The organism is Bradyrhizobium sp. LA6.1 (assembly GCF_040547805.1).
Lineage (GTDB): Bacteria > Pseudomonadota > Alphaproteobacteria > Rhizobiales > Xanthobacteraceae > Bradyrhizobium > Bradyrhizobium barranii.
In genome coordinates, this window is sequence record NZ_JBEPQK010000008.1 from 115,343 (window position 1) to 310,013 (window position 194,671).

Sequence of the window (194,671 nt, forward strand, 5' to 3'; positions counted from 1 at the left end):
GCGCCCCTCGCGCGCATCAGCGCCAGATCCGCGCCGCCATTGGCCATGGTGACGAAGTCGATCAGTCCGATCGATCGCGCCGTCTGTTTTGCAAGATGTCGGCCGAGATCGGACTCGTCCATCGGCGTCACCGGATGACGCGACATGGTCGGGTGCCGGTCGAGACGATGGCCGACGCCATTCACGGCCGCGAACAGATGGCCGAACATCTGATAGCGGCCCATCGCCGGCGATCCCACGAGCAGTGGATGCCAGCTTCCGCCGAGCTGCGGCACCGCGAGATCGATCGCACGCCCGATCGAGCCGATCTGCGGCGAGGAGTCGAAGGTCGAGCACACCTTGTAGTGTGCGATCGGCGCGCCGATACCTGCGAGCACCGCGAAAGCCGGCGGCAGGTTTTGCTCCATCCAGGCCGGATCCTTCGCGCGCGCCGTGCCGGCGATGCCGATGCCGCGGTACTGCCCGATAGAAGCGAGACGTTCGGGCGTCGGAGGTTCGAGGAACAGGATGGTCGGCAGGCCCGCGAAGGTGAGGGCCTCCATCGCCGCGGACGAGCCGGTGTAATCGTCGCCGTAGAAAGCAACGAGTGGACCGTCGGGCAGGGCGGACGCGCCGCTCACGGCTGCGGACTCGCCATCGCGGCGTCCCATGCCGCGCGCAAATCGGCAACGCCGGCGGCCGGTCCGTCGGGATGGGCGAGAATGCCGCCGCCTGCTGCGAAGATCAGATCTGTCGAGCCGAGTGCGCGCCAGGTCGGTGCAGCCTGCGCTGGCGTCTGGCCCGAGGAGAACACGGGCATCGCGATGCACGGCTTGTGCGCGAACATCGGCGTCAGCGCCGCCCTTGCGGATGTGACCACGCTGTCATCGGTCTCGCTGAACTTGTTCCCGATGCCGTTGACGTGCATGTGGTCGGCGCCGGCCAGCCGCCAGATCTTGTGCCACGCCGTATAGTCCCAGCCCAGTGCCGGATGACGGTTCAGCGCACCCCAGCCGTTGCGATGCGCATGAACGGGAAGCTGCGTGTGGCGGCCGAGCTCGACCATGCCTGTGAGCCCGACCGAGTTGATGCTCGCCATCACGCAGGTGCCGCCTTCAGCCAGCACCAGATCATGCCGGCGGCGCATCTGGTCGATCTCGCCGGTGAGGTTGAAGGCGATCATGACCTTCTTGCCGGTTCGATCAGCGTGGTCGTTGACGACGCGCATCACGGCGCGCACGCGCGCGTCGAACGGACAATAGGCGCCGTCCGATTGCAGCTCGTCATCCTTGATGAAGTCGATGCCGGCCTCGCACAGCGTGGCGACCAGATTGGCCGTCTCGGTGGGGCTGAGCCCGATGCTCGGCTTGATGATGGTGCCGATCAGCGGGCGGCCGCTGACACCGGTCAGCTCGCGCGTGCCGGCGACGCCGAATTTTGGTCCGGTATAGGCGGCGGCAAACGCGAGCGGCAGGCGCAGGTCGAGCAGGCGCAGGCCGGTCAGCTGGCGCAACTCCCAGAGATTGCCGGCGATCGCCGTGACGAGATTGGGCAGTGACGCGCCGATATTGTCGAGCGGCCATGACAACGTCACGCGCGCGCGATTCCAGGGGCCATCGGGGTTGATCGGGCGGGCGACCGGGAGCGACGGCGCGGAGATTGCATCAAGCAACTCGATGCTCTCGACTCGGGCGGCCGCACGCGCTTTCAGCTCCGGCGTTTCGCCGGGCACCGCAACGAACGTGCCGCTCGACTGCTCGCCCGCCATGGTTTCCGCGGCAAGACGCGGATCTTCTGGCGTCTCGATCAGATAGTCGGCTTCGATGCGAACGGGATTTTGCGTCACGGGAGCGCAGACAATCTAGAGCTTGGTAAGATCGGGGAACGGCCGCACGGGGTCGCGCCCGTCCCAGCCTTTGGCGGCTGCGCGGATGAGGTCGAACATCTTGCCCTTGGGTCCCGAGACTTCAGACAGTTCGATCACCGTTCCCGGATGATACTCCGTGTCGAAATAGACGAAGCGACCGCGCGCGCCGACTTCGCCGCTCATGACCGGCTTGAAACCCTCCGCTTCGAGACGGGAGAGATCGGCGTCGTAGTCTTCGGTCCAGTAGGCGACGTGCTGCAGACCCTTATGTCCGGCTTTCAGGAAGTCGGCATACATCGACGGCGCATCGTTGCGGATCTGGATCAGCTCCATCTGCAGCGGACCGGAATTGGCCAGCGCCACCGAATTGTGCGGCTCATAGGCCTTGCCGCGATAGTGGTAGTTCACGATTGGAACCCGCGGATTATAGAACCACGGCCCGATGCCGAGCTCGCGGCTCCAATAATCCATGGCCTTCTCGATGTCGTCAACGACGTAGCCGGCTTGCCGGATCTCACCAAAAAAACGGCTCATTGCATGATTCCCATGATCTTCAGAATTTGAGGAAGCCGATCGACAGCCACGGCACGGCCGCGACGATGGCGAGGCCGATGAAGAGCGCCGCGACATAGCCCCAGATGTGCTTGAGGCCTTCGTCCGGCGATATCTTGCTGATCGCGCAGGCGCCGTAATAGCCGACGCCGAACGGCGGCGCGAACAGGCCGATGCCCATCGCGAGGATCACGACCATCGCATAGTGCACTTCATGCACGCCGGCCTGCTTCGCAATCGGAAACAGCAATGGGCCGAACAGCACGATGGCCGGAATGCCTTCGAGCACGCTGCCGAGCACGACGAAGGCCACAATCGAGATCGCGAGGAAACCGTACGATCCGCCGGGGATCGCCGCCATCGCCTTCGCCAGCTGTTGCGAGAAGCCGGATTGCGTCAGTCCCCAGGCCATCGCCGTGGCGCAGCCGATGATGAAGATGATCGCGCCCGTCAGCGAGGCCGTCTCGACCAGCATGGATTTCAGCCGCCGCCAGGGAAACTGGCGGTAGACCACAAGGCCCATCAGCACGGCGTAGGCGATGCCGATGGTCGAGACCTCCGTGGCAGTGGCAACACCTTCGACCACGGCAGTGCGGATCACGAAGGGCAGCAGGATGGCGGGCAGGGCGACCATTGTGAGTTTTGCGATCTCGCGCTTCGAGGCACGCCGCACATGGCTCAGATCCTCGTTCCTGTAGCGCCGCCACACCACCACGCAGAGCGCGGTGCCCACGACCAGGGCCGGCAGCAGCCCGCCCGTGAATAGCGCCGCGATCGAGACACCGGTCACCGAGCCGATGGTGATCAGCACGATGCTCGGCGGAATGGTCTCGGTCTGCGCGCCGGTGGCCGATAGCAGCGCGACGAGATCGCCGGCTTTGGCGCCGCGCCGCTGCATCTCCGGCAGCAGCACCGGCGCGATCGCGGCCATGTCGGCGATCTTCGAGCCGGAGATGCCGGAGACCAGATACATGGCCCCGATCAGCACGTAGGACAGTCCGCCCCTGACATGCCCGAGCAGGCTGGCCAGAAACTGGATCATGGCCCGCGCCATGCCGGTCATTTCGATCAACGCGCCGAGGAAAATGAACAGCGGCACCGCGAGCAGGATCAGGTGCGACATGCCCTCATCGAGACGGCCGACCATCACCATCATCGGTACGCTGGTTGTCAGCGCCAGATAGCCGAAGGTCGCGAGCGCAAAGGAGAAGGCGATCGGTACGCCGGCGAACACGTTGGCCGCGACCACGCCGACGAAGAAAATGATGAGATTGTAGCGTCCGAGCGGGGCGAGCAGCGGTCCGGCAAGCCAGAACGCGGCAATCAGGACGGTGATGGTGATAAGGGCCGCGACGATCAACGCGGGGCGGTGATGCGTCGCGAGCCGGATCGCGGCGACGACGACCATCAGGGTCATCCCCACGGGAATTGCGGCTGCGCGCCAGGCATTGCTGATCTCGAGCGCCGGGGTGACGATGACCTGTTCCTCGCTCGCATAATCGAAGGCGGGATGCAGGATCAGCGCCAGCAGGGCTAGCGGCGCCACCGCCGCGATCGTGTCGAGAAAGGCGCGCGCGCCCGGGCCGACATGGCTGACGAGGCCTGTCATGCGCATGTGCTCGCCCCGGCGCAGCGCGATCACCGCGCCCAGCATCGAGAGCCAGAGAAACAGGATCGAGGCCAGTTCGTCCGACCAGATCAGCGGGCTGTGGAAGACGTATCGCATGATGACGCCGGCGAGCATGATGCCGATCTCGACCAGCACGACAGCGGCCGCGGCGGTCTCGACCACCGCACCGAGCCAGCGGTCGACGGTGCCCAAGGCGCTCGCAAGCTTGCGCGTGCCCGCAGCGGAAGCAGGGTGCGCGGCCGCCGCCAGATAGTCCGTCATCTGATGCTCTGCGATCGTCATCGCGCTCAGGCCAGCTTGCCGACGGCGCCTTCGAGCAGCGCCCAGGCTTCGTCGCCGAAGCGGCCCTTCCATTCGCCGTAGAAGCCGGAGTCGCGCAATTTTGCGCGGAACGAGTCCGGTGAAGGCGTGGTGAATTTCATTCCATTGCGCTGGAGATCGGCCTGCACGGTCGCATTGAACGTCTTGATGTCCTCGCGCTGCTTCAAGCCGGCATCGTTGATGGCGTTGCTGACGATGGTCCTGAGATCGGCGGGAAGGGCGTTGAAGGCGCGGGCGTTGGCGATGAACCAGAAGCCGTCCCAGATGTGGTTGCTGATCGCGCAGTACTTCTGCACCTCGTAGAGCTTCGCCACCTGGATGATCGGCAGCGGATTTTCCTGCGCGTCGACAATGCGCGTCTGGAGCGACGAATAGACCTCGCTGAATTGCAGGCTGGTCGGCGAGGACGACAGCGCCTTGAACATGGAGATGCTGAGCGGAGACACGGGCACGCGGATCTTGAGGCCGTCCATGTCCTTGGCGCTCTCGATCGGCTTGGCGCCGCTGGTGATCTGGCGGAAGCCGTTGTCCCACATCTTCTCGAACGTATGGAGGCCGACCTTGGCCATGGCGGCACGGATATGCGCGCCAAGCCCGCCGTCCATCGCTTTCCAGACCTGATCGTAATCGGCAAAGGCAAAGCCGACCGCATTGATCGCGGCGATCGGCACCAGGGTCGCGACCACGAGCGCGGAGGGCGTGAAGAAGTTCAGCGCGCCGCTGCGCACCTGGGCGAGCATGTCGGTGTCGCCGCCGAGCTGGTGGTTCGGGAAGATGACGATCTCGACCCGGCCATTGCTCTCCTTGGCGACGCGGTCGGCGGCTTCCTGGGCGCGGATGTTGAGGGGGTGCGTCAGCGGCAGGTTGTTGCCGTATTTCAGCGAGAACTCGGCCGCCCGGGCCGGGCGCGAGAGACCGCCGATCAGGCCCGCGGCGGGGAGGGCGGACAGGGCTTGCAGGGCGCGCCGACGGGTCAGGGACATGGGCTTCTCCTCCAACAGCGATTTGATGTTATTTGATGTTTCTGCGACAATGTTGATGCGAAAATTGCGACTTAGAGCTAGCATGTCAAACGATAAAGATGATGGTTTTTGATGTATTCGACGGTTGGGCCTCGGAATGAATAAACCGGTGGCTGCTTCGCTGAGCCGCATCGTTGACGTGGCGCGCCGGGCCGGCGTCTCTACGGCGACGGTCGACCGCGTGCTGAATCGCCGGCCCGGTGTGCGGGCGATTACGCAGCAGCGGGTGCTCGCCGCCGCGACCGAGCTCGACTACATGCCGGCCGAGAACATCCTGGCGGCGATGCGGCCCAAGCCGATGCGGCTGCTGTTCCTGCTGCCGGCCGGCACCAACCGCTTCCTGTCCACGCTCGGGCAGCTGATCGCGCATTCCGACGGCCGGCTCGCGCCCTTCAACGTCCATTGTCAGGTCGACACCATCAAGGGCTTCAATCCCGACCTGCTGGCACGCCAGCTCTGGCGGGCCCGCGACAAGGCCGACGGCATCGCTTTCATGGCGCTCGAGCATCCCGTCGTGAGGGAAGCCGTCGACCGATTAGCGGAGCACGGGGTGCCGACGGTGACGCTGATCTCGGATATCCTGAATGCGCGCCGCGCGGCCTATATCGGACTGGACAATCGCTCGATCGGACGCACCGCCGGCTATCTGATCGCGCGCTTTCTGGGCGAGCGTCCGGCCAAGGTCGCGATGATCGCGGGCAGCCGCAGCTACCGCGCGCACGAAGAACGCGAAATGGGCTTTCTGCACGTCTTCGAAGAACTGTTCCCGGCGATCAAGGTCGTGGGCCTGCGCGAAGGCCATGATGACGCCGACCGCAACTATCGCCAGACGCGCATGCTGCTGGGCCAGCATCCGGATCTTGCCGGAATCTACAATATCGGCGGCGCCGCCGATGGTGTCGCTCGCGCCCTGAACGAAATGAACCGGGCGCGTGATGTGGTCTTCATTGGCCATGGTCTGACCTCGGATACGCGCAGCTTTCTGCTCGATGGGACGATGGATGCCGTCATCACTCAAAATCAGCTCAACACGATGATGAGCTGTGTCGGCATCTTCGACAATCTGCGCGCCGGCCGCAGCGCCATGCACGGCATCGAGGCGCCGCGCAGCGAGATCATCTTTCGCGAAAATATTCCGGCGCTTGGGGGCTAGGATTCAAGCAGGCTTGCTGGACCCATGGTCGTCCTGGTCGAGCGCATCCTTAGCCTGATTGCCACGATGCAATTTTGCCGGTGTTTTGCCCGACGAGTCAAATGACCGGCGTCTGAAGACATCGGGCTCGTCGAGCGGCTCAACGTGCGTTGCAGGAGAGATGCCTCTCGTTCTGCGCGCGCAAGGCAATTCACCCAAGCCTCATCTCGACTTAGGCCGCGCCACCGCGACCAACCAGCCAGGGGCGGTTCTACTGTGCATGGGGTTGTTTTTCAGTTTTTTGTTTGGCGAGGCGCCGGCGGGCGCTCTACAGGCCGGCTGCGACGCCCAGGCGGCCGATGCCGGGGAGCTTGAGCGCCGGCCGCCGGATGTCGATCCCCAGCACCGCGCCAAAGAAATTGATCTCGAACCCTTCGACCCAGCCGACCGTCATGCCGAGGTAACCCGACAGCGAGGCGTAGGCGCCGGTGCGGGAAGGGGTGATGCCGGCCCAGCGTCCGCTGTACGGATAGTCCTTGCCGACCGCGGTGGGTGGAAGGACGGCGCGAAGCTCGGGAACGGCGTCCAGCGCCGCCTGCACGAAGGTGTTGGAATTCGGTCCGGGCCAGGCGCTGTAATCGCCGTAGGCGCGGAACTGGTAGGTCTCGACCACGTGGCGGATCTTGGGGATCAGCGCTTCGGCCCGTGCGCCGTCGACCGCCACGACGGTTTCGGGCATGGCCCCGAACCAGCGGCCGTCGGGTGCAAATCCGTTGCTCCGGATCGGGTCGCCCCACGCCGTGTAGTCGTATCGGCTGTAGGTGCTGGCACCTTTCTCCTTGACGACGATCCAGCTGTGGACGGCGAAAATGCTGCGCCACCGCACCGTGCGCGCGGCAAAGACCCGGATCAGCGCGTCCGGATTGGCCGATGCCGGCGGCAACAGGCCGGCGCTCGAGCGATCCGCCGTCTGCCAATTGCCCCGGCCATCGCCGAACAGATAATAGCGTCCGGCCGACAGTCCTATCGGCACGAAGACCAGCAGCAGGAAGAGAATCAAGAGTTTCCTCAAGGGCGGACGGTGGTCAGGCGGGACGACACGATTAATATAGTTCGCCCGGCGGGTCGCGCCAGCGCGCTTCTGCTCTTGCATTTGGGAGGTGCGCCCCCATGTTCCCGATTATGATGAAACTGTCCCTCATCGAAGACCAAGCCATCCAGGCGCGAATCGCGGGCATCGCGGGCGCCGAGACGTTCGATCGCATCTTCGCCGGCATCCGATTCGACGAGATCGACGGCAATCTGCTGTTCGCCATTGCCAGGGACGAAGACTGCGCGAGCGAGATCGAGGACGAGTTCTCGCATCACCTCGCGGTGGTTGCGACTCAAGTCCTCGGGCAGAGCGTCGACGTGGTCGTGGTGCTGCCGAAGGTCCTGCAGTAGGCCTTATTTTGCCGTGCAAGCGGCCTCCCGGGCTTGCATCCATGCTTTCCAACGCAATCGTGAAATTGTAATGACGTGCTTGGGCGCTTAGGCCCGGTCCGCGTTGTCGACCGAGCTCTACGGCAGGGCTCGTCGGCGCGCGACTCTATTTCTAAAACAAAGTTGGATACACATTGGCGTCCACCAAAAAAGCCCGGGCCGCGACCGGCGCGAAAAAGACCAAGGCCAAAAGCTCGAAAGGCGAGAGCCCGAAGACCAAGAGCTCGAAGAGCAAGGGTTCGAAGAGCACAGAGAGTAAAGGCTCGAAAGGCAAGAGCGCGTCGCGTTCTACGGTCTCGTCCTCATCGCCTCTCGGCATGCTGGCGCTGCATCTGCGCGAGCAGTGGGAGAAGTCTGGCCGCGACGGCCTCGTCTTCCTCTGCGACAATGAGAACAGGGCGGAGCGGCTGGGTGGCGTGATCCACGCGCTCGACCCTTCGGTCGACGTGCTGGTGTTCCCGCGACTGAACAATCTGCCATTCGATGGTCTGGAGCCGTCGCGCGAGATCGCGGGCAGGCGGAGCTCGGTGTTGCGGCGCCTTGCCAAGGCAAGGAAGCCGGTCTTCCTCGTATCGACCGCAGAAGCCATCATGGAGCGACTGCCGCTGCCGGCGAGCTGGTCAAAGACCAGCCTCAGCCTGAAAGTGGGCGCGGCCTATTCGGAAGCCGAGCTGGAGCGCCGTCTGGAAGCTCTCGGCTACGACCTCGACGAAGAGGCGGAATATCCCGGCGGCGTCCTGTTCCACGGCAAGACGTTCGAGGTGTTTCCCGCGGGCGGACTTGGTCCTTTCAGGATCGAACATTCCGACGGTGTTATCCGTAAAATCGTTGCCGTCGATCCGGTCGAGCATGAGGTCGTCTACGAGACCAGGGAATTGCTGATCGATCCGATGTCCGAACAGATTGCGCTCGGAGGCAAGCGCGGACAGCGGGCGACGCTGCCGGATTATTGCGCTCGCGCGCGGTGGATCGTGGATGCCGGCGTACCGGGCCATGCCGATATCTGGCTGGGCACCATCGAGGAGGCCGCTGGCCGCAGGGATGCGGAGCGCGAGTATCTCGGACGGGCGGACTGGAAGCGGCTGAAGAAGCGCATCAGCGTGCTTCCGCAAAAATCGGCCTTCACACCGACGCCCGATTTCTCGAAAGCCTCATCGCCAAGAAAGATCCTCCGCGCATTTATTGACGACATGCAACGCGCCGGGTCGCGGGTGCTGTTCGTCGCGGCCGTCGAGGATGACCTTCGCGCGATGGAGCGGATGAGCGGGATCAAGGCGGAGCGCTGTGCCGATTGGAGCGAGGCGACAGAGGGACGGGATCGCGAAACGGCGTTCCTGGCCGACTTCGATGCCGGCTTCGTCGGGGCCGGCCGCAAGCCTCTCGTCATCGTCACCGCGTCGGACGTGCTCGGCAGCAGAGCCCATCATCCGCAGCCGATGGCGAGAGCCTGGACGGCCGCGTTCGACCATCCCGACGTCCCGGAGCGCGGCGCGGCGGTGGTCCATTTGCAACGTGGGCTCGCTCTGCTCGACGGCTTGCAAACCCTCGCCATGGGGACGGGATCGCGGCGCGAGATGGTCAGGCTTGCGTTCGCGGGAGACAACGCCGTTCTCGTGCCGCCGGCCGATCTTGCCTTGATCTGGCCGTATGCGGCCGAGCCCGGCAAGCTGGCACGGGACAAGGCGGACGGGAGCACATGGTGGGCGCGGCGGACCGAGGCCGAAGCGGAGATTCAGGTCGCAGCCAAGGCGCTCGCGAAGCACATCAGCCAGCGCCACCGCCGCCGCGCGCCGAAACTGGTCGCACCCGGGCCGCTCTATGAAAGGTTCGTTGCGCGTTTTCCGTATTTCCCGACCGTCGATCAGGCGAAGGCCATTCAGGACGTGCTCGATGATCTCGCGGCAGGTCATCCCATGGACCGGGTGGTGTGCGGCGACGTCGGATTTGGAAAGACCGAGGTCGCGTTGCGCGCGGCAGCTGCCGTGGCGCTGTCCGGGAAACAGGTGGCGATCGCGGTGCCGACCACGGTCCTGGCGCGGCAGCATGTCGAAACCTTCCGCAAGCGCTTCGGTCCTCTCGGTATCGACGTCGGAAGCCTGTCGCGAGCGACCTCCGGCCCGGAGACGCGAGGGATCAAGGAGGGCCTGCGAAGCGGCAGGCTGAAAGTCGTTGTCGGCACGCAGGCGCTCTCTGCAAAGGATGTGAAGTTCGCCGATCTTGGCCTCGTCATCATCGACGAAGAGCAGCACTTCGGCGCGGCGGAGAAGGCGAAGCTTTCTGGGCTGGCAAAGAATGCCCATACGCTCTGGATGAGCGCGACGCCCATCCCGCGCACGCTCGCTGCTGGTCTTGCGGGCTTCCGGGATCTCAGCGTGATCGCAACGCCGCCGGTTCACCGGCTTCCGATCGTGACCAAGATCGCTCCGCTGTCGGATGCGGCCATTGCCGGAGCATTGCTTCGCGAGCGGCGGCGGCACGGACAGAGTTTTCTGATCTGCCCGCGCATCCAGGATCTGGAGCCGATGCTGGCGCGCGTGCAATCATTGGCGCCCGACCTCCGCATCGTCTGCCTTCATGGCAAGATGCCCGTCGACGATCTCGACGACCGCATGATGAGTTTCGTCGATGGCGAAGCGGACGTCCTCCTGGCGACCAACATCGTGGAAAGCGGTCTCGATATCCCGCGCGCGAACACCATCGTGGTGTGCTGGCCCGAAAAGTTCGGCCTCGCACAGCTCCATCAGCTCAGAGGGCGGGTGGGACGCGGCGGAACGCGCGCCTTCGCCTATCTGCTGACGGAGTCGACCTCGGAACAGTCCGAGAAGCGTTTGGCCGTCCTCGAGGAGTTCAGCAAGCCCGGCGCCGGCTTTGCCATCAGCGAGCGCGACCTGGACCTCAGGGGCGCCGGCGATCTGTTTTCCGAACAGCAGTCCGGGCACGTGCAGGTGTTCGGGCCGGTGCTCTACAGTCATCTCCTGAAGCTCGCCTCGGAAAGAGTGAACGACTCGGGCGCCTTTCTGTGGGTGCCGGATCTGAATCTGCCTGTCGGCGACATGTTGCCTGAAGGTTATGTGCAATCGGAAGCAATGCGGCTCGAGATCTATGGTCGCGCCGCCAGATGCCGGAGCGACGACGATCTGGAAGACCTGGAGGAGGAGACCTCGCGGCGTTTCGGCAGGCTCCCGCCGGAGGCGCGCGATTTCTTTGCGGCCGCCAGGCTCCGGATCGATTGCAAGCGGCGTGGCATCGTCAGGCTCGATGTCGGGCCCGAGGCCGTCGCCGCGACTTTCCTCCCCAGGCGGCTGCGGAAATCCAGGGCGCGATCGCTCCAGCGCGACGGCGATCGCGTCGTCTGCGCCGCCCGCGGGCATGCGGATCCGTTCGGCCGGATCGAGGAATTCCTGGAGCTTCTGGACGAGTGAAGCAGGCCTACTGCGGCTCGATTCCGGCTGCCTTGATGATCCGCCCCCATTTGGCGATCTCCGCCTTCAGGAAGGCTTCGAGCGCAGCCGGCGTCGCACGCTCGGCCTCGACCGGAGCCATGCTGAGCTCGGCAAAGCGGCTGATCAAAGCAGGGTCTTTGAGCGCCGTCTGCAGCGCGCCGACGAGCTGGTCGATCACGGGCTTCGGCGTGCCGCGCGGCGCGTAGAGGCCATACCAGGTCGTCACATCGAATTCGGGAACGCCGGCCTCGGCCGAGGTCGGCACGCCGGGCAGTGTCGCGACGCGCGTCTTGCTCGTGATCGCGTAGCCCTTGATCGTGTTCGACTGGATGTAAGGCGTCGGTCCCGTCGCGGGATCGCAATAGACGTCGATATGGCCGGCGATGACGTCGTTCAGCGCGGGCCCGCCGCCCTTGTAGTAGATTTGCGAGAGTTTCGTATCGGTGGTGCTCATGAACATCAGGCCGCAGAGCTGCGAGGCTGAGCCGAGGCCGACATTGCCGAAGGTCATCTTGTCGCCCTCGCTGCGGATGCGCGCGATCATCTCACCGAGATCCTTGGCCGGGAAATTCGGCCGGGCCACCAGGATCATCGGGACATCAGTGACGAGCCCGATCATGGCGAAGTCGCCGACGGGATCGAACGGCAGCTTGGCATAGAGCGCGGGCGCGGTGGCCTGGCCGACATGCATCAGGAGCAGCGTGTAGCCATCAGGCGCGGCCTTGGCGACGCGGTTGGTGCCGAGTGTGCCGCCGGCACCGACGACATTCTCGATGACGATGGACTGCTTCAGCGTCGCGCTCATGGCGTTGCCGAGAATCCGCGCGATGACGTCGCCGGGGCCGCCGGCGGAGAACGGCACGATCATCGTGACCGGGCGGGTGGGGTAGTCGTCTGCGATTGCCGCGCCGCAGGGCGAGAGCAGGAGACACAGGATCAGCGATCGTACCAGAGACAACATCGAACACTCCCTGAATTCTTGTTTTTCTAGTCGTCGGAAGGCGCCGCCTCCTTGGCGGCGTTTCGTTCAATCATGTCGAGCGCGGCCACCGCAGCCGCATTGATGTGATCGACGCAGCAGCGCTCGGCGAGATCTGGATCGCCGTTCTGGATCGCGCGCCAGATCGCGGTGACCTCGCGCAGGCTCTTGTTGATCCGTTTCGGCTGCGACATCGACGTGATCCGCAACAGTTGGATCCGGTCGTGCAGCGGCTTGAGCATGCGCTCGATGAAGGCGTTGCGGCAGCCGCCGATCAGCGCGGCGTAGAAGTCGGTCTTGGCTTCGAGGCTCCCGACGAGGTCCTGCTTGGCGGCGGCCGCCTTCAGCCGCGTCAGGGCTTCCCCGATCCGCCGAGCCACTTCCGGATCGTGGAGCCTGGCGCATTCGCGGCCGGCAAATCCTTCGAGCACCGCGCGCGCCGCGTAGAGCTGCCGGGCTTCTTCGAGGCTGATCGTGGAGACGACGGGGCCGCGGTGCGGGACGATGTTGACGAGGCCGTCGGCTTCGAGGGCACGCAGCGCTTCACGGATCGAGGGCCGGCTGACGCCCATCATCTCGCAGAGCTCGCGCTCGACCAGGCGCTGGCCCGGTTTGAGCGTTCCGGACATGATCGCCTCGCGCAGCTTTTGCGCGACCATCGCCCGGACGGTCGGGACGTCCTCGATGCGGAGTGTCGACTGCAATTCGCTACGTCTTTCCATGTCCGGACCCTGGTTGGGAAAAGTCAGTACCGGTTTACAGGCAGAATCATCATTTCGGCAATTTGAACGTGCGCGGGCTGGTCCAGGGCGAAGACGATCGAACGGGCAATATCGGCAGGCTCGAGCGCCATCCTGAACTGGTCGAAATAGTCCTTTTCCTTCTGCCTGTCGCCGCGGTAGCGGGTCAGGATGATGTTGGTCCGGGTCAGGCCTGGCTGGAGTTCGGTGACCCGGATCGCGGTTTCCGCCAGCTCGCCCCGCAGCGTCTCGGTGAACATGTGGACGCCCGCCTTGCTGGTGCTGTAGGCGGCCATATCGGGGACGATCCGGACGGCGTTGATGGAGCTGATGTTGACGACATGGCCGGCGTTGCGCCTGACCATGTCGGGCAGGATCGCGCGGGTGACGCGCATCAGGCCGATCAGATTGGTCTGGATGATGTTGGACCAGTCGTCGGCGGAGCCGGCATCGAACCGCGTCCGCCCGCCGATATCGTGCCCGGCGTTGTTGATGAGGACGTCGACCGGCTTGAACTGCGCGGGAATGGCGTCCGGCAGGCGATCCACGGCCTGCCCATCGCTAATGTCGAGCTGGATCGGAAACACCGCGTTGCCCGCCGTGGACGCGAGTTCCTGAAGCGCCTTGGCGTCGCGATCGACCAGCACGACGCGGCGGCCGCTTTCCAGCAAGGCCTTAGTGATGGCGCGTCCCATGCCGCCGGCGGCACCCGTCAGCACGACGCTCTGGCCCGATTGTTCAGTCATCGCAACACTCCCAATGCTTTCATGCGACCGACCAGCCGCCGTCGATCGGCAGGCTGGCGCCGGTGATATCGCTTGCCGCGGGCCCACAGAGAAAGACGACCATGGCGGCGACCGCATTCATTTCGACGAAACGCCGCGTCGGCTGGCGCTCGCCGAGATATTCCTTGGTCACGTCGTCGACCGGACGGCCGCTGTTCGACGCGATCGTTGCGATCTTGTTCAGGATCGCGGGCGTTGGCAGCGTGCCCGGGCAGAGCGTGTTGCAGGTGATGCCGCTCCGCGCCGTCTCGATCGCCACCGCACGGGTCATACCGAGGATCGCAGTCTTGGTGGTGACGTAGTCGATGCGGTCCTCGACCGCGCGGCTCGAATAGATCGAGCCCATGCTGATGATCCGGCCCCAGCCGCGCTGCTTCATGGCTGGCAGCGCCAGGCGGATCAAATGGAACGGCGCCGACAGGTTGACGGCCAGCGCCTGCTCCCAGCGATCGGGCGGAAACTGCTCGATGGCGGAGAAATGCCTGACCACGGCGTTGTTGACGAGGATGTCGATGGCGCCGCAGCGGGCGAGCAGATCGGCCATCATGGCCTCGATCGCCTCGCGCTGGGCGAGATCGGCGCCGGCCGAGACGACCTCGACGCCGAAGCGGGCGCGGAGGTCATCCGCGGCCTGTTTCGGCGCGACGAGATCATGAAGGACGATGTTGGCGCCCGCGCCGGCAAGGCCTTCCGCGACGGCGAGGCCAAGGCCCGCGGTCGCACCGGTCACGAGTGCCCATTTGCCCTTCATCGTCGTCACGCTCCGTTACTTCTTGTCGAGCTCGGCGAAGACTTCCTTCGCGTTCCGGAACGCATCCACGCCGGCCGGCACGCCGCAATAGATCGCGACCTGCATGAACACCTCGCGGATCTCCTCCTTGGTGGCGCCGTTGGCGAGCGCGCCGCGGACATGGGTTTTCAGCTCGTGTGGGCGGTTGAGCGCGCAGAGCATCGCCAGATTGAGGAAGCTGCGCGTCTTGCGCGTGAGGCCGTCGCGGCCCCAGACGTAGCCCCAGCAATACTCCGTGGTGAGGTCCTGCATCGGACGATTGAACTCGTCCGCGGATGCGATCGCCTTGTCCACGAACTCGTTGCCGAGCACGCTCTTGCGGATTTCGAGCCCGCGGTCGTAGGTCGCCTTGTCCATGTTGTTCTCCGTTTCTCTTTCGGGCGTTGTCAGTTCTCAGTTCAGTTTTTGGGCCAGAACGGCTGCGCCAGCGCGAGCTGGGGCGGGAACACTGTCACCGGCACGCCGGACTGCCACTGCACGATGGTCATGCCGGCGCCGACGCGGCGGCCCTTCTCGTCGAACTTGATCTCGCCCAGCGGATAGTATTTCGAGGGGCCGGCATCCATGGTGCGCAGCGCCTCGCCGACGGCAACACGGTCGGCCTTGCCGGCCTTCTCGAGCGCGTCCTTGATCACCCACATGTCGCCATAGGTGGAGATCGCGTTCTGCGTCATCCACGGCTCCTTGTAGCGGGTCTTCAACTCGGCGATCAGCGCCTCGTGGCCCTTGGCGCCCCAGCTTGCGACGCAGGTCAGCACGCCCTGCAGCAGTTCGGGGCTGACGGTTTGCAGCATGTCGGGCTCGGCGATCGCGATGCCGAACGAGATGGTCGGAATCTTGCCCTGGCCGAGGCCGAACTCGTTCATTTTCTCGAGCAGCAGTTTTGCGTCCGAGATCACCGTCGGCAGGAAGAACAGCAGATCGGGTTTCGCCGAACGGATTTTCTGCACCAGCGACGTCGCATCAGCCAGCGGCGGCGTGAACGTCTCGTCCACGATCAGCTGCAACTGGTTCTCCGCCAGCAGGCCCTCGCGCATCGCCTTTGCGGAGGCGATCGAGGCCCCCGTGTTGTCGGTCAGGATCGCGACCGTCTTCGGCCGCTTGCCGGAGGCCGTCTCCGCCAGCTTGATGATCTGCGGCAACGCCTGCCGTGCCTGCGAACCTGCGGTAGCCGCGGTCTGGAACACGTATTTGAAGCCGCGGTCGGTGATCAGGTCGGAATAGGAGAGGGTGAGGACGGGCAGGCTGGCGCGCTCGGTGACTTCGGTCACCGCGAGCGTGAACGAGGACAGGTACGCGCCGCTGGCAGCAACCAGATCGGTCTCCTGCGCGACCATGCGCTGGGCGGCGTTCTTGGCCTTTTCCGTGGTGTCGCCGGAATCGAGCACGACCAGCTTCAGCTTGGCGCCGCCGAGCGCCTTGATGCCGCCTTGCGCGTTGATGTGGTCGACCGCCATCTCGGCGCCCTCACGCATCACTGTTCCCGGGCGGGCGTAGAGGCCGGAGATCGGCACCAGCAGGCCGACCTTCACCTCGGAAGGTTGCTGCGCCCAGGCGCGGGATGCGATCAGCGTGCCGGAGGCACCGGCAAGCAATGTTCGCCGCGAGATCGTGATTTTGCTCTTTGCAGTCATGACAATTCTCCTCCCTGAAAAATCTCGCGACGCTTTATGATTTCTTCGGCCAGAACGGCTGCGCCTGCGCGAGTTCGGGCGGATAGACGGTGACAGGCACGCCCGATTGCCATTGCACGATGACGACGCCGGCGCCGACGCGGCGGCCCTTCTCGTCGAATTTGAGCTGACCGCCCGGATAGTATTTCGACGGGCCGGCATCCATGGTGCGGAAGGCCTGTGCGACCGAATTGCGGTCGGCCTTGCCGGCCTTCTCCAGCGCCTCCTTCATCAGCCACATGTCGCCATAGGTCGAGATGACGTTCTGCGTCATCCAGGGCTCCTTGTATTTGGCCTTGAGCTCGGCGATCAGCGCCTCGTGGCCTTTCGAGCCCCAGTTGGCGACGATGGTCATGATGCCCTGCACGGTCTCCGGGCTCACGCTCTGGAGCATGTCCGGCTCGGCGATGGTGATGCTGAACGACACTGTCGGGATCTTGCCCTGGCCGAGGCCGAACTCGCTGATCTTCTCCAACCCCAGCTTGGCATCCGACACTGCATTCGGCATGAACAGGAGCAGATCGGGCTTGGTCGAGCGGACCTTCTGGATCAGCGGGGTGGCATCCGACAGCGGCGGGGTCCAGACTTCCTCGACGACAAGCTGGAGGCCTTCCTGTGCGAGCAGTTTCTCCTTCAGCGCCTTGGCGGTGGCGACGGATGTCGCGGTGTTGTCCATCAACATCGCCACGGTCTTCGGCTTCTTGCCCGACGCATTCTCGGCGAGTTTCATCAGCGTCGGCAGGCCGAGCTCGGACTGGCGACTCGCAGTCGCGGCGGTCTGGAAGATGTACTTGAAGCCGCGGTCGGTCAGCAGGTCCGAATAGGACAGTGTCAGCACCGGTAGTTCGGCGCGCTCGGTCACCTCGGTGACGGCGAGGGTGAAGGAGGAGAGATATGAGCCGGTGGCGGCGACGAGATCGGGTTCCTGCGCGACCATGCGCTGAGCCGCGTTCTTGGCCTTCTCGGTGGTGTCGCCGCAGTCGATCACCACCAGCTTCAGCTTGGCGCCGCCGAGCGCCTTGATGCCTCCTTGCGCGTTGATGTGCTCGATGCCCATTTCGGCGCCCATTTTCATCACCTGGCCGGGGCGGGTGTAGATGCCCGACAGCGGGACGATCAATCCGACCTTGACCTCGGCCGGCGCCTGCGCACGTGCCACGCCGGCGAGGCCGACGGCGGCGGCGCCCGACAGCACGGTCCGGCGCGTCAGTCCTTTTGATATGCTGCCCTTCGATGTCTTGTTCACCTTGTTGTCTCCCTGCTCTTTGTTTTTTGTTCGTCACATGCCGAGATAGGCTTTGCGCACGCGATCATCGGCGCGCAGCGTGTCGTTGTTGCCTTCGAGCACGACGTGTCCGGCTTCGAGGACGTAGCCGTGGTCGGCGGACTCCAGTGCTTCCGCCACGCGCTGCTCGACCAGCAGCATGGTCAGCCCGGACTGACGCCGGATATCGATCAGCCGCTCGAAGATGAAGTCCGCGGTCGACGGTGCGAGCCCCATCGAGGGCTCGTCCAGCATCAACAGCTTCGGCGAGGAGGCGAGGCCGCGGCCGATCGCTAGCATCTGCTGCTGGCCGCCGGACATCGTGCCAGCGAACTGGTTGCGGCGTTCCTTCAGCACCGGCAGCCATTCGAAGATGCGCTCGATGTTGGTTTGCCAGTCGCGCCGGCCGCTTTCGGTCATTGCACCCATTTCGAGGTTCTCCATCACCGTCAGCGACGGGAACACCTGGCGGCCCTCGGGGACATGGGCGATGCCGAGATGGGCGCGCTGCGGCGGCGGCACCGCGAGGAGATCGACGCCGTCGAACGTAATTCTCCCGCCGCTCGGCTTCACGATGCCGCAGATTGTCTTGAATAGCGTCGTCTTGCCGGCGCCGTTGGGCCCGACGATCGCGACGAACTGGCCCGCGCCGACATTGATCGACACGTCGTTCAGGACGGGCTTGGCCGAATAGCCCGCGCTTAATCCCTCAATTCGCAGCATGGCCCGCCCACTTCTTGCCGAGATAGGCCTCGATCACCCGGTTGTCGCGCGTCACCACTTCGGGCAGGCCCTCGGTGATGACGGCGCCATGGTCGAGCACGAGGAATCTGTCCACCAGGCGGACCATCGCCTGCATGGTGTGCTCGATGATGGCGATGGTCATGCCGTCGCGTGCGAGCTGCTGGATCACGGCGACGACCTCGTCCGCTTCGCCGTGGCCGAGGCCCGCAAGCGTTTCGTCGAGCAGCAGAATGCGCGGCTGGCCGGCGATCGCGCGGGCGAGCTCCATCAGCCGCAGCTCCTTGGTCGAGAGTTCGCCGGCGACATGGTTGGCTACGGCGGAGAGCCCGACGCGGGCGACTGCGTCGGCGGCAAGCTTGCGTGCCTCCGCATCGGAGCGGGCGCGCACATAGGCCCCCACCACGACATTGTCGAGGATCGACATGCGCAGGAATGGCCGCATCACCTGGAAGGTGCGGCCGATGCCGGCCTCGCAGATCACGTGCGGCCGTTGGCCGGACATGTTGCGGCCGTCGATCAGCACCTCGCCCTCGCTCGGCTTCAGAAAACCGTTGAGGAGGTTGAACAGCGTGGTCTTGCCGGCGCCGTTCGGGCCGATGATGCCGAGGATCTCGTTCTTGTGCAGCTTGAAACTGACGTCCTGAACGGCTTTGAGTCCGCCGAAGGAGCGCGAGAGATTGCGAACCTCGAGCATCACCTCGCCGGTGGCCGCACGCTGCCGCGCGGCGGGCTTCAGCGCCGTGACGTTGGCGACGGCCGTTTCCGGAGTGTCGCTCGCCGTGGCCTTGGATGCATTTCGCTTGCGCAGGAGATCGCGCAGTTTCCAGAACAGGCCTTCCGGCGCGAGCAGGATGACGCAGACGATAGCAAGGCCGAAGATGACGCCCTGAATGCCGGGGATCCGTGCACCGGCCTCTGCGTGCAGGATCTCGGCGAGTGGGATCAGGATCACGGAGCCGATGACCGGCCCCCAGACCGTGCCGACGCCGCCGAACATCGCGACCGTGAGCGCCTGCGCCGACACCAGCATGCCGAACACCGATTGCGGGGTTACGACCAGCAGCACCTGCACATAGAATCCGCCGATGGCGGCGGCGATCGCGCCGCTCAACGTGATCGCGCGCAGCTTCCAAGCCAGCGTGTTGATTCCGGCCGCTTCTGCCGCAGCCTCGTTCTGCTTGATCGCGAGCAGCGCCATGCCGAAGCGGGATCGCTCGATCACCTGCGTCAGCACGATGGTGGCAAGCATGATGGCGAGCCCCAGCAGCGTGTAGATGTGAGGGTCGGAGAACTGCATATAGGCGATCGGCGCGTCGCGCTTGATCGGAAGCGTGACCTCCTGGAAGCCGAGCCACTCGAACACGTAGAGAATGGCGAGCGGGTAGGCGAGCATCGCGAGCGCGAAGTAGTGGCCCTGGAGGCGGAAGGTCGGAAATCCGATCAGCAGCCCGGCGATGCCGCCGAGCATGGCGGCGACCGGGATTAGCAGCCAGGGGGAGATATCGAAATAAATCTGCCCGAGCGCGGTCGCATAGGCGCCGATCCCAAAGAAGGCGGCGTGGCCGAACGAGATCAGGCCGGTGTAACCGCTGAGCAGATTCCAGGACAGGCCGAACACCGCCCACACCGGCACCAGCGTCAGGATGAGCTGGTAATACGAGTTGGTGACGCCGAGTGAGATCCCGGCGTAGGCGAGCGTGAAGAGCAGGGGAGGCAGCAGTGAACGCATCCGGAGCATGGTCACGTCCTCTCGACCATGCGCCCGAAGAAACCTTGCGGACGGAAGAAGATGATGAGGAGGAAGACGGCGAAGATCGCGGCATTCTGCAATTGCGTCGGCAGGATCAGCGTGGACATCTGCTGCACGAGCCCGATCGTCATGCCGCCCCAGAAGGCGCCGATGATGCTGCCCATGCCGCCGAGCACGACGCCGGCATACATGACGATCACGTATTCGAGGCCGACGAAGGGATGGAACGGATAGTTGGTCGCGAGCAGGCCGCCGGCAATCGCGGTGATGCCGCAGCCGAGCGCGAAGGCCGTGCGGTGCGCGCGGTCGACGTCGATGCCCATATAGGTCGCGGCGGTCGGATTGTCGGCCGCGGCGCGCAGCGACTTGCCGATCCGGGTGCGCGTGATCAGCAGCGAAAGCAGAATCATGATCGCGAGCGAAACGATCGCGTCGATGCTGCGCGCCTTGTTGAGGAAGATGCTGATGTCGAAGAAGGGAATGAACTCCCAGGCCGAGCTCGACAGCGGCGTGCGGATCGAGGCCAGCACCGATCCGAACACGATGAGGCCGCCGTTCTGCAGGATCAGCGCGATGCCGAGCGTGAGGATGAGCTGGGCGTAATGGCCTTCGCCTTCCAGCGAGGCGGTGCGTGTACCCGAGACGCGCGAGATCAGCGCCAGATGGACGAAATAGCCGAACACGGCGAGCACGGGGCCGGCCAGCAGGATGGCGACGAACGGCCCCACCGTGTTGCCGAACAGCGCCTGGATGCCGGCGGCGGTGAAGAGATAGAAGGCGGCATACATACCGAGCATCATGAAATCGCCATGGGCGAAGTTGATGACGCGCATGACGCCGAAGATCAGGCCGAGCCCGACGCACATCAGGCCGTAGACGGCGCCGATCAAAAGGCCCGCAGCGAGCGCTTGAAAGAAGCCTTCCATCAGCCCCGCCTCCGCGCGGCGCGAGCGCCGGCTTGCTGGCGATTGTGCGCCGTCGGCACTGCTAGGCTGGTCTCCCGGTCGACCATGTTTCCCCCGTATTGTTTTGGCATTTCTTATGATGCCGATCGTAAAACTCGTTCCGGCGCATCCAGACGACACTGCGCTGCGATGTCGCCGGCATTGCCGAGCTGCTCGCAGCCGTCGATGAGTTGCTCGAGCCGGTGCGCGCGGTCCTCGCCGAGGGCGCGAATGGCGGCGGCGCGGAAGCGCGCACGAATATCTGAAGGCGTTGCGGCGATGACGTCGGGCAAAGCGTGCCGGATCGTTCGGCCGCTGCGCAGATGCACGGTCACCTCTGCGCCCTGCTTGCCGGGGAAGGCGGCGGTGAAGCCTGGATCTGCCCCGAGATCGGTGACCGCGACCAGGCGAATGATGTCGGCATCATCGAGTTCGGAATAGTTCTCTTCCTCGATCTCGCCCCGCGTCAGCGTCGCAGCAACGCTGAAGGGAATGCTCATCTTGGCCTGAAGCGCGTTGCGATAGGGCCCCATGGAGTCGCAGCCGGGATAGCGAACGGCGGCATCGGGTGCGCGAATGATGACGCGGTCGATCTCCTCAGTGCTGGCGAGCTCGTGCGAGACGCGGAGCGCTGCTTGAGCCGCCGTCTGCGCGAAATTGCAGGCCGGGACCGGCTTGTTGTAGACGGCCATGATCTCGCTCTCGCCATCGGGGAAGAGCGTGATGCTGTCGGGCGCGGCCTGGCGGCGATAGGCGGCGAACAGGCCGGCTTCGCCCTCCAATATGGTTTCCGAGCCGAATGCGCCGGCCGCGGCAAGACCGATCGCCTTGATGGCGTTGCTGGAGGCAAAGCCGGGATGAAAATACATGTCGGAGCCGCCGGCATGCGGCCACTCGTTCAGCCCGCTGGACGTATTGGCCGCGATCGCGACGGCGCTGGTTGCGGCGTCCTCGGAGAGGCCAAGCGCGAAACTTCCCGCCAGCGCCGCGCCCGGAGGTGCGACCAGCCCAGTCGGGCGATAGAGGCGTGCGAGGTCGGAGGTCAGGAGCGCGCGGCCGATCCGCGCGCCGGTCTCATAGCCGATGATAGCGGCAGCGAGCAGCCTGGCTCCGTGCAGCGGCGTCTGCTCCGACAGCGCGAGCAACGTCGGCCAGATCACGACGCCGTGGTGCGCGATGCTGGCCGCATGCATGTCCTCGCGGACGAGGCCGTGCCCCATGACGGCATTGGCAAAGGCGGCATCGGCCGACGAGGAGAGTTGTGACGTCCCGATGATCGTTGCGTTGCCGCCGGCCTGCGCGATCGCAACCGCCTGACGGCTCCAGGGATGATGGCCGGCCTCGAAGGCGCAGGACAAGAAGTCGAGCAGACAGAGCTTTGCCTTCGCGACGACCTCCGGCCCGAAATCTCCAAGATCAAGCGCAAGCACGCTCCGCGCCATCTGGCGCGCGAGCGAGACCTTGCCTGATCCGGTCGGGCCGATCGTCATCGCAATCGCTCTCCTTGAAGGCTTGCGTGATCAGCCGCGCATCTCGACCCCGGCCCACTCCTCGAGCACCTTGGCGATCGAGGTGAAGTCGGACGATGCGCCGTACTTGGCGTTGGTGATCGCGAGCATCTGCCGCACCACCGCGCCGCAGACCATCGGCACGCCCATCGCCTCGGCCTCGTCGACGCAGAGCCGGACGTCCTTGTAGGAGAGGCCGGTGGCGAAGCCGAAATCGAACGTGCCGGGCAGCACCGCGCGGGGGAATTTGTCTTCGGACGCACTGTTGCGGCCGCTGCTGGCGTTGATGATGTCGATCAGCACCTTGGCGTTGACGCCGCCCTTGACGCCCATCGCGACGGCTTCGGACGTGATCACCAGCGCTGCCGCCGCCATCAGATTGTTGGCGAGCTTGGCCGTCTGTGCCACGCCGGGCTTGTCGCCGGTGTAGAACAGCTTGCCGAAATTCTTCAGGATCGGCTGCACGGTCTCGTAGGTCGCCTGCGGGCAGGACACCATCACGGCCAGCGTGCCGTTGACGGCGCCCTTGATGCCGCCGCTCACGGGCGCATCGACCAGCGTCATGCCCTTGGCCTTGAGGCCTTCCGCAACGATCTTCGCGGCGCCGGGACCCGAGGTCGAGAGATCGATGACGATCTTGGCGCGGCTGCCGCTGCTGATGCCATCTTGTCCGAGCGTGACGGCCTTGACGATGTCGGGCGTCGGCAGGCTGGCGAGCACGATATCGGCGCGCGAGGCGACGTCGGCCGGCGATTTGCCGAGCTGGGCGCCGCGCTTGACCAGCGGCTGGGTCGCTTCAGTCTGCGTGTCATAGATCACGAGCGAATAGCCCGCGTCGATCAATCGCCCCGCCATGGGGCCGCCCATGCGGCCCGTGCCGATTACGCCGAGAATCTCTCCCGCCATCGTCTACTCCCTGTCGCGCGACCCGTGACGGGCGCGCCTTCTTGATCTCGTTGGTCAAACGCTTTCGCCGGCCGGCCTTCTCGGCCGCCGTCGTCGTGGCAGCGGGATCCCGCGCCAACGGGCCGGATTGTTATGATTGTCTGACAAGCTGTCAAGCATAACATTTGGGGTCGACAGTTTGCCGCGGATCGTCATATGGTCCGGGAAAACGAGGAAGACGCCCCGCGTGCCGCAAGCTTTAATTCCGAGTGTGAGCAAGACGCTCGCCGATTTCGTCGCGTCCTCGTCGTGGGCGGACGTGGAGGCGCAGAGCCCTGAGGCGAAGCGATCGATCCTCAATTTCTTTGCGACCGCGCTCGGCTCCGCACGCGATCCGGTGGTCACGGCCGCGATGCGCACGCTGTCGCCGTTCAGCGGGGCCGCGACATCGACAATCATCGGCCATTCGCAGTCCATGGACGCGCTGTGCGCGTCGTTTCTCAATGCCATCTCGGCGAATCTGCTCGACTTCGACGACACGCACCCTGAAACGATCATCCATCCGGCCGCGCCGGTCGCCGCGCCGATATTGGCGCTGGCAGAGACGGGCAAGCTGACGGGGCGCGCGGTGCTGACCGCGTTCATCCTTGGCGTGGATGTGGAGTGCCGCATCGGCAATGCAGTCTCGCCGCGTCATTATGCCCGCGGCTGGCACATCACCTCGACCTGCGGGATTTTTGGCGCTGCGGCGGCGTGCGCGAAGCTGTTGGAGCTGCCCGCGGAAGGGATTGCGAACGCGATCGGACTTGCGGCGAGCCAGTCGGCCGGCAATGTCGAGAATCTGCCAAGCGCCGCCAAGAATGTCAGCGTCGGCAACGCCGCGCGTAATGGGTTGTTTGCCGCGCTGCTCGCGCAGCAGGGCTATGAGGCTGCGCCCCGCGCCATCGAAGGTCCGCTCGGCTGGGCGCGTACCATGGGGGATGAGCCGGATCTCGCCCGCATGCTCGATGGCCTCGGCAAGACCTGGGAGATCGCGAAGAACACCTACAAACCCTATCCCGCCGGCATCGTGTTCCATTCGGTCATCGACGCCTGCCTGCTGTTGCGCGAACGAATTGGCCGACGCGTTGACCAGATCGAGTCGGTGACAGTGCAGGGCTCGGCACTGCTGCTTGCGCGCGGTGATCGCCCTGTGAACAACGAGCGCGACGCGCGCGTCAGCATCCATCATTGCGTGGCTTGCGGACTGTTGCTCGGCGCGGCCGGTGTGGCCGAGTTCGCGCAGGAGGCCGTGGTCCGGCCCGATATCGCGCGGCTGCGGCAGAAGGTGAGGGCGGAGCTTGATGCTCAGATGCCCGATGGCGCTGCGCGCGTCATTTTGCGCCTTTCGTCTGGTGAAATTCTCACAGAGACCGTGACTTCGCCGCGCGGCAGCCAGGCTGCGCCGCTTTCAGACCGCGAGATCGAAGAGAAGCTGCGCGAAGGCGTGAGGACCGGTCGAAGCGATTGGGATGCAGACCGCGTCATCGATGCGGTCTGGCGGCTCGATGCGGCGGACGACGTCGCCGCGCTGCTGCAATCACTGCGGCCGCCATCGGCGTCGCGCCGAACAATTTCCAACTAGAATCTCTCAAGACCGGAAAGGGACGATCATGAGCAAGACCGAACTGTTCGAAAAGGGCCTCAAAGTTCGTAAAGAGGTGCTGGGCGAGGACTACGTCAACAAGTCGATCGCCGGTGCCGACGAATTCACGCGCACCATGGCCGAGTGGTCGACCGAATTCTGCTGGGGCGCGCTGTGGACGCGGCCCGGCGTCGACCGCCGCACGCGCTCGATCGTCAATCTGGCGATGCTGGGCGCACTGAACCGCCCGCACGAACTGAAGCTGCACGTCAAGGGCGCCCTGAAGAACGGGCTGACCAAGGAGGAGATCAAGGAGATCCTGCTCCAGGTCGCGGTCTATTGCGGCGTGCCCGCCGGCATCGACGCCTTCCGCAACGCGCGCGAGGCCTTCAACGAGGTCGATGCGGGGTCCTGAGCCCGCTTGATTGGAAGCTCTCATGGCTGACCCGGAATACGAGCTCTTCGCCATCCGCTATGCAACGCGGGATGCCCAGCGGAGCGAGCACTTCATCGGCGGCGACCCGCATGACGGGCCGATGCCGATGGACTATTTCATGTGGCTGGCGAGGGGAGGCGGCCGCACCTTCGTCGTCGACACCGGGTTCAACGCCGAAATCGCAAAGCAGCGCAGGCGAACATTCCTGCGCTGCCCGGTGGAGACGCTTGCCGCGTTCGACATCGACGTGGCCGACGTCAAGGATGTGATCCTCACGCATCTGCACTACGATCACGCCGGCAATTTCGACCGGTTTCCGAATGCGCGGTTTCATCTCCAGGAGCGCGAACTCGCCTACGCCACCGGGCGCTATATGCAGTATCCGAAGCTGTCGCATTCCTTCGAGGTCGAGGACGTCTGCGGGATCGTGCGGCTGAACTATGCGCGCCGGGTGCTGTTCTACGACGGCGACGCCGAGATCGCGCCCGGACTGACGGTTCATGCGGCTGGCGGGCATTCTGCCGGTCTTCAGTTCGTTCGCGTCAACACGCGCCGCGGCCCGGTCGTGCTCGCCTCCGACGTCAGTCATTTCTACGAGAACATGACGAGCGAGCGTCCGTTCACGACGGCATTTCATGTCGGTGACATGCTGGTGGGCTTTGACAAGCTGCGAGCCGCGGCGCCGGACGCGGACCATATCGTTCCCGGCCATGATCCGCTCGTCATGAAGCTCTACCCGGCGCCAGGCCCGGATTTGAAGGGTGTAGCGGTTCGTCTCGACGTGGCGCCATCCAGGGCCGCGCATTCCCAGGACGTTCGGCAAGGCGTCGCGTAACCTAGGTTATAAAAAATCGATTTTCGATTTTCTGTTGACCGGCGGCCGCCGCCTTGCAATCATCCGACCATGGGTCCGCTTCAGTTCCAGTTGTCCGGAAGCCCCGGGGATGGTCCGCGCAGCCTGACGTCAGCGCTGCACGAACGTTTGCGCGCCGACATCCTGGCGACGCGGCTGCCGCCGGGCCAGAAGCTGCATATCGCGGGGCTCGCCAAGCAGTTTTCCGTGAGCCTCGCCGCCGTGCGCGAGGCGCTGTCGCGACTTGTCGCGGACGGGCTCGTGCAGGCGTCGGACCAGCGTGGCTTTCGCGTGAGCCCGGTGTCGCTCGCCGATCTTGCCGACGTGACGCAGACCCGGATCGACATCGAGGGGCTTGCGCTCCGTCGCTCGATCGAGCGGGGCGATGAGGCCTGGCTCGCATCGGTGAAATCCGCCTGGGCGGATTTGAAGGCCGTTCCCCATCGTTATCCCGACGATCCGACCGTGCACTACGAGGAGTGGGTGATCCGTCACCGCATCTTCCATCGTGCGCTGGTCAACGCGTGCGGCTCGCCATGGCTGCTCGGCTTCCGCGACGTGCTGCACGAGCAGAGCGAGCGATATCGCCGCCTCTCGATCCGGCGAGAGGCCGGTGGCAAGCCGCGCAACGTCGAAGCCGAACACAAGGCGATCGTCGCCGCCGTGATCAGGCGCGATGCGGATGCGGCAGTTCGCGCCTTGTCAAAGCACTTCGGTACCACCAAAGAATTCGTCGAGCTCGCCGCCTCTCGCATTGCGGAGGTGAGCCGTACGACCTGACGATCCGGAAAAATCCGGCACACAAAAAACAGAGACCGGGAGGAAGCCAATAATGAAGATCAATCACGCGCTGATGTCGCTGATCGCCGCCGCAATTCTGGTGGGCCCTGCGAGCGCCGCCGACACCATCCGCGTCGGCCTGCCGACGAAAACCTATTGGCCGACGACGATTGCCGAGACGGCGGTGCGGCAGAAACTGTTCGAGAAGGAAGGCATTCAGGCCGAGTTGACGATCTACCGCAGCGGCGCGGAGACGTTCGAGGGCATGGCTGCGGGCGCGGCCGACATCATTCTCGATCCGCCGTCGCTGGTCTCCGCCGGACGCAAGAAGGGCGTGATGTCGCGGATCGTCGCCAATGCCGCGATGGGCAATTTCGGCTGGCAATTGATGGTCCCGACCAAGTCGACGCTCGACGTCAAGGACCTCAACGGCAAGAAGGTGGCGATCACCGCGGCCGGCTCCGGATCCGACCTGCTCGCGCTGTGGACCATCCAGGACAAGAAGATCGATTTTACGCGCGTTCCCGTCGGCGGCGGTGGCCTGGTGCCGAACCTGCTGGCCGGCAATGTCGAGGCGGCCGTGGTCTATTCGCCGCTGAGCTTCCAGATCTCGAAGTCCGGCGAGGCCAAGACCATCCTCGATTACGCGACCGCGGTCCCGCCGAACCTCACTGCGGGCTGGATCGTGCTCGACAAATTCGCCGAGGCCAAGCCCCAGATGGTGCAGAAGGCGGTGAACGCCCTCTACGGCGCGGTCGCGTTCATGCGGGCCAACCGCGACGTCACGGTCAAGCTGATTGCCGAGCTCTATGAAATGCCGCCGGAGATCGCGGGCCTTGAGTACGACAACACCATTATGAAGCTCGAGACCAGCGGCGACATGGGCGCGGCCAACGTCAATGCGGCCGTGCAGCTGTCGCTCGATCTCGCCAAGCTCGGCGGGCTCAAGGACATCGTGCCGGTCGAGGATGTGATCTCGGCCAAGTTCAAGCCGGTTCCGACCAAGTAGTCACGATGCAAAGCACGTTCGTCATCAACCTTGCGCGGATCGCGATCATCATCGCGGTCCTGGCGCTGTGGGAGGTGCTGTCGCGCACCGGCATCGTCAATCCGCGACTGCTGCCATCGGCGTCCGATACCTTCGTGACGCTCGGCGATCTGCTGCAGCGCGCGGCGGTGCGGAAGGATCTGATGGTGACCGCGACCGAGGTGCTGGCCGCGTTCGCGCTGGCCGTGCCCTTCGGTGCGGTGATCGGCTTCCTGGTCGCGGAGAACCGTTACTTTGCGGACGTGGCCAAGCCGCTTTTGTTCTTCGCCTTCAGCATCCCGAAGTCGATCTTCCTGCCGATGTTCATCCTGGTGTTCGGCGTCGGCTTTGCCCAGAAGGTCGGCTTCGGCTTCTTCTCCACGATCTTCATCGTGATCATGTCGACCACGACGGCGGTGGAATCGGTCAAGGTCGAGCATTTGACGGTGGCGCGCTCCTATGGCGCAACGCCATGGCAGACGGCGTTCCGGGTTTATCTGCCGAGCATGCTGCCGGTCCTGCTGGAGGCGTTGCGGATCTCCATGATCTTCAACCTCACCGGCGTGATTTTGGCGGAGATGTACGCCTCGCGCGACGGCATCGGTCACCAGATCGCGACCTGGGGCGAGAACTTCCAGATGAAGCAGCTCCTCGCCGGCGTCGTGATGGTCGCCGCGATCGCCATGACCTTCAACGAACTTGTCAGATGGATGGAAACGCGATGCAGCCATTGGCGAACGTGACCCCGTTGAAGCCCGCCGCGCGCGCTGGCGCGATCGAGGTCAAGAATGTCGGCCAGGTCTTCAAGACCCGGTCGCAGGACGTCGTCGCGCTGGAGGACGTCTCGCTCGAGGTCAAGCCCGGCCGTTTCGTCGTGCTGGTCGGCCCGAGCGGCTGCGGCAAGTCGACCCTTTTGATGATGATGGCGGGACTGCGCCAGCAGACCTCCGGCACGATCACCATCAGCGGCGCGCCGATCCTGCAGCCAGACCCCGACAGGGTCGGCGTGGTGTTCCAGGAAGCGAGCTTGTTCCCGTGGCTGACCGCGGAGGACAATGTCGAGTTTCCGCTGGCGCTGCGGGGCGTGCCCAAGGCCGAGCGCCGCGCCAAGGCGCAGGATGCGCTCAAGCTGGTCTGCCTCGACGGCTTCGGCAGGCGTCATCCCCACGAACTCTCCGGCGGCATGAAGCAGCGCGTCTCGATCGCGCGCGGGCTGGTGCAGGACCCGCCGGTGCTGCTGATGGACGAGCCGTTCGCCGCCCTCGACGAGCAGACGCGCATGACCATGGGCGACGAGTTGCTGCGGATCTGGGCTGCGACCGGCAAGACGGTCGTTTTCGTCACGCACAGCCTCACCGAGGCCGTCTATCTAGCCGACGAGGTGATCGTGATGTCGGCGCGGCCCGGCCGCATCGTCGACCATCTCCAGGTCCAGCTGCCACGGCCCCGCACCTACGAGATGCTGAGCGGCGACGCCTTTGGTGCGCTGCGCGACCGCATCTGGCGGCACATCCGCAAATCGGCGTGAGGCGGATATGAGCGCCAGAATGAGTGCGAAGACGCTGCGATACCTGATCGTGATCGGCCTGATTGCGCTGTGGGAGTTGCTGCCGCGCACCGGTCTCATTCCCGAGCTGTTCCTGCCGTCACTGTCATCGACGCTGATCGCCGGATGGACCGATGCCGCGGAATACGGTCATGCGCTCGCGGTGACGCTCTATGAGGTCGTGGTCTCCATGGCATTCGCCTGCGGCGGCGGCATCCTGCTCGGCGCCATCGTCGGCAGCCTGCCGCGTCCGCGCGTCCTGATCATGCCGATGGTGTCGAGCCTGTATGCGGTGCCGCTCGTGATCCTTTATCCTGTTTTCACGGTGTGGCTCGGCATCGGCTCGGAGTCCAAGATCGCGTTTGCCTCGATCTATGGCTTCCTGCCGACAATGCTCGCCACCGCCGCCGGCATCCAGACCATCGATCCGCAGCTCTTGCTCGCGGCACGCAGCATGGGCGCCACGCTGAGCCAGCGGCTGGTGCGAGTCATCATCCCCGCCGCGATCCCGACCGTGCTGTCGGGCCTGCGCGTCGGCGGCGCGCTGGTCATCGTCGGCGTCGTCGTCTCGGAGATGCTGATCTCATCGGCCGGCATCGGCTATCTGATCTCGCGCTACCGCACGATCCTCGACAGTCCGCACGTGTTCGCGGGCGTGCTGCTCGTGCTGTTCCTCGCCATCGCCTTCAACGCTGCGATCCGCTGGATCGAGCGCAAGGCGGCGATCTGGCAGACCGGCACGCGGGCCGGTCAGGCCAATGACGAGATCGCGTCGCGCGCGATGCAGCCGGCGACCTGAGGTACTGGCGTGTACGATCTGACCCTGACATTCGACAACGGCCCCGATCCGGGTGTGACGCCGCGTGTGCTCGACATTCTCGCCGAGCGCGGCATCAAGACCACCTTCTTCGTCATCGGCGAGAAGCTCGCTGACCCCGCGCGGCGCGGCCTTGCGGTGCGTGCGCACGGGGAGGGGCACTGGATCGGCAATCACACGTTTACGCACACCGTTCCGCTCGGTGAGCAGGCGGATCGCGAGACGGCAGAGAACGAAATCGGCCGCACGCAGTCTGCGATCTCCGATCTCGCGCATCCCCAGCGCTGGTTCCGGCCGTTCGGTGGCGGCGGCAATCTCGATGCGCGGCTGTTGAAACCCTCCGTCGTGGACTACCTCACCCGTAACAAGCACAGCTGCGTGCTCTGGAATGCGATCCCGCGCGACTGGGACGACCCTGACGGCTGGACCGAGCGCGCGCTCGACCAGTGCAGCCGGCAGCCCTGGACGTTGATGGTGCTGCACGATCTCCCGACCGGCGCGATGGATCATCTCGAGCGCTTCCTCGACCGCGCCGAAGCGGCCGGCGCTCGCTTCCGTCAAGATTTCCCGCCGCAATGCGTTCCGATCCGCAACGGCGCGATCGCGCTTCCGATCAACGACTATGTTTCCTCCATCGAAGAGAGTGTTTGACTGATGAAAGTTGCAAGCTTCACGATCGCCGGCACCGCGAGCTATGGCATCGTCACCGACAAGGGCGTCATCGATGCCGGCAAGCGCCTCAAGGCCTATCCGACGCTGAAGGCGCTGCTTGCGAAGGGATCGCTTGACGAATTGAAGAAGCTGTCCGGCGAGAAGCCTGACTATGCGCTGCAGGACGTCGCGCTGCTGCCGACGGTACCCGATCCCGACAAGATCTTCTGCATCGGCGTCAACTACGCCACGCATCTGGCCGAGAGCGGCCATCCGACGCCGGCGCATCCAATGATCTTCACCCGCTTCGCCAACAGCCAGGTCGGCCATGGCCAGCCGATGATCCGGCCGCTGGAATCCGAACGTTTCGATTATGAGGGCGAGATGGCCGTCATCATCGGCAAGGCTGGCCGCCGCATCTCGCGCGAGGCTGCGCTGAACCATGTCGCCGGCTATGCCTGCTACAATGACGGCAGCATCCGTGACTGGCAGCGCCACACCTCGCAATTCGCGCCGGGCAAGAATTTTGCCGGCACCGGCGGCTTCGGGCCCTGGATGGTCACGACCGACGAATTGACCGACGTGACCAAGCAGACGCTGATCACCCGGCTCAACGGTGTCGAGGTGCAGAAGGCCCCGATCTCCGATCTCGTTTTCGACGTGCAGGCCTTGATTGCTTACTGCTCGACGTTCACCGAGCTTGCGCCCGGCGATGTCATCGTCACAGGCACGACCGGCGGCGTCGGCGCCTATCGCACGCCGCCGCTGTGGATGAAGGGCGGCGACGTCGTGGAGATCGAGATCTCCGGCATCGGCATCCTGCGCAACCCCGTCAAGGACGAGGGATCGGCCACGGCGACGCGCGCGGCCTGAGAGCCGCGCTCTATAACAATAAGAAGGAGAATCCCATGCCCATGCCAACGCATATCCTGCCGACCACGGTGGTCGGCAGCTACCCGCAGCCGGAATGGCTGGTGAATCGCGCGATGCTGTCGAAGGTGGTGCCGCGCACCCGCCTGCACGACATGTGGCGGTTGCCGGCAGAGCATCTGGAGGAGGCGCAGGACGATGCGACCATCGTCGCGATCCGCGACATGGAGCGCGCCGGCATCGACATCGTGACCGATGGCGAAATCCGCCGCGAGAGCTACTCCAACCGCTTCGCCACTGCGCTCGATGGCATCGACGGGGACAATCCCGCGATGATCGTGGCGCGCACCGGCAACACCCAGACCCCGGTGCCGCGAGTCGTTGGTCCCGTGAAGCGCAAGGGACCGGTCGAGCTGCACGACATGCAGTTCCTGCGCAAGAACACCGATCGCGCCGCGAAGATCACGTTGCCGGGCCCGTTCACCATGAGCCAGCAGGCCAGGAACGAGTTCTACAAAGACGAGGAGGAACTCGCGATGGCCCTGGCCGAGGCCGTCAATGCCGAGGCGCTCGATCTGCAGAAGGCAGGCGCGGATGTGATCCAGCTCGACGAGCCCTGGGTGCGCAACAATCCGGATCTTGCCAAGCGCTACGCCGTCAAGGCGATCAACCGCGCGCTGCAGGGCATCACGGTGCCGACCGTCGTGCATCTCTGCTTCGGCTATGCCGCGGTCGTGCTGGGCTCGAACAAGCCGGCCGGCTATTCCTTCCTAGCCGAGCTTGACGACACCATTGCCGACCAGATCTCGATCGAGGCCGCGCAGCCGAAGCTCGACCTCGGCGTGCTCAAGGACCTGTCGTCGAAGAAGATCATGCTCGGCGTGCTCGACCTCGCGGATCCCGCGATCGAGAGCGTCGACACTGTGGCCGCCCGTATCCGCAACGGCCTGAAGTACGTCTCGCCGGACCGCCTGGTCCCGGCGCCCGATTGCGGCATGAAGTACATGCCGCGCGCAACCGCGTTCGGAAAACTGAAGGCGATGTGCGATGCGGCGGCCATGGTCCGGCGGGAGATCGGCTGAACAAAAGCTGGGCCGGCGAGGATGGTTCGTTCGCCGGCCATCGCCTGCTGTGGCCAGCTTGGTCGAAATCTGCGCGGGCGTCGGCTCAAAGACCAGTTTCACAACGTTGAACATTCGTCGTCATTGGCGAGGACGACATCGCCGCGGAGGTGCAGCCGCCGTTCAAGCCGACAGGAATTTGGTTAGAAGCTCCGTGGTGTCGGTCGGGTTTTCCTCGGGAAAGAAGTGACCGCCCTTGACGGCCCGACCTTGTACGTTGTCGGCCCACTTCTTCCAAATTCCCAATGCGCCGCCATTCTGCGCGTAGAATGTATCGAGTGGCCCGCCAGAGGCCCACAGGTGCAGCATAGGGCACTTGATGCGCCGGCCTTCCTTCTGGTCCGCCTTGTCATGCTCGATATCCAGGGTTGCGGCCGCGCGGTACTCTTCGCAGATCGCATGCACCCGAGCCGGATCGCGATAGGTTTCGATGTATTCCGCTTTCACTTCGGGGCCGAATGAGCCCTGGCCGAAGGGATTGTCGAATACCGCGTCCGGCGCACCGATCAGGTATTTTTCGGGAAGCGGTGCCTTCTGCGAGAGGAGGCTCCATGGCCAGTAGGTCATGGCGAACTTTGCGTCGGCGTGGCCCCAGGCTTCCGAGATCGGCAGCACGTCAAACACTGCGAGACGCGGCACCTTCTCCGGGTGATCGAGCGCAAGGCGGTAGGAAACGCGACCGCCGCGATCGTGTCCAACCAGATCGAATTTGGAAAAGCCAAGCTTATCCATCACGGCGACGAGCTCATTCGCCATCGCCCGCTTTGTATAGGGATAGTGATCCTCCGCAGAGGCGGGAACGCCGCTGCGGCCATATCCACGAAGATCGACGCAGATGACCGTGCGATTGCCGGCGAGATGCGGCGCGACATGACGCCACATCAGGCTGGTTCGCGGAAATCCATGGACCATGAGCAGTGGGGATCCGCTCCCGTAGCGCCTGATGAAAATGGTGTTGTCATCGGTCTTGATCTCCTTTGTCTCGAAGAGATCGGAAGCGTTCGAGGTGGAATTGTTTGGGGATTGGCCGGCCGCGCGTCGCGGTAGAAGCGCCAGTGATAGAGCGGCGCTCGATGCAGCGGTCATCACCTGGACGAAAGTGCGGCGCTCGATCTTTGTCTTTTCTGTCATCCCTGAGGTCCTTCGAGGTTCGCGCGACGCTCCTGGCAAACGCCCCCTCAATGACGACGCGGTGAGACATGTTAGCACCTGCGTGGAAGCGCGCTTTCGCAGGATTAGCGTCACTGAACCGTTCGTGCTGATGATTTCGGTCATCCCGCTGGCGCGATGGGGCAGAGGCGGGGAGCAGTCGGGAAGTGATCGTTGGAATGATCCTCCGCCTGTAACCAATTTGGTCGCGTCGCCGAATAGCGGGAGGTCAGGGTAAGCGGAGGTGCGTCAACGCAAGCCGCCAGAGCAATGGAGGATCCATGTCCGACGAAATCAACCACGATCGCCGGCGTTTCGTTGGTGCTGCGGCAACGACAGTAGCTGCAGCACAATTCGGCGTGATCGCGCCGGCGGTTGCAGATCCCCGAGCGAGCAAGAAGGTCGCCCGCGACGTCAGCAGAAGATCGGAAACCGCGGGGACGGACGCCACCGTCGTTCTCGTCCACGGCGCCTGGGCCGACGGTTCAAGCTGGGCGCACGTCATCACGCTGCTGCAGTCCGAGGGACTGAAGACGATGGCAGCGCCGATTCCGCTCACATCGCTATCAGATGATGTCGCGGCGCTTGAACGAGCGCTGGAGCGGACCGACGGACCGGTTGTCCTTGTCGCGCATGCCTATGCTGGCGCCGTGATAGGTGCGGTCATTCAGGACAGAGTGCGGTCGCTGGTCTTCATTTCGGCTCTCTGTCCCGACGAAGGCGAAACAGTCGCGCAAATATTCTATCGCGACAAGCCGTCGCCGGAGGCACCGAAACTCACCCCCGACAGTCATGGTTTCCTCTGGATGCCGAACGACCGGTTTGGCGCGGCCTGGTGCCAGCATGCCCGACCTGAGCAGGCTGCGCTCCTTGCTGCGATCCAGCGTCCCATTGCCGTCGCGGCAATCCAGGAAAAGGCTCCGAAAGCGGCATGGAAGGCAAAGCCGTCGTGGTACCTGGTCGCCGAGGAGGATCGAATGATCAATCCGGCGACACAGCTATTCCTGGCACGACGGATGGGTGCGCAGGTTCGCTCCGAGAAAGTCGATCATGCATCGCCGATCACCGCGCCGAAGCTGGTCGCCGGAATGATACGCGAGGCCGTCGCCAACGCAGGTCCGAACGCCACGCAGCAACACGGCTGAACTATCGCTATCGGTGCGATATGGTTGAAAGTGCCATTGGCATCTTTTCCAATAGGCTTCGCGACCTCGGCTTGTGCAAACAACTGGACGGAGTCACCAGCTGAATCTTAGTCAGCGGGGGGACCAGGTTCGAGCTCTGGTCCCGCCGACGACCCTCAAAGCATCTCACACCCAGCCGCCATCCACGACGTAGTGCTGAGCGGTGCAGGCGGAGGCCTCGTCGGACGCGAGGAACAGGGTGAATTTCGCGACCTCGTCCGGTACCAGCCGGCGCTTCAGGCACTGTCGCTGCTGCAGTTCGATCTCGCCCGCCGGCGTCATCCATTTCTCGAGCTGGCGCTCGGTCATGATCCAGCCCGGCGCGATCGCGTTCACGCGGATGTTGTAGGGGCCGTAATCGCGCGCGAGGGAGCGCGTCAGACCGACCACGCCCGACTTGCTGGCCGTGTACGCGGCCATGCCGCCTTGACCGGCCATCCACGACACCGAGCCGAAATTGATGATGGCGCCGGCATTCGCCGCCTTCATGTCCGGCAGCACGGCTTGGGCGGCGAAGAACTGGTGCTTCAGGTTCACCGCGATGCGGTCGTCCCAGTATTCCGGCGTCATCTCCTCGGTGTTGTGCCGTTCGTCATGTGCGGCATTGTTGACGAGGATATTGATCGCGCCGTGTGCCTTGCGCGCCTCGGCGACGCCGGCGCGCAACGCGGCGATGTCAGTCAGGTCGACGCGCTGGAAATGCGCAGCCAGACCCTGATCCGACAGCTCGCGTGCGAGGCGTTCGCCCTCGTCGGCCTTGATATCGAAGAACACGACATTGGATTTCTGCTGCGCGAAGCGCCGCACGATCGCAGCCCCAATCCCCGATGCGCCACCGGTGACGAGAACGACCTTGCCGGCAAGGTCGGAATAAACGGCGGCCATGGGCACCTCTCAAGTTGCGTTGCGGCGGTGCGAGGCGCCGCCCAGTTGTCCCGCCAACCTTAGCCATTCCCCGCGTGAGGTGCATAGATCAGAATTTTAGTTGCGTACCTCAAAATTCGAAGGCAGGATTGCAGCCAAAGAATAAGAGCCGGTTGGGAGGAATGTGATGAGACTGCTCGGGAAGCTGGGACTCGCCGCCGCCGCATACCTGCTTTGGGCCAACTCCGCCGCGGCCGACACGACCGTCAAGTGGTTGCACATCGAAGCCAATCCGGCCCAGGTGAAGATCTGGGAGGAGGTTGCGCGCGCCTATGAGGCGTCGCATCCCGGCACCAAGATCGAGATGCAGTTCCTCGAGAACGAGGCCTACAAGGCCAAGCTGCCGACCATCCTGCAATCCAAGGACCGGCCGAACATCATCTACAGCTGGGCCGGCGGCGTCCTGAAGACGCAGATCGAGGCCGGCGTCCTCGACGACATCACCGATCAGGTGAAGGGGTACAGCGACAGCCTCACGCCGGCAGCGCTCGCCGCCTTCACGGCCAACGGCCGCGTTTACGGTCTTCCGACCGCGCTGTCGCAGGTCGGCTTCCTCTGCAACAAGGAGCTGATGGCGAAGGCGAAGGTCGATCCCGCAGGGATCAAGAGCTGGGACGACCTGCTTGCAGCGGTGAAAACGTTGAAAGCCGCCGGCGTGACCCCGATCGTGGTCGGCGGGGCCGACAAATGGCCGCTGCACTTCTATTGGACGCATCTTGCGGTGCGCGTCGGCGGCAAGCCGGCGTTCGATGCGGCGCTGCGCGGCGAGGACGGCGGCTTCGCGGGGGAGACCTTCCGGAAATCCGGCGAGCTGTTCAAGCAACTCGTCGATCTCCAGCCGTTCCAGAATGGCTTCCTCGGCTTCAAGAATCCGCAGGCGGTCGGCTATTTCGGCGATGGCAAGGCGGCGATGACGCTCGCGATCTCGACCGTCTATCATCTGCAGCGTGCGCTTGCCGCCGACAAGGTCGGATTGAGCGAAGACAAGATCTGCTGGTTCGACTTCCCGGTCGTGGCCGGCGGCAAGGGCGTGCCAACCGATACGCTTGGCGGCATCACCGGCTGGCTGATCACGAAGGGCTCGCCGAAGGAGGCCGTCGATTTCCTGAAATACTTCGTCTCCAGGGACGTGCAGACGCGGCTTGCAGCGGGCAACTTCATCATCCCGGTGGTTCAGGGAGCGGATGCCGGTCTCAACAACGCCTTCATGAAGCTGATCGCGGCCAATCTGGCGAAGTCGAACTACCACCAGAACTTCTATGACCAGAGCCTCGGCCCCTCGGTTGGCCGCGTCGTCAACGACGTCACCGCCGAGATCGCCGGCGGCAGCATGAGCCCGCAAGACGCGGCCAAGGCGATCGAGGCGGCGTGGAAGCAGGGTAACTGACGGTGGCACGCCGGGCCGCGAGCGTGTCGGCGATGGACGTTGCCGGTGAGCTCCCGCAGGTCGCCGAGCGCGGCCCGAGCTGGGACGGCAGGCTTACGGTCCTGATCCTGTTCCTGCCGCCGGCGCTGCTGTTGTTCACGCTGTTCGTGGTGCTGCCGATCGGCGAGGCGGCCTGGTACTCGGCCTTCAACTGGAACGGGTTCGGCAGGCCGACCAACTGGATCGGCTTCGACAACTACCGTTTCGTGTTGGAGACACGCGCCTTCTGGCTTGCGCTGCGCAACAACGGGCTGATCATCGCTGTTTCGCTCGCCATCCAGCTGCCGCTTGCGCTCACGCTGGCCTTGATGCTCGCCGAACGCTTTCGCGGGGCGGTGGCTCTGCGCATGCTGTTCTTCATGCCTTATATCCTGGCCGAGATCGCGACCGGGCTGATCTTCAGCTTCGTCTACGACGGCGATTACGGCCTTGTCGCCTCGATCTGGCGTACCTTCGGCGCCGAGCCCCCGCATCTGCTGGCCTCGACCGATACGGCAATGCTGGCCGTGCTGATCGTCGTCGTCTGGAAGTACTTCGGTTTCCACATGATGCTGTTCATCGCGGCGCTCCAGGGCCTCGACAAGAGCCTGATCGAAGCCGCGCGCATCGACGGCGCGACGCGTTCGCAAGCCCTGCGACACGTGGTCATCCCCTTGCTCTATCCGACGATTCGCCTCTCGGTGTTCTTCGCCATCGTCGGCTCGCTGCAGCTGTTCGACCTCGTCATGCCGCTGACGCGTGGGGGGCCTGCGGACTCCTCGAACACGCTGGTGAGCTTCCTCTACAACAACGGCATCTCCCGCATGCGGGTCGGCTATGGCAGCGCCATCGGTGTCATTCTGTTCACGATCTGCGTGACCTTTGCCTTCACGTACAAGCGATGGTTCATGCGTGATGAGTAGCACCGAGACCAATCGTACGCCGTTCGATCCTGCCGTGCTGTTCAAGGCGGTGTTCCTCGCCGTCGTTGCCGTCTTCGTGCTGGTGCCGCTGCTCGCGACCTTGCTCGGCGGCTTCAAATCGCTCGGCGAATTGCGCGTCAATCCGTTCGGCCTGCCACGTCACTGGGAGTGGCAGAATTATGCCGACATCCTGTTCTCCGCGCGCTACTGGCAGCTCTTGCGCAACTCGCTGATCATCTCGACGCTCACGGTGACCCTGACCCTGATCGTCGCCTCGATGGCGGCGTTCACCTTCGCCCATGTCAGGTTCTACGGCTCATCGATGCTGCTGAGCTACCTGACGCTCGGCCTGCTGTTTCCGGCGGCGACCGCGGTGCTGCCGCTGTTCATCAAGGTGCGCGATCTCGGGCTGCTCGATACCTATTTTGGCGTGGCGCTGCCGCAGGTGGCCTTCAGCCTCGCGATGAGCGTGCTGCTGCTGCGGCGCTTCTTCAAGGACATTCCCTATGAACTGCTCGAGGCCGCGCTGGTCGACGGCTGCAGCTACATCAAATTCTTCCGCTATGTGACGCTGCCGTTGTCGCGACCGATCCTGGCGACCGTCGGGACCATCACCTTCGTCAACAGCTGGAATGCCTATCTGTTGCCGCTGGTGATGCTCAACACCGATGCGCTCTATCCCTGGCCCCTCGGCATCATGGTTTATCAGGGCGAGTATTCGTCCGAATGGCACCTGATCCTGGCCTTCATCACGCTGACCATCCTGCCCACCATCATTCTTTTTCTTCTGGCGCAGAAACACATCGTCGCCGGCCTCACCGCAGGCGCGGTCAAGGGATGAACGATACCTTACGGAGATCACAATGAGAAAAGTCGGCATCGGAATCATCGGCTGCGGCAATATCAGCACCGCCTATCTGAAGGCGGCTCAGCGCTTTCCGGTCATGGAAATCAAGGCGCTCGCCGATATGCGCAGCGATGCTGCAGAGCGGCAGGGCGCCGCCTTCGGGCTGCCGGCGATGCGGGTCGATCAACTGCTCAAGCGAGAGGATGTCGAGATCGTCATCAATCTCACGGTCCCGCTCGCCCATACCGACGTCAGCCTCGCGGTGCTGAACGCCGGCAAGCACGTTCATTCCGAGAAGCCGCTCGGCATCGACGTCGCAGAAGCCCACAAGGTGATGGATCTCGCCGCGCAGAAGGGCCTTCGCGTCGGCTGCGCGCCCGATACGTTCCTTGGCGGTGGGCACCAGACCGCGCGCAAGCTGATCGACGATGGCGCGATAGGCACGCCGGTCGCGGGCAGCGTCTTCTTTGGCTGTCCCGGCCATGAGCGCTGGCACCCGTCGCCGGGCTTCTATTACCTTCGCGGCGGAGGGCCGATGCTCGACATGGGGCCGTATTACATCACGGATCTCGTGCAGCTGCTTGGCCCGGTCGCGAGCGTGATGGGCTCGACCGCGCGCCCGAAATCCGAGCGGTTGGTCACCAGCCAGCCGATGAACGGCACCCTGATCCCGGTCGAGGTTTCGACCCATGTCGCCGGCACGCTCGAATTCGAGAACGGGGCGGTCGTCTCGATCGCGATGAGCTTCGACGTACCGAAGCACCGGCACGCGCCGATCGAGATCTATGGCGACAAGGGCAGCATGTTGGTGCCGGACCCGAACCGGTTCGGCGGCGAGGTGCAGATCGCGAAGACTGGCGGTGAATGGGAGCCGGTGCCGCTGACCCACGGTCATGTCGATGGCGAGTTTCGTTCCATCGGTGTCGCCGACATGGCCTCCGCGATCCTGAACAACCGCCCGCATCGCGCCAGCGGCGCGCTCGCTTTCCATGTGCTCGAGGTGATGGAGGCGTTCCAGACCTCCGCCGACGAAGGACGCCGCGTCAAGATCGGCAGCTGCGTCGAGCGGCCGGCAATGCTGCCGGCCGGACGTGAAACCGGACAGATCGACTGAGGGAATGACCATGCGCAAGGCAATGATTGTATGGGGGGGCTGGCCGGGACACGATCCCGATCTCTGCGCCTCGATGATCCGCGGCTGGCTGAAGGCGGAAGGCTTCGAGGTTCGGGTCGAGACCACGACGGCGGCGTTCGCCGATCCCGCGATCCACGATCTGTCGCTGATCATCCCGATCTATACCATGTCGAAGATCGAGAAGGCGGAAGCGCTCAATCTCTGCGCGGCGGTGCGTGGCGGCGTCGGGCTGGCCGGGCATCATGGAGGCATGTGCGATGCGTTCCGCGAGTCCGTCGACTACCAGTTCCTGTGCGGCGGGCAGTGGGTCGCGCATCCCGGCAACATCATCGACTACAAGGTCGACTTGACGAAGCCGGATGACCCCATCATGAAGGGGCTGAAGAGTTTCGAGCATCGGTCCGAGCAGTACTACATGCATGTCGACCCCGCCAACGAGGTGCTGGCGACGACGACCTTCACCAGCGATCACGCGCCCTGGATCGACGGCGTGGTGATGCCGGTGGTCTGGAAGAAGCGATACGGCGCGGGCAGGGTGTTCTACTCCTCGCTCGGCCACCGCGCTTATGAGCTCGACGTACCGGAGATCCGAACGTTGATGACCCGCGGCATGCTGTGGGCCGCGCGCGAATGACAGCCGGTGCGACGCAGCCGGCCGTTCGCGCCACGCTGGAGGACGTCGCGCGTGCGGCGGGCGTTTCGCTCGCAACCGTCGACCGCGTCGTCAACCGGCGCGAGGGCGTGCGTGCCAAGACCGTCGCACGTGTCGAGGCCGCGGTGGCAAAACTCGGCTATCGGGGCGACGTCGCGGCCGCGCGGCTCGCCCGCGGGCAAACGTTCCGCTTCGCCTTCGTGCTGCCGAGCGGCAGCAACAGCTTCATGACCAACCTGGCCGAGCAGGTCCAACGCACCGCGGACTGGCTCGCCGGCCACCGCGGCTTCATCGATATCCTCCATGTCGACGTGTTCGATCCGGATGTGCTCGCCGGTGCGCTGGAAAACCTGTCGCCGGCCTATCAGGGCGTCGCCGTCATCGCGCTCGACCATCCCAGGGTGCGCGCCGCGATCGACGAGCTTGCCGCGCGCGGAGTCGCCGTGGTGACCCTTGTATCGGACGCGCCGAGCTCGCGGCGGCTGCATTATGTCGGTATCGACAACCCGGCCGCGGGGCGAACTGCGGCAACGCTGATGGGGCGTTTCCTCGCCGGCCGCGAGGGGAAGGTTGCCGTGATCGCGGGATCGCTATCGTTGCGCGATCACACCGAGCGGCAGTTCGGGTTCCACCAGATCCTGTCCAGCGAGTATCCGAACCTGCTCGCGCTGCCGGTGATCGAAGGCCGCGACGACAGCGAGCGCACGCGGGAGCTCACGGCCACGCTGCTGGCGCGCCACGCCGATCTCCGCGGCATCTACTGCTGCGGCGCCGGGAACCGCGGCATCGCCAATGCGCTGGAGGCCTTGGGCCGCGCGCGCGAAGTGGTCTGGATCACGCACGAGCTGACCCAGTACACGCGGCGTTTCCTGGTCCGCGGCACGCTCGATGCCGTCATCAATCAGGATCCCGGTCACGAGGCGCGGTCTGCGGCGCGAGTTCTGCTCGCCCATTGTTCGGGTGAGCTGATCAGCCCCGACCAGGAGCGCATCCGCATCGATATTTTTCTGCGGGACAACCTGCCGTGATTAGGGTTCGCGGGTGATGCGCAGCTTGCCTCGATAGATATCGCGAAGCGCCGCAGCGGCCTCAACGGTGCTCAGAAGTTCGCTGCCATTGCGGCGAGCTGCAGATGGGCTCTTTCGCGGGCCGCCTCGATGGGCTGTTGCGGCCCGGTGGTTGGCCCGATCGGCACGAAACGGACATTGCTGATGCCGATAAAGCGCAAGATTTCCCGCAGGTAAGGCGTTGCCATGTCGATGCGCCCGCGGTTCATTCCGGTGGCGAAATCGCTGCCACTGGCGAGAATCACCGCGGTCGGCCGGTCCGTCAGCAGCGGGAGATATCCCAGGGAGGGATCGAACCGAAAGGTGAGCCCGGGCTGGACGATGACGTCGAACCATTGCTTGAGCTTGTAGGGAATGCTGAAGTTCCACATCGGCGTCGAGATCAGCACCCGATCGGCCAGTGAAAACCGCAGCGCCATCCGCTCGGCCTCGGCAAAGCTGTCCCGTTGCGCGTCGTTGAAGGGCTGCGCCTTCATGCGCGCATATTTGGCCTCGACGATGGGACCTGCGAATTCCGGCAGCCGCTCGCGCCAGAGATCCACGACGTCGATATCCCAGTCCGGACGAGCCTGCCGAAATCCGTCAAGAAAGACGCGCGCGCCGGCGCTCGACTCGGAGTCGGCACGGGGCGAGCAGGAGAGGTGCAAAAGCTTTGCCACCACTCATCCCAGCGCTCTGATGACGGCGTCCGCCCGGGTGACGACGGCGACGTTCTGCATGGCAAAGTTGATCGAGGCGGAGTGCCAGTCGGCATTCATGGTCGAGCAGCAGTCTTCCGGCACGATCATGAAATAGCCCTTGTCGGCGCCGGTGCGTGCGGTGTGCTCGACCGACATGTTGGTCCATGCGCCGGTGTTGATGATCATGTCGCGGCCGGTGGCTTTCAGGATCGTCTCCAGCCGGGTGCCTTCCCAGGCACTCATCCGCATCTTCTCGACGACGAAATCGCCGGGCCGCGGCTCGAGGCCGGAGACCGGGGCGGCGCCCCAGCTGCCGCGCACCATCGCCTTGCTGTCGACGAGACCCTCGAATAGCGGTGCGTTCAGCGTCACGCCGGGTGCGCCGGGCTCGACCACGAACCAGACATGGATGATGGCGACGCCGCGCGCGCGAGCTGTCTCCGCCAGGCGCCGGACGTTCTCGACCACATGCTGTTGCTTCGCATGACCCGGTGCGCCTGACTCGGCGAACGCGCCGCCATCCATGATGACGTCGTTCTGAAGATCCTGAATGATCATGGCGCAGCGGCTTGGATCGAGCCGCATCTCGCCATCGGCGAGGATGGGTGTGGCAGCCGCGGGGCCGGCACTTGCGCCGCCGCTGCCGCGTTTGCCGCTCATATAGGGCTCGTGGCGCGGCCCGGCCTTGGTCGGGATGGCATAGACCGAATGCGTCGACGTCAGATAGAGCGTGCGGAAGTCCGGGCCACCCCAGGCAAGGTTGGCGACGAGCTCAGGCACGCGGACCTTCCCCAGGAGCTCGCCGCGCGGTGAATAGACCCAGACGCCGCCGGGCGCGGTGACCCAGACATTGCCATGCTGGTCGCACTTCATGCCGTCGGGCAGGCCCGGCTCCAGCTCGGAGCGGATGCTGCTCGCGAACACACGCGCGTTCGACAACGAGCCGTCGCCGTTGACGTCGAATACGCGGATCAGAGCCTGCACGGTGTCGTTGACATAGAGCAGTTTCTCGTCGGGCGAGAAGCACAGCCCGTTCGGCTGGTCGAACAAATTGCGGTCCACCACGAGCTTGGGCTCGCTGCCGGGCGTGACGCGATAGACGCCCTGGAAGCCGAGCTGGCGCGGCCGCTCGACACCATAGACCGGCATGCGACCATACCAGGGATCGGAGAAATAGATGGCGCCGGAGGAGTGCACGCAGACGTCGTTGGGGCTGTTGAGCTCCTGTCCCTGGAAGTGCGAGGCCAGCACCTCGCGCCGCCCGTCCGGCCGCTCACGGATCAGCGACGAGGTCGCGTGCTCGCAGACGATCAGATTGAGCTCGGCATCATAGGTCATGCCATTGCACTTGTTCGACGGGCGCTTGACCTCCGCGACGCCGCGCCGCGCATCCCAGCGCCGCCGCACGTCGCCCGGCATGTCCGAGAACAGGAGATAGTGATCGACCGGATGCCAGATCGGCCCCTCCGTGAAGTCAAAACCCGTTCCGACCTGTGCGACCGGCGCGTAGGGGTCGATCAGGTTCTCGAATTCGGAGCGCAAGGTGACGTGCGTCATCGGTCGATATCCTCAGGTCACGTCAGGCAGGGAACCAGTTGCGCGCAGGCAGCGACTGCACGATCGGGCCGGGGACCTGGTCGTGCAGCCGTCCGACGACCATGCCGCCCTCGATCTTGGCCGGCCTGTCGTGCACCGGCAGCAGATAGCGCGAATTGCTCAGGAGCTTCTTGATCGACGCCTTCTCGGCCCGCTTGCTGGTGCCGTGGTTTCCCGTCGTCCGCGGCTCCCAGTCGTGGATCTCGTTGAATGGCGTGACGATTTGGTCGTTGAAGTCGTAGATCACGTCGCCGCAGATCGTCGCGATCCCGTCGGCAGTCTCGACGATGACGTTCATCGATCCCTCGGTATGTGCATTGGCCGCATCGCAATAGACGCCGGGCATCAGCTCGATAGGACCTGTGATCTCGAGGTCGAGGAAGCGCAGCGCACTCTTGGTGTGCAGCCGGTCGATGAGATGCTTGATGTCGGGCGCCGGATATTGCGGGTGCATCAAGCCGGAAACGGAATATTCGAGTTCTTTCCGGTTGAGGACGACGGTCGTATTCATCGGAAACAGATCGTCCTTGCCGGCGTGGTCGATGTGCAGATGGGTGTGGCAGACGAAGCGGACGTCGCCCATGCGCACGCCGTGGCGGGCGAGCTGGTTCTCGATCATGTGCTCGTGGTATTGCAGGCCGCGCATCCCGAGCGTTTCCATGATCTGGTTGGAGCGGTAACCGGTATCGACCACGACCGGATATTTGCCGCCGAGGATCAAAAAGCCGAGCGTGAGGACGCGGCGTGTGCGGCCGCAGTCGCGGCCGAGGACCAGAAAGCTCGATTCCAGCTCGATATCGCCATAGTCCAGGATCTTGATCTCCAGCGCCATTCGTTTCCCTCCCTGTTCTGTTCTTGTCTGTCAAAGCCGGTAGACGCGCGTTGCCGTCGTCCTGAAGATTGCATCCTGCTGCTGGGTCGTCAGCTTCGTGGCCGCGGCACGAAAGGCGCCGACGAGCTCCCGATAGCTGGTCCACAATTTCTCGATCGGAAAATTGGAGCCAAACAGGCAGCGCTCCGCGCCGAAAATCGCGACGGTATCGGTCAGGACGGCCGCAATGTGCGCGGGATCGTTGCGATGGATGAAGGTGCCGAGCCCGGAGAGTTTCGAGACCACGTTCGGACAGACCGCGAGCCGGGCCATCCCGGCGCGCCAGGCGGCCCGGCCCGCCGGCGAGAGGTCTTCCAGCATGCCGGCATGCTGGAGGATGAAGGTCACCCTGGGGCAAGACTCGGCGAGTTGCGCCGCGTCCGGCATCTGCGGCGTGAAGACCTGGAGGTCAAAGCTCCAACCGTAGTCGGCCAGGCGTGCGATGTTGCGGCGGACCATGGGATCGACGCAGAGATCGGGCTTGGCCGCGAAGCGATAGAGCGGATTGTCGTGCCAGTGCAGCTGCATGCGCACGCCGCGCACGAGCGGGTAGCGCTTCAGGCGATCGAGTTGCGGGCGCACGTCGTCGACGGCGAAATCGGCGTAGGCGACGATGGCATGCGGCCAGCCGTGCTCGTCGGCAGTCTGTTGGACCCAGGCTGCCTCGTCCTCGAAACGGTCGTTGGCCCAGTTGGTCTGGACATAGACCGAACGGGTGACGCCGGTGCCCTTGAGGTCGTCGAGATATTCCCGGATCGGATAATCGCGACGGATCGGCTCGTAGGGTCCAAAGATCCGCGGCTGCATCGGGCCGGTCAGCCAGGGCAGGTCGGCCTGCCGCCAGATGTGATGATGGCCGTCGACAATGTCGCTCACGCCGCTCTCCTCCGTCCCAACGTCAGAATGTGCGCGACAATCGACGCGCTTGAACCGCCATCCACGAGATCATCGACGAAGCGCTGGATGGCCACCAGCGCCTCGGTCTGCGGGCGGAAGTCCGGGCCCGTCGCGAGCGGCGTCAGCCAGCTCACGCGCCAGGCGCGCCGCGACAGCTTTGCGACCGCGTCGCGCAACGCATCGACTTCGCCGCGCTCCAGCCCGTCCGACACGACGATGACGGCCGCGCCTCGCGCGTAACCGCCGAACCGCGGCACCGCGAGGAAGGCTTGCAGCGCGTCGCCGATGCGGGTGCCGCCATCCCAGTCGCTGACGAGGTGCGCCGCCGCGCTCAGCGCCTGCTCGCGACGCTTGAGGCGCAATGGGCGGGTGACGCGGGTCAGCCGCGTGCCGAAGGTGAAGACCTCGACATTGGGCGCGGCCTGCACCAGCGTATGCGCGAGCTTCATGTTCTCCTCGGTGCGCGTCTTCATCGAGCCGGAGACGTCAATCAGCAGCAGGAGTTTTCGTCGGCGCGGGCGCCGCTTCAGGTGCCCGAGCCGCAGGATCTCGCCGTCGCTCCGCACGCTGTCGCGCAAGGTTCGGCGTAGGTCGGCAAACGGCCCGCGGCGGGCGCGCATGCGCCGGTGGCCGCGACGCTGCGGCAGGCGCCGCGGGGCCTCGCGCGCCAGGCGGCGGAGCGCGTCAGTGGCGGAGAGCTGGGCGAAGCGGCGCTCCACCAGCGCCTCGGCGCGCGTCGCGGCGAGGCCAGATTCGTTGGCGTCGTCGGAGAACAGGGGATCCTGTTCGCCGCGGCCCTCTTCCTGGAGCCGGACAGTTTCGTCGTCGTCGCCGTCATCGACATGTTCGATGGCTTCGCTGCCGCGGAAGTGCAGGTCGAACAGCCGGTCGAAGGTCGTGCGGCGCTCGGGTGGCGGGGCGAGCGTGGCCAGCGCCGATTGCCTGATGTCGTTGAGGTCGCGCGGCCCGAGCAGCTCGATCGCGGCGAGATAGGAGGTGGTCTGCTCGGGCGCGACGGCAAAGCCGTTGGCGCGCAGCAGCGCGACGAAGGAGACGAAGATGCGGGCAGCGCGCGGAAGCTCCGGCTCGGTGCTCATGCGGTTGCCTCCGCGAGCATGACGTCGAGCCGTGGCGAGATGAAGTGCAGGTCTTCCTCGTCCTTCAGCGCCACGCCGATCGAGCGCTTGAAGGCGTCGGGCCAGCGCGCACCGCCCTTGTGAAGGAGCGTCGCCGCTTCAGCCCAGTCGACGGCTTCCGCGATGCCTGGTGCCTTGCTGAGCGGCTCGCGGCGCAATTTGCCGACGGCCGCGACGACGGCCCGCGCGGTCGCCTCGGCGACGCTGGAGGCCCGCAGCATCACGATACGCGCCTCCCGCTCTTCGGTGGGATAGTCGATCCAGTGGTAGACACAGCGGCGGCGCAGAGCCTCGTGCAGGTCGCGCGTTCGATTCGATGTCAGCACGACGACAGGACGTTCGGCCGCGCGCACTGTGCCGCGTTCGGGGATCGAAATCTGGAAGTCTGAGAGAAATTCGAGCAGGAACGCCTCAAACTCCTGGTCGGCGCGGTCGATTTCATCGATCAGCAGCACGGTGGAGTCGGGCGCGCGAAGCGTCGCCAGCATCGGCCGCTCTATCAGAAACGTCTCGCCATAGATGTCGATGCTCTCGTCGCCAGCCTGGCGGATCGCGAGCATCTGGCGTGGATAGTTCCACTCGTAGAGCGCGGCCGAGGCGTCGATGCCCTCGTAGCATTGCAGGCGAATGAGGCGGCGGCCAAGGACGGCGGCGATGGCTTTCGCGGCCTCGGTCTTGCCGACGCCGGGGGCGCCTTCGAGCAGGAGCGGTTTGCCGAGGGCAAGGCCGAGATAGGCCGCGGTCGCGAGCCCTTCATCGGCGAGGTAATAGGCTGCCCGAAGCGCCTTTTCCAGCGCCTCGGGGCTGTCGATGCCAACGATGTTGCTGCGGACTGCCATGGCCAGTCTCAGCGTCGCGCCTGTGGCCGCGCGCCGCCCTGGGTCTTGATCGCGCGCAGCACCTTTTCCGGCGTAATCGGCAGATCGTCGATCCGTACGCCGACGGCGTTGAAAATCGCATTCGCGACCGCCGGCAGCACGGGATTGGCGCACATTTCGCCCGGTCCTTTGGCGCCGAACGGGCCATCTGGCGCGGGGCGCTCCAGCACGGCGATATCGTGCGGGCAAATGTCGCCCGGGCCGGGCATCAGATATTCGACGAAGTCGCGGGGGCCGTGAACGGGGTCGGGATAGTGAGGCTCCGTCGTCTCGTAGAGCGCGTGGCTGATGCCCATCCAGGCGCCGCCGACGAGTTGCTGCTCGACCAGGCGCGGATTGAGCGCGCGGCCGAGCTCATAGGCGGAGTCCATGCGGACCATCGCGACTTCACCGGTCTCGTCGTCGACCTCGACCTCCGCCACGAGACAGGCATGGGCGTAGCAGGTCGCCGGCGACATCTCGCCGGTTTCGGGGTCGACGTTGGACAGAGGCACGAGGAATATGCCGCGGCCGGAGATGGTCTTGCCCTGCTTGAACTGGGCGGCGATGGCGACGTCCTTGGTCGAGATCGAGCGATGCGGCGCACCCTTGACGTGAATGTTGCCGCGGCCGTCGGTTTCGAGATCGGCGGCGTTGACCTCGAGCTCCTCGGCGGCCGCCTCCATCATCACGCCGCGCGCCTCGCGAGCCGCGGCCATCACGGCATTGCCGACGCGATGGGTGCCGCGCGAGGCGAATGAGCCCATGCAATGCGGACCGGTGTCGGAATCCGCGGTATCGACATAGACGTCCTCGACGGGAACGCCCAGCGTCTCCGCGCAGATCTGCCGCGTCACCGACTTCATGCCCTGGCCGAGGTCGATCGATGACAGCGCCACCGTGAACTTGCCGCTCGGGTTGGAATGAACCAACGCCTGGCTGGGATCGCCGCCGAGATTCATGCCGATGGGATAGTTGATCGACGCCATGCCGCGTCCGCGATGCCGGGTCATCAGCGCCTCCTGGTGCCGAACACGGAGGAGAAGCGGGGCGCGCCATGCGAGGGCGCGGCCGGCCGCGGTGGAGGTGGCGACGGCGCAGCGGGCGGCGGCTCGCGCGGTGGTTCGCGGGTGACGGTGGGCGGGAGCCGGTCATAGCTGGTGCGCTGCTGGGCCGGCGCGGCCGGCCGGCTGCGCGAATCCGTGGGTGTCGGCGGGATCACGGCGCGGCCGCCGCCGCCGTCCTTGCGCGACGACGCTCGCTTGAACTCCTCGCGGATCGGCCATTTCGCCTTCTCGGCGGCGACCTGGACGCATTCGATCAGCGCGGTGTTCTTGGCTTCGCGCCGATGCGCCTTCATGTCGCCGTCGCGATAGGCATTGAGGATCCGGAACTCCATCGGGTCCATGCCGACGAGGTTCGCCAGCTTGTCCATCTGGCACTCGATCGCAAAATCCATCGCGGTGACACCGAAACCGCGCATCGCCGTCGCGGGCGTCCGGTTGGTGAAGACGCAATAGACGTCGCCATAGACATTGGGGATAGTGTAGGGCCCGGGAAGATGCGCGGCGCATTTCACTGCGGCGTAGCTGGAAAGCCTCGTATAGGCGCCGCTGTCGAAATAGGCGCGGATCTTGCGCGCGACGATGCGGCCATCGCGCATCACGCCGTCCTTGATGTAGATGCGCTCGGCGCCGCGGGGCGGGCCGTACTGCATCTCCTCCTCGCGCCCGAACACGTAGCGGACGGGACGCCCGGTCAGCATCGCGCCCAGGATCGCGAGTGGCTCGGTCAGCGTATCCACCTTGCCGCCAAAGCCGCCGCCGACCGTGCCGCCGATGAAGTGGAAGGTGTTGGATGGCAGGTCCAGGATCTTGGCGCAGGTGTCGACCGAGAAGAACAGCGCCTGCGTCGAGGTGTAGACGACGTAGCGGCCATTGGTGTCGGGCGCGGCGATCGCGCCATTGGTTTCGGTCGGCGCGTGCTCGATCGGAGACATCTGGTAGCGCTGTTCGAGCACGTGGTCGGCGGTCGCGAGCGCGGCGTCGGCATCACCGAAGCGCAGCTTCTGGTGATCATGGACGTCGTGATAGATGAAGGCGTTCTTCGGATAGGTCTCGTTGACGACGGGCGCCCCGGACTTGAGCGCGTCCTCGACGTCGAGCACGACCGGCAGCGGCTCGTAGTCGATCCGCACCTTTGCGATCGCCTCGAACGCCTCGCGCTCGCTGTCCGCGACGATGGCGACGACCGGCTCGCCCTTGTAGCGGACCTTGTCCGCCGCCAGCGTAGGCTCGTCGTCCTTGCCGAAGTTGATGAGGCTGAGAAGCGTGTTGAGATTGCGCGGCACGTCGGCGCCGCGGATGATCCGACGTACGCCGGGCGAGCGTTCGGCTTCCGTGGTGTCGATATGGCGCAACCGCGCGTGCGCCTGCGTCGAGCGGACCACTTTCAGATGCAGCATGCCCTGAAGCTTGTGGTCGTTGAAATAGCTCGACGTGCCCGTGACATGGCCGAGCATGTCCTGGCGCTGAGTGCCCTTGCCGATCTCATTGAGATTGTCGTCGCGCTCGTCGGCGAAAATGTCCTTGCGCAGTTCCAGCATGACAAGATCCTTTAGGCACTGGCCCGGCCGCCCGAAGCGGCGAGGATGGCATCGATGATGGGTTCGTAGCCGGTGCAGCGGCAGATGTTGCCGGAGATCGCCTCGACGACCTCGGCGCGGCTAGGCTGCGGATTGCGATCGAGCAGCGCCTTTGCGGCCATCAGCATGCCCGGCGTGCAATAGCCGCATTGGGCGGCAAAATTGTCGGCGAAGGCGCGCTGGAGCGGATGCAGGTTCGGGCCCTGCTTGAGGCCGTCGAGCGTCTCCACCGATCGGCCGGCGACGGTTTCCGCTAGCGTCAGGCATGACAGGTGCAACTCGCCGTCGATCAGCACACTGCAGGTGCCACAGCCGCCCTGGCCGCAGCCGAATTTCGGCGTCATATCGCCGATCAGTTCGCGCAGAGCGACCAGCAGATTGGTGCCGCCATCGACGAAGATCGCGACGTCGCGGCCGTTATGACGAAATTGCAGGGCGGTCTTGGCCATGACGAGCTATTCCTGACCCGAGAGGAGACGGCGCAGATGGACGCCGGCGATCTCGCGGCGATACCAGGCGCTGCCGAGCGCGTTGTCGAAGGGGGAGGTGCCCTCGGTGACGGCGGAAGCCGCGGCCCCGATGGTCGCGGCATCCAGCGAACGTCCCTCGAGCACACGCTCGGCGGCGCGTGCCCGAATCTGGGTCGGCGCCATCGAGCCCAGCGCGATCCGTGCCCCGGCGATCCGTCCGCCGCTGATCGGCAGATGGGCTGCGAGCGTAATGACGGAGCCGCCCTTTGGCTTGATACGGGCGACCTTGTGGTAGCGGAAGGCGTCCGCGCTCGCCGGCCGAGCGCAGGACACCGAGAGCACCAGCGTGCTGGCCTGCCGCTCGCGCGACTGCAAGAACTCTTCGATGGCGATGTCGCGCGTGCCAAAGCTGCCCTGCACGGCGACGGTGGCATCGAGCGCCAGCAGCGCCACCGTGAAGTCGCCATAGGGACTTGGCGCGAACAGGTTGCCCCCGACCGTGCCCATGTTGCGCACCGCAGGTCCGCCGATCGAGCGGGCAGGGGCGTGCAGGAAGCCGAGGTCGCGCTCGGCGAGGATTTTTGCGAAGGTGATGCCGGCCCCGAGCGTCACACGCGGGCCCGACGCGTCGATCCGGGTCAGGGCCTGGTCGCTGGCGCGGATGACGGTCGAGACGGAGACGTCACCCTCGTTCAGCGCCCGCATCACCAGCGTGCCGCCGCCGAGATAGCGTGCGCCGCGATCTGCAGACAGCGCGCCGGCCGCTTCGCTGGTGCTGGCAAAAGTCTTCACTGTCACGGCCATTGCTATGCCGCCTCCTTCAGGTGCCGGCGGATCGCCTCGAAGCCGGCTTGATAGATGTCTTCCGCGACCATGTGGACGATGCGATCGCGGTCCTCCGGCCTGGTGCTGAAGTGTGACTCCCAGTGCCAGAAGGTGCGGTCGCCGTCGGTCACCGGCAGCAGGCGGACATGCGCCACGTAGTTGAACATCGGCACCGGCGTATCGAGCAGGCAGTAGCTGAAGGTCTGCTCGAGATCGGAGAGCGCCAGCAATTGCTCGCGCAGCTCAGCTCCGTCCTGCAGCTTGAAGCGCCTGACACAGCCGATCTTGTCAGGGGAGTGCGCGCGCTCGATCGTGGAGGTCGCGACCGCCGGATGCCAGCGATCGTGTCCGTTGAAATCGCGCAGCACGTTCCACACCGCATCGGTGGACGCATCCAGGATCGTGCTTTTCACGATATGCGGCACGGAGCTCACCCTCCGAACTGGCGCTTGAGGGCGTCGAAGCCGCCCTGGAACACGCCGCCGCCGATATTGCCGACGAGCTCCGCTTCCCGTTCGGGTGCGCAGTCGAACTCGGCGGTCCATTCCATGAAGGTCTGGTCGCCGTCGGTGACCGGCGTCAGCCGCAGCGTCGCGACATAGTTCTCGACGCCCATGGGGGATTCCAGGATCGAATAGGTGCAGAACATGTCGTAGTCGGAAAGGCCGAGCAGCTTTTCGCGGATGCGGTCGCCGTTGCGCAGGCGGAAATCCCTGACACAGCCGATCTTGTCCGAGGGCTCGCCGCCCTCGATACGGCTTTCCGCGATCGCGGGATGCCAGTTCGGCATGCCGTTGAAGTCGCGCACCCGCGCCCAGACGCGATCGTTGCGCGCATTGACGACGGTTGAGACATAGACGCGGGCCATGATGCGACCTCAGCTCTTCTTCCGGGGGCTGCGCTCCGCGGGCGGCTCGCCCTCGGTGGAAGGCGAGGGAGCTGCAGCCGGCTTCTCGCCGCCTCCGCCTCCACCGCCGCCCTTGCGGGCGGACTCCTTGATGCCTTGCATGTCGCGGGCCTCGCGGATCAGGCCCGGCATCTTGGCGAGGCTGCCGCCCTCGACGCCGATATCCGCCAGAAGCGAATCGATGAGCGGCGCCTGGACGCGGTAGCGCAGCGCCGAGTCGATCACCTCGTCGGTGGCGCTGCGGCCGCCATTGCCACCATGGCCGTTGCCGTTGAGGCCGTCGACCTGGAGGATGCGGATGCCCTCGATCTTCTCCATCGGCTTGACGCTCTCGCGCACGATGCCTTCGATGCGGTCGAGCAGCTTTCTGCGGAACAGCGAGTAACGAGCCTGGTCGGTCAGTACGTTCTCGGCCTCGTTGAGCAGCCGCTGCGCCTCGGCCTCGACGGCCGCGCGAACGCGCTCGGCTTCGGCTGCAATTCGGGTCTCCTCGGCCTGCTTCTCGGCGATCACGATTTCCACGCTCTTGCGACGCCTGGCGATCTCGTTTTCACGTGCGGTGATGACGCGCTCGGTGGCCTCCGTCGCATGTATCCGCGCTTCCTCGGCCGAGGCCCTGGCGGCGGATTCTTCCAGCGACTTCAGGTGGATCGCGATCGCCTTCTCCATCAGAACGGTCTCGACCTCCTTCTCGCGATTGACTTCGAGCTTCCGCAGCTCGCGTTCACGGCCGATGCGGGCTTCATCCAGGCCGCGATCGGAGGCAATGCGGGCGCGCTCGACCTCCTCGCGCGCGGCAATCTCGGCTTCCTGCAGCGACTGGACGCGGGCGACCTCGAGCTGCTCGATCGAACGGCGGCGTTCGATCCGCGCCGCCTCCAGCGCCTGCTCGCGTGAGACGTCGGTGGTCTCGACGTCCTTGCGTGCGACGATCTCGGCCTGCTTGACCTGGCGGTCGGCGTCGATGCGTTCGGAGCGCTTGGTGGAGAGCGCAATGACGCGGTCTTCGTCCGCGATCTCGATCGCCTTCTTCTGCTCGATATTGAGCACTTCGCGCTTCTTGGACGAATTGATCCGCTCGGACTCCAGCGCGAGATCGACGCCGATGCGCTGGCGCTCGATTACGTCGCGACGCTTGAGGTCGGCTGCCTCGACTGCGGCGGTCCGCTCGATCTCCAGCGCCTTGGTCTCCCTGTCGGCCTGGATCCGTTCGGCCGCGATCGCCTTCTCCTGCGCGATGCGCGCGGCCTCGATCGCTTCGCGGGAGGCGATATCGGCCTCCTCGACGGCGCGGTTGCGGGCGATCTCGAGCGAACGAACTCGTTCCTCCTGGGCGATGCGGGAGGCTTCGGTGGCTTCGCGCGCGCTGATTCCCGCAACGTCGAGTGCCTGGTTCCGCTCGATCTCCAATTGCCGCGTATTCTGCTCGGCGGCGATGCGCTCTGCGGCAAGCGTTCGCTCACGGGCGATGCGCGCAGCCTCGACCGCGCGCTGGGCCTCGATCTCGGCTTCCTGGATCGTGCGCACCTGCTGGATCTCAAGCGCCCGGGTGCGCTCGTCTGACGCGATGCGCTCGACATTGACAATCATGGTCTGGGCGATGCGGGCCTTTTCGGTCGCTTCGCGGGCGGCGATCTCGGCCTCGTCCACGGCGCGGGTCCGCTCGATCTCGCGGCGCCGTGTCTCTTCTTCATTGGCAATACGGGCGTCGGTCACCACCCGGTCCTGCTGGATACGCGCCTTCTCGATTGCCTCGCGGGCGGCGATCTCGGCCTCCTCGATCGTACGCATCCGCTCGATTTCGCGTTGGCGCACCTCGCGCTCAGAGGCGATGCGGCTGGTGTCGATCGAGCGCTGGTTGGCGATCCGGGTCTTCTCGACCTCCTCGCGGGCGAGCAGTTCCTTCTCCTCGATGGTGCGGGTGCGTTCGATCTCCCGCTGGCGTGTTTCGCGCTCCGAGGCGATACGGGCTTCCGCGATCGCCTGGTCGTTTGCGATGCGTGCCTTCTCGATGGTCTCCCGTGCGGAAATCTGCGCCTGCTCGGCCTCGGTCTCGCGCAGGGCCCGCTCACGTGCGACCTCGGTGCGTTGCAGGGCGCGGCGCATCTCGATGTCGCGCTCCTGCTCGAGGCGGGCCGTCTCGCTTTCGCGCTCGATCTCAAGGGCCTGTCGCTCGGCCTCCAGATTCCGGGAGCGGATCTTGATCATCGAATCCTGCTCGATGTCGTTGCGCAGCTTGCGCTTGGCCTCGATGTCCTCCATCAGGCGTGTCAGACCTTCGGCGTCGAAGCGGTTCGAAGGGTTGAAGAATTCGAGATCGGTCTGGTCGAGATCGGTGATCGCGACGGATTCCAGCTCGAGTCCGTTCTGAGCGAGGGCCTCAGCCGCGTTCGCCTTGACGCGGGCCACATACTCGCCGCGCTGCTCGTGCATCTGCTCCAGGGTCATCTCCGAGGCAATCGAACGGATCGCGGAGATGAATTTGCCGGCGAGGAGGGCGTGGAGCTTCTCGGGCTCCATGGTGCGGCGGCCGAGCGTGGCGGCGGCGATGGACACGGCTTCGCGGGTCGCCTGAACGCGGACATAGAAGTCGGCCTCGATGTCGACGCGCATGCGGTCCCGGGTGATCACGGCGTCCTGCCGGGAGCGCACGATGCCCATCGGCTGCACGTTCATGTTGACCGGCGTATAGTCGTGGATGAAGGGCAGCACGAAGGCGCCGCCGTTGATCACGACGCGCTCGCCGAGCAGGCCGGTCCGGACGAATGAGGTCTCCTTGGAGGAGCGATGGTAGAGCCAGTTCACGATGTAGACGCCGACCACGATCACCACGATGGCGACGATCAGCCAGAGGATCAATTCACCGACCAGAGTCCCTGACATATTTCCCTCCCTCGACCTTCCGGCGTTATCGCGCGCCGATCGCCTTGAATTTGCGTACCTGATCCGTCAGCGCCCGCTCGACCGGCAGCCGCTCCATCGAGGAGGCGCCGTAAAAGCCGTGGCAGTAGCGGGTGTTCTTCATGATGAAATCGGCGTCGTCCGGATCGGCGATCGGTCCGCCGTGGGCGAGCACCAGAATGTCCGGATTGACGCTGAGCGCGGCGGAGGCCCAGGTGTCGATGCGCGCCGGGCAATCCTTGAGCTTGGGCGCGGTCTGCGCGCCGATGGTGCCCCCGGTCGTGAGGCCGAGGTGACAGACGATGATATCCGCGCCCGCGATCGCCATCGCGGCGGCTTCCTTCTCGGTAAAGACGTAGGGCGTCGTCAGCAGGTCCTTCTCGCGCGCCTTGGCGATCATGTCGATCTCGAGCGCGTAGGACATGCCGGTCTCTTCGAGATTGGCGCGGAACACTCCGTCGATCAGGCCGACGGTCGGAAAGTTCTGCACGCCGGCGAAACCGAGCGCCTTCAACTGGTCCAGGAAAACGTCCATGTCGCGGAACGGATCCGTGCCATTGACGCCAGCGAGCACCGGCGTTTTGGTCACGACGGGCAACACTTCGCCGGCCATCTCCAGCACGATGGCGTTGGCGTCGCCATAAGCCATCAATCCTGCGAGCGAGCCGCGGCCGGCCATGCGATAGCGGCCGGAATTGTAGATGACGATGAGATCGACGCCACCGGCTTCCTCGCACTTGGCCGACAGGCCGGTGCCGGCGCCGCCGCCGATGATGGGCTCGCCGCGCTTTGCCATGTCGCGGAAGCGTTTCAACAGTTCTGCGCGTTCAAACCGGGCCATCGGTCACCTCGCTAGTCTCCGGCGCGCCCCGGTGCGGCCGAACAAGGTCCGGAACGCGCTGACAATGGTGGAGGCGAACTCGGGATCGTTGATGTTCTTGGGGACGCGGATGAGCTGACGGTTGGCGGTCTGCCGCACGTCCCGCTCCAGCGCGCGGAACAGCGCCGCATCGGCATCGGGATCCCAGAATGGTTGTCCTCGTGTATCGAGCGCGGAGACGCCGCCCTCGGGCAGGAAGAAGCGCACCGGGCCGTCCATCTGGTTGAGCCGATCGGCGATCCAGCGGCCCATGCGTTCGTTTTCGTCCGCCGTGGTCCGCATCAGGGTGACCTGGGGGTTGTGGACGTGGAATTTGCGGCCGCGGTAGCGCTCGGGAATGGTGTCCGGGGCGCCGAAATTCACCATGTCGAGCGCGCCCACCGAGCCGACGTAAGGCAGGCGGCTGCGGATGATCGCACCAAAGCGGTCGTCGGTTGCCGGGAATACACCACCCATCAGGAGATCGCAGATTTCCGTGGTGGTGAGATCGATGACGCCGGCGATCTGCCCGGAATCGACGAGCTTCTCCATTGAGCGGCCGCCGACGCCGGTGGCGTGGAAGACGAGGCACTCGAAATCCTCGCGCAGGTCGGCCGCGATCTTCTGCACCGCCGGCGTGGTGACGCCGAACATGGTGATGCCGACCGACGGCAATCCGCCGTCGCCGCGATCCTTCCGCGCGTGCTGATCGAGCCGCGCCCTGACCATGCCGGCCAGTGCATGGGCGCCGTTGGCGAGCACGGCACGCGAGATCGAGTTGAGGCCCTGCACGTCGGTGACCGAATGCATCATGGTAATGTCGGCGGGGCCGACATAGGGCCCGACGTCGCCGGAAGCGACGGAGGAGATGATCAGCTTGGGCACCCCGACCGGAAGAGTCCGCATCCCGGGCGCGACCAGTGACGCTGCGCCCGAGCCGCCCGCCGAAATCACCCCGGCAACATTGCTCTGGCGTCGCAGCCAGCTGGCGAAGGCCTCGGCCATCGCAGTGACGGCGGCGCCGCGGTCGGGTCCGAACACCGCCGATCCGCCGCGCCCATGGTTCAAGGCAATCTCCTGGGCGGACACGTCGCTGGTTGCTTGCCTGCCGCTGGTGGAGACATCGACCAGTCGCGTGCGCAGGCCGCTCCCGGCGATGATGTCGCGGATGAAGCGAAGCTCCGTGCCCTTGGTGTCGAGCGTGCCGACGACGAGCACGACCGGGGGGCCCTGCGTTTGCGCCGCGACCGGCTCGCGCCGGCGCCGGGCGGTCTCGTCGAGACGCGCCACCTGCGTCGAGAGCGTGCGGGCGGCGGCCTCGATGCGGGCGATCGGGACCGGCTGTGACCATCGGGTGGGCGGCGTCGGATTGGAGATGTAGATGCGGATCGGGCCGCCTGGACGGGATGGCTGCGGTGCGGCCTTCGCCCCGGTGCCTGCAGCCGGCATGTCGACGGCGGGCTCGAGCTCGGCGTGGAGTCCGACGCCGAGCAGGCGCTGCTGCAACTCCCGGTCCGCGGCAAGGCGCGCGGAATCGATGATGCGGTTGATGCGGCCGTTGACCATGATCGCGACGTTGCGCGACACGGCAGTGGCCACACCGATGTTCTGCTCGATCACGAGCACGGACATGTCGCCGTCCTCGCCAAGCCGTACCAGCATCTCCTCGACCTGGGCGACTATGACGGGCGCAAGCCCCTCGGTCGGCTCGTCCATGATCAGGAGTTGCGGATTGGTGAGCAGCGCGCGGGAGATCGCCAGCATCTGCTGCTCGCCGCCGGAGAGCTGGCCGCCGCCATGATCCTTGCGCTCGGCCAATCGCGGAAAGGTCTCGTAGATGCGCTCGACCGTCCACGCCCCGCGCCGCAGGCCCGCGGCAAGCTGCAGATGCTCGTCGACGCTGAGCGAGCGCCACAGCCGCCGCCCCTGCGGCACGTAGCCGACGCCAAGCCGGGCTATGTGGGCGGGCGGCCGCCGGGTGATGTCGTCGCCGCGGACGCGGATCGAGCCGCCGCTGACCGGCACCAGCCCCATGATCGCCTTGCACAGCGTGGTCTTGCCCATGCCGTTGCGACCGACCACCGAGAATACGCCGGCTTCAAGCGTCAGGTCCACGCCCTGCAGCGCATGCGAATGCCCGTAGTAGACGTCGAGGCCGCGGACCTCGAGCGCGGCGGCGGAGCGGCGAGCCTCATTCATGGCCGCCTCCGAGGTAAAGCTCCTGCACCTCGGGATCGGACTCGATCTCCTGCGGCAGGCCTTCCTTGAAGATGCGCCCGTTGTGCATCATCGTGACGCTCTCGACGACGCGTAGCGCCACGTCCATGTCGTGCTCGATGATGATGTAGCCGATATGCGCCGGCAGCGAGGTTAGGATCTCGACCAGCTCGGCACGCTCGGTCGGAGACAGGCCCGCGGCCGGCTCGTCGAACAACACGAAGCGCGGCGCGCCGGCGAGCGCCAGTGCGATCTCGAGCTGACGCTGCTGGCCATGCGCAAGCTCCGCGACGCGCTGGTCCTTCACGCCTGTGAGATGGACGGCCTGCACGAGATTATCGGCCGCGCTCATCAGCGCGTCGTTCTGTCCGGGGCGCAGGAACGAGAAGCGTCCGCGCGAGACGCCGCGGCAGGCGAGGTAGACGTTGTCCTGGACGGTGAGACCGGGAAAGAGCGCGGAGATCTGGTAGGTCCGGCGCAGGCCGCGGCGGATGCGCTCGTAGGGCGGGAAGTGGGTGACGTCCTCGCCGAAGAACCGGATGGTGCCGGAGGAGGGCGGGAAATCGCCGGTGATGCAGTTGAACAGGGTGGTTTTTCCGGCACCATTCGAGCCGAGCACGGCGCGCCGCTCGCCGGGGCGCACGGTAATGGTGACGTCGGTGAGCGCGGCCAGCGCGCCGAACAGGCGCGTCACGCCGCGAAGCTCCAGCGCCGCGCCGGCGCCGACGGCTGAGAGGCGTTGCGCGACGCTATCCATGACCGGATCCTTGACCAGATCCTCGGCCGTGACGTTCGCTTGAACGGGCCGCGCCGGATCGCTGGCGCTGTCGCCAGCTCTGCCAGAGCCCGATCACGCCGTCCGAGGACCAGAAGACGATGGCGAGGAAACCGAGGCCGATCAGCAGCCGGAAGCGGTTGCCGTCGAGCCCGAGCTTGACCAGGAAGTCGAGCGCGAAGGTGCGTAGCAGCGCGAAGATCAGCGCGCCGATGAAGGGGCCGATGGGACGCGTGATGCCGCCGACGACGGCGATGATGAGGATATCGATGCAGGCGCCGACGCTCACGGATCCCGGCGAGATCTGCCGGTAGTTCCAGACCTGGAGAACGCCGGCCAGCGCCGCGACAAAGGACGCGAAGGCGTAGGCGGCGACGCGGTGCGCATTGACGTTAAAGCCGAGCGCCGCCATGCGGCGGGGATTGTCGCGCACACCTTGCAGCGCCAGGCCGAATGGTGCGCGGGATATATATTCGACGGCGAAGTAGCACAGCGCGGCAACCGCGAGCACGATATAGTAGAAGGGAATGTCGGCGCGCCAGTTGACGCCCCAGAAATGCGGCGTGGCGACGGTGTTGATGCCGGTATGGCCGTTGAAGATCGCCCAGTTCTGATTGGTGAAGTAATAGAACGCCGCGCCGATCGCGAGCGTGATCATGATGGTGTAGATGCCCTCGGTGCGCACCGCCAGCGCGCCGCCAAGCGTGCCGAACAGGGTCGCGAGCGCGAGCGCCATCGGGACTGCGAGCCACCACGGCCAACCCAGGCTGATATTGGCATTGCCGCTGACGCCGAACACCGCGACCATATAGGCGGAGAAGCCTGCGATGGTGAGCTGCATCAGGCTGACCATGCCGCCGTAGCCGGCGAGGAACATCAGGCTCAGCGCCATGATGCCGAGGATCAGCGTGGTCGCAAAGATCTCGATCAGGAAGAAGCCGTTGGCGATCAGCGGCATGATCAGGAGAATGGCCGCGACGATCCAGGCTGCAGGATTGTTGATCTCCGGCCATCCGCGCAAGGTGGGGCGCTGCGCGGCTGCGGCGGGACGAACGGTGACGCGGGCGTCGTGGGCGAGCGACATCTCAGCGCCTCGCCAACAGGCCTTGCGGCCGGACTGCTAGGACCAGCACCATGATCAGGAAGGTCACGACGATGGCGTAGGTCGGGATGTAGACCGAACCGAGCTGTTCGGCGAGGCCGATGATCAGCGCGCCGAGCGCGGCACCGGGGATCGAGCCCATGCCGCCGACGATGACGACGACGAGCGAGGCAAGCAGGAAGCGGATGTCCTCGCCGGGCGAGAGAGACTGGAAGGTGCCGCCGACGACGCCGGCGATGCCGGCGAGCCCGGCGCCGAGCGCAAAGACCAGCACGAAGACGAGCTGGATCCGCACTCCGGTCGCGGCCAGGATGTCGCGATCGTCGACGCCGGCGCGGATGATCATGCCGATGCGTGTGCGGTTGAGCCCGAGCCACATCGCCAGGCCGATCACGACGGACGCGGCGAAGATCACCAGCCGGACCAGCGGATAGCGGAGATAGACCGGTTCGCCCGAGGATTTCACCGCAGTGACCAGCGGCAGCTCGATCGGGCCGATCAGCCAGTTCGGTGTCTGGATCTGATAGAAGTCGCCGCCGCAAGCCCACAGCATGAGATCGGCGAAAACGATCGAGAGGCCGATCGTCACCATGGTCTGCCGCAAGTCCTGGCCCTCCATGCGGCGGAAGACGATGAGCTGAAGCAGGACGCCGACCAGCGCCGTCAGGATGAAGGCGACGATGAAGCTGAGGAGCCAGGAGCCGGTCGAGGCGCTGATGGCGTAGCCGACATAGCCGCCGAACAAATACAGCGAGCCGTGCGCGAGGTTGACGTTGCGCATCAGGCCGAAGATCAGGGTGAAACCGCTGGCGACAAGGAAGTAGAGGCCGCCGAGCGTGATGCCGTTGAACACGGCGTTCAGGAAGACCCGCTTGCGGCCGATCGCCTCTTCAAGTCCGGGCGGCCACACCGCCAAGGTCAGCCACAGTGCGAGCGCGATCGCGACGATCACGATCAGGGCCCAGGCCGGATGACGTTCGACGAAGCGCGTCATGTCAACTGCCTCATCCCCGCCTCGCGCCCCCGCAAACGGGAAGAGGGCGCGATCAGGCCGCTTCGACCTCGCCCTGCCTCATGTTTTGAACGCTGGTCGAACAGCCTTGCGTAGGCTGCGTACCTCGCCATGGACGTGCGTCCTCCCGGACTTGCGATCCTCTTTTCGGGATCGCGTTCCGACCATCTTAGCGAGGGCACAAGGGGAGCGTTTGATCGTCAGTATCTTTTCGCGCGCGGTCAGGCCCGCAAAACCTTGGCGGCGCGGCGGTAATCGGTCGGCGCCATCCCGACATTGGCGGTGAAGAAGCGTGTGAAGCCGCTTTGCGAGGAGAAGCCGAGGTCGAAGCCGATGTCGGCGATCGGTGCTTCGCCGGCGACAAGGGCTTCCAGCGCCTGTTCCATGATCAGGGTGTTGAGGTAGAGATGCGGCGTGACGCCGGTCTGGGTGCGGAATAACCGGTAGAAATGCGGTCGCGACAGGCCGGATTCGCGCGCGATCGTGTCGAGCTCCATTTCGGCGCCCGGACTTTCCGACATCAGCTTGATGCATTTGCGCACGCGGAAGTCGGTGACGGCGCCAGCCGTGCGTGCGTCACGGGCGATCTCGGCCTGCTGCCAACTTTCGTCGTAGCAGATGTCGATCAGCCGCCGCAGCTCGGCATCGAGGCTGGAGAGTGACGGTGCGCCGCACACAAGTGCTGCGGTTCGTCTGATGTGCTTGTCGAGTGCGACCGTGCGCTTGAACTGGGTGCGGCCGAAACGCAGGCGGTCGGCACCGGGCGCGTCGGGCGCGAACCATTCCGGATTGACGTAGAGCACGAAGAAGATCGCGCCACCGTCGAGATCGGACGGCAGGAAATTGTGAGGCTCCCAGGGATTGACCGCAACGATGGAGCTTTCCGTAAGGTCGTAGTGCCCGTTACAGACGTCGATGCATGCGGACAGGCCGCCAACATGGAAGATCAGATGACCTTCGCGATGTGCGTGCACGTTGAAGGGGCGGTTCAACTGATAGACCGTCGCCCGACCGAACCGGCCGTGAAAGACGGCAAGCGCCCGGCTCATGCCTTCCCTCCTGAATGTTCTTGTCTTTTCAGTCAGCGTTCAACAACCGGGGCGAGATTGCAAGAGCGCAAGATATCGCGCCTGCAAATCGCTCCCGGTTGCCGGAGAGCATGCGAAACGAGCGACGGTGAATGCGTCAGTACTTCTTACATTCCGGGACCGTACGGCTCGGCAGTCCGATCTTGGCGAACACCGCCGGATCGTAACCGAGCGTCTGGTTCACGTTCGGGATCACCTTCACGACTTTACTGAACAGCGCACCCTTGCCGTCATCGACGACCTCGGTGACGAAGTTGGTGCCGATCGCCTGGCGGTTGGCGTCAAGCTTGATCTTGCCGTTCGGTGCGTCGATCTCGATCTTGGCCAGCGCCTCCTTGTACTTGGCCTGGTTGTTGGAAAGATCGCCATTGACCTCACGGAGCGCGAGGATCAGCGCCATAGTCGAGCCGTAGTAGTTGGTCGCAAGAAGCGACGGGCTCGGGAAGCGCTTGTTGGGTGGAAACGCGTCCTGATACGCCTTCACGAACTTCTGCCAACCCGGATCCTCCCAGGTGTCGGCCTGGCCGCTCGCCGCGATGGTGCCGACCAGCGCGTTCTTTGCGTTGCCTTTCGAGGACAGGATGGTCTGGTCGATCATGATGGAGCCGCCCATCAGATGCGCTTTGCCGCCGGCCTGCTGGTATTGGTTCAGGAAGTTGACGGCATCCGCACCGCCGAGGCCGAGATAGATCGCATCGACATCGTCGGGCAGCGCCGCGATGACGGAGGCAAAATCCTTGGTGCCGAGCGGCACCCATTGCCGGTTGGTGACCTGGCCGCCGGCGCCGCAGAATTCGAGCACGAGGCCGAATACCTGGGTGTAGATGAAAGAATAGTCCTCGCCGACGGTCGCGATCTTGCGATATTTCTTGGTTTCATAGGCGTATTGGCCGAGGCCCACCTGCCACTGCGCGCCGTCCATGTTGTAGCGGAAGAAGTTCGGAGCGGGATCGACATAGGTGGTTTCTTGCGCGCCGGATGCCGCATTGATGAAGGTCAACTCGGGATGGGTCTTGGCGAAGTTCTTGACCGCAATGCCCTCGTCGCCGGAGAGCGGCGACAACAGGATCTGCACCTTATCCTGCTCGATCAGCTTGCGCACGGCGCGCACCGCGGAATCCGGCGTCGCGTCGGTCGAAGCAACGATGAATTCAAGCTCTTTGTCGCCGACCTTCTTGCCAAGCACATTGAGCGCCGTCTGGTGGCCGCGCATGCCGTCCTCGCCGAGCACCGTGTAGGTGCCTTCCAGCGTTGCGGTGACGCCGACCTTGATCTTTTCCTGGGCGATTGCCGCGCCTGAAAGGAAAAGGCTGCTTAGCGCGATCAGTCCCACACTGCATTTCAACATTTCATTCCTCCCTCTATGGCCAAATTTTTCGCTGAATTGGCGCGGCGCCGTGGCTCCCGAAAGGCGCCCGGCTGTTGAACGAAGGCTAACCGAAGTCGGATGCAGTGCACGTATGGGCGCGTCGTGCGGCTTGACGGGCAGTCTCATTTTGAATGTTGCGGCGCAATTGGCTTCGCGGTGCAATAGGCGGCCGGCTTGCCCAATTTGAAGGGCGGTGCGTGAGGGGCACGATCCTCCGCTTGGTCCGTGCATGGAGCCTGACCCAGCACAGGCCTGGTCCGGTTCAAATCCCCAAGGGAGGTGGGGCGGAAACAGCCCCCTGGCGGCTGGATCCAGCTTGAATTTGCCGACAGGGTGCCACGATCGCGGCCGGCCGGGCCCCGATCCCGCCGCCGCTATTCGACCTAGGGTGAATTTGCCCCGGATTTCCATTACCATCTGGTGGAAATGAATCACCATACGGCCTCTCACGATCCCGTTCTTGTGGCGCTGTCGATCCTGATCGCCGCGCTCGCCTCCTACACAGCGCTCGACCTCGCGACCCGGATGCGTGCCGCGTCTGGGCGGGCTCGTCCGGCTTGGCTTGCAGCCGCGGCCACCGCTATGGGCGGCGGCATTTGGTCCATGCATTTCGTCGGCATGCTGGCCTTCAGGCTGCCCGGGGTCGAGATCTCCTACGATCCATTCCTCACCTTTCTATCGCTTGTCGTCCCCATTGTTGTCGCGGCCGCGGCCTTTGCCGTGGTCGGAAGACGCCCGCAGGCGCTCCTGGTGTCCGGCCTGGCGATGGGGCTTGGCATATCCGGCATGCACTATACGGGCATGAGCGCGATGAGAATGGCGGCATCCGTCGCGTACGATCCTCGGTGGGTCGTGCTCTCGGTCGTGATCGCGATGTGCGCTTCGGTCGTGGCGCTCTGGCTTGCCTTTCGCAAGACGAACGCGACGCAGCGACTTTTCGCAGGACTTGTCATGGGTCTCGCGATCTCCGGCATGCATTACGCAGCTATGGAAGGTGCCTCGTTCGAGCCTGCGAACACCATGGCGGGACACGCTGGACATTTCGTGGGTCGGGCGCCGCTGGCATTTCTGCTCGCCGGCGCCACCATCTTGATCCTGAGCATTGGGATTGCCGCTGCCGTCTATGATCGGGCCTCGGCGGAGCGCGCCGAACGCGAGGCCAGCGCGCTGAGGCGAAGTGAAGAACGCTTTCGGCTCCTGGTGGAGGGCATCGCCGATCACGCCATGTTCATGATCGAGCCGAATGGGTCCGTCGGAAACTGGAATCTCGGGGCGCGCCGGCTGATGGGTTACGGCGACGACATCGTAGGGACCAGCTACGCGATCCTTCATACCGACGAAGACCGCGCTTCCGGGGCGCCAGCACGTGCTCTCCTGGAGGCGGAGCGGTACGGCAAGTCAGCAGTGGAAGCCTGGCGCGTGCGCCGGGATGGCAGCCGCTTCTGGGCAGAGGCAACCCTGGTCGCGGTACGGAACGAAAGCGGCTTGATCACCGGGTTTGCCAAGATCGTGCGCGACATCAGCGAGAGGAGACGGGCACAGGAAGCGCTGGATCGGGCACGCGAAGCGCTGACGCTGTCGCAGAAAATGGAGACCATCGGTCAACTCACCGGCGGCGTGGCCCACGATTTTAACAACCTGCTCGCCGCCGTTCTCGGCAGCCTCGAGCTCCTGAAAAAACGCCTGCAAACAGACGATCCGAAGATACAGCGTCTCGTGGACAACGCGATGCAAGGCGCGCAGCGGGGCGCACTGCTAACCCAGCGCTTGCTCGCCTTCGCTCGCAAACAGGATCTCAAGCCGGCTGTCGTCGATATCGCCGCACTGGTGCGGGGCATGGCGTCACTGCTGAAATTCGAGGCAGGCGTCCGTATCGACACACTCTTTCCGCTGGACCTGCCAAACGTAAAGATTGACGCCAACCAGCTCGAACTGGCCATCCTCAATCTCGCCGTAAACGCGCGTGATGCGATGCCGGCCGGTGGCCTGATAACCATCTCCGCCAGAGACGAGCAACACGAAGCTGGCGCTCCCCGCTACGTGGCGCTCTCGGTGAGCGACACGGGCTGCGGCATGGACGAGGAAACGCTGAAGCACGCTCAGGAGCCGTTCTTTACGACGAAGGGTATCGGCAAAGGCACCGGGCTCGGACTATCGATGGTTCACGGCCTCGCCGAGCAGTCCGGCGGCAGGCTCGTCCTGAAGAGCCGCCTTGGAGTGGGCACGACGGCCGAGATCTGGCTGCCGGTGGCTGAGGAGGAGGCCGCGGTGCCAGCGCCGCGAGCGGAGTCCCCGGCACCCATGCTTCGGGCCGACCACCGGCTTTCCGTGCTTCTGGTCGACGACGACCCTCTCGTGCTGGAGAATACGGCGGCAATGCTGGAGGATCTCGGGCATGCAGTGGTCGAGGCACGCTCGGGCGAAGAGGCATTGGATCTCCTCCGCCGCACGCAGACCATCGAACTCGTCGTCACCGACTATGCGATGCCGGTCATGACCGGCCTGCAGCTTGCTGAAGCCGTGGTCGTGGAGCGTCCCGGTACGGTCATCCTCCTGAGCACCGGATATGCGGAGCTTCCCATCGACGCGCGTTCCAATCTGCGCCGCCTGTCGAAGCCGTTCGATCAGGCTGCCCTTGAGAAGGCTATCGAGGGAGCGATGCGAGAGCAGGAGAGCGCGAGATCTGTCGTCGCCTGACGGTGTCGGGCTGACGGCCGCCGATCGGTGCCGCCAGCACATTTGCCTCCAGCTCCCCGACCAACCAATATGATTGCGTTGAGCCATTAGATCGTGTTTCGACCGGAGAGAATAACGGCGCCTCAGCGACGAGAGATTGCCGCTGTCCCGGTGAAAGCATGCCGGTGCTTGGCAACCGTGTTGCCGATTCGATAAAGGGCTAAATTCAAGTCAGCGTCGCGCGCGGATTCACAACCGTGTACCCCCTCAAAGAACGCGCGTGTATTCTCGTTGCGCGTCCACCTGAGTTGCCGTCGTACGCCATCCAAACGTCGCCCCCGATGTGCTGCTCGAGGACGAAAACGTGCCCGCGTCTTGCCGCGACCATTCCTGGTGCTGGCGACGTACGCGGAAATCTCAGCCAGTTTGCCGCGAGATTCAATTCCGGAACGATGCGACCAAACAGGCGCAGGGCTGCGGCACAACCGCAGAATGAGGAGGGGCAGCCCGCGGGGCGGCCGCCAACGATCCGAGTGCTGACGGGACTATCAGACGCCGCAATATTTGTATTGGCGACGACGGAGAGTTGTTTGGTTCGGTGTATCTGCAATGAGTCTCGCACCTCTCTTCGCTGGTTCGGGATTTGCGCGTAGTTCGAGAAGTCGCATGGCATGGTGACGTTGCATTCAGAGGCGTGCTGCATGCGATAGGGTCGTGCATCGGAATTGAGCGAGGTGATCACAACGAGGCAGCACGCAGAAATAACTTGCTTGAACATCGCAGGCTCCGGGATTGATGGATCCTGCCCCGAGCAACGAGCAACTAACAAAGATTGGCTGAAATGGGTCAAAAGAGCGGCCCAATGCTGGATCAGGGGCCGGCTATACTTCTGGAGTAACTCAAAACGCGTCGTTGAAGAGCGCCTTCTGCCGCAAGTGGGGCCGTGAACGCTGCGCCCGCTTCACGTGTCGATCATGGCCACGTAGTCCACGTGAAGAGTAATTGGTCCCTTCGATCCGTCCAGAATGACGCGGAGGCTCTTCGGATAGTATCCGGCCCCAACCACGGTCCCGGTCTTTCCAGATAAGCGAGGACCGGCTGCCGGCTTTACCTGAATTCGTGAACCCGGCGGAAACTTGACGTTCGTTTGGGCCGACCCTGACATGACGTCCTCGGCAGCAAATGAGCTGATTCTACTCGAAAAATCGCCAGCGCGCGGCACAGCGAACGGGTGGGACAAATTCGCTTCGCGTGCGCTATCAAAAAGAGCTCTCCAGCCACGGTGCTAAAGAGCGGCAAGGCAACCCAGCGCCTAATACTTCCGCGATTCGCAATTGCCCCCGCAAACGAGCTCGCCTTTGGTGCTAAAATACCGGCTCACAGGAGCGCTGATCCGCTTGGATTTTCTCTCTATTTGCGCCACGCCCTTTACTGAACAACGGAAACGCTTCGATGAGAACATCCGTCATCGGAGGTAATCCACGGACATCAATCCGGTTTGCTGCCCGCTACCGGCATTGAACAATTTCGTCGGCGTTGTGCCAGATTCAACATTGATCTTCTCGGCCTCGATTGGCCGCATATCGTTGAATCGTCTTTCAAAACAAGTTTTCCCGCAGATCCGGCGATCAGCGTTGGCGCGTTGTTGTGCAAACTTTCAGCACAATAATCCCTTGGTTACGCCCAATGGAACGGAGATTCCTGCCTCAAACGTAAACATACGTTCACCTCGGTGGGACGCACGATCGGTTGTCGGGCGCTCAGACCTACAGGTCACTGGGGGCTTTCAACACTGACAGGGGAATATCATTGGCAACATTACACTACGCTGCGGGCGGGGGTCTGGACTCGCAAGGTAACTTCGCACCAGCTGAAGCTGGCTTTAATCTCGCAGATGTCCAGTATGTCGACCAGGTGAATGCACTGCCCGACGGTGTGCAGGGTCTGGTCTGGCTCGATCAGTACCACGGCGTGACTCAGGACTTTATCGACCAGGTGACGCCGTTCCTCAACAATCCGAAAGTGTTCGGCTTCTACCTTGTGGATGAGCCTGATCTGACCGGTCAGTGGGGACCGCAAGCCGACCCCGCGGATCTGAAGGCTGAATCCGACTGGATTCATCAGCACGATCCCGGGGCCAAGACGTTCACCGTCCTGATGAACACTGGATCATCGGACGATCCGAACTACATGAACAGCTACAACCAGGCGAACACCCACATCGACTACTTCGGTCTCGATTGGTATCCGGTGTGGACGGACCGTCCGAACGTCGACCTCAGCACGATCGACAAGTACGTCTCTGCCGCTGAGCAAGCCGGAATCCCGCTCGACTCCATCGTTCCGGTTTATCAGGCGTTCGGCGGCGGCGGCTGGTCCACCGAAACCGGCAGCAAGGTCGCTGTGCCGACTGCCGCGCAAGAGCAGGCAATGATCGATCATTGGGCGGACCTCGTTCCCAATCCGGCCTTTGACTATGCTTACGCGTGGGGATCGCAGAATGGCGACACTGCGCTCGAGAATTTGCCGGCACTGCAGCAGGTGTTCCTTGCGCACAATACGAGCCATGGCACGGGGGGCGCGACCGCTCCGCCTGTTACCGATCCGGTGACCGACACGCCGCCGCCGGTGGACGCTGGCGGTAGCACCGGCACGGACGGCAGCACGCCGCCGGTTGACAACGCTGGCGGTAGCACCGGCACGGACGGCAGCACGCCGCCGGTTGACAACGCTGGCGGTAGCACCGGCACGGGCGGCAACACGCCGCCGGTTGCGGACGGTGGCGGTAGCACCGGCACGGACGGCTCCACGCCGCCGGTTGCCGATGCTGGCGGTAGCACCGGAGGCACCCCTCCCGTCTCGGGCTCGGACGGAACGACTGATCCGTCAACCGGCGGTTCGACGGATACTGGCGGCTGGGGTGGTCATCACCACGGCGGCGGCGGCGGCTGGTGGGGCGGTTCGTCCTGGCAGGCGGGCAACGGCGGTGGCGGGCACAACCACAACGGTGGTGGGCTCGATTTCTCGCAGTGGCTCAATAATGCCAGCACGTCGTCCGCATCCGGAGATCATTCCTGGTGGCGGGGTCACACTGCGACGTCGAACACGACTGCGGATGCCGGTTCGGGGCAGACGGATACGACGGACACGGGCTCGTTCGTAGCGCATCTGGCTGATCTGATGTCTCACCACAACGATCATCACGGGTGGCACTCGTAAGCTCGTAGGTCGTCTACATCGACAAGGACATGCGCGCGGTGCGCTGCGCGCATGTCCACTCTGGGGAGTTCCTCGCGACCACCGGGGCGGTCGAGAGGCGGGGTACCATTCCGCGCACGGCGGAATGTTGAAATGCGGGCGTCTTGACGCTCGATCGCATGCAATTTTTCAACCGTTTACCGCCGCCCGGCCAAGGGCGGCCCGGATATGCACATGCACGCTTCGGCAAAACAGTCTGCGCTCGCGGATGTCTTCCGTCGGATACGTCCCGGCCTGCTCGCGGCGGGTGGACTATCCATCTTCATCAATCTGCTGGTGTTCGTGTCGCCGATCTACACCATGCAGATCTACGATCGGGTGCTCACGAGCCGAAACGGGATGACGCTGCTGCTGCTCTCGCTCATCGCGCTCGTGCTCTTCATCAGCTACGCGACGCTCGAGCATTTTCGCAGCCGGGTTCTCGTGCAGACCGGATTGCGCTTCGACCGGTTCGTCTCGGGCGAGACGTTCGAAACCGCGCTCGGGCAGGCGCTGAGCACGAGCAGCTCGCATCATGTTCAGCTGCTGCGCGATGTCGACACCTTGCGCGAGGTGCTGTCGGGGGGCGTCATCACGTCGCTGATGGATGTGCCGTGGACGCCGATCTTCCTCGCGATGTGTTTCCTGCTCCATCCGCTGATCGGCCTGGTCGCCCTGATCGGCGCGATCATCATCCTGACGCTCGCCTTCCTTAACGAGCGGGTTACGAAGGCGCCGCTGAATGCGGCCGCATCGAAGAACCTTCACGCACTGGACCGGTTGACGTCCTCGCTGCGCAACGCAGAAGCGATCCGCGCGCTTGGAATGGGACCCGCGGTCCGCGCCGCCTGGGCGGTAACTCATGGTCAGGCGTTGCTGGAAAGCGCTACGGCCGGAGAGCGGGGCGGGACCTTGCTCGCCATCTCCAAATTCCTGCGCATGGCGATTCAGGTCGCCATCATGGGAGTGGGCGCGTATCTCGCGATCCAGCAGGAGATTTCCGGGGGCGTTCTGTTCGCGGCTTCGCTGATCATGGGACGCGCGCTCGCGCCCGTCGAGGCTGCAGTGTCGCAATGGAAGGCGCTGGTTGCCGCGCGCACATCATATGCCCGGCTGGATCGCGCGCTTGCGAACCGCGCGACTGAGCGACAGCCGACACGGCTGCCGGCCCTGGTCGGCGAAATCTCCGTCGACGCGGCGACGGTGCTCGTCCCCGGATCGCAACTGCCGGCCATCGCCGACGTCTCGTTCCGGCTGGCCCCTGGCGAAGTCGTCGCCGTGGTCGGCCAGTCCGGCTCCGGAAAATCGTCGTTGGCGCGGGCCCTGGTCGGCGCCTGGCCGCTGGTGCACGGCTGCGTGCGCATCGACGGCAACGACGTCAGGCATTTCGATCCCAATTTCCTTGGACAGAACCTCGGCTACCTTCCGCAGGACGTCGAACTGTTCGCCGGTACCGTGCGTGACAACATTGCACGTTTCCGCGACGACGCCTCCGACGAGGCGGTCGTCGAGGCAGCGCAGCTGGCGTCGGCGCACATGATGATCCAGCGTCTTCCCAAGGGCTATGACACCGTCATCGGGGATAACGGCGCAGGTCTTTCGGGCGGTCAGCGGCAGCGCATCGGGCTCGCGCGCGCACTGTTCGGCAAGCCGGTGCTGGTGGTGCTCGACGAGCCGAACGCAAATCTCGATGGCGACGGCGATCGCGCGCTCGCCGATGCGATCCAGCGGCTGAGGCAGAGCAAGGTGACCATCGTGATCATCAATCACCGCCCGAACCTGCTCGCTGCGGTCGACAAGATCGTGTTCATGCACGAGGGACGGCTTGGGCAAATCGGCACGCGCGAGGAAATGCTGCCTGCACTGCTCGGCAAGACGGTTGCGCCGATGCGGCGCGACGTGCGCGAGCCCGCCGAACATCATCGCGCCGATCGTCATCACCATGCTGACGGCAACCATCGAACCGATGGCGCTCACCGTCCGGCACAGCTTTCAAATCAAGTGCGTCAGGCGCACGCGACGAGGCAATAATGGATAATCTATTGCGGCGGGGACCGGACGCTCTTCACGACGAACTGGCGGAGCTTTTGAAGCAGTTCAACAAAGCAGATAAAGTGGCGCAGGAGCCGCTACCTCCGAGCAAACTCCTTGCGAAGACGGAGACCATGACAAGGTCGCTGGTCGATCTTGCCAAGCTGGTAGATCTTGCCAAGCTGGTCGATCTTGCCAAGGCGAAACTGCCGACCTTGTGGCCCCGGGGGGCAATGGGCAACGATGAGGATCCGTCGGGCGATTGGCAGACCCCCGCGCGGCGAGGCTTCCTGGTCGTCTTCCTGACCTTCGGCGTATTTGGCGGCTGGACCGCCCTCGCATCGATCGACGGTGCCGTGGTGGCCCCCGGCTCCGTCGTTGTCGAGAGCGACCGTAAGGTGGTGCAGCATCTCGAGGGTGGCATCGTCCAGAACCTGTTGGTCACAGGCGATTCTCATGTCGCGGAAGGTCAGGTCCTGTTGCGGCTCGATCCGACCCAGGAGCGGGCCAAGGAAGAGATCGCACGCTCGGCGGTGTACTCGGCGGTTGCCGAGGAGGCGCGCCTACAGGCGGAATCCGAAGGCAAGGACAGCATCACGTTTCCGACCGAGCTGCTCCAGAAGACGTCCGATCCGAACGCGATACGCGCAATGGGTGATCAGAAGCGGCGCTTCGATGAACGTCGCGCTGCACGAAAGATCGAGATCTCGATCCTCGAGGAACGTATCGCGCAGGCGCAGCGGCAGATCCAGGGGAATACCGCGCAGAACAAGGGCGCGCGCGCGCAGTTCGACAGTGTCAGTCAGGAATACACCAAGCTCAAGCCGCTCGTTGATCAGGGCATCGTACCGTTCGCGCGCGTCGCCACGCTGGAGCGCTCCAGAGCCGATCTCGAGGGCAAGATCGGCGCATATGAAGCGGATATCGCTCGCTATGGCCGCATCATCGACGAGTCGCGGCTCCAGATCGATCAGGTCGGGCAGAAGGTGCTGGAGGAAGCGACCGGGAAGCTCACCGACACGCGCGCCCAGCTTGCTGATGCGCGTGAGAAGCTGCGCGTCGCGGTCGATGTTCTGGCGCGGATGGAAGTACGCGCACCGCGATCGGGGCGGATCGTGAACCTCAAGCTTCACACGATCGGTGCCGTGATCAAGGCGGGCGACGTGCTGATGGAGATCGTGCCGGACAACGACGTTCTCGTGGTGGCCGCAAGGGTGTCGGCACTTGATATCAACCACGTCCAGCTCGGCCTTCCGACCGAGGTGCGGCTTCCCTCGTTCAAGGCGCGCTCCACCCCGATCGCTGTCGGCGAAGTTCTTTCGATCTCGGCCGACGCCACGCGCGACGATGTCACCCATCAGCCCTATTACGAGGTGAAAGTCTCAGTCCAGGTGACGCAATTCCCCGACAAAGTCCGCGAGAAGCTCAAGCCGGGCATGATGGCCGACGTCCTGATCGCAACCGGAGAACGCACAATTCTTGCTTATCTGACCCAGCCGATCACGGACGCGATCCGGCGCGGGATGCGGGAGAGCTGAGAACGTGTAGGCTGTCGCTGGCCGGCCCGTGCGAGGGCCGCTGGGTTCAGGGTGCTACGCTGCAATGCCAACGATCATTGTGGAGGAAGTGCTCGAACCCGGCTATCCCTTCGCGTACGCCATGACGACGCGACCGGCGCCCGCGTCGTCCAAGACCACGCTGACATTCTCGTAAGCGTCGTTGCGTTCGAGCAGGGTTGCCACCTGTCGATCCTGGTCGCGGCCCACCTCGAACAACAGCAGTCCTCCCGGCCGCAAGTAGCGAGGTGCGTCTTTTGTAACGCGCATATGGATGCTCAGTCCGTAGGGCCCGGCGGCGAATGCCTCGCGCGGCTCGTTCATGAGTAGAGAGGCGCGATCGCCTTTGAGCCGGGATTCCGAGATATAGGGTGGGTTGCAGACGATCATATCGATGGTTTGCTCGAGTTGCAGGCCTGCGAGAGCTTCGAACAGATCGCCCTGGAGCACGGTGATGCGGGTCTCGGCGCCCTGGCTCGCGGCATTGCGTCGCGCGAGCTCGACACATCCGTCAGTCAGATCGCTCGCCCAGACGCGAGCGTCGGGAATATTGAGCGCGATCGCGCATGCAAGATTGCCGGCGCCGCAGCACATGTCGACGATCCGCGGCGAGGGGAGGTGTGCTCGGCGCAGTGCTTCAACTGCGGTCCTGCCAAGCAACTCCGTCTCCGGCCGGGGCACTAGCGCGCCGGGAGCAACCTGCAGTTCGATTCCCATGAATTGGGTACGTCCTCGCTCGTAAGCCTCGGTTACATTGATCGTCTCGCTCATCGCATTCACACCTCTCGCGTGACGTCTTCCCTGTCAGCCGTGCAGTCCGACTTGCGGCTATTCAGCTGGGCGGCCAGGTGCAGACCTTTGCAAATCGCCGGCGAACGGCGTCCAGACCCGTCAGTTCAAATGTTTCCTCGTAGGGCGCAGCCGTTCCAGCATACACTTTGGTCAGAAGCCGGCCCACCCCTGGCATGGAGCTCATGAAGCGGGCGGCGTCGCCCGGAAAGGCGAGACTTCGTCCGCCATCAACAACCCTCCAGCGCTGATCGACAGGCGGTTGATCATTGATCTGGAATACGACCCTCATGTCGGTGCCTGGAGTTTTGGTCCAGGAACTCGCCGCGGAAAGCAACACCTCGGTCCGATTGGCGCGACAATGAATGGCGAGCGACGAGGGCCCATCCTTCGCGCCGGCTCGTGCGGTGGTCCGGGCGGCGATCTGCGGCTTGTGGTCCACCGGTGATGTCGTTTCACTCAAGATCCAGTTCGGACTTGGCGGCGGAGCTTGGAAGGACTGATCAGGTGCTTCCCCAATCTGCTCGTCGACGCATGTCATGTGCTCCATTCCCTGAAACTGCGCACATGCCCTCGAACGATCTGGCGTGTCGCCGGCTTGCGCGCAGCTTAGATGACCGGTACCCACGAGAAAGACGGCCGCAAGGGTACCGGTTCGCTTCATCGCGATAGTCCGACTGTCGCGCTGGGCGAACGATCGAGCCATTCCTGCGCCGGACCAAACCGGGCCAGAGTGGGGACGCTGGCGCGGAGATTCACGTCCTTCCATTTTGTATCGAAGCCAGCGGATTGCAGCCGGTCGAGCCGTCCGAACAGGTGGTCAACAAAGCGCACCATGCGCCGATAGCGATCGGTCTGCGGCTGCCAGTTGTAGGCCGCAAGAATCGTCGGGACGGCAATGGTCGCGACCCGCTTGCCCGCCGGCACGAGGTTTGGATAGTCCTTTGAATCGAGGGACGACGGAAGATAATAGTCTTCAAATCTGGGGTCGTATTCGATCGGCAGGAACTTGAAGCCATCATCCCAACGTCCTTTCAAGAAGGCGTCGACCGGCTTTGATGTGATGAAGACGACCGCTGCGATTTCGCCGCTCTTCATCTGCTGCAATGCGACCTGGTGGGGAATGAACATCTTTTCGACGTTCAGTCCCAGCCGGCTGAAGATCAGCGGACCAGAATATGCGGCTGCCGTACCCTGGGTGTTGAAATTGACCTTCTTTCCCTTGAGGTCGTCGAGCGACTTGATCTCGGGACGCACGAAGACGTGCAGCTCGGCCGGAAAGAGGTTGAGAACATAGACGATGCGCTTTTCGATCGACGGAACCTGCGCCTTGTACTCGTCAAGGGCATCCATGTTGATGATCGCGGCATCAACGCCCTTGAGATAGAGCAGCGAATTGACGTTCTCGGTCGCACCTGTCGTCACGATCGGAATGACGTGAAGCTTGTCCTCCTCGTTGGCGACGCGTGCGATCTCTGCGGCGAGCCGAAGCGGTGCGCCCTCGATAAGTCCTCCGGCGAGTCCCACCGTCCATGCATTGATACGTTCCTTTGCGGCCGTATCGGCATTCCGCGGCGCGGTCGGCGCCGGCGGGTCGCGCGGCGAGCGAGATTGGGCATTGGCAGCAAGCTGCAGGCCGACCAGTGCCAATGCGACCGTGAACGCGAGCTTACTCAATGACATGGGGCCTCTCCATTCTCTGGTCTGGCTTCCGGGGCTCGCTCCAGCAGCTATTTGAGCCCCTTGATCCGTCCTTCTGCATCTCGAATGCCGCCGGCCTGGGCTCGTTCATACAGCTCGCGCGCCCTAGCGGAATCGCCGGCGACGCCGCGAGCGTCCCAAGATTGCAGTACGTGAGGATCGTAAGTTTCGGCCAGCATAAAGGCTGCCTGCGCGCTGCCATGTCCAAGCACGTATTCCAGCAAGCCGCGGGCACCGTTGATGTCGGACTGCCGCAACAATGCGCTGGCGCGCGCGAGCAGTCGCTCCTCGTTCGCAAGCGGGCGCGGTACTCCGCTCGCGGCGACCTGTCGCTCCACCGAAGCCTTGGCCTTCGAGTCGGCGCCGGGCAGGGCGGTCCCCTTTGTGATCTGCGCGCTCGGTGGCATCGGCGCGGAGGCTGACGGTGCGGGCGGAGGCGAAGCAGCGGGCTGGAGGTTGCTCTGGCTCGGTGCGCGGCCGGCGGGCTCACGCGAGGGCGCCGCTACAACCGTGGAAGCATTCCATGCGGCCAGATGATCCCGGACGGATGCGGACGTTGGGAGCGTTGCCGTGCCGCTGCCCGGTTGCTCCTTTTCGCGCTTGGGTGCGGCCTTTGCGGCGGCCTCGGCAGCTCGTGCAGCCTCCGACGTTTCAGCCCGCGCCAGGTCGCGTTGATCCTTCAGCGACGCCGCCTCGCGCGCGAGAGCGTCCGCGCGACCGCGCTGCTGTTCGACCTCGCGTTTCAATGCCAGTTTTTGCTCGGCGTCTGCAGCTCGGGCCGCAGCCAACTCGGAGCTCGCGGTTTGCGCTGTACGGAGTTCAGCCTGAAGGGGCTGCAGCTGGCGGTCCGCGCTTTCAGCTCGGTCGCGCTGCTTCTCGACCTCTCGTTTCAGTGCCAGTTTTTGCTCGGCGTCTGCAGCTCGGGCCGCAGCCAACTCAGAGCTCGCGGTTTTCGCTGTGCGGAGTTCAGCCTGAAGGGGCTGCAGCTGGCGGTCCGCGTTCTCAGCTCTGTCTCGCTGCTTCTCGACCTCTCGTTTCAGTGCCAGTTTTTGCTCGGCGTCTGCAGCTCGGGCCGCAGCCAACTCAGAGCTCGCGGTTTTCGCTGCGCGGAGTTCAGCCTGAAGGGGCTGCAGCTGGCGGTCCGCGTTCTCAGCTCTGTCCCGCTGCTTCTCGACCTCTCGTTTCAGTGCCAGTTTTTGCTCGGCGTCTGCAGCTCGGGCCGCACCCAACTCGGAGCTCGCGGTTTGCGCTGCACGGAGTTCAGCCTGAAGGGACTGCAGCTGACGGTCCGCGCTCTCAGCTCTGCCCCGCTGCTTCTCGAGCTCGCGCGTCAGCGTCAACTGTTGATCGACATCTGCAGCGCCGACCTTCGCGGTCTCGGAGGCCGCGATCCGAAGGGGGCCGAGTTCGCTGATCAGGGCTTCTGTCTTGTCCTGCTCCTGCTTTAGTTCGCGCTCGAGAGCCTGCCTTTGTGCGGCCTCCGCCGCGGCAGACTTCGTGGCTTCGGATGCTGCGCTGCGCGAAGCCTCAAGCTCCGAGCGAAGCGAGGCAAGCTGGAGGGCAAAGCGTTTGGCCCCATTCCGTCGGTCGACTGGACGCTCCTGCTTCGGTTCGGGTTCGGGCGCCTGCATAGCCTTTGAAGCCGCAACCCTTGCGACGTCGAGCTCCGCCTTCAGGAAGGAGATCTCACGTGACAGATGATCGGTCTTTTCCCGCTCCTGTTCGAGCGCCTGCGTTTGCTGAATACCAATCTCCATGGCGCGGACAGTGTGCGTCTGGGTCTGCCGCGCCGCGTCGAGCTCCACTCGAGCCGCAGCCAATTCGCGCGCAAGCTTGTTCGCTCGTTGCCGCTCCTGATCCAGCAACAGGTTCTGGTTGAGCCGCTCCGTCTCGGAAGCTGCTTGAGCCGCATTTGACACCGGGGGCGGCGTAGACGTCATGTCCTGCGCAGGGGCATCGGCAGCCGCGCGGGGCTGCTCGGTCGCGGTCCTCGCTCCGCGCGGTCCGGTCGCGGCGGGCCTGCTTCCAGCGGGCTGTGTCGCGGCGGGTCGCGCCTCGTCCGCGCGTTGGACGAGCTTCAGCCTTTGTTTAATCCCGTCGATCTGCTCTGGTCCGCGCGTACATCTGCACAGATCGAGCATCGCCGGTGTGATGTAGGAGGCACCCCGGTCGCCGTCGTCCTGGGATTTGGCATCGGCAGTTCCAGTCAGAACCGGCAGAAAGCAGGTGATCAGAACCACCATGAGCCGGCCGGCCCTGTCGCATGCGCGCGAGCCGTCAGCGATGTCGAACAATCCGAGTTCGCGGAACGCAAATTGCCGGTGCCTGGGCCGGCGCGTAGCTTTGCTCAGCGCGACGGCTGTTCCTTTCGACAAGTCGAATCCGTGTACCCCCATTGCGACGCCCAACTGCTTGGTAGGGACCATGATGCTTGGTAGCTTGGTAGGGATCATGATGCTTGGTAGCGATCATGGCATGTCGTTTATGACGGCGCTTTCATCGACGCGATGTCGATGTCGCAGTTGCGGTAGCCAAAACGGAGTAGTGCGCCGACAATGGGAATTAAGTAGATCGGGCGGGGCTTTGGCCAAAGCTGCTTGCCCCCACGGCTGCGCTTAAATAGCTTGCGACGTGCACGCTTCATCACACACGCAGGAAGCACAGTCATGAGCAGATCATTTGCCGTTTTTGCCGGCGTGGCGGCTGTCGGACTGGTTCTCATTAGCGGCATCGAAACCCGCGGTTCTGCGCAATCCACCCTCTCCACCAAGAATCCCGGCACTACCGCCAGGAACGCAAATGCCAAGATGGGTGTTGCGACACCTCGGAAGCAGCCGCCGCATCGACTTGTCATCCATGTCGACGTCAACGATCCGGCCGTCATGAATCTCGCTCTCAACAACGTCAGCAACGTCGTTCAGCACTACGGCGACCTCAGTCAAAAAGTCGAGGTCGAAGTCGTCGCTTACGGGCCAGGACTGCACATGCTGCGAGACGATACCTCGCCTGTGAAGGGGCGCATCAAAATGATGAGTGAGACAACGCCCGAGCTTACGTTCTCGGCCTGCGGAAATACACGAGAGAACATGACCAAGAATGAGGGCAAAGAAGTGCCTCTCATCACGCAGGCGAAGGTCACCAAATCCGGGGTTGTTCGCCTGATGGAGCTTCAGGAGCAAGGCTGGAGCTACCTGCGGCCCTGATGATCGCACGCGACACTCCCAAGCGCGAGACAGCGGGTTTGAGCCAGGTTTGAGCCGAACCCGCGTGATCTCTCCGTGCTGGCCTGTGGTGGGCAGGACCGGCCCCCCAAAAAGCATTGTGTTGTGGATCAGGAGCAGGACGCCCCGATCGCGCGCTCGATGACGGGTCGATTGATCGAGAGGTGGGGCTCGACCACCAGATCAAGATGTCCGCCGGCGATCGGAATCACGTCCAGTTCTTCAAACAGGGAGTCCCATCCGAGGCGCGGCGTCACGCCAGGCCGATGACAGGCAAAGACAGTCCCCTTGATGGCTAGACGAGGCTTGGCATCCTCGACCCAGCGTCCGAACGCGCGCATCCGGAGAATCTCCTCGAGCTCGAGCTTGAGCATGAAGCGCGTATTTGCCAGGCGAGGCCATGTAATGGTGTCGATGAGCCTGCAGAATCGAGCCTCCTGGCCCAAGCGAGCGGCGAACTTCGCCACCGAGCGACAGAACATGCGGTAGATCGTCACTCGATGGGATCGAATCCGCTGTAGCGTGCGAGAGAGGGCTTCTCGGTGATTTGCTCTGCGAGGGCCGACATTGGTGTCGAGGATGCCCAGGAATTTGACGGCACGACCTTGTTCGATCAACCGGCTTGCGACTTCGAAGGCGACGCCGCCGCCCAGGGAATAGCCGATCATTCGGACGTCGCCGCGTGGTTGGACTGCATTGATCTGTTCGACGGCCATCGCGGCCATCTCCTGCACGGAATCGCGTCCCGCGAGGCTCCAGCTCAGATCTGGATAGCGAATCGGAATCACCCGCGCCACCTTGCCGAGCTGAGCGCCAAATGCGGCCATGCTCGGGCCATACCCCATGGAGCCGGGCAGTATGACAAGACCTGGGAGAATCTGGTCGTTTAGACGCTGCCGCACCGGTGGCTCCACCGTCGCGATAGCCCGGATCATGTCTTCAGCGCTCATATCGACCGTGAACGCTTCCATGCTGACTTCGCGGCCGATGAGGTCTTCGATATCCATGACGCAGCGCAGGAGCTTTAGGGAATCGCCGCCGGCCTCATCCCAGCGTCCGGCAGCTTCCGGCACGCCGAGGATGCTGCTCCACACCTGCTGCACGATCCTGTTGGCCTCGGCCATTCCTTGCATCGTCGGCACGGGCGCGGGCGAGGTCGTTTTGCTCTCGAGATCGAGCTGCTTCAGCTTGGCGTGATCGATCTTACCTCCTGGAAGGCGCGGCATCTCCGGTATCTCGTGCAGCCTGGTCGGATGCAAAGCCGCAGGAACAGCCTGCCGGATGCTGTTGCGAACGTCGGTCCGGAAGTGCGCTTTCTGTGGATCGGCCGGCGATGCAAACAGGACCAGCTCGTTCGCATCCGTCACGACGGCGACAGCGTCCTTCACATAGGTGAGCTTGCGCAACGCACTCTCGAGCTCGGCCGGCTCGACACGCTGGCCATTGATCTTGAGCTGGCGTCCCTTCCGTCCAACGATCCGCATCAGTCCGTGCGTATCCACGATGACGAGGTCGCCGGTCTGATAGATGCGAGACTTTGGGTCATCCGGGGAGGGCGATGCCGGAGAAAGCCGTCCGTCTTCCCAGTATCCGAGCATGACGTACCTGCTCTTGATCACCAGTTCGCCGACTTCACCCTGCTGGGCGGGCTTCCCACTTTCGTCGACCACGGCGTACGATATGCCGGGAAGCAGGTAGCCAACAGGAACGCTGACGCCGTCCTCTCGCCATTGCTTGGGAAGAAACCACTGGGTGCCGGTGGTTTCCGTCGACAGATAGCTGACCTGGATGAAGCAACCCGGTGGTATCGCTCGCCGAACGAGCGCGATATCGGTCCACAGGACCTTCTCGCCGCCGATGCGGATCATGCGAAGCGAATCGAGATCGCCTGGCCGGCTTGCGTTGATCAGTGCACGCACCAGGGCTGGTACAACGTATGTGATCGTCACCTGTTGCGTGGTGATCTGGCGAAGAACACCGCGCAATCCGAGCGCCTCGACGTCGACGATGTGCAGTTTTGCCCCCGTCAACAAAGCCGACAGCATCTCCCGGCAACCGGCGATCGTGGTGGGGCCGCTCAGAGGCATGAAGACGTCTGTCGCACTTATGTGGCAGGCGTCCACATATTGCTGGACGCGCTGGAGCAGGTTGCGTTGGCTGTTCACGACCCCTTTCGGAGCTCCGGTGCTGCCGGAGGTATAGAGCACTACGGCAGGCGCATCGACCGAAACCCGGGGGAGTGTTGAAGTTGCTGCGGAAGGGTCGCTGGCGCCGGCGACGTCGAGCCAGCGCAGGCCGTGCTGCTTGATCCACCCGGCGGAGCTGTCGCCGTCTTGCCCGATCAGCACGGAAATCCGGGCGGCCGCGGCGATAGCCGTGAGCCGCTGAACTGGATCGCGGGAATTGAGTGGGACGAGGACGCGTCCGGCCGCCATGCAGGCCAGCATAGCGATCGGCTGCCAGGCCGAGCTGCGCAATAGCCATCCGACGGCTTCCTGCTCCGGGATCAGCGCGCTGATCGCCTGGGCCAAGGTCAAGACGCGGGACAACAGCTGCGCGTACGTGAAGCTGTGATTGCCGTCGCTGATTGCGACCCTGTCGGCGAACTTCGCCGTCACCGCAATCAGGTGTTCGATGGCGGGAACGCAGGCAAAGCCGGCTTCCAGGGGATCGAATGATCGATCGACCGGACCGTTCAGATCGAGAGGCACTCCCACGGGGCTCAGCCAGCTCAGCGTCGCTGGAGCTTGCTGAACGGTCGAGGGCAGGTGCGCGTCAAGGGCGTCGCATGGATCACCCGACGGATCGCCAGATATCTGAAGCCGCATCACCGTACCCGTCATTTTGCTGTCCCAACGTACTTAATCAGGCCTGGGCACGCATACTTCAAACGAAGGATGCCGGTTTCGCAGCCACCGTCTGGTCGATCGGCTGGCTGCCATATCGAAAGACCCGGGTGATTAACCCAAGCCGCCTGGGGATCACTGCCGTGGTCTCAGGCCAGATGCAGCGTGGTCGGAAACATTGATTGCAGGTTCGATGCTTGTCCACCGTACCGCCGTTGTTTTGAAGCGGCGATAGTAATGCATCAAAGTCGATGTTGATGACGGCTCCAGATCCGAGGGCGCGAGCTCGGACGGTACTCCGTGCGTCAGGACACACCAGAGCTTGACACGAGAATCGAGATCCGATGTCCCGGCAAACCGGGTCAAAGTGCTTCGCACGACGTCGCGGCTCGTACTTCCGGCGCGGACGGCAAGCAGAACGTGATCCGCCCAGGAGGCGAGGAGGCGCACTTCCGGCGCATCATCCAGCGATGGTGCGTTGATGACGACGAGATCGTAGGTGTTCCTGAAGTGCTCGAACAGCGAGGCGACTTTCGGACCCGCCAACGGCCCCAGGCGACTGCCCTCGGACAATCTTGACGATATGTAGTCGAGTCCGAGCTCCGGGATGTGCTGGACGGCCTTGGCGGCCGCTCCGTCGTGCGCCAACAGCTTGAACAGATCTGAAGCCTCACCGCCGACGCGCCGGGGCAATTGAGAGAAATCCAGGAACAGAACGCGCTGTCCGAGTTGCGCCGCACAAAAGCCGAAACTCCAGGCGATCGCGCTCTTGCCTTCACCGTGCAAGCTGGATGTCACCAGGATGACATGCGGCGTCTGTGGCGAGACCGGATCGGCGGCCATGAGGGATACGACGGTCGAGCGGACGGCCCTGTTATGCGAGACAGCCGATTGCTCTACGAAGCGCTGCGGCGAGATGCTCAGCTCCGGCGGGATCGAGGGGATCAACCCGACGCACGGGATATCCAATGCCTCTGCAGCTTCGGCCTCGGTGTGCAGACTTCGATCGAAGTGCTTCAGGATGATCGCGACGAGACATGCGAGGAGCGCGAAGATGATCGTGATCGGTGGAACCAGGAGGAACGGGTTCAACGAGCTCGGAAAGTCGGGTGGCGAGGCGTCCGCGATGACGGTCACGTCTGGCTCGGCGACCACGCCCTTCGTGGTGAGATCCTGCCGCCTTCGTATCAGTATTTCATATTGCTGCGCCAACGTGGTGATTTTCCACTCCAGCGCAGCGGCGGCCTGTGCGGCTGCCTGTGATGACGAGGTCGGACCTGAGTGACTGGCGTCCCATTCCGCCTTCGCCGTTGACAATTCGCGCTGAACATTCGCCGATTGTGCTGCGATGGCGTCCAGAGCCTGCAGCTCGACAGCCCGCTTTTGCCGGACAAGCTCGTCAGCGTAGGATCGGGCGACCAGGTTTGCGACGTCTGCGGCCCGTTGTGGATTGGGGTCGCTGGCAATTACGCTGATAACTCTGGACCGGCGCTCCTGGCTGACCTTCAGGCGCCCTTTCAATGCTGCCACCGCCGCGCCGTCGCTCGGGTCTTTCCGGAAGGAGAGGAACCCCTTTATCTTTGACAAGGCAGTGCGGAGCACCGAACCGTTCTCGTTGGCCGGGTTGTCGAGCATCCTCAGTGCCGGCAGGAGCCGCCGCAGATACGCATCGGATGACATGACCGTTACGTGCGTATCGATCGTCGGGTCGTCCGAACCGCCAGTCGCCGAGGAATTTCCGGATGCACCGGCATTGTCGGCCGCTCCGCTTCGAGCGCTCACGACAAGCTGTGCCGTTGCGAGATAGGTGGGCGACATAAAAATACTACCGAGCACCGCGAGCAGCGCGCCCGCGCCGATCATTTTGACGATGAAGAGCTTGTATCGCCTGATGCTCTCGAAGACATGCTTGAATGCCGCGATGGCGTCATCGGGAGGTGACTCGTCGCCCTTTGACCGGCCCTGGGTCAGGACAGTCACCGGCAGAATCCGTTTATTTGTGAACGCTTCCATCGCCTGCTCCTTATTGCGCCGGTTCCATCACGCCTGCTGTTCGCGAAGGCCCGGAGGTAACTGCTGAGTCGAGCCAGGACTGCAGCATCAAGACAGCCCACAGCGGTCGTGAGAAATCGCGGCGACCGCTAAGATGTTGAAGCCAGCACTCCTGCACGCGGGAAACGTCCAGAAGATGCTGGTTGCGAAGGCGCGACTCCGAAAGGAGGTCCGACGCCCACGAACGAAGCGGTCCCTTCAGCCAGGAGCCGATCGGCACGTCAAAGCCCTGTTTCGGGCGCTCGAAGAGGTGGCGCGGCAGGTAACGGCCAAGGACCTGGCGCAGGAGCCATTTTCCCTGACCATGACGCACCTTCGCCGAGTTCGGCAGCGCCCAGCTGAACTCGACAACGCGATGATCCAGAAGCGGGCAGCGAGCCTCCAGGCTCGTGGCCATGCTGGCGCGATCGAGTTTCACGAGAATATCGCTCGGGAGATATCCAAGCATATCCCGAACGATAAAATCAGACAGCAGATCGTTGAGCGGCGGGATCGAGTCTGGCTCCGAGCCTGCCTGGGTTCGCGTCAACTGCAGTTCGGAGAGCCGCGTCGACCGGCGGTACATCTCGCCGACGTCGTTGCTGCCAATAAGGTCTGCCAGGCGGTTGATCCGGTCGCCGTGTGTCATCCTCTGCAACCAACCTGGAAGACGAAGTGTTTCGACGACGCTTTCGCGCATACCCCGCCCGAGCAGCGCCACACCGCTCGCGGCCATGGTCCGGATCGATCGGTTGGAGTTCAGCAGAGGCGCTAAGCGGGCGGAAAGTACGTGCCTGGAATACCCTCCGAAGCACTCGTCACCTCCGTCGCCCGAAAGCGCAACGGTGACGTCCTGCCGTGCAAGTCGAGATAGAAGCAGTGTCGGGATCTGCGATTCATCGGCAAACGGCTCGTCCCATATGGTTGGAAGTTCGGGGATGACCGCTCTGGCGTCCGCGGAGGTGAGACGTAGCTCGGTATGGCTGGTGCCGAGGTGCCGCGCCACGGCCGCAGCGTTAGCCGTTTCATCAAAGGCGCGCTCACCGAATCCGATCGTGAAGGTCCGTACCGGGCGCGCCGATTGGGCTTGCATCAGGGCCACGACGGTCGAACTGTCTATTCCGCCCGACAGGAACAGCCCGACCGGAACGTCGGCAACCATTCGGTCGGCGACCGCGGCCTTGAGCAGATCGCAAGCCTGGGAGACGAGCTGCTGGTCATCCGCAGTGGCGAGCGCTGCGCGGCCCGCTTGCGCGACATCGGCCAACGACCACCAGGAGCGTGCGCGTTCTTGTAGAGCTGCGGCATCCCGGCAGACCGAGAGGTCCTCGGCACGGATCGATAGGGCGCCCCCGGGTGGAATCTTGAAGACGCCTCGCCATATGCACTGGTCTTCCGGCAACCATCCGCGCGATAGAAACTCCGCAACCGCGCCCGGGTCGATCTCCTGGTGAAAGTCGGGGAATGCCGCGATGGCCTTCAACTCCGACGCGAACACGACCGCATTCGACGTCCGCGCGACGTAGAGCGGCTTTTTCCCCATTCGATCGCGGGCCAGGTGCAGCGTGCGGTTCCGGCGATCCCACAGGCCGATTGCGAACATCCCATTGCAGCGCTGGAGAGCCTTCTCCAGGCCCCATTTCTCGATCAGGGCCAGCAAGACCTCCGTATCGCTATTGCCGGTGAAGCGCTTGCCTGCGCCCTCGAGCTCTTGCCGCAATGGCTTGTAGTTGTAGATCTCGCCGTTGAACGTAATGACGAAGCGGCCGTCGCTCGAAAGCATTGGCTGCCGGCCCGCATCGGAGAGATCGATGATGGACAGCCTGCGATGCCCGAACGCAACGCCGGCGTCACGATCGCTCCAGAACCCGTCCGCATCAGGACCGCGGTGGCGCAGGCGAGCCGTCATCGGCCCGATCGCCGCTAGGTCGGCGGATCGAGAAGCATGCGGCGTCTGAAGTATTCCTGTAATTCCACACATTGCTTAACTTCCAACTCGCGCTTGCGCCAATGAGCGCCGATCCGAGCCCAGGATGAGGCCCAGCGTGACGGCAAACCACACGGTCGGGTGCCGCAGAATGAAATGGCTGATGCTGAAGACGGCGAGTGCAAAGATCAGGACAGCCAAGGCGTCGAGCCGTGCGCGAAGCAGGAGCGCAAACGTGCCGACAAGCAGGCTGACAATGGCGATCACGCCAGGCAGTCCGCCTTGGGTGAAAACGTCCAGGAGGGTGCTGTGAGCTTCCACCGGGAGTGCTACGCCCTTGTCCGTGATTCCGCTTGGCTTCTCCAGATGCGGCCCGGGCCCAAGGCCAAGCGACCCGGACTCCAGTCCGGCATGCAAGGCGTCTTGCCAAAGACTTAGCCGCAGATTGGCGGTTGCCTTCGTTGCCTCACCACCACGATCCTTCATCATGCCGGCGGCCAGCCCCTCGACATCATTCGCCGTTGCCATCCCGTAGGGGAGCAGTGAGAGCGAAAGGGGAATTATGGCGACAACGACGATCGCTGCAGCTGCGAAACGCAAACTCCATCGATGTTCGGGGGATGTCAGCCAGCTTCGCAAGCGCAGCGCAACGAGCAGCGGTATCGACAGCGACATCGAGATAAGAAAGGTATCGCTCTTCGTCAGCCGGCCGATGACGAATGTTACGATGCAGCTAAACACTGCGACGATCCGGCCAAACCGCTTGGCCGTCAGAGCCATGTGAAGCGAGAGTGGTGTCAAAACCGCACAGTAGATTGCAAGCTGGTTTGGATTCTCCGACCACCCGCGAAACCGGTCCCAATACCATGGATCGACCGACGAGATGCTGAGGTAGCCCCAGCCCAATGCAAGTTGCACCGCCACGGCGACGATCCAGAATCCGATCAGGAACCATAGCGATTGGCGTAGGGTATCCTCGGGTCTCAACGTTGCAGCCACCAGGCACGTGAGGGCCGCCACGAGGAGATATGCGAAGATGTCGTGCACGACGAGCTCTGGGTCGACGATCTCCGGGCGTAGCAATGCAAGGAAGCCCCCGAAACTCTGAATCAAGACAAAGCAGCCCCAGAATACAACGAGCCAGAGCAGAGCCTGGGGGTTGTAAATTCTTGAACCCACCAAGAGATGCAGGGATGCGAGACCGAGCCAGAGGACGAGGCAGGCTTCCCCGATGCCCAGGGGGAAGCTGGGAAGACGCAGCTGCGAGGCTGTCCCAAGCACGAGGCCAAGCGCAAGAAGGGCACTGCCGATCATTGTATTTCACTGTTGCTGTGCGCCGCCGGCCGCCAGCCACTGGAATAGCTGCGGGGAAGCAGCTGCGTGTAAAGCTCGGCATAGCGATCGGCGACGACGTTGAGGTCGAACTCCTTGCGCACCACGTTGATCGAGCGTTGACCCATCGTCTTTGCACGCGCGGAATCCTGAAGAAGGTCGAGAATTGAGGCCGCGAGCGCGCGCGGGTCGCGCGGCGCTACAAGTTTACCGTTCCAGTCCTCGCGGACCACGTCATCGCACCCCGGCATGCGGGAGGCGACGATTGGTACGCCAGCCAATCCGGCTTCCAAAAGAACACGGGGAATGCCTTCGCGATATTCAGTCGGAAAGGCAAAGAGGTCGGCGATTCCCAGAAGCGCGGGAATATCCGATCTGGCGCCGGTCGCAATCACATATGGTGCGTGCGCCTCGATCAGCTCCTGACCTACGGCGAATGGACCCTCGCTTTCGCGCGGACCGACGAGCAGAAAGCGGACATTCGGGCGGACCTCATGCACGAGCTTTGCCGCTTCGAGGAGCGTTGTGATTCCTTTTTGGACAGTTAATCGGCTTACTGTCAGGACAATCTCGGCATCGCCGAGCCCGAGTTCGGCGCGCAGCGCGGCAGGCGAGGCCGTTCGCGCTTGCGCCGCTTCGAAAGCGCCGACATCGATCCCCGAGCTTCCGATGATGACAGATGAGCTCTTTCCGAGCAGGCGGTGTCGTTGAAAGAAGCTGCTGTCGGCCTTGTTCTGGAAAACCGTCGCCGCGGTCCAGCAAGCAGCCAGGCGTTGCATCGCCAGATAGACGGGGCGGAAGGCCAAGGCTCTCAGTTCTGTCGATGAGAATACCCATCCCATTCCGTTGATCGTGCGCACAACCGGTACGGAGCCGCGAAGCGCCAGCGGCGCAAACAGATTGGGCTTGGTATCAAACGTCTGGATCACGTCGGGCCGAGCGCTCTTCACGAGCCGCGCCAGTTGACCCATGGCCGCGCGATCGGCAAAGCCGACGCCAAATCTGTCGAACTGATATTGATGATACGGGATGCCGGTCTTCGCGAATGCAGATGCTGCACCAGTGCCGGCCGCGCTCACGCGCAGGCCGCGGTTCTGCAGAGCCGCCAGGAACGGGATACGCAAAGCGTGATCCTCGCCTCCTACGCAAAGCAAGTGCAGCGCCATGTTGGTTCCTTCCAGCCCTTTGAGCAATCCCGCCAAGATGTTAATCTTTGCGGAGGCCCCCGGTTTTCCCGGCGAAAGTTTGACAGGATCAGGTTAGGACGTGGCCGCGGCCTGTCTTCATTCATTCGCATGACAGCGGAAGTGAGCGGTTGGCGGACGTGCTCGAACAGGGCTGAAAAAAAGACGACGCGGCGCGAGTGCATGTTTGCTGAACGCGCCGCGAAGCACGTCGATCTCCGACCAGTCGAGACAACGCGACACCGTATTCCGCGTCCACGCTAGGGCAGGACGGCGAGGCGGCCCAACAACGCGATCAGGTCTGCTTGCCGGCGTGTCTGTGTTTTGACAAACAGGGAAGCCAACTGGGAGCGTACTGTCGTTCGACTCAATCGTCGCGAACGAGCAATGTCGATCAGGTTGTTGCCTCGCGCCAACTCGAGAGCAAGCTGGGTTTCGGCAGCGGTGAATCCAAACAATCGCTGCAGCGTCCGCGGCGAAGGCTCCGGATGCGCGTCGAGATCCAGCAGGATCAATGCGATGGTCTCGTCGGACCACGCATTCGCGACCTGGTTGATCAGCGCGGTAAATCCTTCCTTGGTGGATGTTGCCAACCAGGAAGTCGAGCCTGCCGGAAACTGTGCGCCGGCGCGGTGGACCAGTTGCTTGACGGCGCCATAGAGCGTTTCGTGGCTCGCATCCACGCGCGCTTCGCGTTCCAATATTGCACGGCCGGCCGGACTGAGCTCGATAACCTTGCCGCGTCTGAGCAAAACCTGTCCACAGCCGATCCGCGCGAGCACCCCGCGCAAGCCGTCCTGCTTGGGGTTCTGGGCGTCAGAGTGAGCAGATGAAACGGGACTGGAAATATTGAATATCGATTCAGAAGAATGACGCTGTAGAGCAATGGTAGACCTTGGCAATGCTTGGCTTAAGTTCAACATTTTATTCCCCCGGCCGCGCTGACCCGATGGAGTGAACGTGCCACAAAGATTCCCAACTTCTGCCACGCCTGGCAACGTTGAATGGGGGGTAACCCCGCGGCCGTCGGAGGGGGTGAAAGTTGCCGATCTTCCGGGCATCGACCCGGTTGTGATCAACGAAGAGGTAGCAACGCGGGTTGAAGGGGTAGCAAGGCGGGTTTAAGCCTCGCGGTAGCAGCCATGGAGGTATGCGGAAGCTACTCCGGAAGGAGCGCCCTGCTTACTCTTAAGGGAGTACCTCTGTTCGTGCTCAGTTCGAGAAGGCCGGCGCAGGGCGCAATGTGACTTCGATCACATCGCCTGGCTCCACGTCGAAGTCGACGGATGCGGTTATCCTGTCCCACTGTTGACCGAGCCGCCGCACGACGACCACGTCGGGATTGAGCTCGCCTGAATTGACGGGGATGGCACCCGAGCCGCCGATGGGCTGCAGTTTCTGGCTGAGCGCCTGCATTCTCACGCGCAAGTCCGCCAATCGAACGTTCGAGTCCTTCTGCTCCCTGAGCAGATTGATCGTGCGCTGGCTGGTCACACGTCCCGCTTGCCGCAGGAAGTCCTCACGCTGACGCTGGAGCCGCATGAGTTCGACGCTCGTCTGCAGGCGTCGGGTCGAGGACAGCAACAGCGCGCGCCGGCTTTCGCTGACACGAGGACTTGCCAGCAGGCCGGAGCCGAACGCCTTCATGACCCGTTCGAGCTCCTCTTCGTCGGCCTGCACGCCCTTCTCTTCACCTTCCTGTTGCTTCTTGAGCGTAGCGAACTGCGCGTCCGTCTGCTTTACGGCGTCGTCCAGGAAGCGTTGTTCCGTGCGGTAGTCGCTTTGCGAGGTCTTCAGAGAGTCCTTCTCGGCTTGAACGACCGAACCGATCACGCCCGCGGGCAGCGAAATGTCGCTTGGAGGCGTGGCGTCGAACGTGTCGCGGCCATCAAGCTCCGCGCCGGTTCGGACGATATGGAAATATTCCTTGGTGTATTCGGTGGCGAGAGACTGGTAGTCTCGTACAAGGTCCGCAGGGTCGGTGGCGCCGGGTTGCATGCCACGCGACCGCAACAGGCTGAAACCGCCGGCCACTGCCACGGCCTGGCGCACGGTCATTGAAGCCCGATACGTCTGCTGTCCGGGCGTGAGCACATCGCCGGAAACATAGACCGGCCGATATTCCACGACGCTTGCTATGACGTCGCCGGGCTTGACCACGAATGCCTGGTCGCGACCGTCGGTCAGGCGTTGACGCAGTATTCGTGCCTGCAGCAGCGTCTCGATGCGGTTCTGCATCTGCGCCGGGGTCAGGCCGGCAACTTCAACTGTCCCCCCTCCCGGAAGCGGGATGGTGCCGTCGATCTGGATCTGCGTGCGGTTGCGTTGATCGGGGAGGCCACCGATCGAAATCTCGATGGTATCACCCGGTCCCAGCTTGTATGGCGCGGCAAGGGATAGCCCGCTTGTCGCGAAAAACAGAACTGCCGCGCATGAGCCCAGCAGGAGGGTGGAAGAGGGTCTGCCTTGCTTCTTGCACTTCATGGACGAACTCCCGATGCAACCGAGCCTTCGCCGCTCGCGATTTAGGGACACCGATATCGGATCCTTCAGCCGGCTCTCTTCAAATCCGGGATAAGGGCGGTCGGAAGGAAGATCTCGTAGTTTCCGAAGAAGTGCCTCTGCTCCTCGACGTGGTCGAACAGGCCCTGGCTCAAGGCAGCGAGGATTTCGCTGATCCCTTGCTGAACGCTGATCTCGGGCGTGAAATTCAATACCCGACGGATCTTGTCGAAGTTCACGCGGTAATTCCGGGGATCGGCGCCGCGCTCCTGATAGGTCACCTTCGATCGCGGAATGTGCCGCATGATCTCCTCAACGACCATCAGCTTGGTGAAGTTGTTTTCCTCGCAGCCCACATTGAAGACTTCGAAGGCGACCTTGCTGGTGGGCGCGCGGAGCACTTCCTCGATCGCGCGGGCAAAATCACGAACATGGCAGTAAGGACGCCAGGTGTTGGGATCGAATACCAGCAGTTCTTTTCCCAGGTGCAGTTCACGCACAAATTCGTTCACCGTGAGATCGAAGCGCATTCGCGAGGAAAGACCAAAGGCCGTCGCAAAGCGGAGAACCGTTGGATGGAATCCAGCCTTTCCCTTGAGACCCAGGATCTTCTGCTCCATCTCCACCTTGTGCTTGGCGTAAAGGGAGAGTGGTGCGAGCGGGTAATTCTCGTCGACGGCCGTGTCTACTTCCACTAGCCCATAGTTCGAGCAGGTGGACACGAAGATCAGCCGATCGACCGGATGGTGTTGCATCGCGTCGATGAAGGACGCGACGCCATTGCGATTGATGGCGTGACTTTCATCGGGGTACTTGCTCGTGATCGGATCGCCGACGAGCCCGGCGAGGATAACGACGTCATCCACACCCTTCAATGCTTGATTGGCGAAACGGGGATCGCGAATATCGCCTTGCATGAACTCGTATTGCGGAACGCTCAGATAAGGCCAGGCACAGCTCTCGTTCTTGTAGATGAGCTGATCCAGGCAACGGACGTGCCAACCCTTTCTCAGAAGATGGCCCGTGATCACTGAGCCCACGTAACCAGCACCACCTACCAGAAGCACAGTTCGCTTTTCAGTCGCCATTTGATCACCCGTCTACTTTTGAAATAAGTTCGCACCGACAGATCCGCCAGTTGGCGCTATGCCGCTCTGGCTCTCCGGTCGGGGTCTTCGCATGCGGTTGAGAAGCGGCTCCCCCACGGCGATCCAGCCGGCCTGAACGATCCACCGGAGATCGGACGTGACGGTTCGATTGGAATAATATGCCAGGTCGATCTTCGCCTTGGCGGGAAACAGAACCTCCCGATAGAAATCCGCCACATTGCCGTCCGGCGGGAACAGCTCATTTTCATGCCGGAAGAGAACCTGGCACGGCCCGACGAGGCCTGGCCGGTGTTCCAGGATCTTTTCGAATCCGTTCCTGAAACAGTCGGCAAATACGAGGGTCTCGGGTCGCGGGCCGACGAAAGACATGTCACCCCGCAGGATGTTCCAGAGCTGCGGTAGCTCATCTAGCTTGAATGCAGCCAGCAGCCCGCCGATCGTCGTCATGCGGTTGTCGTTCACCATCGTGAGCGGACTTCCGCGATCGTCGCAATCGGCTCTGAACTTCCGGAACTTGTACATGCGGAACGGCGCCCCGTTCAGCCCGAGACGGAGTTGCGAATACAGTATCGGTCGCCCGCCTTCGATCCAGACTGCAAGCGCAATGACCAACAGGATCGGCAGCGAGACGAATATGGCCGTCCCGGCACCGAGGACATCGATGACGCGCCGCAAACGCACGGCCGGAGCTGCCGGCCCAGCGCATCCCGCATTGACCGTTTCGCTCATGCCTGTTCGACCTCCGCGGGACAGGTTGCCCGAAGTCCATCCGCGAGGCTGTCTGCCACGTGATCGACGTCGGCGGGAGTCATCGCGGGATGGAGCGGCAAGGTGAGCTCACGTCCGCAAAAATCCTCAGTGTTGGGGAGGCTGATGCCCGGATACTGGTCCTGGTAGAACGTCAACCGATGCACCGGCGGATAGTGAATGGTCGTCTGAACGCCGCGCTTGCTGAGCTGCTCGATCAGGGGCTGCCGCGCGCTTGCCGCGGGGAGAAGAACCGGCATGAGATGGTGGGCCGATACCCACGACGCGTTGAATGGCACCAGGACCGAAGGGCAACGCTCGGCGAGCCGCCGCCGATAGTGCAGCGACAGATGCCGCCTGGCGTCGTTCCAACCTGCCAATTTACGCAGCTGCACCAGGCCGACCGCGGCGCGCAACTCGTCCATGCGGTAGTTGAATCCAAGAAGCGTCACGTCGTATTCGGGGCTGCGGCTGACGAGGCGCTGGCGCGTGTTGGTGGTCATGCCATGCGACCTGGCGCGCTTGATCATGTCGTTCAAGATCCGGTGACGCGTTATGATTGCGCCGCCTTCAGCAGTCGTCATGTTCTTGTTGCCGTAGAAGGAAAATGCGGCTGCATCGCCAAACGTGCCGACCCCCTTGACGCCGGGCGCATGCGCGGCGTCCTCGATCAGGAGCAGACCCTTGCTGCGAGCGAAGGCCTGCCACTCGTCTCGATCAGCGAGGTAGCCCCCAAAATGCATGAGGATCACCGCTTTCGTCCGCGAAGTGCACTTGCGGAGCGCATCGGCCGCGGACATCAGGGGAACTGCCCCGGATTGGACATCGACGAACACGGGCCGTGCTCCGACGTAGAGCACGGCATTGGCCGTGGCAACGAACGTGAGAGATGGAACGAGGACTTCATCGCCGGGGCCGACGCCGAGCGCATGCAGGATGAGGTGAAGTGCGGCCGTGCATGATCCGACTGCAATCGAGTCTTCGGCGCCATGCATGCGTGCAAACGTCTGCTCGAACTCCCGTACGCGATCCCCCATGGTGATCCAGCCGCTGTCGATCGCGGCAACAAGAGCTTCCTTTTCGTCAATTCCCAGGGCCGGTTCTGATACCAACAGCATGTGTTCCTCTTCCCGTTCATTCCCCATGCGAAGGGTGACGCTGCGTCACGCAGCCGCAGTTGCGAATGCAGTCGATTGCTCGTCCCACGCAATGTCCTGGGCTTTCAGGAAGTCCTCGACCCGGCCAATGTCGAGCCACAGGCCAGTGTGCTTGAAGACGTTGACGCGGGCTTCTTCCTCGAGCATCTGGAACATCAGGTCGTCGAATCCGAAGGGGACGCCCGACGGAATGCGCTCGAGGACGACCGGATTCATGCAGTAGATTCCCATGCTGACGAGGTTCGTCAGCTCCGGCTTCTCGCGAAATCCGGTCACGCGTCCATCGATTTCATCAATCACACCGAAGTCCATCTTCGTGCTCCGAACGGACGTTCCGATGGTGATGTTGGCGTCGGATTTTCGGTGATTGTGGATCAGCTGGTTCAGGTTCAGGTCTGTCAGGACGTCACCGTTGAGGACCAGGAACGGCTCGTTGAGCTGTTCTCGCAGCAATGACAGCGGGCCGATCGTGCCGAGCGGCTCGAGCTCCTGCGTATACGTGATCTGCATGTTCCACTGGCTGCCGTCACCACAGACGCTGCGGATCAGATGGCCCAGATAACCGGTGGTGACGAAGACCTCTCCGATCCCGTTCCGTCTCAACCATTTGAGAACGAGTTCGAGGACGGGACGGGCGCCGATTGGCATGAGGGGTTTTGGCAAAATGGACGTATGTGGACGAAGTCGAGTTCCTCTGCCGCCGCACTGAACTACCGCTTTCATCTGAACCTCCATGTACTCAAAAAAATACGCTTAAAAAAAACGAGATATGCTTCTCAAGGAAAAAGGTAGGAGCAAACCATGCCTGCGTCTTCGTTCGTTTGCATGAGAGCGTTGGAATCGGACGGCGGAGGAATGCCGGCGGGTTGTCCACGCAGTCGTGCAGCCGAGGCGTACCTCTCCGGAAGACACGGGATTCGCCTTGACCAAGGGCCTCATGCGGAAGGGTTCGCGAAGGGCGAAAAAACGCCGCACTCGGCGGCCGGGTGAAGCCCCGGGGCGCCAAGCCGCGATCGAGTCACAGGACAGCTCGTTTCCTCCGCTTGCCGAACGCGCCGGTCGGTCAGGTATCGGCGGCCAAGTTAACCTTGCTGCCGATGTAACGTGCCATGCCCCGAATTGAATCGAGATTCTCGGGCAGGATCTCATTGTCGTCGACGGCGATGCCGAAGGTCGTCTCGATGAACCCGACCACCTCGAGCACTCCGGTCGAATCGATGATCCCCTGGTCGAGCAGGGAAGCGTCGTCGTTCAGCGCCGCGATGTCGCTGATGTAGAAATTCGATGTCAGAAAAGCGCGGATTTGCTCCTTGCAGCGGTCGGGTGCCAAGACCAGTGTCATTGCGTTGGTGCTCCATATGAAAGCGGGTGCGTCGATTGGTCGTCCACAAGCTATCCCGTGATGAGCTCTCTCTTGTTGATCTTTCCCGTATCCGTGCGCGCCAGTTCCGGCACGATAACGACGTACTTGGGGACCATGAAACTCTCGAGGCGCTTCTGACATTCTCGCTGGATCTGCTTGGCGTCAATCGGCCGCGCCTGGTCGATGACCACGAAGGCCTTGATCGCGTGGCCGAGCAGATCGTCGGGAACGCCGACAACTGCCGCTTCCCTTATGCCGGGAATGTCCAGCAAAGCGCTCTCCACCTCTTTGGGCGCGACCTTCTCGCCGCGTGATTTGATGACCTCGTCGCTCCGGCTGACGAAGTACAGATATCCGTCGGCGTCCATCTGACAGTAGTCGCCGGTGTAAAGCACGTGCTCGCCGGGAAGCGGTCCGGGCTTGAGTTTCTTCGCAGTAGCTTCGGGCTTTCGCCAATAGCCCTTCATGACGGTCGCACCGCGGATCACCAGCTGTCCGGCGATGCCGGCGCCGACCCGTTGATCACGCTCGTCGACGATCCACATTTCGGTATTCGGGATGGCAATTCCTACGCTCGACGGCTTCCGATCGAGATCCTCCGGCGGCAGGTAGGTGCAGCGTTTGCATTCGGTAAGACCATACATGGAGTAGATGCGGGCGCCGGGGAACGTGTGTCTCAGCTGCACCAGGTGCCGGACCGGCAGTGCGGCACCGGTGCTTGTCACGTAGCGAATGCTGGATAGATCGTAACTCTTCAACGACTCAAGCTGCAGCAGAGTCGAGAACATCGTCGGCACGCCGGGAAAACCCGTCACTCTCTCTTCTGCAATACGCCGGAGCGTCTCGGCGGGGAAAGCAAACGAGCGTTCGAGAACAAGGCGCGCCCCGGCGCGTACGGCCATGATCATCTGATACAGGCCGTAGTCGAAGGCGAGTGGCAGAGCGTTGAGGATCACCTCATCGTCACGGACGTCCAGATACGACGAAACCGACGTACACGCCGTCATCATGTTCCGGTGCGTCAGCATCACCCCTTTGGGCTCGCCGGTCGAGCCCGAGGTGTAGACAATGGCGGCGAGATCGATATCGATGCAGCGGCGCGCGGGTGCTGCGTCCTGCTCGGTGGCCGTTACAGTGCTCCATCGCACGGCATGCGGCAGTGCGTTCAAATCCGCGTCGTCGATTGCGCCGGACACGATCACGCGGCGCAAGGACGGGCAATGTCGTGCAGGTTCGCGGAACGTCGCATAGAGGCGCGTTTGCGTAATGAGCGCAGTCGGCTGGCAGTCGTTGAGGAGATAGCCGAGCTTGTCGGGTTTCGTGAGAGGATTGATGAGGCATACGATCGCGTTGGCCTTGAGGACGGCCCAGAAACTGACGGCTGCCTCGACGGTGTTGTCGGCAAAGATCATCACACGATCGCCGCGCTCGACGCCGGCCTCGACCAGGTGGTGCGCGACCGCATTTGACCACGCCTCGAGCTGGTCGTAGGTGACCCGATGACCGTCGCATACGAGCGCGACCTTCGCGCCGTTTTGATGGGCCGAGTTGATCAGGTAATCGTGCAGGAGCGGCACAGGATTATTGATCATGCGTAAACTCCCGGTACGTCCTGGTGGTCGACGTCCACGCTGAGCTCGAGGCGATGCGGTGCTTCCGGCCGGTCCGCGACGAATTGCTGGAACAGGAGCTGAGTGGACAAGACGCCGACGAGCGCCATGTTGTCGAAGTTGGACAGGTCGCCATTGCCGGCGAGTGCATGGGCTTGGCACTTGGTGCGCAGCCGTTCGACCGCCACCGGGTCGAAGATGTTGGCGGCGCGGACGCTTGCGCCTGAGAGCGCTTCGTCGACATAAGGGGGGGCATTGTCGACGAAGCAGAGCGCATTGGGGGTCCGGTAGGGCTGCTTCTTGCGTGTGACGATCTCTGGTGGAACCTGCGACTGTGTTACACGCTTAAGGACGTGCTTCTCGTCGAGGATACGAAGTTTGCAGGCGTCGGGAAGGGAGTTCGCGAGCTCGACGACGTCGTCGTCAAGGAATGGAAAGCGTCCCTCGACCGAGTGCGCCATCAGCATCCGGTCTCCCTGGGAGGAGAGCAGGTACCCGGCCAGGAGCGTCTTGGTCTCGAGGTACTGATCTTGTGCGAGCGGCGTCCAGCGGGAAAAATCCGGTGGCAGACGATCGAGCAGTTCGGTCACCGGGTCGGCTCGCGAAGTCGCCGCGCGCATGTCTGCGGAGAACAGGCGCTTGATCGCGCTGGTGCTGCGCCAACGCGGAGAGTGAGCGAAGCCGGGCGTATCCGGGGCAGAAATGCCGTGTCCGAAGAACTTTAGCGCGATGGCCTGCATGTGGACCGGCGATCGCGAGATGTAGGGATAGAGCCGGCTCAGGAGGGCGGCGCGCCGCGTTGAGGCCGGCTGGCGACCCCAAAAGCGGCGGATCTTGCCTTCGCGAAACACATCGTAGCCGGCGAACATCTCATCTGCGCCTTCGCCGGTCAGCACGACCTTGATGCCGCGCTCGCGCACGAGCTTTGAGAGCAGGAACAGCGGTGCAGGGGCGGTCCGCAGAATTGGCCGCTCAGTGTGATAGATGACCTTGGGAAATACCTCGGCGATATCCTGCCGCGAGACCATGAGCTCGTGGTGCTCGCTCGCAATCGTGCGTGCCATTAGGCGTTGATAGGAGGTCTCGTCATACTCAGCGTCGGAAAAGCGCACGGAAAACGTCTGGAAGCGCCTGCCCGCAAACCGGCTCCCCAATGCCGCAACAAGCGAACTGTCGAGGCCACCGGAGAGATAGCTTCCCACGGGGACGTCGGACCGCACCATTCGGAGCGCCGTAGCCGCCTCCAATGCGCCACGCACGGCATCGATCACATCATCGTTGCAGCCGGCGGACGAAACGCGATGCTCGTCGGACCGGGTCGCATAGCGCGGAGTCCAGAATGCGCGGTCCCGGACCGCGCCGCGCACGTAACTGCGGACGTGTCCCGGTTCAATTTCCGTGATCCCCTGAAACACGCTTTGCGGCGGCACGGTGCTCCAGAAGGTAAAGGTCTGGTCGATGCCTGCTGGATCGAATGCCCGAGGGATTGCCGGATCTGCCGCGAAGATGGCCTTGATCTCACTGGCGAAGTAGAGTTGGCCTTGATGGTTGCAGATATAGAGCGGACAGATTCCGGTCCGGTCACGGGACAAGACGAGGCGGCCGGCGGAGGCGTCCCAGATGGCAAGGGCCCATTGGCCGTTCATCCGTTCGAATGCTGCCTCGCCCCAGGCGCGATAGGCCTGAATCACGACCTCCGTGTCGCTGCGGGTGCGGAAGCGATGGCCGAGCGAGATCAGCTGCTCGCGCAGCTCGACATAGTTGAAGATCTCGCCGTTGAACACGATCCAGGCGGGCCCGCCGGGATCGGAGAGAGGCTGTTGTCCGCCCGCTATGTCGATGATCGAGAGCCGGGCGTGCGCCAGGCCCGCGCGTTGGTCCCGGTAGAGGCCTCGCTCGTCTGGCCCGCGATGTGCAAGCGCCCCGGTCATCCGCAACAGCGCTCTCCGCGAAGGACTCGGAGCGTTCGCACTCAGCGCCACGATGCCGGCGATGCCGCACATGCCGTCTAGTCCTCGATTACCGCATCAACGAGTAGAGGCGGGCTGTGAAGATAGCGCGTCGCCCGACGCTTGGAAGTGATGTCCTTGAAGACCTTCTGCACCTGCGCTGTCGCCAGACCTACGGCCTCGGCCACGTTGTCGGCGGAAATGCCGTGGTTGACCGCGTACATGCAAACATCAGTCAATCGATAGGGGGCAGCGAAATAGAACTCCTCCTGGCTCTGCGGCAGCGAGAACGTGTCAGACGTCGGCGGCCGTCGCCTGATCTCGTCGTCGATGCCAAGGTATTCGGCCAGTTGGTAGACCTGGCTCTTGTAGAGATGCGCAATCGGCATGACGTCCGCGTCCCCGTCACCCTGCTTCACGAAGAAGCCCTGATCGTGCTCGAGCCGGTTTGGCGTACCTATCACGGCATATTTCAGACGGTCCGCGTGATAGTACTCGGTCATCTTGCGGACCCGTTGCTTGTAGTTGGTTGCAGCAACGATCTGCAGGTAGACCTCGGGCGGAAGACGCACGGTGGAGGTTTCGCCGTCCGGGTCTTGTACGGTCAGACGGGTGATGTTGATGCCGGCGCTCTCCGAGCCCGAGCTGAGTACCAGCTTGCATTTCCAGTCGGCTCCGTATTCGGGTACGACGGCTTGGATCGCCTCTCGCTGCCGGCGGTATGCGCCCAATGCTTCGAGCGCCGGTGCGATGTCTTCGACAACCGTCGTGAGGCGCAGTTGCGTGGCAACGGCCCGGCCGAGCCTCAGCGAATCGGACGACGAGTCGCGCTCGGGCATCAGCAGACCGAGGACCTTCGTATTTCCAAATGCGCGCGCACAGAGCGCTGCGACCACCGAGCTGTCGATGCCGCCGGAAAGTCCGACGATGGCTCCGCGTCGGCCAAGCACGCCAAGGACACGGTCGCGCAAGAACGCGACGATGCGCGCGACCTCCAATGGCGCATCCAGGACCAGGGCGTCTTTACTGAACGCGGGTTCGGTTTGGCTGTGGGCTGCTTGCAAGGTCACTTGAACAATCCGCCTCTATCTGGGGAAACTCGGCCGGTGAGTAGGTTTGCGACAGCGCCTTCTGGACGAGGTGCAAGTTCATCGCGAGGTAAGGCGGCATGACCAGATCGGTGTGAGTGCCTGCGCTTGGGACGACATCGATCTGGGCAAACGCACGATCCCATCCCAGAGTTTGCGGCATCTTCTTTCGCTGGCATCGGAACAGAACGGCGGAGAACGGCAGCATCGATTTCGGCTCCGCCAACCAGCGGAAGTAGGCCTTCGCGCGCAAGACTTCCTGCAATTCCTGCTTGAGCCTGAAAGACGTGAGATCGAACTGCCCCTTCGCGCGGCGATCGAGCATCCGGGCCAGGTTAGCTTCATGGCCGATCGCGACGGTTGCCTTGGCGAGGGCCCGGCAGACCATCCGGGGCGCGGTGACCCGGTTGTTGCGGATTCGACGGATCGTGCGGGTCAACGTCTCCCATGCAGAACTGCGCTCGCCCATGAGGCTGGTGTCGAGAATTCCGAAGAACTTCACCGAGCGGCCGGCGGCAAACATTCGCGTCGCGACCTCGAAGGCGACCGCCCCACCGAGGGAATGACCGAGAAGTCTGATGTGGCCGCGCGGCTGGATGCGATTGATCTGCTCCACGGCAGCAGCAGCCATATCGCAAACGCTGTCCTGACCCTGCAATATCTTGCCGAGATCCGGGTAGCGGATCGGAACGACATGTGCAATTTCGCGGATTGAGGCTGTCAGGGCGGCGAGGCTGGCTCCATAACCAAGTGAGCCGGGCAGTAGGAAAAGCACGGGCGGCGCCGCCGCCACATTGCACGAGGGCGGAGAAGCCAAATCCTCGCCTGTATCAATCAATGGCCGTAGCTTCATTGGCATGCAACCGACTGACCGAGCTCCAAAATTGGAGTATGAAGACGTTGAAAATCCTCTCATCATTCATTTGCATGAAGCACATGGTCGCGCCCAGGAAATTGGTTATTTTCGCTCCAGCGCGTCTGTTGTCCATGTGCCGCCTCCTCGAGCGGACGCGAAGTTCGGGGCGTGCTCTTTCGACCCTCTGGGTCACACAGGCCCATTGATCGGTGCGCCCGACGTCCGCGCGCCGCCAGGCCCATTCAAGAGAAACAGCGCCACGATAATTCCCAGGGCGTAGCCGGTAGCTCCTCCGGCGGCCATCATGTAGATCACCTGCAACGGGTCGAGGCCGAGGTGAGCACCGATGAGAAGTGGGCCAAATACAAACACGGCCCGCACCAGATCAACCAGCAGACGCAGTTCCTGACGGCGAAAAAGAGTCGGAACTTCCTGAATGGGCGTCGACAAGGCTTGTGCGGCGCACATCAGCGCCAAGGCGCCCATGATCTGCCCCGTAGGTATCCAGGATTCTCCGAGCAGCGGAACGACGACGTAGGGGGAGATAAATCCAAGGCCGAGCACCGGCAGAACGATCAGGCCGGCCGCAACGACCAACAGGCCGCATGCGGTGCCGAGCAGATGATGACGGTCGAAGTCTTTGCTGGCCTCGGCGACGAAGACATTGCTGAGCGGCAAGGCGATCAGGGTGACCGGACCGGTCACGAGACGGGCGGCGACGCCAAAATGCCCGGCGAATGCGGTACCGAATAGCGAGCCTATGAAAATTGCGGGGAGATTGATGATCGCGAATCCCGCAAGGGCCGAGGGCAGCTCGAACAGGGGAAATTTGTACTCTCGCCGCGCCGTCGCCGCGACCGAACCCCACGGGGCTTGCGCGATGCGGCGGATGTCCTCCCATTTCAGGAGCCGGACGCAGAGAAATGCGATCAACACAGCCTGGCTCAGGATGTGGGCTTGGATCATTGCGCCGTCCCCGAGGTGCGCGAGGCCGAAGCTCACCTGGAGCACTGCCATCGACGCCGGCAGGATCAGGCGGCCCATGCCGAAGTCACGCATATGATTGAAGCGCAAGCACCAACAGTTCATTGCGTCGGCAACGCCGACCGCAGCCATCCCGATGGGTACGAGGTAGGTAAGATGTTGCAGTCGTGCTGGCACCACGTCCGACAGCAGGTATCCCGCGGTAAGCACAACAGAGGTCGTAAAGCAGACCGCCACGAGCGTGAGCTTGAGCGCGACCAGCGCGTGAGCTCTGTCCTCAACCACATACAGAGACGTGCTGAAGCGAAGTCCGGCTATCGCGCCGACGATGTTTACGATTGAGAGATAGATCGTGAATATTCCAAAATCCTCCGGCGAATAGAGCCGGGTAAGGATGGGAATGGCCGCTACGAGCATGAGCTGGCCGGTGAGTGCGAGGGCGGAGACGCCCGCCGCTGCACGAACAAGAGCCCTTGTCCGCGTCGGACCGGTCGCCGGTTTCGCGGCCATGAAGAACTTCCTCGGTCCAGAATTCATTTTAAAAACGGCAAGATCGTCGCGACGACGGTGCGATCTATTTCGATTCGATCGTAGGATGGAGAGGGGTGCGCGCCATCATTCGTTCGCATGACGCTGACTGAAGTGTCGCGGAATCGAAGGAGAGTTTGCATGAACAGCTCGTGCTTGCGGAATAGACGACGTATGGAGCCCGATCGTGGGCCCGGGACCCGGCCGTGATGCGCGTGGCTTGTGGGCGGGTGATGGATGCTCACGCAAGCCGCGCCGACGGGAGACGCCGATCTACAGGCGATGGGGACGTGAGCTGTGCAAGCCGAAGGCCGGTCCGCGCGAGCAGGTCCGACAAGGCGGATGGTCTGACGGCGATCAGGTTATCGTCGTCCGGTCCGGGTACGTCAGGAGACGCCGGCTCCAGTCGTCCCGCCCTGAGATGGAAGAGCTCAAACCCGTGATCGGTCAGTCGGTCATACAGCTCCGCACGCGAGGTGCCGGCCCGCCGAAGGTTGAGCTCAGAATCCTCTATGTACAGACATCGGCAATTGGAAATGGTCTGGGCGGCGCCCTTGAGAAGATCGACTTCGAACCCTTCGACATCGACCTTCAGGAGATCGATCGCCCGATTTCCGACGATCGAATCGAGCGTTCGTACTGGAACTCGGAGCGCCGCGATGCCGGCCGGGGGCGTAGCGCATGCGAAGTTCATGTCGTCACTCCGAAAGTCCGTGAAGACGAGCTCGCCTTCGGTGCTGCCGATCGCCGTGTTGTGGACCTCGACGGTCAATCCGTTCAGGCGAATGTTGCCCAGCAGGTATTTGCAGATGCGCGGATGTGCTTCGATAGCGATGACTCGTCCGGATCGGGCAACGCGCATAGCGGCCGCGAGGCTCAGCTGTCCTACATTCGCGCCGACATCGACGAAGGTTTCTCCGGGCTGCAGGTAAGATCCGACGAAGTCGGCGTCTTCGGCGCGAAGGTTCCGGTTGCGCCAGAGTCCTGCGGACATGGAGCTGGGATAGAAACGCATTCTGTATCCGGCAGGAAAGCCGAAGGTGATAAAGCGGCACAGTCCGCTCACCCACAGTCCGCGCGATAGCAGGAATCGAGCCTTGTCGGGCTCCTCTTGAATTCGAGCGAGCAGTTGATGCAATTTGTGCAAGGGGCCACCCATCTCTAGCGGTTAGCTGCTCGGCAGAGCCTAGGCTGACCGGAGCGCCCGGCCATCCTTCATTTGCATGATGGTATCGATCGTTCGATTCTGGATCTCCCGGTCCCGCCGTGATCTTGCCGACCTAGCTGACCGCTTCGAGACCTCGCGTCTGGGGATGATCATCGTCATGCGAATGAAGGATGACCAGTCCCATGCCGCTACCTAGCGTTCGTCGTGTGTAATTCGGTCGGTCTTGACGTTCACTGCTTGTCAAGAAGGACACGGTGCAACGCGATGAGGTCGGTTTTCTGCGGAGCGGATCGCGGGTTCGTCAGGGTCGACTGCTTGAATGACATGAACTGAGCTTGAGGGAAAAGCGATGAACCTGTTGCAGCACGACGGGTCGGAGGGCATTCGAGATCCGGACGCCCGCCCCATGATTTCGGTGGCCATACCAACCTTCCGTCGACCGGATATGATACGCCGTACGATTGAAAGCGTGCTGCAGCAGAACTACGCCGACTGGGAAATGGTGATCAGCGACGACGAAGGTCCCAAAGGCGTCAGTTGGAGCATTCTGTCTGAATACGCTCGGAGCGATTCCCGTATTCGAATTGTCCAGAACCACCGAGGACGGGGCCAGGTTGAGAATACGAACAGCGCAATGCTCGCATGCCGCGGTCATTGGATCAAAGTGTTGCATGACGACGACTGGCTGGTGCCGGGATCGCTCGAGACTTTTGCGGAATTGGCGAGGACGTACCCCACCGCTGCGTTCATGACCTCCACATCTCATCTCGTTCAGGATGAAGGCATAAAATACCGCCGGGGCGGGCAGGTCACGCTGTATTCGAGCCAGCAGTGCCTGACGGATCTCTATTTGGTCGGCAAGACCCGGGTGCTGGGAATTGTTCCGTCGACCCTGCTGATCAACAGCGAGGTCATCCAGGCGGGTTGTCTGATGCGAAACTACAAGTCGATCCGGTGGGGAGTGGACCAGCTGTTCTTCGTCGACCTCGCCTGTCATGGCGACATGGTGGCGATCGACGACGGCCTGATCTTCTACGATATGACGGACCACGCGAACATTACCGCTTCCAAATCGTTCTCTCAGATCGATGAGGAGACCCTTGATCTCAAGAATCTGACCTGGAGCCTGGTCGAGGACAAGCAAGGGCTTCCGGATCCCGAAACGGTCGTGCGTGCATTGCGGGTTGCAAGATTGCGCGGAAGATTTCGCCACCAGTCCTGGGGGGCGACGATCCGGGACGCGCTCCAGATCCTGCGTCCCTCGGTTATCAAGGCAGCCAACAAGGCGATCCGGGCGCGAGCGCGTACATCGGCAGCGGGCTCATTAGCTCGTGTGGGTCACGCCTGACGGAGCCGCCGCCGATCATTATCGGGACAAGGCGCTGGTCCGATCGGGGGCATCGAGACGTGTTACGAAGTCGAACACGGGGCCGCCCGCTACCCCCCAATTGCTCGACCAGATCACCTGGGAACCGTCAGGCGACGGCGAGCCGTGAGTCTCGCTCCAGTAGTCGTGCGGGACGTTGCGTGTGTACGCAATGCGTCGGAATTCGCCACTGCCGTCAATTCGCAGAGCAATGACTTCCCGAGCGAAGGGCGCAAACTTTGGTAGCTGGGCGATCTCGGCTGGATCGCCGCCATAGCTTAGAATCACCCAGCCGGGCCAGTGGATCGCGCGCGTGGACGCATGCGAGGCCTCTCCACGCGGAGCAAGGGCGGTAACCACGCCGTCATCCAGCCGGCGCTTGATCACCTGGTATATGTCGGGATCAGATTTGCTGATTCCGACGTATATCTCGCGTCCGTCTGTGTCCACGGCCATGTCGCCATGACTCGGACGATGATGTTCGGTCCAGCTCTGCACCAGATCGCCTGCGACGGTATAGATGAATGCCTCATCCTTTCCGTCGACCCAGCGGCTGCATCTGATGTAGCTGCCCAGGGCAGATATCTCGCAAACGCCGTCTCGCCCGGGCAGCTTCCCCACTTCGATATCCGGAAACTTCTGTCGGCTCACGAGGTCAAACGCGAATGCGACGACGACGCCGTCGGCGCGCGTGCCCCGCACGGCGATGCGCCGGCCATCCTGAGAGGGATTGCCCTTGCCCGGTCCGAACTGAAGGCCGCGATAGCCCTCGGCCATCAGCATGATCTCTTCGGCATTGGTTCGCGGCGTCCAGAGCGAGATCTTGCGCCCGATCACGCATATCATGCGCTCGGGATCGCGCGGGTGCCATTCGCACTCGTCTTCACGCTGCCGGCGGAACAGCGGAACGTATGTCCGTCCGTCCAGAAAGCAGAGCCCGTTACAACCGTTGGCGATCAGAAGCAGAGTCTGGTCGGCGTTCCAGGCCTGCGCGCTCGAATATCGGTGGGTGCAATAGGCTCGTTGGCAGGCCAAGCCAGCGCCCAAGGGCCCCGGGGTTGTTATCCGGACGATCGTGGCGCCGGTGTCGGGATCGGTGACCGGAACGAGATAGTCGGGCAAGTTCATGCTGCTGGCAGTAGTCAGCTTGGTCTTTGCAAGCGTCTGTGCGGCGGCGATGCCCGCCAATGCAAGCACGACGGCCACGGCGCCGGCCAGGCCAATTCGCGTGTAGAGGGACGGAGACATCCGTATCTTGCTCCATGGCAAGCAGGGGGCTCGGATCATCCGGGTGGGCAAGCGATCGATACAAGGTTCGATGCTTGCCGGTCACCAGGCTCCTGCGGGGACCAGGACTATTGGTCGACGATGCGTTCTAGCCGCTCGGTCCCAGCGCGCATCATTTGAATGCAGGAGACGCCCCACGAAATGTTGCCGCTCCACGGGCAGGTTCTGATCCTCTCGATCGATAGATCAGTCCGGCGCGGTTAGCTGGGCGGCGCGTATAGGCGCCGCCCGGCATTTGTTGAGGGCTTGATGGGCGTCAGGCCGATCCGCCAGGCTAGTCCGGCTCTGCGGCGCCGATTTCGTGCCGTCCGCGGTCGCTTGACACGAGGCTGAGCGTAGGTTCCCGATCGATTGACAACGGCAGCGCGTGACCATTCGAGACCCGCACCAGTGATCCGTTGTTCATTCCCCAAATTGCGGCCTGCGTCCTGTTCTGGACCCGTATCTTGCGCAGGATCGCCTTGACGTGAACCTTCACGGTCGCCTCGGCAATATCGATCTTTCGCGCAATGCACTTGTTGGAATTGCCCTCGATCAGATAGGAGAGAATCGCCCGCTCTCGCGGTGACAGATGAGGTGCTATCCGTTCTTCGGCCGCAACGAGGAGATTTGATCGCTCTTCGATCGCTGGCTGAAGCTGAGGCTCGCGATCGAAACCGCTATCGAGCACGAATGACAGGAAAGCCGGTGGAAACACCGTCTCGCCCATCGTCACGAGTTCGATGGACTTGATGAAAGCGTCGCATGAATTGACGTCGACGAAGTAGCCGCTGGCGCCGGCCTTGTAGGCCGCGATCAACTCATCCGGCCGGTAGTGGTCCGAAACGATCGCGACGCGCGCGTCCGGATAGTGCTCTCTTACAAATCCGATGTGCTTCATGGCTGCATCGAATTCGCCGGTGCTGTGGATAATCACAAACAGGAGCTGCTGATGTGCCTGGAGTGTGCTTGTAAGTTCATCGGTGCTCGAGGCCGACACCGCAATTTGAAAATCTGCCGCATGCAGTATTTGAGAAATTCCCTCTCGCAGCAAAATGTTTCGTCCGATCAAAACAACTTTGCAGGATTGCCGCCTCCTCATCTTACCCTCCGCAACCAACGCAATGACACAACTTGAATGAAAAACACGCAGGAAAAGGAAAAAAGCGTCTCATCGCCCGCTTTTTCTGATTTGCAGAAGCCGGGCGCCGTTTAGTTAATAATTGCTGAAGGTTAGATTCGATCTTTCGATTTTGCCTATATACCTTTGGTTATAGGCCGATGGGTCCCCAAGCTGTTGGTGAACGGCCGTCAGAGATTGACTTGGGGGCGAAAGAGAATACTGATTCAACCTTTGAATGTTCGCCGTGAGCGGGTGAATCCGTTCGCGAAAGCCTTGCTCCATCGCGATGCTTTCGAGCTTGCCAGGTGGCAAATGGATAGACCGCTCGCCAGCGGTTGTGTGTGCCGTGACCACCGGGTTCATACGGCCCTTTGATCCGGCGAACTTGTTGTATATTGCGATCACAGACTCGTGCGGTTATTTGCCTCATAGGTCCGCTACGCCAAATGATACTTTAGGGAATTGCTCGAAGTTTATTTGTTGGTGATCAATTGATGTTGGAGCGGCAAGGGCGGGGGCCTGTAGCTTCAATCGCGGGAATTTTGGGGGCGGCAGGTTAGGGAGCGCCCGATGCGTCGTGCGACTGTAGTGATTGCAGACCGACACCCAATGGTTTTGCAGGGTCTCGCAAGTGTTCTCGGTTCAGAATCCGATTTTGAGGTCGTTGCATCCTGCGGCGATGCTGCGAGTTGCATCCAGGCAATTTTGACGCTTGCGCCCGACATAGCGATCATGGATGCGGCAATGCCGGAGCTGACCGCGCTGATGAACAATTCGCTCAGCCATTCGGACAGCCGACCAACGCGGTTTGTGTTCTTCGCGCCCAGCGAGGACTATGATCTTGTGTTGGCGGGCGCCCCCGCCGGGTACAGTGTCCTTCTCAAGGAGATGACAGGCCAAGCCGTGGTGCAAGGCTTGCGAGACATTGCCAACGGCCAGACCGTTGTTCCGTTATCACCCACCGATCAGGCCGCGCCTCGCGAGCAGAGTCCGAATCCGGAAAGTGCGCTCGCGGTGCTCACCGAGCGCGAGCGGCAGATCATGCGCCTGGTCTCTCGTGGTCTGTCCAACAAGGAAATTGGCCGCCGGCTCAACATTGCAGACGGCACCATCAAGGTTCACCTCCACAACATTTTCCAGAAGCTTGAAATCGGCAATCGCACTGCGCTTGCGGCCCTCGCCATCTCGCAGGATGACCGCGCCAATTCGGCGCAGGACAAACCGGCGCATGCTGGATCGGATCCGGTGCCCGGGGAACGCTAAGACATCATCTCGCACTGTTTGCAGTGCGATATGCGGGCATTTCGCCGAAGCCGAGCCGAGCGACTATTGCACCTTCAGATTGCGCAAGCGCCGGCAAAGCTGCGTTTTCGGTCTCTTATCCCTCGATGGAGAACTGAAGAACGAACAGCGACCGGCCGCCAAGCTCGGGGCTGTCGCTGACTTCCACCTGCCAGGAAATGTAATGCAGGAGTGGGTCCATCACGTCGTGCTTGAGGATCTCGCCGCTCAGTTCGATCGCAGTGGTCCGCGCCGCGGAAATGTCGGGCAGATCAAGTCCGACATCGTCGAGCACTGAATGACCGTCGTGGATATGAAAGAAATACCGCGGCATGGATGTCTCCGGACAACGCGAACATTCCGATGACTGCAGCGAGCCCCCCGCATCACGGTCAAGATTTCGCATCGCAGGGGCGCGCATAGCAAGCGGCTATTCTAGGAGGGCTCAATCATCATTGATGGGTACCCCGACGTTGATCTCTATGATCACGAATTCAGAATGAACAATTGCTTCTCGAGGACTACGATGATGTTGCGTCGACGGAGCCCACTTCGGCGCAGCGTTGCGGCCCCGGCCCTGCGAATCCCCAATGCCCCCGCCGGGGCCGCGCTCTTTTCTTCGCAAGTCCCGCTTGGTCGTCCATCACCGCCGCGCAGAAGTTGCAGCCGATACTCCGATCGATCGGGAGCGGACGGTCTGACCCTTGGGGAGATGATCTCGAAAAATCATATCCGGTAGTAGTCGCGATACCAGCGGACGAAATTGGATATGCCGGTTTCGATAGGGGTGGAGGGCGAAAACCCGGTATCGCGCATGAGATCGCCAACGTCGGCAAACGTTTCCGGAACATCCCCAGGCTGCATTGGCAGCATTTCCTTCGCCGTGGTTCGTCCGAGCTCTTTCTCGATCAATTCGAGGACGTGCATCAGCGCTTCCGGGCGGTTATTGCCTACATTGTAGAGCTTGGCCGGTGCGCCCGCCGCATCGGCGTTGTCCTCCGGAGCGCGCTCGATCAGCCGCGAGATGACGCGCGTGACGTCGTCGACATAGGTGAAGTCGCGCCGCATCCTGCCATGGTTGAAGAGCTTGATCGGCCTGCCTTTGACGATCGCGTCGGCGAACAGGAATATCGCCATGTCGGGCCGGCCCCACGGGCCGTAGATCGTAAAGAACCGTAAGCCGGTGACCGGGAGCCGGTACAGGTGGCTGTAAGAGTGGGCCATCAGCTCGTTGGCTTTCTTCGTCGCGGCATAGAAGCTGACGGGGTGGTCGGCTTTATGCCGGGTCGAAAATGGCAACTCGGCATTGGCGCCGTACACGGACGATGATGATGCGTAGATCAAATGACCACAGGCGTTATGCCTGCAGCCTTCGAGGACGTTGAGGAATCCCTCAAGATTCGCGTCGACATAGGCGTGCGGCTGATCGATCGAATGCCGGACGCCGGCCTGAGCGGCCAAATGGACCACTCTCGCAAAACGATGTTTTGCGAACAACTCGGCCATCGTCGACCGATGTCCAAGATCGATCTGCACGAAGGAAAAACGCGGATCGCGGCGCAGAATGTCGAGACGCGCGCGCTTCAAGGCGGGATCGTAGTAGCTGTTGATGTTGTCCAATCCGACGACCCGGCGTCCCTCGTCGAGCAGCCGACGGGCGACATGAAAACCGATGAAGCCAGCAGCTCCGGTCACCAGAACGTCGTCGGCAACTTGTTCTGAGCGAGATGACATTCGCTGTCCAAGTTAGATGGAGTTTCGAACGGCGAAGAAGGCGCCATCGATCGCAGAAAGTTAACTCTCAATCGCGCCGCATCTCGATTGCGCAAATGAGCACACCTGACGATGGCGGCGGAGCCGAGCTGCCAGCAGCCGCTCGAACGGACTACTCCGTGCATCCCCGCCACTGTCTCAAATTCCAGGGGCGTAGCGTATGTAATGTCCGAGCGAACCCCGTCATCATCCATTTGCATGAAGATGAAGCCAGGCAAACCTGCAGAGATGTTTCAGCGGCGGGCTTGCCCGACGTGGCCGTCGGCTTGGAGTACGCGCTGTCGAACGATCGACGTCGGTGACTTGAGCGCAAACGGCGTGGTCAGGGGTGCTTGCGATGAAGATGGTCCGTGTTGATGCTCTCGGCGCGAATGTATCGAGCATCGGTTTCGGCTGCGCGTCGCTCGGGGGGCGCGTTGGGGCTCGCAGGGGGATCGAGGGGCTCGAGCGCGCATACGACGCCGGAATAACCTGGTACGACGTGGCGCCTTCGTATGGCGATGGGATGGCCGAGTCTATTTTGGGCCAGTTCGTATCCAGCAAGCGCGGCAGCGTCCATATCTGCACAAAGGTCGGGATGCGCCCGCGTGATACCTCCGCCGTTAAGCGGATCCTGAAGCCGATCGCGCGCGCCGCTCTTGCGGTGTTTCCCGGGATCCAACCGCGCCTCTCCGCAATGAAGTCGAAGCCCTTCAAAGTGCCACTATCGGCCGAGCTGATCAGGACGAGCATCGAGGACAGCTTGAGGCGACTTCGCACGGATTATGTAGATGTGCTTGCTCTCCACCGTCCCACCCGCGAAGAGGTCGTTCGCGAAGACATCATTCGAGCGGTCGAGCGCATCGTTCAGGACGGGAAAGCCCGCGCAATTTCGATTGCGGGCAATAACGAGGGCGGAATTGACGACCTCCATGAATCGCTACCATACCGGCTGATACAGATCGCGAATAATCCGCTCGAGCCGAATCTTCAGAGATCGACGGAGATTGCGCGGCGCAGGACATTTGTCACGTATGGATCATTCTCGAGCGTCGATCCGCTTGTCGCAAGGCTTGGATCGGAGAAAGAAATACTGAACGGCCTTTACGAGATGGGATACCGGGGCGACCTCACCGAGATCGCCGCTGCCTTCGTCGTGGATTATGCGCTGGCAACGAACTCGGCAGGAGTCTCACTGTTTTCGATGTTTCGGAAAGAACATCTCGCGTTCAATCTGCGCCGGTCAGCGCAAATCCCGGCGCTTCATCAGCTCAATCGCATCGTCGCCGAGCTCGCGAACGGGCCGCGGCAAACCGAACGATTGGTCATGCGTGCGTCGGTGTAGCGATCAAGTGCGGAGCTTATGGGCATGAGGTCTACTCCGTCATCATCATACAATCGGCGGCTGCGCGTGCTAGAATTCGCGTCCACGATACTAGTCGCCAATGTTGTCGACGATATTCGACAGGCGCGCGGGCGGCCGGGAGGCGGCTAGCTTGAGCGTCTCGCCGAAGCATGCGCAGCAGGGCAGGCCAAAGGTGAGGGGGCCACGCCGATGCCGTCGCGTTAGGAGATTGCCCGCAATCGTGGTTGCGCTTGGTGGGCCCGTTGGTAGTTGCTCGGAGAGAGGCCATGTGCGGAATTGTTGGTGTCGTCGGGCGGGGCCCAGCCTCTGCTCTTCTTTTGGATGCGCTGAAGCGGCTTGAATATCGCGGATATGACTCGGCCGGTATTGCTACTCTCGAGGACGGTTCGCTGACGCGACGTCGTGCGGTCGGAAAGCTCGTGAACCTCAAGAGTCGGCTCGACTCGGAGCCGCTTGCCGGGCGGATCGGAATTGGTCACACCCGCTGGGCAACGCACGGCCGTCCCGATGAGACGAATGCGCATCCTCACATGGTTGATGGTGTGGCGATCGTGCACAATGGGATCATCGAGAACCATCGAGAGTTGCGCAATGATCTCAAAGCGGCCGGTGCACATTTTGCAACCGAAACCGACTCCGAAGTGGTCGCGCATCTCGTTAGCCGCGAGCGGAAGAACGGATACGAGCCGGTCGCAGCGGTGCGTAAGGTGCTCCCGCGCTTGAGCGGAACGTTCGCGCTCGCCTTCCTGTTCGAGGGGCACGACAATCTCCTGATCGGTGCCCGAAAGGGCTCGCCGCTTGCTGTCGGCTACGGTTGCGGCGAAATGTTCCTGGGTTCGGATGCGATGGCGCTCGCGCCTCTGACGGACATTGTCGCCTACCTCGAGGACGGCGATCTCGCCGTCGTGACCCGAGAGCAGATCGAGTTTATCGACGTGAACGGCGCGCGCCTGCGCCGTACGTCGGCCAAAATCGCTGGTGCCGCCGTGATTGTTCACAAGGGCGAGCACCGCCACTTCATGGCGAAGGAGATTCACGAACAGCCGAAGGTGGTTGGGCAGACGCTTGCGCAATATATCGCACCCGACGGGACGATTAGGTTGCCGGCAGGCGTGGATGCGGCCCTCAGGACAGTCGATCGCGTGTCGATTGTAGCTTGCGGGACCTCCTTCTACGCCGGTCTGATTGCGAAGTACTGGTTCGAGCGCTACGCCAAGCTCCCGGTTGAAATCGATATTGCATCTGAGTTCCGCTATCGCGACGTCCCGTTCGGCGCGGGCAATCTCGCGATTTTCGTGTCTCAGTCCGGCGAAACGGCCGATACGCTCGCCTCGTTGGAGTTCGCCAAGACCCACGGCCAGCGTGTTCTCTCTGTCGTCAACGTGCAAACCTCGACGATGGCTCGTTCGAGCCACATCGTAATGCCCACATTGGCCGGTCCGGAAATAGGGGTCGCATCGACAAAGGCGTTCACCTGTCAGCTGGCAATCTTGCTCTGCATTGCAATCGGTGCCGGTCGCAGTCGCGGTGTGCTCTCGGCCGAAGACGAGCGCTCACTCGTCCGGGCCCTTGCCGAGATTCCAGACTATATGGCCCGCGCGCTCGAACTGGAGCCGAAAGTCCATGAGCTCGCGCGTGAGATCGCCAGGGCCAGAGACGCTCTGTTCATAGGCCGGGGCACCAATTATCCGCTGGCATTGGAGGGAGCCCTCAAGCTCAAGGAGGTCACTTACATTCACGCAGAGGGCTATGCGGCCGGTGAGCTCAAACATGGACCGATCGCGCTGATCGACAAGGGCCTGCCGGTCATCGTCATTGCGCCGTACGACGCTACGTTCGAAAAGACCATGTCGAACATGCAGGAGGTGATCGCCCGTGGGGGCCGTATTATCCTCTTGACCGACGAGAGAGGTGCTTCGCTCGCCGCGTCCAGTGGTTGCTCGGTCCTGGCGTTGCCGGATATGCCCCCGATCGTGGCGCCGCTCGCTCTCGCGGTGCCGCTACAGCTCCTTGCCTATCACAGTGCGGCGATTATGGGGACCGACGTGGACCAGCCGCGAAATCTCGCGAAGTCCGTGACCGTCGAATAGTCGGTCCGGTCGCGCGACTTCCGCTTCAGAAAGAGGTGTTGCCGAAAGCAGGATGCTGGTCTGACAGACCGGGACGCTCCGAAATGGGTGCCTCCTTCGACCAATCCGCGTTCTCGGCGGCTCGGGGTAAAATCTGGTGGCCTTCGGGCCAGGTTAAGCACCGACGTCCGCAGGGCAGGCGGCCCCGCTATATTGTAACCGCGTTGGCGGGGCCGCTGCTGCCAAGAAACGAGCTAGGTCCTGTGCGGCTGCTTCCATCCGGCGAAGCGAGTGGGTCGTCCCGGGGGCAATGCGGCGCGGGACTCGAGATACGCAACTCCTCAGAACCAGCCGCCTTGCGCGCGCTCCGCAGCCGGATCTTCGCAGACTCTTCGGCATCAGGCCGCAAGGGCAGCCCGATCAGGGAGTAGTCCTTTCGGGTTATTGGAAGACCGTTCCGCTTCGAGATAGCTTCAGACAAGCCCGTCCGGTCGACGAGCTCGTTTGGCATCCTACGTGCGCTTCGCGAGGGATCATGTCGGTTTTGACGGGAACAGCCGGCGCGGACATTCGACGTGGTGATATGATTAAGGTGATCAAAGGGAGGCTGTTCCCGGCGCTCCTTTACGAGCAATATGAGGGCGGCGCCGCCGAAGATATTCCCGAGGGCGCCCGTGCCTATTGCCTCAAAGATAAAGTCTGGCGAACGATGCCTCCGGGCTTCCGCCCCTCCTAGAGCTCATTGGCGAAGCAGCATCGCACATGGCCGAGCCAGGCTCGGCCAAGTCGTGAGCGGGCGGGCGCCGCAACCTCCGCGGTAGGTCTGAACCGCGGCGGAGCGCCGTGTGTGCAGACTAGCTGCAGCTCAGCGGCAACGGCTGGTCGGGGTGCAACTCGTACCAATCGTAGCAATCTGGATAGGCGCCGTAGAATCCGTATCCGGGTCGATAGCGACCAAAGCGGTGGAACGCATGCTGGCGCAGGCCGATGCCGCCGTTGCCGGCATGACCGCCGAATCCGAGATGTTCGCCGCCAAAGCCTCCATCACGCGCCATGCCACCGAAATGCGCGCCGCCGCCGCCGAAGCCCATACGTCCGCCGCCAAAGCCACCACCGCCAAAACTGGCGTGGCCGCCGCCGCCAAAGCCACCACCGTGGCCACCGCCACCGCCACCGCCGTGCGCCTCGGCCGCGCCGATGGCCAGGGTCGAGGCCAGCGCCGCCGTTGCCAAAATCATGATTGCTCGTTTCATGGGACACTCCTTTCGTGTCGATCTGCCTGGTCATCCATGCAGTCCGCTCCCGCGTCGTGCCGTCGCCCCTGATGACAAGGCTCGTGATGAAAGGAGAGGTAGGAGCGATGCGCGGCAATCCCACTAAATTCGACTTCAGGAACGAGGCGCACCGGTAGGGAAGGTGATCCTGCCGCGGGGGCCGCGGCTCACAGAAGGGGCGGGCCGAATGTTCCAGCCCGCCCCCGTCGTTCGATGAGGAGCGGCCGACCGAGGCGCCCGGCCGGCCAAGGAAATGCCGTGATCAGAAGCTGCCCGTGCCGGGCTCGCAAGGCACGTTGTTGCCGGTCCACGGCGCCGTCGCGAAAGCGCCGACGCGCGGCGCGGGAACGCAGGCGCGGCCTCCCTGCTGATAGAAGGGCGCATCCGGTGCGGCCGTATCGGTTGTCATCGCCGGCTGTCGCATGACGGAATGGTGCTCGCGCGCCATGACGGGTCCGCCGAGCACGGCGGCTGCAATCAATCCCGTCGACAAGAGTTTGAGAGTGGTCATTTCGGCTTCTCCTTTGATGACATCAGGCCGACCAAGCGGCTCACCATCAACGTATGGACGGCCGGGCGTCGTCCAAATGCACGAATTGCTCACCTGATTTCAACGGCCTGTGACCCGGCGCGGCGCGGCAAGCACGATCGTGCGAATGCGCAACATCCGTTGCCTTGAGAGTAACGGGGAGCGCATCGCAGGCATATGTTCATGAAAGCGCAGTTCAGAATGGAGGCGGAAGATGATCACGACGACAGCGAGACGTATGGCCATCGCGCTGGCCCTGTTGGCGACGGGCTCGGCGCGCTTCCTGAATCGCTATTTAGTGGTGCCCCATGCTCCGCAGGACTATCTCGTCAGACAACGAGTGGCCTATGGCAGGCTGGCGCGGCGCCGCGCGTTCAGAGCGGGCGGGCATTGAACATGACGCTCCGGACCGCCGAGCCCGTGCTCCTCCGCCGCAGGCCGAAACGCCTCGCAGAACGTGGGAGCAGGATCATGACGCGGATTCTTCTGATCGAAGATGATGCCGAAACCGCCGAGGTGATCGTCGCCGAACTCGCCGATCGCGGTTTCGAGGTCCAATGGGCCCCTGACGGCGTCGACGGTCTCGATCGGGCGCGCGCGGCGTGTCCGGATGCCATGATCGTCGATCGCATGCTGCCCGGAATGGACGGGCTGACCGTCATCGAGGCCCTGCGCAAGGATCGGGTCGGGACGCCGGTGCTGGTTCTGAGTGCGCTCGGCGCCGTGGACGATCGGGTGCGCGGATTGCGTATGGGGGGAGACGACTATCTCACCAAGCCGTTCGCGATCATCGAGCTCGTCGCACGCATAGAGGCGTTGTTGCGCCGTCCGATGGACAGCCGTGAGACCACGTTGCATGTCGGGCCGCTGGAACTCGACCTGATCGAGCGGACCGCGCGACGGGACGAGCGCGAGATCGACCTGTTGCCGCGTGAGTTCCGCCTGCTCGAATACATGATGCGCCGGAGCGATCAGTTGCTCACGCGCGCGATGCTGCTCGAAGAGGTCTGGAACTACAAGTTCGTTCCGGCAACGACGAATCTGATCGACGTGCATATGGGCCGGCTGCGCCACAAGGTCGATGGTCCCGGCGATACGCAGCTCATCCACAATGTTCGCGGCTCCGGCTTCATTCTGCGTTCGCGCGCATAGAGGCGTGAAACCCAGGGGCTCGCGGAGCACATCTCGGACGAATATCGAGTGCCGGTTCGATGCGCCAAATTCAGTTCATCCGTTCGAACACGTTCCTCTGGGCCCTGGCGGTGGCGGCCGCATTTGCACTGTTCGTGGTCGGGCTGTTCGCGTTCACCTATTGGAAGCTCGACGACTATCTGATCGCACGATCCGATCGCATGATCATGACCCGGATTAACTTCATCGCAGATTTGCCGTCGGCGCGCCGCATCGGAGCGATCTCCGATCATCTCGAGCAGGATTCCAGAGGCGTGCAGTACGCGGGACTTTTCAATGGTGCCGGCACCCGGCTTGCCGGCAACATCGACAGCTTGCCGCGCGCACTCGATCTCGGCGGAGCGGCGCAGGGTGTGCGGCTCGACCTCATTGAGAAATCGGCGGTCCACGGACCGGTCATCAGGGTCGTGGGCAGGCGTCTTGAGAACGGCGATGTCCTGGTGATGGGACGGAATGTCGATGAGACGCGCGAGATATCGAGTGTCGTGGGGCAGGCGCTCGCGCTTGGCCTGCTGCCGGCGTTCTGCCTCTGTCTGCTGGCCGGAGCGTGGCTGAGTGTTCGCGCCCAGAGACGCGTGGAGGAGGTGAACCAGCGGGTACAGCGGATCGTGGCCGGGGAGTTGCGCGAGCGGCTGCCGGAGGACAATTCCGACGATCCGTTCGCGCGACTGGCCAGGATCGTCAACGGCATGCTCGCCGAGATGGAGACCATGATCAACGCGCTTGCCGGTGTCGGCAACGATATCGCCCATGATCTCAGGACGCCGCTCACGCGCGCACGCCTGGCGCTGGAGCGCGGCCGAACGCATGCGACCACTTTGGAGCAGCTCCAGGAGGTCACGGACAAGGCAATGGCCGGAATCGATCAGTCGCTCGCGATCGTCACCGCCTTGCTGCGCCTCACCGAGATCGAGAACAGCCGCCGCACCGCCGGTTTCGGTAACGTTGCGCTCGACGAGATCCTGCGCGAAGTGTGCGACGTCTATGAGCCCATCGCCGAAGACAAGGGCATCGGGCTTGGCGTCGTCATCGATCGCAATGTGCAGGTGTGGGGCGATCGGGACCTGTTGTTCGAAGCGATGGCCAATCTCGTGGACAATGCCGTCAAGTTCACGCCGCCCGGCGGCCAGGTGAGGCTCGAACTGGTGTCGGAAGACGACACGGCACTCGTGCGCGTAAGTGACACCGGGCCCGGCATCAGCACGCAGGAGCGCGAAGCGGTGCTGCGGCGATTCTATCGTTCCGACAAGATGCGCAACACGCCGGGGGTTGGGCTGGGACTGAGCCTGGTGGCTGCCATCGTCAAGCTGCATGGCTTTCGATTGATCATCGGTCCGGCTCCCGGCGGGCGGATCGAGATCCTTGCCTGGACCGGGAGGGCGAGCAAAGCCGCCGCATGCCGGTCCCGGACCCCAACTCTCGAAGCCGTTAATCAGATGTGATGCCCCTCATGATGCGTGATGTTCTCGATGCCATGACATGCCGAGTGACATGCCGAATGTCTGAAGGCGAATTCAGGTTTGTTACGCTCAATTCAGTGGCCTCCTCCTTCGGAGGCTTCCTAGAGTCCGCTTGCCGGTTTCGTATGTGGGAGTGACAGATGCAGAGCCACGAAGTCGCGAGGAATGGTGCCATGGCTGTCGCGGCCGGAGCCCCATCGCTCCCCTTCCTCAGCGCCTATTCCGCCGCCATCAAGCGCTATGAACTGCTTGAGCCCGGTCACGAGCAGCAGCTTGCGCGCCGCTGGCAGGAGACGCGGGACCGCGGTGCCGTGAACGCGCTCGTCACGAGCCATCTCCGGCTCGCAGCCAAGGTGGCGCGCGGCTACAAGGGGTACGGTCTGCCCTTGGCCGATGTGATTGCGGAGGCAAATCTCGGCCTCGTCATCGCGGCGTCACGCTTCGAACCCGGCCGCGGTGCGCGGTTCTCCACCTATGCGGTTTGGTGGATCAAGGCCTCGGTTCACGAATACATCCTGCGCTCCTGGTCTCTGGTCAGGATCGGCACGACGGCAGCGCAGAAGAAGCTGTTCTTCAAGCTCCGTAGCGAGATGAGGAAAGCCGCGGGCGGCGCGATGGCGGCGCTCACGCCCGATGTCGCCGAGACGATCGCGGAAAGGCTCGACGTCACGGCGCGTGAGGTGATCGAGATGGATTCCCGCCTGAACGGTGACATGTCGCTGAACGCGCGCGTTGGCGACGACGAGCAGGGAACCGAATGGGAAGCGTTGCTGGTCGATCAGGCGATCGACGCGGAGACGGTGCTCGCCGATCATGAGCAGACGGAGCGCCGTACCAACGCCTTGCGCGTTGCGCTGGGCATGCTCACGGCGCGCGAGCGTCATATTCTGGAGGCAAGGCGGCTGGCGGAATGCCCGGTTACGCTGGACCAACTCGGCTTCGAGCTTTCGATCTCCAGCGAGCGGGTTCGGCAGATCGAGATCCGCGCCTTTGCCAAGGTCAGGCGAGCCGCAATTCTTGCCGCGCAGGATGCGGCACGCAAGCGCTCCGACGGCGCCTCGGGCTCACGGCCGCGGGAGCTCACCGCTCCATGAGCGATCGAGACGCGGTGATGCCGGTACGAATGATGTCTGTCCTGCCGCGGAGCATCTGAATTCGTTTTCATTTGAACGGATGCTCTCCCGTCCTCATCTGTTCAATGATCCCGCGCAACTTGCTTCAGGCAGAACCACCATGGGAATTGTTCGCTTCGCGCTACGGTTTCCGCACACGTTCTATGTGCTTGCGGCGTTGATCCTGTTTCTCGGCGGCATCGCGATCTGGTCGATGCCGACGGACATTTTTCCGGAGATCCGCATTCCCGTCGTCACGGTGGTGTGGAGCTACACCGGCCTGTCGACGCCCGAGATGGAGCAGCGCGTCAGCACCTACAGCCAGTATTCGATCAGCGCCAATGTCAGCGGCATCAAGAACATCGAGGCGCAAACTCTCAACGGCCTGTCGGTTCAGAAGATCTACTTCCAGCCGGACGTGAATCTCGACCTCGCAATCTCGCAGATCGTCTCGGCAACCAACGCCATCCGCGCTCTGATGCCGCCGGGCATTCAGCCGCCAATCATCGTGCAGTTCAATGCATCGAGCGTGCCGGTGCTGCAGCTCAGCCTCGAGTCCAATAGTCTGAACGAGCAGCAATTATACGATTTCGGCATCTACCGTATCCGGCAGCAATTGGCGCCTGTTCCGGGCGTGACGCTGCCCACGCCTGCCGGCGGCAAGTACCGCCAGATCATGGTCGACATCGATCCGAACAAGCTCCTGTCGCGCGGATTGACGCCGCTCGACATCGTCAATGCGGTGAACACCCAAAATCTGACGCTGCCCACCGGGACGACGAAAATCGGCGACACCCAGTACACCGTTCGAACCAACGCCACGCCAGCCTCGATCAAGGATCTCAACATGATCCCGGTCAAGTTCGTGAACGGGGCCACGATCTTCCTGAAGGACGTTGCCCAGGTCCGGGACGGCTCCCAGGTCCAGCAGAACATCGTGCGCGAGGACGGTCATCGCGCCGTCCTGCTCAGCGTGATCAAGAACGGAAATGCCTCGACGCTCGCTGTCGTCAACGGGGTGAAGAAGGCCTTGAGTTCGATTCGCGCGTCGGCTCCTGCAGGGCTGAAGATCAACGAGCTGTTCGATCAGTCGGTCTTCGTCACCCATTCGGTCGATGGCGTGCTGCGCGAGGGCGCGATCGCGGCCGGCCTCACGGCACTGATGATCCTGCTGTTTCTGGGATCGTGGCGATCGACACTGGTCGTCTTGATCTCGATCCCGCTGGCGATGCTGTCTTCGCTGGTCGTGCTGTATTGTCTCGGCGAGACCTTGAACACGATGACGCTCGGCGGGCTTGCACTCGCGGTCGGTATCCTGGTCGACGATTCCACGGTGACGATCGAGAACACGCACCGGCTCTGGACCGAGGAAGGCATGCCGTTGCCTGATGCGACGCTGCACGGGGCGGCTGAAATCGCGGTGCCGACGCTCGTCTCCACGCTCGCCATCAGCTGTGTGTTCACCTCGGTTGTCTTTCTGGAAGGGCCGGCCAAATACCTCTTCACCCCGCTGGGTCTGGCGGTGGTGTTCGCGATGTTGGCGTCATATGCGTTGTCGCGAACGCTGACGCCGATCACCATCGGCCTGCTGCTGAAGGGCGAACGGCGCCATGGCGAGGGCGGAAGCCCGTCGGGCATCTTCGGCCGCGCCTCGGCGATGTTCGACCGCGGATTCGAACGCCTGCGCAACGGCTATTCCGATTTGCTGTTAACGTTGCTTCGGCGTCGCGTTGTCGTGCCGGTCGTCGCGGTGCTGGTGCTTGCTCTTGGGGCCACCATGTTCGTCTATGTCGGTAGGGACTTCTATCCCCTGATCGACGGCGGCCAGATCCAGCTCCACGTTCGCGCGCCCGCGGGCACCCGCATCGAGAAGACGGAAGCGATCTTTCAGGCGGTCGAAGACAAAATCCGCCAGGTGATTCCGGAGCGGGACCGGGCGCTGATCGTCGACAATATCGGGCTTCCGGCGCGTCCCTACAATCTCGCATTCACCGACGGCTCGACGATCGGTGTGAACGACGGCACCATTCTCGTGTCGCTCAAGGACGGACACAAGCCGACCGCGGACTACGTCAGGAAACTGCGCCAGGTGCTGCCGGCGGCATTCCCGGAGGACACGTTCTATTTCCAGGCGGCCGACATCGTGACGCAGATCCTGAACTTCGGTCTTCCGGCGCAGATCGATGTCCGCACGGTTGGCTACGGCGCCAACAATCTGGCCGTGGCCAAGGAGCTGCAGAAGAGCCTCGCGGCGATCCCCGGTGTCGTCGATGCGCATCTGCAGCAGGAAGTCGATGCTCCGGCGTTCTATGCCGACATCGACCGCACGCGGGCCGCGCAGCTCGGGCTCAACGCGAGCACGGTGGCGACCAATATCAATGTCAGCCTCAGTTCGTCGGCTCAGGTCTCGCCGAACTTCTGGACCGATCCGACGTCGGGCATCCCGTATTATCTGGCCGTGCAGACACCCGAATACAGGGCCAATTCGCTGAACGCACTGGGAAACACGCCGGTGTCGGCCTCGCTTGCCGCGAGCGGGCAGACGGTGCCCGGCCTCCTCAGCAATGTCGCGACGTTCAAGCGGGGGAGTGTCCCCACCAATTCGAACCAGGCAAACGTCCAGCCGGTGTTTGACGTCTATGCGAGCGTCCAGGGTCGCGATCTCGGCGGCGTCGCGGCCGATATCAACAAGGTCACGTCCACACTCCAGAAGCAGCTCCAGCCGGGTAATTCGATCCAGGTCCTGGGACAGATCCAGAGCATGAATCAGTCGTTCCGCAATCTCGGAATCGGCCTGCTGTTTGCCGCCATCCTGGTCTACCTGCTGATGGTCGTGAACTACCAGAACTTCGGCGATCCCTTCGTCGTCATCATGGCGCTGCCGGCGACCTTGTGCGGCATCTTGACGATGCTGTTCATCACCGGAACGACACTGAACGTGCCTTCGCTGATGGGGGCGATCATGGCGGTCGGCGTCGCCTCCGCGAATTCGATCCTGCTCGTGACGTTCGCGCGTGATGAGCAATTGAAGGGACATTCCGCGTTCCAGGCGGCGCTGAGCGCGGGCCGCACCAGGATCCGTCCGGTCCTGATGACTGCTGCCGCGATGATCGTGGGCATGATCCCGATGGCGCTCGGAGGTCCGGGCGAGGAGCAGAACGCCGCGCTCGCGCGCGCGGTGATCGGCGGACTTCTGTTCGCGACCCCGACGACATTGCTGATCGTGCCGTACCTCTTTGCCATGCTGCGCAAAGGTAACGATGGCAAGCCTCACCACGGCGTATTCGAGGAGCAACCGGAATGAGCGACGTTCGTGTGCGGACCAATGACGACGAGGCGAGGGACCCGCCCGATGCGGAGAGCCGCCGCATCGTCGAGCTCCCCGGCAAGGCCGCGCCATCCGGACGCCGTTACGGCGGCGCGCTGCTCGGAGGAGGGATGCTGCTGCTGCTCGCGGGCGGTCTCGGCATTGGCGGCTGGCGGCACTATCAGGCGGCGCGTGAGGTCGCTGCAGTGGCGGAGCAGGTGAGAACCGCCATTCCGGAGGTGCGGGTGGCGGTGGTCCGGCCCAGCGGCGACCTGATGAAGGTTACCTTGCCGGCGACGACGACCGCGTTCGAGGCAGCCAATATCTTCGCGCGGACCAGTGGCTATATCGAAAAGCGCTACGTGGATATCGGCGATCGGGTCAAGAAAGGCGATCTTCTCGCGGCAATCACCGCTCCGGAGCTCGACCAGCAGATCGCCCAGGCCCAGGCGACGTTGGCCCAAAACCAGGCCGCCTTGCAGCAGGCGCAAGCGAGCCGGGAGCTCGCCGACGTCACCAATGCGCGCGACAGCAATCTGGTCAAGCAAGGCTGGCTGACGGCACAGCAGGGCGACAACGATCGTCTCACCCTGCGTGCACAGCAGGCGGCCGTCGGTGTCGCCCAGTCGAACATCACAGCGCAGGAAGCCCAGATTCGGGTGCTCCAGCAGGAGAAGGCCTATCAGCGCGTGGTGGCGCCGTTCGACGGCGTCATCACACAGCGCAACGTGGACAATGGCAGCCTGGTGCAGGCAGGGTCGACCTTCATGTTCACGCTGATGCATTCCAACGTGATCCGAACCCAGGTCTTCGTGCCGCAGGACGAGGCCTTCGGAGTCGGGCCGGGCGTCGACGCGGATATTCGCGTCCCCGAGATCCCGGGGCGGACGTTTCCGGGGAAAGTCACGCGCATCGCAAGCGCATTGCAGCCGGGAAGCCGAACTCTGCTGACCGAGATCGACGTGCCCAATCCGGACGGTGCCTTGAGTCCCGGTATCTACTGCACGGTCGAGCTGTCGATCCCGCGCAAGACGCCGTCGATGACCGTCTCGTCCGATGCGCTCGTCTTCGATCAGAACGGTCTTCATGTCGCGGTCGTGCGGAATGGCACCGTTCATCTGCAGCACGTCTCGATCGCGCGGGACTTGGGCACCACAATTGAAGTGCGCGAGGGCCTCCAGCCCGGCGACCAGGTCGTGCTCAATCCGGCGGTGAACCTGGCGGAGGGCAGCAAGGTCACCATTCGCAAGGTCGAGGTCAGTTAGGAGCATAGAGATGATCCGGATCGTGCTCGCAACAACGATCGCCTTGCTGTTGGGCTGTTCTTCGAGTGAGGCGCAGGTCTCAACGATGGGCACCACGGCGATGGGCCTTCCAACCGTACCGGGTGCGATCGTGACCTCGCCGCTCAATAGTCCGGGTCCGTTTTCCGCAACAACCGAGCCTGGCGTTCCCGACACGACGCTCGCGCCTGTTCCGCTCGCCTCGGATCCGACGACGCCGGGTACGGTCGTCGTCTGCGCCACGCCATCGACGTCCCCGATGCCGGTGCCGGCGACCCCGATCGTATCGAGCATCGGCGCGTCAGCGTCAGGCATCGGCGCTCCGCTATTGCCGGTCACAGGGCAAACCGGCAGCTCCATCGGAACGATTCCCGCAGCGGCACCGGCGGGAACGGGGACGACGGTCGCATGCAGCTCGACGCCGGGAGGGCTCGCGACAAGCGCTGCGTCCCTGCCGCTCTCGATCCCGCAAGTGCCGTCCAGTCTCGCGCCCGGCACGATCCTGGCGGACACCAGCGCCGCCGGCGGCACCGGCATCGATCCGAATGCCGCCGTCATGCCGAGCCCGAACAGCACGGCCTGCGCGGAAGGAGTCTCGATGAACCTCGCAGCGCCTGCGACCGTGTTGCCGGCCAACGCCTCAGGCGCGGCGCCAACGCCGGGAGTGTCGCCGATCTTGCCGCCGGGATGCTGAGGCGACGCCGCTACAGGACTCTCGTCGCACCGCGTGGGGAACGGGGGACGACACTTCGGCTAGCATAGCCTTGGCCGCACCGGCGCTTCACGTTGCCGGTCGTAGCTTCAAAACTTCGGCGTCGGGCGGCAGCATCGTTCCACCGTCCCGGTACTTCCAGTCCACCATCACGCCCTTGTTGGCCCGTACAGTGGTGCGGCCGACGAAGGTCCCCATCGTGCTCTGATGGTCGATGGAACGCCAAATCGCCGGGCCGAACGGCGTTTCGAAGCCGACGTTGCCAAAGCCGTCGGCCATCGCCTCGGTATCGAATTTCCCGAGCTTTGCGATCGGCGCCGCGATGGAGCTGATCAAGGCGTGACCGACCACGGATCCCATCGTGGGAGCCTCGCCATATCGCGCGGAATAGGCCGACACGAAGGCGCTGTTGGCGTGACCCAAGACCTCGGTCACCGGATAGCCGGTCACGATCCATCCCTCCGGGGCGTCCTGCCCGAGGGGAAGAAGGTATTCGGGTTCGCCGGTCGTGAACGACACGACGTGTCGCCCTTCGAACAGGCCGCGATCATTGCCTTGCCGGACAAATCTGGCGAGATCGGGTCCGAAGGTGACGTTGAGGATCGCTTCGGGCTTCTGCTGCGCGAGGGCGTTGACGACCACGCCGGCATCAATGGCACCCAGCGGCGGCCACTGACTGTTGATGAACGCGACGTCGGGGCGACGGCGGCTCAGAAGCTGCGTGAACCATCTTACGGCCGACTGGCCGTATTCGTAGTTCGGGGCGATCGTCGCCCACCGCGTCGCCTTCAATTGAGCTGCCTCCTCCACCAGCATGGCTGCCAGCATGTATGTCGAGGGGCGGAGCCGGTAACAATATCGATGTCCTTGCTCCCAAACGAGGGCGTCGGTGAGCGGTTCGCTCGCCACGAAGAGGATCCGGTTTTGCCGGGCGAAGTCGCTGATAGCCAGTCCGACATTCGACAGATATGCGCCTGCCAGAAGATCGACGTCATTCCGTCGCACCAGTTCTTCGGCGGCACGCAGCGCGACGCTCGGCTTGCCTTCATCGTCCCGGCTGATGACCTGCAGCTCTCGCCCGAGCAGGCCCCCGCCCGCATTCAGCTGTTCGACCGCCAACTGCCAGCCGCGACGATAGGGCAGGGTAAACGCGGGCGCGCTGCTATAGGAGTTGATCTCGCCGATCCTGATCGGTCTCGTGCCCTGGGCGCGGATGATGCCGGGCGAAAACACCGACGCGCCAACACTGCCTAAGACCTGTCGTCGAGAGATGCTCATCTGGTGCGATCCGGAGGATTGAGTGTGAGGGCTGGTCCAGCGCTGCAGGACATGTCGTGCCGGTCGAAAGATCAGCAACCTAGTGGCAGGTGCAGGACGGGGGCCGGTCGTCGACGCCTGTCGAAATCGAGATGCCCGGACTTGCAGCGAGACCGCGCGCAAAGGCGAGCGCGGGAAGATCGACCTCCCGATCGAACAAAGCGCTGACCGGACCGACGAGATCAAGCGCGGTCTGCTGGCGGTCCGACGCTGCCATGATCCTTGCCCAGGCTGCCGCGACCTTCAGCTCGTAGAAGCGGCATTGCTGCTCTCTGGCAACGGACAGGCCCTCGGAGAACAGGACTTCCGAGCGGGACCGATCTGACGAGCCATCGGCAAGCAGGATCTCGCCCTTGATCCGCAGCAGATCAGCAAGGCACCACAATTGCTGGCCTTGCCGGGAGATGGCCAGGGCATCTTCCACGGCGGCCAGGGCCTGCGCACTCTCGCCGACCGCGAACAGTCCTTCGGCGAGCGATCCGAGAAATTCGGGATTGCGCATCAGCCAGCCGTTCTCGGCCCGCGCTTTCAGTCCGCTGCGCAGCAGCTCTATTCCATCGTGATGTCTGCCTTGCAGGACGAGCAACTGCCCCTTCAGGCAGGACGTCCAGCTCGTCCAGAAAGCTATTCCCTCGCGCGTGACGAGCTCGAGGAGAGACGCTATCGCCTGATCGGCAGTGGCGACATCATGCGTCATCAGCGCAATGGGGCACACGGCGTTCCGCAGCGCGTAAGCGATCGCGAGCTTGTCCTTCTCACGCTGCGCCTCCTCGAGGCATTCCGCGGCCAGGGATCTGCTCTGGGCGATCTTTCCCTGGAGCAGCAGCACGCGGGCTAACATGGCTTTTGCCAGGACGCTCTGGTTGAGCAGGAACCACATCTGGTTCGCGCCGTCCTTCAATCCGTGAGCCGAGTGGTCTAGGGAGAGGGTCAGTTCGCGTCGAGCTTCCTCCTGCGCGCCGTAAAAATGGGTGGCGGCGCCGATCAGGCGGCGGCCGACCGTCTCGTTGGCGGGGTTTCCCGTGCGAAGGGCGATCTCCAGATATCGCTCTCCGACACTCTTGGCCGCGTCGTATTGGCCCGAGTTGAGATTATAGCTCCACAGCGTCCAAACAGCCTTGAGCTGAAGCTCGAGATCGGACAGCTCTTCGCCGAGCGCAAGGCCGATGTTCAGGGCCGCTTTCATGCGATCCGCCGAGCCAGTCGTATTGAGAAGCGCGAACCCCAGCGCGACGTAGAGCTGCGCCTTGAGCCTTGGATTGCAGGTCAGCTCTCCGTCAAGATGGGCGAGAGCGTGCTCGATCCGGGTCGAGCATTCCATGAAGGACAGCAGTTGCATCCACACCGGCACAAAGCCGGCCGTCAGCTCTACGCCGAGCGCGGCATCGCCGCTGGGTGCGAAGGCCCAGTCGAGCGCCGCATGCACGTTTCCAATTTCCTGGGCAAGGCGAGTGAGATCGTCGGAGGCGGGGGAGGCATCGCCAGGTGGCATGATGAGCTGTCTGAGAAAGCCCGCATGCCGTCTGCTGGCCTGCTCGCAGAGCCCTGCTTCTGCCAGCTTCTCCAGAGCATAGGCGCGGGTGGTCTCCAGCAGACGCCACCGCCCTTCGAAGGAGGGATCGAGCGCGACCAGCGATTTTCCGACCAGATTGAACAGTGTTTCGATGACGTCCGACCGGGACAACGCGTCGTCCATCATTGCAATGGCCGCATCGAGTGTGAAACCTGCCGGAAACACCGCGAGCCAGCACAACAGCCTTTGCTCGTCGGGCGACAACAGATCGTAGCTCCAGTCCAGCGTCGCTCGCAGGGTCTGGTGCCGTGGCAGTTGGTCCCTGCGGCCGCCGCTCAGCAACTCCATTCGCCTGTCCAGGCGAAGCAAGACCGTGTCTACCCCAAGATTCGCGGTCTGAGCCGCGGCGAATTCCAGCGCGAGCGGAATTCCGTCGAGCCGGCGACAGATGGCAGCCACTTTCAGCAGATCGTCCGCGCCTGGAGAGAAGTTCGCGCGTAGCGACTGTGTGCGAGCGACGAAGAGCTGCACGGCGCTTGCCTGCAACAGCAAACCGGGATCACGCAAACCAGAGTCCGGAACCGACAGCGGCGGGATGGCCGCGACGTATTCGCCATCGATGCGGAGGCCTTCCCGACTGGTCGAAAGAATAGTGACATTGGGACAATAGCGAAGTGCAGCACTCGCGATCTGTGCAGCGACGTCGATGACATGCTCGCAATTGTCCAGGATGAGAAGCAGACGCCGTGACCCGATGGCCTGGGCGATGCAGGCGGCCGAAACCTCCTTGTCACTCAAGGCAAGCTTGAGCGCACGGGCGGTGGTCGATGTCGCAAGTGCCGGATCATGCAAGGTCGCGAGCTCGACCAGCACCACCGCACCATCGAATGAGGATGCGACCAGGCGCGCAAGTTCGATGGCCAGCTTTGTTTTCCCGATGCCTCCCGGGCCGACCAAAGTCACGGCCCGATATGCGAACATAAGTTCGGCAATTTCGCTCAGGCAATCCTCGCGCCCGATAAGAGGAGCGCGCGTGTTCGGCAGGTTGTTCGAAAAGGATTCGATGGCCGGGACGGATACCGATGTCGCTGCGGGCTGATCCAAATGCCCGCTTCGCCAGGTCCCGGCGAGGGTATATCCACGGCCCGAGATCGTCTTGAGGAGATCGCGATCTTTGCCCAGCGCCTTGCGGACGGCGGAGATATGGACTTGTAGCGTGTTGTCCTCGACGGCCAGGCCTGACCAGACACTTCCGATCAAATCATCCTTGGTCACCAGGTGACCGGCGCAACCCGCCAGCTTCTCGAGAATCTCGAATGCGCGGCTTCCGATCGGGACCGTGATGTTGTCGCACTTCAGCTCTCTCCGCTGGCAATCGATGAGCCAGTTACCGAAAGAGTAGGTTCGTACGGCGGGCGAAGGCGACATAAGGGGGTCCGTGGATCAGCTTCACTGCCGCAATCTAGGAGAGTGACGTGACCCCCAAAGATCACCGCCCCTGGCAAGATTCTGAAAGCGTCAGTATGCCCAGGTGTCCTACAGGGGAGGCCGTTGGGGTGTCAAGGCGACCTTCTCAGTAGTCGGCTGTTCGCCATGGCTCGATGCAGGCGTCCGAAACGCTCGTTGCTTGCACACGAATTCGTGAGGACGAATGGGAGTGCCAAAATGGGAGAGCGGGCCGGAAGGAGCGTGCAGCACATCCCGACAGCAACACGGGGCAGGGGACTTCGCGTCGCAACGGTTCAGAAGCTCGGCAGCCTGCTTGGTCTCTTCGTTATCGAGCGGTCGAAGCGACACCTGTTCACATCGCGAGCTGCAGGATATCGCGCGGCATCTCGATTGAAAGGATGGCACGACGCATCGCTTCGACGGTGTCGGCATGTCGGCGAAGGAGAGCCTGAAGTTTCCTGATTTTGCGCCTCTTCACTCGCGATCGGGCCATAGCTTGCTACCTTACTCTGCGATCGATGCGCTTCGCCGGAATGGAGCATCATCGTTTGGATTGTCCTTGCCAGAGTAAGATCATGTCTCAGCCATTATTACTGTCGCCACAACCGAAGCATGGCGACACCCAGGCGACCGTCACCGCGGACGAAACAGATTTCCGCTCGGCCATCGCAATGGCCTCGATCGCGCCGCTTCCGAAGGTCATCGCGCCTACCACCGTTTCGCGCAGAGACGATCTGTCCCCCCTTGACGCAACGACGATTGCCTTCGAGCGGCTTGGTCTGGTCATTGCGATCGAAGGGCAGCCACGGCGCAGCTCCAGCATATCCCCGTGTAATCCGGCGCGCGACACCGGCTGGCTGCGCGTCGAAATCCCGTGGCAACGCGCGGCCATGACTGCACCTAGCTCTCTGACAACGGCGTCCATTTGTGACGACGATCCGGTAGTTCAGCGCCTGTCCGAAGCTCTCGTCGCGATGGAGCGATTGAAGGCCACCGATAGCGCCCTTTGCGTCGACGCCCTGCGATTTGCCGTCATTGCCCGGCTCCTTGCCTTGCGGTCCGAGGCGGAGCCGAGGTTCGACGAGCGAACCCGCGTCGGCCAATGCACTTCTGAAAGGCCGGTCCACGGATTGCAGAAGTGGCGGCTCAAGCGGGTGCTCGACTATATCGAGACTCACTTCCGCAAGAAAATCGTGCTGGCGGATCTTGCCGCGGCCGCGGGCCTGAGCCGGATGCATTTCGCCGCCCAGTTCCGCGCCGCGACGGGTTGCAGGCCTCACGAATATATCTTGCGGCACCGGATACAGCGTTCCAAGGATCTGCTGCGGGACTGCGAGATGCCGATTGTTGAGGTCGCGCTCACAGTGGGTTTTCAGAGCCAGGCCCACTTCACGACGACGTTCAGGCGCTTCGCGGGTGACACGCCGAGTCGATGGCGAGATGCCGCTGCGGCTGGATTCGATCTTTGATGCCCTTGCCTCGAGCGAGTAGGCCTCGCCCCCGCGGGGCCTGAGACTGCAGTGGCGAGGTTGGTGAATTCCGCGATGGAGCTGGTATCGCTCTCGGATCCGCTGCAGATGCCGGGCCGCGGCGTTGGTACGGATCAATGCGTCTCAGACATGGCCGGTCGGAAGAACGGGGCTTCATAGGGCCGCCATTCTTCCTCCAGTCACGTCCGCGAGATGGAAGCCCCCGAAGCGCCGAGATGAACCTCTTCAAGTCCGCGCTGACGATTGCCTTGCGGCAAGGGGGCGCGCTCCGGTTGGCGTGCTCAATAGCCCGACTTGGGCTCGCACGGAGGCCGACGCCAGGGGTCGCTCGCATACGCACCGACGTCGGGAGCGCGAACACAGTTGCGCTTGGACGTCACCGGAACGCGCTGAACCGACGCATAGGCGTCGTCATTGGTCCGGCGCGCCTGGTTGTTGCCTTCGCGAGCCATCGCGGGGGAGGCGATCATGGCCGAAACCATCAGTCCGGCCGACAAGAGCTTCAGTGTAGTCATTGCACGTCTCCTTGACAAAGCGACGCCGGGAACGCCTCGGCTCGCCTGCCAGACATGTGTACGCATGTGTCGGATGAGCAGTATCAATTGAACGATCATTTTCGCCTTTGCACGAAGTCGGCGCCCGCGCTTCATCTCGAAAGCGATTGCTCGCTAGTCGGGCGAAAGCGTTATCTGGTCCGAATGGCCATTCATGAGCGGACCGAACCATTCCCACTTCTCGCCGGTGAAACGCATCATTTGGAGATGCTCGATCGGGCGAAAGTCCGTCGGCGATGTCTTGACCCGGACGCCGGGAATATAGGCCGCCCCCTCGATGTCGAGATTCGTCGCCACCTGCATGATCCTCTCGCGCGTAAGATCGTCGCCACAGCGCCTAAGCACCTCAACGAGCGCGCTCGACATATTGAATGCTACCAGCGGGCCGCTTTCGGATCGATCTGCGTCCGGATAGTATTTCGCCATGAACGCGCGAAAATGCTGCATGCCCGGGTATGAGTCCCACTGCGGGTCGGTCACGTCCATCTGGTACCCGGCACTCAGGACTCCCTTCGCGTTGTCCAGTCCTGCGAGCTTCAACACTGAGCCAACCGAAACCGAGACGTTCGTCATGATGTGGACGGGATGCCAGTCCAGCTCGGCGAGCTTCCTGATCGCCTGAGCCGCGAATTTTGGCGTGGCGACATTGATGAAAATGTCGGGGGCGGCCGCCTTGATCGCCACGATCTGCGAGTCGATTGTCGGCTCGCTGATTTCATATGGCAGGCTCGCAACCACCATTTGCGCGTACCTGTCTTGCAGCACCTCCTTCAGGCCAGCCAGATAATCGCGTCCGAAGTCGTCGTTCTGGTAGAGGATGCCGATCCTGGCGCCAGGGTAATGCGTCAGGACATAGTCCGCGTAGATGCGTGCCTCGGTTCGGTAGCTCGGTAGCCAGCCGATCGTCCACGGAAAGTGGACGGGATCAGCCCAGCGAGATGCTCCCGAAATGGCGAACAATTGCGGCACGTGGCGATTATTCATGTACCTTTGAATGGCGGCGTTGCTCGCGGTGCCGAAGGGGGCGAAGATCGCGAGCACTTCGTCGGCCTCGACGAGCCGCCGTGCCTGCTCGACCGCTCGGGACGGATTGTAGCCATCGTCGTAGGAGATGAACTCGACTGTCCGGCCGTTGATGCCGCCATTGTCGTTGACCATGCGAAAATACGCACTCATCGTCCTGCCGATGATGCCGTAAGCCGATGCCGGGCCGCTATAGGGCATGATGTTGCCGATCCTGATCTCGGTGTCGCTCGCACCGGGATCGTATCGCTGTTGCGCAGAGGCGCTGGCTGCGCCGGCCGCAAATATGACAGTGACGACCGCTAGTTTTCGCAGGCGCCTCGCAATGTCCGGACTCAAATGGCCACTTCCACCGGTGATCAAGCGATGCCTCCATAGCGCTGCTGGTCATCGTGCCTGCCGGGCGGCGGTATGGCGCCAATGGAGGGCCTGCTCGTCCAACAGTCGATAGCCGGAGTGTAGCGCGGGACCCGCCGCGAGCCGGATTACAGAAGCTGAAGAACTGTGAAGTTTTACAATGGTGTGCGTAGAATTGGCCCGTCACCGGCGCCCGATCTGGGGGAGCGTTCTACGCCGTCGTCGCGAACAAACGTCCGGAGCCGATGATATCGATCGAGGCTCCGGACCCGCGGGGTGCGCCGCATGGCGCGGTCGCACTCCGAGCGAGGTCACAGACAGGCATGGTGACGCGGCAATTTGCCTTTGCGTGTTGCCGCCGCTCACCGATGCCCGTGGCGGTTGTAGATGTGGCCCGCTCCGAACACCGGAGCCGCGCCACCGGACCGCTCGAGACCCATTCGCCCTGCCGGCGTCAATGCGCCGCCATTCAGCACGTCGCGATTGGGATACATTGATGCAAATGCGGCGGGCTCCTGATCGGCAAAGGACCAAGCCGCGGAGGCGGATGATATCGTTGCCGTTGAGAGCAGCACTGCGGCGATCAGGGTTTTGAATGCACTCATAGCGAATCTCCATTGTTCGTGACGTGCGGAGAGTCGCTTGGCGATGATCGCTGCTCGGCTGATGGCGTTTCCGGAATTGCTTTCTATACCGGGCTATATAGGCAGTCCGGCCAAAAAACCCCGATTGCTGTGCATCACTCTTGCGAGAAGATGACGGGAATATCAGGCAGAGCGCGCGGTTACGAAGGTCTGATGCGTCTTCGAAGCCGAACTCTGTCACAATTGTCATAGTTGCTCGCGCGATCGTGCATGGTCGAATCGTGTGCGACGCCCAGTTCAAGGTGCAGGTCATACAACATGAGGAGTGTGAGCCATGAGACTGCTCTGGTTTCTCTGCGTCGTTGCCAGCCTTGCGCTCTCGGGCGTTGCATCTGCCCGCGGCGGCATGGGATCTCACATGTCGATGGAGAGCGGCGGCGCGCTCGGTACCAGCGCTGCTGCGCCGGGAACGAACTCGCTCGGCACCGCGCTCCCGTCATCGGAGGGGGTTGGTCATCCGACGAAGGGACCGCTGCTCGGCTCGGATGCGACCATCGACAAGGAGGACGCACGGGTCGAGAAGATGCTGGAAGGATCCATCTGTCGCGGCTGCTGACGTGCGAGCATTGCGATATTTGCGGCGAGTGTCTGGCGGCCTTGGTCGCCGGACAGATTGTGTATTTTGAAAGCGTTGGTGATACGCTGGGCGCAAGATCAAACAACCGCCTGGGGCTATGCCGATGATGGCCGAGCCAAACCAGCGCCCCGTCTACGCTTGCGCTGAATGGGAGATCGATCTTGCCAGACGCGAACTGCGCTCGATGGGAGAGTCCGTTCCTCTGGGCGGTCGTGCCTTTGAGATTCTTGCGGAATTGGCTCAGGCCGAAGGCGGGCTGGTCACCAAGAATGACCTGACAGAGCGTGTCTGGCGCGGCGTCTTCGTCGAGGAGAGTGCACTTCGGGTCCATATCGCGGCGATCCGGAAGGCCTTTGGTTCGGATCGTGACATGCTGGCGACAACGGTCGGCCGGGGCTATCGCCTGCTGGGTTCATGGCGGACCCGGCAGATGGATGCCCCGCTACAATCTGCCGCACCCCAGCCACTGCCGTCGACCAACATTCCCAATGCATCATTCGTTCTCATCGGCCGCACCACCGCGGTCGCGCGTTTGTGGGAGCTTCTGTCGGCTTATCGCGTCGTGAGCCTCGTCGGGCCTGGCGGGATCGGCAAGACGGCCCTTGCACTACAAGCTGCCAGGACGCCGCCAGCCGGTTTTGCGGCCGACCGGTTGCTGGTCGAATTGGCCTCGCTGCCCGATCCCAAGCTCGTGTGCTCGGCCGTCGCCAGCACGCTCGGTATCAAGCTCGAAGGGGAGGAGATCACCCCGGGCTCCATAGCGCGCGCGATTGGAGCCAGGCAGTTGTTGCTCATTCTCGACAATTGCGAGCACGTCGTTGATACCGTGGCCCAACTGGCCGAGACGATCGTCAGCCAGTGTTCCGGAACGATCGTCCTGGCGACAAGTCGCGAAGCGCTGCGCATTGACGGCGAACATGTCTATCGCGTTCCGCCCCTGGCTGTGCCGCCCGAAGTCCGGCTCGGGTCTGACGCCGCATCGGCCTACACGGCGGTGGAATTGTTCACGACCAGAGCGAAAGCGCTGGGCTCCAGCTTCGCGCTCGACGAAGAGAACCTCGATGCCGTCGCAGCCATCTGCCGCCGGCTGGATGGCATTCCGCTCGCGATCGAGTTCGCGGCGGCACGCGCCGTGATGCTCAGTCCGCCGAAGATCGCGGCACTTCTCGACGACAGGTTCAAATTTCTGACGACCGGCCGGCGTACTGCGTTGCCCCGGCAGCAAACGCTTCGTGCGACGCTCGACTGGAGCTACGATCTACTGCCGGACGCCGAGGCGCGGGTCCTGCGGCGGCTCGGCGTATTTGCCGGAGAGTTTCTGCTCGATGCCGTGATCGCGGTCGCCGGCGAAGGGATGGGCGATGTCACCGCGGAGCTTGCCAACCTGGTGGCAAAGTCGCTCGTCCTTGCGGATATTCGCGGCGAGCGCCCGTACTATCGCCTGCTGGACACCACGCGCGCCTATGCACTGGAAAAGCTTCACGCCAGCGGCGAATTTCCCTGCGTCGCGCGCCGCCAGGCCGGATACTATGGCGGGTTCTTTGCGAATGCGGAAGCTGACAGCGAAGTGAAGCCGCAGGCGGAGTGGCTCGGCTTCTATGGCCAGCACATCGACAACGTACGATCCAGCCTCGATTGGGCTTTCTCGCCCGACGGAGATGCGCAGATCGGAGTGGCGCTGACCGCAGGGGCCGTCCCGTTATGGGTACAATTGTCGCTCCTCGCCGAGTGCCGCGAGCGGACCGAACTGGCGTTGGCCAGCCTCGACGGCAGCGCCGCGGGCGCTTTGCGGCTTCGCATGCAATTATCGGCCGCGCTTGGCTGGTCACTGATGTACGGCGTTGGCAGGGCTCGAGAGGCCGGTCCGGCCTGGGCGGCGACCCTGCAGCTGGCCGAGCAGCTCGGCGACAGCGACTATCTGTTGCGTGCGCTTTGGGGGCTCTGCATCGATCAATTCAACAACGGCGAGTTCCGCAAGGCGTTGGAATTCGCGCACCGCTTCGCGGATATCGTGGCCGATTCCCAAAATTCGGTCGACCGGATGATGGGCGATCGGCTGCTTGCCACCACGCTGCACTACCTCGGCGACCAGCGGCTGGCGCATCATCACATTGGGCGGACCTTGTCTCGCCTTTCCGATCTGGCGGCGAAGCCGCAGGTGATCCGTTTCAGGTTCGACCTGCGAGCCTCGGCACGCTATTTCCAGGCGCGCATCCTGTGGCTTCTCGGGTTGGCGGATCAGGCACTGAGCGTCGTCGAGCGCAATGTCGAGGAGGGCCGTGCGAGTGGTCATGCCCTGACCTTCTGCAGCGTACTCGGCCAGGGTGCCTGTCCGATTGCTTTCCTGGCCGGCGACCTCGATGCTGCGGAAGGCTATTGCACCATGCTGCTCGAGCACACCGAACGTCATCCGATCCGTCTATGGAACGTATGGGCGCGCGCCTTCAGGGGCATGGTGATGGCGCGGCGTGGCGATGTCGCCGCCGGATTGACGTTGCTGCGCAAGGCGCTCGAGCTGGCGGGCGACGCGCGTTTCCTGCCGCGCTTCCTGCTTCCTCTCGGCGAACTGGCAGCATGTCTCGGAGAGGTCGGCGAAGTATCGCTGGGGCTTGCGACCGCGGACGAGGCGCTTGCGCGCTGCGAGGCGAGGGATGAGCGGTGGTACGCGGCTGAGCTCTGGCGCATCAAGGGCGAGTTGCTCCGGCATCCCGGCGAGCGTCGCTCGGCTATCGCCGCCGAGCAGTGCTTCGACAAGGCTTTCGAAGTCGCGCGCGGCCAAGGTGCGCTGTTCTGGGAGCTGAGAGCGGCCATCAGCCTGGCACGGTTGAGGACGAGTCAGGGCCGTCCCGCCGATGCGCACCAAATCGTGGCTCTTGTGTACGCCAAATTCACTGAGGGTTTCGAGACCTCGGATCTCAGGCTCGCGAGAGCGATGATGACGGAGTTTTCGACCTAATAGTACGGGCGGTGCTCCAGGATGCCCCGGGGGCGGCGTCCGATACATGTCATCGGACGCAGGTGCGGCCTCGGCGAGCGCCGCATCCCCCGTGCTCCAAAACGTTGGCTTCGAAGTCCTATTGCCGGACCAAGAATGCGCCGGCCTCTCGACGCGGTCTTTCCACGCCGCGCGCTTCTATCCGGATTGCACGGCATCGCGGCCAGCCACACGACTTGGGCCACTGCAGGTTGGCAAACCCCACGCGAGTTTGTCAGAGCCATCAACTCGCGGCGAGCGAGCCCGAAGGCGGAGACGCCAATTCGGCAAGCAATTCGCTGGCCGCTTTCAGGACGGGCGTATTGAACCCCTCGGTGAATCGTCCATAGATGGGCGCAAGCACGTCTTGCGCTTCACTGCGGCGGCCCCGCCGCTGCAATAGCCTTGCAAGATCGATTGTCGTGCGCAACTCAAAACCGAGCGCCCCCTGATGTCGGGCCAGGTCAAGTGACTGCGCCAGGCTCCGCTCCGCCTCCAGGAAGTCGGGATTGTCCTTACGGATCAGCACTTCTGCCCTTGCCCGCAACATGTCCGGCATCTCCACCATGAAGTTGCGACGCCGACCCCGGGCAATCGCCTGATCGAGGATGTCGAGTGCTTCATCTCCACGACCCGTCGCCGCCAGAGCTTCCGCGAGCGGCACGCAAAGTCCGGCCGCCGCGCCGTAGCGCTGGCTCTGCAGCTTCTTGACGGAGCTGTTCAGCATGGCCAGCCCGACATCACTTTCGCCGCGGGCCAACAGCGCAATCCCTTTCATGGCGTCGCCGACCGTCTGGAGGGTGGCGAGATTGTGCTTGCGGGTCTCCACGAGGAGCCTGTCAATGTGCTCTTCGCACACACCCACATCCCCGTTCCAAAGGAAAACGCCGAATGCCCAGGGCAGCGCTATGCACAATATGGTTGGATGGTTGATGGCGATCACATCGGAGATGGCTTGGCGCGCCGTCGCCGTGGCCTGATCGGGATGTCCCTCGAGCCATAAGATGCGGGCGAGGGTGATTTGAGGACGCCTCGGGTAATCGGACGTCAGGCCGCCACGGGAGTCGCCTTCCAGGCCCGGATGGGACAGCGCCGCTTCGACGTACGAGCGAGACGCGGCAACCTCGCCCAGATAGTGGCACGACGTGCCGAGCAACATGCGCATGCGCGCCACCCCGACGGAATCGTTGCCGGCGAGGGCAATCGCTTCGCCGCGCTTTGCGGTGGCCAGCGCATCGTCGAAATTGCCGACGAGCAGTTGGAGCAGATGCAGTCGGCCAATCAGACGGATTTGGCCGGCGACATCGCCAATTGTCTCGGCCAGCCCGACCGCTCTGTCGAGATAGCCGACGCCCAATTCGTCGATTTGTCCCGTCAGCATCCGGGCAGACGCCAGCGCGGCATGAAGTGCGAGGTCGTGCCTGACACTTCCGCCCGTCTCATGAAGCGCTTCGATTGCGCGCGTGACCCAGAGCTGGCATTCGGTGAAGAGCGACAGCTTGAAGAACAGGGGGATCGCTGCGGCAGCGAGGCCGACGCCGGTTCTGCGGTCGCCTCGATCCGAGAAGCACCACGCTAGCGCACTGCGTATGTCGCCGAATTGATCGGCCATCGACGACAGGCCTTCATTCGGCTCGTCGGCCGTCTTTTCAAGCAAATCCCGAAAGTAGGAGGCGTGGCGTAGCGGCACGATCTCGGCGTCGGTGCTGGCGGCGAGCTTCTCCTGCGCGTAGGCCCGCGTCGCGTCCGCGAACCTGTAGCGAATCGATTGCGAGCCCTGGTTCAGGGCAAGCATCGATTTGGCCACGAGGTTGTCGAGCGCAGCCATGGTCGTGTCGTCGCTGGTCGCATCGCTGCCGGCGATCGCTCGGGCGGCATCGGCGGTGAAGCTGCCGACGAACACGGATAGCTGGCAGAGAACCACCCGTTCGGGCCCGGATAGAAGATCGTAGCTCCACTCGATGGTTGCGCGGAGCGTCCGGTGCCGGGGCAGCGCCGTGCGTCGTCCTTCCCAGAGCAGATTGAAGTGCTTGTCGAGGAGTTGGACCATGGCTTTGACGCCGTAGGCGGTCACATGGCCGGCGGTGAGCTCGATCGCGAGCGGGATGCCATTGAGCCGACAGCAGAGGTTGCCGACGTCCGACGCGTTCGCATCCGTCAATCCGAACCCACCTCCAGCTGCGGCCGCGCGTTCCACGAAGAGCTTTACGGAGGGGTAGGCAATCGCGCTCTCGGCCGTCAGAACGGTGTTTTCCGGCGGGCTTGTCAGAGGCGAGAGGCGATATGTGTGCTCGCCTTCGACCCGCAGCAGCTCCCGGCTCGTGGCCATGATGTGCAGCTGCGGTGCCTCCTGGTAGAGCCGTTCAGCCAGCGCCGCCGCGGCGTCGACGACATGCTCGCAGCAATCCAGAATGAGCAGCATCCGCCGGTCGCGCAGGAATGCCACAAGGTTGTTTGAGGGGTCGTCCGATCGCGCCCGCAGCCCGAGCGAAGATGCTGCAATGGCCGGCACCAGAGCGGCATCGCGGGTCTCGCCGAGACTGACGAAGTGAACCTGGCCGGCGAATTCCGCGAGAAGGGCGTGGCCCGCGGAAACAGCGACCGTCGTCTTGCCGATGCCGCCCGGGCCGACGACCGTGATGAAACGCTGGGCTTTGAGCCTTTCCGATATATCCTGGATGGTTTGCTCGCGGCCCACCATCTGCCAGGGATGTGCCGGCAGGTTGTGCGCGCGAACAGGCTTGGTCGGTGCAGGTTGATTCTGCTCCGGGCTCGCGGCCGAACCGACGAAACAATAACCCTGTCCCGAGACCGTGCTCAGATATTTGGCGCCGGCATTGCCGTCCCCGAGCGCCTTGCGGAGTGCTGCGATATGGACGCGCAAGCTGTTGTCATCGACGCTGGAGCCTGGCCATGTCCTGGCGATCAAATCGCTCTTGCTGACGACGTCGCCCGCATGCCGGATCAGTGTCAGCAGAAGGTCAAATGCGCGAGCCGACAGTTGAACCGGATTGCCATCTTTCTCGATCCGTCTCTGCGAGGCGTCCAGACGAAACGGCCCAAAGACGAAAATCTCTTGAGCGGAGCTCTCCTGGAGAGAGGGTCCGGTCGTGGCTGTTGTGGCGTTGCTCTGCCAGCGGTGGACCATTTGAAAATATTAAATCCGACGACCGACTCGTCGTACTCTATGACTTGAACTCGGGCCGAAACGTGTGACCGCGGTGGCAGCGGTGGCAGCTCCAAACGTAACATCCAGCAGTATCGCGGTAAAGGATCACCGATGAATGTCGCTGATCACTTTCGTCCGGAGGGCAGGGAACTCCGGGGAGAGTCCCGATTTTTTGGGAAACGACCGTCGATTGGGGAAATCTCCGCCAATGGGTGATCTCATCGGATCAACACGGGCTTGAGAAGATCCTCCAGGCCGATCCGGCGGAACAGTTCCGTGCGAGCGCGGTCGGCGACGGCGTCGACAGCTGCCGCCCCATCGTCATCCGGGCCGAAATGAACTTTCAGCGGACGTTGTCCGAACGGCATGTTCACGACATTCGCAACTGTGCTTGCGACATCTTGTGGGGCCGTATCCTTCGGCGAAAGCTGCGCGAGTCCCGCAAGCGCGATTTCACTCACGTCGGCGGTTGGACCATCCGCGTATTCTTCCGCCCGAACAGTATCCTGCGGCCGGCCGGATCGGACATAGTGGCCGGGTCCGAGAGCACTGGGAACGATGATGGTCGTCTCGACGCCCCAACGTGCGAGCTCGCCGGCGTAACTGAGTGCCAGCGAATCCAGGGCGGCTTCCGTTGAAGCACAGGCGCCGAGGAACGGAACCGAGCTGCCCCGCGCGCTGCTTGACGTGATCCATATCAGCAAGCCCTGACCCTGCTTGCGCAATTGTGGCAACGCCGCGCGATTGAGGCGCTGTGCGATCAGGACGTTGGTATCGTAGAGCTCGGCAAGCTGCTCCGGCGTGAAGGCTTCTGCGGGTCCGTAAACGACTTGCCGGGCATTGTGCACGACCACGTCGAGGCGGCCGTTTTCGGCGATGATGGTCTCAACGGCCGAGGTCACTGAGGATTCCGAAGAGACGTCGAACTCGATCGTGCGGAGATCGGCGCCGGGCTGGCCGGGATTTGATCCAGCCTCCTCGATCCCTTGCGCAATAGGGCCACTCATTTCCTGGCTTGAAACGTAGACCGTGTGGCCTGCCTGCATCAGTTGCCGGCAGGTGGTTCGTCCGATGCTGTTTGCAGCACCCGTGACGATGATCACTTTGCTCATTCGATTCCCAATCGCATTCCAGCCTCTGCGGCGCTGGCGGCCCCGTCGCGACACGGTCCATCGTTCGGGAGTCGACCGCCGCCATCGTGCGAAGCGCATCTGGAATAGGGCGGGGCGCAGGGTGGGTCTTTTCGGGCATCACGATCGATTGTCAAATTGCACGAAAAATTTCGAGAATGCCCGAAGCTGGATCCGGTCCGGCGAACGCCGAAGACAGTTCAGGCGGGCCTTCGCGAAATTGGCGGTGGGTTCGAAAAGATCGGGCCCTGGCCGCCGGCTACAAGGAGGCTGCGTCGCTCGAAAGAGCGCCGCGCGCGCCCGATCGCCAGGCGGTCTGCGCATCGCAAAGGAGACCGGATGAATCAAGGCAAGCTACCACGTTCGGGGCTTGGGTCCCTCGTCCTGATTGCGGCCGTGGTCGGCGGCGGCGCGCTGCCTTCGCATACACTGCTGGATGGCTCTCGCCGGGGCGTCTGACGCCGGAACGGATGATCGCGGCGCTGACGCCTCCGAGCGGCCCGCCGCTCGGGCACCGGCGAAATCATGCCAAGGGAATCTGCTTCACCGGGACATTCGAGGCGAATGGAAACGGCGCGGAACTCTCCCGGGCCAAGGTCTTCGCGCAGGGGCACTATCCGGCCCTGGGCCGTTTCAATCTCGGCACAGCCGATCCGAACGCGGTCGATGCGACCGTGCGCGTCCGCGGCCTGGGATTGATGATCACGACGGCAGACGGCGAAGAGTGGCGCATGGCGATGATCAACCCGCCGTTCTTTGCGGTTTCCACGCCGCAGGCATTTCACGACCTGCTGATCGCATCCGGCAAGAAGGATCCGGAGGCGATGAAGGCGTTCATTCAGGCCAACCCGGAATTCGGCCCCTTCGCGGCCTGGGCCAAGACGGCGCCCTGGACCGGCAGTTATGCGGAGGAGCCCTATAACGGCCTCAACAGCTTCGTTTTCACGGACGCCGGAGGCGGCGACCACACCGTGCGATGGTCGCTGTTGCCCTCGGCGCAACCCATTCCGATCTCGCAGGCCGACCTCGAAAAGCGCGGGCCGGATTATCTCGAGCAGGAGATCACCGAACGGGTCCGGACCGCCGGTCCACTGCGATGGACCATGGTCACGACCGTGGCCGATCCGGGTGACCCGACCGCGGATCCGAGCAAGGCCTGGCCCGAGAGCCGTCGCAAGGTGGCGGTCGGAACGCTGATCGTGCAGCGGATCGAGCCGGAGCGCGATGGACCATGCCGCGACATCAATTTCGATCCGGCGGTCCTGCCACAGGGAATCCGGGTGTCGGACGATCCGTTCCCGGCTGCACGCTCATCGGTCTACCGCAAATCCTACGATCTGCGCGCGGCCGAAGCCAGGGACTATCCGCGAACCGGGACCGCCAAGCCATGACCAGCGCTCCTCGTCGTTTTGCCTTGATCCAGCGCGTTCTGCACTGGCTGATGGCGGTCTGCATCCTTGCCATGCTGTTCATTGGTGTCGGCATGGTCTCCACGGTCGCGCCGAAATATCTGCCGCTCATCCTGGTCCACAAGACGATCGGCGTCATCCTGCTGGTCCTCGTTCTGATCAGGCTGGCGTTGCGGCTGCATTACGGTGCGCCGCCATTGCCGGCCGATCTTTCGAGACCCATGAAGTTTGGAGCAAGATTGTCGCATCAGCTGCTGTATGGCCTCATGATCGTCATGCCGTTGCTCGGTCTCGGCATGCTCTGGGCCGCGGCCTATCCGGTCGTCCTGTATGGCGGGATCCAAATTCCCGCACTGCTGCCGCAGAGCGACCTGATGCACACGCTGCTCTGGAATGCCCACGTCTATCTGGGTTTCGCGTTCTTTGCCCTCGTGCTGCTGCATCTGGCGGCGGGGCTATTCCACGCATTGATCCGTCGCGATGGCGTATTCGCATCGATGTCGCTTCTGCCGCTGCGGGACAGGGTGACACAAGCGAAATGAACCCGCGGCGCGCCAGCGGGCGCCTCTCGCAGGCGTGCGATCCCAAAAGGATCTTTCGCGCTCGAAAGATTCCTCGCGCACCGCGCGGTTAGATGTTTCCAACCTCCAACACAAGGATGCCGACCATGACCAAAGCAGACCTCCAAAGCCCGACGGATCTCGGAGCGAATGCGAACCGGGACGTTCCAGCCGCGCTGAGAGCGCTGCTCGCCGACGTTTTCGCTCTCTACCTGAAGACCAAGAACTTCCACTGGCACGTGTCGGGCAGCCACTTTCGCGACTACCACCTTATGCTCGACGAGCAGGCCGACCAGATCTTCGCCATGACTGACGACATCGCCGAACGCGCACGCAAGATCGGCGGCACGACGCTACGCTCGATCGGCCACATCGTGCGCGAGCAGCGCATTCTCGACAACGATGCCGACTACGTCGACCCGCAGGACATGCTCGCCGAGCTGCGCAGCGACAACCAGCAGCTAACGCGGGAAATGCGCCGGGTCCACGAGCTCTGCGACGAGTACGGCGATGTCGCCACCGCGAGCGTCCTGGAAAACTGGATCGACGAGACGGAACGGCGCATCTGGTTCCTCTACGAGACCGGCCGAAGCGGCCAGAACCCGTAAGTGCAAAGCACGCCGTTGGGCCGGGAGGCTGGTGAAGGATGAGCAGCCTCTCGGAACTCCTGCCGGATGGCGGCGTCAAGGCGGAGCGCCTGCTGCTGCGTGAGCTCGCGCACCGGATCGACGACGAGCTCGCCTCGGCGATTGATCTGGTGGCGCAGGCGGCCGATCGTTGCGACGGCCTCGAAACGAGGGCGACCCTCGCTTCCGTGCAGGACCGGCTGGAAGGTCATGCACAACTTCACCACGCGCTGCAAATGCCGCAGTTCACCACCACCGTCGATCTGGCGGCCTATCTTCAGCAATTGTGCCGCTCGATCAGCCGCTCGAGCCTCGAAGACAAGGGTATTGCGCTCTCGCTGCTGCTGCATCCGCTGCAGATGAGTTCCGAGCGCTGCTGGCTGCTGGGGATGATCGTCTTCGAACTGATCACTGGTGCGGTGCGCCACGTGTCCCACTACGGAGCAGGCGCCATTCGTCTCGAAGTATGGCTCACGGCGACGTCGGTTGCGTGCAGCATCATGGACAACGGCTCGTCCGACGAAAGTCGGTACCGGGAAGAGGACCGCTCCATCGTCGAGACGCTTGCGGCGCGTCTGCACGGGACCGTCGACGTCCGCGGCGGCCCCGACGGATTCAGGACCGTCGTGACCATCCCGCGCTAGTCGCGGCTCTCGCGCAACGATCCGTATCGTGCGGATCAAATAATATCGCGGCGACCTCGAAAGATGAGTTGGGACGGATCTCGATACGCTTGCCCTATTCATGATCTGCGGATCGTCGTGCGAACAAGGGTCAAGCCATGACGGACATGTCGAACTCGAAGGCCTCGCTCGGATGGGCCATCCACGCCATCACCGGAAAATGGGGCTGGTTCGTTGCGCTGGGTGTCGGCGAACTGATCCTCGGCGGTGTTGCATCTGCCAATCTGATGGCGGCGAACCTCGCGTCCGTACTGGTCATCGGCGCCACCATGGCGGTCGCCGGCATCTTCCAGATCGTGCAAGCGTTTTCAGTGCGCGGCTTGCGGGGATTCCTGCTCTGGCTGCTGGCCGGGATCGTCTATGCGGCCGCCGGGGCCATCATACTCTACGATCCGATCCTGGCTTCGTTCACGCTGTCTCTCGCAGTGTGCGCCTTCCTGGTCGTAGCCGGGGTGATAAGGATCTGGGCCGGGTTCCATATGCGGCCGGCCGCGGGCTGGCGTTGGATCGTGGCTGCGGGCGTCCTGACCTTCTGCGTCGGGGTCATGCTGGTTGCGGCTTGGCCCGCCATCGGTTTGTGGCTGCTTGGTGTGATGCTGGTCGTCGACCTGATCTTCCAAGGATGGGGATTCATCGCATTCGGGATCGCGCTCAAGAGCCGCGCGTCGCGCCATTCGTCCCAGCCGGCGACGGTATGAGTCATGGCGAAAGGCTCGACATTCACGCGGCATTGGGAGATTGCCTGGCGCGGCGGTCAGACGAAGTCGACCTCGCGGCTGGTTGCCGAGGAGACCGCGATCGCGCTCACCTATAACGGCTCGACCCATGCGGTGATGATGGGCACGCCGGGAGATCTGGAGGATTTCGGTATCGGCTTCAGCCTCACCGAGGCCATCGTCGAACGCGCGAGCGAGATCAGCAGCATCGAGCTGATTCCCAACGATCTCGGCGTCGAGGTTCGGATGTGGCTCGATGGCGACCGCGCGGCATCCCTGGCTGCACGGCGCCGAACCATCAGCGGCCCCGTTGGCTGCGGGCTATGCGGCATCGAGAGCCTCGAACAGGCTCGCCGTGCGCCGGCGCGGGTGAAGGGCCGGGGCATCGTTTTTCACGCGCGCGACTTGCTGGGCGCCATGCAGGCCCTTTCTCCGCACCAAATCCTGAATCAGCAAACGCGGGCCGTCCACGCGGCGGCCTTCTGGCATCCGCGGGCCGGCATCGGCCTGGTCAGAGAGGACGTCGGCCGGCACAATGCGCTCGACAAGCTCGCCGGCGCGATCGTACGCGAGGGGAGATCGGCGTGCGATGGCGCGGTACTGCTGACCAGCCGCGTTTCGGTCGAGATGGTGCAGAAAGCGGCGATGCTCGGCGCACCGGTCATCGTGGCCGTATCCGCACCCACCGCACTCGCGATCAAGACCGCGGATGAAGCGGGGATCACGCTGCTCGCGATCGCTCGCGATGACGGATACGGCGTATTCACGCACCCGCGTCGCGTTCTGCTGCCGGATGAGGCCGCAACGCACGCCGGCTGCTGACCTCGCGGGCCGACGCACATGGCGATGCAAGCCGTATCTCCGGAACCGGTCGCCGAGACCGGAAGCGTCGTCCATGCTCCGGAGCGATCGGTTCTCGTGGCGTCTCTTCTGAGCATGACGGGCGGCTTTCTCGACGCCTTTACGTGGCTCTCGCTCGGCGGCGTGTTTGCAAGCTCGCAAACCGGCAATGTTATCTTCCTCGGCATCGACGCCATGTCCGGGCAATGGCGGCAGGCAACCCATCATCTTCTTCCGCTTGCCGCCTTTCTGCTCGGCGCATCGCTGGCAATCCGCCTCAAAGTCGCCGCTGCTCTGCCTCGCCGGAGAGATCGTCTGCCTGGTCGCGGTGATGCTGTTGTATCATCAGATTCCGGACATGATCACGATCCTCGGAATCTCCTTCGGCGCCGCGCTGCAGTCGGCCAGCTTCAGGCAGGTCGAGCGCTGGAAATATCTCACCGTCACCGTCACCGGCAACATGCTCCGTGCCCTCGATCAATCAGTTGCGTCCGATCGCGATGCGGCGCGCGGCGCCGCAGTCATGCTTCTGGTCTGCCTGATGTTCCTGTCGGGGGCCGCCATCGGGGCCTGCGTGACGAAATGGCTGCAGGCCTGGAGCCTTGTCCTGCCGATCGCATCGTCGGTATGCGTTCTTTGGCTCTGCCGGCCACAGCTGCGAAGCTGAACCGTCGATCCACATCCCATGATTTTGCTCGTTGACGGTGCGGAGCGCGCACCATGCCATTCGGCAAAAGGACGTTCATTCACGGAAGCATGCGCCTCATGCGGTGCATACACTTTCTAACAGCGCCGAGATGGCCTTTCGACGTCAACTGCCAAGAGGCACGGATGAACAACCTTCGCAAAGAGACGGACAGCCTGGGTGAAGTGGACGTTGCCGCGGATAAGCTCTGGGGGGCGCAGACGCAGCGTTCGCTCGAGCATTTCAGCATCGGCAAGGACCTGATGCCGCGCGAAATGATCCAGTCCTACGCGATCCTGAAGAAGGCGGCCGCGAACGCCAATTGCGCCGGCGGCCGTCTCGACGGCAAGCTCCACAAGCTGATCGCGCATGTCTGTGACGAGATCCTCTCCGGCCAGCATCAGGACATGTTTCCGCTTCACGTCTGGATGACCGGCAGCGGCACGCAATTCAACATGAACGTGAACGAGGTGATCTCGAACCGATGCTGCCAGCTTGCGGGCACGCCGCTCGGGAGCAAGCACCCGGTTCACCCGAACGATCACGTCAATATGTCGCAATCCTCGAACGACAGCTTTCCCTCGGCTATGTACATCGCAGCCGCGATGAACGTGACCGAGCGGCTCGTTCCGGCGGTCGAGGCGTTGCACGACGCAATCGCGGCAAAATCGAGCCAGTGGGACGACGTCGTCAAGATCGGCAGAACCCACATGCAGGACGCGACCCCCCTGACGCTCGGGCAGGAATGGTCCGGCTATGCCGGCATGCTCGCCGACGATCTGGCCCGCATCGACGACGCGCTCAAGGGCGTCTTCCGGCTCGCCCTGGGCGGTACGGCCGTCGGCACCGGCATCAATGCCGCGCCGGGCTTCGCCGAGGCCGTCGCTGCGGAAATCGCGCGGCTGACGGGGCTGCCCTTCGTCAGCGCACCGAACAAGTTTGCCGTCCAGGGCGCGCATGACGCGCCGGTGCAGCTATCCGGCACGCTCCGCACGCTCGCGGGATCGCTCTACAAGATCGCGAACGACATCCGTCTGATGTCCTGCGGCCCGCGCGCGGGCTTTGCCGAATTGCTGATCCCCGAGAACGAGCCGGGTTCGTCGATCATGCCGGGCAAGGTCAACCCGACGCAGGCCGAAGCACTGACGATGATCGCCGTGCAGGTGATGGCGAACGACGTCGCCGTCGGGTTCGGCGGAGCCGGCGGCTATCTGGAAATGAATGTCTACAAGCCGCTGATCATCCACAACATCGCGCAGTCCGTCACCATCCTGACCGATGGTTGCACCAATTTCCGCACCTTCCTCGTCGAGGGCACCGAGCCGAACCACAGGAAGATCAAGGAGTATGTCGAGAGATCGCTGATGCTCGTGACTGCGCTGGCGCCCGTGATCGGCTACGACAAGGCGTCGCGGATCGCGCACTATGCGATGGACAACGATCTCACGCTGAAGTCGGCGGCGCTCAAGCTCGGTTTCGTGACCGAGCCGGAGTTCGACCGCATCGTGGATCCCGCCAAGATGGTCAAGCCCTATGTGGCCGAGATCAAGGTGCCGCTCGCAATCGGCGCGAAGGCCGGCTGAAGGGGCGGCGGCAATGATCCGGTGCGTCAGACTCTGGACGGGTGCGGATGGCAAGTCGCACTTCGAGGATGGCGTCGTCGAGCTCGCGCGCGGGGCGAGGGGCGATGCGCTCAGCGCAAAGCTTCGGATCGATGCCGCTTCGTTCCACGAAACGGATGCAGATCCGAAACTCGGCTGGCATCCCGACGCAGCGCGCCAGCTCGTCATGTCCCTGAGCGGGACGCTACGGTTCGAAACTGCGGATGGAAGCTTCACGCTGCGCCCGGGCGATGTCCTGTTCACGGAAGATACCGGTGGGACGGGCCACAATTGGACAATGACGGACGAGGCGCCGTGGCGGCGCCTCTACACGGTTCTCGAGCCGGACGCCGAGGTGCCGTTCCGGTCCGAACGACGCCGCGCAGGCGGCGCAACCACAATGCAAGGAGAGACACGATGATCCGCTGTGTGCGCCTATGGACCGGAGAGGACAACAACTCGCATTTCGAGGAAGGCTTCCTCGAGCTGGAGCCGGGACAGCGCGGCGACTTCCTGACCGGAAAGATCGATGCCGCCAGCGTCTCCTTTCAGGAAACGGAATCGGGCGGAGCTTTCGCCTGGCACACCGCGCCGATCCGGCAGCTGGTGATCACGCTCAGCGGATCGCTCGATTTCCAGACGCGTGACGGCCACCACTTCCTGCTCCACCCCGGCAACATCCTGCTGGCGGAGGACACCGCCGGCTCGGGGCATAGCTGGAAATTGACCGACGATTCATCCTGGCGCCGTGCCTACGTGATCCTGCGCCCGGGAGCGGACGTGCCGTTCCGCGCCAAGGTGCGGCAATCGGTGCGGGCCTGATCGAGCCATCCAAAGCAGCAACACCCGACGAAGGAAATAGCCATGTCAGCAGCTTCCGACCGCGAAACTGATGTCGTCCTCATTGGCGCCGGCATCATGAGCGCGACCCTCGGCGTCTTTCTCAAGGAGCTCGAGCCCTCTCTGTCGATCCAGATGTGCGAGATTCTCGGGGATTGCGCGCAGGAAAGCTCCGACTCCTGGAACAATGCCGGTACCGGCCACGCGGCGAACTGCGAGATGAACTATACGCCGCAGCGGCCCGACGGCAGCATCGACATCTCCAAGGCGCTCCAGGTCAATGTCGAGTTCGATCTGTCCCGGCAGTTCTGGTCCTACCTGATCGGGCGCGGAGAGATCGCGGATCCGCAAGCGTTCATCCATCCGGTCCCGCATATGAGCTTCGTGCACGGCGCGGAGAACGTCGAATTTCTCGGAAAGCGGTTCAAGGCGATGTCGGCCCATCATTGCTATGAGGGGATGGAGCATACCGAGGATCCCAGGCAGATTGCCGAATGGGCGCCGCTGGTGATGGACGGACGGAGTGGCGACGAGCCGGTTGCCGCAACGCGGATCGTCACCGGCACCGACGTCGACTACGGCTCGTTGACGCATCTGCTGGTCAAGCATCTGGTCAACCAGCCGGGCTGCGCCGTCCACTACAATAGCTGTGTCACCGGTCTTGACCGGGAGCAGGGCGGCCGGTGGCGCGTCGAAGTGCGCGACACCGCGAGCGGCGAGACGCGATCGGTGCGCGCAAAGTTCGTCTTCATCGGTGCCGGCGGCGGTGCGCTGCCGTTGCTGGAGAAATCCGGTATCCCGGAGGGGCGCGGCTATGGTGGTTTCCCGGTCAGCGGGATCTGGCTGCGCTGCGATGATCCCGAGATCAACAAGCGTCACCATGCCAAGGTCTACGGCAAGGCCGCGGTCGGCTCCCCGCCGATGTCGGTGCCGCATCTCGATACACGGGTGATCGGCGGCCAGCATTCGTTGTTGTTCGGTCCCTATGCCGGCTTCTCGAGCAAATTCCTCAAGCACGGCTCGCTGCTGGATCTCTTCGAGTCCATTCGTCCCGCCAACGTCAAGCCGCTGCTTTCGGTGGCGCGCGACAATTTCGATCTCACCGAATACCTGGTCGGGCAGGTGCTGCAATCCGAGGGACACCGGCTCGCCGCACTCGACGAATATTTCCCGAAGGCCGACCCGAAGGACTGGAGATTGCAGGTCGCGGGCCAGCGGGTCCAGATCATCAAGCCCAATGTCAAGCGTGGTGGGTTGCTCGAGTTCGGGACCGAGCTCGTCGGCGCGGACGATCATTCGCTGGTGGCCCTGCTCGGCGCATCACCGGGGGCTTCCACCGCCGCGTTCATCGCCATCAGCGTGCTGGAAAAGTGCTTCGCCGGCGAGCTGACGGCAAGCGCCTGGCTGCCCAAGCTGAAGCAGATCATCCCGTCCTATGGCGTGTCGCTGATCGACGATGCGGATTTCTGCCGCCAGATTCGTGCAGCGACCGCTGCGGTCCTCAAGGTCGACAACATTCCGCAGCCGGCCGCACGCGCGCCGGCGGCCGCGAAGCGGGCGTGAACCAACGGAGAATGTTCGATGGACCCGACGGCGCTCCTTCTGTCGCGGCTGCAATTCGCCTTCACCATCTCGTTTCACATCATCTTCCCGGCGTTCACGATCGGGCTTGCCGCCTGGCTCACCGTGCTCGAAGCGATGCACCAGTACAGTGGCAAGCCCGTCTACCGGACCCTGTTCGCGTTCTGGCTGAAGATCTTCGGCGTGGCGTTTGGCATGGGCGTCGTATCGGGCGTGGTGATGGCGTTTCAGTTCGGAACGAACTGGAGTGTGCTCTCGAAGATGTCGGGCCCGATCCAGGGCCCGCTGCTCTCCTACGAGACCTTCACCGCCTTCATGCTGGAAGCGGCCTTTTTCGGCATCCTCATCTTCGGTCGCCCCCGGGTGCCGCCGTGGTTCTACCTGTTCTCGACGGCGATGGTCGCGCTCGGGACGACGCTTTCGGCGTTCTGGATCATGGTCAACAACAGCTGGATGCAGGTGCCGACCGGCTACGTCCTGCAGAACGACCAGTTCGTGCCTGATGACTGGACGCAGATCATCTTCAATCGCGTGGTCTGGGTCCGGTTTCCGCATATGCTGCTCGCGTCCTATCTGACCGGCGCGTTCTGCGTGGCGGCAACCGGCGCGTGGTATCTGCTGCGGCGGACCTATCGCCCCGAGGCCCATGTCATGCTGCGGATGGGCCTTGCACTTGCGGCGGTGCTGCTGCCGGTCCAGCTCTTCATCGGGCATCTCGTCGGCGACTATGTTCACGATTACCAGCCGGCCAAGTTCGCCGCGATCGAGGCGCGCTGGCATGACGAGCAGCCGGCCTCCGAGGTGCTGATCGCGATCCCGGATTCGAGTACCGAATCGAACAAATACGCGATATCGATTCCCGTGCTCGGGAGCATCATCGGAAGCATGAGCCTGACGTCGAAAGAGGTCGGCCTCACCAGCTTCGCGCCGCAGGACCGGCCGCCGGTGCTGATCCCGTTCTTCGCCTTCCGCATCATGGTCGGCTGCGGCTTCGTGATGCTGGGGCTGGCCTGGCTCGGGACCTGGCTCGGCCTCAAGCATCGGCTCGATCGGAACCGCCTCTTGCTGTGGGGCATCTTCCTCAGCTTCCCGCTGCCGTGGGTCGCGATCCTCACCGGCTGGTACACCGCGGAAGTGGGGCGCCAGCCATGGACGGTCTATGGCGTGTTGCGGACTGCAGACGCCGTGACGCCGTTCCTGACCGCGTCGGCTGCGATGACTTCCTTGATCCTGTTCGTCGCGGTCTACGCCTTCATCTTCTCATTCGGGACGTATTACATCTATAAGCTGCTGCGTGCCGGCCCGGCGGGACTCGGTGGCAGGCCGCTCCACGTTCCCGTGCCCAATCGGCCGATGTCGCTCGCCGATCAGGTGCCGGCCGCACGCAGCTATCTCGGGGCGGGAGAATAGCCATGGTGATGTACTGGGTTGCCCTTCTTGCCATCAGTATTCTGATCTATCTCCTTCTCGACGGTTTCGATCTCGGCGTCGGTATGCTGTTCGCGGCGGCCGGGGGCGAGTCGCAACGGGATGCCATGCTGAGCACTGTCGCTCCGGTCTGGGACGGCAATGAAACCTGGCTGATCGTCACGGGCGTGATCATGTGGGGCTCGTTTCCCGTGGTCTACGCCATGGTGATGTCGGCCTTCTATATCCCTGTTCTCGTGATGCTGCTCGGATTGATCCTGCGCGGCGTAGCGTTCGAGTTTCGCGGCAAGGCGCTCAGTTCGCGCTGGGTCTGGGACGTCAGCTTCGTCGTGGGCTCGTTTGCCGCCAGCTTCATGCAGGGCGCGATGGTCGGCGCTCTCGTCGAAGGACTCCAGTTCTCCAACGGCGATTATACCGGCGGAACGCTCGGCTGGCTGACCGCCTTTTCCGCCCTGTGCGGGATCGGGCTCTGCTTCGGCTATTCGCTGCTCGGCGCCTGCTGGCTGGTGCGGAAGTGCGAAGGTCCCGTTCGGGATGCCGCACGGCGCCAGATCCCGCCGCTGGCGATCGGCGTCCTGGTCTTCCTGGCCGTCGTCTTTGCGTATGCGCTTGTCGAACATCTTCCGATTCTACAACGCTGGACCGACCGGCCCTATCTGTTCGTGTTTCCCGTGATCGGCGCAGGTGCGGCCGCGATGCTGGCCAAGAGCATCCTGCGCCATGACGACTATTGGCCGTTCCATATGGTCGCCCTGATCTTCGTCGCGGCTTTCGCCACGCTCGCCCTGTCGTTCTGGCCCTACATGATCCCGTTCGTCGTCACGATCGACGAGGCCGCGGCGCCTCATGCAAGTCTCGCATTCATGTTCTGGGGCGCCGGCCTGTTCGTATTCCCGCTGATGCTGCTCTATGTGGCGGTCGGCTATCGCGTCTTCCGCGGCAAGTCGGCCCCTGCTGCCGATCACTACTGACGGCTGCACGCTCGAAGTTGCCGTGAGCTGTCACGGATAAAAAGAAAGGCGCCGGTTTCGGCGCCTTTCTCGTTCAGAACTCTTGCGAGGCTGGTTCAGGATTTGGGCATGACGCCGGGGCTGTTGTCCGGCCATTGGGCGATCAGCTTCTCATCGATGTTGAAGTGCTGGGCGACCAGTTTGGGTGGCGTGTGCGTCAGCCAGTAGGAGAGCGACACCTCCTCGTAGCGAGGGGCTCGAAACACGCCGACGAACTGCAGCTCGGTGTCGCCGACGTTCTCGACATAGTGGCCGAGATTGCGCCGGACATAGCCGATGTCGCCGGCCGCGAAGTCCGTCGTGAACGCATTGGGGCCGGTGTCGAACACCGTCATTCGCGCCTTGCCCTTGATGTAGTACTGCCACTCGTCGGCATTCGGATGCCAGTGCATCTCCCTGACAGCGCCCGGCGGCATCGACACCAGCGCCGCAGCGACGGTGGTGGCAACCTTGAAGGTCGTGCTGTCGGCGACGCGGATGCTGCCGGCGGAGCTCTCCTTGACCGGGGCCGAGCCGCCGAGCGAGTGGACGAAGGGGTAGGGCGGCGCTTCGGCGTGCTTCGCAACGGCTGCGCGATCGGCGGCGAGATCGCCGGGCACGGTCCCCTGGAAGATCCAGCGGTTGTGCAGCGGGATCTTTGCGAACGCGTCGGCCGGAACACCGAAGTTCTTCGCCAGCACCTCGGGCGGCGTGTGGGCGAACCAGTCGGTCACCAGGAGCGTGTTGAATTCATTGGCGTGGCCGTCGTCGAAACAGATCACGAACTCGCAACCATCGGGGCCCAAGCCCTGCAGCGAATGCGGCGCGCCCGGCGGAAAATACCAGAGGTCGCCGACTTTGAGGTCGCCGACATAGGGACGCCCCTGCGTGTCGAGCACGGTGACGCGGCAGGAGCCGTAGGTCAGGATCGCCCATTCGGCAGCCTGGTGCCAATGCAGCTCGCGGATTCCGCCGGCAGCCAGCCGCATATTGACGCCGGAGATCTCCTTCGAGATGGCGAAATCCTCGACCGTGACCTGACGGGCCCAGCCGCCATTCTGGATGCGCCTCGGCGCATTGTTGAACGAGGCCCAATCCATCGGCAGGCCGCCGACGTCCGTCGGGGGCGGGGTTTGGGCTGAGGGGAAGTGCTTGGCAAGGTCTGGATCTTGAGGACCGGGATCGGACAGGCTTCCCGGGCTCTTGGCGTTCACGGCGCCTTGCGGCGGCTCGTCCGGATTGCCGAAAGTTGCGGCCTGCGCGCTGGAGCCGACCATGGCGGCGCCTGCCGCGGACATGGCCAGCAAATCACGTCTTGAGAACATCTTGGGTCGCTCCTGAAAAATGTCGAAAGCCCTCCGTAGCGACGGGGCTCCTACTCACAAACCTAGTTTCCGGTCGCCGTTTCAGCTTCCGTGAACGCGCTCTTTTTGCCGGAATGCACTGGCTGCTGCGCCCGGCTCCGAACATGTGCAATTGCGAAATTCGGCTTCGTTTTGAAAAGACGGCTCTGCCCGCGCGATCCTTAACTGGCCCGGAGAATTGCCCTATCGCGAGATATCGAGATGACCACGAAATCGGTTCGTCCCTACCGTGAACCCGCCGGCGGCTGGGGCGCACTCAGGGCGCTCAGCGAGGCGCTTCTGGTGCAGCGGGCGCCGCTGAAGGGCGCAGCCACGCTCAGCAGGATGAATCAGCCGGAGGGCTTTGATTGCCCCGGCTGCGCCTGGCCAGATCCGAAGCACACCTCGTCATTCGAATTTTGCGAGAACGGCGGCAAGGCGATCGCCTGGGAGACGACATCGAAGCGCTGCACGCCCGAATTCTTTGCCGAGCACACCGTCACGGAGCTCGCGAGCTGGAACGATTACGATCTCGAAATGGTCGGTCGGCTCGCCCATCCGATGGCCTATGACGCCGCATCCGATCGCTATCTCCCGGTGCAGTGGAGCGATGCGTTCGCCATGATCGGCCGCGAGCTGAATGCGCTGCCGGATCCGAACATGGCGGAGTTCTATACGTCCGGGCGAACCTCGAACGAAGCCGCCTTCCTCTATCAGCTGTTCGTGCGCGAGTACGGCACCAACAACTTTCCCGACTGCTCGAACATGTGCCACGAGGCGACCAGCGTCGGCCTGCCGGAATCGCTCGGCGTCGGCAAGGGCACCGTGCTGCTGGAGGATTTCGACAAGGCCGATTGCATCTTCATCTTCGGCCAGAATCCGGGCACCAACAGCCCGCGGATGATGACCAGCCTGCGCAACGCGGCCCGCCGAGGGGCCTCGATCATCTCGTTCAATCCGTTCCGCGAGCGCGCGCTGGAGCGCTTCCAGGCGCCGCAGAGCCCGGTTGAGATGATCACGCTGTCGTCGACGACGATCAGCTCGAAGCTTTTCCAGGTACGTGTCGGTGGCGACGTCGCCGTCCTCAAGGGGATCATGAAGATCCTCGTCGAAACGGACGAGGCTGCCCGTGCGGCCGAGCAGCCGGATATCCTGGATTGGGATTTCATTCGCGGGCACACCGCCGGCATCGAAGCGCTGATCGGCGATCTCAAGCGAACGCAATGGCCCGACATCGAACGCCAGTCCGGCCTGACGCGCGAGGACCTGGAATATGCCGCCGGCGCCTATATGAAGGCGGAGCGCGCCATCCTTGTCTACGGCATGGGCATTACCCAGCACCAGCGTGGTGCGCACAACGTGCAGCAGATCGCCAATCTTGCGCTCTTGCGCGGCAATGTGGGACGCGATGGCGCCGGCGTTTGTCCGGTTCGCGGTCATTCCAACGTGCAGGGCGACCGAACCGTGGGGATCACCGAGATCCCCAAGGCGGATTTCCTCGAGCGCCTCGAGCACCGCTTCGGCTTCAAGCCGCCGAGCGCGCCGGGACACAACGTCGTGACGGCGTTGGAGGCAATGATCCGCGGAGAGGTGAAGGTCTTTTTCGCGATGGGCGGCAACTTTGCCGCGGCCATACCCGACTGGCAGGCGACGCAGGCCGCGCTGCGCAAGCTCGATCTGACCGTCCACGTCTCCACCAAGCTCAACCGCAGCCATCTGATCCATGGCCGCGCCGCCCTGATCCTGCCGTGCCTCGGGCGAACCGAGATCGACATTCAGGAATCGGGGCCGCAGTCGATCACGGTCGAGGATTCGATGTCGATGGTCCACGCCTCGGGCGGTCGCAACAAGCCGGCATCGGAGCATCTTCTCAGCGAGGTCGCGATCATCGCAGGCCTCGCCAAGGCGACGCTCGGCGAGAGCACGGTGGTCGATTGGGACGGCTTTGTTGGCGACTACGATCGCATCCGGGATGCGATCGAGGCCGTCCTCCCTATCTTCGAGAGCTACAATGCCCGTATCCGCATTCCCGGCGGCTTCCATCTGACCTCGACCGCGCGGGAGCGCATCTGGGCAACGCCGTCCGGCAAGGCCAATTTTCTGGTGTTTGAGGGGTGCGGCGAGGACCCGCCGCAGGCCGATCCGGATTTCCTGTGGCTCAGCACGATACGCAGCCACGACCAGTACAACACGACGCTCTACTCGCTGTCGGATCGCTATCGCGGCGTCTTCGGCCAGCGCGACGTGGTCTTCCTCAACGAATATGAACTGAAGAAGCGCGGGCTCGCGGACGGCGATCGCGTCGACCTGATCACGGAGTCGACCGATGGCGCCGAGCGGATCGTGCGCAACTTCCGCGTGGTCGCGTATTCGTTTCCGACCGGCTGCTGTGCCGCGTACTATCCGGAGACCAATCCGCTGGTGCCGCTCTATGCCCGTGATCCCCTCAGCTTCACGCCGTCATTCAAGGGCATCCCGATCCGCCTGGTGCGCTCGGCCGCCCCGGCGCAATAGAGCAGGCGGGGTCAGGCGTCGGCGTCCCGACCGGATGGCGGCGATGACGCCGGCGTCGCGATCGGCAGCGTAAACCAGAACCGGGCGCCGCGATCGGCGCCAAGGCCTTCGGCTTCGGTGCTAAGGCCTTCGGCGTCGATGCGGCCGCCATGCGCTTCGACGATGGACCTGCAGATCGGCAGTCCCATGCCCATGCCGGACTCCTTGGTCGTGAAAAAGCTTTCGAACACCCGGCCGGCATGTTCGGCGGAGATGCCGGGACCATTGTCCTCCACGGAGCAGCACAGGGTCGTCGCGTCCTGCGCGGCGGTGGTGATGACGATCCTGCCATGGTCGCGTCCCGCCTGCGTCATCGCCTGCACGGCGTTGATGGCCAGATTGACGATCACCTGCTGGAGCTGGGTGCGGTCGCCGAGCACGAGTGCAGCTTCCGTATCGGGCCGATGCAGGATCGTTACGCCGCGGGACTCCATCTCGTGGCGCAGGAACAGAAGCGCCTCGCGAATGACATCGTCAAGCGACAGAACGGCACGCTCCGGCGCCTTGCGCGAAGCCATCCCGTGAACACGCGCCACGATGTCCGCGGCCCGCCTCGTATCCGTGGCCATATTCTCGATTGTACTGCGGACCTCGGCCATGTCGGGAATCGGCCTGTTCAGCCAGCGCAGACCGGCAGCGGCGTTGGTCGCGATGGCGGCCAAAGGCTGGTTGACTTCGTGCGCGATGGAGGCGGTGAGCTCGCCGAGCATCGAGACGCGTGCCGCATGCGCGAACTCCGCCTGCACCTGCCGAAGCCTCTCCTGGGCGCGGACGCGTTGCGAGATGTCGATCGTGGCGACCAGGCTTATTTCGAGATCATTGATTGGACCGACGCGGGCCGTTGTGAAGAGAACGTCGACGACGCGGCCGTCCCACGTCACCATCTTGGTTTCTTCCTCGAAGTTCGTTTCACCGCGAAAGCGGGACTCCATGGCCCGCCGAAACGTATCCGGGCGTGCCTTCCAGGTGTCGGACATGGAACGCCCGACATAGCCGTCGACGCCTCCTCCGAACATCTGGATGGCCCGTTCGTTGGCTTCCTGAAACGAGAGCGCGTCCATGCAGGTCCGGAGAAAGTCGGGATGGCTGTCGAAATAGCTGCCGAGGTCCTTGATGCCCTCGGCTCGCAGCTTTCGGAACAGCACCACCAATCTGCTGGCGTCAAGCTGACGGAGGGCGATCGGCATGCGACCGAACAGGTGGCGGTACCGCTGCTCGCTCCGCTCCAGCTCGGTGTGGTCCTTCTTCTGGGCGGTGATATCCATGACCGCGCCGATGAACCGAAATTGTCCGCGCTCTTCCGACGTTCCACGGGCGACCACGCGAATGTGCCTGATCGAGCCATCGCTCAGGATCAGCCGATGTTCCAGGGAAAAGTCGTTCCTGTCGTTCGTGGCGCGATCGAGCGCCTCGCGTACGGCATTGAGATCGTCGGGATGCGTACGCTTCAGGATAGTGTCGAGCGACGGCGGCAACGTCGGCTCGAGATCGAAGATCCTGAACGTCTCTTCGGACCAGAACAGCTCGCCGCTGGCGACGTTCCAGCCAAAGCTGCCGGTGTGGCTGAGCTTCTGGGCCTCGGCGAGATAGGCGACCTGACGCCGCCGCAAGACGTCCTCTCGCTCGAGCCGGTGCTGCCGCCTGACCAGGCTCGCGATCGCAAGCAGCGACAACACGACAATGACGGCCAGCAGGGCGAGGGCGCTGGTGGTGAGGTCGATCCCAAGCAGGAAGCAAGTGAATGACAACACGCCGAGCGCGACGCCTCCCAGGACCCAAAGGGCGGGATGAGCGTAGCGCGAATGGTCGGGCCACGATGCGCGACAGAGCGTCCCCGTGTGACGGACCGTGGCGGGTTCCTTGCCTTCGTGAGCGAGTCCGGGCTGGGCCAGCAGATTGAAGAGGTCCAAGAGATACTCGCCGGGCATGAGACCAATTCCCGAGCCCGGATGTCCGGACGCGGGATGCAAGCGATGTACCGTACCGTGGAAAACCGGTCTTTTGCTTTTTCGCGGACCCTTTGTCAAAACGCACGGCGTCACCATGCGAGCCTGCGCCCAGATCCGGGATGTTGCCGCGGGAAGGATTCCGCGACCTTAGGCCAACGCCGCGGTGGGCCTCGTCACGCCGAAACGCCTTTCGAACTCGGCGACATCGACGACGCCGCGCCGATGGGTCCCGTCACCGATCTTGCGGCCGCCGTCCCAGGCCTCGACTTCGAACAGGACGCTCCTGGCTTCGACGGCGACGACCCGTGCGACCGCGCGCACGGTGCGGCCGACCGGCGTCGCCGCCAGATGACGGACGTCGACCATCATCCCGACGCTGACATAGCCGGTCGGCAGGGACGGCTGGATCGCCGATCCCGCCGCCATCTCCATGTGCAGGATCATCATCGGCGTGCCGTAGACTTCAGGCATTCCCGGCACCACGTGGCCGACCGTCATCTCGGCCGTGACGGTCACCAGCTTTTCCGCCGTCATGCCGACGCTCACCCGATCAAGCGGACTCATGGCCCAATCCCGCATCTACTTCGCTCGTGGAGGGGGTGGGTGTCACGGCCGCATGCGGCTTGCGCTTGGTGAACCAATTGCCGAGCCGGTCGAGATAGAGATAGACCACGGGCGTGGTGTAGAGCGTCAGGATCTGCGAGAGCATCAAGCCGCCGACGATCGTGTAGCCGAGCGGCTGGCGCAGTTCGGCGCCGGTGCCGTTGCCGAGCATCAGAGGCACACCGCCGAGTAGCGCGGCCATGGTCGTCATCAGGATCGGACGAAAGCGGAGCGTGCAGGCCTGGTAGATCGCTTCCTCAGGGCTCAGCCCTTGATTGCGCTCCACCTCCAGGGCGAAGTCGACCAGCATGATGCCATTCTTCTTGACGATGCCGATCAGCAGGATGATGCCGATGATGGCGATGACGCTGAGATCCATGTGGACCGCCAGCAGCAGCAGCAGCGCGCCGATGCCGGCGGAAGGCAGCGTCGACAGGATCGTGATCGGATGGATCAGGCTCTCATAGAGGACGCCGAGGATGATGTAGATCACGATCAGCGCCGCCCCGATCAGTAGCGGCGTACCGGACAGGGACGACTGGAAGGCCTGCGCGTTGCCCTGGAACGAGGTCGACAGCGAGGCGGGCTTGCCGGTGTCCTTCTCGATCTTCTGGACCGCCGTCACCGCATCGCCCAGCGCGACGCCGGGCCGCAAGTTGAACGAGATCGTGACGGAAGGAAACAGGCCCTGGTGATTGATCAGAATCGGCGCCGGCATGATGACAGTGTGGACCAGCGTGCTCAGGGGGACCTGCTGGCCGGTGGCTGAGTTCAGGTAGATATCCTTGAGCGCGTCAGGCCCATACTGGAAGGCTGGATCGACCTCCATGACCACGTGGTACTGGTTCAGCGAGGTGAACATGGTGGAGACGATGCGCTGACCGAAGGCGTCGTCGAGGGTGTTGTCGATCGTCGTGGGCAGGATGCCGAAGCTCGAGGCGACTTCGCGATTGACGGTGACCTGCAGCCTCGGGCCGGCATTGGCCTGGTCGCTCGCGACGTCGGTGACGAGATCGAGCGCGCGGATCTTCTCCAGGAAGATCGCCGACCAGTGGTTGAGTTCGTTGGAATCGGCGTCCGTCAGCGTGTACTGATACTGCGTCTTCGACAGGCGCGCGCCGATCGTGATGTCCTGGGCCGATTGCATGTAAAGCTTGATGCCCTGGATATGGGCGAGCCGGGGTTCCAGCCGCGCGATCACCTGGTCGGCGCTGGCCTTGCGTTCAGGCTTCGGCTTCAGGACGATGAAGATGCGCCCCTGGTTGAGGGTCGCGGTCGGGCCGCCCGGACCGATATAGCTCGCCACCGACTGGATCGCCGGATCCTTTGACAGGATGTCGACGACCGCCTGCTGGCGTTCGGACATGGCGGGGAAGGAGATGTCCTGGGCAGCCTCGGTGATGCCGACGATCTGTCCGGTATCCTGTTGCGGGAAGAAGCCTTTCGGGATGATCACATAGAGATAGCCGGTCAGCGCGATCGTCGAGAGCATCACGAGCAGCGTCACGAAACGATGGCGCAGCACGATTCGCAGGCCGCGCGCGTACAGCGCAAGCAGGCCATCGAAGCCGCGCTCGAACAGGAGATAGAGCCGGCCGTGCTTCCTGCGTGATTCGTCCTTCAGGAGGCGCGCGCACATCATCGGCGTCAAGGTGAGCGAGATCACCAGCGACAGCAGCAGCGAGGCGGTGATCGTGACGGCGAACTCCTGGAACAGCTTTCCGACGTAGCCGCCCATCAGGAACAGCGGGATGAACACCGCGATCAGCGACAGGGTGATGGAGACGATCGTGAAGCCGATTTCGCTGGAGCCTTTGAGCGCAGCCTCCATGGGCGTCATGCCCTGCTCGAGATGGCGCACGATGTTCTCGATGACCACCACGGCGTCGTCGACGACGAATCCCACCGCGATCGACAGCGCCATCAGCGAGAGGTTGTCGAGACTGTAGCCGAGTACGTAGAGGACCGCGAAGGTGCCGATCAGCGCCAGCGGAACCGTGATCGCCGGGATGATGGTGGCCCAGAAATTCCTCAGGAACAGGAATATGACCATCACCACCAAGGCGACGGTCAACATCAGCGTGAATTGCACATCGGAGACCGCGGCGCGAATCGTGGCGGTGCGGTCGGCGGCGATCGTCACCTTGATCGCCGGCGGAACGGAGGCCTGCAGCTGCGGCAGCAGTTTCTTGATGCGATCGACGGTTTCGATGACGTTGGCGCCGGGGACGCGCTGGACGGCGAGGATGACGGCGGGGTCCTTGCCGTACCAGCCGGCCAGCAGATCGTTTTCGGGCCCCTCGATCGCCGAGCCAATGTCGCGCAGCCGCACCGGCGAGCCATTGCGATAGGCGATGATGAGGGCTTCATAGGCGGAGGGCTTCAGCAACTGGTCGTTGGTATTGAGCGTATAAGTGACGCGCGGGCTGTTGAGCGTGCCCTTGGGCAGGTCGACATTGGCGCCGGCGATCACGGTGCGGACGTCTTCGAGGCCGATGCCGCGGGCGGCGAGCGCCTGCGGATTGACGCGGATGCGGATGGCGGGCTTCTGCTGGCCGCCGATCCCGACGAGGCCCACGCCCGGCACCTGGGAAATCTTGGGCAGCAGGATGTTTTCCGCGTAGGCATCGACCGTGGTCTGCGGCATCGACTCTGACGTCAGCGCGATCAGCATGATCGGCGTTTCCGCCGGATTCACCTTCCTGATCGTCGGCGGGTAGGGGATGTTCTGCGGCAGGTACGGGCTCGCGGCATTGATCGCGGAGAACACGTCGACCGCCGCGCTGTCCACCGTGCGCGACAGCTCGAACTGCACCGTGAGCTGGGCGACGCCGAGTGCGCTGGACGAGGTGAGCTGCGTGACGCCGGGGATCTGGCTGAGCTGCTGTTCGAGTGGCGTCGCGACCGACGAGGCGATGGTTCCGGGGTCGGCGCCGGGCAGTTGCGCCGAGATCTGGATCGTCGGGTAGTTGACGTTCGGCAGCGCGCCGACCGGCAACAGGGGGTAGGCCGCGAGGCCGCACAGCAGCAGGCCCGCCATCAGCAGAGCGGTTGCAATCGGCCGCAGGATGAAGGGCGCGGACAAGTTCATGGGAGCGCGTCCTGCACGGAGCTTTGCAGGTCGGCTTCGCGCGCGGCCTTGCCGTGCAGTTCCCGAACCTGGCTTCCTTCCGTCAGCCGATACTGACCGTCGACGACGACGGTATCACCTGATTTCAGTCCCTGGTCGATCAGGGCCTGCCCCTCGCTGATCTGTGCGACGTGAACGGGACGCAAGGAAGCGGTCTGGTTGGGAGCGACGACATAGACATAGCTGCCGTTCGGGCCCTGCTGGACTGCGGAGCCGGCGACCGTCAGCGCATCCTTCTGAATCTTCAGCAGCAGCCGGGCATTCACCAGCTGTCCCGGCCACAGCCGGTGCTCGTGATTGGCGAATGTGGCCTTGAGCTGGACGGTGCCGGTCGTCCCTGCGATCTCGTTGTTGACGAGCAGCAGCGTGCCTTCGCCGAGCTTAATCTTGTTGTCCTGGCTGTAGGCGATGACCTTCAACTGGCCTTTTGCTTCGTGTTCCTGGATCACGGGCAGATCCGTCTGCGGAAGGGTGAACAGCAGCGAAATCGGCTCGATCTGGGTGACGACGACGAGACCGTTCGGGTCGGTCGGATGAATCACGTTGCCGACATCGATCTGGCGGACGCCGGTGATGCCGGGAATGGCCGATGTCAGGCGCGTGTAGCTGAGCTGGACGTTGGCCTCGTCGATCTGCGCCTGGTCCGCTTTCACGGCGGCCTTGAGTTGGGCCACCTGCGCGGTCTGCGTCTCGATCAGCTGCGGGGTCGCATAACCCTTGTCACCGAGTTTACTGTAGCGGGAGAGATTGGCTTCGGCATTGGTGAGTTGGGCCTGATCTCGGTCGCGATTGGCCGTCAATTGCTCGATCTGGGCCTCGTAGGGACGCGGGTCGATCTGGGCGAGCAGATCTCCGGCCTTGACGGTCTGTCCCTCGGTGAAGGCGATCTTGACGATCTGTCCCTGAATCTGGCTGCGCACGACATCGGTGTTGTAGGCGATCACGGTGCCGATGCCGCGCAGATAGATCGGAACGTCCTTGCCGATGACCGCGGCGGTGACCACCGGTACGGCCGCGGGCACCGGCGCGGCGGCGACGACCGGCTTCCGGTCCGCGGCGAAGAACCAGAGGCCGGCTCCGACGAGAATCGCGGCGAGAGCGACAAGCGCGATGGCGAGATTTCGTTTCATGAGACCGTCCTGGATGTCAGGGATTGCTTGAGCCGCTGATCGAAGTCGTGCTGCCCGTTGCGGCAGGGCCTTGCACCGGGACGGACGGACTGATTCCGGCGCCGCCGAGCTCGGTGGCTCCGAGCGGTATCCCGACGCGTCCGACCGTCGATGCTGAAGGCAGCGGAGGCGCCGCCGTGATGCTGCCGTTGCAGGTGACGGATGAGCCCCCGGACAGTCCGCCGCCGTCGAACAAGGCTCCGGACGAGGCGGTATTGCCGGATCCGGCACAACCCGCCGTGCTTTGCGCCGGATTGAGCGGCGAAATGCCGGGTGTTGCGATCTCGGTCGATCCCAGCGGAACGCCGACGGGCCGCGTGGATTGCGGGTTGAGCGGCGACGTCGCCAGCATGCCGGTGGAAGGCTGCATTCCCGGCATGGTCGTTTGAGCGGACGTCGCAGCCGGGACGAGCCACAGCATGCCGGCCGTGAGTGCCACGGCGAGCGGTATCAGGGTGAACCGGTGCGAGCTGGATCTTCCCGAGCCGACGTCGTTCGATGGGTGCTGCTCTCGCATGAAAAATGCTCCGGCTGAATGCTGTCGAGCACTAGAGAGGTGCGGAACGGTGGGGTATTTCCAGAACGCACGTCCCGCTACCCGGCAGCACGACGACAACGGGCATTCGACGCATCGTAAGCGGGCATTCGTCTTCGTTCGGCCGCGTCGCCGAGTTGCCTCGCCGATGACAGCGCCGTTGGCCGGCTTTGGCTTCGGCTCGCTTTCGCTATTTCAGAATGGCCCGCACATGCGCGAGTTCCCGGCTGCATGTGCTTGTGTCGCCGTTTTGTTCGGCGGTACGTGCGCGATCAAGCGAATCCAGCGCATCCGCGAAAACCGCTCCGCGGCCGCCTTCGGCCTCTGCAATCGAGCGAGGCGTCGGTTGATGACTGCGCAGCGCGCTGAGGCTCTCCCGCTGCCAGCCGTGGGCGCCCGCGTCTTTTTCTATGGCCTGATCCAGCTGGATCTGGGTTTTCGCGATGTCGTCCGCACAAGTGCCTGCACGCGCGGGCGAAGCTGCGCACAACAGGATGAGAAGCGCGATCTGGAGATTTGCTGTGGATGTCATGTGTCCGATCCCATGCATGGAGTTCAATCAGCATCAGATGCGACCTCTTGAATGCCAAAGCGGATCGTTCGTCTTTCGCGTATGAACGCCGGCCGTTCACAGTAATGAGAGGTCTGTACGCCTGACATATGCGCTGCGCTTTGAAGTGCGCGCCCTAGCTAGGCAGTGTCCCGAGGATGCGCGAGGAGCCGCTGTCTCGATCGGCATGTCCCGACGTGCGAAGTGGCAAGGGCCGTTGTTTGCCGAAATACGCGGGCAAGCGTCGACACTACTGTCGCACCATTCCAACCCGGAGTGATCCCGACATGAAACACCTCAACGCTGGCCTCGCCTTCGCTGCCACTCTCTCCCTGTTCGCGACCGTCGCCCCGGCGCGCGCTGAACCCCCGAAGAACATCGTCCTGGTGCACGGCGCCTGGGTCGATGCGTCCGGCTGGAAGCCGGTCTACGAGATCCTGGTCAAGGAAGGCTTCCGCGTCAGCATGCTGCAGGAGCCCGAGACGTCGTTTGGCGATGATGTCACGGCGGCGAAGCGGCTGCTCGATCTCCAGAATGGCCCGACGCTTCTGGTCGGCCACAGCTATGGCGGCTCGATCATCACCGAGGCGGGTGTTCATCCCAACGTGGTCGGCCTGGTCTACGTCGCTGCGCATGCGCCCGACGTCGGAGAGGACGAAGCGGCGCTGGGCAAGAAGACGCCGAGCGTCCTTGGAAAGACCGAAGGCGCCATCAAGGTCACGCCCGACAAATTCACCTATCTCGATCCTGTGCAATTCCCCAAGCTGTTCGCCCCCGATCTGCCGCGCGAGCAGGCGGAGTTCGAATCACGCTCCCAGGTTCTGGCCGCGACGCAGGTGTTCAGCACGCCGCTGACGGCGGCTGCGTGGAAGACCAAACCGAGCTGGGGCATCGTTGCCGGCAACGACCAGATCATCAATCCGGATCTCGAGCGCTGGTATTACGAGCGCGCCAAGAGCCACACCACCGTGATCCCGGGTGCAAGCCACTCGGTCTACGAGTCGCATCCGAAGGAAGTGGCGGAGATCATCACCCGTGCCGCTCGCAGCATCGATCAACCGGCCACCCGCTGACGCGTTTTGCCGGTCCTGACGCACGGCCGGCAGAAGGAAGGGCGGCGGGAGAGACAGCACTCCCGCCGGCCCGACTGCCCCTCCGGAGAATTCCATGAGCATGATCGAGACGACCGGCACGATCCTGGACTGGGACGTGACGACGGTGAAGCGGGCTGGACTGAGCCGCGATCTGCCCTCCGGCAATCCGGACCTGATGTGGGTCGCGAATTCGTCGACGCTGATCTACGGCGAGCGGGATGCCATCCTCGTCGACACGTTCCTGACCGCCGGGCAGTCGAAGACGTTGCTGGATTGGGTCGTGTCGCGGGAGCGAAATCTGACCGCGATCTACGTCACGCATGGCCACGGTGATCATTTCTTCGGCCTCGCGCCGCTGCTCGATCGCTTTCCGCGGGCAAGCGCCGTTGCCGTTCCCGAGGTTGTCGACGAGATGAAGACGCAGCTTTCGCCGGCATCGCTCGACGGTTTCTGGCGCAAGCGCTTTCCGGGCGAGATCGCACAGCGCTTGGTCGCTGCAGAGCCTCTCGAAGGCGAGCTCACGCTCGAGGGACACAAGCTCGTCGTCATCGACATGGGACCAACCGACACGGCGCGCTCCACCGCCCTTCATGTCCCGTCTCTCGATCTGATCGTCGCCGGCGACACCGTGTACAACGGCATTCATCCTTATCTCGCCGAAACCGACACGCAGAGCCGGCTCGAATGGATCGCCGCGCTCGATCGGCTCGAAGCGTTGAAGCCGCGCTTCGTGGTGGCCGGACACAAGAAGCCGGAGAACGATGACGATCCGCGCAACATCGCGGAGACCCGGCAATATCTGCTCGATTTCAACCGCCTCGACCAGGCGACGATTTCTCCGCGCGAGCTCTACGAGGCGATGCTCGCGCTTCATCCCGACCGTGCCAATCCGGGATCGCTCTGGAGCGGAGCCAACGCCGCAAAGGGGCCAAGGTCATGACGAGCTGGCAGAACAACCGCGCCGCGCGCGATGCCCGCATTGCGGCCGGTGCCGGCCTGGCCCACGGCAAGGTCGTGGAAGCATCCGACGCAACGCGCCTGCTGGAGGCCGTGATCCGGCCGGGCGACCGGGTTTGCCTCGAAGGCGACAACCAGAAGCAGGCGGATCTCTTGAGCCGCGCGCTGCTGGCGGTCGATCTGTCCAAGGTCAACGATCTGCACATGGTGCAGTCGGGCGTCGTTCTGCCCGAACATCTGGACCTGTTCGACCGCGGGGTCGCGAAGCGGCTCGACTATGCCTATTCCGGGCCGCAATCGGCGCGCATCGCGCGCATGCTGTTCGGCGGCAAGATCGAGCTGGGAGCAATTCACACCTATCTCGAACTGTTCGCGCGCTACTTCATCGATCTCACCCCGCACGTCGCCCTGATCGCCGCCGTCAGCGCCGACCGTGACGGCAACCTCTACACCGGCCCGAACACCGAGGACACGCCCACCGTGGTGGAGGCAACGGCGTTCAAGGACGGCGTCGTGATCGCCCAGGTCAACGAGATCGTCGAGACGGTTCCGCGGGTCGATATCCCGGCGGACCGCGTCCATTTCGTCGTCAAGTCCGACAAGCCGTTCTTCGTCGAGCCACTATTCACGCGCGATCCCGCGGCGATCACCGAGGGGCAGATCCTGACCGCGATGCTCGCGATCAAGGGCATCTACGGGCCCTATGGCGTGCAGCGGATCAATCACGGGATCGGCTTCAGCACGGCCGCGATCGAGCTCCTGCTGCCGACGTTCGGCGAGAGGCTGGGCCTGAAGGGCAGGATCGCAACCCACTTCGCCTTGAATCCGCATCCCGCGCTCATTCCCGCGATCGAGTCCGGTTGGGTCCGGCAAATCCACTCGTTCGGCTCGGAGGTCGGGATGGACGAGTACATCCGGGCGCGATCCGACATCTATTTCACCGGTCCCGACGGCTCGCTGCGCTCCAACCGCGCCTTTTGTCAGACCGCCGGGCTCTATGCCTGCGACATGTTCATCGGCTCCACGCTGCAGATCGATCTCCAGGGAAATTCCTCGACCATCACCACCTCGCGCATCGCCGGGTTCGGCGGCGCGCCGAACATGGGCGCGGATGCACGCGGGCGCAGGCATCCGAGCGAGCCCTGGCTGAAGGCCGGAGCGGAGGCCGATCCGGACAGCCCGGCGCCGTTGCGCCGGGGCCGCAAGCTGGTGGTGCAGATTGGCGAGACCTTCGGCGACAAGAACGTCCCGTTGTTCGTCGACAAGCTCGATGCGATCGAGCTCGCCGAGAAGCTCAACCTCGAGCTCGCGCCGGTGATGATCTACGGCGACGACGTCACGCACATCGTTACCGAGGAGGGCGTGGCAAACCTCCTGTTGTGCCGTACGGCGCAAGAACGCGAGCAGGCGATCCGCGGCGTCGCCGGATACACCGATGTCGGTCGCGGGCGGGATCGCAGCATGGTCGCGCAGCTGCGCGAGCGCGGCGTGATCCGGCGGCCGGAAGATATCGGCATCAATCCGCTCGATGCGGATCGCAACATGCTGGCGGCGCGCTCGATCAAGGATCTCGTGCGCTGGTCGGGCGGGCTCTACGCGCCACCGTCGAAATTCAGGAACTGGTGAGGACAGGCCATGGAAGATCTCAGCTTTCATCACCCGGTTCGCGAGCGTGCGGGCGGTATCAGGCAGAGCGCGATCGTGGGCGTGGTCGCCTCGGGCAATCTGGAAGTCCTGGTCGAGCGCGTCCTGCCGGATGCGGAATGCGCGGTGGAGATCAAAACCGCGGCGATGGGCTTCGGCGAAGTCTGGAGCGCCGTCATTGGAGATTTCGTCGAGCGCTATTCGCCTGGCGGGCTGAAATTCTCCATCAATGACGGCGGCGCGCGCCCCGACACGGTCTCGCTTCGGCTGGCGCAGGCGGTGCGATTGATCGCGGGGAGCGAGCAATGACCGCGCCGCTCCCGCACATCGCCCCGGCCGAACGAGCCCGCAGCACGAGCTTCAACGAGGCATCGGCGCGGACGAGGCTTGATCTGCTGCTTGATGCCGGCAGCCTGGTCGAGTTCATCGGGCCGGAACAGCGCGAGGTCAGTCCGCATCTGGAGATATTCGGCCTTCCCGAGCAGTTCGATGACGGCATCGTCGTCGGCCATGGCCGGCTCGGCGGCGCGCCGGTATTCGTCGCCGCGCAGGAAGGACGTTTCATGGGCGGCGCCTTCGGCGAGGTGCACGGCGCCAAACTGCTGGGTCTGCTCCGCGCAGCGCGCGAGATCGGATCGATCCCCGTTCTGATCCTGCTCGATACCGGCGGCGTCCGTCTGCAGGAGGCCAATGCCGGTGAGCTCGCCATCGCCGAGATCATGCGTGCGGTGATGGAGGCGCGCAGTGCTGGCGTGAAGGTCATCGGCCTGATCGGCGGGCGCTCCGGCTGCTATGGCGGCGGCGGTCTGATCGCAGGCTGTTGCTCCGCGCTCGCCGTGTCGGAGGCGGGACGGATCGCGGTTTCGGGCCCCGAGGTGATCGAGACCAATCGCGGCGTCGAGGAGTTCGACTCCCGTGACCGTGCCCTGGTCTGGCGCACCATGGGCGGCAAGCACCGGCGGCTGCTCGGCGCAGCCGACGTCTTCGCCGATGACACCGTGCAGGATTTTCGCGAGGCCGCACTCGAGCTGATCGGGTTGATTGGCCCCTTCGGCCTCGACCAGCTCAGGGCGGAGCAGGGACGTCTCGCCGACAGGTTGCGCCGCTTCGGCGCTTGCCAGGACGCCGTCGATATCTGGACCGTGGAAGGTGTTGCGCATGCGGAAACGGTTCCGGAATTGCCGGCCGACCAGTTCATTGCGCTCGCTAGCAGGATCGGGAGGAGCAGTCGTGACGCTCGATGACATTCTCGCCTCGCTGTTTCCCGACGGCCATGAGGTCAGGAACGACAATGGCGTCATTGCCGGCGCCGCGACGCTGCGGTCCGGTGGCAGGATACTCGTGATTGGTGTTGCGGATCGGACTGCGCTCGGCGTCGACGAGGCGATCAGACTTTCCGCGCATGTCCTGGAGTCGATCGACCGGGGGAGCGGACCGATCCTGGTGCTCGTCGACAGCGACAGCCAGCGCATGAGCAAGCGTGACGAGCTGCTCGGGCTCAACGAATTCCTCGCGCATCTGGCGAAAGTGCTGATCCACGCGGACATGCACGGCCGCCCGACCATCGGTCTTCTCTACGGCCACTCGGCGGCGGGGGCCCTGCTTGCGACGGGCCTTGCGACGCGCGTGCTGGTCGGATTGCCCGGCGCCTCTCCCGCGGTGATGGATCTGCCGTCGATGGCGAAGGTCACCAAATTGTCGATGACCGCTCTTGAGGAGAAAGCCAAATCGACGCCGGTTTTCGCGCCGGGGCTCTCCAATCTCGAGCAGATGGGTGCCGTTCATATGACATGGAGCGACGCCACCTCGCTCGCAGACCAGCTGGAGGCGCTGCTCGCCGACATGCCGGCTGCGCGGGATCGAAGAGATGCGCTCGGCAAGGAGCGCGGTGGCCGGCCGAAGGCCGCCGATATCGCGGAGCGCGTTCGTGACCTTGCCCTGCAAACCCGCTGAACCGCCGGTCGGTCGCCACGACCTCGTCTTTGTCAGCCCGCAGGGTTGGCGCGCGATGATCGGGATGCGCGGCGATCTCGCAGCCGACCCGCTGGTTTCGCGTTGGTCCGAAATGGGATGGCCGACGATCAGGCGGCGCGCTCTGCCTAGCGAAGCGACCGGCCTTGCACTCGGCCTGCCGTTGCCGCCCTCCGCCGGCAAGAAACGGCTGTCGTTTCTCGCGGATATCGACCACGTCACCTCGGTCGCGAGGCCGCCCGCGCTGCGGCAGGTGCGCGGCTCGGCGCCGCGCAACTGGTGGCCGACGCTCGATCGGCTCGACGGGCTCGCGCTTCGTCATTCGGTGGACGTGCGCGTGTTCGGCAGCCTCGCATGGCAATCGCTGACCGGGCTCGATTACGTGACCGCTCGTTCCGACCTCGATATCCTGTTCGCGTTCCCCCGCGAAACCGATCTGGATCGGCTCGCCGCCGACGTGGCTGCGATCGAGACCGATGCGCCGATGCGGCTCGATGGTGAATTGATGCGCGCGGATGGTGCAGCGGTGAACTGGCGCGAATTCCATGCCGGCACGGACCAGCTTCTGGTCAAGACCATCGGGTGCGTGGCCCTGCTCGACAGGGATCGATTCATTTCGGGAGCGATGGGATCATGACCACAGCGGCCGCGCGAAGTATCGAACCGCTTGTTTCCAGCCGGAGGCAGATGCCGTCCGGTATCTGGGCCATCGGCGGCTTCGCTGCCGATTGCCTCGCCATGGAGCTGGAAACCTGGCCCAAGCCGGGGCTCGTGAGCCATGTCGACAATGGCAGTCACGTCGACATGGATGCCGGCACGTTTCGTCGCAGCGCTGCGGCCATCAGGCCTTACCTTCAAAGCCTTGCCGAAGCGGGCGCGCTCGGTTGCGGCATGGGAGTGCTGCGGGTCATCGGCCTGGAGGCCGAACGGGCGATGCTCGAGGCGACCGCGGGCGTCAATACGCATCGCGGCGCGATCTTCGGTCTTGGCCTGTTGTGCGCGGCGGCCGGTGCGAGGGCCGGCGGGCTGGTCGATTCGGCACTTCCGCTCGGCGACGTCGTGGCACGCCTCTGGGGCGCCAGCATACTCGACGGTCCGGTGTTGCTGCACAGCCATGGCAGCGCTGCTCGCCGCCGCTTTCGCGCAGGCGGAGCCCGTATCGAGGCGGCGAGCGGGTTTCCCAGCGTCTACCGGATCGGCTTGCCGGCCCTGAGGAGAACAATGCCTGCCACGCCCGAGGATGCGGAAGCGGCTCGGGTCGAAGCGTGCTTTGCCCTGATTGCGTCAGTGGAAGACACGAATCTGCTGCATCGTGGCGGGCTCGAGGGGCTTCGCTTTGCGCGTCGCGCGGCACGTCGCTTCATCGATGCCGGCGGCGTGCGCGCTCCCGGCTGGCGCGTCAGCGCGCGATGGATCCATGAAAGCTTCGTCGCGCGTCGTCTCAGTCCCGGTGGCTCGGCTGACCTGCTTGCGATGTCGCTCTTCGTCGATGCCCACGACGCGCCGGGGCCATGATGTCCAATGCAATCCTGATGGCGCTGGTGCCGGTGTTCTTTGTCCTGCTGCTGGGATACGCCGCCGGAAGGTTTCATGTCGTCGACAATCTCCATGTCGATGCTCTCAACGCACTCGTGATGGATTTCGCCGTGCCGGCGTCGCTGTTCGCCGCGACCGCCTCGGCGTCGCGCAGCGAGATGATCGAGCAGGTTCCGCTGTTTCTGGTGCTCGGCATAACGATGTCGTTGCTCTATGCCGCCTGGTATCTTGCCGCGCGCAGGTTGTTCAAGGTGTCGCGGCCCGATGCGTCGATTCAGGCACTCACGGTTGGCTTTCCAAATCTTGCCGGCGTCGGTCTTCCAATCCTGACATCCGTCGCGGGACAGGCGGGCGCCGTTCCGGTCGCCGTCGCATTGGCAACCGGTTCGGTCCTCATCAGCCCGGTGACCCTGATCATGGCGGAAATGGACGCCGCCAGGTCCCGTGGCGAGGAAATGGCGGCGCGGCAGATGCTGACGGCAGTGGGGCGCGCGATCACCAAGCCGGTCGTGCTCGCGCCCGTGTTCGGCATCCTGTTTTCGGTGTCGGATCTGAGCCTCGACGCGCTCGCTCATGCCTGCCTCGCGCTGATCGGGAGTTCGGCCGCCGGCGTCGCGCTGTTCCTGACCGGAGCCATCCTGTCGGCACAGTCGTTCCGCCTGAACTGGAAGATCGCGGCCGCAACCGTGGCCGCGGACGTGGTTCGGCCGCTCGCAGCCGTTGCAATCACTCACGTCTTTCCAATCGCTCCCGACACAGCGAGGACGGCCATTCTCCTCGCCGCGGTGCCTTCCGGCTTTTTCGGCATCCTGTTTGCGGTCAACTACCGGCTGGACTCCGCAGCGGTCGGCTCGATGGTCATTTCGAGCACCGGATTCAGCGTCGCGACCATGGCGGTCGCGATCGCCGTGCTCTTTCCGCACTAGGCGGCGATCATGACACTTGCGATCCTGTGCTCGGGACAAGGCGGACAGCATCGGGACATGTTCGCCCTGACGGGCGATGCGCCGGAAGCGACGCACCTGTTTGCACACGCGGCAACGTTGCTGGGCGGCAGGGATCCGCGCGATTTCGTGCGCAGCGAATCTGACGAGGCTCTGCATCGCAACCGGTCCGGCCAGATTCTATGCACGTTGCAGGCACTGGCCGCCGCTGCCGGGCTCGAGGACATCATTCCACATGGCGCCATCATCGCAGGCTATAGCGTCGGTGAGGTGGCGGCATGGGGCGTGGGAGATCTGTTCGAACCGGTCCTCACGCTCGACCTCGCAGTGCGCCGCGCGGAAGCAATGGACGCCGCCACCTGCGCCGGTGACGGGCTGATCTTTGTCCGCGGTCTTTCACATGACGATATTAAGCGCCTTTGCGAGCGCCACGGTGCGGCGATCGCCATCGTCAATCCAGGCGATGCCTTCGTGATCGGCGGTGGCCGGGAGGCATTGAACGGAATTGCCGGAGAGGCGAGGGCGATGCGTGCCACAAGGATCGTCGATCTGCCGGTTCGGGTTGCCTCCCACACCGGACGGCTCGCCGAGGCGTCGGTCGTGTTTCGCGAAGTCTTGCGGTTGGCGCCGGTGGCGTTCCCGTCGGCCGCCGGTGCGCGCATCCTGAGCGGCATCGATGGCGGTTCGGTCGTCTCCGCCGAGACGGGCCACGACAAGCTCGCCGCGCAGATCTCGCAAACCGTGCAGTGGGGAAATTGCCTGCAAAGCTGTCTCGAAGCGGGTGCCACGGCATTTCTCGAATTTGGACCTGGACATGCACTGAGCCGGATGGTTGCGAGCATCGAGCCCGGCCTTCCGGTGCGGTCGCTGGACGATTTCAGGAGTCTTCAGGGCGTGCGCAACTGGCTTGCGCGGCATCTCAGCGACTGAAATGGCGACAGCATCGTTCCGGAATCGGACGGACGGCGCGCTCCGGATCGACGTGCGGCGAGGCAAAAAAAAGGGGCCGTCCTTGTGGGAAGGACGGCCCAATGCTCGCATGCCTGGGAGGAGAAGGCTCGAGCCGTGACTTGGGGTCTCAGTCACTAACACTGCCAGCATCGCCGATCCGGCGTGCAAAGTATTTCACGTCCCCACGCTGTTTCTCATTTCGCATGATTCACGAAGGTCCGCCGGCAGGACATGAGACACCGGCTCGCGTGACGGAACCGGGTCGCATTCAGCGAGCCTGGGTGACGCCAATGCGTTCCGGCTGGTGCATCGCCAACGTGCCGGCGTGTCGCCTGTCAGACGTTTGAAGACCGTCGAGAAATGCGCCTGCGTGCAGAAACCGACGGCCAGCGCCGCCTCGACCAGCGGCGTCTCGGTATTCGACAGGAGAGATTTTGCATGCTCGATGCGCTGTTGCAGGAGATACTCGCGCGGCCGGTATCCAGTCGCGGCGCGAAACTGCGCTGCGAAGTGCATCCGGGACAATCCCGCGACGCCGGCGAGGTCGGATAGGCTGATGGAGTGGTCGAAGCGCGCCCTGACATACTCCTCGACGCGTCGGAGCCGCCATTTCGGCAAGGCGTTGACTTTCGTACGCGGGGGCTCGCGCCGAGCGACGTGCATCACCAGCGTCTGGGCGATGCAGCACGCAAATTCGCGATCGGCCGAATGGCCTTGTTCGGTCAGCGCCTTTGCGAGCTGCTCGGCGAACGGGTCGCGCAACAGAAGGAGATCGTTCAGGCATTCGGGCGCGAGCGGCTCCGTTCCCTGCTGTGGAGATGGAAAGCAATTAGCCGAGATGTGGAAGTGCAGGAAATCGCACGGCGCAAGAAACTGCGCGCGGAGCGGCTTCGACGGCGCGCCGACATAGAGCGTGCCTGCCGGCATGGCGCCGTCGAAAATGGTCTGACTGCCTCTGGTCAGCTTGAGACGTGTGCTCTTCAGGGCGATCGAGAAGAAGTACCGGTCGGGAGGCGTCGTTGCATCCTCGCGCCTGACGGCCGTCTGGGCATAGGTAAAGCGCGAGATCGTGATGTCCTCGCGCGCGACGCCCGCGCGTTGCTCGGGCTGGCGCCATTTTCGTTCGTGGGGGAATGCGCGTGCCCCCTGAGAGAAATCCGGTTCGCGGGCGCCGGGTTGATGTGTCAATCGGGCGCCGGCCGCTTGCATATCGGTGAGCATCGTTCGTCCCGTCTTTTGGATTCCGCTGCCGCCGTGACGGCTGCTGAATGCCATTGGTTGACGCTCGAACGATATGTCTGATGCCGCCACAAGGCCCGTTAGCGTTGCTGAAATCGTGTTAGATTTTGCGAAAGCTGCAGGTGCGTCGGAACGTCGCGAAATTCCGAATTAAGCAAGAAGAATCAAAGGCCTGCGTTGTGAGTTCCGATGTTGCGGCGCGATGCAGCTCTCTTCAGGTCGGGCGATCTGACCGGATTCAGGGAAGGCGTGGCGAGGCATCGATGCCGGGGGTGAGTCCGGGCGCGATCTTCTCCGCCGGCGGAATTGCGGGCACCCGCGCGTAGGGAAGCGCCGTCACCTCGGGAGGCTGCTGGGATGGGGATTGGAGGCAGTTGGGGCGCGGCGGATCTCCTGCGCCGAACACATCAAACATTGGGTCCACGAAGGTCGTGCGGAGCCGATGAGGCCAGGTCTGGCGATCGACCGCATTGGGCTGCCGGATCGTCACCGTGGCCGTCATGCCGGAGACCAACGGCACGCCCGGCGGCACCGTGTCGATGGCGACCCGAACCGGTATGCGCTGTGCAAGCCGCACCCAGGTGTAGATCGGGTCCACGTTGGGCAGACCTTGCGTGCCCACCGCGGCGTTTGACGGGCTGATGCCGCGGGTCACGGTTTTCACATGTCCCAGGATCGGCTTGGAGTAACCGATGAGCTGTGCCTCGACGCGATCGCCGACGCAGACATGCGCCATCTTGGTTTCCTCGAAATAACCGTCGATCCAGAAGCTGTTGGAATCGATGATGGAGACGTTGGTGACGCCGGTCAGCGCATAGTCGCCGACGCGTAGCAGGAGATTGGTGACATAGCCGTCGACGGGGCTGAGCACATTGGTGCGCTTCAAGTTCAATTCCGCCTGTGCAAGCTGGTGAGCGGCCGCTGCGTAGGCGGCCTTCGCCTGCGAGGCGTTGCCGGCGAAGATCTGCTGCTCCTCTGGCGTCGTCGCGAGGTCGGACAGACGCCGGCGCCGGTCGGACTCGGCCTGCTTCACCTCCAGGTCCGCCGCCCGCTGGTCGACGAGGGCCTTGCCGATGCGGACGGCTACGTCGAAGTCGAAGGGATCGATGACGTAAAGCACGTCACCCTTGTGGACGAACTGGTTGTCGGCCACCCGCAGCTCCACGATTTTGCCTGCGATCTGCGGCGCGACATTGGCGACCTGCACGCGCACGCTGCCATTGCGCGTCCAGGGCGCGGTGACATAGTGCTGCCAGGTTGCAACCGATATCAGGATGGCGACCAGGGCGATGGCAAGGGTGGCAAAATGCTTGCCGACGCCGGCCATGAAACGCCCGGCGGCCTTGCGCAGCGAGCGCGTCAATAGCGTCGCCTGACGGGAAGCTTCGCCATCGTTCGCGGCGCGGTCGCTGGTCGCGTGCGCCGCGGCCTCCGTCGGGCTGGAACACGCGACGGCGTCGGCTGCGTCCGCCCATGCTTCGGCTGAAGATTCGGGGTGGGGCGGAAAGGCCGCATCTCGAGGCAGAGCCGCGTCCATGACTTTCTCCCTAGCAAAAGAGCGCGAGCAGGCCGAAGATCGACACGTAGAGGCAGAGCTCGGCCAGCGACGGGTTGCTGAAGATTCTTGTAAATCCCACGAAGCGCAGCACCGGGCGGAGCAGCAGGAATGCGAGCAGCGCCGTGGCCGCATAGGACACGATCGGGGCGATCAGCACGCCGCCCACGACGAGTTCACGATAAGTATTCGTCACGGATGCGTCCCCTGGCCGGAACCGGCGAAACTCCGCCATGGTTCGAGGACGATGCTGGCCGGAACGAGCGCGGCGAGCACCGGCTCGACGGACAGGTTGCTTTGGGCAGCCGTCTGGCGCAGCGCCTCGGCGGCAGTCAGGATTGCGCCTCCATCGCGTAGGGTGAGCGCGGCTCGCGCGGCGCGCACCGCGTTGCCGAGTGAGGTCTCGGCCAGGCGGTCCAGTTCGGCATGGCACCGTCGCAGCACCACGGCCTCGTCGAAGCAGCGCAGCGCTTCCGCGACGACCCGAGGGGGAGGTGCCGTGGCGCCGTTCGTCGTCAGGATCTGCTCGATCCGGGCGGCATCGCGAAACGCGGCTTCCTCCGGCGCGAGATGCCGGGCTCGCCCGGAATCGAGGCGGCTCAGCTCGCGATGGGCCTCGTCCAGCAGCAGCCGGATCCTTCGTTCGCCGGACAAGGACGGCAGCAGGAGCTGCGCCGCGAAGACCAGAACCGAGGAAAGCTGGGCAAACAGACACGTCACAAGGAATACGTCGGGGTCGTAGCTCTGCGGATTGCTCGGTGCGAGAATGACAAGCGTGAACACGAGGGAGAGCCGGCCGAGCGGCGGCAGGACGCCGCTCGGCCGCGTGATCAGCAGCGCTGCGCCGATCACGAGAGGCGCAAGGCCGATCGCCAGCAGTTGGAACTCGGATACGCCGTTGAAGACGAGGTATTTCAGGACGCCGGCGAGCAGGCATGCGATCGGCATGGCAAAAACCGCCAGTGTCGTGAAGGCGCGCGGATCCGGAGCCGTCGCGCTGAGGCCGATGATCACTGCGGCAAGCGAGAGGCAGAGCGCGGTGGTCGGCCATCCCGCCATCACGAAGATGATTGCAATGAGGATGAAGTGGATCGCGGCCCTGACGCCGGCTGCCGCTGCAATGCGAGGCGAGCGGTAAAGCGGCGCGCGCCATTGCCGGAGTGGATGGTTTCCGGCCCGCAGCGCCTCGAGGCTGTCGCGCACGTCTGCATTCCTGCGGATGATCTGATCGCGCAGATGGGTCCGGCAGATCGCGATCAGGCCGGAGGCGTCGGGGTTTCGGTCGTCCCGGGACGTCGCGGATGCGGCCGGCAGCGCGGCAAGCGTACGGGCGTGCGCGAGCTCGCTCACGAGGCCCACCATCGCGGAGCGTGCGGCTGCGGTTCTGGCCGGGCCGCTGATCGACTCCGTGACGAGGCTCGCGATCTCCGGATGCAGGGCCGCGACATCGCGCAACATGTCCGCAGCAGCGGTCGCGGATGAAGCTTCACCGCGGACGGCGCGTTGCGCGAACTCCGTGACCCGGCGATGCAGTGTTTCGAGACGGCTCGCCAGAACCGGATGATAGTCAGGCGCGGCGAGCACCTCGTTGACCAGAGCGACTGCGAGGACGCCGATGGCGATGGCGGCGCCCCGGGCGACGCCGGTCGGAAACACCTGCAACGGGCTGTCGATCTGCTGAATGGCAATCAGGGCAACGGTGATGCAGCTGAGAGCCGCCGCATAAGCGCGATTGCCGTCCAGCATCCCGGCGACGTAGACGCAAAGTCCGACCCAGATCCCCAACACTGCGGGCAGAAGCGCGCCGGTTTGGGAAAAGGTGCCGGCGATGGCGATCGATGCGATCACGCCGATGGCGGTTGCGAGCAGCCGATAGCCCGCCTTTTCCATGCCCTGCGCGCGCGTGGGCAGCGCCAGGATTGCCACGGTGACGGCTGCCGACGAGGGGGATTCGAGTTCGAGCCAGAAGCTCACATAGAGTGCGAGGAGCATTGCCAGCAGGACGCGCAGCGCGAATGCCCAGGAACTCACCGGAAAGCCGGCGAAGACCCGCGGGCGGATGTCGTCGGCAGCGCTGGTGGCGTCCCCTGGCAATTATGCTCCCTCCATGCGCGGCAAAGCGTGCGGCCTGCCGGCGTCGCGAAATCAAAGGGGAGCATGAGCTGTGCCGGCGGTATTTTCGGTCCATCAACCTGCTTTCGGGAACGCACGCCGGGAAGGCGCAGTTTGCCCGAGCCGGGGGCCCGACTATTGCGGCGCGTGGCCCGCCAGGGCCTCTTCGAGGCGGCGGATGATCTCGTCGCCGCTGGACGGCTTGCCGAGATAGCAATGCGCGCCAGCCGCCATGACGCGCTGGCGCACGGGTTCGCTGGGGAAAGCGGTCATGAAAATGATCGGGAAATGGCGGCCGGAGGCAACCAGGCGCGCCTGCAATTCATCGCCGGTAATGACCGGCATCTGAACGTCGGCGATCATGCAGGCCGGATCTTCTCCCGCCGGTTCCCGCAGGAAGGCGACGCCGGACTCGTAGGCGTGGGCTTCATAGCCGAGCGAACGCACGAGGCTCGCCAGCGACGCGCGCACGCCTTCGTCGTCGTCCACGATCGCAATCACCGGGGTTTTGGCCATTGGCACACATCCTGACCGCTGTGTTCCGCAGGGAGGATATCTCCCATTGGGCGGCCGATGGGGCCTTATGCACCGTGCGGCAGTCCCGCCGGAATTATACTCAGGTTTGGTCCGTAGTCTTTCGGTTCTGGGAAATCCCGAGCGCTTCGGCCTTGCGAACGAGGTCGGCCAGCGAGCGGACCTCCATCTTGCGCATGACGTTGCCGCGGTGGATCTTGACGGTGATCTCGCTGAGGCCGATCAGGCCTGCCACCTGCTTGTTCATCAAGCCGGCGGTCACATGGCCCATCACCTCGCGCTCGCGCGCCGTCAGGCTCTCATATTGGATGCGGATATCCTCCTTCGTCGCGGCTTCCGCGCGGCGCTGCGCATCGCGCTCGAGCGCTGCCGTCACGGCGTCGAGCATGTCCTGATCGCGAAACGGCTTGGACAGGAAATCCACGGCGCCAGCCTTCATGGCGCGCACCGACATTGGAATGTCCCCATGACCGGTCATGAAGATGATCGGATATCTGATGCCCTGGCGGGTCAGTTGCCCCTGGAGATCGAGGCCGCTCACGCCCGGGAGCCGGACGTCCAGCACGATGCAGGCCGGTTTGTCGGGCATGACGCCGCCAAGCAGCTCGGCCGGTGAGCCGAACAGGCGTGTCTCGAGGCCGACGGATCGGAACAGGCTGTCGAGCGAGGCACGAATGCTCGCGTCGTCATCAACGATGATGACGACTGCACTGGAGGATTGGGCCGGCGGTTGCACTTGGTTTGGTCGTGTCATGGCAAGGCGTGTTCTTGGCTAAATGGCAGTGTCAGGTGGAATGTCGCGCCCGAGCCCGGAGAGCTCTCCACGGACAATCGGCCGCCGTGAGCTTCCACCGTCGTTCGGCAGATCGCAAGTCCCATGCCCATGCCGCCTCCCTTGGTGGTGAAGAACGGATCAAACAGGTGCGGCAGGTCGTCAGGCTGGATGCCCGGGCCGCTGTCCTCGACCGTGATGGCGAGATTTTCACCATCGACGGTTCCGGCGCGCAACGTGACGGTGCGGGAACCCGGCCGGCCTGACATGGCCTGGCCGGCATTGATCAGAAGATTGACCAGGACCTGCTGAAGCTGGATCCGGTCGCCGCGAACCGGCGGCAGGCCATGCTCCGTCTTGACGATGAGGGTGACGTCGTCCTTGACGAGCTCGCGCGCGACCAGGAGGGTCGCTTCCTCGATGATCTCGTCGATCTGCAGCAGATCCTGCTGGGTAGGGGCCTTCTTCAGGAAAGTCCGGATGCGGGTCACGATCTCGCTGGCGCGGCGGCCCTGAGCAACGACGTGACCGATCGTCGTCGCAACTTCCTTGAGATCGGGCACGTCGCGGCGCAGCCACCGCAAGCCGGCCTCGCCGCTGGTGACGATCGCTGCCAGAGGCTGATTCACCTCGTGGGCAATGGACGCGCTGAGCTCGCCGAGGGTGGCGACGCGCGCGGCATGCGCCAGCTCCGCCTGCGCCGCGAGCAGCGCATCCTGTGCCTGCTTGCGTTCGGTGATGTCGATGACGAAGGCGAGCACGTTGCGATCTCCGTCGGGCTCAGCCGGAAAGGTGATCGTAAACAGGACGGGAACCTTGCGTCCGTCGAGGCTCACGAGATCGGTCTCGCCTTCGTGGAACCGCTCTCCTTCCGCGAATGCGACCAGCGCGCCGAGGAAACTGCGGTCGTTCTCCCCCAGAAGCCTGTCCACGTTCGCGATGAAGGCCGCAGAGCCGCTTGCTCCCGCCATCTTCTGGAGGGCCGGATTGACGTCGGAGATTCTGGTGAGCTGGCGGGCATGCCGCACGAATTCAGGATTTCGTGCAAGGTAGTCCCGCAACGTGGCGCCTCCGGTCTCCAGCGAATTCAGCGCGGTCCGCACTGCGCTCCAATCCTCCTCGACGACGCCGACCCGGCTTGCGTCGAACATCCGGCGGTATCGCTGCTCGCTCTGCACCAGCGCGTTATGTGCCGCGACGCGGTCCGTGACGTCGGTGTGGGTTTCAAGGACTCCAACGGGTTTGCCGAGATGGTCGTGCTGGAGCGCCCATCTTGCATCGACGGTGAGTGCGCCGCCGGCCTTCGTCCGCTGCTCCAGCCTGCCTTCCCATCGGCCGATGTCGAGCAGGCCGGCCTCGATGGCCTCTCGCCGGTCGGGATATTTGGTTCTCAGCAGCGCGTCGGCGAGTTGCCCGACCGCCTCGTCGGCCGACCAGCCGTAGGCCTGTTCCGCGGCCCTGTTCCAGAAACTGATCACGCCGCCGCGATCCCTGACGAAGATCATGTCATGCGAGAGATTGAGCAGGCGCGCCTGCGCCGCGAGGCGCTTCGTCGCCGCCTGATTCTGGAGCGCCAGCAAGGTCGTGATTCCGATGGCTGCGAGGCTCACCAGCGCACGAAGGGCAGGCGAGGCGATCGCCTCCAGATCGTGCGACAGTAGATAGGCGGTTATGGTCAGGACGCTGCAGCCGACAGCGGCGGCGATGATGTCGTTAAGCCGGTGCGTCCTCGCCGCGAGCAGGATCGCAACCACGTAGAGAACCGCGACCGCGCCCTCGAGCGGCGTCAGCACATCGACCAGGAAAACCGCGAAAGCGAGGACGGCAGACCAGAAGCGCAAGCCGGCGCGGCTCATCGATGAACCCGTGGCCCGATCAAGACTGGTCATCGTCGCTGGTGGTCGCTCTGCTCATTTTCGGTCACGTTGATGCCGCGATTTGATCGGGCCGACAACATGCGGCAACATGATTTTCGTGCTCTCTTGAAAGACGTTGCCGCGGTTTGATCCCGCGCGCGTGCCGATGAGGCACATTCCCCGGCAAAAACGGGGTTTTGCGTGAGTTTCCGACCATTGGCGAGCGCGTCAACTTACCGCAGGGCGAGATCAGTTCCGCCATCGCGGCGAACGGGACGCCCGTGCGGCCGGCGACGCCGCGGTCATACCTAGGTATGACGCGATCAACCCGAGAACCTATCCGGTGCACCCGCGCGTAGAATGGAGCGCGGGGACCGCCGAACTACTCTGCTCCCACATTCGGACGAGCCATTGGGTCTCGCCGGATCGAAAATGGGACAAGGAGTTCGACGATGTCGCTACAGATGTCACACCCGCTAGGCGCGAAGGATCATGTCGTCGGCTCGATCGGCGTCTCCGCCATCGATGGTTGCCAGTCCGGGCTTGCGGAACGTCCGGATCGCGCCGGCGAAAAGGCGATGACGCTGTCCCTCGTTCACCTCGATGTTGCCCTGGCCATCGAGACGCCCCCGCCGGGCGTGCGGAGATGCGCCGGCGACGGGCCCAGCTTCAGGGTATCGGCGAAACGCCTCGCGCGTGCCTCGGTCGAGACCGATCGGGAGGCCGGTGCAGGCGAGTTCCCGGACCCGGTGATGCGAAGCCTCTCCGATGCGCTCGCGGCAACCGAAGCGGCCCATCATCCTCACTCCGCCATCCTTGCGGACGCCTTGCGTCTTGCCATCCTGACCCGCAGAGCCAGCCGGCCGACGGCCGTCGCGCGCAACGAGACCGATCAGGCCGACGAGCGGTGCCGGTCTGTGCGGTCGTTACAGAAATGGCGCCTCAAGCGCGTGCTGCAATATGTCGACGAGAATTTGGCTGGCAAGATCACCTTGCAGCATCTGGCGGCGGTCGCCGGCCTCAGCCGCATGCACTTTGCCGCGCAGTTCCGCGCGGCCGTCGGCATGCGGCCACACGACTTTCTGCTGAAGCGGCGGATCGAACGCGCCCAGGAACTGCTGAGGCGCGCCGACGTCTCGCTGGTCGACGTTGCCTTGACCGTCGGATTCCAGACCCAGGCGCATTTCACGACGGTATTCAAGCGTTTCGCCGGCGATACGCCTTATCAATGGAGGAGCGCCTACCTTGCGCAATTCCTGCCGCTGCCTCGCGCCGAAGTTGGGCCGTCATGAGCAGTGTTGGCATTGAGGCCCTGATGCTGCCGCTGGCCGGCATTCACCTGGCGATGACGCAGCATGAAGTCACGGGCGTGCTGGAGATCGCCCGTGCTCTCGGCAACTCCTATCGCCTGGCATCGTCAGATCCGGGATCCGGCGCTCTCTATGGCCGGTTCATTTTCGATTTCTGCCGAACCATCGTCACGGTTATCGCGCGATAGCCTCGAGCCCTTTACAAGCGGGGCAGGTCAAGCGTTAACACTGCGATGGCAAACCGCAGAGCGAGAGTCATGAGAGCCTACAAAGTCGTCGACGCCTTCTCCTCCAAACCCTTCCTGGGAAACCCCGTCGCAGTCGTCCTTGATGCTGAGGGGCTGGCGACGGCCGAAATGCAGGCAATTGCCCGCTGGACGAACCTGTCGGAAACGACATTTCTCTTGCCGCCCACGAGTTCCGAGGCGGACTACCGCCTGCGCATTTTTACCCCCCGCAGCGAACTGCCGTTTGCCGGGCATCCGACGCTCGGCAGCGCCCATGCGGTGTTGGAGGCGGGCCGCGTGATGCCCCGGGGCGGTCGTCTCGTCCAGGAATGCGGTGTCGGGCTGGTGCGGATTGCCGTGGAGGGCGACGGCGCGGAGCGGCGTCTGACGCTTGCGTTGCCGCCGGCGAAGGTCACGGCTCTTTCAGCCGCAGACGTCGACGAATTGGAGGCAGTCATCGGGCATCGGATCGTTCGCGAGGTGGCTCCAGCGATCGTGGATGTCGGGGCCGTCTGGGTCGTCGCGCAACTTGCCGACGCGGACAGTGTGCTCGCGCTGACCCCAGACTTCCGGCGCTCGGCTGCCTTCGAGAAGCGGCTCGGTGTGACCGGGCTCTCGCTTTTTGGCCGTCACGCTGATGGCGAGGCGGCTATCGAGGTGCGTTCTTTTGCACCATCATGCGGCGTCGAGGAGGACCCGGTATGCGGCAGTGGAAACGGCGCCATCGCCGTGTTCCATCGCGACCGCGGTCTCCTCAAGGCCGGGACGAGCTACACGGCGGCGCAGGGGCGCTGCGTCGGGCGCGATGGCCGCATCGCCTTGGCGATCGAAGCGGACGGCGAGATCAGCGTTGGCGGCGCTTGCGTTACGTGCGTGGAAGGCAAGATTGCCGGTTAAGCCATAGGTTGCTGGTCGATCATGCCGCGCTTCGGCTGCGGTACTCATATTGAATCAGACCCGCTAACGCACTGCGATCGCAACGGCAGACAAGGCTGCTGGAAGGGACCAGGCCCAGTCTCCCAGCACTGAAACGGCCGCCGCGGCGGCGACACAGCCGAAGATGAAGCCGAGCAAGCGATGGAGCGAGCGACCCAGCGGCGTTGAATCATGCGGCAGCAGAGGGGTGCGTGGAGCGAGCAGGTCCATCGTCGACAAGACGGCATTGGCCAGATTGCCGGTCATCACCGCCGTCGAGATCGCGCCCGGCAGAGCGAGGCGAAGGAGCGCGTACTGGCAGGCCATGGCCGACACGGCGATCATCGCGGCCGCGCCGGCCCGGGATCCAGCCGCATCGGCAGATGGCCTTGTGATGACGCTGAAGATCAACAGCGCGGCCAGCACGAGGAACTGAACCCGAAGCAACAGTCGCGCCAGGCTCGAACCGTGCCGGCCGGAAGCTTGGGCGATCAGCCAGACGGTCGCCAAGGTCAGCATGAAAACGGGAATCGCCAACAATTGTGCCCAATGAAACGGGCCACCATCGACGGCAACGACGGCGGCCAGCACGATGTTGCCGGTCACGTGAGCCGTGAAGATATGACCCAGCGTGAAGAAGCCGGTGAAGTCGACCATTCCGGCGATGATGCTGAGCAGCGGTGGCAGCCGCGCCTCCAGGCGCGACAGCTCCGCAGCGTCATCCGCTGAGTCCGCGGACCTTTGCAGCACGAGGAGGTCTCTGGCGAGCAGGGACATCTTTGGCTACTCCAATGCTGGCCGTCTGCATGGGCCTCTCACTGTGGGCTACTGTGCCGTCCATCCGCCATCGACCGGGATCGCGGTGCCCGTGATCTGGTCCGCCGCGGGCGAACACAGGAAGGCCACGGTGCCTCCAAGCTGCTCCGGAGAGACGAACTCGGACGACGGTTGTTTCTCGCCCAGGAGTGTCGCGGCGGCGTCCTTTTGGCTGATGTTCTTCTGTGCGGCGATGTCGCTGATCTGCTTTTCGACCAAGGGCGTCCGCACCCAGCCGGGACAGACTGCGTTGCAGGTCACGCCGCTGCCGGCGGTCTCCAGGCCAACCACCTTGGTCAGGCCGATCAACCCGTGCTTGGCGGCGACGTAGGCCGCCTTGTGCGTCGATGCGACGAGGCCGTGGGTCGAGGCGATGTTGACGATCCGGCCCCAGCGCTGCTTCTTCATCTGGGGCACCGCCGCCGCGATGCCGTGAAACGCGGCCGACAGATTGATGTCCAGGATCGCATGCCACTTGGCCGACAGAAATTCTTCCACCGGCGCGGTGAACTGGATGCCGGCATTGTTCACGAGGATGTCGAGGCGTCCGAACGTCTCGATTGTCGCGGCGATCAATCGGCGCACGGCATCGCCCTTCGACATATCGGCGCCGTCGTAGACCACGCGCACGCCGTGCTCGCGTTCGATCCCGCTGCGGATGGCTTCGATCTCGCCGGGGTCGCCGAAGCCGTTCAACACGAGGTTGACGCGGAGCCTGGCCAACTCTCTGGCGATTCCGAGCCCGATACCGCTGGTCGATCCGGTGACGATAGCGACCTTATCCTTCAACATGGCAGTTCCTTTCGACGTCAGGTGGGGTGGGGGACTAGTGGGTGCCGCCGGCCTCGATCTGGCCGGGTTTCTTCAGCATCATCGAGGCGGCGAGTGCGACGATCAGTGCGACACCGAGCAGGTAGAACATGTCGCCGAAAGCCAGGATGAAGGCCTGCTTCTGCACGATCTTGCCGATCGCGACATAGGCGCGGTGAGCGGCGTCGATGCGATCGGTCACGCCGTGGTTCATGAAATACTGCGTCAGCTTCTCGAGCCTGGCTTGCGTGGCCTGCTCCAGCAGCGAGACCGACTGCGTCAGCACGTTGGAGTGATATTGCTCGCGCTTGGTGAGCAGCGTCTGCAGCAGCGCGATGCCAACGGCGCCGCCGAGGTTACGCATCATGTTGAACAGGCCCGAGGCCGAACCCGCGTTCTCCGCCTCGATGCCCGATGTCGCGACAGCCGACAGCGGGGCGAACACCAGCGCCTGACCGAAGGCGCGGACGACGTTCGGCCAGAAGAGCTGGTCGGTGGCGTAGTCGTTGGTCATCGAGATGTTCATGAAGTTGGATGCTGCGAACAGCGCAAAGCCGACGCCGATGATGAGCCGCGCGTCGAAGCGCCGTAACAGCTGCGGCACCAGCGGGATCAGCAACAGCTGCGGCAGCCCGGTCCAAGCCAGCACCATGCCGATCTGCTCGGCGTTGTAGCCCTGGATGCGCGATAGATAGACCGGCAGGATGAAGACCGAGCCGTAGAGCGCGATGCCGAGCAGGAAATTGGCGAGGATACCGAAGCCGAAATTGCGACGCGCCAGGAGGCGGAGGTTCAGCAGCGGCTTCCTTGCCGCCAGCTCGATCCACAGGAAGGCCGACAGCGCGATCGCCGCGACGATCGACAGCTTGACGATGAACGGCGAGCCGAACCAGTCGTCCTTGTTGCCTTCCTCGAGCACGGTCTGCAGCGCGGCGAGGCCGATCGCCATGGTGGCGATCCCGGCCCAATCGCCCTCGCGCAGCAGCGACAGCTTCATCGGTTGCGACTCGAGCGAGACGAACAGCAAGCCGATCATGACCGCGCCCGGCACCAGGTTGACGTAGAAGATGTACTGCCAGCCCCAGTTCTCGGTGAGATAGCCGCCGATGGTCGGCCCGATCGCGGGCGCAAAGGTCGCGGAGATCGCAAACAGCGCCAGCCCGATCGGCTGCTTCGCCTTTGGCAGCAGCGTGATGATGAGCGTGAACGCCATCGGGATCAGCACGCCACCGGTAAAGCCCTGCACGGCGCGCAACACGATCATCTGCGACAGGTTTTGCGCCAGCGCGCAGGCCGCCGAGAACACCAGGAACAACGTCGCATTGGTCAGGAGATAGATGCGGATCGAGAACGCCTGCGCCAGCCAGCCGGACAGCGGAATCACCACAATCTCGGCAATCAGGTAGGAGGTCGAGATCCAGCCGCCATCATCGATACCGGCCCCGATCGCGCCCTGGATGTCAGCCAGCGAAGCGTTGACGATCTGGATGTTGAGCACCGCCATGAAGGCGCCGAGCGTGGCGCCGGCGATGGCGATCCAGGTCTTGGCGGAGACCGCCGGGGCCGGTGTGGTGACGGACCGCTCGCCTTCGCCGGCGGGCACGGCATCGATGGCCGGTTGCAGTGTGGTCATGGTTGTCTGCTCGTCGCTTGCGAGAGAAGCATTGCCTGAACGGATTGTCCGGGAGGAGACGACCGCCAGGGACGCGTATTCAACTGCGAGGCTCGGGGCGGCGCGATGCGAGGCGCTTCTTGCTTTCGCGTTCGGCGATCGCCGCCGATTTGGTATTGATGGTCGGCTCGGTCGACATGCCGGGACGGAGCAGGCCGGTCAGGCTGCGGTCGTCGAGGACGATTTTCACCGGCATGCGCTGCACGATCTTGGTGAAGTTGCCGGTCGCGTTGTCGGGCGGCAGCAGCGCGAACTCCAGGCCGCTTGCCGGGGACAGGCTGTCGACATGGCCGTGCAGTCTGGTGCCGCGGAAGCTGTCGATGGTCAGCTCGACGGGCTGGCCGCCGCGCACATGGGTGAGCTGGGTTTCCTTGAAATTGGCGACGATGTACACGGCATCGAGCGGAACGACGGCCATCAACAACGTACCGGCCTGGACGAACTGCCCGACCCGGAGTGAGCGCGCACCGACGGTGCCGTCGACCGGCGCGATGATGCCGGTGTAGGACAGGTTCAACGCCGCCTGCTGCTCGACCGCACGGGCGCGGTCGCGCTGCGCGACTGCCCTGGCGCGTTCGGTGGAGAGCACGTCGACCTTGCGCTCGGCCGCGAGCAGGCCCGACTTGGCGTGCTGCAATTGCGCGGCGGCGGCGCGCAGCGCCGCATCGGTCTGCTGCGCGCGCTGCACCGTGCCGGAGCCCGTCTTCATCAGCCCGTCGTATCGGACCTGCTCTTCCTGCGCGAACTTCAGATTGGCCGTGGCGGCAGCGACATCGGCCGTGCCTTGCTCGATGATCGGCTGCTGCAGGGCAAGCTGTGCATCGAGATTGCGGACAGTGGCGTCGGATGCGGCGACGTCGGCGCCGGCCTGGTCGAGCGCGGCGCGGAAATCGCGATCGTCGATCTTTGCCAGCAACTGGCCGGCCTTCACCGTCTCGTTGTCGCCGACCAGGACCTGCGCGATATAGCCCGACACCTTCGGCGAGATGATCGTGGAATCCGCCTTCACGTAGGCGTCGTCCGTGGTCTCCAGATAGCGGCCGATGGTGAGATAGTGGTGGCCGAACTCGGCTGCGGCGGCGACGCCCAGGGCCAGTGCCAAGGCGAGGGCGGCCCGCTTGATCGCCTGCCCGGATGGCCGAAGGCTGGTTTTGGCGCCCTGCTCGGGAGCATAGGGAATGGAAGACATGGTATTCTCCGAAACGAGGTGGGCGGTGAGATTCAGTCGCGGCGATGGACGTCGTGGGTGACGATGCCGAGCTCGGGAGCCGGCGGGTCCAGGCGTCGCGGATCGGCCAGCGTGCGGCGGATATCGTCCAGTCCGCTCTGCCAGTGAGCGCGCATCGCGCTCAGCCCGAACTCGTAATCCCTCGAGTGGCCCTCGTGGATCTTGGTCTGATAGATCAGGTGCACGATGTTGTAGCAACGATGGCGCGCCATCTCCGCGATGGCGCGGATCTCGGGATCGTGCCTGGCGGCGTCCGGCAATTTCGCGATCGTGCGCTGCAAGGCCTGACGCATCTTCTGCATCCGCAGCACCTGGTCGGTTACGGCGCGTGTGCGGCTCGAATACTGGATGTCCTTCTGCCGGCTCGACACTTCCATCATGTCGTGGGGAACGTGGCCCTTGGCCGACCAGAGATCGATCTGGAACGTCAGCGTGTCACACGGCTCGCCGGACAGCACGCGAGATAAAGGCGTGTTCGAAACCACGCCGCCATCCCAATAGTGCTCGCCTTCGATCTCGACGGCGGGGAAGCCCGGCGGCAGCGCACCCGATGCCATGAAATGCTTCGGTCCCAGCCGGCGCTCGGCGGTGTCAAAATAGGTCAGGTTGCCGGTGCGGACGTTGACCGCGCCGACGCTGACGCGCACGTCGCCCGAGTTCAGCCGGTCGAAGTCGACGAGCCGTTCCAGCGTCCGGTGCAGGGGTGCCGTATCGTAAAAGCTGGTCGCGGAGTCGCCCGAGAACGGTGACCAGAGCGGCGAGGGGAAGCGTGGCTTGAAGAAGCCCGGCTGGCCCTGGATCAAGGCCCGCGCCGCCGCCATCGCGTTGCGTACCGAGTTGATGTCGAACGCAAAGGGCAGGGCGTTGGCGAGCCCTTCGCCGGCGGGCCACTCTATCGAAAAGGCGCAGATGGTTTCCCAGAACTCGCGCAACCGCGCAACACGCTCGCCTTCGGGCGAGCCCGCGATGATCGCGGCGTTGAGCGCGCCGATCGAGATGCCGGCCAGCCAGTTCGGCCGGATGCCGGCCTCGTGCAGGCCTTCATAGACTCCGGCCTGATAGGCGCCGAGTGCGCCGCCGCCTTGCAACACCAGGGCGACGACATCGTAGGGAAGCGAATTGCTCCGCTGCGGCACAGGATTGGTTTGCTCGCGCATCACGTTCAGCATTTTGAGGACTCCCGATGGTACGGATGACGTCGATCAGTCGGCATTCGCGTCGACCAGCGTCTCGGAGGATCCGCGCCGCCGCACAATTTCGCTCGAGGCCAGATAGTCGTGGACCACGGTGCCGAGCCCCAGTGTCAGGTCGGCAACGATATGCTTGGCCGAAAGCACCTGGAGCACCGGCAGCTCGGCGACGGGGGCAAGGGCGTGCGAGTACAGGTCGAGCGCTGCCGGCCCAGTCCAGGCGCCCTTCACGGTGATGTCTTCGAGATGGAAGCGCACCAGCTCGCAGATGCGCGGCGTGCCGTCGACATGCGGAATGATCTTGAGCAGGAAATTCGGTGCGGCGAGCTTTTTTGCTTCGGCCGCGGCGTCCAGGGCCCGGTGCTTGTAGCCCATCGTGCCGGTCGCGATGCGGACCGAGCCGTAGTTCAAGGTGCCAACCAGGGTGTCGGTCTCGACCTCAAGCTTCGGCTGCGCCAGCTTCTTGGGAAAGCCCCAGAGCTCGCGCCCGCCCGCAATTGGCGGATGATCGTTGAGGAACATCTGGTGGACGAAGCTGCCGGCCTTGCCCTGATAGGACACCGGAATGACCTGCCCACTTTCGGTGTAGTCGCCGAATCCGGTCGAGTCCGGCATTCGGATGAACTCATAGTTCACCACAGGTTCGGTGATTTCGAGTGGTGCCGGCACGATCCGGCGCAGTGCCTCGGGATCTGTCCGGTACTGGATGATGAAGTATTCGCGATTGATGAAGCGATAGGGGCCGGGCGGGAAAGCCGGGCTGGTCAGCGGCATGGCGAACGCGCTCGCGCGCACGGTTTCGTGTTTCATCATGGTCGGCTCCGGTTGGTATGGGGTGATCGGGCCGGGCCCGCGCACGGTCGGCGCGGCCCGGTTTCGCGTGAGGCAGCTAGACTTCGCCGACGTGCTCCGGATCGGCCGAGGCCAGCGCGGCCGCGCGTTCCGGTCGGGGCGGATAGATCCAGACAGTATTGATCTGCTGCTTGGTCCGCTTCGCCTCGTCGCCGACGAGCTCGAGCTTCCGATCCCAGCCTCGCGTGAAGATGGCGCCGGCTTCTCCCAGATCGAGGCAGGTGGCGTAGGCCTTCTGGTGATAAGGCCTGGTCGCGACACCCAAAAGTTCGGCAGTGGCATTGTTGCCGGCAAACGCGCCCATTCGCGTGGCATGCTGGCACGACATCAGCGCGTGGTTGCCGACGTCGTCACACGCTGCTTTGGCGGCATCGCCGGTGGCAAAGACGCCGGCGACACCAGGCACGCGCAAGTCGCGGTCGACAAGGAGCCGGCTCAGATTGTCGCGCTCGGCCGGGATCTGCGCGGTCAAAGGAGCGGCGCGCATGCCCGCGGCCCAGATCACGGTCTCCGCTTCGATGTGTTCGCCGCTGGAAAGCGTGACGCCAGACTTGTCGAGCGAGGTGACACCGGTGCCGAGGCGGGTCTCCACGCCAAGCTTGCGCAGCGCATCCTCAATGACGGGGCGGGAATCTGCGCCCATATCGTGAGCGATCGTGCTGTTGCGATCGACGATGACGACACGCGCCTTGGCGTTCTTGCCGAGGACCGCACGCAGCCGCGCCGGCATCTCCGTCGCCGTCTCGATACCGGTGAACCCGCCGCCGGCCACGACGACCGTATCGCGTCCGTTCCTTGCCGGCCGATCGGCCAGATCATGGAGATGCCGCTCCAGCGCAATCGCATCGTCGAGCTTGTCGACGCTGAAAGAGTGCTCGGCGATGCCGGGGATGTTCGGTCGGAAAAGCCGGCTGCCGGTGGCAACGACCAGCCGATCGTAGGAGAGAGTCTGCTTCGTGCCTTCGGCCGTGACGAGCTCGATCGCACGAGACTTGGTATCGATGGTCCCGGCGCTGCCTTGCACGTAGACGACGTCGATGGCCTTCAACACGTCTTGCAGAGGTGCCGTCAGGGTCTCGGGCTTGCTTTCGTAGAGGCGGGGCCGGACCACGAGCGTCGGCTCCGGTGCAACAAGCGCGATCTCGAGTTGTTCGGGCGAAGCGCCCTGAATGTCCCGCAGGCGCGCGGCGGAAAGTGCGGCGTACATGCCGGCAAAGCCGGCGCCGATAATGACGAGTCGCATTTGATGATCTCCTGTGGATTGAGCTTTCCGGGCATGGGCGCGTCATCGCCGCCGCCACTCTCGTGGCGGATCGTCGAGACCGATGACGCGAAGACGTGAAGTGAGATCGCGAATTCTCAGGGAGAGGGGCAGCCTGGCATCGAAGCCATCGGCGGCGGCCAGCGGTGACGAAAGAAAATTGGCTCGATGGCGTTCGGACGCCAGTCGGCGTACGGAAGCTGGCCGCCATCTCTGTCGATGATGGGCATTACCGGACTTGCGTTGTGTACGGACTGCGCCGGTATCTCCACTTCCTCGCCGGTTGCCGAGGTGAAGCGAACGGCCAATGAAAGTCCGTACATGACGGCACTTGCGGCCATCCTTCGTCGCGGCACGAGTTTGACCGGACTAGCGAAGTTCTTCCAGGTCATTGTTCGTCTCCGTCTATTGGATCGAGGGCACCCTGATCATTTAGCGGAGCGGACCTGCAGTTGCGCCAGAGCGATTGCTCTGCCTGCAGAGTGATTGCTGCTTAGCGCATGCGACGTCGCCAATCGCTCGGCGTTTCTCCCGTCAATCGCCTGAACGCGGCGGCAAAGGCGGTTTGAGAGGCATAGCCAAGCTCAGCCGCCACCGTGGCGATCGGGATTTCGGTGTCGCGCAGCGTGTTCATGGCCTGCTCGAGCCGGTGCTGGCGCAGCCAGCTATGCGGCGAAAGACCGGTGCTTTCCTTGAAAGCACGACAGAAGTGGAAGCGAGACAGGCCGGCGTCCGAAGCGAGCGCCGCAAGAGAGACGTCGGAATCGCTGTCCGAACGCAAGCGTTCGATCGCGCGTCGCAGAGCTTGGGGAGCCAGCCCGCCTATGATCGGCTCGATGGCGGTCGGCTCGCCGATGTGCGCGGCCAGGATGCGCGTGGCGATGATATCGGTCAGTCGCTGCCTGAAGAGTGCATCCAGAACCGCGTTGCCCTCCAACACATCCGCCCCGCTCATCAGCAGTCCGGATGTGACAGGGTCGAGATGCCCGGTTCGCTCCAGAAGATCACCGGGAATGGGCGCGTCGGCTTCGCGGGCGACGCGTTCGAGCGTTGCGTGCGGAAGATACAGCTGGACGACATCGACAGGACCGGGAATATCCCATCTGGCGCTCGAACCAGCCGGGATGATCGTCACGACTCCGGAACGGGCCGTTCCAATCGCAACCGATTTTCCGGCGCGTCGCTCCAGGCGCTGAACGCCTGTGGGGTACGTCATGATGACGTGGTCGGTCATGGGCTCGACGACGTCGTGCAGAGCGCCGTGCTTCCAATGCGCGATGCCGCCATTGGAGGGGTCTGAAGCCATCTGCAGCGGCGCGGTCTTCAGGATGCGCGCCATCTCCACATCGGCACGCCGCCGCTCGACGTTCGGCGAGTCGCTGTGGCGCGCACCGGGTGCGGCAAGCAGAGCCCCCAAAGGATCGTGCAGGATTGGCTTGTCCATAGAGCTAGTCTCGCGTTCGGAAGGCACTTCGGGACCGGCGGAGCGATTGCTACTAACGCACGCGTCGTCGCCAATCGCTCGGCGTTTCGCCGTTCAATCGCTTGAACGCCGCGGCGAAGGCCGTTTGCGAGGCATAACCAAGCTCTGCCGCAACCAGGGCGATCGATGCGTCGGTATCGCGAAGCAGGTTCATGGCCTGCTCGAGTCGGTATTGGCGCAGCCAGGCGTGAGGCGAGAGCCCGGTGCTTTCCTTGAATGCGCGGCAGAAGTGGAAACGCGACAGGCCGGCATCGGAGGCGAGGGCATCGATGTCAATCGGCGTTCGACTGGGACCCCCTAGCGGCATCCAAAAGGGACCCCTTTGATCGGCGTGCTCTGCTGGTAGCGCTCGGGTCGTCGGAGCT

167 protein-coding genes and 2 pseudogenes (1 of these 169 only partly in view) are annotated in these 194,671 nt (G+C 63.7%); 69 read left to right on the plus strand and 100 right to left on the minus strand.

The features are described 5' to 3' along the window. The 5 genes in view from ABIB99_RS21450 to ABIB99_RS21470 are tightly spaced (at most 19 nt apart) and all read right to left on the minus strand, a layout consistent with a single transcriptional unit that may run on beyond the window. On the minus strand, positions 1 to 620 hold the 5' portion of the coding sequence (locus ABIB99_RS21450) for a four-carbon acid sugar kinase family protein (RefSeq protein WP_354177485.1). The gene continues 745 nt to the left of window position 1, outside the view; only the first 620 of its 1,365 coding nucleotides appear in the window; the start codon lies at positions 618 to 620; its stop codon lies beyond the left edge, outside the window. Further along, positions 617 to 1,825 carry a ribulose-bisphosphate carboxylase large subunit family protein gene (locus tag ABIB99_RS21455; RefSeq protein ID WP_354177486.1) on the minus strand — a complete coding sequence of 403 codons (1,209 nt, stop codon included), beginning with the start codon at positions 1,823 to 1,825 and terminating at the stop codon, positions 617 to 619. Before ABIB99_RS21455 ends, ABIB99_RS21450 begins: the two co-directional genes overlap by 4 nt. Before the next feature lie 15 nt (positions 1,826 to 1,840). After that, positions 1,841 to 2,380 carry a VOC family protein gene (locus ABIB99_RS21460; RefSeq protein WP_014496479.1) on the minus strand — a complete coding sequence of 180 codons (540 nt, stop codon included), beginning with the start codon at positions 2,378 to 2,380 and terminating at the stop codon, positions 1,841 to 1,843. Positions 2,381 to 2,399: 19 nt separating this feature from the next. Continuing rightward, positions 2,400 to 4,310: a TRAP transporter large permease gene (locus ABIB99_RS21465; protein ID WP_502917507.1), complete on the minus strand. Its 1,911-nt coding sequence runs from the start codon at positions 4,308 to 4,310 to the stop codon at positions 2,400 to 2,402. A 5-nt stretch (positions 4,311 to 4,315) separates the two neighbouring features. Then, the gene (locus ABIB99_RS21470) at positions 4,316 to 5,332 is read right to left on the minus strand and encodes a TRAP transporter substrate-binding protein (RefSeq protein WP_354177488.1); all 1,017 of its coding nucleotides are present in this window, start codon (positions 5,330 to 5,332) and stop codon (positions 4,316 to 4,318) included. A gap of 136 nt (positions 5,333 to 5,468) precedes the next feature. Here ABIB99_RS21470 and ABIB99_RS21475 point away from each other — a divergent pair, with 136 nt between their 5' ends. Then, positions 5,469 to 6,524: a LacI family DNA-binding transcriptional regulator gene (locus tag ABIB99_RS21475; RefSeq protein ID WP_354177489.1), complete on the plus strand. Its 1,056-nt coding sequence runs from the start codon at positions 5,469 to 5,471 to the stop codon at positions 6,522 to 6,524. A gap of 307 nt (positions 6,525 to 6,831) precedes the next feature. On the opposite strand, the gene ABIB99_RS21480 is transcribed toward ABIB99_RS21475, so the two are convergent. Continuing rightward, positions 6,832 to 7,563 carry a DUF3750 domain-containing protein gene (locus ABIB99_RS21480; RefSeq protein ID WP_166353801.1) on the minus strand — a complete coding sequence of 244 codons (732 nt, stop codon included), beginning with the start codon at positions 7,561 to 7,563 and terminating at the stop codon, positions 6,832 to 6,834. A gap of 122 nt (positions 7,564 to 7,685) precedes the next feature. Here ABIB99_RS21480 and ABIB99_RS21485 point away from each other — a divergent pair, with 122 nt between their 5' ends. Both ABIB99_RS21485 and ABIB99_RS21490 read left to right on the plus strand, forming a co-directional pair. Next, entirely contained in the window at positions 7,686 to 7,946 is a 261-nt protein-coding gene (locus ABIB99_RS21485) for a hypothetical protein (protein ID WP_071917581.1), read from the plus strand. Between the two features lie 356 nt (positions 7,947 to 8,302). Further along, positions 8,303 to 11,407, plus strand: a complete 3,105-nt coding sequence (locus ABIB99_RS21490; protein ID WP_354177562.1) for a DEAD/DEAH box helicase — start codon at positions 8,303 to 8,305, stop codon at positions 11,405 to 11,407. A gap of 7 nt (positions 11,408 to 11,414) precedes the next feature. On the opposite strand, the gene ABIB99_RS21495 is transcribed toward ABIB99_RS21490, so the two are convergent. From ABIB99_RS21495 to ABIB99_RS21550, 12 genes are all read right to left on the minus strand, one after another. Next, a complete protein-coding gene (locus tag ABIB99_RS21495) occupies positions 11,415 to 12,389 on the minus strand; it encodes a tripartite tricarboxylate transporter substrate-binding protein (protein ID WP_247308832.1) in 975 nt (324 codons plus the stop codon). Between the two features lie 26 nt (positions 12,390 to 12,415). Further along, positions 12,416 to 13,129 carry a GntR family transcriptional regulator gene (locus ABIB99_RS21500; protein WP_282518547.1) on the minus strand — a complete coding sequence of 238 codons (714 nt, stop codon included), beginning with the start codon at positions 13,127 to 13,129 and terminating at the stop codon, positions 12,416 to 12,418. Positions 13,130 to 13,152: 23 nt separating this feature from the next. Next, a complete protein-coding gene (locus ABIB99_RS21505; RefSeq protein ID WP_166097621.1) occupies positions 13,153 to 13,893 on the minus strand; it encodes an SDR family oxidoreductase in 741 nt (246 codons plus the stop codon). Positions 13,894 to 13,912: 19 nt separating this feature from the next. After that, entirely contained in the window at positions 13,913 to 14,683 is a 771-nt protein-coding gene (locus tag ABIB99_RS21510; protein ID WP_354177563.1) for an SDR family oxidoreductase, read from the minus strand. Between the two features lie 15 nt (positions 14,684 to 14,698). Further along, positions 14,699 to 15,079, minus strand: a complete 381-nt coding sequence (locus ABIB99_RS21515; protein WP_014496467.1) for a carboxymuconolactone decarboxylase family protein — start codon at positions 15,077 to 15,079, stop codon at positions 14,699 to 14,701. Between the two features lie 41 nt (positions 15,080 to 15,120). After that, positions 15,121 to 16,356 (minus strand): ABC transporter substrate-binding protein, encoded by a 1,236-nt coding sequence (locus ABIB99_RS21520; protein WP_028155747.1) that lies wholly within the window; start codon positions 16,354 to 16,356, stop codon positions 15,121 to 15,123. A 34-nt stretch (positions 16,357 to 16,390) separates the two neighbouring features. Next, positions 16,391 to 17,641: an ABC transporter substrate-binding protein gene (locus tag ABIB99_RS21525; RefSeq protein ID WP_354177490.1), complete on the minus strand. Its 1,251-nt coding sequence runs from the start codon at positions 17,639 to 17,641 to the stop codon at positions 16,391 to 16,393. 33 nt (positions 17,642 to 17,674) lie between these two features. Continuing rightward, positions 17,675 to 18,382 (minus strand): ABC transporter ATP-binding protein, encoded by a 708-nt coding sequence (locus ABIB99_RS21530; RefSeq protein ID WP_354177491.1) that lies wholly within the window; start codon positions 18,380 to 18,382, stop codon positions 17,675 to 17,677. Beyond that, the gene (locus tag ABIB99_RS21535; RefSeq protein WP_201266221.1) at positions 18,369 to 20,141 is read right to left on the minus strand and encodes a branched-chain amino acid ABC transporter ATP-binding protein/permease; all 1,773 of its coding nucleotides are present in this window, start codon (positions 20,139 to 20,141) and stop codon (positions 18,369 to 18,371) included. Before ABIB99_RS21535 ends, ABIB99_RS21530 begins: the two co-directional genes overlap by 14 nt. Before the next feature lie 2 nt (positions 20,142 to 20,143). Continuing rightward, the gene (locus tag ABIB99_RS21540) at positions 20,144 to 21,079 is read right to left on the minus strand and encodes a branched-chain amino acid ABC transporter permease (protein ID WP_354177492.1); all 936 of its coding nucleotides are present in this window, start codon (positions 21,077 to 21,079) and stop codon (positions 20,144 to 20,146) included. A 113-nt stretch (positions 21,080 to 21,192) separates the two neighbouring features. Further along, a complete protein-coding gene (locus tag ABIB99_RS21545) occupies positions 21,193 to 22,587 on the minus strand; it encodes an MmgE/PrpD family protein (protein WP_354177493.1) in 1,395 nt (464 codons plus the stop codon). A gap of 30 nt (positions 22,588 to 22,617) precedes the next feature. Next, the gene (locus ABIB99_RS21550; RefSeq protein ID WP_014496460.1) at positions 22,618 to 23,511 is read right to left on the minus strand and encodes an NAD(P)-dependent oxidoreductase; all 894 of its coding nucleotides are present in this window, start codon (positions 23,509 to 23,511) and stop codon (positions 22,618 to 22,620) included. Between the two features lie 226 nt (positions 23,512 to 23,737). On the opposite strand from ABIB99_RS21550, the gene ABIB99_RS21555 reads away from it, so the two are divergent. The 11 genes from ABIB99_RS21555 (at position 23,738) to ABIB99_RS21605 (ending at position 33,176) form a co-directional block, all read left to right on the plus strand. Continuing rightward, positions 23,738 to 25,114 carry an MmgE/PrpD family protein gene (locus ABIB99_RS21555; protein ID WP_354177494.1) on the plus strand — a complete coding sequence of 459 codons (1,377 nt, stop codon included), beginning with the start codon at positions 23,738 to 23,740 and terminating at the stop codon, positions 25,112 to 25,114. A 28-nt stretch (positions 25,115 to 25,142) separates the two neighbouring features. Continuing rightward, positions 25,143 to 25,529, plus strand: a complete 387-nt coding sequence (locus ABIB99_RS21560) for a carboxymuconolactone decarboxylase family protein (protein ID WP_027575101.1) — start codon at positions 25,143 to 25,145, stop codon at positions 25,527 to 25,529. A 22-nt stretch (positions 25,530 to 25,551) separates the two neighbouring features. Continuing rightward, positions 25,552 to 26,385 (plus strand): N-acyl homoserine lactonase family protein, encoded by an 834-nt coding sequence (locus ABIB99_RS21565; protein ID WP_354177495.1) that lies wholly within the window; start codon positions 25,552 to 25,554, stop codon positions 26,383 to 26,385. Positions 26,386 to 26,454: 69 nt separating this feature from the next. Beyond that, entirely contained in the window at positions 26,455 to 27,183 is a 729-nt protein-coding gene (locus tag ABIB99_RS21570; protein ID WP_071915391.1) for a GntR family transcriptional regulator, read from the plus strand. Between the two features lie 52 nt (positions 27,184 to 27,235). Further along, entirely contained in the window at positions 27,236 to 28,192 is a 957-nt protein-coding gene (locus ABIB99_RS21575) for an ABC transporter substrate-binding protein (RefSeq protein ID WP_063984359.1), read from the plus strand. 5 nt (positions 28,193 to 28,197) lie between these two features. Next, the gene (locus ABIB99_RS21580) at positions 28,198 to 28,953 is read left to right on the plus strand and encodes an ABC transporter permease (RefSeq protein ID WP_063984358.1); all 756 of its coding nucleotides are present in this window, start codon (positions 28,198 to 28,200) and stop codon (positions 28,951 to 28,953) included. Next, positions 28,932 to 29,738 carry an ABC transporter ATP-binding protein gene (locus tag ABIB99_RS21585; protein ID WP_354177496.1) on the plus strand — a complete coding sequence of 269 codons (807 nt, stop codon included), beginning with the start codon at positions 28,932 to 28,934 and terminating at the stop codon, positions 29,736 to 29,738. The genes ABIB99_RS21580 and ABIB99_RS21585 overlap by 22 nt, the downstream gene beginning before the upstream one ends. Positions 29,739 to 29,757: 19 nt before the next feature. After that, the gene (locus tag ABIB99_RS21590; protein WP_354177497.1) at positions 29,758 to 30,555 is read left to right on the plus strand and encodes an ABC transporter permease; all 798 of its coding nucleotides are present in this window, start codon (positions 29,758 to 29,760) and stop codon (positions 30,553 to 30,555) included. A gap of 9 nt (positions 30,556 to 30,564) precedes the next feature. Continuing rightward, positions 30,565 to 31,224 (plus strand): polysaccharide deacetylase family protein, encoded by a 660-nt coding sequence (locus ABIB99_RS21595; protein ID WP_354177498.1) that lies wholly within the window; start codon positions 30,565 to 30,567, stop codon positions 31,222 to 31,224. Between the two features lie 3 nt (positions 31,225 to 31,227). After that, on the plus strand, positions 31,228 to 32,097 hold the full coding sequence (locus tag ABIB99_RS21600; protein ID WP_354177499.1) for a fumarylacetoacetate hydrolase family protein: 870 nt from the start codon (positions 31,228 to 31,230) through the stop codon (positions 32,095 to 32,097). Between the two features lie 35 nt (positions 32,098 to 32,132). Then, entirely contained in the window at positions 32,133 to 33,176 is a 1,044-nt protein-coding gene (locus ABIB99_RS21605) for a 5-methyltetrahydropteroyltriglutamate--homocysteine methyltransferase (RefSeq protein WP_354177500.1), read from the plus strand. A gap of 162 nt (positions 33,177 to 33,338) precedes the next feature. On the opposite strand, the gene ABIB99_RS21610 is transcribed toward ABIB99_RS21605, so the two are convergent. Further along, the gene (locus ABIB99_RS21610) at positions 33,339 to 34,346 is read right to left on the minus strand and encodes an alpha/beta fold hydrolase (RefSeq protein ID WP_354177564.1); all 1,008 of its coding nucleotides are present in this window, start codon (positions 34,344 to 34,346) and stop codon (positions 33,339 to 33,341) included. 299 nt (positions 34,347 to 34,645) lie between these two features. Between ABIB99_RS21610 and ABIB99_RS21615 the strand changes: the two genes are divergently transcribed. Then, complete coding sequence (locus ABIB99_RS21615; protein WP_354177501.1) at positions 34,646 to 35,509, plus strand: alpha/beta fold hydrolase; 864 nt, start codon at positions 34,646 to 34,648, stop codon at positions 35,507 to 35,509. 165 nt (positions 35,510 to 35,674) lie between these two features. Here the strand turns inward: ABIB99_RS21615 and ABIB99_RS21620 are convergent, their stop codons facing one another. Then, positions 35,675 to 36,433: an SDR family NAD(P)-dependent oxidoreductase gene (locus ABIB99_RS21620; protein ID WP_166097545.1), complete on the minus strand. Its 759-nt coding sequence runs from the start codon at positions 36,431 to 36,433 to the stop codon at positions 35,675 to 35,677. A gap of 166 nt (positions 36,434 to 36,599) precedes the next feature. Between ABIB99_RS21620 and ABIB99_RS21625 the strand changes: the two genes are divergently transcribed. The 6 genes from ABIB99_RS21625 to ABIB99_RS21650 are packed head-to-tail and all read left to right on the plus strand — an operon-like array spanning position 36,600 to position 42,462. After that, positions 36,600 to 37,859 carry an extracellular solute-binding protein gene (locus tag ABIB99_RS21625; protein WP_354177502.1) on the plus strand — a complete coding sequence of 420 codons (1,260 nt, stop codon included), beginning with the start codon at positions 36,600 to 36,602 and terminating at the stop codon, positions 37,857 to 37,859. A gap of 2 nt (positions 37,860 to 37,861) precedes the next feature. Next, the gene (locus ABIB99_RS21630) at positions 37,862 to 38,800 is read left to right on the plus strand and encodes a carbohydrate ABC transporter permease (RefSeq protein ID WP_071915383.1); all 939 of its coding nucleotides are present in this window, start codon (positions 37,862 to 37,864) and stop codon (positions 38,798 to 38,800) included. Next, on the plus strand, positions 38,793 to 39,641 hold the full coding sequence (locus ABIB99_RS21635) for a carbohydrate ABC transporter permease (protein ID WP_085403202.1): 849 nt from the start codon (positions 38,793 to 38,795) through the stop codon (positions 39,639 to 39,641). The genes ABIB99_RS21630 and ABIB99_RS21635 overlap by 8 nt, the downstream gene beginning before the upstream one ends. Positions 39,642 to 39,663: 22 nt before the next feature. Further along, positions 39,664 to 40,761 (plus strand): Gfo/Idh/MocA family protein, encoded by a 1,098-nt coding sequence (locus tag ABIB99_RS21640; RefSeq protein WP_354177503.1) that lies wholly within the window; start codon positions 39,664 to 39,666, stop codon positions 40,759 to 40,761. A 10-nt stretch (positions 40,762 to 40,771) separates the two neighbouring features. Next, entirely contained in the window at positions 40,772 to 41,416 is a 645-nt protein-coding gene (locus ABIB99_RS21645) for a ThuA domain-containing protein (RefSeq protein ID WP_354177504.1), read from the plus strand. Beyond that, a complete protein-coding gene (locus tag ABIB99_RS21650; RefSeq protein ID WP_354177505.1) occupies positions 41,413 to 42,462 on the plus strand; it encodes a LacI family DNA-binding transcriptional regulator in 1,050 nt (349 codons plus the stop codon). The genes ABIB99_RS21645 and ABIB99_RS21650 overlap by 4 nt, the downstream gene beginning before the upstream one ends. Before the next feature lie 71 nt (positions 42,463 to 42,533). Here the strand turns inward: ABIB99_RS21650 and ABIB99_RS21655 are convergent, their stop codons facing one another. From ABIB99_RS21655 to ABIB99_RS21750, 20 genes are all read right to left on the minus strand, one after another. Next, on the minus strand, positions 42,534 to 43,160 hold the full coding sequence (locus ABIB99_RS21655; RefSeq protein ID WP_354177506.1) for an FMN-dependent NADH-azoreductase: 627 nt from the start codon (positions 43,158 to 43,160) through the stop codon (positions 42,534 to 42,536). Between the two features lie 3 nt (positions 43,161 to 43,163). Continuing rightward, positions 43,164 to 44,738 carry an isochorismatase family protein gene (locus tag ABIB99_RS21660; RefSeq protein ID WP_354177507.1) on the minus strand — a complete coding sequence of 525 codons (1,575 nt, stop codon included), beginning with the start codon at positions 44,736 to 44,738 and terminating at the stop codon, positions 43,164 to 43,166. A gap of 22 nt (positions 44,739 to 44,760) precedes the next feature. Beyond that, entirely contained in the window at positions 44,761 to 45,609 is an 849-nt protein-coding gene (locus tag ABIB99_RS21665) for an N-acyl homoserine lactonase family protein (protein ID WP_028147221.1), read from the minus strand. Between the two features lie 30 nt (positions 45,610 to 45,639). Then, a complete protein-coding gene (locus tag ABIB99_RS21670; RefSeq protein WP_354177508.1) occupies positions 45,640 to 46,524 on the minus strand; it encodes an amidohydrolase family protein in 885 nt (294 codons plus the stop codon). Beyond that, complete coding sequence (locus tag ABIB99_RS21675) at positions 46,521 to 47,642, minus strand: vWA domain-containing protein (protein ID WP_354177509.1); 1,122 nt, start codon at positions 47,640 to 47,642, stop codon at positions 46,521 to 46,523. Before ABIB99_RS21675 ends, ABIB99_RS21670 begins: the two co-directional genes overlap by 4 nt. Further along, positions 47,639 to 48,520 (minus strand): AAA family ATPase, encoded by an 882-nt coding sequence (locus tag ABIB99_RS21680; protein ID WP_071915377.1) that lies wholly within the window; start codon positions 48,518 to 48,520, stop codon positions 47,639 to 47,641. The genes ABIB99_RS21675 and ABIB99_RS21680 overlap by 4 nt, the downstream gene beginning before the upstream one ends. 8 nt (positions 48,521 to 48,528) lie before the next feature. Beyond that, positions 48,529 to 49,551 carry a xanthine dehydrogenase family protein molybdopterin-binding subunit gene (locus tag ABIB99_RS21685; RefSeq protein ID WP_014496431.1) on the minus strand — a complete coding sequence of 341 codons (1,023 nt, stop codon included), beginning with the start codon at positions 49,549 to 49,551 and terminating at the stop codon, positions 48,529 to 48,531. Next, positions 49,551 to 51,143: a xanthine dehydrogenase family protein molybdopterin-binding subunit gene (locus tag ABIB99_RS21690; RefSeq protein WP_354177510.1), complete on the minus strand. Its 1,593-nt coding sequence runs from the start codon at positions 51,141 to 51,143 to the stop codon at positions 49,551 to 49,553. The genes ABIB99_RS21685 and ABIB99_RS21690 overlap by 1 nt, the downstream gene beginning before the upstream one ends. A gap of 11 nt (positions 51,144 to 51,154) precedes the next feature. Continuing rightward, positions 51,155 to 51,631 carry a (2Fe-2S)-binding protein gene (locus ABIB99_RS21695; protein ID WP_038941740.1) on the minus strand — a complete coding sequence of 159 codons (477 nt, stop codon included), beginning with the start codon at positions 51,629 to 51,631 and terminating at the stop codon, positions 51,155 to 51,157. A gap of 6 nt (positions 51,632 to 51,637) precedes the next feature. Further along, the gene (locus tag ABIB99_RS21700; protein ID WP_354177511.1) at positions 51,638 to 52,456 is read right to left on the minus strand and encodes an FAD binding domain-containing protein; all 819 of its coding nucleotides are present in this window, start codon (positions 52,454 to 52,456) and stop codon (positions 51,638 to 51,640) included. 2 nt (positions 52,457 to 52,458) lie between these two features. After that, positions 52,459 to 52,902 carry an SRPBCC family protein gene (locus ABIB99_RS21705; protein WP_354177512.1) on the minus strand — a complete coding sequence of 148 codons (444 nt, stop codon included), beginning with the start codon at positions 52,900 to 52,902 and terminating at the stop codon, positions 52,459 to 52,461. Positions 52,903 to 52,907: 5 nt separating this feature from the next. Further along, positions 52,908 to 53,345, minus strand: coding sequence for an SRPBCC family protein (locus ABIB99_RS21710; protein WP_014496426.1), 438 nt, complete (start codon positions 53,343 to 53,345; stop codon positions 52,908 to 52,910). A 9-nt stretch (positions 53,346 to 53,354) separates the two neighbouring features. Further along, positions 53,355 to 56,267, minus strand: a complete 2,913-nt coding sequence (locus ABIB99_RS21715; protein WP_354177513.1) for a flotillin family protein — start codon at positions 56,265 to 56,267, stop codon at positions 53,355 to 53,357. A gap of 25 nt (positions 56,268 to 56,292) precedes the next feature. Further along, positions 56,293 to 57,126, minus strand: a complete 834-nt coding sequence (locus ABIB99_RS21720; RefSeq protein ID WP_063984343.1) for a phosphoenolpyruvate hydrolase family protein — start codon at positions 57,124 to 57,126, stop codon at positions 56,293 to 56,295. Between the two features lie 3 nt (positions 57,127 to 57,129). Continuing rightward, positions 57,130 to 59,343, minus strand: coding sequence for an ABC transporter permease (locus ABIB99_RS21725; RefSeq protein ID WP_354177514.1), 2,214 nt, complete (start codon positions 59,341 to 59,343; stop codon positions 57,130 to 57,132). Continuing rightward, complete coding sequence (locus tag ABIB99_RS21730) at positions 59,336 to 60,118, minus strand: ABC transporter ATP-binding protein (protein ID WP_028147232.1); 783 nt, start codon at positions 60,116 to 60,118, stop codon at positions 59,336 to 59,338. Before ABIB99_RS21730 ends, ABIB99_RS21725 begins: the two co-directional genes overlap by 8 nt. After that, complete coding sequence (locus ABIB99_RS21735) at positions 60,111 to 61,220, minus strand: branched-chain amino acid ABC transporter permease (RefSeq protein WP_354177515.1); 1,110 nt, start codon at positions 61,218 to 61,220, stop codon at positions 60,111 to 60,113. Before ABIB99_RS21735 ends, ABIB99_RS21730 begins: the two co-directional genes overlap by 8 nt. A 1-nt stretch (position 61,221) precedes the next feature. Next, positions 61,222 to 62,232 (minus strand): branched-chain amino acid ABC transporter permease, encoded by a 1,011-nt coding sequence (locus ABIB99_RS21740; protein ID WP_247308893.1) that lies wholly within the window; start codon positions 62,230 to 62,232, stop codon positions 61,222 to 61,224. A 239-nt stretch (positions 62,233 to 62,471) separates the two neighbouring features. Further along, positions 62,472 to 63,299, minus strand: a complete 828-nt coding sequence (locus tag ABIB99_RS21745) for a helix-turn-helix domain-containing protein (protein ID WP_014496419.1) — start codon at positions 63,297 to 63,299, stop codon at positions 62,472 to 62,474. Positions 63,300 to 63,435: 136 nt separating this feature from the next. Continuing rightward, a complete protein-coding gene (locus ABIB99_RS21750) occupies positions 63,436 to 64,686 on the minus strand; it encodes an ABC transporter substrate-binding protein (RefSeq protein WP_063984339.1) in 1,251 nt (416 codons plus the stop codon). A gap of 447 nt (positions 64,687 to 65,133) precedes the next feature. Here ABIB99_RS21750 and ABIB99_RS21755 point away from each other — a divergent pair, with 447 nt between their 5' ends. Further along, a complete protein-coding gene (locus ABIB99_RS21755; RefSeq protein WP_354177565.1) occupies positions 65,134 to 67,404 on the plus strand; it encodes an MHYT domain-containing protein in 2,271 nt (756 codons plus the stop codon). 205 nt (positions 67,405 to 67,609) lie between these two features. Here the strand turns inward: ABIB99_RS21755 and ABIB99_RS21760 are convergent, their stop codons facing one another. Further along, a complete protein-coding gene (locus tag ABIB99_RS21760) occupies positions 67,610 to 68,161 on the minus strand; it encodes a hypothetical protein (protein ID WP_063984337.1) in 552 nt (183 codons plus the stop codon). A 1,031-nt stretch (positions 68,162 to 69,192) separates the two neighbouring features. Between ABIB99_RS21760 and ABIB99_RS21765 the strand changes: the two genes are divergently transcribed. The 3 genes from ABIB99_RS21765 (at position 69,193) to ABIB99_RS21775 (ending at position 74,189) form a co-directional block, all read left to right on the plus strand. Continuing rightward, positions 69,193 to 70,602, plus strand: coding sequence for a calcium-binding protein (locus ABIB99_RS21765; RefSeq protein WP_187387759.1), 1,410 nt, complete (start codon positions 69,193 to 69,195; stop codon positions 70,600 to 70,602). 207 nt (positions 70,603 to 70,809) lie between these two features. Next, on the plus strand, positions 70,810 to 72,651 hold the full coding sequence (locus ABIB99_RS21770) for a type I secretion system permease/ATPase (RefSeq protein ID WP_354177516.1): 1,842 nt from the start codon (positions 70,810 to 70,812) through the stop codon (positions 72,649 to 72,651). A 134-nt stretch (positions 72,652 to 72,785) separates the two neighbouring features. Further along, positions 72,786 to 74,189, plus strand: coding sequence for an HlyD family type I secretion periplasmic adaptor subunit (locus tag ABIB99_RS21775; protein WP_231144505.1), 1,404 nt, complete (start codon positions 72,786 to 72,788; stop codon positions 74,187 to 74,189). 102 nt (positions 74,190 to 74,291) lie between these two features. Here ABIB99_RS21775 and ABIB99_RS21780 read toward each other — a convergent pair whose 3' ends face one another. The 4 genes from ABIB99_RS21780 to ABIB99_RS21795 form a co-directional block, all read right to left on the minus strand. After that, the gene (locus tag ABIB99_RS21780) at positions 74,292 to 74,978 is read right to left on the minus strand and encodes a N5-glutamine methyltransferase family protein (RefSeq protein ID WP_071915364.1); all 687 of its coding nucleotides are present in this window, start codon (positions 74,976 to 74,978) and stop codon (positions 74,292 to 74,294) included. A gap of 61 nt (positions 74,979 to 75,039) precedes the next feature. Next, positions 75,040 to 75,537: a hypothetical protein gene (locus ABIB99_RS21785; RefSeq protein ID WP_354177517.1), complete on the minus strand. Its 498-nt coding sequence runs from the start codon at positions 75,535 to 75,537 to the stop codon at positions 75,040 to 75,042. A 119-nt stretch (positions 75,538 to 75,656) separates the two neighbouring features. Then, entirely contained in the window at positions 75,657 to 76,679 is a 1,023-nt protein-coding gene (locus ABIB99_RS21790; RefSeq protein WP_071915362.1) for a TAXI family TRAP transporter solute-binding subunit, read from the minus strand. Between the two features lie 47 nt (positions 76,680 to 76,726). Further along, the gene (locus ABIB99_RS21795) at positions 76,727 to 79,150 is read right to left on the minus strand and encodes a hypothetical protein (protein ID WP_354177518.1); all 2,424 of its coding nucleotides are present in this window, start codon (positions 79,148 to 79,150) and stop codon (positions 76,727 to 76,729) included. Between the two features lie 213 nt (positions 79,151 to 79,363). On the opposite strand from ABIB99_RS21795, the gene ABIB99_RS21800 reads away from it, so the two are divergent. Next, positions 79,364 to 79,900: a DsrE family protein gene (locus tag ABIB99_RS21800; protein WP_085400996.1), complete on the plus strand. Its 537-nt coding sequence runs from the start codon at positions 79,364 to 79,366 to the stop codon at positions 79,898 to 79,900. 128 nt (positions 79,901 to 80,028) lie between these two features. Here the strand turns inward: ABIB99_RS21800 and ABIB99_RS21805 are convergent, their stop codons facing one another. The 19 genes from ABIB99_RS21805 to ABIB99_RS21895 all read right to left on the minus strand — a co-directional run bounded on the left by ABIB99_RS21805 (position 80,029) and on the right by ABIB99_RS21895 (position 104,278). Beyond that, on the minus strand, positions 80,029 to 82,761 hold the full coding sequence (locus ABIB99_RS21805; RefSeq protein WP_354177519.1) for an AMP-binding protein: 2,733 nt from the start codon (positions 82,759 to 82,761) through the stop codon (positions 80,029 to 80,031). Between the two features lie 138 nt (positions 82,762 to 82,899). Continuing rightward, positions 82,900 to 84,777: a GumC domain-containing protein gene (locus ABIB99_RS21810; protein ID WP_354177520.1), complete on the minus strand. Its 1,878-nt coding sequence runs from the start codon at positions 84,775 to 84,777 to the stop codon at positions 82,900 to 82,902. Between the two features lie 10 nt (positions 84,778 to 84,787). Further along, positions 84,788 to 86,776, minus strand: a complete 1,989-nt coding sequence (gene asnB, locus ABIB99_RS21815; RefSeq protein WP_354177521.1) for an asparagine synthase (glutamine-hydrolyzing) — start codon at positions 86,774 to 86,776, stop codon at positions 84,788 to 84,790. Positions 86,777 to 86,779: 3 nt separating this feature from the next. Beyond that, positions 86,780 to 88,036: an O-antigen ligase family protein gene (locus tag ABIB99_RS21820; protein WP_354177522.1), complete on the minus strand. Its 1,257-nt coding sequence runs from the start codon at positions 88,034 to 88,036 to the stop codon at positions 86,780 to 86,782. Continuing rightward, positions 88,033 to 89,256 carry a glycosyltransferase gene (locus tag ABIB99_RS21825; protein WP_354177523.1) on the minus strand — a complete coding sequence of 408 codons (1,224 nt, stop codon included), beginning with the start codon at positions 89,254 to 89,256 and terminating at the stop codon, positions 88,033 to 88,035. The genes ABIB99_RS21820 and ABIB99_RS21825 overlap by 4 nt, the downstream gene beginning before the upstream one ends. Before the next feature lie 242 nt (positions 89,257 to 89,498). Further along, positions 89,499 to 90,161 carry a helix-turn-helix transcriptional regulator gene (locus tag ABIB99_RS21830; RefSeq protein WP_144030703.1) on the minus strand — a complete coding sequence of 221 codons (663 nt, stop codon included), beginning with the start codon at positions 90,159 to 90,161 and terminating at the stop codon, positions 89,499 to 89,501. Positions 90,162 to 90,450: 289 nt separating this feature from the next. Next, positions 90,451 to 91,722 (minus strand): polysaccharide biosynthesis/export family protein, encoded by a 1,272-nt coding sequence (locus ABIB99_RS21835; RefSeq protein WP_085401006.1) that lies wholly within the window; start codon positions 91,720 to 91,722, stop codon positions 90,451 to 90,453. 65 nt (positions 91,723 to 91,787) lie between these two features. After that, the gene (locus ABIB99_RS21840; RefSeq protein ID WP_063984323.1) at positions 91,788 to 92,828 is read right to left on the minus strand and encodes an NAD-dependent epimerase/dehydratase family protein; all 1,041 of its coding nucleotides are present in this window, start codon (positions 92,826 to 92,828) and stop codon (positions 91,788 to 91,790) included. A gap of 12 nt (positions 92,829 to 92,840) precedes the next feature. Beyond that, the gene (locus ABIB99_RS21845) at positions 92,841 to 93,578 is read right to left on the minus strand and encodes a sugar transferase (protein ID WP_063984322.1); all 738 of its coding nucleotides are present in this window, start codon (positions 93,576 to 93,578) and stop codon (positions 92,841 to 92,843) included. Beyond that, positions 93,575 to 94,741 carry a DegT/DnrJ/EryC1/StrS family aminotransferase gene (locus ABIB99_RS21850; protein ID WP_354130107.1) on the minus strand — a complete coding sequence of 389 codons (1,167 nt, stop codon included), beginning with the start codon at positions 94,739 to 94,741 and terminating at the stop codon, positions 93,575 to 93,577. The genes ABIB99_RS21845 and ABIB99_RS21850 overlap by 4 nt, the downstream gene beginning before the upstream one ends. A gap of 18 nt (positions 94,742 to 94,759) precedes the next feature. Continuing rightward, positions 94,760 to 95,476, minus strand: a complete 717-nt coding sequence (locus ABIB99_RS21855; RefSeq protein ID WP_063986521.1) for a nucleotidyltransferase family protein — start codon at positions 95,474 to 95,476, stop codon at positions 94,760 to 94,762. A 340-nt stretch (positions 95,477 to 95,816) separates the two neighbouring features. Beyond that, positions 95,817 to 96,095, minus strand: coding sequence for an acyl carrier protein (locus ABIB99_RS21860; RefSeq protein ID WP_354177524.1), 279 nt, complete (start codon positions 96,093 to 96,095; stop codon positions 95,817 to 95,819). Between the two features lie 50 nt (positions 96,096 to 96,145). Next, positions 96,146 to 97,708: a class I adenylate-forming enzyme family protein gene (locus tag ABIB99_RS21865; RefSeq protein ID WP_354177525.1), complete on the minus strand. Its 1,563-nt coding sequence runs from the start codon at positions 97,706 to 97,708 to the stop codon at positions 96,146 to 96,148. Continuing rightward, entirely contained in the window at positions 97,705 to 99,729 is a 2,025-nt protein-coding gene (asnB, locus tag ABIB99_RS21870) for an asparagine synthase (glutamine-hydrolyzing) (protein ID WP_354177526.1), read from the minus strand. The genes ABIB99_RS21865 and asnB (ABIB99_RS21870) overlap by 4 nt, the downstream gene beginning before the upstream one ends. Before the next feature lie 5 nt (positions 99,730 to 99,734). Then, positions 99,735 to 100,745 carry an NAD(+) synthase gene (gene nadE, locus ABIB99_RS21875; RefSeq protein WP_354177527.1) on the minus strand — a complete coding sequence of 337 codons (1,011 nt, stop codon included), beginning with the start codon at positions 100,743 to 100,745 and terminating at the stop codon, positions 99,735 to 99,737. Then, positions 100,699 to 101,601: a thioesterase domain-containing protein gene (locus ABIB99_RS21880; protein WP_354177528.1), complete on the minus strand. Its 903-nt coding sequence runs from the start codon at positions 101,599 to 101,601 to the stop codon at positions 100,699 to 100,701. Before ABIB99_RS21880 ends, nadE begins: the two co-directional genes overlap by 47 nt. Further along, positions 101,594 to 101,752, minus strand: a complete 159-nt coding sequence (locus ABIB99_RS21885; protein ID WP_354177529.1) for a hypothetical protein — start codon at positions 101,750 to 101,752, stop codon at positions 101,594 to 101,596. The genes ABIB99_RS21880 and ABIB99_RS21885 overlap by 8 nt, the downstream gene beginning before the upstream one ends. A gap of 56 nt (positions 101,753 to 101,808) precedes the next feature. Next, positions 101,809 to 103,113 carry a lipopolysaccharide biosynthesis protein gene (locus ABIB99_RS21890; RefSeq protein ID WP_063986520.1) on the minus strand — a complete coding sequence of 435 codons (1,305 nt, stop codon included), beginning with the start codon at positions 103,111 to 103,113 and terminating at the stop codon, positions 101,809 to 101,811. 259 nt (positions 103,114 to 103,372) lie between these two features. Then, entirely contained in the window at positions 103,373 to 104,278 is a 906-nt protein-coding gene (locus ABIB99_RS21895; RefSeq protein WP_231144508.1) for an FkbM family methyltransferase, read from the minus strand. Between the two features lie 370 nt (positions 104,279 to 104,648). Here ABIB99_RS21895 and ABIB99_RS21900 point away from each other — a divergent pair, with 370 nt between their 5' ends. Further along, complete coding sequence (locus ABIB99_RS21900) at positions 104,649 to 105,647, plus strand: glycosyltransferase family 2 protein (protein WP_063984317.1); 999 nt, start codon at positions 104,649 to 104,651, stop codon at positions 105,645 to 105,647. A gap of 18 nt (positions 105,648 to 105,665) precedes the next feature. On the opposite strand, the gene ABIB99_RS21905 is transcribed toward ABIB99_RS21900, so the two are convergent. Both ABIB99_RS21905 and ABIB99_RS21910 read right to left on the minus strand, forming a co-directional pair. After that, the gene (locus ABIB99_RS21905; protein WP_354177530.1) at positions 105,666 to 106,913 is read right to left on the minus strand and encodes a hypothetical protein; all 1,248 of its coding nucleotides are present in this window, start codon (positions 106,911 to 106,913) and stop codon (positions 105,666 to 105,668) included. Positions 106,914 to 107,226: 313 nt separating this feature from the next. Beyond that, entirely contained in the window at positions 107,227 to 108,033 is an 807-nt protein-coding gene (locus tag ABIB99_RS21910; protein WP_354177531.1) for a LuxR C-terminal-related transcriptional regulator, read from the minus strand. Between the two features lie 591 nt (positions 108,034 to 108,624). On the opposite strand from ABIB99_RS21910, the gene ABIB99_RS21915 reads away from it, so the two are divergent. Further along, the gene (locus tag ABIB99_RS21915; RefSeq protein WP_075019340.1) at positions 108,625 to 109,317 is read left to right on the plus strand and encodes a LuxR C-terminal-related transcriptional regulator; all 693 of its coding nucleotides are present in this window, start codon (positions 108,625 to 108,627) and stop codon (positions 109,315 to 109,317) included. 115 nt (positions 109,318 to 109,432) lie between these two features. Here ABIB99_RS21915 and ABIB99_RS21920 read toward each other — a convergent pair whose 3' ends face one another. Both ABIB99_RS21920 and ABIB99_RS21925 read right to left on the minus strand, forming a co-directional pair. Then, positions 109,433 to 109,669: a DUF6894 family protein gene (locus ABIB99_RS21920; RefSeq protein WP_028147263.1), complete on the minus strand. Its 237-nt coding sequence runs from the start codon at positions 109,667 to 109,669 to the stop codon at positions 109,433 to 109,435. Positions 109,670 to 110,061: 392 nt separating this feature from the next. After that, the gene (locus ABIB99_RS21925; protein ID WP_354177532.1) at positions 110,062 to 111,069 is read right to left on the minus strand and encodes an NAD-dependent epimerase; all 1,008 of its coding nucleotides are present in this window, start codon (positions 111,067 to 111,069) and stop codon (positions 110,062 to 110,064) included. Between the two features lie 376 nt (positions 111,070 to 111,445). Between ABIB99_RS21925 and ABIB99_RS21930 the strand changes: the two genes are divergently transcribed. The 3 genes from ABIB99_RS21930 to ABIB99_RS21940 all read left to right on the plus strand — a co-directional run bounded on the left by ABIB99_RS21930 (position 111,446) and on the right by ABIB99_RS21940 (position 115,258). Then, positions 111,446 to 112,432, plus strand: a complete 987-nt coding sequence (locus ABIB99_RS21930) for an aldo/keto reductase (RefSeq protein ID WP_354177533.1) — start codon at positions 111,446 to 111,448, stop codon at positions 112,430 to 112,432. 287 nt (positions 112,433 to 112,719) lie between these two features. Continuing rightward, the gene (gene glmS / locus ABIB99_RS21935; RefSeq protein WP_354177534.1) at positions 112,720 to 114,543 is read left to right on the plus strand and encodes a glutamine--fructose-6-phosphate transaminase (isomerizing); all 1,824 of its coding nucleotides are present in this window, start codon (positions 112,720 to 112,722) and stop codon (positions 114,541 to 114,543) included. A 514-nt stretch (positions 114,544 to 115,057) separates the two neighbouring features. After that, a complete protein-coding gene (locus tag ABIB99_RS21940; RefSeq protein WP_014496380.1) occupies positions 115,058 to 115,258 on the plus strand; it encodes a hypothetical protein in 201 nt (66 codons plus the stop codon). Positions 115,259 to 115,376: 118 nt separating this feature from the next. On the opposite strand, the gene ABIB99_RS21945 is transcribed toward ABIB99_RS21940, so the two are convergent. Both ABIB99_RS21945 and ABIB99_RS21950 read right to left on the minus strand, forming a co-directional pair. Then, positions 115,377 to 115,775 carry a hypothetical protein gene (locus tag ABIB99_RS21945; protein WP_354177535.1) on the minus strand — a complete coding sequence of 133 codons (399 nt, stop codon included), beginning with the start codon at positions 115,773 to 115,775 and terminating at the stop codon, positions 115,377 to 115,379. Positions 115,776 to 116,058: 283 nt separating this feature from the next. After that, a complete protein-coding gene (locus tag ABIB99_RS21950) occupies positions 116,059 to 116,307 on the minus strand; it encodes a hypothetical protein (RefSeq protein ID WP_063984310.1) in 249 nt (82 codons plus the stop codon). 232 nt (positions 116,308 to 116,539) lie between these two features. Between ABIB99_RS21950 and ABIB99_RS21955 the strand changes: the two genes are divergently transcribed. The 7 genes from ABIB99_RS21955 to ABIB99_RS21985 all read left to right on the plus strand — a co-directional run bounded on the left by ABIB99_RS21955 (position 116,540) and on the right by ABIB99_RS21985 (position 125,372). After that, positions 116,540 to 116,719 (plus strand): hypothetical protein, encoded by a 180-nt coding sequence (locus tag ABIB99_RS21955; protein WP_166097357.1) that lies wholly within the window; start codon positions 116,540 to 116,542, stop codon positions 116,717 to 116,719. 77 nt (positions 116,720 to 116,796) lie between these two features. Then, positions 116,797 to 117,477 carry a response regulator transcription factor gene (locus tag ABIB99_RS21960; protein ID WP_014496376.1) on the plus strand — a complete coding sequence of 227 codons (681 nt, stop codon included), beginning with the start codon at positions 116,797 to 116,799 and terminating at the stop codon, positions 117,475 to 117,477. Between the two features lie 59 nt (positions 117,478 to 117,536). Then, the gene (locus ABIB99_RS21965; RefSeq protein ID WP_063984309.1) at positions 117,537 to 118,958 is read left to right on the plus strand and encodes a sensor histidine kinase; all 1,422 of its coding nucleotides are present in this window, start codon (positions 117,537 to 117,539) and stop codon (positions 118,956 to 118,958) included. A 191-nt stretch (positions 118,959 to 119,149) separates the two neighbouring features. Continuing rightward, positions 119,150 to 120,070 carry an RNA polymerase sigma factor RpoH gene (rpoH, locus tag ABIB99_RS21970; protein ID WP_063986517.1) on the plus strand — a complete coding sequence of 307 codons (921 nt, stop codon included), beginning with the start codon at positions 119,150 to 119,152 and terminating at the stop codon, positions 120,068 to 120,070. 139 nt (positions 120,071 to 120,209) lie between these two features. Beyond that, positions 120,210 to 123,392 carry an efflux RND transporter permease subunit gene (locus tag ABIB99_RS21975; RefSeq protein ID WP_071915337.1) on the plus strand — a complete coding sequence of 1,061 codons (3,183 nt, stop codon included), beginning with the start codon at positions 120,210 to 120,212 and terminating at the stop codon, positions 123,390 to 123,392. Beyond that, entirely contained in the window at positions 123,389 to 124,660 is a 1,272-nt protein-coding gene (locus ABIB99_RS21980) for an efflux RND transporter periplasmic adaptor subunit (protein ID WP_063984307.1), read from the plus strand. The genes ABIB99_RS21975 and ABIB99_RS21980 overlap by 4 nt, the downstream gene beginning before the upstream one ends. A gap of 10 nt (positions 124,661 to 124,670) precedes the next feature. Continuing rightward, a complete protein-coding gene (locus tag ABIB99_RS21985) occupies positions 124,671 to 125,372 on the plus strand; it encodes a hypothetical protein (RefSeq protein WP_063984306.1) in 702 nt (233 codons plus the stop codon). Positions 125,373 to 125,459: 87 nt separating this feature from the next. Here the strand turns inward: ABIB99_RS21985 and ABIB99_RS21990 are convergent, their stop codons facing one another. After that, complete coding sequence (locus ABIB99_RS21990; RefSeq protein ID WP_208089359.1) at positions 125,460 to 126,668, minus strand: ABC transporter substrate-binding protein; 1,209 nt, start codon at positions 126,666 to 126,668, stop codon at positions 125,460 to 125,462. Between the two features lie 79 nt (positions 126,669 to 126,747). Beyond that, positions 126,748 to 129,648: an ATP-binding protein gene (locus ABIB99_RS21995; RefSeq protein ID WP_354177536.1), complete on the minus strand. Its 2,901-nt coding sequence runs from the start codon at positions 129,646 to 129,648 to the stop codon at positions 126,748 to 126,750. A 596-nt stretch (positions 129,649 to 130,244) separates the two neighbouring features. On the opposite strand from ABIB99_RS21995, the gene ABIB99_RS22000 reads away from it, so the two are divergent. Beyond that, entirely contained in the window at positions 130,245 to 131,138 is an 894-nt protein-coding gene (locus ABIB99_RS22000; protein WP_231144511.1) for a helix-turn-helix transcriptional regulator, read from the plus strand. A gap of 302 nt (positions 131,139 to 131,440) precedes the next feature. On the opposite strand, the gene ABIB99_RS22005 is transcribed toward ABIB99_RS22000, so the two are convergent. The 3 genes from ABIB99_RS22005 to ABIB99_RS22015 form a co-directional block, all read right to left on the minus strand. Next, a complete protein-coding gene (locus ABIB99_RS22005; protein ID WP_063984302.1) occupies positions 131,441 to 131,674 on the minus strand; it encodes a hypothetical protein in 234 nt (77 codons plus the stop codon). Between the two features lie 153 nt (positions 131,675 to 131,827). Then, the gene (locus ABIB99_RS22010) at positions 131,828 to 133,075 is read right to left on the minus strand and encodes an ABC transporter substrate-binding protein (RefSeq protein WP_225004968.1); all 1,248 of its coding nucleotides are present in this window, start codon (positions 133,073 to 133,075) and stop codon (positions 131,828 to 131,830) included. 380 nt (positions 133,076 to 133,455) lie between these two features. Next, positions 133,456 to 133,698: a hypothetical protein gene (locus ABIB99_RS22015; RefSeq protein WP_063984300.1), complete on the minus strand. Its 243-nt coding sequence runs from the start codon at positions 133,696 to 133,698 to the stop codon at positions 133,456 to 133,458. Positions 133,699 to 134,011: 313 nt separating this feature from the next. Between ABIB99_RS22015 and ABIB99_RS22020 the strand changes: the two genes are divergently transcribed. Both ABIB99_RS22020 and ABIB99_RS22025 read left to right on the plus strand, forming a co-directional pair. Further along, positions 134,012 to 134,293, plus strand: a complete 282-nt coding sequence (locus ABIB99_RS22020) for a hypothetical protein (RefSeq protein WP_028153535.1) — start codon at positions 134,012 to 134,014, stop codon at positions 134,291 to 134,293. Between the two features lie 124 nt (positions 134,294 to 134,417). After that, entirely contained in the window at positions 134,418 to 137,270 is a 2,853-nt protein-coding gene (locus ABIB99_RS22025; protein WP_354177537.1) for an ATP-binding protein, read from the plus strand. A 262-nt stretch (positions 137,271 to 137,532) separates the two neighbouring features. Here ABIB99_RS22025 and ABIB99_RS22030 read toward each other — a convergent pair whose 3' ends face one another. Beyond that, complete coding sequence (locus ABIB99_RS22030) at positions 137,533 to 140,436, minus strand: ATP-binding protein (protein ID WP_354177538.1); 2,904 nt, start codon at positions 140,434 to 140,436, stop codon at positions 137,533 to 137,535. Between the two features lie 239 nt (positions 140,437 to 140,675). After that, positions 140,676 to 141,569: an SDR family NAD(P)-dependent oxidoreductase gene (locus tag ABIB99_RS22035; RefSeq protein WP_354117188.1), complete on the minus strand. Its 894-nt coding sequence runs from the start codon at positions 141,567 to 141,569 to the stop codon at positions 140,676 to 140,678. Between the two features lie 357 nt (positions 141,570 to 141,926). Here ABIB99_RS22035 and ABIB99_RS22040 point away from each other — a divergent pair. From ABIB99_RS22040 to cydB, 13 genes and pseudogenes are all read left to right on the plus strand, one after another. After that, positions 141,927 to 142,978, plus strand: a pseudogene (locus ABIB99_RS22040) (catalase family peroxidase). Further along, a complete protein-coding gene (locus tag ABIB99_RS22045) occupies positions 142,975 to 143,538 on the plus strand; it encodes a cytochrome b (protein WP_354177539.1) in 564 nt (187 codons plus the stop codon). Before ABIB99_RS22040 ends, ABIB99_RS22045 begins: the two are co-directional and overlap by 4 nt. 125 nt (positions 143,539 to 143,663) lie before the next feature. Next, a complete protein-coding gene (locus ABIB99_RS22050) occupies positions 143,664 to 144,164 on the plus strand; it encodes a Dps family protein (RefSeq protein WP_354177540.1) in 501 nt (166 codons plus the stop codon). A 38-nt stretch (positions 144,165 to 144,202) separates the two neighbouring features. Further along, the gene (locus ABIB99_RS22055; RefSeq protein ID WP_354177541.1) at positions 144,203 to 144,826 is read left to right on the plus strand and encodes a histidine kinase dimerization/phosphoacceptor domain -containing protein; all 624 of its coding nucleotides are present in this window, start codon (positions 144,203 to 144,205) and stop codon (positions 144,824 to 144,826) included. A gap of 137 nt (positions 144,827 to 144,963) precedes the next feature. Continuing rightward, entirely contained in the window at positions 144,964 to 145,563 is a 600-nt protein-coding gene (locus ABIB99_RS22060) for an HdeD family acid-resistance protein (RefSeq protein WP_354177542.1), read from the plus strand. Positions 145,564 to 145,566: 3 nt separating this feature from the next. Further along, the gene (gene fdhD / locus ABIB99_RS22065; protein ID WP_354177543.1) at positions 145,567 to 146,403 is read left to right on the plus strand and encodes a formate dehydrogenase accessory sulfurtransferase FdhD; all 837 of its coding nucleotides are present in this window, start codon (positions 145,567 to 145,569) and stop codon (positions 146,401 to 146,403) included. Positions 146,404 to 146,517: 114 nt separating this feature from the next. Then, positions 146,518 to 147,088 (plus strand): annotated as a pseudogene (locus tag ABIB99_RS22070) (YoaK family protein). Between the two features lie 164 nt (positions 147,089 to 147,252). Further along, entirely contained in the window at positions 147,253 to 148,689 is a 1,437-nt protein-coding gene (fumC, locus tag ABIB99_RS22075) for a class II fumarate hydratase (RefSeq protein WP_354177544.1), read from the plus strand. Between the two features lie 13 nt (positions 148,690 to 148,702). Further along, a complete protein-coding gene (locus ABIB99_RS22080) occupies positions 148,703 to 149,128 on the plus strand; it encodes a cupin domain-containing protein (RefSeq protein ID WP_063984290.1) in 426 nt (141 codons plus the stop codon). Continuing rightward, positions 149,125 to 149,529, plus strand: a complete 405-nt coding sequence (locus tag ABIB99_RS22085) for a cupin domain-containing protein (protein ID WP_063984289.1) — start codon at positions 149,125 to 149,127, stop codon at positions 149,527 to 149,529. Before ABIB99_RS22080 ends, ABIB99_RS22085 begins: the two co-directional genes overlap by 4 nt. A gap of 42 nt (positions 149,530 to 149,571) precedes the next feature. Then, positions 149,572 to 151,110: a malate dehydrogenase (quinone) gene (gene mqo / locus ABIB99_RS22090; protein WP_354177545.1), complete on the plus strand. Its 1,539-nt coding sequence runs from the start codon at positions 149,572 to 149,574 to the stop codon at positions 151,108 to 151,110. A gap of 18 nt (positions 151,111 to 151,128) precedes the next feature. After that, positions 151,129 to 152,538 (plus strand): cytochrome ubiquinol oxidase subunit I, encoded by a 1,410-nt coding sequence (locus ABIB99_RS22095; protein WP_208085994.1) that lies wholly within the window; start codon positions 151,129 to 151,131, stop codon positions 152,536 to 152,538. 2 nt (positions 152,539 to 152,540) lie between these two features. After that, positions 152,541 to 153,527 carry a cytochrome d ubiquinol oxidase subunit II gene (cydB, locus tag ABIB99_RS22100; protein WP_354177546.1) on the plus strand — a complete coding sequence of 329 codons (987 nt, stop codon included), beginning with the start codon at positions 152,541 to 152,543 and terminating at the stop codon, positions 153,525 to 153,527. 95 nt (positions 153,528 to 153,622) lie between these two features. On the opposite strand, the gene ABIB99_RS22105 is transcribed toward cydB, so the two are convergent. Continuing rightward, complete coding sequence (locus tag ABIB99_RS22105) at positions 153,623 to 154,870, minus strand: oxalate decarboxylase family bicupin (RefSeq protein ID WP_085401753.1); 1,248 nt, start codon at positions 154,868 to 154,870, stop codon at positions 153,623 to 153,625. A gap of 240 nt (positions 154,871 to 155,110) precedes the next feature. On the opposite strand from ABIB99_RS22105, the gene ABIB99_RS22110 reads away from it, so the two are divergent. Further along, a complete protein-coding gene (locus ABIB99_RS22110; RefSeq protein ID WP_354177547.1) occupies positions 155,111 to 157,402 on the plus strand; it encodes an FdhF/YdeP family oxidoreductase in 2,292 nt (763 codons plus the stop codon). A gap of 11 nt (positions 157,403 to 157,413) precedes the next feature. Here ABIB99_RS22110 and ABIB99_RS22115 read toward each other — a convergent pair whose 3' ends face one another. The 4 genes from ABIB99_RS22115 to ABIB99_RS22130 form a co-directional block, all read right to left on the minus strand. After that, positions 157,414 to 159,369 carry a PAS domain-containing sensor histidine kinase gene (locus ABIB99_RS22115; protein WP_354177548.1) on the minus strand — a complete coding sequence of 652 codons (1,956 nt, stop codon included), beginning with the start codon at positions 159,367 to 159,369 and terminating at the stop codon, positions 157,414 to 157,416. A 168-nt stretch (positions 159,370 to 159,537) separates the two neighbouring features. Next, complete coding sequence (locus tag ABIB99_RS22120; RefSeq protein WP_354177549.1) at positions 159,538 to 159,954, minus strand: thioesterase family protein; 417 nt, start codon at positions 159,952 to 159,954, stop codon at positions 159,538 to 159,540. Then, positions 159,941 to 163,084 carry an efflux RND transporter permease subunit gene (locus ABIB99_RS22125; protein WP_354177550.1) on the minus strand — a complete coding sequence of 1,048 codons (3,144 nt, stop codon included), beginning with the start codon at positions 163,082 to 163,084 and terminating at the stop codon, positions 159,941 to 159,943. The genes ABIB99_RS22120 and ABIB99_RS22125 overlap by 14 nt, the downstream gene beginning before the upstream one ends. Next, positions 163,081 to 164,253 (minus strand): efflux RND transporter periplasmic adaptor subunit, encoded by a 1,173-nt coding sequence (locus ABIB99_RS22130; RefSeq protein ID WP_208086000.1) that lies wholly within the window; start codon positions 164,251 to 164,253, stop codon positions 163,081 to 163,083. The genes ABIB99_RS22125 and ABIB99_RS22130 overlap by 4 nt, the downstream gene beginning before the upstream one ends. A 23-nt stretch (positions 164,254 to 164,276) precedes the next feature. Here ABIB99_RS22130 and ABIB99_RS22135 point away from each other — a divergent pair, with 23 nt between their 5' ends. Continuing rightward, on the plus strand, positions 164,277 to 164,681 hold the full coding sequence (locus ABIB99_RS22135; protein WP_085401748.1) for a hypothetical protein: 405 nt from the start codon (positions 164,277 to 164,279) through the stop codon (positions 164,679 to 164,681). A gap of 336 nt (positions 164,682 to 165,017) precedes the next feature. On the opposite strand, the gene ABIB99_RS22140 is transcribed toward ABIB99_RS22135, so the two are convergent. Then, complete coding sequence (locus ABIB99_RS22140; RefSeq protein ID WP_085401747.1) at positions 165,018 to 165,359, minus strand: hypothetical protein; 342 nt, start codon at positions 165,357 to 165,359, stop codon at positions 165,018 to 165,020. Between the two features lie 305 nt (positions 165,360 to 165,664). Between ABIB99_RS22140 and ABIB99_RS22145 the strand changes: the two genes are divergently transcribed. From ABIB99_RS22145 to ABIB99_RS22190, 10 genes are all read left to right on the plus strand, one after another. Then, positions 165,665 to 166,450, plus strand: coding sequence for an alpha/beta hydrolase (locus ABIB99_RS22145; protein WP_063984278.1), 786 nt, complete (start codon positions 165,665 to 165,667; stop codon positions 166,448 to 166,450). A 94-nt stretch (positions 166,451 to 166,544) separates the two neighbouring features. Beyond that, positions 166,545 to 167,411 carry an MBL fold metallo-hydrolase gene (locus ABIB99_RS22150; protein WP_208086001.1) on the plus strand — a complete coding sequence of 289 codons (867 nt, stop codon included), beginning with the start codon at positions 166,545 to 166,547 and terminating at the stop codon, positions 167,409 to 167,411. Further along, positions 167,408 to 169,054 carry a malonate decarboxylase subunit alpha gene (gene mdcA, locus ABIB99_RS22155; RefSeq protein WP_063984276.1) on the plus strand — a complete coding sequence of 549 codons (1,647 nt, stop codon included), beginning with the start codon at positions 167,408 to 167,410 and terminating at the stop codon, positions 169,052 to 169,054. The genes ABIB99_RS22150 and mdcA overlap by 4 nt, the downstream gene beginning before the upstream one ends. Positions 169,055 to 169,063: 9 nt before the next feature. Then, positions 169,064 to 169,381, plus strand: coding sequence for a malonate decarboxylase acyl carrier protein (gene mdcC / locus ABIB99_RS22160; RefSeq protein ID WP_063984275.1), 318 nt, complete (start codon positions 169,064 to 169,066; stop codon positions 169,379 to 169,381). Beyond that, positions 169,378 to 170,316 carry a biotin-independent malonate decarboxylase subunit beta gene (locus ABIB99_RS22165; protein ID WP_354177551.1) on the plus strand — a complete coding sequence of 313 codons (939 nt, stop codon included), beginning with the start codon at positions 169,378 to 169,380 and terminating at the stop codon, positions 170,314 to 170,316. Before mdcC ends, ABIB99_RS22165 begins: the two co-directional genes overlap by 4 nt. After that, complete coding sequence (mdcE, locus tag ABIB99_RS22170; protein ID WP_063984273.1) at positions 170,303 to 171,025, plus strand: biotin-independent malonate decarboxylase subunit gamma; 723 nt, start codon at positions 170,303 to 170,305, stop codon at positions 171,023 to 171,025. The genes ABIB99_RS22165 and mdcE overlap by 14 nt, the downstream gene beginning before the upstream one ends. Next, on the plus strand, positions 171,000 to 171,680 hold the full coding sequence (gene mdcG / locus ABIB99_RS22175) for a malonate decarboxylase holo-[acyl-carrier-protein] synthase (RefSeq protein WP_063984272.1): 681 nt from the start codon (positions 171,000 to 171,002) through the stop codon (positions 171,678 to 171,680). Before mdcE ends, mdcG begins: the two co-directional genes overlap by 26 nt. Beyond that, positions 171,677 to 172,558 (plus strand): triphosphoribosyl-dephospho-CoA synthase MdcB, encoded by an 882-nt coding sequence (gene mdcB / locus ABIB99_RS22180; protein WP_063984271.1) that lies wholly within the window; start codon positions 171,677 to 171,679, stop codon positions 172,556 to 172,558. Before mdcG ends, mdcB begins: the two co-directional genes overlap by 4 nt. Then, the gene (locus tag ABIB99_RS22185; RefSeq protein WP_208086004.1) at positions 172,555 to 173,505 is read left to right on the plus strand and encodes an AEC family transporter; all 951 of its coding nucleotides are present in this window, start codon (positions 172,555 to 172,557) and stop codon (positions 173,503 to 173,505) included. Before mdcB ends, ABIB99_RS22185 begins: the two co-directional genes overlap by 4 nt. A gap of 9 nt (positions 173,506 to 173,514) precedes the next feature. After that, the gene (locus tag ABIB99_RS22190) at positions 173,515 to 174,453 is read left to right on the plus strand and encodes an ACP S-malonyltransferase (protein WP_354177552.1); all 939 of its coding nucleotides are present in this window, start codon (positions 173,515 to 173,517) and stop codon (positions 174,451 to 174,453) included. 195 nt (positions 174,454 to 174,648) lie between these two features. Here ABIB99_RS22190 and ABIB99_RS22195 read toward each other — a convergent pair whose 3' ends face one another. The 7 genes from ABIB99_RS22195 to ABIB99_RS22225 all read right to left on the minus strand — a co-directional run bounded on the left by ABIB99_RS22195 (position 174,649) and on the right by ABIB99_RS22225 (position 182,542). Continuing rightward, on the minus strand, positions 174,649 to 175,695 hold the full coding sequence (locus tag ABIB99_RS22195) for a helix-turn-helix domain-containing protein (RefSeq protein WP_063986513.1): 1,047 nt from the start codon (positions 175,693 to 175,695) through the stop codon (positions 174,649 to 174,651). Positions 175,696 to 175,951: 256 nt separating this feature from the next. Next, positions 175,952 to 177,250 carry an HlyD family secretion protein gene (locus ABIB99_RS22200; protein WP_354177553.1) on the minus strand — a complete coding sequence of 433 codons (1,299 nt, stop codon included), beginning with the start codon at positions 177,248 to 177,250 and terminating at the stop codon, positions 175,952 to 175,954. Positions 177,251 to 177,260: 10 nt separating this feature from the next. After that, entirely contained in the window at positions 177,261 to 177,464 is a 204-nt protein-coding gene (locus ABIB99_RS22205; RefSeq protein WP_028155834.1) for a DUF1656 domain-containing protein, read from the minus strand. After that, a complete protein-coding gene (locus tag ABIB99_RS22210) occupies positions 177,461 to 179,362 on the minus strand; it encodes an FUSC family protein (protein WP_063984267.1) in 1,902 nt (633 codons plus the stop codon). Before ABIB99_RS22210 ends, ABIB99_RS22205 begins: the two co-directional genes overlap by 4 nt. A 153-nt stretch (positions 179,363 to 179,515) precedes the next feature. Then, positions 179,516 to 179,896 carry a response regulator transcription factor gene (locus ABIB99_RS22215; RefSeq protein ID WP_038955794.1) on the minus strand — a complete coding sequence of 127 codons (381 nt, stop codon included), beginning with the start codon at positions 179,894 to 179,896 and terminating at the stop codon, positions 179,516 to 179,518. Positions 179,897 to 179,996: 100 nt separating this feature from the next. Then, the gene (locus ABIB99_RS22220; protein ID WP_063984266.1) at positions 179,997 to 180,668 is read right to left on the minus strand and encodes a response regulator transcription factor; all 672 of its coding nucleotides are present in this window, start codon (positions 180,666 to 180,668) and stop codon (positions 179,997 to 179,999) included. Beyond that, positions 180,665 to 182,542 (minus strand): PAS domain-containing sensor histidine kinase, encoded by a 1,878-nt coding sequence (locus tag ABIB99_RS22225; RefSeq protein WP_231144517.1) that lies wholly within the window; start codon positions 182,540 to 182,542, stop codon positions 180,665 to 180,667. Before ABIB99_RS22225 ends, ABIB99_RS22220 begins: the two co-directional genes overlap by 4 nt. A 452-nt stretch (positions 182,543 to 182,994) precedes the next feature. Here ABIB99_RS22225 and ABIB99_RS22230 point away from each other — a divergent pair, with 452 nt between their 5' ends. From ABIB99_RS22230 to ABIB99_RS22240, 3 genes are all read left to right on the plus strand, one after another. Beyond that, positions 182,995 to 183,834, plus strand: a complete 840-nt coding sequence (locus tag ABIB99_RS22230) for a helix-turn-helix domain-containing protein (RefSeq protein WP_231144518.1) — start codon at positions 182,995 to 182,997, stop codon at positions 183,832 to 183,834. Positions 183,835 to 183,857: 23 nt separating this feature from the next. Further along, positions 183,858 to 184,040, plus strand: a complete 183-nt coding sequence (locus ABIB99_RS22235; protein WP_225004976.1) for a hypothetical protein — start codon at positions 183,858 to 183,860, stop codon at positions 184,038 to 184,040. A 69-nt stretch (positions 184,041 to 184,109) separates the two neighbouring features. Next, a complete protein-coding gene (locus ABIB99_RS22240) occupies positions 184,110 to 184,976 on the plus strand; it encodes a PhzF family phenazine biosynthesis protein (RefSeq protein WP_354177555.1) in 867 nt (288 codons plus the stop codon). Positions 184,977 to 185,039: 63 nt separating this feature from the next. Here ABIB99_RS22240 and ABIB99_RS22245 read toward each other — a convergent pair whose 3' ends face one another. The 10 genes from ABIB99_RS22245 to ABIB99_RS22290 form a co-directional block, all read right to left on the minus strand. Then, a complete protein-coding gene (locus tag ABIB99_RS22245) occupies positions 185,040 to 185,771 on the minus strand; it encodes a YoaK family protein (protein ID WP_354177556.1) in 732 nt (243 codons plus the stop codon). 48 nt (positions 185,772 to 185,819) lie between these two features. After that, positions 185,820 to 186,602, minus strand: coding sequence for a 3-hydroxybutyrate dehydrogenase (locus ABIB99_RS22250; protein ID WP_354177557.1), 783 nt, complete (start codon positions 186,600 to 186,602; stop codon positions 185,820 to 185,822). A gap of 34 nt (positions 186,603 to 186,636) precedes the next feature. Beyond that, complete coding sequence (locus ABIB99_RS22255) at positions 186,637 to 188,253, minus strand: MDR family MFS transporter (RefSeq protein WP_354177558.1); 1,617 nt, start codon at positions 188,251 to 188,253, stop codon at positions 186,637 to 186,639. 79 nt (positions 188,254 to 188,332) lie between these two features. Continuing rightward, positions 188,333 to 189,481, minus strand: coding sequence for an HlyD family secretion protein (locus ABIB99_RS22260; protein ID WP_208086012.1), 1,149 nt, complete (start codon positions 189,479 to 189,481; stop codon positions 188,333 to 188,335). A gap of 32 nt (positions 189,482 to 189,513) precedes the next feature. Beyond that, positions 189,514 to 190,689, minus strand: a complete 1,176-nt coding sequence (locus ABIB99_RS22265; RefSeq protein WP_354117222.1) for a DUF3734 domain-containing protein — start codon at positions 190,687 to 190,689, stop codon at positions 189,514 to 189,516. A 33-nt stretch (positions 190,690 to 190,722) separates the two neighbouring features. After that, positions 190,723 to 191,520 (minus strand): acetoacetate decarboxylase, encoded by a 798-nt coding sequence (locus ABIB99_RS22270; protein ID WP_208089360.1) that lies wholly within the window; start codon positions 191,518 to 191,520, stop codon positions 190,723 to 190,725. 79 nt (positions 191,521 to 191,599) lie between these two features. Beyond that, on the minus strand, positions 191,600 to 192,805 hold the full coding sequence (locus tag ABIB99_RS22275) for an NAD(P)/FAD-dependent oxidoreductase (protein WP_354177559.1): 1,206 nt from the start codon (positions 192,803 to 192,805) through the stop codon (positions 191,600 to 191,602). A 116-nt stretch (positions 192,806 to 192,921) separates the two neighbouring features. After that, entirely contained in the window at positions 192,922 to 193,215 is a 294-nt protein-coding gene (locus tag ABIB99_RS22280; RefSeq protein ID WP_208086015.1) for a hypothetical protein, read from the minus strand. A 101-nt stretch (positions 193,216 to 193,316) separates the two neighbouring features. After that, the gene (locus ABIB99_RS22285) at positions 193,317 to 194,267 is read right to left on the minus strand and encodes a helix-turn-helix transcriptional regulator (RefSeq protein WP_071915289.1); all 951 of its coding nucleotides are present in this window, start codon (positions 194,265 to 194,267) and stop codon (positions 193,317 to 193,319) included. 52 nt (positions 194,268 to 194,319) lie between these two features. Next, a partial coding sequence (locus tag ABIB99_RS22290) for a helix-turn-helix transcriptional regulator (protein ID WP_354177560.1) occupies positions 194,320 to 194,671 on the minus strand: 352 nt, incomplete at its 5' end.

Coding starts and splice junctions, on each gene's coding strand:
- ABIB99_RS21730 (WP_028147232.1), bottom strand. CDS start 60,118: ATGGATAGCGTCGCGCAACGCCTCTCAGCCGTCGGCGCCGGCGCGGCG.
- ABIB99_RS22085 (WP_063984289.1), top strand. CDS start 149,125: ATGATCCGCTGTGTGCGCCTATGGACCGGAGAGGACAACAACTCGCAT.
- mdcB (WP_063984271.1), top strand. CDS start 171,677: ATGACCACAGCGGCCGCGCGAAGTATCGAACCGCTTGTTTCCAGCCGG.
- mdcC (WP_063984275.1), top strand. CDS start 169,064: ATGGAAGATCTCAGCTTTCATCACCCGGTTCGCGAGCGTGCGGGCGGT.
- ABIB99_RS21800 (WP_085400996.1), top strand. CDS start 79,364: ATGAGCAGATCATTTGCCGTTTTTGCCGGCGTGGCGGCTGTCGGACTG.
- ABIB99_RS22265 (WP_354117222.1), bottom strand. CDS start 190,689: ATGCTGAACGTGATGCGCGAGCAAACCAATCCTGTGCCGCAGCGGAGC.
- ABIB99_RS22270 (WP_208089360.1), bottom strand. CDS start 191,520: ATGAAACACGAAACCGTGCGCGCGAGCGCGTTCGCCATGCCGCTGACC.
- ABIB99_RS21965 (WP_063984309.1), top strand. CDS start 117,537: ATGCGCCAAATTCAGTTCATCCGTTCGAACACGTTCCTCTGGGCCCTG.
- ABIB99_RS21785 (WP_354177517.1), bottom strand. CDS start 75,537: ATGACATGCGTCGACGAGCAGATTGGGGAAGCACCTGATCAGTCCTTC.
- fumC (WP_354177544.1), top strand. CDS start 147,253: ATGAACAACCTTCGCAAAGAGACGGACAGCCTGGGTGAAGTGGACGTT.
- ABIB99_RS21820 (WP_354177522.1), bottom strand. CDS start 88,036: ATGATCGGCAGTGCCCTTCTTGCGCTTGGCCTCGTGCTTGGGACAGCC.
- ABIB99_RS21830 (WP_144030703.1), bottom strand. CDS start 90,161: ATGTTGAACTTAAGCCAAGCATTGCCAAGGTCTACCATTGCTCTACAG.
- ABIB99_RS21625 (WP_354177502.1), top strand. CDS start 36,600: ATGAGACTGCTCGGGAAGCTGGGACTCGCCGCCGCCGCATACCTGCTT.
- ABIB99_RS22215 (WP_038955794.1), bottom strand. CDS start 179,896: ATGGCCAAAACCCCGGTGATTGCGATCGTGGACGACGACGAAGGCGTG.
- ABIB99_RS22110 (WP_354177547.1), top strand. CDS start 155,111: ATGACCACGAAATCGGTTCGTCCCTACCGTGAACCCGCCGGCGGCTGG.
- ABIB99_RS21470 (WP_354177488.1), bottom strand. CDS start 5,332: ATGTCCCTGACCCGTCGGCGCGCCCTGCAAGCCCTGTCCGCCCTCCCC.
- ABIB99_RS22120 (WP_354177549.1), bottom strand. CDS start 159,954: ATGAGTCCGCTTGATCGGGTGAGCGTCGGCATGACGGCGGAAAAGCTG.
- ABIB99_RS21710 (WP_014496426.1), bottom strand. CDS start 53,345: ATGGCCCGCGTCTATGTCTCAACCGTCGTCAATGCGCGCAACGATCGC.
- ABIB99_RS21720 (WP_063984343.1), bottom strand. CDS start 57,126: ATGGCCCGGTTTGAACGCGCAGAACTGTTGAAACGCTTCCGCGACATG.
- ABIB99_RS21570 (WP_071915391.1), top strand. CDS start 26,455: ATGGGTCCGCTTCAGTTCCAGTTGTCCGGAAGCCCCGGGGATGGTCCG.
- ABIB99_RS22115 (WP_354177548.1), bottom strand. CDS start 159,369: ATGCCCGGCGAGTATCTCTTGGACCTCTTCAATCTGCTGGCCCAGCCC.
- ABIB99_RS22195 (WP_063986513.1), bottom strand. CDS start 175,695: ATGCTCACCGATATGCAAGCGGCCGGCGCCCGATTGACACATCAACCC.
- ABIB99_RS21550 (WP_014496460.1), bottom strand. CDS start 23,511: ATGGCGGGAGAGATTCTCGGCGTAATCGGCACGGGCCGCATGGGCGGC.
- ABIB99_RS21585 (WP_354177496.1), top strand. CDS start 28,932: ATGCAGCCATTGGCGAACGTGACCCCGTTGAAGCCCGCCGCGCGCGCT.
- ABIB99_RS21775 (WP_231144505.1), top strand. CDS start 72,786: ATGACAAGGTCGCTGGTCGATCTTGCCAAGCTGGTAGATCTTGCCAAG.
- ABIB99_RS21685 (WP_014496431.1), bottom strand. CDS start 49,551: ATGACCCGGCATCGCGGACGCGGCATGGCGTCGATCAACTATCCCATC.
- ABIB99_RS21780 (WP_071915364.1), bottom strand. CDS start 74,978: ATGAGCGAGACGATCAATGTAACCGAGGCTTACGAGCGAGGACGTACC.
- ABIB99_RS22060 (WP_354177542.1), top strand. CDS start 144,964: ATGACGGACATGTCGAACTCGAAGGCCTCGCTCGGATGGGCCATCCAC.
- ABIB99_RS21580 (WP_063984358.1), top strand. CDS start 28,198: ATGCAAAGCACGTTCGTCATCAACCTTGCGCGGATCGCGATCATCATC.
- ABIB99_RS21850 (WP_354130107.1), bottom strand. CDS start 94,741: ATGGGGAATGAACGGGAAGAGGAACACATGCTGTTGGTATCAGAACCG.
- ABIB99_RS21660 (WP_354177507.1), bottom strand. CDS start 44,738: ATGACGCACGTCACCTTGCGCTCCGAATTCGAGAACCTGATCGACCCC.
- ABIB99_RS21700 (WP_354177511.1), bottom strand. CDS start 52,456: ATGGCCGTGACAGTGAAGACTTTTGCCAGCACCAGCGAAGCGGCCGGC.
- ABIB99_RS21955 (WP_166097357.1), top strand. CDS start 116,540: ATGATCACGACGACAGCGAGACGTATGGCCATCGCGCTGGCCCTGTTG.
- ABIB99_RS21790 (WP_071915362.1), bottom strand. CDS start 76,679: ATGTCATTGAGTAAGCTCGCGTTCACGGTCGCATTGGCACTGGTCGGC.
- ABIB99_RS22285 (WP_071915289.1), bottom strand. CDS start 194,267: ATGGACAAGCCAATCCTGCACGATCCTTTGGGGGCTCTGCTTGCCGCA.
- ABIB99_RS21465 (WP_502917507.1), bottom strand. CDS start 4,310: ATGACGATCGCAGAGCATCAGATGACGGACTATCTGGCGGCGGCCGCG.
- ABIB99_RS21980 (WP_063984307.1), top strand. CDS start 123,389: ATGAGCGACGTTCGTGTGCGGACCAATGACGACGAGGCGAGGGACCCG.
- ABIB99_RS22200 (WP_354177553.1), bottom strand. CDS start 177,250: ATGGACGCGGCTCTGCCTCGAGATGCGGCCTTTCCGCCCCACCCCGAA.
- ABIB99_RS21575 (WP_063984359.1), top strand. CDS start 27,236: ATGAAGATCAATCACGCGCTGATGTCGCTGATCGCCGCCGCAATTCTG.
- fdhD (WP_354177543.1), top strand. CDS start 145,567: ATGGCGAAAGGCTCGACATTCACGCGGCATTGGGAGATTGCCTGGCGC.
- ABIB99_RS21695 (WP_038941740.1), bottom strand. CDS start 51,631: ATGGCCAAGACCGCCCTGCAATTTCGTCATAACGGCCGCGACGTCGCG.
- ABIB99_RS21620 (WP_166097545.1), bottom strand. CDS start 36,433: ATGGCCGCCGTTTATTCCGACCTTGCCGGCAAGGTCGTTCTCGTCACC.
- ABIB99_RS21485 (WP_071917581.1), top strand. CDS start 7,686: ATGATGAAACTGTCCCTCATCGAAGACCAAGCCATCCAGGCGCGAATC.
- ABIB99_RS22150 (WP_208086001.1), top strand. CDS start 166,545: ATGAGCATGATCGAGACGACCGGCACGATCCTGGACTGGGACGTGACG.
- ABIB99_RS21680 (WP_071915377.1), bottom strand. CDS start 48,520: ATGGCAGTCCGCAGCAACATCGTTGGCATCGACAGCCCCGAGGCGCTG.
- ABIB99_RS21860 (WP_354177524.1), bottom strand. CDS start 96,095: ATGACACTGGTCTTGGCACCCGACCGCTGCAAGGAGCAAATCCGCGCT.
- ABIB99_RS21540 (WP_354177492.1), bottom strand. CDS start 21,079: ATGGAAGGCTTCTTTCAAGCGCTCGCTGCGGGCCTTTTGATCGGCGCC.
- ABIB99_RS21805 (WP_354177519.1), bottom strand. CDS start 82,761: ATGACGGGTACGGTGATGCGGCTTCAGATATCTGGCGATCCGTCGGGT.
- ABIB99_RS22185 (WP_208086004.1), top strand. CDS start 172,555: ATGATGTCCAATGCAATCCTGATGGCGCTGGTGCCGGTGTTCTTTGTC.
- cydB (WP_354177546.1), top strand. CDS start 152,541: ATGGTGATGTACTGGGTTGCCCTTCTTGCCATCAGTATTCTGATCTAT.
- ABIB99_RS21725 (WP_354177514.1), bottom strand. CDS start 59,343: ATGAATGAGGCTCGCCGCTCCGCCGCCGCGCTCGAGGTCCGCGGCCTC.
- ABIB99_RS21490 (WP_354177562.1), top strand. CDS start 8,303: ATGCTGGCGCTGCATCTGCGCGAGCAGTGGGAGAAGTCTGGCCGCGAC.
- ABIB99_RS22235 (WP_225004976.1), top strand. CDS start 183,858: ATGCTGCCGCTGGCCGGCATTCACCTGGCGATGACGCAGCATGAAGTC.
- ABIB99_RS21890 (WP_063986520.1), bottom strand. CDS start 103,113: ATGGCCGCGAAACCGGCGACCGGTCCGACGCGGACAAGGGCTCTTGTT.
- ABIB99_RS21845 (WP_063984322.1), bottom strand. CDS start 93,578: ATGAGCGAAACGGTCAATGCGGGATGCGCTGGGCCGGCAGCTCCGGCC.
- ABIB99_RS21915 (WP_075019340.1), top strand. CDS start 108,625: ATGCGTCGTGCGACTGTAGTGATTGCAGACCGACACCCAATGGTTTTG.
- ABIB99_RS21795 (WP_354177518.1), bottom strand. CDS start 79,150: ATGATCCCTACCAAGCTACCAAGCATCATGGTCCCTACCAAGCAGTTG.
- ABIB99_RS21930 (WP_354177533.1), top strand. CDS start 111,446: ATGAAGATGGTCCGTGTTGATGCTCTCGGCGCGAATGTATCGAGCATC.
- ABIB99_RS21920 (WP_028147263.1), bottom strand. CDS start 109,669: ATGCCGCGGTATTTCTTTCATATCCACGACGGTCATTCAGTGCTCGAC.
- ABIB99_RS21865 (WP_354177525.1), bottom strand. CDS start 97,708: ATGATCAATAATCCTGTGCCGCTCCTGCACGATTACCTGATCAACTCG.
- ABIB99_RS21690 (WP_354177510.1), bottom strand. CDS start 51,143: ATGCTGGAACTGCGCAAGGACATTTTCGCCGACGAGCGCGACGACAAT.
- ABIB99_RS21510 (WP_354177563.1), bottom strand. CDS start 14,683: ATGAAGGGCAAATGGGCACTCGTGACCGGTGCGACCGCGGGCCTTGGC.
- ABIB99_RS22130 (WP_208086000.1), bottom strand. CDS start 164,253: ATGAAACGAAATCTCGCCATCGCGCTTGTCGCTCTCGCCGCGATTCTC.
- ABIB99_RS21770 (WP_354177516.1), top strand. CDS start 70,810: ATGCACATGCACGCTTCGGCAAAACAGTCTGCGCTCGCGGATGTCTTC.
- ABIB99_RS21960 (WP_014496376.1), top strand. CDS start 116,797: ATGACGCGGATTCTTCTGATCGAAGATGATGCCGAAACCGCCGAGGTG.
- ABIB99_RS21520 (WP_028155747.1), bottom strand. CDS start 16,356: ATGACTGCAAAGAGCAAAATCACGATCTCGCGGCGAACATTGCTTGCC.
- ABIB99_RS21735 (WP_354177515.1), bottom strand. CDS start 61,220: ATGTCGCTCGCCCACGACGCCCGCGTCACCGTTCGTCCCGCCGCAGCC.
- ABIB99_RS22125 (WP_354177550.1), bottom strand. CDS start 163,084: ATGAACTTGTCCGCGCCCTTCATCCTGCGGCCGATTGCAACCGCTCTG.
- ABIB99_RS21755 (WP_354177565.1), top strand. CDS start 65,134: ATGAATCACCATACGGCCTCTCACGATCCCGTTCTTGTGGCGCTGTCG.
- ABIB99_RS22245 (WP_354177556.1), bottom strand. CDS start 185,771: ATGTCCCTGCTCGCCAGAGACCTCCTCGTGCTGCAAAGGTCCGCGGAC.
- ABIB99_RS21505 (WP_166097621.1), bottom strand. CDS start 13,893: ATGACTGAACAATCGGGCCAGAGCGTCGTGCTGACGGGTGCCGCCGGC.
- ABIB99_RS21535 (WP_201266221.1), bottom strand. CDS start 20,141: ATGCTCCGGATGCGTTCACTGCTGCCTCCCCTGCTCTTCACGCTCGCC.
- ABIB99_RS22025 (WP_354177537.1), top strand. CDS start 134,418: ATGATGGCCGAGCCAAACCAGCGCCCCGTCTACGCTTGCGCTGAATGG.
- ABIB99_RS22250 (WP_354177557.1), bottom strand. CDS start 186,602: ATGTTGAAGGATAAGGTCGCTATCGTCACCGGATCGACCAGCGGTATC.
- ABIB99_RS22275 (WP_354177559.1), bottom strand. CDS start 192,805: ATGCGACTCGTCATTATCGGCGCCGGCTTTGCCGGCATGTACGCCGCA.
- ABIB99_RS21990 (WP_208089359.1), bottom strand. CDS start 126,668: ATGAGCATCTCTCGACGACAGGTCTTAGGCAGTGTTGGCGCGTCGGTG.
- ABIB99_RS22190 (WP_354177552.1), top strand. CDS start 173,515: ATGACACTTGCGATCCTGTGCTCGGGACAAGGCGGACAGCATCGGGAC.
- ABIB99_RS22260 (WP_208086012.1), bottom strand. CDS start 189,481: ATGTCTTCCATTCCCTATGCTCCCGAGCAGGGCGCCAAAACCAGCCTT.
- ABIB99_RS21645 (WP_354177504.1), top strand. CDS start 40,772: ATGCGCAAGGCAATGATTGTATGGGGGGGCTGGCCGGGACACGATCCC.
- ABIB99_RS21950 (WP_063984310.1), bottom strand. CDS start 116,307: ATGACCACTCTCAAACTCTTGTCGACGGGATTGATTGCAGCCGCCGTG.
- ABIB99_RS21900 (WP_063984317.1), top strand. CDS start 104,649: ATGAACCTGTTGCAGCACGACGGGTCGGAGGGCATTCGAGATCCGGAC.
- ABIB99_RS21885 (WP_354177529.1), bottom strand. CDS start 101,752: ATGGACAACAGACGCGCTGGAGCGAAAATAACCAATTTCCTGGGCGCG.
- ABIB99_RS21650 (WP_354177505.1), top strand. CDS start 41,413: ATGACAGCCGGTGCGACGCAGCCGGCCGTTCGCGCCACGCTGGAGGAC.
- ABIB99_RS22240 (WP_354177555.1), top strand. CDS start 184,110: ATGAGAGCCTACAAAGTCGTCGACGCCTTCTCCTCCAAACCCTTCCTG.
- ABIB99_RS21975 (WP_071915337.1), top strand. CDS start 120,210: ATGGGAATTGTTCGCTTCGCGCTACGGTTTCCGCACACGTTCTATGTG.
- ABIB99_RS21750 (WP_063984339.1), bottom strand. CDS start 64,686: ATGTTGAAATGCAGTGTGGGACTGATCGCGCTAAGCAGCCTTTTCCTT.
- ABIB99_RS21460 (WP_014496479.1), bottom strand. CDS start 2,380: ATGAGCCGTTTTTTTGGTGAGATCCGGCAAGCCGGCTACGTCGTTGAC.
- ABIB99_RS21500 (WP_282518547.1), bottom strand. CDS start 13,129: ATGGAAAGACGTAGCGAATTGCAGTCGACACTCCGCATCGAGGACGTC.
- mdcA (WP_063984276.1), top strand. CDS start 167,408: ATGACGAGCTGGCAGAACAACCGCGCCGCGCGCGATGCCCGCATTGCG.
- ABIB99_RS21635 (WP_085403202.1), top strand. CDS start 38,793: ATGAGTAGCACCGAGACCAATCGTACGCCGTTCGATCCTGCCGTGCTG.
- ABIB99_RS22255 (WP_354177558.1), bottom strand. CDS start 188,253: ATGACCACACTGCAACCGGCCATCGATGCCGTGCCCGCCGGCGAAGGC.
- ABIB99_RS22145 (WP_063984278.1), top strand. CDS start 165,665: ATGAAACACCTCAACGCTGGCCTCGCCTTCGCTGCCACTCTCTCCCTG.
- ABIB99_RS22140 (WP_085401747.1), bottom strand. CDS start 165,359: ATGACATCCACAGCAAATCTCCAGATCGCGCTTCTCATCCTGTTGTGC.
- ABIB99_RS21560 (WP_027575101.1), top strand. CDS start 25,143: ATGAGCAAGACCGAACTGTTCGAAAAGGGCCTCAAAGTTCGTAAAGAG.
- ABIB99_RS21835 (WP_085401006.1), bottom strand. CDS start 91,722: ATGAAGTGCAAGAAGCAAGGCAGACCCTCTTCCACCCTCCTGCTGGGC.
- ABIB99_RS22220 (WP_063984266.1), bottom strand. CDS start 180,668: ATGACACGACCAAACCAAGTGCAACCGCCGGCCCAATCCTCCAGTGCA.
- ABIB99_RS21925 (WP_354177532.1), bottom strand. CDS start 111,069: ATGTCATCTCGCTCAGAACAAGTTGCCGACGACGTTCTGGTGACCGGA.
- ABIB99_RS21675 (WP_354177509.1), bottom strand. CDS start 47,642: ATGAGCACCGAGCCGGAGCTTCCGCGCGCTGCCCGCATCTTCGTCTCC.
- ABIB99_RS21840 (WP_063984323.1), bottom strand. CDS start 92,828: ATGGCGACTGAAAAGCGAACTGTGCTTCTGGTAGGTGGTGCTGGTTAC.
- ABIB99_RS22020 (WP_028153535.1), top strand. CDS start 134,012: ATGAGACTGCTCTGGTTTCTCTGCGTCGTTGCCAGCCTTGCGCTCTCG.
- ABIB99_RS22165 (WP_354177551.1), top strand. CDS start 169,378: ATGACCGCGCCGCTCCCGCACATCGCCCCGGCCGAACGAGCCCGCAGC.
- ABIB99_RS21855 (WP_063986521.1), bottom strand. CDS start 95,476: ATGAAAGCGGTAGTTCAGTGCGGCGGCAGAGGAACTCGACTTCGTCCA.
- ABIB99_RS21760 (WP_063984337.1), bottom strand. CDS start 68,161: ATGTTCAAGCAAGTTATTTCTGCGTGCTGCCTCGTTGTGATCACCTCG.
- rpoH (WP_063986517.1), top strand. CDS start 119,150: ATGGCTGTCGCGGCCGGAGCCCCATCGCTCCCCTTCCTCAGCGCCTAT.
- ABIB99_RS22000 (WP_231144511.1), top strand. CDS start 130,245: ATGTCTCAGCCATTATTACTGTCGCCACAACCGAAGCATGGCGACACC.
- ABIB99_RS21715 (WP_354177513.1), bottom strand. CDS start 56,267: ATGTCAGGGACTCTGGTCGGTGAATTGATCCTCTGGCTGATCGTCGCC.
- ABIB99_RS21665 (WP_028147221.1), bottom strand. CDS start 45,609: ATGGCGCTGGAGATCAAGATCCTGGACTATGGCGATATCGAGCTGGAA.
- ABIB99_RS21605 (WP_354177500.1), top strand. CDS start 32,133: ATGCCCATGCCAACGCATATCCTGCCGACCACGGTGGTCGGCAGCTAC.
- ABIB99_RS22105 (WP_085401753.1), bottom strand. CDS start 154,870: ATGTTCTCAAGACGTGATTTGCTGGCCATGTCCGCGGCAGGCGCCGCC.
- ABIB99_RS21600 (WP_354177499.1), top strand. CDS start 31,228: ATGAAAGTTGCAAGCTTCACGATCGCCGGCACCGCGAGCTATGGCATC.
- ABIB99_RS21515 (WP_014496467.1), bottom strand. CDS start 15,079: ATGGACAAGGCGACCTACGACCGCGGGCTCGAAATCCGCAAGAGCGTG.
- ABIB99_RS21810 (WP_354177520.1), bottom strand. CDS start 84,777: ATGGAAGCGTTCACAAATAAACGGATTCTGCCGGTGACTGTCCTGACC.
- ABIB99_RS21985 (WP_063984306.1), top strand. CDS start 124,671: ATGATCCGGATCGTGCTCGCAACAACGATCGCCTTGCTGTTGGGCTGT.
- ABIB99_RS21945 (WP_354177535.1), bottom strand. CDS start 115,775: ATGAAACGAGCAATCATGATTTTGGCAACGGCGGCGCTGGCCTCGACC.
- ABIB99_RS21995 (WP_354177536.1), bottom strand. CDS start 129,648: ATGTCGCCTTCGCCCGCCGTACGAACCTACTCTTTCGGTAACTGGCTC.
- asnB (WP_354177521.1), bottom strand. CDS start 86,776: ATGTGTGGAATTACAGGAATACTTCAGACGCCGCATGCTTCTCGATCC.
- glmS (WP_354177534.1), top strand. CDS start 112,720: ATGTGCGGAATTGTTGGTGTCGTCGGGCGGGGCCCAGCCTCTGCTCTT.
- ABIB99_RS21905 (WP_354177530.1), bottom strand. CDS start 106,913: ATGTCTCCGTCCCTCTACACGCGAATTGGCCTGGCCGGCGCCGTGGCC.
- ABIB99_RS22055 (WP_354177541.1), top strand. CDS start 144,203: ATGAGCAGCCTCTCGGAACTCCTGCCGGATGGCGGCGTCAAGGCGGAG.
- ABIB99_RS21565 (WP_354177495.1), top strand. CDS start 25,552: ATGGCTGACCCGGAATACGAGCTCTTCGCCATCCGCTATGCAACGCGG.
- ABIB99_RS21530 (WP_354177491.1), bottom strand. CDS start 18,382: ATGCTGCGAATTGAGGGATTAAGCGCGGGCTATTCGGCCAAGCCCGTC.
- ABIB99_RS22030 (WP_354177538.1), bottom strand. CDS start 140,436: ATGGTCCACCGCTGGCAGAGCAACGCCACAACAGCCACGACCGGACCC.
- ABIB99_RS22005 (WP_063984302.1), bottom strand. CDS start 131,674: ATGACTACACTGAAGCTCTTGTCGGCCGGACTGATGGTTTCGGCCATG.
- ABIB99_RS21910 (WP_354177531.1), bottom strand. CDS start 108,033: ATGAGGAGGCGGCAATCCTGCAAAGTTGTTTTGATCGGACGAAACATT.
- ABIB99_RS22230 (WP_231144518.1), top strand. CDS start 182,995: ATGTCGCTACAGATGTCACACCCGCTAGGCGCGAAGGATCATGTCGTC.
- ABIB99_RS21745 (WP_014496419.1), bottom strand. CDS start 63,299: ATGAGCCGGGCGCTTGCCGTCTTTCACGGCCGGTTCGGTCGGGCGACG.
- ABIB99_RS22045 (WP_354177539.1), top strand. CDS start 142,975: ATGACCAGCGCTCCTCGTCGTTTTGCCTTGATCCAGCGCGTTCTGCAC.
- ABIB99_RS22280 (WP_208086015.1), bottom strand. CDS start 193,215: ATGACCTGGAAGAACTTCGCTAGTCCGGTCAAACTCGTGCCGCGACGA.
- ABIB99_RS21615 (WP_354177501.1), top strand. CDS start 34,646: ATGTCCGACGAAATCAACCACGATCGCCGGCGTTTCGTTGGTGCTGCG.
- ABIB99_RS21495 (WP_247308832.1), bottom strand. CDS start 12,389: ATGTTGTCTCTGGTACGATCGCTGATCCTGTGTCTCCTGCTCTCGCCC.
- ABIB99_RS21940 (WP_014496380.1), top strand. CDS start 115,058: ATGTCGGTTTTGACGGGAACAGCCGGCGCGGACATTCGACGTGGTGAT.
- ABIB99_RS22035 (WP_354117188.1), bottom strand. CDS start 141,569: ATGAGCAAAGTGATCATCGTCACGGGTGCTGCAAACAGCATCGGACGA.
- ABIB99_RS22015 (WP_063984300.1), bottom strand. CDS start 133,698: ATGAGTGCATTCAAAACCCTGATCGCCGCAGTGCTGCTCTCAACGGCA.
- ABIB99_RS21545 (WP_354177493.1), bottom strand. CDS start 22,587: ATGACGATCGGCCCGACCGGATCAGGCAAGGTCTCGCTCGCGCGCCAG.
- ABIB99_RS21475 (WP_354177489.1), top strand. CDS start 5,469: ATGAATAAACCGGTGGCTGCTTCGCTGAGCCGCATCGTTGACGTGGCG.
- ABIB99_RS22050 (WP_354177540.1), top strand. CDS start 143,664: ATGACCAAAGCAGACCTCCAAAGCCCGACGGATCTCGGAGCGAATGCG.
- ABIB99_RS21590 (WP_354177497.1), top strand. CDS start 29,758: ATGAGTGCGAAGACGCTGCGATACCTGATCGTGATCGGCCTGATTGCG.
- mqo (WP_354177545.1), top strand. CDS start 149,572: ATGTCAGCAGCTTCCGACCGCGAAACTGATGTCGTCCTCATTGGCGCC.
- ABIB99_RS22080 (WP_063984290.1), top strand. CDS start 148,703: ATGATCCGGTGCGTCAGACTCTGGACGGGTGCGGATGGCAAGTCGCAC.
- asnB (WP_354177526.1), bottom strand. CDS start 99,729: ATGTGCGGCATCGCCGGCATCGTGGCGCTGAGTGCGAACGCTCCGAGT.
- ABIB99_RS21640 (WP_354177503.1), top strand. CDS start 39,664: ATGAGAAAAGTCGGCATCGGAATCATCGGCTGCGGCAATATCAGCACC.
- ABIB99_RS22095 (WP_208085994.1), top strand. CDS start 151,129: ATGGACCCGACGGCGCTCCTTCTGTCGCGGCTGCAATTCGCCTTCACC.
- ABIB99_RS21610 (WP_354177564.1), bottom strand. CDS start 34,346: ATGACAGAAAAGACAAAGATCGAGCGCCGCACTTTCGTCCAGGTGATG.
- ABIB99_RS22225 (WP_231144517.1), bottom strand. CDS start 182,542: ATGAGCCGCGCCGGCTTGCGCTTCTGGTCTGCCGTCCTCGCTTTCGCG.
- ABIB99_RS21740 (WP_247308893.1), bottom strand. CDS start 62,232: ATGACGCGCTTCGTCGAACGTCATCCGGCCTGGGCCCTGATCGTGATC.